This is a genomic window from Kitasatospora sp. NPDC086791, assembly GCF_040685975.1.
Taxonomy (GTDB): domain Bacteria; phylum Actinomycetota; class Actinomycetes; order Streptomycetales; family Streptomycetaceae; genus Kitasatospora.
The window spans coordinates 111,270-341,955 of sequence record NZ_JBFBOC010000002.1 but is presented as its reverse complement, the minus strand read 5'-3'; the positions used below and the strand labels follow the sequence as shown (position 1 = coordinate 341,955).

Annotated in this window: 181 protein-coding genes and 6 pseudogenes (2 of these 187 only partly in view); 81 read left to right on the top strand and 106 right to left on the bottom strand. The window is 74.4% G+C overall.

What is annotated here, in order from left to right:
* The 5 genes from AB0Q99_RS05445 to AB0Q99_RS05425 form a co-directional block, all read left to right on the top strand.
* Positions 1-199, top strand: the final stretch of a protein-coding gene (locus AB0Q99_RS05445; protein WP_363568720.1) for a cupin domain-containing protein. The gene continues 1,004 nt to the left of window position 1, outside the view; only the last 199 of its 1,203 coding nucleotides appear in the window; its start codon lies beyond the left edge, outside the window; the stop codon is at positions 197-199.
* Positions 196-1,092, top strand: coding sequence for a hypothetical protein (locus tag AB0Q99_RS05440; RefSeq protein WP_363568718.1), 897 nt, complete (start codon positions 196-198; stop codon positions 1,090-1,092). Before AB0Q99_RS05445 ends, AB0Q99_RS05440 begins: the two co-directional genes overlap by 4 nt.
* A complete protein-coding gene (fahA, locus tag AB0Q99_RS05435; protein ID WP_363568716.1) occupies positions 1,089-2,309 on the top strand; it encodes a fumarylacetoacetase in 1,221 nt (406 codons plus the stop codon). Before AB0Q99_RS05440 ends, fahA begins: the two co-directional genes overlap by 4 nt.
* Positions 2,310-2,586: 277 nt before the next feature.
* On the top strand, positions 2,587-3,669 hold the full coding sequence (locus AB0Q99_RS05430) for an enoyl-CoA hydratase/isomerase family protein (protein WP_363568714.1): 1,083 nt from the start codon (positions 2,587-2,589) through the stop codon (positions 3,667-3,669).
* Positions 3,670-3,845: 176 nt separating this feature from the next.
* On the top strand, positions 3,846-4,631 hold the full coding sequence (locus AB0Q99_RS05425) for an enoyl-CoA hydratase (protein ID WP_363568713.1): 786 nt from the start codon (positions 3,846-3,848) through the stop codon (positions 4,629-4,631).
* Between the two features lie 128 nt (positions 4,632-4,759).
* Here AB0Q99_RS05425 and AB0Q99_RS05420 read toward each other — a convergent pair whose 3' ends face one another.
* Complete coding sequence (locus AB0Q99_RS05420; RefSeq protein WP_363568712.1) at positions 4,760-6,577, bottom strand: NAD-binding protein; 1,818 nt, start codon at positions 6,575-6,577, stop codon at positions 4,760-4,762.
* A 152-nt stretch (positions 6,578-6,729) separates the two neighbouring features.
* Between AB0Q99_RS05420 and AB0Q99_RS05415 the strand changes: the two genes are divergently transcribed.
* A complete protein-coding gene (locus AB0Q99_RS05415; protein WP_363568710.1) occupies positions 6,730-7,329 on the top strand; it encodes an HdeD family acid-resistance protein in 600 nt (199 codons plus the stop codon).
* A 118-nt stretch (positions 7,330-7,447) separates the two neighbouring features.
* Here the strand turns inward: AB0Q99_RS05415 and AB0Q99_RS05410 are convergent, their stop codons facing one another.
* The 3 genes from AB0Q99_RS05410 to AB0Q99_RS05400 form a co-directional block, all read right to left on the bottom strand.
* Positions 7,448-8,119 carry a DUF6461 domain-containing protein gene (locus AB0Q99_RS05410; protein WP_363568709.1) on the bottom strand — a complete coding sequence of 224 codons (672 nt, stop codon included), beginning with the start codon at positions 8,117-8,119 and terminating at the stop codon, positions 7,448-7,450.
* 47 nt (positions 8,120-8,166) lie between these two features.
* On the bottom strand, positions 8,167-9,729 hold the full coding sequence (locus AB0Q99_RS05405; protein WP_363568707.1) for a CoA transferase: 1,563 nt from the start codon (positions 9,727-9,729) through the stop codon (positions 8,167-8,169).
* A 224-nt stretch (positions 9,730-9,953) separates the two neighbouring features.
* Entirely contained in the window at positions 9,954-11,300 is a 1,347-nt protein-coding gene (locus AB0Q99_RS05400) for a cytochrome P450 (RefSeq protein WP_363568705.1), read from the bottom strand.
* Positions 11,301-11,602: 302 nt separating this feature from the next.
* On the opposite strand from AB0Q99_RS05400, the gene AB0Q99_RS05395 reads away from it, so the two are divergent.
* Positions 11,603-12,517: a hypothetical protein gene (locus tag AB0Q99_RS05395; protein WP_363568703.1), complete on the top strand. Its 915-nt coding sequence runs from the start codon at positions 11,603-11,605 to the stop codon at positions 12,515-12,517.
* 276 nt (positions 12,518-12,793) lie between these two features.
* Here the strand turns inward: AB0Q99_RS05395 and AB0Q99_RS05390 are convergent, their stop codons facing one another.
* Complete coding sequence (locus AB0Q99_RS05390; RefSeq protein ID WP_363568701.1) at positions 12,794-13,132, bottom strand: zf-HC2 domain-containing protein; 339 nt, start codon at positions 13,130-13,132, stop codon at positions 12,794-12,796.
* Between the two features lie 55 nt (positions 13,133-13,187).
* Between AB0Q99_RS05390 and AB0Q99_RS05385 the strand changes: the two genes are divergently transcribed.
* The 4 genes from AB0Q99_RS05385 (at position 13,188) to AB0Q99_RS05370 (ending at position 17,859) form a co-directional block, all read left to right on the top strand.
* The gene (locus tag AB0Q99_RS05385) at positions 13,188-13,751 is read left to right on the top strand and encodes a sigma-70 family RNA polymerase sigma factor (RefSeq protein WP_363568699.1); all 564 of its coding nucleotides are present in this window, start codon (positions 13,188-13,190) and stop codon (positions 13,749-13,751) included.
* A gap of 146 nt (positions 13,752-13,897) precedes the next feature.
* Positions 13,898-15,271: an MFS transporter gene (locus AB0Q99_RS05380; RefSeq protein WP_363568698.1), complete on the top strand. Its 1,374-nt coding sequence runs from the start codon at positions 13,898-13,900 to the stop codon at positions 15,269-15,271.
* A 172-nt stretch (positions 15,272-15,443) separates the two neighbouring features.
* Positions 15,444-16,688 carry a cytochrome P450 gene (locus AB0Q99_RS05375; RefSeq protein WP_363569259.1) on the top strand — a complete coding sequence of 415 codons (1,245 nt, stop codon included), beginning with the start codon at positions 15,444-15,446 and terminating at the stop codon, positions 16,686-16,688.
* Positions 16,689-16,839: 151 nt separating this feature from the next.
* A complete protein-coding gene (locus AB0Q99_RS05370) occupies positions 16,840-17,859 on the top strand; it encodes an isocyanide synthase family protein (RefSeq protein ID WP_363568696.1) in 1,020 nt (339 codons plus the stop codon).
* An 81-nt stretch (positions 17,860-17,940) separates the two neighbouring features.
* Here the strand turns inward: AB0Q99_RS05370 and AB0Q99_RS05365 are convergent, their stop codons facing one another.
* The 3 genes from AB0Q99_RS05365 to AB0Q99_RS05355 are packed head-to-tail and all read right to left on the bottom strand — an operon-like array spanning position 17,941 to position 20,909.
* Positions 17,941-18,741: an ABC transporter ATP-binding protein gene (locus AB0Q99_RS05365; RefSeq protein ID WP_363568694.1), complete on the bottom strand. Its 801-nt coding sequence runs from the start codon at positions 18,739-18,741 to the stop codon at positions 17,941-17,943.
* Positions 18,738-19,826, bottom strand: a complete 1,089-nt coding sequence (locus AB0Q99_RS05360; RefSeq protein ID WP_363568692.1) for an iron ABC transporter permease — start codon at positions 19,824-19,826, stop codon at positions 18,738-18,740. The genes AB0Q99_RS05365 and AB0Q99_RS05360 overlap by 4 nt, the downstream gene beginning before the upstream one ends.
* 3 nt (positions 19,827-19,829) lie before the next feature.
* A complete protein-coding gene (locus AB0Q99_RS05355) occupies positions 19,830-20,909 on the bottom strand; it encodes an ABC transporter substrate-binding protein (RefSeq protein WP_363568690.1) in 1,080 nt (359 codons plus the stop codon).
* A 200-nt stretch (positions 20,910-21,109) separates the two neighbouring features.
* On the opposite strand from AB0Q99_RS05355, the gene AB0Q99_RS05350 reads away from it, so the two are divergent.
* Complete coding sequence (locus AB0Q99_RS05350; RefSeq protein ID WP_363568688.1) at positions 21,110-21,943, top strand: helical backbone metal receptor; 834 nt, start codon at positions 21,110-21,112, stop codon at positions 21,941-21,943.
* A gap of 70 nt (positions 21,944-22,013) precedes the next feature.
* On the opposite strand, the gene AB0Q99_RS05345 is transcribed toward AB0Q99_RS05350, so the two are convergent.
* The 3 genes from AB0Q99_RS05345 to AB0Q99_RS05335 all read right to left on the bottom strand — a co-directional run bounded on the left by AB0Q99_RS05345 (position 22,014) and on the right by AB0Q99_RS05335 (position 27,541).
* Positions 22,014-24,233, bottom strand: coding sequence for a hypothetical protein (locus tag AB0Q99_RS05345; protein ID WP_363568686.1), 2,220 nt, complete (start codon positions 24,231-24,233; stop codon positions 22,014-22,016).
* A gap of 207 nt (positions 24,234-24,440) precedes the next feature.
* Positions 24,441-26,045 carry a lipase maturation factor family protein gene (locus AB0Q99_RS05340; RefSeq protein ID WP_363568684.1) on the bottom strand — a complete coding sequence of 535 codons (1,605 nt, stop codon included), beginning with the start codon at positions 26,043-26,045 and terminating at the stop codon, positions 24,441-24,443.
* Between the two features lie 419 nt (positions 26,046-26,464).
* Positions 26,465-27,541, bottom strand: a complete 1,077-nt coding sequence (locus AB0Q99_RS05335; RefSeq protein ID WP_363568683.1) for a GAF domain-containing protein — start codon at positions 27,539-27,541, stop codon at positions 26,465-26,467.
* A 438-nt stretch (positions 27,542-27,979) separates the two neighbouring features.
* On the opposite strand from AB0Q99_RS05335, the gene AB0Q99_RS05330 reads away from it, so the two are divergent.
* From AB0Q99_RS05330 to AB0Q99_RS05310, 5 genes are all read left to right on the top strand, one after another.
* Positions 27,980-29,242 carry an acyl-CoA dehydrogenase family protein gene (locus tag AB0Q99_RS05330; RefSeq protein WP_363569258.1) on the top strand — a complete coding sequence of 421 codons (1,263 nt, stop codon included), beginning with the start codon at positions 27,980-27,982 and terminating at the stop codon, positions 29,240-29,242.
* Between the two features lie 447 nt (positions 29,243-29,689).
* Positions 29,690-31,999 carry an ATP-binding protein gene (locus AB0Q99_RS05325; RefSeq protein ID WP_363568681.1) on the top strand — a complete coding sequence of 770 codons (2,310 nt, stop codon included), beginning with the start codon at positions 29,690-29,692 and terminating at the stop codon, positions 31,997-31,999.
* Positions 31,999-32,430, top strand: coding sequence for a roadblock/LC7 domain-containing protein (locus AB0Q99_RS05320; protein WP_363568679.1), 432 nt, complete (start codon positions 31,999-32,001; stop codon positions 32,428-32,430). The genes AB0Q99_RS05325 and AB0Q99_RS05320 overlap by 1 nt, the downstream gene beginning before the upstream one ends.
* Complete coding sequence (locus tag AB0Q99_RS05315; RefSeq protein WP_363568677.1) at positions 32,427-32,810, top strand: DUF742 domain-containing protein; 384 nt, start codon at positions 32,427-32,429, stop codon at positions 32,808-32,810. The genes AB0Q99_RS05320 and AB0Q99_RS05315 overlap by 4 nt, the downstream gene beginning before the upstream one ends.
* Before the next feature lie 123 nt (positions 32,811-32,933).
* Positions 32,934-33,509, top strand: a complete 576-nt coding sequence (locus AB0Q99_RS05310; RefSeq protein WP_363568675.1) for an ATP/GTP-binding protein — start codon at positions 32,934-32,936, stop codon at positions 33,507-33,509.
* A 200-nt stretch (positions 33,510-33,709) separates the two neighbouring features.
* On the opposite strand, the gene AB0Q99_RS05305 is transcribed toward AB0Q99_RS05310, so the two are convergent.
* The 8 genes from AB0Q99_RS05305 to AB0Q99_RS05270 all read right to left on the bottom strand — a co-directional run bounded on the left by AB0Q99_RS05305 (position 33,710) and on the right by AB0Q99_RS05270 (position 49,446).
* Positions 33,710-34,162: a MarR family transcriptional regulator gene (locus tag AB0Q99_RS05305; RefSeq protein WP_363568673.1), complete on the bottom strand. Its 453-nt coding sequence runs from the start codon at positions 34,160-34,162 to the stop codon at positions 33,710-33,712.
* Between the two features lie 104 nt (positions 34,163-34,266).
* On the bottom strand, positions 34,267-36,198 hold the full coding sequence (locus AB0Q99_RS05300; RefSeq protein WP_363568672.1) for a hypothetical protein: 1,932 nt from the start codon (positions 36,196-36,198) through the stop codon (positions 34,267-34,269).
* A 2-nt stretch (positions 36,199-36,200) separates the two neighbouring features.
* Complete coding sequence (locus AB0Q99_RS05295) at positions 36,201-40,124, bottom strand: DUF5682 family protein (protein WP_363568670.1); 3,924 nt, start codon at positions 40,122-40,124, stop codon at positions 36,201-36,203.
* A 4-nt stretch (positions 40,125-40,128) separates the two neighbouring features.
* Positions 40,129-41,361, bottom strand: coding sequence for an AAA family ATPase (locus AB0Q99_RS05290; RefSeq protein ID WP_363568668.1), 1,233 nt, complete (start codon positions 41,359-41,361; stop codon positions 40,129-40,131).
* A complete protein-coding gene (locus AB0Q99_RS05285) occupies positions 41,358-46,484 on the bottom strand; it encodes a hypothetical protein (protein ID WP_363568666.1) in 5,127 nt (1,708 codons plus the stop codon). Before AB0Q99_RS05285 ends, AB0Q99_RS05290 begins: the two co-directional genes overlap by 4 nt.
* Positions 46,481-47,329 carry a DUF4132 domain-containing protein gene (locus tag AB0Q99_RS05280; RefSeq protein WP_363569257.1) on the bottom strand — a complete coding sequence of 283 codons (849 nt, stop codon included), beginning with the start codon at positions 47,327-47,329 and terminating at the stop codon, positions 46,481-46,483. Before AB0Q99_RS05280 ends, AB0Q99_RS05285 begins: the two co-directional genes overlap by 4 nt.
* A 285-nt stretch (positions 47,330-47,614) precedes the next feature.
* A complete protein-coding gene (locus AB0Q99_RS05275) occupies positions 47,615-48,397 on the bottom strand; it encodes an ABC transporter ATP-binding protein (RefSeq protein WP_363568664.1) in 783 nt (260 codons plus the stop codon).
* A gap of 29 nt (positions 48,398-48,426) precedes the next feature.
* Positions 48,427-49,446, bottom strand: coding sequence for an ABC transporter substrate-binding protein (locus tag AB0Q99_RS05270; protein ID WP_363568662.1), 1,020 nt, complete (start codon positions 49,444-49,446; stop codon positions 48,427-48,429).
* Between the two features lie 118 nt (positions 49,447-49,564).
* Between AB0Q99_RS05270 and fhuB the strand changes: the two genes are divergently transcribed.
* Together fhuB and fes are read left to right on the top strand one after the other, a co-directional pair.
* Positions 49,565-51,745, top strand: a complete 2,181-nt coding sequence (gene fhuB, locus AB0Q99_RS05265) for a Fe(3+)-hydroxamate ABC transporter permease FhuB (RefSeq protein WP_363568660.1) — start codon at positions 49,565-49,567, stop codon at positions 51,743-51,745.
* Between the two features lie 21 nt (positions 51,746-51,766).
* Positions 51,767-52,927, top strand: coding sequence for an enterochelin esterase (fes, locus tag AB0Q99_RS05260; protein WP_363568658.1), 1,161 nt, complete (start codon positions 51,767-51,769; stop codon positions 52,925-52,927).
* A 77-nt stretch (positions 52,928-53,004) separates the two neighbouring features.
* On the opposite strand, the gene AB0Q99_RS05255 is transcribed toward fes, so the two are convergent.
* From AB0Q99_RS05255 to AB0Q99_RS05240, 4 genes are all read right to left on the bottom strand, one after another.
* Entirely contained in the window at positions 53,005-53,553 is a 549-nt protein-coding gene (locus AB0Q99_RS05255) for a Uma2 family endonuclease (RefSeq protein WP_363568656.1), read from the bottom strand.
* Between the two features lie 70 nt (positions 53,554-53,623).
* Positions 53,624-54,982: a DHA2 family efflux MFS transporter permease subunit gene (locus AB0Q99_RS05250; protein WP_363569256.1), complete on the bottom strand. Its 1,359-nt coding sequence runs from the start codon at positions 54,980-54,982 to the stop codon at positions 53,624-53,626.
* Positions 54,983-55,071: 89 nt separating this feature from the next.
* Positions 55,072-55,257: an MbtH family protein gene (locus tag AB0Q99_RS05245; protein ID WP_363568654.1), complete on the bottom strand. Its 186-nt coding sequence runs from the start codon at positions 55,255-55,257 to the stop codon at positions 55,072-55,074.
* On the bottom strand, positions 55,254-62,828 hold the full coding sequence (locus tag AB0Q99_RS05240; protein ID WP_363568652.1) for an amino acid adenylation domain-containing protein: 7,575 nt from the start codon (positions 62,826-62,828) through the stop codon (positions 55,254-55,256). The genes AB0Q99_RS05245 and AB0Q99_RS05240 overlap by 4 nt, the downstream gene beginning before the upstream one ends.
* Positions 62,829-62,946: 118 nt before the next feature.
* Between AB0Q99_RS05240 and AB0Q99_RS05235 the strand changes: the two genes are divergently transcribed.
* Positions 62,947-64,125 (top strand): amidohydrolase, encoded by a 1,179-nt coding sequence (locus tag AB0Q99_RS05235; protein ID WP_363568651.1) that lies wholly within the window; start codon positions 62,947-62,949, stop codon positions 64,123-64,125.
* A gap of 72 nt (positions 64,126-64,197) precedes the next feature.
* Here AB0Q99_RS05235 and AB0Q99_RS05230 read toward each other — a convergent pair whose 3' ends face one another.
* The 8 genes from AB0Q99_RS05230 to AB0Q99_RS05195 all read right to left on the bottom strand — a co-directional run bounded on the left by AB0Q99_RS05230 (position 64,198) and on the right by AB0Q99_RS05195 (position 72,014).
* The gene (locus tag AB0Q99_RS05230) at positions 64,198-65,013 is read right to left on the bottom strand and encodes an AMP-binding protein (RefSeq protein ID WP_363568649.1); all 816 of its coding nucleotides are present in this window, start codon (positions 65,011-65,013) and stop codon (positions 64,198-64,200) included.
* Positions 65,013-65,237: a phosphopantetheine-binding protein gene (locus AB0Q99_RS05225; RefSeq protein ID WP_350630456.1), complete on the bottom strand. Its 225-nt coding sequence runs from the start codon at positions 65,235-65,237 to the stop codon at positions 65,013-65,015. The genes AB0Q99_RS05230 and AB0Q99_RS05225 overlap by 1 nt, the downstream gene beginning before the upstream one ends.
* Positions 65,238-65,242: 5 nt before the next feature.
* The gene (locus AB0Q99_RS05220; protein WP_363568647.1) at positions 65,243-65,965 is read right to left on the bottom strand and encodes an isochorismatase family protein; all 723 of its coding nucleotides are present in this window, start codon (positions 65,963-65,965) and stop codon (positions 65,243-65,245) included.
* 105 nt (positions 65,966-66,070) lie between these two features.
* Positions 66,071-67,792 carry a (2,3-dihydroxybenzoyl)adenylate synthase gene (locus AB0Q99_RS05215; RefSeq protein ID WP_363568645.1) on the bottom strand — a complete coding sequence of 574 codons (1,722 nt, stop codon included), beginning with the start codon at positions 67,790-67,792 and terminating at the stop codon, positions 66,071-66,073.
* Positions 67,789-68,991 (bottom strand): isochorismate synthase DhbC, encoded by a 1,203-nt coding sequence (dhbC, locus tag AB0Q99_RS05210; protein ID WP_363569255.1) that lies wholly within the window; start codon positions 68,989-68,991, stop codon positions 67,789-67,791. Before dhbC ends, AB0Q99_RS05215 begins: the two co-directional genes overlap by 4 nt.
* Positions 68,992-69,253: 262 nt before the next feature.
* Entirely contained in the window at positions 69,254-70,036 is a 783-nt protein-coding gene (locus tag AB0Q99_RS05205; RefSeq protein ID WP_363568643.1) for a 2,3-dihydro-2,3-dihydroxybenzoate dehydrogenase, read from the bottom strand.
* A gap of 278 nt (positions 70,037-70,314) precedes the next feature.
* On the bottom strand, positions 70,315-70,842 hold the full coding sequence (locus AB0Q99_RS05200) for a GNAT family N-acetyltransferase (RefSeq protein ID WP_363568641.1): 528 nt from the start codon (positions 70,840-70,842) through the stop codon (positions 70,315-70,317).
* Positions 70,843-70,862: 20 nt separating this feature from the next.
* On the bottom strand, positions 70,863-72,014 hold the full coding sequence (locus AB0Q99_RS05195; RefSeq protein ID WP_363568639.1) for a CapA family protein: 1,152 nt from the start codon (positions 72,012-72,014) through the stop codon (positions 70,863-70,865).
* A gap of 251 nt (positions 72,015-72,265) precedes the next feature.
* Between AB0Q99_RS05195 and AB0Q99_RS05190 the strand changes: the two genes are divergently transcribed.
* The 4 genes from AB0Q99_RS05190 to AB0Q99_RS05175 all read left to right on the top strand — a co-directional run bounded on the left by AB0Q99_RS05190 (position 72,266) and on the right by AB0Q99_RS05175 (position 76,417).
* Positions 72,266-73,183, top strand: coding sequence for a universal stress protein (locus AB0Q99_RS05190; RefSeq protein WP_363568637.1), 918 nt, complete (start codon positions 72,266-72,268; stop codon positions 73,181-73,183).
* Between the two features lie 138 nt (positions 73,184-73,321).
* The gene (locus tag AB0Q99_RS05185) at positions 73,322-74,605 is read left to right on the top strand and encodes a M48 family metallopeptidase (RefSeq protein WP_363568635.1); all 1,284 of its coding nucleotides are present in this window, start codon (positions 73,322-73,324) and stop codon (positions 74,603-74,605) included.
* 30 nt (positions 74,606-74,635) lie between these two features.
* Positions 74,636-75,058, top strand: a complete 423-nt coding sequence (locus tag AB0Q99_RS05180; RefSeq protein WP_363568634.1) for a MarR family transcriptional regulator — start codon at positions 74,636-74,638, stop codon at positions 75,056-75,058.
* Positions 75,059-75,241: 183 nt separating this feature from the next.
* Positions 75,242-76,417 carry a PP2C family protein-serine/threonine phosphatase gene (locus AB0Q99_RS05175; protein ID WP_363569254.1) on the top strand — a complete coding sequence of 392 codons (1,176 nt, stop codon included), beginning with the start codon at positions 75,242-75,244 and terminating at the stop codon, positions 76,415-76,417.
* 45 nt (positions 76,418-76,462) lie between these two features.
* Here AB0Q99_RS05175 and AB0Q99_RS05170 read toward each other — a convergent pair whose 3' ends face one another.
* Both AB0Q99_RS05170 and AB0Q99_RS05165 read right to left on the bottom strand, forming a co-directional pair.
* Entirely contained in the window at positions 76,463-77,917 is a 1,455-nt protein-coding gene (locus AB0Q99_RS05170; RefSeq protein WP_363568632.1) for an ABC transporter substrate-binding protein, read from the bottom strand.
* Positions 77,908-78,495, bottom strand: coding sequence for a hypothetical protein (locus AB0Q99_RS05165; RefSeq protein WP_363568630.1), 588 nt, complete (start codon positions 78,493-78,495; stop codon positions 77,908-77,910). Before AB0Q99_RS05165 ends, AB0Q99_RS05170 begins: the two co-directional genes overlap by 10 nt.
* Before the next feature lie 105 nt (positions 78,496-78,600).
* Here AB0Q99_RS05165 and AB0Q99_RS05160 point away from each other — a divergent pair, with 105 nt between their 5' ends.
* Complete coding sequence (locus AB0Q99_RS05160; protein ID WP_363568629.1) at positions 78,601-79,296, top strand: hypothetical protein; 696 nt, start codon at positions 78,601-78,603, stop codon at positions 79,294-79,296.
* Between the two features lie 6 nt (positions 79,297-79,302).
* Positions 79,303-81,321, top strand: a complete 2,019-nt coding sequence (locus AB0Q99_RS05155; RefSeq protein WP_363568627.1) for an ABC transporter permease — start codon at positions 79,303-79,305, stop codon at positions 81,319-81,321.
* A gap of 62 nt (positions 81,322-81,383) precedes the next feature.
* Here AB0Q99_RS05155 and AB0Q99_RS05150 read toward each other — a convergent pair whose 3' ends face one another.
* Entirely contained in the window at positions 81,384-81,677 is a 294-nt protein-coding gene (locus AB0Q99_RS05150) for a hypothetical protein (protein WP_363568625.1), read from the bottom strand.
* A 380-nt stretch (positions 81,678-82,057) separates the two neighbouring features.
* Here AB0Q99_RS05150 and AB0Q99_RS05145 point away from each other — a divergent pair.
* Together AB0Q99_RS05145 and AB0Q99_RS05140 are read left to right on the top strand one after the other, a co-directional pair.
* A pseudogene (locus tag AB0Q99_RS05145) lies at positions 82,058-82,813 on the top strand (ABC transporter ATP-binding protein); the annotation flags it as partial.
* On the top strand, positions 82,813-83,517 hold the full coding sequence (locus AB0Q99_RS05140) for an ATP-binding cassette domain-containing protein (protein WP_363568623.1): 705 nt from the start codon (positions 82,813-82,815) through the stop codon (positions 83,515-83,517). The pseudogene AB0Q99_RS05145 and the gene AB0Q99_RS05140, both read left to right, overlap by 1 nt.
* A gap of 684 nt (positions 83,518-84,201) precedes the next feature.
* On the opposite strand, the gene AB0Q99_RS05135 is transcribed toward AB0Q99_RS05140, so the two are convergent.
* Together AB0Q99_RS05135 and AB0Q99_RS05130 are read right to left on the bottom strand one after the other, a co-directional pair.
* Positions 84,202-84,987 carry a GNAT family N-acetyltransferase gene (locus AB0Q99_RS05135; RefSeq protein ID WP_363568621.1) on the bottom strand — a complete coding sequence of 262 codons (786 nt, stop codon included), beginning with the start codon at positions 84,985-84,987 and terminating at the stop codon, positions 84,202-84,204.
* 228 nt (positions 84,988-85,215) lie between these two features.
* Positions 85,216-85,779, bottom strand: coding sequence for a 3'-5' exonuclease (locus AB0Q99_RS05130; RefSeq protein WP_363568619.1), 564 nt, complete (start codon positions 85,777-85,779; stop codon positions 85,216-85,218).
* A gap of 268 nt (positions 85,780-86,047) precedes the next feature.
* Here AB0Q99_RS05130 and AB0Q99_RS05125 point away from each other — a divergent pair, with 268 nt between their 5' ends.
* Positions 86,048-87,088 carry a hypothetical protein gene (locus AB0Q99_RS05125; RefSeq protein ID WP_363568617.1) on the top strand — a complete coding sequence of 347 codons (1,041 nt, stop codon included), beginning with the start codon at positions 86,048-86,050 and terminating at the stop codon, positions 87,086-87,088.
* A 110-nt stretch (positions 87,089-87,198) separates the two neighbouring features.
* Here the strand turns inward: AB0Q99_RS05125 and AB0Q99_RS05120 are convergent, their stop codons facing one another.
* On the bottom strand, positions 87,199-88,128 hold the full coding sequence (locus AB0Q99_RS05120) for an NADP-dependent oxidoreductase (protein WP_363568615.1): 930 nt from the start codon (positions 88,126-88,128) through the stop codon (positions 87,199-87,201).
* 148 nt (positions 88,129-88,276) lie between these two features.
* On the opposite strand from AB0Q99_RS05120, the gene AB0Q99_RS05115 reads away from it, so the two are divergent.
* The 3 genes from AB0Q99_RS05115 to AB0Q99_RS05105 are packed head-to-tail and all read left to right on the top strand — an operon-like array spanning position 88,277 to position 93,300.
* The gene (locus AB0Q99_RS05115) at positions 88,277-89,773 is read left to right on the top strand and encodes a LuxR C-terminal-related transcriptional regulator (protein WP_363568613.1); all 1,497 of its coding nucleotides are present in this window, start codon (positions 88,277-88,279) and stop codon (positions 89,771-89,773) included.
* Between the two features lie 33 nt (positions 89,774-89,806).
* On the top strand, positions 89,807-90,319 hold the full coding sequence (locus AB0Q99_RS05110; RefSeq protein ID WP_363568611.1) for a protein phosphatase: 513 nt from the start codon (positions 89,807-89,809) through the stop codon (positions 90,317-90,319).
* A 5-nt stretch (positions 90,320-90,324) separates the two neighbouring features.
* Complete coding sequence (locus AB0Q99_RS05105) at positions 90,325-93,300, top strand: HEAT repeat domain-containing protein (protein ID WP_363568610.1); 2,976 nt, start codon at positions 90,325-90,327, stop codon at positions 93,298-93,300.
* A gap of 36 nt (positions 93,301-93,336) precedes the next feature.
* On the opposite strand, the gene AB0Q99_RS05100 is transcribed toward AB0Q99_RS05105, so the two are convergent.
* The 11 genes and pseudogenes from AB0Q99_RS05100 to AB0Q99_RS05050 all read right to left on the bottom strand — a co-directional run.
* Positions 93,337-93,726, bottom strand: coding sequence for a hypothetical protein (locus tag AB0Q99_RS05100; RefSeq protein WP_363568608.1), 390 nt, complete (start codon positions 93,724-93,726; stop codon positions 93,337-93,339).
* Between the two features lie 85 nt (positions 93,727-93,811).
* Entirely contained in the window at positions 93,812-94,189 is a 378-nt protein-coding gene (locus AB0Q99_RS05095) for an NmrA family NAD(P)-binding protein (RefSeq protein ID WP_363568606.1), read from the bottom strand.
* 123 nt (positions 94,190-94,312) lie between these two features.
* The gene (locus AB0Q99_RS05090; RefSeq protein ID WP_363569253.1) at positions 94,313-95,305 is read right to left on the bottom strand and encodes an urease accessory protein UreD; all 993 of its coding nucleotides are present in this window, start codon (positions 95,303-95,305) and stop codon (positions 94,313-94,315) included.
* 122 nt (positions 95,306-95,427) lie between these two features.
* The gene (gene ureG, locus AB0Q99_RS05085; RefSeq protein WP_363568604.1) at positions 95,428-96,048 is read right to left on the bottom strand and encodes an urease accessory protein UreG; all 621 of its coding nucleotides are present in this window, start codon (positions 96,046-96,048) and stop codon (positions 95,428-95,430) included.
* Positions 96,049-96,088: 40 nt separating this feature from the next.
* Complete coding sequence (locus tag AB0Q99_RS05080) at positions 96,089-96,769, bottom strand: urease accessory UreF family protein (protein ID WP_363569252.1); 681 nt, start codon at positions 96,767-96,769, stop codon at positions 96,089-96,091.
* 122 nt (positions 96,770-96,891) lie between these two features.
* Complete coding sequence (gene ureC, locus AB0Q99_RS05075; RefSeq protein ID WP_363568602.1) at positions 96,892-98,616, bottom strand: urease subunit alpha; 1,725 nt, start codon at positions 98,614-98,616, stop codon at positions 96,892-96,894.
* Positions 98,616-99,053 carry an urease subunit beta gene (locus AB0Q99_RS05070; protein WP_363568601.1) on the bottom strand — a complete coding sequence of 146 codons (438 nt, stop codon included), beginning with the start codon at positions 99,051-99,053 and terminating at the stop codon, positions 98,616-98,618. The genes ureC and AB0Q99_RS05070 overlap by 1 nt, the downstream gene beginning before the upstream one ends.
* Positions 99,054-99,076: 23 nt before the next feature.
* Positions 99,077-100,054 (bottom strand): cobalamin biosynthesis protein CbiX, encoded by a 978-nt coding sequence (locus AB0Q99_RS05065; protein WP_363568599.1) that lies wholly within the window; start codon positions 100,052-100,054, stop codon positions 99,077-99,079.
* Between the two features lie 3 nt (positions 100,055-100,057).
* The gene (locus AB0Q99_RS05060; RefSeq protein ID WP_363568597.1) at positions 100,058-100,363 is read right to left on the bottom strand and encodes an urease subunit gamma; all 306 of its coding nucleotides are present in this window, start codon (positions 100,361-100,363) and stop codon (positions 100,058-100,060) included.
* A gap of 335 nt (positions 100,364-100,698) precedes the next feature.
* Positions 100,699-101,547 carry an alpha/beta hydrolase gene (locus tag AB0Q99_RS05055; RefSeq protein ID WP_363568595.1) on the bottom strand — a complete coding sequence of 283 codons (849 nt, stop codon included), beginning with the start codon at positions 101,545-101,547 and terminating at the stop codon, positions 100,699-100,701.
* A gap of 177 nt (positions 101,548-101,724) precedes the next feature.
* Positions 101,725-101,889, bottom strand: a pseudogene (locus tag AB0Q99_RS05050) (alpha/beta hydrolase); the annotation flags it as partial.
* A gap of 207 nt (positions 101,890-102,096) precedes the next feature.
* Here AB0Q99_RS05050 and AB0Q99_RS05045 point away from each other — a divergent pair.
* Together AB0Q99_RS05045 and AB0Q99_RS05040 are read left to right on the top strand one after the other, a co-directional pair.
* Entirely contained in the window at positions 102,097-102,630 is a 534-nt protein-coding gene (locus tag AB0Q99_RS05045; RefSeq protein WP_363568593.1) for a SigE family RNA polymerase sigma factor, read from the top strand.
* On the top strand, positions 102,627-103,589 hold the full coding sequence (locus tag AB0Q99_RS05040) for a hypothetical protein (RefSeq protein ID WP_363568592.1): 963 nt from the start codon (positions 102,627-102,629) through the stop codon (positions 103,587-103,589). Before AB0Q99_RS05045 ends, AB0Q99_RS05040 begins: the two co-directional genes overlap by 4 nt.
* Before the next feature lie 111 nt (positions 103,590-103,700).
* Here the strand turns inward: AB0Q99_RS05040 and AB0Q99_RS05035 are convergent.
* From AB0Q99_RS05035 to AB0Q99_RS05015, 5 genes and pseudogenes are all read right to left on the bottom strand, one after another.
* A pseudogene (locus tag AB0Q99_RS05035) lies at positions 103,701-104,128 on the bottom strand (DUF6210 family protein).
* A gap of 227 nt (positions 104,129-104,355) precedes the next feature.
* Positions 104,356-106,146 (bottom strand): acyl-CoA dehydrogenase, encoded by a 1,791-nt coding sequence (locus AB0Q99_RS05030; protein ID WP_363568590.1) that lies wholly within the window; start codon positions 106,144-106,146, stop codon positions 104,356-104,358.
* Positions 106,147-106,859: 713 nt separating this feature from the next.
* The gene (locus AB0Q99_RS05025; RefSeq protein ID WP_363568588.1) at positions 106,860-107,342 is read right to left on the bottom strand and encodes a hypothetical protein; all 483 of its coding nucleotides are present in this window, start codon (positions 107,340-107,342) and stop codon (positions 106,860-106,862) included.
* Between the two features lie 71 nt (positions 107,343-107,413).
* The gene (locus AB0Q99_RS05020; protein ID WP_363568586.1) at positions 107,414-107,899 is read right to left on the bottom strand and encodes a YbaK/EbsC family protein; all 486 of its coding nucleotides are present in this window, start codon (positions 107,897-107,899) and stop codon (positions 107,414-107,416) included.
* Between the two features lie 57 nt (positions 107,900-107,956).
* Positions 107,957-109,714 (bottom strand): 2-isopropylmalate synthase, encoded by a 1,758-nt coding sequence (locus AB0Q99_RS05015; protein WP_363568584.1) that lies wholly within the window; start codon positions 109,712-109,714, stop codon positions 107,957-107,959.
* A 180-nt stretch (positions 109,715-109,894) separates the two neighbouring features.
* On the opposite strand from AB0Q99_RS05015, the gene AB0Q99_RS05010 reads away from it, so the two are divergent.
* From AB0Q99_RS05010 to AB0Q99_RS04985, 6 genes are all read left to right on the top strand, one after another.
* Positions 109,895-110,578, top strand: coding sequence for a FadR/GntR family transcriptional regulator (locus AB0Q99_RS05010; protein ID WP_363568582.1), 684 nt, complete (start codon positions 109,895-109,897; stop codon positions 110,576-110,578).
* Between the two features lie 435 nt (positions 110,579-111,013).
* Positions 111,014-114,184 carry a nitrate- and nitrite sensing domain-containing protein gene (locus AB0Q99_RS05005; protein ID WP_363568580.1) on the top strand — a complete coding sequence of 1,057 codons (3,171 nt, stop codon included), beginning with the start codon at positions 111,014-111,016 and terminating at the stop codon, positions 114,182-114,184.
* A complete protein-coding gene (locus AB0Q99_RS05000; protein WP_363568578.1) occupies positions 114,184-114,675 on the top strand; it encodes a roadblock/LC7 domain-containing protein in 492 nt (163 codons plus the stop codon). The genes AB0Q99_RS05005 and AB0Q99_RS05000 overlap by 1 nt, the downstream gene beginning before the upstream one ends.
* Positions 114,676-114,794: 119 nt before the next feature.
* Positions 114,795-115,160: a DUF742 domain-containing protein gene (locus AB0Q99_RS04995; RefSeq protein ID WP_363569251.1), complete on the top strand. Its 366-nt coding sequence runs from the start codon at positions 114,795-114,797 to the stop codon at positions 115,158-115,160.
* 2 nt (positions 115,161-115,162) lie between these two features.
* The gene (locus tag AB0Q99_RS04990; protein ID WP_363568576.1) at positions 115,163-115,801 is read left to right on the top strand and encodes an ATP/GTP-binding protein; all 639 of its coding nucleotides are present in this window, start codon (positions 115,163-115,165) and stop codon (positions 115,799-115,801) included.
* Positions 115,802-115,926: 125 nt separating this feature from the next.
* Complete coding sequence (locus AB0Q99_RS04985) at positions 115,927-117,060, top strand: FAD-dependent monooxygenase (protein WP_363568575.1); 1,134 nt, start codon at positions 115,927-115,929, stop codon at positions 117,058-117,060.
* 63 nt (positions 117,061-117,123) lie between these two features.
* Here AB0Q99_RS04985 and AB0Q99_RS04980 read toward each other — a convergent pair whose 3' ends face one another.
* The 6 genes from AB0Q99_RS04980 to AB0Q99_RS04955 all read right to left on the bottom strand — a co-directional run bounded on the left by AB0Q99_RS04980 (position 117,124) and on the right by AB0Q99_RS04955 (position 121,293).
* Entirely contained in the window at positions 117,124-117,816 is a 693-nt protein-coding gene (locus AB0Q99_RS04980; RefSeq protein ID WP_363568573.1) for a DUF4328 domain-containing protein, read from the bottom strand.
* Between the two features lie 20 nt (positions 117,817-117,836).
* Positions 117,837-119,063 carry a transferase gene (locus AB0Q99_RS04975; RefSeq protein ID WP_363568571.1) on the bottom strand — a complete coding sequence of 409 codons (1,227 nt, stop codon included), beginning with the start codon at positions 119,061-119,063 and terminating at the stop codon, positions 117,837-117,839.
* Positions 119,064-119,141: 78 nt separating this feature from the next.
* Positions 119,142-119,906, bottom strand: coding sequence for a serine hydrolase (locus AB0Q99_RS04970; protein WP_363568569.1), 765 nt, complete (start codon positions 119,904-119,906; stop codon positions 119,142-119,144).
* 24 nt (positions 119,907-119,930) lie between these two features.
* Complete coding sequence (locus AB0Q99_RS04965; protein WP_363568567.1) at positions 119,931-120,167, bottom strand: DUF397 domain-containing protein; 237 nt, start codon at positions 120,165-120,167, stop codon at positions 119,931-119,933.
* Positions 120,168-120,232: 65 nt separating this feature from the next.
* Complete coding sequence (locus AB0Q99_RS04960) at positions 120,233-120,418, bottom strand: DUF397 domain-containing protein (protein WP_363568566.1); 186 nt, start codon at positions 120,416-120,418, stop codon at positions 120,233-120,235.
* 2 nt (positions 120,419-120,420) lie between these two features.
* Positions 120,421-121,293, bottom strand: a complete 873-nt coding sequence (locus tag AB0Q99_RS04955; protein ID WP_363568565.1) for a helix-turn-helix transcriptional regulator — start codon at positions 121,291-121,293, stop codon at positions 120,421-120,423.
* 130 nt (positions 121,294-121,423) lie between these two features.
* On the opposite strand from AB0Q99_RS04955, the gene AB0Q99_RS04950 reads away from it, so the two are divergent.
* From AB0Q99_RS04950 to AB0Q99_RS04940, 3 genes are all read left to right on the top strand, one after another.
* Positions 121,424-121,885, top strand: a complete 462-nt coding sequence (locus AB0Q99_RS04950; protein WP_363568563.1) for an ATP-binding protein — start codon at positions 121,424-121,426, stop codon at positions 121,883-121,885.
* A 418-nt stretch (positions 121,886-122,303) separates the two neighbouring features.
* Positions 122,304-122,945 carry an HD domain-containing protein gene (locus AB0Q99_RS04945; protein ID WP_363568561.1) on the top strand — a complete coding sequence of 214 codons (642 nt, stop codon included), beginning with the start codon at positions 122,304-122,306 and terminating at the stop codon, positions 122,943-122,945.
* Positions 122,946-123,530: 585 nt separating this feature from the next.
* Positions 123,531-123,941: a VOC family protein gene (locus AB0Q99_RS04940; RefSeq protein WP_363569250.1), complete on the top strand. Its 411-nt coding sequence runs from the start codon at positions 123,531-123,533 to the stop codon at positions 123,939-123,941.
* Here AB0Q99_RS04940 and AB0Q99_RS04935 read toward each other — a convergent pair.
* From AB0Q99_RS04935 to AB0Q99_RS04910, 6 genes and pseudogenes are all read right to left on the bottom strand, one after another.
* Positions 123,941-124,177 (bottom strand): annotated as a pseudogene (locus AB0Q99_RS04935) (transposase); the annotation flags it as partial. The gene AB0Q99_RS04940 and the pseudogene AB0Q99_RS04935 overlap by 1 nt on opposite strands.
* Positions 124,178-124,355: 178 nt before the next feature.
* Positions 124,356-124,844 (bottom strand): hypothetical protein, encoded by a 489-nt coding sequence (locus AB0Q99_RS04930; RefSeq protein ID WP_363568559.1) that lies wholly within the window; start codon positions 124,842-124,844, stop codon positions 124,356-124,358.
* Complete coding sequence (locus tag AB0Q99_RS04925; RefSeq protein WP_363568557.1) at positions 124,841-125,356, bottom strand: hypothetical protein; 516 nt, start codon at positions 125,354-125,356, stop codon at positions 124,841-124,843. The genes AB0Q99_RS04930 and AB0Q99_RS04925 overlap by 4 nt, the downstream gene beginning before the upstream one ends.
* Before the next feature lie 144 nt (positions 125,357-125,500).
* On the bottom strand, positions 125,501-127,048 hold the full coding sequence (locus AB0Q99_RS04920; protein ID WP_363568555.1) for a hypothetical protein: 1,548 nt from the start codon (positions 127,046-127,048) through the stop codon (positions 125,501-125,503).
* Positions 127,049-127,126: 78 nt separating this feature from the next.
* Positions 127,127-127,900, bottom strand: coding sequence for a leucyl/phenylalanyl-tRNA--protein transferase (locus AB0Q99_RS04915; RefSeq protein ID WP_363568553.1), 774 nt, complete (start codon positions 127,898-127,900; stop codon positions 127,127-127,129).
* Positions 127,897-131,361 (bottom strand): amino acid adenylation domain-containing protein, encoded by a 3,465-nt coding sequence (locus AB0Q99_RS04910; protein ID WP_363568551.1) that lies wholly within the window; start codon positions 131,359-131,361, stop codon positions 127,897-127,899. The genes AB0Q99_RS04915 and AB0Q99_RS04910 overlap by 4 nt, the downstream gene beginning before the upstream one ends.
* A 314-nt stretch (positions 131,362-131,675) precedes the next feature.
* Here AB0Q99_RS04910 and AB0Q99_RS04905 point away from each other — a divergent pair, with 314 nt between their 5' ends.
* A complete protein-coding gene (locus tag AB0Q99_RS04905; protein ID WP_363568549.1) occupies positions 131,676-134,903 on the top strand; it encodes an EAL domain-containing protein in 3,228 nt (1,075 codons plus the stop codon).
* Between the two features lie 45 nt (positions 134,904-134,948).
* Here the strand turns inward: AB0Q99_RS04905 and AB0Q99_RS04900 are convergent, their stop codons facing one another.
* The 4 genes and pseudogenes from AB0Q99_RS04900 to AB0Q99_RS04885 form a co-directional block, all read right to left on the bottom strand.
* Positions 134,949-135,182, bottom strand: coding sequence for a helix-turn-helix transcriptional regulator (locus AB0Q99_RS04900; RefSeq protein ID WP_363568547.1), 234 nt, complete (start codon positions 135,180-135,182; stop codon positions 134,949-134,951).
* A gap of 146 nt (positions 135,183-135,328) precedes the next feature.
* The gene (locus AB0Q99_RS04895; RefSeq protein WP_363568546.1) at positions 135,329-135,640 is read right to left on the bottom strand and encodes a helix-turn-helix domain-containing protein; all 312 of its coding nucleotides are present in this window, start codon (positions 135,638-135,640) and stop codon (positions 135,329-135,331) included.
* 142 nt (positions 135,641-135,782) lie between these two features.
* Positions 135,783-136,802, bottom strand: coding sequence for a ScbA/BarX family gamma-butyrolactone biosynthesis protein (locus AB0Q99_RS04890; RefSeq protein WP_363568544.1), 1,020 nt, complete (start codon positions 136,800-136,802; stop codon positions 135,783-135,785).
* Positions 136,803-137,139: 337 nt separating this feature from the next.
* Positions 137,140-137,727, bottom strand: a pseudogene (locus AB0Q99_RS04885) (CocE/NonD family hydrolase C-terminal non-catalytic domain-containing protein); the annotation flags it as partial.
* Positions 137,728-137,975: 248 nt separating this feature from the next.
* Here AB0Q99_RS04885 and AB0Q99_RS04880 point away from each other — a divergent pair.
* Entirely contained in the window at positions 137,976-138,233 is a 258-nt protein-coding gene (locus tag AB0Q99_RS04880; RefSeq protein WP_363568542.1) for a hypothetical protein, read from the top strand.
* A gap of 295 nt (positions 138,234-138,528) precedes the next feature.
* Here AB0Q99_RS04880 and AB0Q99_RS04875 read toward each other — a convergent pair whose 3' ends face one another.
* Positions 138,529-139,245 carry a hypothetical protein gene (locus AB0Q99_RS04875; protein WP_363568540.1) on the bottom strand — a complete coding sequence of 239 codons (717 nt, stop codon included), beginning with the start codon at positions 139,243-139,245 and terminating at the stop codon, positions 138,529-138,531.
* Between the two features lie 247 nt (positions 139,246-139,492).
* On the opposite strand from AB0Q99_RS04875, the gene AB0Q99_RS04870 reads away from it, so the two are divergent.
* Positions 139,493-140,563 (top strand): phosphatidylinositol-specific phospholipase C, encoded by a 1,071-nt coding sequence (locus AB0Q99_RS04870; RefSeq protein WP_363568538.1) that lies wholly within the window; start codon positions 139,493-139,495, stop codon positions 140,561-140,563.
* Positions 140,564-140,938: 375 nt separating this feature from the next.
* On the opposite strand, the gene AB0Q99_RS04865 is transcribed toward AB0Q99_RS04870, so the two are convergent.
* The 3 genes from AB0Q99_RS04865 to AB0Q99_RS04855 form a co-directional block, all read right to left on the bottom strand.
* Positions 140,939-141,709: a hypothetical protein gene (locus tag AB0Q99_RS04865; RefSeq protein ID WP_363568536.1), complete on the bottom strand. Its 771-nt coding sequence runs from the start codon at positions 141,707-141,709 to the stop codon at positions 140,939-140,941.
* A 160-nt stretch (positions 141,710-141,869) separates the two neighbouring features.
* Positions 141,870-142,409: a PadR family transcriptional regulator gene (locus AB0Q99_RS04860; protein WP_363568534.1), complete on the bottom strand. Its 540-nt coding sequence runs from the start codon at positions 142,407-142,409 to the stop codon at positions 141,870-141,872.
* A gap of 285 nt (positions 142,410-142,694) precedes the next feature.
* Positions 142,695-144,737 carry an NADPH-dependent 2,4-dienoyl-CoA reductase gene (locus AB0Q99_RS04855; RefSeq protein WP_363568532.1) on the bottom strand — a complete coding sequence of 681 codons (2,043 nt, stop codon included), beginning with the start codon at positions 144,735-144,737 and terminating at the stop codon, positions 142,695-142,697.
* Positions 144,738-144,990: 253 nt separating this feature from the next.
* Here AB0Q99_RS04855 and AB0Q99_RS04850 point away from each other — a divergent pair, with 253 nt between their 5' ends.
* Entirely contained in the window at positions 144,991-146,226 is a 1,236-nt protein-coding gene (locus tag AB0Q99_RS04850; RefSeq protein WP_363568530.1) for a monooxygenase, read from the top strand.
* A gap of 47 nt (positions 146,227-146,273) precedes the next feature.
* Here AB0Q99_RS04850 and AB0Q99_RS04845 read toward each other — a convergent pair whose 3' ends face one another.
* Complete coding sequence (locus AB0Q99_RS04845) at positions 146,274-146,849, bottom strand: TerD family protein (protein WP_363568528.1); 576 nt, start codon at positions 146,847-146,849, stop codon at positions 146,274-146,276.
* Between the two features lie 262 nt (positions 146,850-147,111).
* Between AB0Q99_RS04845 and AB0Q99_RS04840 the strand changes: the two genes are divergently transcribed.
* On the top strand, positions 147,112-147,405 hold the full coding sequence (locus AB0Q99_RS04840) for a hypothetical protein (protein WP_363568527.1): 294 nt from the start codon (positions 147,112-147,114) through the stop codon (positions 147,403-147,405).
* A gap of 118 nt (positions 147,406-147,523) precedes the next feature.
* On the top strand, positions 147,524-147,991 hold the full coding sequence (locus tag AB0Q99_RS04835; protein WP_363568525.1) for a hypothetical protein: 468 nt from the start codon (positions 147,524-147,526) through the stop codon (positions 147,989-147,991).
* Here AB0Q99_RS04835 and AB0Q99_RS04830 read toward each other — a convergent pair.
* Together AB0Q99_RS04830 and AB0Q99_RS04825 are read right to left on the bottom strand one after the other, a co-directional pair.
* On the bottom strand, positions 147,979-149,565 hold the full coding sequence (locus AB0Q99_RS04830) for a glycerol-3-phosphate dehydrogenase/oxidase (RefSeq protein WP_363568523.1): 1,587 nt from the start codon (positions 149,563-149,565) through the stop codon (positions 147,979-147,981). The genes AB0Q99_RS04835 and AB0Q99_RS04830 overlap by 13 nt on opposite strands.
* Positions 149,562-150,221, bottom strand: coding sequence for a TetR/AcrR family transcriptional regulator (locus tag AB0Q99_RS04825; RefSeq protein ID WP_363568521.1), 660 nt, complete (start codon positions 150,219-150,221; stop codon positions 149,562-149,564). Before AB0Q99_RS04825 ends, AB0Q99_RS04830 begins: the two co-directional genes overlap by 4 nt.
* A gap of 74 nt (positions 150,222-150,295) precedes the next feature.
* On the opposite strand from AB0Q99_RS04825, the gene AB0Q99_RS04820 reads away from it, so the two are divergent.
* Positions 150,296-151,864, top strand: coding sequence for an FAD-binding oxidoreductase (locus tag AB0Q99_RS04820; protein ID WP_363569249.1), 1,569 nt, complete (start codon positions 150,296-150,298; stop codon positions 151,862-151,864).
* Positions 151,861-152,787 (top strand): diacylglycerol kinase, encoded by a 927-nt coding sequence (locus tag AB0Q99_RS04815; RefSeq protein WP_363568519.1) that lies wholly within the window; start codon positions 151,861-151,863, stop codon positions 152,785-152,787. Before AB0Q99_RS04820 ends, AB0Q99_RS04815 begins: the two co-directional genes overlap by 4 nt.
* Before the next feature lie 298 nt (positions 152,788-153,085).
* Here AB0Q99_RS04815 and AB0Q99_RS04810 read toward each other — a convergent pair whose 3' ends face one another.
* From AB0Q99_RS04810 to AB0Q99_RS04800, 3 genes are all read right to left on the bottom strand, one after another.
* Positions 153,086-154,006 carry a hypothetical protein gene (locus AB0Q99_RS04810; RefSeq protein ID WP_363568518.1) on the bottom strand — a complete coding sequence of 307 codons (921 nt, stop codon included), beginning with the start codon at positions 154,004-154,006 and terminating at the stop codon, positions 153,086-153,088.
* Between the two features lie 154 nt (positions 154,007-154,160).
* Positions 154,161-154,778 (bottom strand): hypothetical protein, encoded by a 618-nt coding sequence (locus AB0Q99_RS04805; RefSeq protein WP_363568516.1) that lies wholly within the window; start codon positions 154,776-154,778, stop codon positions 154,161-154,163.
* The gene (locus AB0Q99_RS04800) at positions 154,775-155,365 is read right to left on the bottom strand and encodes a GNAT family N-acetyltransferase (protein ID WP_363568514.1); all 591 of its coding nucleotides are present in this window, start codon (positions 155,363-155,365) and stop codon (positions 154,775-154,777) included. The genes AB0Q99_RS04805 and AB0Q99_RS04800 overlap by 4 nt, the downstream gene beginning before the upstream one ends.
* A gap of 350 nt (positions 155,366-155,715) precedes the next feature.
* Between AB0Q99_RS04800 and AB0Q99_RS04795 the strand changes: the two genes are divergently transcribed.
* Positions 155,716-156,153 carry a hypothetical protein gene (locus AB0Q99_RS04795; protein ID WP_363568512.1) on the top strand — a complete coding sequence of 146 codons (438 nt, stop codon included), beginning with the start codon at positions 155,716-155,718 and terminating at the stop codon, positions 156,151-156,153.
* On the opposite strand, the gene AB0Q99_RS04790 is transcribed toward AB0Q99_RS04795, so the two are convergent.
* Positions 156,132-156,887, bottom strand: coding sequence for a helix-turn-helix domain-containing protein (locus AB0Q99_RS04790; RefSeq protein ID WP_363569248.1), 756 nt, complete (start codon positions 156,885-156,887; stop codon positions 156,132-156,134). The two genes, AB0Q99_RS04795 and AB0Q99_RS04790, sit on opposite strands and share 22 nt — an antisense overlap.
* 85 nt (positions 156,888-156,972) lie before the next feature.
* Between AB0Q99_RS04790 and AB0Q99_RS04785 the strand changes: the two genes are divergently transcribed.
* Positions 156,973-157,911, top strand: coding sequence for an LLM class flavin-dependent oxidoreductase (locus AB0Q99_RS04785; RefSeq protein WP_363568510.1), 939 nt, complete (start codon positions 156,973-156,975; stop codon positions 157,909-157,911).
* 63 nt (positions 157,912-157,974) lie between these two features.
* Here AB0Q99_RS04785 and AB0Q99_RS04780 read toward each other — a convergent pair whose 3' ends face one another.
* From AB0Q99_RS04780 to AB0Q99_RS04745, 8 genes are all read right to left on the bottom strand, one after another.
* Positions 157,975-159,333 carry a DUF2252 domain-containing protein gene (locus tag AB0Q99_RS04780; RefSeq protein WP_363568508.1) on the bottom strand — a complete coding sequence of 453 codons (1,359 nt, stop codon included), beginning with the start codon at positions 159,331-159,333 and terminating at the stop codon, positions 157,975-157,977.
* Between the two features lie 191 nt (positions 159,334-159,524).
* Positions 159,525-161,120 (bottom strand): multicopper oxidase domain-containing protein, encoded by a 1,596-nt coding sequence (locus AB0Q99_RS04775; RefSeq protein WP_363568506.1) that lies wholly within the window; start codon positions 161,118-161,120, stop codon positions 159,525-159,527.
* Positions 161,117-161,590 (bottom strand): hypothetical protein, encoded by a 474-nt coding sequence (locus tag AB0Q99_RS04770; protein ID WP_363568504.1) that lies wholly within the window; start codon positions 161,588-161,590, stop codon positions 161,117-161,119. The genes AB0Q99_RS04775 and AB0Q99_RS04770 overlap by 4 nt, the downstream gene beginning before the upstream one ends.
* 469 nt (positions 161,591-162,059) lie before the next feature.
* Positions 162,060-164,585: an FtsX-like permease family protein gene (locus AB0Q99_RS04765; RefSeq protein ID WP_363568502.1), complete on the bottom strand. Its 2,526-nt coding sequence runs from the start codon at positions 164,583-164,585 to the stop codon at positions 162,060-162,062.
* Positions 164,582-165,517 carry an ABC transporter ATP-binding protein gene (locus AB0Q99_RS04760; RefSeq protein ID WP_363568500.1) on the bottom strand — a complete coding sequence of 312 codons (936 nt, stop codon included), beginning with the start codon at positions 165,515-165,517 and terminating at the stop codon, positions 164,582-164,584. Before AB0Q99_RS04760 ends, AB0Q99_RS04765 begins: the two co-directional genes overlap by 4 nt.
* Before the next feature lie 111 nt (positions 165,518-165,628).
* Positions 165,629-166,417 (bottom strand): aminotransferase class IV, encoded by a 789-nt coding sequence (locus tag AB0Q99_RS04755; protein WP_363568498.1) that lies wholly within the window; start codon positions 166,415-166,417, stop codon positions 165,629-165,631.
* The gene (locus AB0Q99_RS04750) at positions 166,410-167,471 is read right to left on the bottom strand and encodes a GNAT family N-acetyltransferase (protein ID WP_363568496.1); all 1,062 of its coding nucleotides are present in this window, start codon (positions 167,469-167,471) and stop codon (positions 166,410-166,412) included. Before AB0Q99_RS04750 ends, AB0Q99_RS04755 begins: the two co-directional genes overlap by 8 nt.
* A gap of 184 nt (positions 167,472-167,655) precedes the next feature.
* Complete coding sequence (locus tag AB0Q99_RS04745; RefSeq protein ID WP_363568494.1) at positions 167,656-168,642, bottom strand: DMT family transporter; 987 nt, start codon at positions 168,640-168,642, stop codon at positions 167,656-167,658.
* Between the two features lie 138 nt (positions 168,643-168,780).
* Here AB0Q99_RS04745 and AB0Q99_RS04740 point away from each other — a divergent pair, with 138 nt between their 5' ends.
* The 4 genes from AB0Q99_RS04740 (at position 168,781) to AB0Q99_RS04725 (ending at position 174,178) form a co-directional block, all read left to right on the top strand.
* Complete coding sequence (locus tag AB0Q99_RS04740) at positions 168,781-169,683, top strand: LysR substrate-binding domain-containing protein (RefSeq protein ID WP_363568493.1); 903 nt, start codon at positions 168,781-168,783, stop codon at positions 169,681-169,683.
* A 275-nt stretch (positions 169,684-169,958) separates the two neighbouring features.
* Positions 169,959-171,410: an MFS transporter gene (locus AB0Q99_RS04735; RefSeq protein ID WP_363568491.1), complete on the top strand. Its 1,452-nt coding sequence runs from the start codon at positions 169,959-169,961 to the stop codon at positions 171,408-171,410.
* Positions 171,400-172,383 carry an Lrp/AsnC family transcriptional regulator gene (locus tag AB0Q99_RS04730; RefSeq protein WP_363568489.1) on the top strand — a complete coding sequence of 328 codons (984 nt, stop codon included), beginning with the start codon at positions 171,400-171,402 and terminating at the stop codon, positions 172,381-172,383. Before AB0Q99_RS04735 ends, AB0Q99_RS04730 begins: the two co-directional genes overlap by 11 nt.
* 454 nt (positions 172,384-172,837) lie before the next feature.
* Positions 172,838-174,178 (top strand): carbohydrate-binding protein, encoded by a 1,341-nt coding sequence (locus AB0Q99_RS04725; RefSeq protein WP_363568487.1) that lies wholly within the window; start codon positions 172,838-172,840, stop codon positions 174,176-174,178.
* Positions 174,179-174,245: 67 nt separating this feature from the next.
* Here the strand turns inward: AB0Q99_RS04725 and AB0Q99_RS04720 are convergent, their stop codons facing one another.
* From AB0Q99_RS04720 to AB0Q99_RS04700, 5 genes are all read right to left on the bottom strand, one after another.
* Positions 174,246-177,320 carry a hypothetical protein gene (locus AB0Q99_RS04720; protein WP_363568485.1) on the bottom strand — a complete coding sequence of 1,025 codons (3,075 nt, stop codon included), beginning with the start codon at positions 177,318-177,320 and terminating at the stop codon, positions 174,246-174,248.
* Positions 177,320-179,245, bottom strand: a complete 1,926-nt coding sequence (locus AB0Q99_RS04715; RefSeq protein WP_363568483.1) for an HSP90 family protein — start codon at positions 179,243-179,245, stop codon at positions 177,320-177,322. The genes AB0Q99_RS04720 and AB0Q99_RS04715 overlap by 1 nt, the downstream gene beginning before the upstream one ends.
* A 277-nt stretch (positions 179,246-179,522) precedes the next feature.
* On the bottom strand, positions 179,523-180,620 hold the full coding sequence (locus AB0Q99_RS04710; protein ID WP_363568481.1) for a hypothetical protein: 1,098 nt from the start codon (positions 180,618-180,620) through the stop codon (positions 179,523-179,525).
* A gap of 330 nt (positions 180,621-180,950) precedes the next feature.
* On the bottom strand, positions 180,951-181,751 hold the full coding sequence (locus AB0Q99_RS04705; RefSeq protein ID WP_363568479.1) for a hypothetical protein: 801 nt from the start codon (positions 181,749-181,751) through the stop codon (positions 180,951-180,953).
* Positions 181,752-181,982: 231 nt separating this feature from the next.
* Positions 181,983-183,425, bottom strand: coding sequence for a glyceraldehyde-3-phosphate dehydrogenase (locus tag AB0Q99_RS04700; RefSeq protein ID WP_363568477.1), 1,443 nt, complete (start codon positions 183,423-183,425; stop codon positions 181,983-181,985).
* Positions 183,426-183,854: 429 nt separating this feature from the next.
* Between AB0Q99_RS04700 and AB0Q99_RS04695 the strand changes: the two genes are divergently transcribed.
* The 5 genes from AB0Q99_RS04695 (at position 183,855) to AB0Q99_RS04675 (ending at position 190,427) form a co-directional block, all read left to right on the top strand.
* The gene (locus tag AB0Q99_RS04695; RefSeq protein ID WP_363569247.1) at positions 183,855-186,014 is read left to right on the top strand and encodes a UvrD-helicase domain-containing protein; all 2,160 of its coding nucleotides are present in this window, start codon (positions 183,855-183,857) and stop codon (positions 186,012-186,014) included.
* Positions 186,015-186,210: 196 nt separating this feature from the next.
* On the top strand, positions 186,211-186,681 hold the full coding sequence (locus tag AB0Q99_RS04690) for a GreA/GreB family elongation factor (protein WP_363568475.1): 471 nt from the start codon (positions 186,211-186,213) through the stop codon (positions 186,679-186,681).
* Positions 186,682-187,248: 567 nt separating this feature from the next.
* Entirely contained in the window at positions 187,249-188,583 is a 1,335-nt protein-coding gene (locus tag AB0Q99_RS04685) for an MFS transporter (protein WP_363568473.1), read from the top strand.
* Positions 188,571-189,509, top strand: coding sequence for a formate dehydrogenase accessory sulfurtransferase FdhD (fdhD, locus tag AB0Q99_RS04680; protein WP_363568471.1), 939 nt, complete (start codon positions 188,571-188,573; stop codon positions 189,507-189,509). The genes AB0Q99_RS04685 and fdhD overlap by 13 nt, the downstream gene beginning before the upstream one ends.
* On the top strand, positions 189,510-190,427 hold the full coding sequence (locus AB0Q99_RS04675) for a LysR family transcriptional regulator (RefSeq protein ID WP_363568469.1): 918 nt from the start codon (positions 189,510-189,512) through the stop codon (positions 190,425-190,427).
* Between the two features lie 70 nt (positions 190,428-190,497).
* On the opposite strand, the gene AB0Q99_RS04670 is transcribed toward AB0Q99_RS04675, so the two are convergent.
* Positions 190,498-191,799 carry a DUF3533 domain-containing protein gene (locus AB0Q99_RS04670; RefSeq protein ID WP_363568467.1) on the bottom strand — a complete coding sequence of 434 codons (1,302 nt, stop codon included), beginning with the start codon at positions 191,797-191,799 and terminating at the stop codon, positions 190,498-190,500.
* Between the two features lie 722 nt (positions 191,800-192,521).
* Between AB0Q99_RS04670 and AB0Q99_RS04665 the strand changes: the two genes are divergently transcribed.
* The 6 genes from AB0Q99_RS04665 (at position 192,522) to AB0Q99_RS04640 (ending at position 199,165) form a co-directional block, all read left to right on the top strand.
* Positions 192,522-194,171, top strand: coding sequence for an NRAMP family divalent metal transporter (locus AB0Q99_RS04665; protein WP_363568466.1), 1,650 nt, complete (start codon positions 192,522-192,524; stop codon positions 194,169-194,171).
* 130 nt (positions 194,172-194,301) lie between these two features.
* A complete protein-coding gene (locus tag AB0Q99_RS04660; RefSeq protein WP_363568464.1) occupies positions 194,302-194,598 on the top strand; it encodes a hypothetical protein in 297 nt (98 codons plus the stop codon).
* 45 nt (positions 194,599-194,643) lie between these two features.
* Positions 194,644-195,075, top strand: coding sequence for a winged helix-turn-helix domain-containing protein (locus AB0Q99_RS04655; RefSeq protein ID WP_363568463.1), 432 nt, complete (start codon positions 194,644-194,646; stop codon positions 195,073-195,075).
* 53 nt (positions 195,076-195,128) lie between these two features.
* Positions 195,129-195,743 carry a hypothetical protein gene (locus AB0Q99_RS04650; RefSeq protein ID WP_363568461.1) on the top strand — a complete coding sequence of 205 codons (615 nt, stop codon included), beginning with the start codon at positions 195,129-195,131 and terminating at the stop codon, positions 195,741-195,743.
* Positions 195,744-195,808: 65 nt separating this feature from the next.
* Complete coding sequence (locus AB0Q99_RS04645) at positions 195,809-197,698, top strand: ABC transporter permease subunit (protein WP_363568459.1); 1,890 nt, start codon at positions 195,809-195,811, stop codon at positions 197,696-197,698.
* An 18-nt stretch (positions 197,699-197,716) separates the two neighbouring features.
* Positions 197,717-199,165: a nitrate/sulfonate/bicarbonate ABC transporter ATP-binding protein gene (locus AB0Q99_RS04640; protein ID WP_363568457.1), complete on the top strand. Its 1,449-nt coding sequence runs from the start codon at positions 197,717-197,719 to the stop codon at positions 199,163-199,165.
* A 4-nt stretch (positions 199,166-199,169) separates the two neighbouring features.
* On the opposite strand, the gene AB0Q99_RS04635 is transcribed toward AB0Q99_RS04640, so the two are convergent.
* From AB0Q99_RS04635 to AB0Q99_RS04620, 4 genes are all read right to left on the bottom strand, one after another.
* Positions 199,170-199,589 carry a metalloregulator ArsR/SmtB family transcription factor gene (locus tag AB0Q99_RS04635; protein WP_363568455.1) on the bottom strand — a complete coding sequence of 140 codons (420 nt, stop codon included), beginning with the start codon at positions 199,587-199,589 and terminating at the stop codon, positions 199,170-199,172.
* A gap of 173 nt (positions 199,590-199,762) precedes the next feature.
* On the bottom strand, positions 199,763-200,227 hold the full coding sequence (locus tag AB0Q99_RS04630; RefSeq protein ID WP_363568453.1) for a hypothetical protein: 465 nt from the start codon (positions 200,225-200,227) through the stop codon (positions 199,763-199,765).
* A complete protein-coding gene (locus AB0Q99_RS04625; RefSeq protein WP_363568451.1) occupies positions 200,224-200,433 on the bottom strand; it encodes a hypothetical protein in 210 nt (69 codons plus the stop codon). The genes AB0Q99_RS04630 and AB0Q99_RS04625 overlap by 4 nt, the downstream gene beginning before the upstream one ends.
* 219 nt (positions 200,434-200,652) lie before the next feature.
* The gene (locus tag AB0Q99_RS04620) at positions 200,653-200,877 is read right to left on the bottom strand and encodes a hypothetical protein (protein WP_363568450.1); all 225 of its coding nucleotides are present in this window, start codon (positions 200,875-200,877) and stop codon (positions 200,653-200,655) included.
* Positions 200,878-200,909: 32 nt separating this feature from the next.
* Here AB0Q99_RS04620 and ilvE point away from each other — a divergent pair.
* Both ilvE and AB0Q99_RS04610 read left to right on the top strand, forming a co-directional pair.
* Positions 200,910-201,722: pseudogene (gene ilvE, locus AB0Q99_RS04615) on the top strand (branched-chain-amino-acid transaminase); the annotation flags it as partial.
* 67 nt (positions 201,723-201,789) lie between these two features.
* Positions 201,790-202,509, top strand: coding sequence for a TetR/AcrR family transcriptional regulator (locus AB0Q99_RS04610; RefSeq protein ID WP_363568448.1), 720 nt, complete (start codon positions 201,790-201,792; stop codon positions 202,507-202,509).
* Between the two features lie 88 nt (positions 202,510-202,597).
* Here the strand turns inward: AB0Q99_RS04610 and AB0Q99_RS04605 are convergent, their stop codons facing one another.
* Both AB0Q99_RS04605 and AB0Q99_RS04600 read right to left on the bottom strand, forming a co-directional pair.
* Positions 202,598-204,235, bottom strand: a complete 1,638-nt coding sequence (locus AB0Q99_RS04605; RefSeq protein ID WP_363568446.1) for an amidohydrolase — start codon at positions 204,233-204,235, stop codon at positions 202,598-202,600.
* An 88-nt stretch (positions 204,236-204,323) separates the two neighbouring features.
* Entirely contained in the window at positions 204,324-205,775 is a 1,452-nt protein-coding gene (locus tag AB0Q99_RS04600) for an APC family permease (RefSeq protein ID WP_363569246.1), read from the bottom strand.
* 338 nt (positions 205,776-206,113) lie between these two features.
* Here AB0Q99_RS04600 and AB0Q99_RS04595 point away from each other — a divergent pair, with 338 nt between their 5' ends.
* Positions 206,114-206,590 (top strand): very short patch repair endonuclease, encoded by a 477-nt coding sequence (locus AB0Q99_RS04595; RefSeq protein WP_363568444.1) that lies wholly within the window; start codon positions 206,114-206,116, stop codon positions 206,588-206,590.
* An 11-nt stretch (positions 206,591-206,601) separates the two neighbouring features.
* Positions 206,602-207,936 carry a DNA cytosine methyltransferase gene (locus tag AB0Q99_RS04590; protein ID WP_363568443.1) on the top strand — a complete coding sequence of 445 codons (1,335 nt, stop codon included), beginning with the start codon at positions 206,602-206,604 and terminating at the stop codon, positions 207,934-207,936.
* On the opposite strand, the gene AB0Q99_RS04585 is transcribed toward AB0Q99_RS04590, so the two are convergent.
* From AB0Q99_RS04585 to AB0Q99_RS04575, 3 genes are read right to left on the bottom strand one after another with little or no spacing between them, the layout of a single operon-like run.
* Positions 207,861-208,766: a DUF6339 family protein gene (locus AB0Q99_RS04585; RefSeq protein ID WP_363568441.1), complete on the bottom strand. Its 906-nt coding sequence runs from the start codon at positions 208,764-208,766 to the stop codon at positions 207,861-207,863. The genes AB0Q99_RS04590 and AB0Q99_RS04585 overlap by 76 nt on opposite strands.
* A complete protein-coding gene (locus AB0Q99_RS04580; RefSeq protein WP_363568439.1) occupies positions 208,763-209,767 on the bottom strand; it encodes a hypothetical protein in 1,005 nt (334 codons plus the stop codon). The genes AB0Q99_RS04585 and AB0Q99_RS04580 overlap by 4 nt, the downstream gene beginning before the upstream one ends.
* Positions 209,764-211,908 carry a helix-turn-helix transcriptional regulator gene (locus tag AB0Q99_RS04575; RefSeq protein WP_363568437.1) on the bottom strand — a complete coding sequence of 715 codons (2,145 nt, stop codon included), beginning with the start codon at positions 211,906-211,908 and terminating at the stop codon, positions 209,764-209,766. The genes AB0Q99_RS04580 and AB0Q99_RS04575 overlap by 4 nt, the downstream gene beginning before the upstream one ends.
* Before the next feature lie 502 nt (positions 211,909-212,410).
* Between AB0Q99_RS04575 and AB0Q99_RS04570 the strand changes: the two genes are divergently transcribed.
* The 5 genes from AB0Q99_RS04570 to AB0Q99_RS04550 are packed head-to-tail and all read left to right on the top strand — an operon-like array spanning position 212,411 to position 224,508.
* Complete coding sequence (locus AB0Q99_RS04570) at positions 212,411-212,641, top strand: hypothetical protein (protein WP_363568435.1); 231 nt, start codon at positions 212,411-212,413, stop codon at positions 212,639-212,641.
* A 59-nt stretch (positions 212,642-212,700) separates the two neighbouring features.
* The gene (locus tag AB0Q99_RS04565; protein ID WP_363568433.1) at positions 212,701-217,467 is read left to right on the top strand and encodes a DEAD/DEAH box helicase family protein; all 4,767 of its coding nucleotides are present in this window, start codon (positions 212,701-212,703) and stop codon (positions 217,465-217,467) included.
* Positions 217,464-219,380 (top strand): UvrD-helicase domain-containing protein, encoded by a 1,917-nt coding sequence (locus tag AB0Q99_RS04560; RefSeq protein ID WP_363568431.1) that lies wholly within the window; start codon positions 217,464-217,466, stop codon positions 219,378-219,380. The genes AB0Q99_RS04565 and AB0Q99_RS04560 overlap by 4 nt, the downstream gene beginning before the upstream one ends.
* Positions 219,377-222,643, top strand: a complete 3,267-nt coding sequence (locus tag AB0Q99_RS04555) for a helicase-related protein (RefSeq protein WP_363568429.1) — start codon at positions 219,377-219,379, stop codon at positions 222,641-222,643. Before AB0Q99_RS04560 ends, AB0Q99_RS04555 begins: the two co-directional genes overlap by 4 nt.
* Complete coding sequence (locus AB0Q99_RS04550) at positions 222,640-224,508, top strand: DUF1998 domain-containing protein (RefSeq protein WP_363568427.1); 1,869 nt, start codon at positions 222,640-222,642, stop codon at positions 224,506-224,508. The genes AB0Q99_RS04555 and AB0Q99_RS04550 overlap by 4 nt, the downstream gene beginning before the upstream one ends.
* Before the next feature lie 91 nt (positions 224,509-224,599).
* Here AB0Q99_RS04550 and AB0Q99_RS04545 read toward each other — a convergent pair whose 3' ends face one another.
* Positions 224,600-225,613 carry a DNA cytosine methyltransferase gene (locus AB0Q99_RS04545; protein ID WP_363568426.1) on the bottom strand — a complete coding sequence of 338 codons (1,014 nt, stop codon included), beginning with the start codon at positions 225,611-225,613 and terminating at the stop codon, positions 224,600-224,602.
* Positions 225,614-226,294: 681 nt separating this feature from the next.
* Here AB0Q99_RS04545 and AB0Q99_RS04540 point away from each other — a divergent pair.
* The 4 genes from AB0Q99_RS04540 to AB0Q99_RS04525 all read left to right on the top strand — a co-directional run bounded on the left by AB0Q99_RS04540 (position 226,295) and on the right by AB0Q99_RS04525 (position 229,842).
* Complete coding sequence (locus AB0Q99_RS04540) at positions 226,295-226,873, top strand: hypothetical protein (RefSeq protein WP_363568424.1); 579 nt, start codon at positions 226,295-226,297, stop codon at positions 226,871-226,873.
* Between the two features lies 1 nt (position 226,874).
* Positions 226,875-227,519 carry a hypothetical protein gene (locus AB0Q99_RS04535; protein WP_363568422.1) on the top strand — a complete coding sequence of 215 codons (645 nt, stop codon included), beginning with the start codon at positions 226,875-226,877 and terminating at the stop codon, positions 227,517-227,519.
* A complete protein-coding gene (locus tag AB0Q99_RS04530; protein ID WP_363568420.1) occupies positions 227,516-228,700 on the top strand; it encodes an alpha/beta hydrolase in 1,185 nt (394 codons plus the stop codon). Before AB0Q99_RS04535 ends, AB0Q99_RS04530 begins: the two co-directional genes overlap by 4 nt.
* Positions 228,701-228,783: 83 nt before the next feature.
* The gene (locus tag AB0Q99_RS04525; RefSeq protein ID WP_363568418.1) at positions 228,784-229,842 is read left to right on the top strand and encodes an alpha/beta hydrolase; all 1,059 of its coding nucleotides are present in this window, start codon (positions 228,784-228,786) and stop codon (positions 229,840-229,842) included.
* Between the two features lie 251 nt (positions 229,843-230,093).
* Here AB0Q99_RS04525 and AB0Q99_RS04520 read toward each other — a convergent pair whose 3' ends face one another.
* Positions 230,094-230,369 carry a ferredoxin gene (locus tag AB0Q99_RS04520; protein ID WP_363568416.1) on the bottom strand — a complete coding sequence of 92 codons (276 nt, stop codon included), beginning with the start codon at positions 230,367-230,369 and terminating at the stop codon, positions 230,094-230,096.
* Positions 230,369-230,686, bottom strand: the 3' portion of a protein-coding gene (locus tag AB0Q99_RS04515) for a nuclear transport factor 2 family protein (protein ID WP_363568414.1). It continues 168 nt past the right edge of the window; the window shows 318 of its 486 coding nt (coding positions 169-486); its start codon lies beyond the right edge, outside the window — the gene reads right to left on this strand; the stop codon is at positions 230,369-230,371. The genes AB0Q99_RS04520 and AB0Q99_RS04515 overlap by 1 nt, the downstream gene beginning before the upstream one ends.

The window sequence follows — 230,686 nt, the reverse complement described above, 5'->3', positions numbered from 1 at the left end:
GTCGATCTCGCTGCACCCCGGCGGGCACACCCACGGGCCGCAGCCGGGCGCCTACGAGCGCAGCATCGGCGCGGAGTTCTTCGACGAGCTCGCCGTCATGGTGGACACCTTCCGGCCGCTGGAGCTCGGCGAGGGCGGCCGGGCGAGCGAGGACGACAACTACGCCTGGACCTGGGCCGGTCGGGGGCCCGGGCGATGAGCGGTCTGCCTGCGGGGGGTGCCGTCCCCGAGCTGTTCCACGAGCTCTTCGACGACGCGGCGGTGTTCCCTCCGGGGAACCTGCCGGTCGCCGAGGCGGTGCCCGCGCACCGCGTCCACCGCGCCGCCTGGTACGCCGAGGCGGTCGGCCCGCTACTCTGCGGGGCGGGCCGGCTGGGCGAGTTGGCCGCGGCGGTGACGGCCGCCGCGGCCGCGGGCGGTCCGGCGCAGGCGGGCGGTGCGGCGCTCCGGGTCGGGCTGGTGCTGCCGGGGGGCAGCGCCGAGCTCGCCCAGGCGCTCGCCGCCGCCGCGCCGTTCGAGCTGGCCGGTGTCGAGCTGGCCACCCGGGACGCCGCCGAGGCGGTCGCCGAACTGGACCGACTGCTGCCGCCGGACGTTCCGGCCGCCGTCGAGCTGCCGCGCGAACTCCTGCGCGGGGACGACCTGGACGCCGTCCTGGACGTGCTGGTGGACAGCCCGTACCGGGCGAAGTTCCGCACCGGCGGCCTGGTCGCCGAGGCGTTCCCGGACGAGGCGGAACTGGCCGCCTTCCTCACCGGCTGCGCGCGGCGCGGACTGCCGTACAAGTGCACGGCCGGGCTGCACAACGCCGTCCGGCACACCGACCCGGAGACCGGCTTCGAGCACCACGGCTTCCTGAACGTACTGCTGGCCGCGCAGGAGACCGACCCGGCCGCGGCCGAGGCGGTGCTGGCGGAGCGCGACGGCGAGGTCCTGGCCAAGGCGGTACGTGCACTGACGGATCGTCAGGTTACCGTGATCCGGAACTCGTTCACCGCGTTCGGCACCTGCAGCATCGCCGAACCCCTGGGCGACCTGGCCGCGCTCGGCCTGCTGTCGTCGCCCACGCCACCGCACCAGGAGGACCGTTGACCACCCCCCGCAGCTGGCTCGCCAGCGCCCAGGACTCGCCGTTCGGCGTGCACAACCTGCCGTACGGCGTCTTCACCGCCGCCGACCAGCCCGGTCGGCGCCGGATCGGCGTGCGCGTCGGGGACTTCGTGCTGGACGCCGGGGCGGCCGCCCGCGCGGCCGGCGCGCCCTCCGTGCTGCTGGACGCGGACTCGCTCAACCCGCTGATGGCGGCGGGGCGTCCGGTCTGGACCCGGGTGCGGGCCGACCTCACCACGTGGCTCACGGACGGGTCCTTCCGCGAGGCGCTGTCACCGGCGCTGCTGCCGGCGGACGAGGTCCAGCTGCACCTGCCGTTCGAGGTCGCCGACTACGTCGACTTCTACGCCTCCGAGCACCACGCCACCAACCTGGGCCGGATCTTCCGCCCGGGCTCGGAGCCGCTCACGCCCAACTGGAAGCACCTGCCGATCGGTTACCACGGGCGGGCGGGCACGGTCGTGGTCTCCGGCACGCCGGTGGTGCGGCCGCACGGGCAGCGCAAGGCCCCCGCCGACCCGGCGCCGGCCTTCGGGCCGTCGCGTCGGCTGGACATCGAGGCCGAGGTCGGCTTCGTCGTCGGCGCGCCGTCGGAGCTGGGCAGGCCGGTCGTGCTGGACGACTTCCGCGAGCACGTGTTCGGTGTCTGCCTGCTCAACGACTGGTCCGCGCGCGACATCCAGGCCTGGGAGTACGTGCCGCTCGGCCCGTTCCTCGGCAAGTCCTTCGCCACCTCGATCTCGCCGTGGATCGTCCCGCTGGACGCGCTGCAGCACGCCCGGGTCACGCCGCCGGAGCGCGACGTCGAACCGCTGGCGTACCTGGACGACCGGGGCGGCGAACCGTGGGGCCTGGACCTGGCGATGGAGGTCCGGCTGAACGGACACCTGGTCTCCCGCCCGCCGTTCGCCGGCATGTACTGGACGGCGCAGCAGCAGCTGACCCACATGACCGTCAACGGCGCCTCGCTGCGCACCGGCGACCTGTTCGCCTCCGGGACGGTCAGCGGGCCGGAGCCGGAGACCCGGGGCGCGCTGATCGAGCTGACCTGGAACGGCGAGGAGCCGCTGAAGCTCCCGGACGGGACCACCCGGACGTTCCTGGAGGACGGCGACGAGGTCGCCATCACCGCCACCGCACCCGGGCCCGACGGGACCGTGGTCGGGTTCGGCGAGGTGACCGGGCGGGTCCGGGGGTAGCGGCAGGCCCCTCCCTGTCGGGTCACGGGCGGCACCCGACAGGGAACAGGGGACGGACAACAGATGACAGATGACAGATGACAGATTTCATCATCTGTCAGCTGTCATCTGTCATCTCGCCGGGCCCGTAGCCACCCCGGGTTCGGTTCGGTTCGGCTCGGCGATCACAACTCCGTACCGCCCCCGGTACGGTGGACGGCAGAAGCGGACAGCGGAGGGCGGCGGACGTCGCGGGACGGCGGACGCCGGCCTCACCAAGGGGAGGGGAGCAGGCCCGATGAGCGCAGAGGTGGCAGAGGTCCAGGCGTACCTGGACGGCGGGGTCGGACGGATCGTGCTGAACCGTCCGCGGGCACTCAACTCGCTGACCCACGGCATGATCACCGCCCTGCGCGCGACGCTGGACGAGTGGGCCGCGGACGACCGGGTGCGCGCCGTCGTGCTCACCGGCGCGGGCGAGCGCGGACTCTGCGCGGGCGCCGACATCCGCGCGATGCACGACGACGCCACGTCGGGCGGGGCCGGCACCCGGGCGTTCTTCCGCGCCGAGTACCGGCTGAACGCGCTGATCGCCCGCTACCCGAAGCCGTACGTGGCGGTGATGGACGGCATCACGATGGGCGGCGGCGTCGGCCTGTCCGCCCACGGCGCGATCCGGATCGTCACCGAGCGCTCCACCGTCGCGATGCCCGAGACCCGGATCGGCCTCGTCCCCGACGTCGGCGGCAGTTGGCTGCTCGCCCACGCCCCGGGCGAGTTGGGCATCCACCTCGGGCTCACCTCGGCCTCGATGGGCCCGGGTGACGCGCTGCTGTGCGGGTTCGCGGACCACTTCGTACCCTCGGCCCGGATCCCGGAGCTCCTCGACGCCCTCGCCCGCGCCACCGACCCGGACGCCACGGCCGGCGGCCCCACGACCGCCGACGTCGACGCCGTGGTCGCCGCGCACGCCGAACCCGCGCCACCCGCCGCGCTCGCCGAGCAGCGCGCCTGGATCGACGCCTGCTACACGGCCGACACCGCCGAGGAGATCGTCGAGCGCCTGCTGGACTCCGGCGTCCCGAAGGCGAAGGAGGCCGTCGAGCTGCTCCTCGCGAACTCCCCCACCGCCGTCAAGGCCACCCTGGCCGCACTGCGCCGGGCCCGTACACTGCCCTCCCTGGAGGCCGTGCTCGACCAGGAGTACCGCGTCTCCTGCGCCGCGCTGGACGGCCACGACCTGGTCGAGGGCATCCGCGCCCAGGTGATCGACAAGGACCGCAACCCCCGCTGGGAGCCCGCCGCCCTCGCCGGGGTGACGGAGGTGGACGTCGCACGCTTCCTCGCCCCGCGCGAGGGCGACGAGCTGGGCCTGGCCTGACCCCCTGCCTCTACCCCGCCCGGCACCGGCGCTGGCGGGCACCGGCACCCTCCACCCGGGCTGGTGACCGGCGTCTCGCATATCAAGACTGGCGCGGAACAGGGCACGTCGTAGATCGTTGGGTGGTCAGGGCGCGCCCGTGCGGCGCCGAGCAGCGGACATGGGAGTCGACGGCGATGACCGAGACCGAGACCTACGAGACGATCCTGGTCGAGCGCAAGGGCCGGGTGGGGCTGATCACGCTCAACCGGCCCAAGGCGCTGAACGCGCTGAACACCCAGCTGATGAACGAGGTGGTCGCGGCCGCCACCGCCTTCGACCGGGACCCGGAGATCGGCTGTCTGGTGATCACCGGCTCGGAGAAGGCCTTCGCGGCCGGTGCCGACATCAAGGAGATGCAGGGCAACCGGTTCCCGGACGTCTACCTGGACGACTGGCTGGGCCCCTGGGACCGGTTCGGCGCGCTGCGCAAGCCGGTGGTGGCGGCGGTGGCCGGGTTCGCACTGGGCGGCGGCTGCGAGCTGGCGATGATGTGCGACATCCTGCTGGCGGCGGACACCGCCAAGTTCGGGCAGCCGGAGATCAAGCTCGGCGTCATTCCGGGCATCGGCGGCTCGCAGCGGCTGACCCGGGCGGTCGGCAAGGCGAAGGCGATGGAGCTCTGCCTGACCGGCCGGATGATGGGCGCCGAGGAGGCCGAGCGGGCCGGCCTGGTCTCCCGCATCGTCCCCGCCGACCAGCTCCTCGCGGAGGCACTGGCCACCGCCGAGACCGTCGCGGCGATGTCCACCCCGGCGGCGGTCATGCTCAAGGAGAGCGTCAACCGCTCCTTCGAGACCACCCTCGCCGAGGGCGTCCGCTTCGAGCGCCGGCTCTTCCACGCGGCCTTCGCGACCGCGGACCAGAAGGAGGGCATGGCGGCCTTCGCCGAGAAGCGTCCTGCGGAGTTCAGCAACCGCTGACGGACGGCAGCCGCCGTAGGGCCGACCGCCGACAGATGCCGGCCGACAGGTGACAGCTGACAGATTTCAGATGTTGAAATCTGTCAGCTGAACTCTGTCGGCTGTCACTCGTCAGCCGCCCGCCCCGCTCACTCCTCCAGCGCCACCGTGTTCAGCCGGGCGAGCCCGCTCCGGGTGGCGGCGACCACGATCCGGTCGCCGGGCGCGAGCTGCCGGGTGCGGTCAGGAAGGCCCCACTGCAGCGCCGAGCCGCGGGCGAAGTGGACGGCGATCACCCGGACGCCGCCCGGGTCCTCCAGGTCGTGCCGGTTCAGACCGATCAGCCCGCTGCCGTCCTCCACGGCCAGCTCGGCGATCAGCAGCACGTGCCGGAGCACCGACAGCGTCCCGCGAACCTCGCGCCCCATCAGCGCCGCCGCGAAGGCGGGCGCGGCCAGGTAGGAGACCGACCGCGAGGCCGCGTTGTCCAGTGTCTTGTAGAAGTGCCCGGCGAAGTCGTCGTCGAACAGCCGCACCACCACCCGGACTTCGGGATTGCCGTGCCGCGCCTCCAGCGCCGCCTCCAGGTTGGTGGCGTCGTCGCCGCTGACCGCGACCAGCGCCCGGCTGTGCTTCAGCCGGGCCCGGCGCAGCTGTTCCTCGAACGGGCCGTCGCCCATCACGACCGGGATCCCGAGCGCCCGGACGGCGGCGATGCCGCGCGCCTGCGGGTCCCGTTCCATGCAGACCACCGGCACGCCCAGGTCGTGCAGTTGGGTCGCGACCCGGGTGCCGACGTTGCCGAGTCCGACGACGATCACGTGGTCCCGGGTGCCCGCCCCCGGGTTGCGCGGCTGGCCGCGCCGCCCGGAGCCCAGCACCTCGACCGCGATGGCGGTGGCGACCGGCGCGAAGGTGATCCCGCAGATGGTGATCACCACCTGCGCGACCCGCTGCCAGAACCCGCCGGTGCCCGTCCCGGCGGCGATGTCCGCGAGCTGGTCGGGCTGGGCGGCACCGGCCAGGTCGAGCAGCGAGATGTAGACGGTCCAGCCGAAGTCCCGGTTGAGGTACCAGAGCACGCCGAAGGCCATCAGGACCGCGGCGAGGGCGGTGAGCAGCACCAGTCGCATCCGGGCGCTGGTGAAGAAGCGCATGGTGTCGAGCAGCTGCCAGCGCACCCGGCGCCACCAGCCGATCGGCTCCCGGGGCTCGATCCGCAGCACCTGGAGCGCGGCGGTGCCGCCCGGTTCCCGCTCGGCCGCGGAATCGCCCCCGGCTGCCGGTTCGCGCCGCACGCCTCCCGGGCGGACCGGTCCGTCGTCGCCGAACTCGCTGGCGAGCCGGACGAATTCGGCCGAGTCGCCCTGCTGCTCGGGCAGCAGCCGGATCCTGCTGAGGTCCTGTCGGTCGATCTGGTCGGCGACCACGCAGACCCGGTCGGAGGTGATGGCGTCGTCGAAGGCGATGTGCAGGTAACGCCCCTCGATCTCCACCGAGTTGGGGCGTCCGAGGGCGGCGGCGGCGAACGCCGGGGCGGCGGTCGCCGAGCCGGAGAGCGCGGCGCCGTTCCTGAGCAGCCGTTCGATGTTCTCGCCGAGGCGCTGGTTGAACATCCGGAAGACGATCCGGATGTCCGGGTTGTGGTTCTGGGCGCTGAGCGCGGCGTGGATGTTCTCCTGGTCGCTGCCCTCGACCAGGGCCAGGCCGCGGGCGGTGCCGATGGACACCGCGCGCAGGGCCTCGTCGGTGATGCTGGTGTACTCCACGACCGCAGCGACGCCGTCGAGCTGCTCGATCCGCGGTGCGTGGTCACGGGCCCGGTCGGCGACCAGGACGACGACCGGCACCTCGTAGTGTTCGACGAGTTCCAGGATCAGTCGGTGTGCCAGCGCATTGCCCCCGCAGACGATGTAGTGCTGGCTGATCGGCTCGACCGGAGGGGTCCCCCACCCTTCAGAAGTCATACCGCCGGATGGTATCTACGGCGAGTGTCCGGAGGATGTCGTTCCGGTGGCCGAGGCGGATCCCTCGAACGGCCGTATCCGACACGCGGTCCGGCAACGGCACGGAGAGGCTGGGGTTCGTCTTCTGCCCCCGCCCGAGGAGTGCTGCCACCGTGGTCTCACCGATCATCAATCCCGACGGTTCCCCGGTCCAGGGCCCGCTCGGCATGCTCGCCAAGGCCGCCTGGCAGGTCCTGCTGGTCGCCGGACTCGTCTCGCTCGCCCTCGGGATCATGGTCTTCACCTGGCCCCAGGAGACCCTGCGGGTGGTGGGCGTGCTCTTCGGCCTCTACCTGCTGGTGATCGGCATCGTGCAGCTGGTCGCCGCGTTCGGCACCCACGCCACCACCGCGATGCGGGTGCTGGCTTTCATCAGCGGCGCGATCTGCGTGCTGCTCGGGCTGCTCTGCTTCCGCAGCGCGGCGCAGTCGGTGCTGCTGCTCGCGATCTGGATCGGGATCGGCTGGCTCTTCCGCGGCATCACCCAGCTCTTTGCCGCGATCTCCGACCCGCTGATGCCGGCCCGCGGCTGGCAGGCCTTCGCGGGCGTGGCCAACACGCTGGCCGGCGTGCTGCTGATGGTCTGGCCGGTCGGGTCGATCACCGCACTCGCCGTGCTGGCCGGCTGCTGGCTGGTGATCCTGGGCCTGATCGAGATCGTGACGGCGATCCAGATGCGCAGCCGCGCCAAGCAGATCCCGTCGGGGGTCTGAGCGAAGCGCCCTCGGCCGGCAGAGCGGCTCCGACCGGCGGAGCGCATCCGACCGGCGGAGCGGCTTCGACCGGCGGAGCACGGAGGCCGCCGCCTCCGGCCCGAGCCGCCCGGCGCCGTTACGGGCGCGGGGCGTAGCCGAGCCGGAAGGTGGCGGCCTCCAGCCGTTCCGGGTCCAGCCGGACCTCGGTCAGCCGCTCGGCCAACGCGAACGCGGCCTCGGTGTGCAGCCCGGTCCGTTCCCCGCCGAGGTCGAAGCCGCAGGCCGTCAGCAGCTCGGGGATCCCGGGGGCGTCGGCGTCCGAACCGTCCCGCTGATCGGCGAAGAGCGGCTCGAAGTGCAGCCGGCAGCCGCCGTGCTCCCACCAGTGGAAGCTGTCCACCGCGTTGACGTTCCGGAAGTGCGAGACCAGCCGGGTGCCGTCGGCGAGCCGGGGGACGACCTCGTGGAGGCTGCCGAGGTAGCCGTACGGCTCGATCGCGAGGGCCCAGCCGTCCAGCTCGGTGACGGCGACGAGCAGCCGGTCGCCGTCTCCGTCGTCGCCGTCTCCGTCGTCGCCGTCGCCGTCGCCGAGCAGGGCTTCGACGTCCTCGTCCTCCCCGTCGTCGAAGGCCTCCCAGGCGGCGACCACCGCGTCCAGCCCGGCGACCTCGCGGCCGGACAGGGCGTCGAAGCGGCGCAGCAGTCCGTCGGCGGAGATCCCCTGGACGTGGGTGAGGCAGTGGGCCTCGCCCAGGACGGGGTAGCGCTGCTCGAACCAGGCGTAGTCGGTGGCGTGTGCGGTGGTCATGCCCCGATGATGCCGGACCTCACCGACACCACCGGGCCGGCGTGGGTTCAGAGCCAGACCGGCGCGTCCGTCCCCCACCGGCCGGGCGGACGAGCCCAGTCGGCGGGCGCGCCCGCGTAGCCGATCGGCGGCAGGGCGTGGCGCAGCCGCCCGTACCCGGAGTCGGTCTCGGCGAGCCACTTCGACGGGTCGTACGGCTCGTCCGGTGCGTGGGGTACGTCGGGTGCGTCCGGTCCGGCGGGGGCCTGCTCCGGCGCCTCCCGGTCGATGCCGTGCAGCAGCCAGGAGGCCGTGCCGGCCAGCGAGAAGCGCAGGTGGCGGCCGCCGGGGCGACGGGTGCGCTGGTCGGTGAGGGCGCGCAGGACGGCGGCGGCGACGAGGTAGCCGGTGCCGTGGTCGAGGGCCTGGGCGGGCAGCACGCCGGGACGGCCGTCGGGTGCGGCCTCGTGGGCGGCGATGCCGGCGCCGGCCTGGACCAGGCTGTCGAAGCCGCGCCGCGCGGCCCACGGGCCGGTCCAGCCCCAGGCGCAGAGCTGGACGACGATCAGGTCGGGCCGACGGGCGAACAGCGCGTCGGGGGCGAGGCCGTGGGCGTCGAGGGCGCCCGGGCGGTAGCCGGTGACGACGACGTCGGCGGTGGCGAGCAGTTCCTCGAAGACGGCGCGGTCGGCGGGCTCGGCGAGGTCGAGGCGGGTGGAGCGCTTGCCGAAACCGGTGTCGGTGTGGGCGTCCTCGGCCTCGGGCAGCCGGGGCGAGTCGACGCGCAGGACATCGGCGCCGAGCAGGGCGAGGGTACGGGTGGCGACCGGCCCGGCGATCACGCGGGTGAGGTCGAGCACCCGGACCCCGGCGGCGGGCCGGTCCACCGGTGCCTCGCCGAGCGGGCGGGCGGACGTGCTCCCGGCGGTGCCTGCGGTGCTTCCGGCCCTGTCGGCCCTGCCGGTGGTGCCTGCGGTACCTGCGGTGCCGACCTCCAGGTGCTCCACCAGGGGGTGCACGGTCGCGCTCACCGGCGCGACGGCCACCGCGAGCGCCCCAGCCGCATACGCACGCTCCTGGACCTGCTCGGCCGGCAGCGTGCCGATGACCTCGGCGAGTTGTTCGGGCCCGGCGTCCGCGGCGAGGCCGAGGGCGGCCAGCAGCCGGGTGCGGTGGTGGGGATAGTTGGCGTGGGTCCGGACCCAGCCGTCGGCGGTGCGCCAGAAGCCGGAGTGCGGGGCGAAGCTGACGGGGGTGCGGCCGTCGATCGTCAGGTGCCGCTCGCTGACGAAGGCGGTGGCGACGGCGCCCTGGTCCACCCGGACGGCGGGCACGGGGCCGCCCCCGCGCAGGGCGGCGAGTTCGGCGGCGGCGAGCGAGCAGACGGCCACGGCGGCCCGGGCGAGGCGCCGCACCGGCAGCCCGGACGGAAGGACGTCCTCAGGGCCCTGGAACCGCACCCGTTCCAGCAGCTCGGCCGGTCCGCCGAGGGCCGCCCAGGCGTCGGCGGTGGGGCGGTCGGCGACGTGGGCGGTGGCGTGGGCGGTGGCGTGGGCGGTGGCGTGGGCGGTGGATCCGCCGACGGCGTTCACGGAGCGGGCGGGTCCTGCGGGCAGCGGACGATCAGTCATGTCCGGCATTGTGCTCCCCTTCCCAGGCGCCCGCCGTGACGCCCGCCACCAGCATCAGCAGCACCGCCGGGCCTGCCCTCTCCACGTCCACCAGTGCGGCGGGAACCCGCTGCTCGCCGGCCCGACCGTCCTGGTCCAGGCGAGCGAGCCGGCCGCTGCCCGGCCACCGGCCCTGACTCGACCGGGTGCAGGGCACGGGCCGTGCCGGATGCCGTGCCGCGGGTTCAGAAGGTGAAGCGCAGCGAGCGGACCCGGTGGTCGAAGCTGGACGGGACGAGGTCCGGCTCGCCGACCGAGCGGGTCCCGGGCAGCCGGGTGAACAGCTCCCGGAACAGCGCCGTCATCTCCTGCCGGGCCAGGTGCGCACCGAGGCAGTAGTGCGGGCCGCCGCCGCCGTAGCCGAGGTGGGGGTTGGGCGTGCGGGTGATGTCGAAGGCGTCCGGGTCGGGGAAGACCGCCTCGTCGCGGTTGGCGGAGCCGTAGAACAGCGCGACCTTCTCGCCCGCGCGCAGCAGTGGGCCGCCGGGGCCGCCGAGCTCGTGGTCGACGGCGACGGTCCGGTGGAACTGGATGATCGGGGTGGCGTGGCGGACCATCTCGTCCACCGCGCCGCCGAGCCGCCCGTCCAGGTCGGCGAGGAGCAGGGCGCGCTGGTCGGGGTGCGCGGTCAGCAGGTGCAGGCCGTGGGCGAGCGCGTTGCGGGTGGTCTCGACCCCGGCGACCAGCAGCAGGGTGAAGAAGGCGCCGAGCTCGCGACCGGTGAGCCGGCGGCCGTCCACGTCTGCGGTGACCAGCGCGGAGATCAGGTCCTCGGTCGGCCGGCGGCGGCGTTCCCGGCCGATTCCGGCCACGATGGCCTGCATCCGGGCGAGCGCCCGCAGTCCGCGCCCGGGCGCCCGGAGCCGGTGGCGCAGCGTGCGGGCGACCCCGATGTCCGCGGAGGTGCGGTTGACCAGGTCGAGGATGGCGCGGCGCGGCTGCTCGGGGATGCCCATCATGGTGCAGATCACCTGGAACGGGAGTTCGGCGGCGACCGCGGTCACGAAGTCCTCCGGCCGCTCCCGCTCGACCCGGTCGACCAGGGCGACGCTGGTGCGGTGGACGTCCTCCTCGACCCGGCCGAGCAGTCGCGGGGTGAACGCCCGCGAGACGATCCGGCGCAGCTGGGCGTGCCGGGGGTCGTCCAGGTTGACCATCGAGTCGCCGAACAGCAGCCGGACCCAGCGCGCCGGGGCGGGGGTGGTGACGCCGGGACCGCTCAGGAAGACGGCGGGGGTACGGCTGGCCTCGACCACGTCGGCGTGGCGGACCAGGGCGTGGAAGCCCCTGCCGGTGGCGCGCTCACCGAAGAACACCGGGGCGGGCAGGCGGCGCAGCTCGGCGAAGGCGGCGGCGCGGGCGGGGGCGGGCAGCTGCCAGAAGCGCGGGTCGGCGAGGTCGGGGGTCCCGGTGGGTCCGGCGGCCGAGTCGCGCTCGGCGAAGGCGTCGGCGTCGGCGTCGGCGTCGGCGTCGGAGTCGGAGTCGGAGTCGGAGTCGGCGAAGGACTCCGTGGCATCCGTCGGGGTCTCCAAGGTCGGACCTCCCTGCTGCTGGGCGACACCACTCCACTGCGCACGGGACGTATCCGTGCGTGCACATCTAGTGAGCACGCGGTGATCGCCTGTCAAACCGCACCGATGGTCGTACGAGCAGTTGTTCGCGTCGGCGCGCACCGGGGAGGACGGTCTCCGACCGGGCCGCCGTCGAACCGTCAGGCGCGCGGCCGGGCGAGCAGCCGGGCGAGCAGCCGGGCGAGCAGCCGGGCATGGTCTCACGGGGCGGAACCGGCCGATACCGGAGGGTGCGGTCCGGGCCGGGCGGGGCGGATGCGACGATGAGTGCCATCGTGATGACCGACCGGATCCGCCTGCTGCGCGCCACGGTCTTCGCCGCGCTGTGCGTGGCGATGGCTGCCGCCGCGCACGTCGCCATGGCCGGGTCCGGGGTCTCGTCGGCGGTGCTGGTCGGCGCGTTCGGGGCGGTGCTGGGGCTGACCTGGCTGCTCGCCGGGCAGCGGCGCGGGCTCGGTGTGATCAGCCTCTGGATGGTCGTCGCACAGACCGTGCTGCACCAGCTGTTCGAACAGGCCGGGGCGCTCGGCCGCGGCGGCGGCGGTCTCGGCCGGTTCGCCACCACGGACTGGACCGCCCTGCTGCTCTGCAACCCGGGCCACGCGCCCGGCGGACTCTCGCCGGTCGAGCTGGCCCGGATGGCGGGCATCGACCCGGACGTCCCCCCGGCCACCGATGGGCTGCGCCCCATGGCCGGGATGCACCACGGGGCCGTGGGGGCGGGCGCCTCCGCCGACGGGGCGGCCACGGGCATGGACCTGGGCCTGCCGGGGATGGCGGGGATGCCCGGCATGTCCCGACCGGTGTCCGGCGGGATGCCCGACGGAACCACCGGCGGCATGACCCATGACATGGCGGGCGGCATGACGCACGGGATGTCCCACGGCATGTCGCCGGGGATGGCCGTCGCCCACGTGCTGGCCGCGCTGGCCTGCGCGCTGCTGCTCTGGCGCGGTGACGCCGCGCTGGTCCGGCTCTTCGAGCTGCTCTCCGCGCTTGGCGCCGTCCTCGCCGGGGCACTGCTGCTCCCGCTGCTGACGCTGTTCGCGCGCCCCTTCGGCTACCGGGCCCCGACCCCGCCCCGGCCCGCTGACGACCGGGCCCGGCCGCCCCGGGCGGTGCTGCTCACGCATGCCGTGGTCCGACGCGGACCGCCGGCCTTCGCCCTCGCCTCCTGACGCGCCCGCCGCTGTTCTCCCCCGGCCCTTCCGGCCGCCGGAACCCCCGCGACGGGCAGGTCGCCCTGCCGTACGGCCGCGCCTTCCGCCGCCGTACCGCCAGGGCGCGGGCCCGCGTCCGCAGCCGCATCCCCGTTCCTGCGGGAGGTCCGGCATGCCGCGCGGCTGCCCCCGGACGCCGACGGCGCCGCACTGACGGTGCCGTCCCCAGCCTTCCCCTCGGGACCTTCCATGCCTGACTACGACGGCGCACCGGCTCCGGCCGGCGCCACCGTCCTACCGCTCCACGCCCTGCGGGCCGCCCGGAGCGCGACCGCCCGACCCTTCCGCCGGCCCGACGGTCTCCGGACCTGCGACCTCCGGACCGACGGCAGCCGGGCCGGCGTCCGAGAGCCCGGCCTCGGAGAGCCCGGCGAGCAGGCGGGCCGACCACTCGGGCGACGGCCCGTCGGCGGCGGACGCCCGGACCCGGCCTCTCAGCCGCTCCGCCCGGTCCAGCCACTCCCGGCAGCCCGTGCAGCGCGCGACGTGCTTGTCCAGCCGGGCCTCCGGCAGACCGCTCGGTTCGCCGTCGAGCCGGGCGGACAGAGCGGTACGGAACTGCGCGCATCTCATATGACCATCGTCTCGCACAGCCGCTGCGACGGGACCGGCCGGGTCGGAGGCCACCGTGGATGACGAACAGCTCACCGCGCTCGCGCTGACCGCCCGCGCCGGTCGGGCCGCGGACGTCGAGGCGTTCGTCCGCGCGACCCAACGCGACGTCTGGCGCTTCGTCGCCCACCTGACCGACGTCCAGTCCGCCGACGACCTCGCGCAGGAGACCTTCCTGCGCGCGCTGCGCAGCCTGCCCTCGTTCGCGGGGCGCTCCTCGGCCCGCACCTGGCTGCTGTCGATCGCCCGGCGCACGGTGATCGACCGGTACCGGATGGCCGCGGCCCGGCCGCGCTGCGCGGCACTGCCGGACTGGCAGGAGGCGGCGGAACGGCAGTGCGGCCTACCGGAGGCCGGGTTCGAGGACGGCGTCGCGCTCGGCGACCTGCTCGACCGGGTGCCCGCCCAGCGCCGGGAGGCCTTCGTGCTGACGCAGGTGGTCGGGCTGAGCTACGCCGAGGCGGCCGAGGTCGCCGGCTGTCCCATCGGCACCGTCCGCTCCCGGGTCGCCCGGGCGCGGGAGGAACTGATAGCGCGCCTGCGGGCGGCGGAGGCCGGCGAACTCGCCACCGCCTGCTGAGCGAGGGCGCGGCGAGCGGCCCCTCGCCCCTCGCCGAAAAATTCCCCCAAGTGTTCGGAACCGGAGCCGTCGCGCCCCCGACTGCTGTACCGGACCCCGCCGTCGAGGCGGCGTCCGGTACGGCCGTACGGGAACGGATGGACTCCATGGCAGCGCAACAGCCCACGACCAGAGCGTCACTGACGACCGATCAGGCGGAGCCCGTCGACCGTTGGAGCCTGGTCGTGGCCGCGGGTCTGCTCTCGTTCGTCGCGATGCTCGACATGAACGTGGTCAACCTCGCGCTCACCGACATCGCGACCGGCCTGAAGGTCTCCCCCGGGGTCGCCCAGTGGGCCGTCCTCGGCTACCAACTCCCGCTCGTCGCACTCCTGCTGCCCGCCGGGCGGTGGCTGGACCAGGTCGGCACGCGGTCCGCGCTGCTGCTCGCGGTCGGGTGCTTCGCCGGCTGCAGCGTGCTGGCGGCCGCCGCCCCCTGGGCGGGCTGGCTGATCGCGGCCCGGCTGCTGCAGGGCGCCTTCGGGGCGGTGCTGTTCGTCCTGATGCCGGTGCTCGCCGCGACGTCCGTCCGGCCCGAACTGCGCGGGCGGGCGATGAGCGTGCCGGCCACCCTCGGCCCGCTCGGCGCCGTGACCGGCCCGGTGATCGGCGGCCTGCTGCTGGACCACCTCGGCTGGCGGGCGATCTTCCTGGTCAAGCTGCCGGTCTGTCTGGCCGCCGTGCTGATCGTGCGCCGGAACGCCCCGCGCCGGGGCGGGCTGCGCCTGCCCGATCGGGGTTCGCTCGGCGACGCCGCCCTGGTCGGCGGCGCGGTGGCCGCCGTCCTGCTCGGGCTCACCCTGGCCCCGGCGGCGCCGCAGTGGCTGCTGCTCACGCTGCCCGCCGCGCCGCTCGTGCTGCTGTGGGTGCGCCGCCCCGGCGGCCGTCCGGTGGCCGAGGTACTGCGGGCCGCCGGCACCGCCGGGGTCAACGCCTCGGTGCTGGCGCTCGCCGCCGGGTTCGCCGCCTGCCACTACCTGCTGGCCCAGCACCTGCGCGGCCCGCGGGGCGAGAGCGCCACGGCCACCGCGCTGACCATGCTGGCGTTCCCGCTCGGCATGGTGCTGGCCGGGCGGGTCGGCGGCCGACTGGCCGATCGCTGGGGCGCCCGCCCGACCGCGCTCGCCGGCGCCGCGCTCACCACCGTCGGCCTGGCCCTGCTCGTCCCGCTGGACAGCGGTTGGTCCGCCCTCGACATCGCCGCCCGGCTCGCTCTGGCCGGTGCCGGGATGGGCCTCAACGGCGGCCCCACCCAAGCCCTGGTGATGACCGCCTCCCCGCCCGGGAAGCTCGCCACCGCCGGTTCCGCCGTCCAACTCGCCCGCAGCCTCGGCTTCGCCCTCGGACCGGCCCTCGCCACCGCCGCCGCACTGGCCGGCGACCGGGCCACCACCGGGACCCGCGCCGGGATCGCCCTGGCCGTCCTGGTCGCGGCGACCGCCGTCCTCCTGCTCGCCCTGCACCGCCGCCCCACGACCTGACAGCCCCGGACCGCACCGAAGGACCACCCGGATGACCGACCCGACCCCTGCCCTGGCCCCTGCCCCGGCCCTGTCCCAGGCCTCTGTTCCAGCCCCTGCCCCCGACCCGGCCGCGGCCGACGACACCCCGCACTGCCCGTACGGGTACGACCGGCTCCCCTCCCCCGTCCCGATGTACGGCCCGGCCTACAAGAGCGACCCGTACCCGCTGTACCGGCGGATGCGCGAGGCCGGTCCGGTGCACCGGGTGGAGTTCCCGAGCGGCATCCATGCCTGGCTGGTCACCGGCCACCAGGCCGCCCACGCGACCCTCAACGACCCGCGCCTCGGCAAGAACCACGCGCTGGGCAACGACAATTGGCGCCGACTCGCGTCGATCATGCCCGAGCCGCAGCACTCCCGGCTCCAGGTCCACCTGCTGCATCAGGACCCGCCCAAGCACACCTCGATGCGCCGGCTCGTCCTGGACGCCTTCGCCCCGCGCCGGGTGGAGTCCCTGCGCCCCCGGCTGCGGGAGCTGGCCGACGCACTGGTGGACGAGCTCCCCGAGACCGGCGGCACCGACCTGGTGGCCGGCTTCGCGGCCCACTACCCCTTCCGGGTGCTCGCCGACGTCATCGGCCTCCCCGCCGAGTTGGCGAACCGCTTCGACCGCGACTGGGGCAAGGTGGTCCAGCCCGTCGGCCCGCAGGACCCGGGCCGTCCGGCGTACGAGGGCCGGCTGCGCGGCCTGCAGACGTACATCGCCGATGTCGTCACCCGCAAGCGCGCCGACTGCCGGGAGCCCGGCTGGACGGAGTCCGAGGACTTGCTCGGCCGGCTCGTCGCCGCCCATGACGCGGGCGGGTTGAGCCGCGAGGAACTGGACTCCATGGTGTTCCAACTGCTGGTCGCCGGCCAGGAGCCGGTCACCAACCAGATCACCACCATGCTGATCACCCTGCTGCGCCACCCCGAGCAGCTCGACCGGCTGCGCGACGGCATCGACGAGCCCGGCCTGCTCGCCCGAGCGGTGGAGGAACTGCTGCGCCACGACGCCGCGTTCGAGCTCACCACCTGGCGGTTCTTCGCCGAGGACAGCGACCTGTTCGGCACCACCGTGCCGGCCGGCGACTCGGTGATCGTCTCGCTCTGCGCCGCCAACCGTGACGACGCCCAGTTCCCCGAGGCCGACCGCCTCGACCTCGACCGCTCCCCCAACGCCCACCTCGCCTTCGGCCACGGCATCCACTACTGCCCCGGCGCCGCCTTGGCCCGGGCCGAACTCCAGGTCGCCATCGGCACCCTGCTCACCCGCCTGCCCGGGCTACGCCCGGCCGAGACCCCCGGGGACGGCCTGGCGGACCTCACCTGGGTCCCCGCCGTCCTGGCGCGCGGGGTCGACCGCCTGCCCGTCGCCTACGACCGCCGCCGCTGACCCGACGCCACTGAACCGGCGCCGCTGACCCGACGCCACCGACCCGGCGGACCCGGCCCGCACCCGGATCCGCCCGGGAAAGACCGGCTCCGCCTGCCCACAGCCCGCAGCCCGCAGCCCGCACCACACCACCATCCGTGGAGGACCCACCATGCCGCCCGCCGGCACCGCCGCCGCTCCGACCCCTGCCACCACAGCCGTTGCCACCACGACCACCGCCGCTCCCGCCGCCGGAGCGGCCACCGAGCCCATCCCACCGGCCGATGCCGGACGCCTGGCCGCCCGCGTCCTCGGTCTCCTGCTACCGCACCGCCGCGCCGCCGACCCGGAGTTCGACGCCCGGCCCGAGCACTTCCCGCTCCAGCTCGCGCAGTTGGCGGACTTCATAGCCGCCGGTGAGCCGATCGTGTTCACCCTGCCCGGCTTCCCCTGCAAGTCGCCGAACCCGGCGAAGGTGCTCGGCCACCTGCCCGACGAGGGCGAACGGCTGTCGCTGACCTTCCTCGACCGGCTCTGCGCCGAGATCGGCCGCCTCCACCCGCCCGGCGCCCGGATCCTGATCTGCTCCGACGGGCACATCTTCGGTGACCTGATCGACGTCCCGGACGACCACATCGACGCCTACTCCGACGAGTTGGCCGCGATGATCGACCGCGAGGGGCTCGGACACCTCGCCACCTTCGACCTGCGGGCCGTCTTCGGCGACCTCCCGTACGACCGGAAGCGCGCCCGGGTGCACGAGCGCTACGCCCCCACCGTCGAGGAGTTGCGCGAGCAGGTGCTGACCGACCAGGAGACCCTGCTGCTCTACCGCGGCATCACCCGGTTCCTCACCGAGGACGCCGTCGGCTTCACCGGCACCCGCTCGGCCCTGCAGCGGGAGTGCCGCCGCCGGGCCTACGGAGTGATCCAACGCAGCAGAGCCTGGGGCGAGTTGATCGCCGAGCACCACCCGCGGGCGGTGCGGCTCTCCATCCACCCGCAGCCGGCCGGGGTGGCGAAGTTCGGCATCCGGCTGCTGGCTGCGGCCGACGTCTGGACCACACCGTGGCACTCCTCCGTACTCCACCGGGCCGACGGCGAATGGGAGTTGCTGCGCAGCGAGGAGGCCGCGCGGCTCGGCCGGCCGGTGCTGCGCGACGGCCGGCCGAGCCACTACGAGGCCCGCTGAGAACAGCCGCCGGGAACGGCCGCCGAGAACAGCCGCGGAGGCGGCCCGGGAAGCCGCGGCCGGACCGCCGCGGCCCCGGAACTACGCCCCCACCGCGGAGACCACCGCAGCGGCCGGGGTGCGGTGGTCGAAGGCGATCAACGGATCACCGGTGAGCGGGTGTTCGACCACCGCCGCCCGGACCCCGAAGACCTCCGCCAGCAGCTCCGGGGTCAGCACCTCACGCGGCGCCCCGGAGGCCACCAGGGCGCCGCGGTGCAGTACGTGCAGCCGGTCGCAGACCGAGGCCGCGGCGTTGAGGTCGTGCAGGGCGACCAGCGTGGTGCGGCGCTGTTCCCGCAGCAGGGCGAGGAGTTCGACCTGGTGCCGGACGTCCAGGTGGTTGGTCGGCTCGTCCAGCACCAGGACGTCCGGCTGCTGGGCGAGCGCGCGGGCCAGCAGCACCCGCTGCCGCTCCCCGCCGGACAGCTGGGCGAAACGGCGGTCGGCGGCGTCCGCCATGCCGACCCGGACCAGCGCCTCGGCGGTGATCCGGTGGTCCTCGGCGTCGTCGGCCGCGAAGGCCCGCTTGTACGGGGTTCGGCCCATCGCGACCACCTCGCCGACGCTCAACTCGAAGTCCCCGCCGCGCTCCTGGGGCAGTGCGCCGATGTGCCGGGCGGACTGCGCGGGCCGCAGCTCCGCGAGGTCCCGCCCGGCCAGCAGCACCCGCCCGGCGCTCGGCCGCAGGTGCCGGTAGACAGTGCGCAGCAGGCTGGACTTGCCGCTCCCGTTGGGCCCCACCAGTCCGGCGATCTCGCCCTCCTCGGCGACCAGGTGGACCCCGGCCACCACCGTCCGCCCGGCCAAGGCGACGCTCAGGTCCTCGACGGCGATCCTCACGTGCGCTCCAGTCGTCGGTCCAGCAGGTAGAGCAGGGTGGGGGCGCCGAGGACGGCGGTGACCACGCCGATCGGCAGTTCCTGGCCGTCCAGGGCGGTGCGGGCCACGGTGTCGACGACGACCAGCAGCAGGGCCCCGGTGAGGGCCGACAGCGGCAGCAGGCGCCGGTGGTCGCCACCAAGAAGCAGCCGGCAGACGTGCGGCACCATCAGGCCGACGAAGCCGATCGCGCCGGACACGGCGACCAGGACGCCGGTGAGCACGCTGGTGACGACGAAGACCTCGCGGCGCAGCCGGCCGACGTCGACGCCGAGCCCGGCCGCCGTCTCGTCGCCCATCAGCATCGCGTTGAGCCCCCGGGCGCGGGCCTGCAGCAGGGCCAGGCCGAGCGCCACGGCGCCGGTGGGGACGAGGAGTTGGGCCCAGACGGTGCCGCCGAGACTGCCCATGAGCCAGAACAGCACGCCCCGGGTCTGCTGCTCGTCGCGGGTCTGCAAGACGAGGTAGCTGGTGACGCCGCCGAGGAACTGGGCGATGCCGATGCCCGCGAGGACCAGGCGCAGCGGGGAGAAGCCGCCGCCGCGCCGGGCCATCAGCCAGACCAGCGAGAACGCGGCGAGCGCGCCGGCGAACGCCGCCAGGGAGACGGTGAGGCCGAGCGCGCTGCCGAAGGAGAGCTGGAGCCCGAAGGTGGTGCCGAGGACGATGGCGGCGACCGCGCCGAGGGAGGCGCCGGAGGAGATGCCGAGCAGGTACGGGTCGGCGAGCGGGTTGCGGACCAGGGCCTGGACGGCGGTGCCGACCAGGCCGAGCCCGGCCCCCACCACGGCCGCCAACAGGGCGCGCGGCACGCGCAGTTGCCAGACGATGAGGTCGCGGGTGCCCGGTTCGACGGCCCGTCCGGTGAGCCGGCGGGCGACCACCGACCAGACCTCGCCCGGCGGGATGTCCACCGAGCCGAGCGAGACGGCCGCGGTCAGCGCGAGCACCAGGGCGACGGCGAGGACGACGGCCAGCGGCCCGGCCCGCAGCGTGCGGGCCGGGCGGCGGGTGTCGACGGCCTCGCCGGAAGAGGCCGAAGTCATCTTCTACCGACCGTTCTTGACGAGGTCGGGGTGGACGGTCGCGGCGATCTGCCGGACGGCGTCGGCGTTGCGCACACCCGCGATGGTGGTCACCTCGGAGCCGAGCCGGACGAAGTGCCCCTCCTGGACGGCCTTCAGGCCCTGGGTCGCCGGGAAGCCCTTCAGGAACGCCTCGGCGTCGTCGAAGGCCTTGCGGGTGGCCTCCTCGCTGCCCCGGTTGCGGACCGCGAGCTGGATCCAGTCCGGGTTCTTGGCGACGACGTCCTCCCAGGAGCCGGGCTTGAAGTCGGCGTCGCAGTCGGCGAACACGTTGCGCGCCCCGGCCTGGGTGATCACGGCGTTGGCGACCTGCCGGCCGCAGACCGCCACCGGCTGCTTGGTGCCGGCGTCGAAGTCGAAGACGAAGTAGCTGGGCCGCTGGGCCTCCGGGACGGCGGCGAGCGCGGTGCGCACGTCACCGACCTGCTTCTCCATCCCGGCCACCAGCTCCTCGGCCCGGGCGGCGGTGCCGGTGACGGCGCCGAGGCGGCGGATGTCGTCCTCGACCCCCGCGAGGTCGGTGCGCGGCGCCTTGGCGGCCTTCGGGGTCCCGGCGCAGGCGGTGGAGAGCAGGTAAACGTGCCGGATCCCGGCCGCCGCGTACTCCTCCTCGCTCGGCCCGGTGGCGCCGCCGCCCATCATCGGCATCGCGCTGAAGGTGTCGACGTAGAGGTCGGCGCCGGAGCCGAGCAGCGCCTCCCTGGGGATCACCTTCTCCCCCAACACCGGTACCTTGCCGCCCTGTTCGGCGATGTCCGCGGGCAGGGTGCCCTTGCCGGGCGGGAACCCGGTACCGATCACGCGGTCGCCGGCGCCGAGGCGCAGCAGCATCTCCAGGCTCGACGCGTTACTGGTGACGATCTTCGTCGGCGCCTTGGCGATGACGGTCTCCTTGCCCGCGCAGTCGGCGACCGTGACGGGATAGGCGCCGGCCTGGGCGGAGGCGGTGACGGAGGCGCCCTGTCCACCCCCGTCACCGCCGCCGCAGGCCGTGGCGAACAGGGCGACGGCGGCCGCGATTCCGCAGACAACGCGAGGGCGCATGACAACTCTCCTGGTCGGTGATCCGTGCTCGGGCCCGTGCTGCGGACCCGGACCAGGTAGTCGGACGAGCCGGGCGGCGGGTTCCCGGGGATTCCCGGGACCAGGTCCACCGGCGCGGACCGGACCGGCGCGGGCGCCCGGACGCCGGGCCGTCGGCATCCGGCATCCGGCATCCGGCATCCGAACCGTAGGCTGACCGGATGGCCGACCCCACCACCCCGCGCGACGATCTCGACCTCCCCGTCCGGCTCGGGCCGCGCCCGCCCCGCCGGGTGGTCTCGCTGGTGCCCTCGCTGACCGAGGCGGTCGCCGCCACCGCGCCCGGGCTGCTGGTCGGCGCCACCGACTGGTGCACCCACCCCGCCGACCTGGCCGTCGCCCGGATCGGCGGCACCAAGAACCCCGACGTCCCGGGCATCGTCGCGCTCGGACCCGACCTCGTCATCGCCAACGACGAGGAGAACCGGCGCGCTGACCTGGACGCGCTTCGGGCAGCCGGCGTCCCCGTCTGGGTCACCGACATCCGCACCCTGGACGACGCCTTCCGCTCCCTGGACCAGCTGCTGACCACCGCCTGCCGACTGCCGCGCCCCGCCTGGCTGGACGAGGCGGAGACGGCCTGGGCGCCGGTCGGGACGGGCCGAGCGGCCCGGGAGCCCGACGGCCCGAGCGCGATGGTGCCGATCTGGCGCCGCCCGTGGATGGTCCTCGGCCGCGACACCTTCGCCGGGGACCTGCTGCGCCGCCTCGGCCTCCGACTCGTCCACGCCGACCACCCCGAGCGCTACCCCGCCATCCCGCTGCCCGAACTGCTCGCCCGCCGAGCGGAGTTGGTGGTGCTGCCGGACGAGCCGTACCGCTTCACCGCCGACGACGGCCCGGAGGCGTTCCCGAACACGCCGGTGGCGCTGGTCAGCGGACGGCACCTGACCTGGTACGGACCGTCCCTCGTCACGGCACCGGCCGTCCTGCGCGAGGCGATCGGCCACCCGTTCGGACCGGGCCGGACCGGCGCCTCGGAGCGTCCGGGCTGACCCGAGCTCCGGGAACGCGCCGGAGCCCGGGACGCACGATCGCGTCCCGGGCCCCGGCGGTGTGTCTCCGTCAGGCGCGCGCCGCAGTGACGGCGGTGCCCAGCGCCTCCTTGATCCGGGGGCCGAGGCGGGCGAAGCCCAGCTCCTTCATGGCCGCCCGCAGCAGCTCCTCGTCGGACCGCACGACACCGTCGCCGTCCACCCACCGCACGACGGCGAGCAGCTCGTCGGCCGAGTAGGCGGTAACGGGGCGACCGGGCGTGAAGTCCGGCTTCGCGGGACGGGCACCGGCCTCGGCGGGAGCCTCCGGCTCGGCAGCGGGAGCCGCTGCCTCGACAGCGGGCTCCTCGACCGGAGCCTCGGCGGGGGCTTCGGGCTCGGACTGGGGCTCCGGCTCGGCTTCGGCGGCGGGTTCCTCCACCTCGACGGCAACGGCCTCGGGCTCGACAGCCGGGACCTCCGCCTCAACGGCCGACTCCTCGGCGACAACCTCGGTGCCGGTCTCGGCCTCGACCTCGGCCACCGGCTCGACCTCAGCCGATTCCTCGGCAGCCACAGCCGCCTCAGCGACGGGCTCCTCGACCTCGACCGCAACGGCCTCGGGCTCGACAGCCAGGGCCTCCGCCTCAACGACCGGCTCCTCGGCGACAACCTCGGTGCCGGTCTCGGTCTCGAGCTCGGCCACCGGCTCGACCTCAGCCGGCTCCTCAGCGGCGACGGTCTCGGCCGCCACCTCGTCGGCGGCCTCGTCAACCTCCGTAGCGGGCTCCTCGGTGACGACGACGGCCTCAGCCGCCTCCGCCTCCGCAGCGGGCTCGGCCGCCTCGACGACCGGCTCCTCCGCGACGACCTCGGTCTCCGTCGCCTCAACCGTGGGCTCGGCCGCAGTCTCAGCGACGGAATCCTCGACCTCGACGGCCGGCTCGGTCTCCTCTGCGGCCTCGGCCAGGGCGGCGGTCGCGGCGGCGACCAGGTCGTCGGCGGCCGGGGAGGGCGCCGGGAGGGAGACCACGGCAGCCGGGGCCTCTTCCTCCGCCGGTACCTCGGCCGCCGCCGGCTCGACGTCGGCAGCGTCCGCCTCGACGTCCGAACCCGACACCGCCTCGGCGACCTCGACCTCGGTCTCAGCCCCGGCCTCAGCCTCAACCTCGGCAACGGCCTCCTCGACCGGAGCCGGAACCGAAACCGGGGTCTCCTCCACCAGCCCGTCCCGCTGCCCACCGGCCAGCGCCTGACGCGCAGCCGCCTCAGCGTCGGCTGCGGCTACTGCGGCCGCAGCCGCGTCGTCGGCCTCCGCCGCCGGCTCCTCGACCGCCGTCTCCTCGGCAGCTTCCTCCTCGGCCAGCCCGTCCCGCTGCCCGCCGGCCAGTGCCTGGCGGGCGGAGTACGCGGCCTCGGCGGCGCGGCGGTCGGCCTTGGCGGCGGCGAGTTCGGCGAGCAGGTCGCCGAGACCGGCCTCCTCCAGGCCGGCCCGCAGGCCCCGGATGGTGGGCAGGCGGTAGAGAGTTCCCTCGTCGGCCGCGAGCCGGTCGACCAGGTCGATCAGCTCGGTGAAGGGCAGCCCGTCCAGGTCGTGGCCGGGCAGCAGGCGGGCGAGGTCGCGCAGGCCGGTGGTGATCGCGTCGAAGGCCTGGGCGGTGCGGTCGACCAGGGCCCCGTCGGCGGGCGCCGTCGGGAGGGTGCCGGCCGGGGCGAGGGCGGCCCAGGCGCGGCGCTCGATCTCGGCGGAGGTGAGGGCCTCGTGCAGGTCCTCGCGGCGGACGCGGCGGTCGGTGGCGAGGGCGGTGGCCTGCTTGCGCAGCGAGCGGCCGCGCAGCCAGGAGAGCTTGACGCCGTTCTCGCGGCGCCAGGCGCTGTCGGCGGTGGCGGCGGCGAGGGCGCCGAGGTCGGCGTCGTACGCGGCGGCGGTGAGGGTGGTGGAGGTGCGGCGCACCCGCTGGAGCATCTCGACCAGGAGCGCGGTCTTGGCGACGGTGTCCGGCTCGTCCAGCTTGGCTTCGGCGGCGAGCGCGGTGACGGCCTCCCAGGTCTGCTGCAGGTCACGGCCGCGCAGCTCGGCGAGCGCGGTGGAGGCGGCGCGGGCGTCCTCCGGGGTGGCGACGGTGTCGACGGCCGCGTACCAGGCGTGGGTGTCGGCGGTGAGGGTGAAGGCTCCGAGTTCGGCGTAGCGGCCGAGGTCTTCGCGGAGGTCGGACTCTGCGGCGGCGTCCTGGGGGTCCTTGACGTCTGCGGCGTCGGCGACGTCCGCCGGGTCGGCTGCGTCGGCGTTGCGCGAGTGAAGCACTGTCATGTGAGGTCCGGTTCTGGGCGACGACGGCGGGGCTGGCGGCGAGGGGGCGGCGGACCGGTTGCGCGGAGGTGCCCCTGGGGTGGGGCGAGGGGGCGCGCGGTCGGGCTGCCGGTTGTGGAGGCCCAGAATACGGGTGCCCGTTCGAGCGTTGCACGCACCCACCGCCCCGACGGGCCGGTGTCGTATGCCATACCGCCCACCTGGCCGCTACTCGGGTGACCCGCCCGGGTGGTCCGGCGCTGGTCCGGACGGGTGATCCGGCCGCCGGACGGTGGACGGGCCCGGGCGCCGGCCGGGCCGCCGAGGCCGCTGCGGCCGCTGCGGCCGCTCCAGCGGGACTTCGCGGACGCCGCGGCGCGGTCGGCCGAGCGGTGGCCGGTACCCGGCCCGGCCGAGGACGGGCAGGTCGACCGGCGCGAGGTACTCGTGCAGCGCGGTGCGGTGCCACCACGCACCGGTCTCCCGGAGTTCGCGCCAATCGGTGAACCGATAGCGGTAGAGGGTCGCCCGGACGTGGGTCGGTGGGGCGTCCGGGAAGGGGTTGTGGCGCAGCAGGCGCAGGGTGGCCGGGTCGCCGGCCAGGAGGCGGGCGACCAGGGGCAGGAACCAGGGGCGGGCGTAGCCGGGCGAGATGCCGGCGAACCACATCAGCCAGTCGAGCCGCAGGTGGTACGGGGCGTACTGGCGCGGCAGGCGGCGCACGTCGCCGGGTTTGCCCTTGAAGCCGTACTCGCGCCAGACCGTCCGTGGGGTGAGGACGGCCTCGTCGGTGCCCTCGATCACGACCTCCTGGCGGACGCGGTTGACGCTGCCGAAGGCGCCGTAGCTGTTGACCAGGTGGAGGCGGTTGAAGGAGCGGTTCATGACCTGGCCGCGGGAGACCATGTTGCGCACCGGCCAGTAGCTGAGGACGAGGACGGCCCCGGTCAGCGCGATCACCAGCGCCTCGTACCAGAGCGGGGTGCCGGGGTAGCCGCGGGCCCGGACGGGCAGGCCGAGGCGCGCGGGTTCGACGGCGGCGAGGGCCAGGGCGACGGTGAGCCAGTTGAGCCAGGCGAAGTTGCCGGAGGCGATCAGCCACAGCTGGGTGGCCACGACGGCGCAGGCGGCGTAGCTCGCGATCGGCTGCGGGAGCAGCAGGCAGAGCGGTACGACGAGTTGGACGGCGTGGTTGGCCGCGACCTCGGCCCGGTGCAACGGGTCGGGCAGGTGGTGGAAGAACCAGCTGAGCGGTCCGGGCATCGGCTGGGTCTCGTGGTGGTAGCGGAGGCAGGTCAGGTCGCGCCAGCAGCTGTCGCCGCGCAGTTTGATCAGTCCGGCGCCGAACTCGACCCGGAGGACCAGCCAGCGCATCAGCCAGAGCACCGGGGCGGGCGGGGCGGTGTCGGCGTTGCCCAGGAAGGCGGCCAGGAAACCGGCTTCGAGCAGCAGGGATTCCCAGCCGAAGGAGTACCAGGTCTGCCCGACGTTGACGATGGAGAGGTAGAGGACCCAGAGCACCGCCCAGAGCAGGATCGAGGCCCACAGCGGGACGGTGTCGCCGAGCCCGGCCGTGACGGCGGCGGCGAGGGCGGCTCCGGTCCAGGCGACGGCGGCGAAGAAGCGGTCGCTGTAGTGGAGGTGGAAGAGGCCGGGCGACTGCCGGAACGGGACGCGGGCGGTGAAGCGGGGCACCGGCAGCATGCCGTCGGTGCCGATGAGGGCGCGGAACTGCGCGGCGGCGGCGAGGAACCCGGTCAGGTAGACGGCGGCGAGCAGGCGTTGGACGAGCAGCCGGCTCAGCCAGTAGTCGGGGGCGGCGAACCAGTCCATGCGGCCCATGCCTACCACCGGCGCACGGCGGGCGGGCCCGGCCGGGACACGGGCGGTGGGCGGTTCACCCGCTCGGCTCGGCGAACTGCGCCGCTCCGCAACGGCCCGGCCGCCGTCCGGGCCCGGACGGCAGCGTGGCGGGGAGCCTCTCCTCGGGGGTGAGAGGCGCCCCGCCACGGCGGTGGGCGGTACGGGTGGAGCGGACGGTACGAGTCGTACGAGACGTACGAGACGTGTGAGTGGTGCGGACGGTGCGAGAAGTGCGGGTGGTGCGGGTCGTGCGAGTGGTGCGGGCCGTACGAGCAACGCGGGTGACACGGGCAACGCCGGTACCACGGGTAATCGGTGTGGTCCGGGTGGAGCGGACGGACGGGGCGGTCCGGGTGGAGCGGACGGACGGGGCGGTCCGGACGGGCGGTTCAGCCCGGCAGGACGAGCCCGGTCCCGCCGGGGATGCCCGGGCGGCCGGTCGCGGTCGCGGTGCCGTTCTGCTGCAGCCGGTCGACCAGCAGCGCGGCCAGCGTGCCGAGCTCCTCCTCCGTCCGGGACTGCGCGGTGACGTCCATGCCGACGGTGAGGACACCGTTGACCTGGCCGGTGCGCGCGGTCCGCAGCGGGGTGCAGGTGAAGCTGAAGATCTGCTGGATGCGCTGGGCCTCGGGGCGGGTCGACTGCACCCGGACGTCGTTGAGGACGGTGGTGCGGCCGGTGCGGTAGGCCTCGGAGACGGCCTGCTGGAGGCCGGACACGCCGAGCTGCGGGTAGGCCTGTCCGATCGAGCCGTACGCCACCGGGGCGCCGAAGGTGTCGGCGTGCTGGGCGTTGGCGTAACGGATCTCCTGGCCGGGGCCGTCGGTGAGCATGATCGGGAACGGGGAGCCGTCGAAGGCGGCGAACATCTCCTGCTGCTGGGCGAGCAGGTTGTCGCGCAGCCGGATCTCGGAGAGCAGCGCCTCGGCGAGGTGCTGGATGTCGCGCAGCCGCTCGCGCCCCCACTGCCGGGGTTCCCGGTCGAGGACGCAGACGGTGCCGATGACGGTGTTGGTGTCGTCGACGAGCGGCGCGCCGAGGTAGGCCCGGACGCCGAGTTCGTCGACGACCGGGTTACCGGCGAACCGGGGGTAGGCGAGGATGTCGTCCAGCGCGAGGGGCGAGCGCTGGGCGACCACATGCGGGCAGAAGCCGTGACTCATCGGCATCTGACGGGTCGGGAGGTCGAAGGCGATGCCGCGATCCGCCCACGAAGCTCCCTCTTCCGCCGCGACCTCGGTCGAGTTTGGCGGAATGTAGAGCCCCCGGAACATCTGGCGTTCGTCGTTGATGAAGTTGACCATCGCGATGGGAGCGCGGGTGATACTGGCTGCCAGGTGCGCGAAGCGGTCGAAGGCCTCGTCCGCGGACGGTTCGTTGAGACCCAGGCTGCGCAGCCTGCGAGTCCGCTCGGACTCCCCGGCGGCACCCGGGAACTGGCCTTGAGTGCTCATCACATCAGTCATGGCGCACATGTAATCAGACATCCGGGCCCTTCGGTGCTACCGGTACCGGTCACCACCCCTTGCTGATGAACAGTCAAAGCCGCATGTGAACGACCGCTCAGCCGGATCGCCAGGAGGGGAAAGATCAATTCCCAGCTCCGACGGGAGCGAAACCCACGGGTAACAGGGGCGAGTCGAATCGCGCCATTCCAAGATCAACTCGGCGTGAGGGGGGTGTCCACATATGACAATGAGCCCTGCCGAAGACACGGACGGTATTCCCCTCCCCCGGGCAACCGAGCCATGGTCCGCATGCACCGATTGCAAGGGAGCGATCGGCCGCCAGCCACACCTCCACACCTCCACACCCCCACGGATTCCCCGGGGAGCGGCCGGAGCGGCATCGACGGCATGAACGGAGGCACGACACCCACTGAAATGAGAGGACCAAGCATGGCCATGGACTACTTCACCGACGAGCGACACGAGAGCCTCCGGGCGGAGGTCCGCGAGTTCGCGGAGAAGGAGGTACGTCCGCAGGTCGCCAGAATGGAGGCCGACCGCGAGGTCGAGTTCGAACTCTCGCGGGAGATCGCCCGCCGGGGCTGGATCGGTGTGACGATCCCCAAGGAGTTCGGCGGTCTGGGGCTCGGTCATCTCGCCAAGACCGTCATCGTGGAGGAACTGGCCCGGGTCAGCGGCGCGATGGGCGCCATGGCGCAGGCCTCCCAGCTCGGTGTCGCCAAGGTCATCCACTTCGGTTCGGACGCCCAGCGGCGCAAGTGGCTGCCGAAGTTCGCCTCGGGCGAGTCCCTGCCGACCATCGCGGTCACCGAGCCGGAGTCGGGGGGCCACGTGCTCGGCATGACCGGCACCGCCCGCCGCGAGGGCGACGAGTACGTGCTGAACGGCCGCAAGTGGTTCGTCGGCAACTCCCACATCGGCGACGTGCACGGCGTGGTCTTCCGCACCGACCAGGGCAGTGGGGGGCTCTCCGCCTTCCTGGTGGAGAGCGACCGCCCCGGCTTCCGCACCGGCACCCTCGGCACCCAGGGCGGCCTGCACGGCTTCAGCTTCGGCGAGCTGATCTTCGAGGACTGCCGCATCCCGGTCGGCAACCGGCTGGGCGAGGAGGGACAGGGACTGGACGTCGCCTACTCCTCCTCCACCCTGTACGGCCGGCTGAACCTGGGCGCCGTCGCGCTCGGCATCCACGTCGCGATCGTCGAGGACGTCGTGCGCTACGCCGAGGAGCGGGTGCTGTACGGCAAGCCGCTCAACCAGCTGAACAGCGTCGCGCTGAAGCTGGGCGAGCTGCAGTCCAAGCTGATGACCGCCAAGCTGGCCGCGTACCACGCCTCGCACCTGCTCGACAACGGCAAGGCCTGCGACGCCGAGCTGATGAACGCCAAGCTCATCAACACCGAGTACGCGATGGACTCGGCGCGCAGCGCGATGGAGATCCTCGCCGCCCGCGGCACGCAGGAGGAGTTCAACATCATCCGCTACCTGCGCGACGCCACCCACATCTACGCCCCGGCCGGCACCTCGGACGTCCAGAAGCTGCGGCTCGGTCAGGTCGCCTCGGGCACCTACGGCAAGCAGTGGTCGGCCGAGCTGTCCGACCTGGCGAGCTGGGCGTGGACCGAGCTGAACCAGCTGGAGGCCGAGGGCGGCGACGAGCAGGACGGCCGGGTGCTGCGGATACCGCTGGCGGGCTGACCCCCGGCACCGGGCCGGGCGGATCGCCCGTACCGGACCGGGGCCGGTCCCCCGCACCGGACGGTGACGATCCTTCGGCCCACGACCCGCTTGACCTGTTCCCGACGGCTCCCCGGGAGGCGCACCCCGCCTCCCGGGGAGCCGTCCGCATGTCGCCGACAAAGGCGCTGACCTGTGGCGTTCCGTCGGCGCACGCGTCACCCCAGAGGACCCGCCGGAGCCATCAGCCGTTCACATATCGTCAGTTGATGTTGCGATGAGGGCACCTGGGACTGATAGGTTTCCTGCCGTCGGCGGCCGTGGCTGCACCCCGCCCGGACGGTGACACCGCGTCACCTGGTCCGGCGACCCCGGCCTCGGCGTCCGAAGGCCGCCGGGCCGCACGGGCCGACCCGCCGTTCGGACCCGCGACCCGGCCTGCAACTCGGCCCTGCACCAAGGAATCAGATGCCAGGCATATCGGCCCCCCGCACGGGCCACCGCGCCGGCCGGTCCGGCTCCCTCCGCAGCTCGCTCCTCGCCCTCGTGCTGGTCCCCAGCCTGGGCCTCGCTGCGGCCTGGGGCTACGCCGCCTACCTGCTGCGCGACGCCGGACACAGCACCGCGGTGCTGGTCGGAACCGCCGTCGTCGCCGTCGTCCTGCTGTTCAGCCTGATCCGCGGCGTCCGGGCCGCCCGGGCGCTGTCCGCGCGTCTGTCCGGACTGCGCGCCGACACCCTCGCGCTCGCCCAGAGCGAGATCCCCGAGGTGGTCGGACGGCTGCGCGCCGGGGAACCGGTGCCCGCCCCGCCCGCCTGGGCACCCTCCCGCCGGATCGGCGACGAGGTCCAGCAGACCGCCGACGGCCTCGCCGCCGTCCGCCAGGCCGCCGTCGCGGCCATCGTCCACCAGGCCCAGGGGCGGGAGGGAACGAAGAAGGTCTTCCTCAACATCGCCCGCCGCACCCAGATCCTGATCCACCGGCAGATCAGCATGCTGGACGCGCTGGAGCGCGAGCACGAGGAACCCGAGCTGCTGCGCGAGCTGTTCGCGGTCGACCACCTGGCCACCCGGATGCGGCGCAACGCCGAGAACCTGGTCATCCTCGGCGGCGCGCTGCCCGCCCGCCGCTGGCGCAACGCCGTGCCCATGGTCAACGTGCTGCGCAGCGCCGTCTCCGAGACCGAGAACTACGCCCGGGTCGTGGTCCAGGGCGTGCCGCGCGCCTCGCTCAGCGGGCAGGCCGTCGCCGACGTGATCCACCTGGTCGCCGAGCTGATCGAGAACGGCACCACCTTCTCCCCGCCGTACACCCAGGTGCAGGTCTCCGCGCAGGAGGTGCCCAAGGGCCTGGCGGTCGAGGTCGAGGACCGCGGCCTCGGCATGACCGAGGAGGAGTACGAGCGACTCAACGAGTACCTGGCCAACCCGCCGGAGCTGGACGTCTCGGCGCTCGGCGACGACCTGCGGCTCGGCCTCTTCGTCGTCGCGCGGCTGGCCGCCCGGCACGACATCCAGGTCACCCTGCGGCCCTCGCCCTACGGCGGCACCCGGGCCGTGGTGCTGGTGCCCTCGGCGCTGCTGGAGCAGGCCGAGCAGGCGGCCGCGGTGCCCGGCCTGCCGTCCGGGGCGCGGGTCACCCGCACCCCGGTGCCGGAGGCCCGGCCGACCGCGGACGGCGGCCTCGGTGAGGTCGACCACGAGCTGTCGGGCGCGCTGGCCGGGGTGCTCAGCGGACTGCTGGGCAACGGGCCGGCCGGGCCCGCCGGTTCGGCCGGTTCGGAGGCCGCGGTCGACGGGGGTGCTCCGGGAGCGACTGCCGGGCCCGTACCGGGCGACGGTGGGGTGATCGCCGGCGAGCTGCTCGGCCGCGGCCCCGCGAACGGCGGCCCGGTGGGCGGCGCCGCGGCGGACGGCCCGGCGCTGGACGGCCTGCTCGACGGCCCGGGGACGGACGGACTCCTGCCGGACGGCGGGTTCCTCGACGGTGGATTCCTCGACGGTGGATTCCTCGATGGTGGGCTCCTCGACGGCGGCCTGCCGGAGGGCGGTCCCGCCGGGGCCGGGCCCGCCAACGGCGGACTCCCCGTCGGCGCCGAGATCCCCGGACTGCCCGGCGCCGTCGTCGTGCCCCGGCCCGCCCTGCCGCGCCGGTACGACCTCCCGGGCGAGGCCCCCGGCGACGACCGGGCGGACGTACCCGCGGACGTACCGACGGCGGGCCGCCACGGCGCGGACCTCCCGGCCGAGCCGGCCGCGGTGCCCTTCGACGGCGTCCCTGCGGACCGCTCCGCGCCGACCCACGAGCGCCCGCAGGAGGAGCAGGTGGAGCACGGCCCGGACGGCGAGCTGCGCACCCCGCGGGTCCTCCCGCAGCGGGTCCGCAACGCCAGCCTCGCCGAGCAGCTCCGCGAGGCGAACGCGCCCAGTAGCCTGCTGCCGCCCTCCGTCGGCCGCCCCGGACCGATCGGCCCCGTCAGCCCCGTCGGCCCCGTCGGCCCGGTGAGCCCTGCCGGGCCGACCGCCCCGGTCGCGCCGGTCGCGCCGGTCGCGCCCCGGTACGGCGGCGCCGACGCGGACGCCGAGGCCGAGGACGGCTCCCCGCAGCGCTCCCGCGCCACCATGGCCGCCATCCAGCGCGGCACCCGGACCGCCCGCGCGGCCGCCACCGAACCGGGCGCACCCGCCGCCACCGCGCCCGCCACCCCCCACACCCCGGCCGCACCTTCCGCCGCTCAGGAAGCCTCCGCCGCTCAGGAAGCCAAGGAACAGCAGTGATGACGCAGCACACCGAAACCCAGCGCGACCTCAACTGGCTGCTGGACCAGCTGGTCGCACGGGTACCCGAGACCCGGCACGCCATCGTCCTCTCGGAGGACGGCCTGCTGGTCGGCATGTCCCAGAACCTCGACCGGGCCGACGCCGAGCACCTGTCCGCCGTCGCCTCCGGGCTGCAGAGCCTCGCCCGCGGCGCCGGGCACCGCTTCAACGGCGGACGGGTCCGGCAGACCGTGGTCGAGATGGACCAGCTCTTCCTGTTCGTCACCACCGCCGGGCAGGGCGCCCGGCTCGCCGTCCTGACCAGCGAGCAGGTGGACGCCGGACTGATGGCGTACGAGATCAACATGCTGGTCAAGCAGGTCGGCCAGTACCTCACCGCGGCGCCGCGCAGCGATGCCGGCCAGGTCGGCGCGGGTGGCGGTGCGTGACCACCGCCGACACCGACGAGGGCTGGTTCTACGACAAGGACGCCGGCCATCTGGTCCGCCCTTACGCGATCACCAACGGGCGCACCGGCCCGGTCCGTGACGGCTTCGCGCTGATCACCCTGGTGGTCACCGCCGATCCGCGCGCCGACACCAGCCGGCTCACGCCCGAACCGGCCGCGATCATCGACCTGTGCCGCGAACGCCCGCTGGCCGTGGCCGAGATCGCGGCCACCCTCGACCTGCCGGTCAGCGTGGTCAAGGTGCTGCTGGACGACCTGGCCGAGGCCCGGCTGATCCTCACCCGTGCCCCGGTCCAGCTCGCCGAGGCGCCGGACATCTCGCTGATCAGGGCCGTGATCGAGGGCGTCCGCCGGCTCTGACGGAAAGGCGTCCCCCGTCGCGGTCGCCGCCGCGGCGGCGTCCGGCGGGGACGCCGTCCCGCCGGCCGACCCGCTCGCGCCGGCTGCCCACCGTTCTTCCCGTTCCCTTCCAGGAGACCCGAATTGACGACCCAGAGCCTGGTGCCGGGCGCGGTCAAGATCCTCGTCGCCGGCGGTTTCGGCGTCGGGAAGACCACCATGGTCGGCTCGGTCAGTGAGATCGAGCCGCTGCAGACCGAGGAACGGATGACCCGCGCCAGCATCGGGGTCGACAGCCTCGAAGGCGTCCAGGACAAGTCCACCACCACGGTGGCGATGGACTTCGGGCGGATCACCGTCCGCGAGGACCTGGTGCTCTACCTCTTCGGCACACCGGGGCAGTTCCGCTTCTGGTTCATGTGGGACGACCTCGCGCTCGGCGCCCTCGGAGCGATCATCCTCGCCGACACCCGGCGGCTCGAATCCAGCTTCGCCGCCGTGGACTTCTTCGAGCAGCGCGGCATCCCGTTCGCGATCGGCGTCAACTGCTTCCACGGGCGCCGCGAGGCCAGCCCCGAGGAGGTGCGCCACGCCCTCGACCTCGGGCCGGAGGTCCCGGTCGTGCTCTGCGACGTCCGGGAGCGGGCGTCCAGCAAGGAGCTGCTGCTCGCCCTGCTCGACCGGGTGCACCAGCACGCCCTGACCGCCGGGCGGCGGTGAGGGGCAGGCGGCCTGGCAGGCGGGCGGGCGGTCGGTCGGACGGGCGGGCGGTCGGACGGGCGGGCGGTCGGACGGGCGGGCGGTCGGACGGGCGGGCGGTCGGACGGGCGGTCCGGCCTCCTGACCGTCGGACCTTCCGACTTCCGGCTTCCGGCCTGCCGAAGTCCGGCCTGCCGACTTCCGGCTTGCCGTAACGGAGTTCAGGCGTGCGCCGGGTCGGGCTCGGCGAGCGAGCCGACCAGCGGGGCCAGTTCCGGGACCTCGGTGGCCTGCGCCAGCGTCGCCTCCAGCGCGGCGTCCTGCACCGGACGGGCGGCCGCCAGCAGGTCGCGGCCCTCCGGGGTCAGCTCGGTGTAGATGCCGCGCCGGTCGTCCGCGCAGAGGTAGCGGCTCAGCAGGCCCCGGTCCTCCAGGCGGCTCACCAGCCGGGTGGTCGCGCTGCTGCTCAGCGCCGCCGCGCGGGCCAGCTGCTGCATCCGCATGTGCCAGCCGTCCTGACGCGAGAGCGCCTCCAGCACCGTGTACTCGACCACCGAGAGCCGGCACTCGGCCTGCAGCGCCTTCTCCAGCGCGGTGTCGATCATCCCGTGCAGCGCGGCGAGCGTGCGCCAGCCACGGGCCCGGATCTCGGCCGCGTCGTCCCGGATCCCCATGGCGCGCCGTCCTTTCCGCTGCACCGCGTGTGCGGTGTCTCCCTCCTGCCAAGTATGCCAGTTGGCGCAGATAACAGGTCCCTGCAAATAGTTCGACTTATGGTTCACCCCTCCCCGGCCCACGCCGCCGAACAGAGCGCCGTGGCCAGCTCCTCGGTGTACCAGGCCGCCGCCAGCCAGGCGGTGGCGAAGGCGTCGTGGTCGTCGGCGACGATCCGGCCGAACACGTCCCGCCGCCGGTTCGCCGCGGCCGCCCGCAGACCGTCCAGGAGTTCGGCGGCGGTGGCCAGCCCGGCGGCGCGCAGCAGACCGCGGTCGGCCGCCGCGGTGGCCTCGCTCGGGGCGAGGGCGTGCCGGCCGGTGGTGACCGTCTGCTCCACCCGGCGGCCGAGCACGTGGACGGGCGGGCCGTACGGCGCGGGGGGCTCCGGGTGCTCACCGGTCGTGGTGGTACCGGGTGGCGTTGCGGGGCTCGCGTCGGGGGTCGCGTCACGAGTCGTTCCGGGGCTCGTGTCGGGGGCCGCCGCAGGTGCCGCCGGGTCGACGGTCCGGAGGTCGGCGGTCTGGAGGCGTTCCAGACCGAGGTTGACCCGGCCCGCGCGGTCGGCGGGGAGCGCGAACGGGTCGGGGGCGTGCGGGGGCGCGCCGATCGCGAGCAGGCGCAGTTCCGGACGGTCCGCGCGCTCCAGTCGGCCGATCACCCGCAGCCGCAGGCCCGGCGCGGTGGCGAGCAGCGCGAGGTTCGCCCGGAAGGGCAGCTCGGGGTGCTCGTGCGCCGCGCACAGGGCGAGCACCGGGCCGCCCTCCGCGCAGCGCGCCCGTAGCCGCGGTGCCCCGCCCGGACCGGTGGGCGCCGTGCCCAGCAGCGTGACGTCCAGGAACAGCAGATCGCTCCCGGCCGGGCGGCTCTCGTACGGCAGGTCCTGCGCCGCGAGCGCCCGGGCCACCTGCGCGGCCGCCGGTTCGGACCAGAGCCGGGCCGCCGGCTCCGCCGTCCAGGCCGCGCCCGCGGCGCGGACGGCCCGGACGGCGGCACCGGCCCCCAGTCGCCCGGTGGCGGACCGGGTCGCGCCCTGGACGGCCAGCCCGGCGCGGCTGAACTCCCGGTGGCTGAGCGCGGTGTCGCCCAGCCGGACCGTCCGGTTGCCCGCCCCGACCGCCTGCGGGACCGCGGCCGCCGCGTCGCCGTGCGGCAGGACCTCGGCGATCGTGCTCAGGCGCCCCTCGGCGTCCACCGCCCAGCTGACCGCGCCCGCGTGGGTCGCCGTCAGCACCGGCTCGGCGAACAGCCCGTAGAGCCGCAGGCCGCCCTCCTCCCGGTAGGCCTGCCGCGCGGTGCCGCGCAGCTCGTCGACCGGGCCGCTGCCGGCCGTCAGCGCGGCGGTGAGGCCGAGCAGTTCGCGCAGGCCGGCCACCAGGTCCGCCAGCCGGTGGTCAGGCGCCCCGCTCCGGGCCGCCCGGACCCGGGTCACGACGGCGACGGCCGCCGCGGCCGGGCGGTGCAGACCCGCAACCCGGGCCCGGTGGGCGGCGCGCAGGAGTTCGGCCTGGGCGACGGCGCCCGCGCCGCTCACCCCGGCGGCGAGGACGGCGGCCGCGGCCCGGTGAAGATGGCGGACGGCGTCGAGTTCGGGAGCGGTGAGGGGAGCGGTGGCGGTGGCCGTCGGCTCGGCCGACTCCGCCGACGCAGTGCGCTCTGTCGGCTCCGGCGCCTCCGTCGGCCCCGTCGGCTCCGTGGCCTCGGCGAGCGGGCAGAGGGTGACGGCCGCGGCCCGGTGCACGCAGGCCGGGGCGAGCAGGCAGCCGCAGCGGACGTCCGCCTGGTCGGCCACCGTCCCGCCCGGGGCGTGCAGGACGAGCACCGTCTCCTCGTCCACCTCCACCCGCCACTCGTCACCCGCGCGCGTCACCGGACGCTCCGCCAGCTTCGCCGCCGCGCCGTCCAGCCGATTCTGCAGCCGGGCGCTCAGCCCGGCCACCACCTCGGCGACCACCTCCGGTCGCACACCCGGCCAGTCGTTCGTCCGATCGGTCACGCTCATCGCACCTTCTCCCCCACCCAGCGGGCCAGTTCCAGCGGGCTCAACGCCGCCACGGGCATTCCGGCCGCCACCAACCGGCCGGCGACCGCCTTCGAGTAACGGGCCGTCCCGGTGTCGTCCAGCGCCGCGCAGCCGAGCAGCTGCACGCCGGAGTCCACCAGCGCCCGGGTCTGGGCCAGCAGCCCGGCGACCGGCCCGCCCTCCTCGAAGTCGCTGATCACCGCGACCAGCGTGCGGGACGGCACCGTCACCAGCTCCCGCGCGTAGCGCAGACCGCTCGCGATGCTGGTGCCGCCGCCGATCCGCACCTCCAGCAGCAGGCTCAGCGGGTCCTCCACGCGCTCCGTGAGGTCGACGACCTCGGTGGAGAAGGCGACGAAGTGGGTGCTCAACGACGGCACCCCGGCCAGGATCGAGGCCGTCAGCGCCGCCCAGACCGTGGAGGCCTCCATCGACCCCGAGACGTCCACGACCAGGATCAGCCGCCAGTCGTTGGCCTGCCGGGCCCTGGTCCGGAACACCGGGCGCTCGGGCACGATCAGGGTGCCGCCCTCCGGCGAGGGCCGAGCGGTGGCGAGGTTGGCCCGGATGGTCCGGTCCAGGTCCAGCCCGCCGCCCGGACGGCGGGACGGGCGCGGCACCGCGATGCCGGTCAGGGCCGGGCGCAACGTCGTCGCCAGCTCCCGGGTCAGCTCGTCCACCAGGCGCCGCACCAGCGGGCGCAGCCGCGCCAGCCGGGCCTCGGGCAGGCCGCCCGCGTGCTCCAGGACGGTGCGCAGCAGATCGACGGACGGGCGGACGGCGGACGGGTCGACCGCCTCCAGGACGTCGGTGCGGCCCTGCGCGAGGGCGGCGGCCAGCACCTCCTCCCGCAGGCCCGGGCCGAACAGCGACTCCAGCTCCTCCGCCCATTCCCGCACGCCCGGGTAGGGGGCCTCCCGGCCACCCCGACCGCCCTTGCCGCCCCGGCTGTCCAGTCCGGGGCCGGAGCCCTCGCCGTGGCCGCTGCCGTACAACTCGTCCAGGGCGGTGGCAAGTCGGGCGCTGCGGCCGCTCAGGCCGCCGTTTCCGGGGCGGCCCAGGAGCAGCCGCCAGCGCTCGGCGGGGGTGAGGGTGCGGGAGTCGGGCCGGACGGCGTGGTCGATCCGGGCGGTGTGGTCGGCCCGGGTGGCGGTCGCGTCGCCGGGCCGTGGCATCGGGGCCGGCTCGGGGGCCGCCGGTGTCGCCGGCAGCAGGCCGCGGCGGGCCAGTGCGGCGCGGGCCGCGAGGTCCGCGCGCACCCAGCCGGCGACCACGGCGGGGCCGGCCTCCTCGGGCAGCGCGGCGAGGCGGGTGCCCAGGCGCTCCTCGACCAGGGCGAGCAACCGGTCCCGGGCCGCCGGGCTGAGCGTGTCGAAGCCGCCGCGCAGCGCGGGCAGTCGGTCCAGGAAGGCGGTGTCGGGCAGCGAGGTGACCCGCTCCAGGACCGGCTCCAGTGCCTCCGGCGCGGAGTCGAACAGACCCTCCGCCGCCGTCAGCAGCCCGACCAGTGCGCGCCCGAGCACCTGCCGTGCCTGCGGACCGGTCGCCCCGTCCACCCACGAGGCCGCCCGACCGCCCAACACCCCGGCCGGCTCCTGACCGAGCAGCACCCGCACCGCCCCGGCCGCGCCCCGCACCAACGGGCTTCCGCGCTCGGCGAGTTCGGCCAGCACGTACGCCAGTCGCACCCCGCCCAGCCGGTCCGCCCGCCGCCCCAACTCCACCAGCGCCCGCGCGTCCTGCGGATCGTCCGACCCGCCCAGCCCCTCCGACTGCCGCACCGCGGCCACCGTCAGGACCTCCCCGGCCACGGCCAGCGGCCCGGCGGAGGAGAAGGGGGAAAAGGGGGAGGAGGGGACGGAGGAGTCGGAAGGGAGGGAGGCCGAGGTGTGGTCGGCATCGACCGCGTCCGCGGAGGGCAGCAGGGCCCCCGCCCCGGCGCCGGTCGCAGACCCGGACGGCACCGACGCAGCCGCCACCGCGCCCGGCCCGGCGGAGGCCGGGGCGTCCGGGGCGAGGACGGTGGCACCCGTACCGTCGCCGGAGTTCGGCGCGGCCGTTCCGTCGCAGGCGGGTGGGGCGATCCCCGCACCGCCGGGGGCGGTCGGCGGGTTCTCCCCGCCGGGGGTGCCGCTCGCTCCGCTCGCGGTGAGGCCCGGGAAGTGGCCTGCGGCGAGGCGGTCGAGGAGGGCGAGGGCGTCGAGGAGGTCGGGGAGGGTGGCCGAGGTCGGGAGGGTGGTGGTGAGTTGGGTGAGACGGGTGTCGGTGAGTGCGGGCAGGGCGCAGGAGGCGGCGGCGGTGAGACCGTCGATGATCTCGCGCGGGCCGGGATCGGCGGTGCGGCGGGCGCGCAGGGCGCCTTCGGCGGCCTGGGCGGGGGTGACGCCCCGGGTGCCGGCGACGGTGAGCATGGCCGCGGTGGCGGGCGTCCAGTGCAGGCGCCAGCGCGTGCCGAGGGTCTCGGTGCCGCCGGCGCCGGTGGTGGCGACCGGGTCCGCGTAGGGGACCTCGCAGGCGGTGAGGCGGTGGAGCAGGATCTCGCGGCGGCGGTCGAGGGGGCTGCGCAGCGGGTCGAGCCGCAGGTCGCGCGGGCCGGGGTCGGTGGGGCCGGGGAGGCCGAGGTCGGCGAGGAGGGTCTCGACGGCGGGGGCGAGTCCGCTGCGCGGGGCGGCGGGGGTGGGGCGGCCGGTGCGGGTGCCGACCAGGACCTGTTCGAGGGCACGGGCCACGGCCCGGCCGCGGCCGAGGGGTTCGCCCTGGGCGAGGACGGTCTGCACCGCTTCGACCAGTTCGCCGCGGCCGGGGGCGGCGTGGCCGCGCAGCCGGGCGAGGTCGCCGGCGAGGCGGACGATCTCACGGGCGTCGGCCGGGCCGCTGGGGTGGTCCTGGGCGCGCAGGGCGGCGCAGATCCGGACGGCGGTGGTGGTGAGCGCCTCGGCGAGCCGGTCGGGGTCGCCGCCGGCGTCGAGGACGGTGTGCTGCCACTCCGGGTCGCGGATGCCGGCCGGGTAGCCGGAGCGGGCGTCGAGCAGCGGGTAGGTGTACGGGATCAGGGAGAGGACGTGGCCCGGGTCGTCCGGGTGCGGCGGCTCCTCGCCGGCGGTCGGCCCGTCCAGCAGGGCGGGGGCGTGGAAGGCGCCGACCACGGCGGCGACCCGGCGCCCGCCGGCCGCGGCGTCCCGGATGCGGGCGCGCATCCAGGCCTCGCGGCGCAGGTCGTGCGGGTCGACGCCGGGGCCGGTCTCGGCGTCGTGGCGCAGCGCCCAGCCGACGAGCAGGGCGGCGCGCCGGACGGCCTCCGGGGTGGAGCCGGGGGCGGCGGTCTCGACCAGCCGGTCCCACAGGTCCTCGTCGGAGTCCCGGCCGGTGAGCCGGTGGCGCAGCGCGTCGGCGACGCCGGGCGCGTCGGGAGCGCCGGCAGCGCGGCGGCCGTCCCCGGCGCGGGCGGCGCGGCGGGCGAGCGGGAGGTCGCAGGCGATGACCTCCACACCGTTGCGCCGGGCCCACCGCAGGGCGGCGAGCTCCGGGGAGAAGTCGGCGAACGGGTAGAAGGCGGGCCCGCCCCCCTCCTCGGGCCCGGTGGGGGCGGCCGCGAGGGCGACCGGGGCTTCGGTCGCCTCGTCGGCGAGCAGGCCGAGCCAGGGCTGGAACTCGGCGGGCAGTTCCACCAGGACCGCCTCCGGCCGGGCGGCGTCGAGCAGCGCGGGGACGACCGCGCTGAGGGACGGCGCGTGGTGGCGCACGCCGATCAGGTAGGGCCCCGGGCCACCGGTGCCGGCGGCGGCCAGCCGGTCGGCCTCGGTCCGGACCGTACGGTCCGTTCCGTCCATGCCGCCCGTGCGGTCCGCGTCGCCCGTGCGGTCCGTGTCGTCGGGGACGGGAGTCACCGCGCTGCTCATCGACTCAGCCCTCCAGCGCCGAGCGGAGGTCCCACAGGGTGCGCCAGGTGCCGGCGCCCTGCTCGGCGCGGCGGCGGACCGGGCCGTCCCAGTAGCCGAGCAGACGGGCCGCGTCGGCCGGGTCGTCCTTGCGGACCACGCCGAGGAGCTGACCGGGGAGCCGACCGAGCAGGTCCCCGCCGTCGGGCAGGTAGGCGGCGGTGACGCCGAGCGCGGTGGCGACGGAGACCGCCTCCGCGGTGCTCATCACGGTGGACGGGCGCTCGACGTCCCAGCCTTCGGTGGAGCGGCCGGTGCGCAGGTCGCGGAACGCGGTGACCAGGGCCTCCAGAACGGCGTCGTCGACCGCGTAGGCGGCGCCGGCCCGGGCGACGGCGACGGTGGACTGGCGGCGGACCAGGTCGACCTCGGCGGCCAGGCTGCCGATCGGGCCGACCGTCTCGAAGTTGAACCGCCGCTTGAGGGCGGCGGACATCTCGCTGACGCCCTTGTCCCGCAGGTTGGCGGTGGCGATCAGGGTGAAGCCGGCGGCGGCGTGCAGCTGTCCGTCCGGGGTGCCCGCCAACTCGGGGACGGCGATGCGCCGTTCGGAGAGCAGGGAGACCAGGGCGTCCTGCACCTCGGGCAGGCAGCGGGTCACCTCCTCGACCCGGGCGACCGCCCCGGTGGTCATCGCGGTGAGCACCGGGGAGGGGACGAGGGCCTCGCGGCTGGGGCCCTTGGCGAGCAGCAGGGCGTAGTTCCAGCCGTACTTGAGCTGGTCCTCGGTGGTGCCGGCGGTACCCTGGACGGTGAGCGCGCTGGTGCCGCAGACGGCGGCGGCGAGCAGTTCGGAGAGCATCGACTTGGCGGTGCCGGGCTCGCCGACGAGCAGCAGGCCGCGCTCCCCGGCGAGGGTGACGACGCAGCGCTCGACCAGGGCACGCTCGCCGACGAACTTGGGCTCGATGACCAGGCTCTTGCGCCCGGCCTTGAGCTTCTCGCCGCCGCTGCCCATCACGAAGGTGACGACGGCCCGCGGGGTGAGGCGCCAGCCGGGCGGGCGGGGGCCGCCGTCGTACGCGGCGAGGAACTCCAGTTCGGCGGCGTGCTTCTCCTCGGGCGGGACGATCTGCCGCTCCGCGGGGGCGGGCGCCGACGTGCCGGAGGCGCCGGCGGTGGTCCGGGCCGCGGTGGCCCGGGTTTCGGCGGCCCGGGTGGCGGTGGTCTCGGTGGCGGTGGTCTCGGTGGCGGTCATCGACGGGCCTTCCTGCGCTTGCTGGTCTGGAGCTCTTCGTAACCGGGGGCGTCACCGTCGACGGTGCGCTGCCAGGCCCGGGCGAACAGCTCGGGGACGGGCAGCGGCACCAGCACCGGCTGGTGGGTGGGCAGGTCGTACAGGGCGGCCTTCCAGGTCTCGGCCGGCAGGGCCGGGGACCTGGCCTCCTGCCAGCCGCCGGGCAGGAAGAGACTGCGGCCGGCCCGGGACCGCTTGGCCGTCAGCACCAGCTCGGTGGCGGCGAGTTCGGCGCGGGCCCGCTTCAGCCGGGCGGGCTTCCAGCCCGTCCAGCGGGCGACGTTGCGGTCGGTGGGGTCGGGCAGGGCGAGTAGCTGGAGGTAGAGCGCGGCCGCGTCCTCGCCGAGGCCGTGGACGCGGGCCACCTCGGCGACCAGCTCGGGGGCGGACAGCTGCGGGTCCTGCAGCCAGGCCGGAGCGTCGCCGCTGGACGCCACCCCGGACGCGGAGGCGGCCAGCCGCTCCGTCCCGCCGCGCAGGACGGACTCGATGGCGGCCCGCTCGACGGGGAACCAGTAGCTGTCGGAGAGCCCTTCGAGCAGGTCGAGCAGCGGGTCGTCCGGGCCGCTGAGGCCGGCCGGACGCAGCCAGATCCGCTCGAAGGCCTCGTGGCCCGGGGCGATGACGAGCGCCGGGCCGCAACGGACCAGGCCGTCCGGATCGGCGCCGCCCTCGGCGGGCAGGCTGAAGTGACCGCGCAGCACGGCGGACAGCGGGGTGCCCTTCCTGGTGCGGAGCAGTTCGAGGTCGAGCAGCAGCTCAGGGTCGGCCAGGCGCTCGCGCAGCGCGGTGGCCGCCGCCGGCAGCAGCGGTCGGAGCGGGCTGTGGGCGGGCAGGTGGTAGGCGAGCCAGCGGATGGCATCGACGGCCTTGTCCAGCGCGCCGGATTCGGGCACCGCGGTGACGTCCTCGGGCAGCAGCCGGGGGGTGTCCCGGCCTTCGCCGCCGAGCCGGAAGGTGGTGGTACCGGTCAGCCACCTGGTCCGGGCCGGGTTGAGCATCTCCTCGATGGTGGTGATGGACACGCCCTGGACGGTGGCCTGGGCCTCCTCGGGGAGGGTGACGAGCCGTCCGAACTGCCGGATCCAGGCCTCGGCCCCGGCGGCGAGGTCGGGCCCGTCGGTCCACAGGGTCTTCGGGTCGGCCGTCAGCAGGGCGCTCCAGACGGCGGCGATGCCGGCGTGGTCGTGTCCGCGCAGCCAGTTGCGGGCGGCCCCGATCTCGGTGGCCTTGAAGCCGTATTCGGCGGGCACGTCGATGTTGCCCCAGTGCAGCAGCCCGGACGGCGGGCAGAGCAGCAGGGTTGCGCGGGCGGTGCCGATGCCGGTGAGTTCGGAGAAGGCCTCGGCGCGGGCCGCGTCCCAGGGGACGCTGCCGCGCAGGGCGGCGACCCGCCAGAACCTGGCGATCCAGGCGGCGTCGACCCGCTCCTCGGTGCCGCGTTCGGCGACGGTGGTGAAGTGCGCGACGGGGCCGAACTCCCCGCTCGGGTCGTGGTCGACGGCGAGCCAGTGGACGGTGCCGTCGGTGTACCGGGTCCGGTTGCCGAGGATGACGACGGTGCGGTCGCCGTGGCGCAGCACCTCGCCCTGACGGTGGGTGACCGGCCGGTCGCCGGTGACGCTCTGCGCCGGCTCGGCGAGGACGATCTCGCGCAGGGTGGCGCCGCGGTCGGCGAGCGGGCCCCTGGTGAGCTCGCCGAGCAGCAGGACCAGCGTGGAGCGCTGAGCCGTCTTGGTCAGCGGGGAGGCCACGGCGTGGGCCAGCACGTCGACCCGGCCGAGCAGTTCCAGCCAGCCGTGGTTGGCGTCGCCGCCGTACAGGGTGACGTTCGCCGGGGTGCTCCAGCCCTCGCCGCTCGCGGCGGGCGGGGCGGCGAGGACGGCGGTGACGGTGCGCAGGTTGTTGAGCACCCAGCAGCGGTCGGAGCTGCCCCAGCCGCTGCCGAAGCCGCCGATCCCGGGCAGGACCGCGCCGACGGCGTCGCGCAGCTCGTGGTCGCGGCCGTGCTCGGGCCGCCACTCGGCGGCCTCCGCCGCGCCGGGGCGCTCGGCGTCCGGCTGCGGGACGAACCGGGCGACCCGGACCAGCAGGTCGGTGGCGGCGCGGGCGATGCCGGCGACACCGGCGAGCAGCAGCGGGTGGGCGATGCCGGGCAGGGCGGCGCCGACCGCCTCGACGGGCAGGGTGGCGCGGGCCGCGTCGCGCTGGGCCAGCGGGCGCCGGACGCCCTGGACGTCCAGCCAGCGCTGCTCGTCCTCCGGGACGGGCTCGGCGTCGACGGGCCAGGCGAGGTCGATCAGGTGCGCGGCCTGGTCGGTGGTCACGCCGCGCAGCACCCGGGACCCGGCCTCGTCGCGGGGGCGCAGGGCGTGCCAGTGGTCGTACGGCGGGACCAGCGCGGTGCCGGCGGCGGAGAGGTCGCCCGCGCGGCAGAGGCGCAGGTCGGCGGTGCGGGCCGAGCGGTCGGTGAGGTCGGGCAGGTTGAGGGAGTAGTGCTGGTCGCTGTCGCGGCTGACCACCGGGGCCGCCGCACCGGGCAGGGCGAGCCGGCCGACCGGCACGCTCTCCGCCCCGCGGCGGTCGGCCGGCGGCAGGACGATCCGCCCGCCGTCGGCGGTGAAGGTGGTGACGGCGCGGCCGGGCTCGGTGCGGACCCAGCTGCCGAGGACGGTGCCGTCGGTGCCGAGCGGGGTGTCCTCCAGGCCGGGCTGCATCGGCAGCAGGCGGGCGTTGTCCGTGACGAGTCGGCCGGCCTCGGCGGTGGCCGCGATCACGGGCGGCTCGGCGGCGCGGCCCAGGGTGCCGGTGGCCGGGTCGAGTTCACGCAGGACGCGGCTGCCGTCCGGGCCGTACCGCACCGTCCAGTAGCCGGTGCCGTCGCCGAGGACGCGGTGTTCCTCGGGCATCCGGGTGTCGCCCGGGTGCAGCGGGCGCTCGCCGGTGGTGCGGCCGCCGCCGGGCAGCGGCAGGGACGGGGCCTCCGGGTGCCGTTCGCCGTAGTAGTAGCCGGCGATGCTCCGGCCCTCCAGCTCGAAGGTCTGGTCCGGCCGGCCGGACCAGTAGGCCCGCTGCTCGCCCACCTCGTACCAGGCGACGAGGAGTTCGCCGTCGACGAGGCGCAGTCGGGGCCGGACGCGGCTGCCCGGCTGGGTGGGCACGCGCAGGGTGTGCTCCAGCAGGACGCCCTCCGGGCCGACCACGACGGCCCGGTCGTGGCGGGCGAGGACGAGGTACGGCCAGGCGTCCTCGATGGTCAGGTCGTCCAGGCCGCGGGTGCGGTGGCCGGGGGCGGTGACCGGGAGGGCGTCGGCGGCGGGCGGGTCGGCGAGCTTGGCGAGCGCGTCCTCCAGGGCGGGCCAGCCGAGTTCGTCCAGGATGCCGGCGTTGAGGGCGCCGGTGAGCAGGCCGGTGACGTCGAGGGCGGCGATCCGCTCGGCGGCGGCCGGGGCGACCGTGCGGATGGCGGTGCGGTGCTGGCTCAGCGAGCGCACCAGGTCGGCGGCGGCGGCCAGGCCGCGGGCGGCGGTGACCTCGTCGGCGCGGGCTTCGGCCCACTCGGCGAACAGCTCGTTGAGCAGCGGCAGCGCGGGGGCCTGGCGCTTGACGGCCGTCTCCCAGGCGGCCGGGGTGGCATTGCGCAGCAGCGGCCGGTAACGGTCGTCGGCGGCGACGGCGGCGAGGCCGGTGGCGTCGGGGCCGCTCTGCGCGACCCACTCGCGCAGGTCGAAGCCGAGGCCGGCCGGCGGGTCGGCGACCGGGACGCCGGCGGCCAGCAGGAGGTCCAGCAGGTCGAGGCGGGTGTGGCTGGCGCGGACGCCGGTGCCGAGGTCGACCGGGACGGCGTCGGTGCGCAGCCGCTCGACCATCCGGCCGGCCAGGGCGAGGGTGGCCGGGCAGCTGGGCCGGCTGCGCCAGCCGCGGCCGAGGTGGTTGCACCAGCGCTGGAGCCAGGCGGCGGCGGGCTCGGCGCCCTCGGCGCGCGGGCCGGTGAGCAGTTCCTCGGCGCCGGTGGCGGCGAGGACCTCCAGCCAGCCGGCGTCGTGCGGGGAGTCGGAGCCGGCGCCGGCCGGGTCGGGCAGCAGTTCCAGCAGGCGGATGCGGACCGCGGCGTCGCGCTTGCCGAGGTCGATCAGGGCGCCGTGCCAGGACTTCCAGAACGCGGCGGGTGCCCGGTTGACCGCCGGGGAGGCCAGCAGTTCGGCGAGCAGGGCCTGTTCGTGCTCGGTGCGGTCCAGCCCGGCGGCCCGGATCAGCGCGCGGGCGTCCTCGGCGACCCCGGCGTACGGAGCCATGCCGGCCGCGGAGCGCTCGGTGCACAGCTGGCGGAAGCGGCCCCAGGCGGTCTGCGGGTCGAGCCGCCGGGCGAGCTCCTTGACGTACTGGCGCAGGGCCTTGACGGTGAGCGCGCCGGCCAGGGCGAACTCCAGGAAGACGGCGCGCAGCCGCTCCTCGTCCACCGTCAGGCCGTGGGTGCGCTCGGCCTCGCGGGCCTTGCCGAACCAGGCGGCGGCGTAGGTCTGGTTGCCGCTGCCGAGGAAGATCCGGCCGACCTCCTCGCAGAAGGTGGGCAGGAAGTGCGGGACGGCCCGGCCGAGGCGGACGGCGAGCGCGTCGAAGCCGTCCTTGGCGGCGCCGGGCTTGGAGGTGGCCTGGCGGGCCAGCCGTTCCATCTCCTTGACCAGGGCGAGCGCGTGGTGGCCGTTGGCCGGGTCGTGGACCAGCGCCCAGGCGGGGAAGCCGAGCGCCTCCTGGCGGACCTGGCCGACCTCGGCGGGGTCGGCGTCGGGCGTCAGGCCGAGGAAGTCGAGGGCGAGGTCCTCGGCCCGGCCGAGGGCGCCGGGGACGAGCCGGACGATCCGGCGGCCGTCGAGTGCGGGGTGGGTGTAGCCGCGGGCGGTGAGCACGTCGGCGGCGCTGTCGGGGCGGCCGGCGTCGGGCAGGGTGCCGGGCGGCAGGACGGCGCCGGCGTCGAGCAGGGCCTCGGGCGCGGCGGTCGCGGCGGGCGCGGCCGGGCCGGTGGCGGTGTCGGGGCCGGTGCCGTTCGCGCCGGTGGTGGTGCTGTTCGGGCCGGTGGTGGTCATGCGGCGTCCTCCCCTTCGATCGTGCGGCCGGCGTGCAGGGCGGCGGCCATCCGCATGCCCTCGGACCAGGCGACCGGTCCGACCTCGGTGAGCGGCAGGGCCCGGCCGTCAGGGCCCGCCCAGCTGAGCGCCCCGGTCTCGCAGGCGTCGTACTCGTAGTAGTCGCCGACCCAGACCCGGGCCTCGACGGTGCGCCCGCCCTCGGTGATCGGCAGGACGGCGCTGCCGCCGCGGACCCGGCAGCCGAGCCGGTTGCAGCGGCCGATCAGCTCGCGCAGCTCGCGGTAGCGGCCGCCGGCGTAGGTGGTGACCTCGGTGCCGCCCGGCAGCTCGGCCGGCCGGTGCCAGACCTCGCGGTAGAGCTGCTGGACGCGCTGGGAGACGCCGAGTTCGACGGCGAACTCGCGCAGCTCGTCGAGGTCCTCCAGGAGGACGGGGTGCGGTATCAGGACCTCGCCGTCGGTGAGGCGGACGGTGTCGCCGTCCAGGTCGACCAGGCCGAGGCTGCGCTCGGCGTCCGCGCCGCGCAGGAAGCCGGCGACCGCGCCGTCCGCGCCGGTGACCACCAGGTCGCGCAGCACGGCCTGCCAGGACTCGTCGGGCCACACCGCGGTGATCACCGCGGCGGGCACCGGCAGCGAGCGCACCATCCAGCGCTCGACGTCGTCCTGGCAGCTCCGCTCGTGCGCGGACAGCCACTCGGCGAGCTGCTTGAGCTGGGTGACCACCGGGTCGTCACCGAGCTTCGACGGAAGGGACTTGAGCTCCCGGCCGGCCGCATTGCGGCACACCACCCGGCCCTCCCCGTCGAGCGCGACGCGGTACCCTCCCGCGCCCGTCTCCACCCATGCCACGGCCGTACTCCTCCCGCCCGGGAACCACCCGGGAACCACGTCTCGATCGCTTGCTGACCAGCGATGCGAGGAACGTAGCGAGGCCCACTGACAACGCGACGATCAGGGGGGACGTGGTGGGGGCGCGCGGAGTTGAAACCGCTCGAACGAGTGATCGAGCAGGCGGGGAGTGGCCGCTCCGCCGACCGGAAACGCGAAGGCGGCGCCGGGCGGAGACGCCGGAACGGCGCCGCCCCTCCCGGGCGGCGCCGTTCCGGCGGGACGGTCGCGGGGGCGTCAGCCCAGCGGAGCCCGCGGCACGATGACCGGCGCGCCGTCGCCCGGCGCCGCCAGCACGTGGCTGTCGATGTCGTACAGCGCCCGCACCAGCGGCGCGTCCACCACCTCGCGCGGCGGCCCGCAGGCCACCACCGCCCCGTCGCGCAGGGCGACCAGCAGGTCCGCGTAGCGGGCGGCCGCCGCGAGGTCGTGCAGCACCATCACCACCGTCCGCCCGCCCGCCGCGACCCGGCGGACCAGCTCCAGCACCTCCACCGCGTGCCCGAGGTCGAGCGCGCTGGTCGGCTCGTCGAGCAGCACGACCGGGGTGTCCTGGGCCAGCACCATGGCGAGCCAGCAGCGCTGGCGCTGGCCGCCGGACAGCCGGTCGAGCCGGCGGTCGGCGAGCTCCTCGACGCCGGTGGCGCGCAGCGCCTCGGCGGTCAGCCGCTCGTCGTCCGGGGACCACTGCCGGAACAGGCCCTGGTGCGGGTGGCGGCCGTAGCGGACCAGCCCGGCGACGGTGACCGCCTCCGGCGCCTGCGGACTCTGCGGCAGCAGGGCGATCCGGTGGGCGGCCTGACGCGGGCGCAGCCGCCAGACGTCCTCGCCGCCGACCAGGACCCGCCCGCCGTCCGGCCGGTGCAGCCGGGCGACGGCCCGCAGCAGGGTGGACTTGCCGCAGCCGTTCGGCCCGACCACCGCCACCACCCGCCCGGCCGGGACGGCGAGGTCGACCCCGCCGAGCACCGGGCGCCCCGGGCCGTAGCCGGCGGCGAGCCCCTCGATCGTCAACTCCATGGCGGCCTCCCTGGGCCCGGCGCGCGCGCTCAGTTCCCGCCGAGCGCCTTGGCGAGGTCGCCGATCACGACGTCGGCCGCGAGCGGGCCGCCCCGGGTGGACCAGACCGAACCGTCCACCGTGACCACGTGGTTGTTCTTCACCGCGTTGAGCTCCTGGTAGGCGGGCTTGGACTGGACGTCCTTGAGCGCGGACCTGCCGTCGTCGGTGAGGGTGGACAGGAACAGCCAGTCGCCGTCGATCTCGGAGAGCTTCTCCAGGCTGAGCGCCGGGCTGTGCGCGTTGCCGTCCTTGTCCTGCGCCGCGGGGCGGGTGAGGCCCATGTCGAGGGCGACGCCGCCGGCGAACTGCTTCTTCTCCATCCAGCTCGGGCCGGTGGGGTTCCAGCGGACGATGGAGACGGCGACGCCCTTGTTCCCGGTGAGCTCGCCGCCGGCCTTGGCGGCCTTCGCCTCGTAGTCGCCGATCACCTTGTTGGCCTGGTCGAGCTTGTTGACGGCGTTGCCGATGCCCCGGAAGGCCAGCTTCCAGTCGTCGGTGGGCGCCATGGTGACCAGGGTGGCGGGGGTGATCTCGCGCAGCTGCTTGAGCACCTGCTCGTCCTGCAGGTCGCCGGCCAGGATGAGGTCGGGCTTGGCGGCGATCACCTTGTCCATCACCGGCTGCAGCAGGTTGCCGACCACCGGCACGCCCTGGACCCTGTCCTTCAGGTACGCGGGCGGCTCGTTGAGGCCCTGGCCGTTGGTGATGCCGGCCGGCTTGACGCCGAGGGCGAGCACCGCGTCCAGGTCCTCCTGGGTGAGGGTGACGATCCGCTTGGGCTCGGCGGGGACCTCGACGGCCTTGCCGGTGGCGTCCTTGACGGTCCGCTTGCCGCCGCCCGCGCCGCCCGCCGCGTCCGCCGCCGGGGAGGAGGAGGCGGACGCGGCGGAGCCGGAGGAGCCCGAGGAGCCGCAGCCGGTGAGCAGGAGGGCGGCCGCCCCGGTGACGGCCAGCGCCCGGGCCGCACGGCGGCGGACGGGGCTGAGCGGGTGGCGGGCGAACGGCATGGGGGCCTCCGGGCAATGGTGGTACGGGAGTTGAGCGGCGTCCGGGCAGCGCGATGGGGGCGGGGTGCCCGGTGCGGGACCCTGCGGGACGGCTCGGCCATTAGGTTAGCCTTACCTTATGACATTGTCGCAAGCGGGCGTCCACGAAGCGTCCCCCGCCACCGCGCCGGACGCTCCGCCACCACCGAAGGAGCCCCGCCGGTCCGGGGCCGGTCGCCCCACCTGGCCGGTCGCCGTCGGGGCGGTGGCGCTGCTGCTCGCCCTGGCCGCGCTCTCGCTGTCGGTCGGCGCCGGCGAGGTCGGCCCCGGGCGGGTGCTGGACTACCTGCTGGACCGCGGCGGCGCGCGCGCCGACGGCCGGCTCGCCCTGGTCGTCGGCGACCTGCGACTCCCCCGCACCACGACCGCGCTGCTGGTCGGCGCCGCCCTCGGCGTCGCCGGGGCCCAACTGCAGTCCGTCACCCGCAATCCGCTCGCCGAGACCGGCCTGCTCGGCGTCAACGCCGGCGCCTCGCTCGGCGTCGTCCTCGGCATCGCCGTGCTCGGCGTGCAGACCTCGTACGGGTACCTCGCCCTCGCCTTCGGCGGCGCCGTGCTGGCCAGCACCCTGGTCCTGCTGATCGCGGGCAGCCGGGGCGGCGGGTCGCCCATGCGGCTGGTGCTGGGCGGCTCGGCGGTCGGCGCCACCTTCGGCGGCCTGACCGGCGTCCTGATCGTCAACTCGCCCGAGGCGTACGACCGTTACCGGGTCTGGGTGCTCGGCTCGCTGTCCGGGGTGGAGGGCTGGACCACACTGCGCCAGCTCGCCCCCGTCCTCGGCGCCGGCTTCCTGCTCGCGCTGCTCACCACCCGGCCGCTCACCGCCCTGGCGCTCGGCGACGACCTCGCCCGCGGCCTCGGCCACCGGCCCGGCGCCACCCGCGCCGCGGTCGCCGCCACCGTCACCCTGCTGACCGCCTCGGCGGTCGCGCTGGCCGGCCCGGTCTCCTTCCTCGGCCTGCTCGCCGGCTTCCTCGCCCGCGCCGTCGCCGGCCCCCGGGTCGGCCGACTGACCCTGCTCGCCGGGCTGTTCGGCGCCGCCGTGCTGACCGGCGCCGACGTCCTGGCCCGGGTGGTCGCCCGGCCGTTCGAGGCGCCGGTGTCGGTGATCGTCGCCCTGGTCGGCGCCCCGGCCCTGATCGCGATCGTCCGCTCCCGGCGCTCCGCCACCCTCGCCATGACCGACCCGGCCGCGGCCGCCACACCGCCCGCCCGGCTCGCCGAACCGGCCGCCTCCAAGCCGGACCTGGCGCTGCGCCACGGCACCTGGTCACTCCTGCTCCCCCGCCGGGCGCTCGCCGCCTCGCTCGGCCTGGCCGCCGCGCTGCTCGCCACCGTCGTGGTCTCCGCGCACGCCGGGCAGAGCGAACTCGACCTCGGACGCACCTTCCAGGCCGTGTTCGGCTACGGCGACCGCCTCGACGTCCTGCTGGTGCAGAAGTTCCGGCTCGGCCGGATCGTCGCCGGACTCGCCGCCGGAGCCGCGCTCGGCCTGGCCGGCTGCCTCACCCAGACCCTCGCCCGCAACCGCCTCGCCACCCCCGAACTCCTCGGCGTCAACGACGGCGCGACGGCCGCCGTCCTGATCTCCGCCACCGCCTCCGGCACCTTCGGCGCCTGGTGGGCCGGACCGCTCGGCGCGCTCGCCGCCGTCCTGGTCGTCACCCTGGTCTCCGGCGGGCTCGGCGCGCAGGGCTACCGGGTGCTGGTCGTCGGGCTGGCGATGTCCGCCCTCGCCTCGGCGGTCATCCAGGTCGCGCTCGCCCGGCGCTCGCTCAACTCGGCGGGCTCGCTGTACGTCTGGACCTCCGGCAGCCTCAACGGCCGGGACTACGCGATCGCCACGCCCGTCCTCACCGGGCTCGCGGTGCTGCTGCCGCTCGCCCTGGTGGCGGCCCGGCGGCTGGCCGTGCTGCGCTTCGACGACAACGTCGCCTCCGCGCTCGGCGTCGACCCCGGCCGGGTCCGACTCGGCTGCCTGCTGCTGGCGGTCGCGCTGGCCGGGCTCGCGGTCGGCGTCTGCGGGCCGGTCGGCTTCGTGGCCCTGGCCGCGCCCGTGATCGCCGGACGCCTCGCCGGACCCGCCCGCGTCCCGGTCCTCGGCTCGGCGCTGACCGGCGCCCTGCTCGTCGTCCTCGCGGACGCCCTGGGCCGGGTGCTGATCGGCGGGGTCGAGATCCCCGTCGGCATCGTCACCACCGTCCTCGGCGGTCCCTTCCTGCTCTGGGTGCTGCTCGGCCGCAAGAGCAGCACCGCGTAAACCCCTTCAGGAGTCCTCACCATGGAAACCCCGCCCCTCGTCGCCCTCGACCCCGACGACCCCGCCTACCGCCTGGTCACCCTCCGCCACCGGGACGAACGGTGCGACGGCGTGCTCGCCCTGCTGCACACCGTGACCGACAAGGACCGCCACGCCGGCGACCTCACGCCGCATCTGATGGAACGTCAGGCCGACGGGACGTGGTCGATCACCTACCGGCTGCGCGCCGACCACCGCGGCTCCTACCAGCTCCACCCCTTCCGCGGCGAGGCCCCCGGCACGGCCCGCCCCGACTGGCTGCACGTCCTCGACCACGCCCGCCCCGACCCGTACGACACCGAACCCCGGCTGCCCGCCCGCGACGGCCGCCACCCGGCCTCGGTGCTCAGCCTGCCCGAGGCGCCCGCGCAGCCCTACGTCCGGCGGCGGGAGGGCGTGCCGCGCGGCCGGACGGTGCCGCACACGGTCGCCGGCCGACGGGTGGACGTCCACCTGCCGGCCGGGCACGGGGAGGGCCCGCACCCGGTGGCCGTGCTGCTCGACGGCGAGATGTGGGGCGAGGTGCTGTCCGTCGGCGACACCCTCGACAACGTGACGGCCGACGGCGCGATCCCGCCCACGGTGACCCTGCTGGTCCACACCATGGGCCCCGGACGACCCGACGACCTCAGCTGCAACCCGGCCTTCGTCGACCTGCTCGCCGACCGCCTCCTCCCCTGGGCCGCCCGGGAGTTCGGCGCGACCACCGACCCGGCCGCCACCGTCATCGCGGGCCAGAGCGCGGGCGGGCTCACCGCCGCCTACGCCGCCTACCGGCGCCCCGAACGCTTCGGCAACGCGCTCTCCCAGTCCGGCTCCTTCTGGTGGCCGGACGAGACCGAGTTCGACGAGGGCAGCGAGTGGCTGACCCGGCAGTTCGCCGCCGGCCGGCCGCGCGCGGCCCGCTTCTACGTCGAGGTCGGGCTGCAGGAGTGGATGCTGCTCACCCAGAACCGGCACCTGCGGGACGTGCTGGTCGCACGCGGCTACGACCTCGCCTACCGCGAGTTCAACGGCGGTCACGACTACGCCTGTTGGCGCGGCGGGCTCGCGGACGGGCTGGCGCACCTGCTGGGCGCGGGCGAGGGCGCGGGGACGCCCGGGGCCGACGGGACGACGGGGGCGCACGGCTCACCTGGGTGACCCGGAAGGCCGGGCCCGGTCCGCCGGCTTGCAGCGCTCGGCGCTGCGGACCGCGGGCCGGGCCCGGCCGGACGCGGTCAGCCCCGGTACGGAACGAACCGGGACAGGTCCAGCTCGAAGTCGAACGGCTCGGGGATCCGGACGGTCTCACCGAACGCCCGTTCCGTCCTGGTGTGGTAGCGGTCGCGATTCGGCTCGGAGAGCTGCGTCACGGTCTTCTGCCGGGGGTCCACGATCAGGTACAGCGGGAAGCCCATCCGCGGGTAGTCGCGGACCTTCCCGGTCCAGTCGTTCTCGGGGTTGGACGGCGGGACGACCTCGACCGCGATCAGCGCCAGCTCGGCGGGGATCTCGCGGCCGAGCTCGATGACCTCCTCGGGCAGGTAGGTGAGGTCGGGGTTTCGCACCGAGGCGACCTCCGGCGAGGAGAGGTCGCTGTTCCCGGACGGGAAGTAGCCGGGCGGGCAGTGCGGCTCGAACTGGCGCTGGACGATCGCCAGGTTCAGCTGGTGGATCGGCGACGGTGACGCCTGCATGACGATGAGGTCGCCGGACAGCTCGACCTTGTAGCCGTCCGGGCGACTGCGGCGGGCCTCGTCGAGCAGGCGGTACCGCTCAGGGTTCATCGGGACTCCTCCGGTGCTCCGGCCACCGTACGGCAGCCGGGGCACCGGAGGAGTCGTTCCGGCGCCGCCGTCAGTCCTCCGGGGGCGGGCCCGGGGCCTCCGCGGGGAGGCGGGCGGCGAGGAGGGCGCCGGTGGCGACCAGGAGGGCGGTCAGCAGGAGGGCGAGCCGGTAGGGGGCGGTGCCGGAGTCGGCGGGGAGCGCGCCGATGAGGGCGGCGGTGGCGGCGATGCCGAGGGCGCCGCCGAGGGTGCGCAGGATGGTGAAGAGCCCCATCGCGCGGCCCATCGCGGGCGGCGGGACGTCGGCGAACCCGGCGATCTGGACGGTGAGGACGGCGGTGCCCAGGATGAGGCCGACGCCGAACATCAGGGCGCGGACGATCCACGGGTCCTCCGCGTAGCCGAGCGCCGCGAGGACCGCCGCGGCCAGCAGCAGGCCGGGCAGGGCGAGACGGCGCGGGCCGAGCCGGGGCAGCAGGCGGTCCACCACCTGGGAGGCGGCCATCAGGCCGATCGCCTCCGGGAAGACGCTCAGCCCGGCGTCGAGGGCCGAGGCACCGAGGGCCGCCTGGTAGAGCAGCGGGAGGGCGAACAGCGCGCCCATCAGCCCGGCGGAGGTGAGCAGGGCCAGTCGGCTCGCCGTGCCGAAGGTCCGGTCGGCGAGCAGCCGCAGGTCCACCAGCGGCTGCTCGGCGCGGAGTTGGTGACGGACGGCGGCGGCCAGCAGCGCCAGGCCGGCGATCCCGCCGAGCGCCACGCCCGGGGAGGACCAGCCGTGGGCCGGACCGAAGCCGAGGGCGTAGGTCAGCAGGCCGAGGCCGGGGGTGGCGAGCAGGAACCCGGTGGTGTCGAAGCGGCCGGCCGGGAGCTCCTCGGCACCGCGCAGGCCGCGCAGGCCGACGGCGACGGCGGCGACCCCGATCGGCACGTTGACCAGGAACAGCCAGTGCCAGGAGAGGTGTTCGGTGAGGAGGCCGCCGAGCGGCGGCCCGAGGGCGGGCATCAGCGCGGTGGGGACGATCAGGATCCGGCCCAGGCCGGCCCGCTCGTGCGGGGCGAAGGCCCGGAACAGCAGCGTCATCCCGACCGGCGTGAGCAGCCCGCCCGCCACGCCCTGGACGGCGCGCGCGGTGGCCAGCGAGCCGAGGCCGGGGGCGGCGGCGCACAGCGCGGAGGCGAGGGTGAAGGCGCTCAGCGCGCCGAGGAAGACCCGCTTCACGCCGTACCGGTCGCCGAGCCAGCCGGCGACCGGCAGGCCGAGGGCGAGGCCGACCAGGAAGGCGGTCTCGACGGCGTTGGCCGCCGAGACCGGTCGGCCGAAGTCCTCGGCGATGCTGAACAGCGCGGGGTTGACGATGGTCGAGTCCAGGCCGTTCATGCACATCGCGGCCGTGTAGACGACGACCACCGCGGCGCGCCCCGCGAGCAGGGGGCGCGTCGGGGCCCGGGAGGCCGAGGCTTCCGACGTGACCTCGGGAGTCGCCCCGGGCGCGGCCCCGGGAGTGGCCTCGGGAGGGGTCACAGGGCGGTCCAGTGCGCGGTGATCCACTCCAGGGCGGCGGCCCGCTCGCACGGGCCGTGGGCGACGTCCCAGCCGACCGGGACGGCGGCGAAGGCGGGCCAGAGCGAGTGCTGCCCCTCGGGGTTGACGAGTGCGAGGAACTCGCCGTCGGCGTCGAAGGGGTTGGCGGGGGCGTCACTCATCGGTGGTCATCTCCATCGTCGGTCGTCGTCAGGTGGTCGGCGATCACGCTCGCGATGTGCGCGATCGGGGCGGGCAGGGTCATGTCCTTGTGCGAGCAGGCCACGTCGGTGTTGGCGATCCGGCCGGTCACGTACGGGGTCCAGAGCTCGGGCACCAGGGTGTCGTCGATGGTGTCGACGGTGGCCCGGAAGAACAGCACGTCACCGTCGTAGCGGCGGTGGTCGTAGCCGCGCACCAGGTGGTTGGTGTTGAGGTAGATCCGGTTGAGCGCGGCCACGGTCGCGTCGTCGAGTCCGGCGAGCGGACTGCCCTCGCGGCGCAACAGCTCGGTGACGGCGTCGAGTTCGAGCGGCCGGCCGGCGAGGTCGGCGGGGCCGAAACCGCCCATGGTGAGCAGTGCTTCGAGCGCCTCGGCCTGGTCGGGGACGGGCAGCTCGCGGAACCCCTCGGCCGGGTAGGCGTCCAGGATGGCGAGCAACTCGACCTCCTGGCCGAGCTCCTGGAGCCGGACGGCCACCGCGTGGGCGATGATCCCGCCGGTGGACCAGCCGAGCAGCCGGTACGGCCCCTCGGGCTGGACCTCGCGCAGCCGGTCGGCGTAGTGCGCGGCCAGCTCCTCCATGGTGCCGGGCAGCGGCTCGGCGGCGGTGGCGGCGCCGACGCCCTGGGCCTGCAGGCCGTAGATCGGGACCACGCCGGGCAGGTGGCGGATCAGGCCGGTGTAGCACCAGGACAGGCCGCCGGCCGGGTGGACGGCGAACAGCGGGCGCTGCCGTCCGGGAGCGACGGGCCGCAGCGGGAGCAGGACGTCCAACGCGTCGGCCTCGTCGGCACCGGCCGCGAGCGCGGCGTCGAGGGCGGCCACCGTGGGGGCCTGGAACAGCGTGCCGATGCCGACGTCCAGTCCGAGCACCTCGCGGATCCGCCCGGCGAGGCGCACGACCAGCAGCGAGTGCCCGCCGAGGGCGAAGAAGTCGTCCTCGACGCCGACCGCGGTCGTGCCCAGCACCTCGGCGAAGAGTTCGCGGAGCTGCTGCTCGCGCGGGGTTCGCGGGGGCCGGCCGGCGCCCGCGGCGGGGGCCTCGGGGGCGGGCAGGGCGCGGCGGTCGAGCTTGCCGTTGGCGGTCAGCGGCAGGCGGTCGAGCAGGACGACGGCGGACGGCACCATGTGGACGGGCAGTCCGGCGGCGGCGTGGGCCCGCAGGTCCTCGGGCGTCGGACCGTCGGCCACGGGGCTTCCGGTCGCAGCGCCGTCGGCCGTCGCACCGCCGGCCGCAGGGCTGCCGGCCACCGCGTAGGCGACCAGCCGCTTGTCCCCCGGCGTGTCCTCGCGGACCACGACCGCGGCGTCGGCGACGGCCGGGTGGGCCGCCAACACGGCCTCGATCTCGCCGAGTTCGATCCGGAAGCCGCGCAGCTTGACCTGCTGGTCGGCGCGGCCGACGTACTCCAGGACGCCGTCGGCGCGGCGGCGGGCGAGGTCGCCGGAGCGGTACATCCGGGTGCCGCGCTCGCCGAACAGTTCGGCGTACGGGTCGGCGACGAAGCGGGTGGCGGTGAGCTCGGGGCGGCCGAGGTAGCCGCGGGCCAGGCCCGCCCCGGCCACGTACATCTCGCCGGTGACGCCGGGCGGGACGGGCTGCAGGTGCCGGTCGAGGACGTAGACCCGCAGGTCGGGGATGTTGACGCCGATGGTGCTGCTGCTTCCGGCGGCGGCGCTCGCCCGGTCGAGGGCGATGTACGAGACGTGCACCGTGGTCTCGGTGATGCCGTACATGTTGACCAGGGTCGGCGCGTCCTCGGCGTGCCGGGAGTACCAGTCGTCCAGTCGGCCGAGTTCCAGCGCCTCGCCGCCGAACACCACGTAGCGCAGGGCGAGTTCGCTGCCCGGGCGGTCCCGGTCGGCGGCGCTGAGCTGGTAGAACGCGGACGGCGTCTGGTTGAGCACGGTGACGCGTTCGCGGGCGAGCAGGTCGAGGAAGGCGGCCGGGTCGCGGCTGACCAGGTGCGGGACGACGACCAGCCGGCCGCCGTGCAGCAGGGCGCCCCACAGCTCCCAGACGGAGAAGTCGAAGGCGTAGGAGTGGAACAGCGTCCAGACGTCGTCCGGGCCGAAGCCGAACCAGTGGTCGGTGGCGGTGAACAGCCGGACCACGTTGCGGTGGGTGACGGGTACGCCCTTGGGACGGCCGGTGGAGCCGGAGGTGTAGATGACGTACGCGGTGTCCTCGGCACGCAGCGGGCGGGTGCGCTCGTCCGGGCCGAGCGGAACGGCCGGGTACCGCTCGGCCTCCGGTCCGTCGACGAGGAGTCGGCGCACGTCGTGGGCGGGCAGCCGGGGCGCGGTGGCGCGGTCGGTGAGCAGGGCGGCGGGGGTGGCGTCGGCCAGCATGTAGGCGAGCCGGTCGGCCGGGTAGTCGGGGTCCAGGGGCAGGTAGGCGGCGCCGGACTTGGCCACGGCCAGCAGGGCGACGACGAGTTCCAGCGAGCGCGGCAGGGCGAGGGCGACGATGGTGCCGGGGCCGATGCCCTCGGCGGCCAGCAGCCGGGCCAACCGGTCGGCGCGGGCGCCGAGTTCGGTGTAGTCGAGCTGCTCGCCCCGGCAACTCACCGCGATGGCCCGCGGGTTGGCCTCGGCAGCGGCCTCGAACAGCTCGGGCAGGGTGGCGTCGGGCGCTGAACCGGCAGGCCCGGAGGCGTCGAGTGCGGAGGCGGCGGCCGAGCGCGCCGCGCCGGGGGCGGTGTTCCACTCGACCAGGGCGCGCAGCCGCTCCTCCTCGCCGATCAGCGGGAGCCGGCCGATCGGGGTGTCGGGGGCGGTGGCGGCGGCGGTGAGCAGCCGGGCCAGGCGTTCTCCGAGCGCGGCCACGGTGGCGGCGTCGAAGAGGTCGGTGCGGTACTCCAGGAAGCCGCCGATGCCGCCGCCGGGCCGTTCGCCCGCGTTGAGGGTCAGGTCGAACTTGGCGGTGCCGCTGGGGACGGCGGTGATCTCGGCGGTGAGGCCGCCGCCGAGCTCGACGCGCTCGTCGGGGCGGCTCTGCCAGGCGAGCATCACCTGGAACAGCGGGTGGCGGGCGAGCGAGCGCGCCGGGTTGAGCTCCTCGACCAGGCGGTCGAAGGGCAGGTCGGCGTGCTCGTGGGCGCCGAGGACGACGTCGCGCACGCGGGCCAGCAGCTCGCGGAAGGTCGGCTCGCCGGAGGTGTCGGTGCGCAGGACGACGGAGTTGACGAAGTAGCCGACCAGCGCGGCGGTCTCCTCGTCCTCGCGTCCGGCCACCGGGGTGCCGACCGGGATGTCGGTGCCGCAGCCGTGCCGGGTGAGCAGGGCGGCGAGGCCGGCCTGGACGGCCATGAAGACGGTGCCGCCGACGGACCGGGCGAGCCCGGCCAGGGCGGTGTGCGCCTCGGCGTCGAGGGTGAAGGGCACGGTGGCGCCCCGGTGGCCGGCCACGGCCGGGCGGGGACGGTCGGTGGGCAGCTCCAGCTGGTCGGGCAGCCCGGCGAGCGCGTCGCGCCAGTACTCCGTCTGCCGGAGGGCGAGCGGGCCGGGTTCCTCGGTGGTGCCGAGGCGCTGCCGCTGCCAGGCCGCGTGATCGGCGAACTGGACGGCGAGCCGGGGCAGTTCGGGTTCGCGCCCGGCGAGCCTGGCGGCGTAGGCGGCGGCCAGGTCGCGGACCAGCGGGGTGGTGGATGCGCCGTCACCGGCGATGTGGTGGAGCAGGAGGAGCAGGGTGTGCCGGTCGGGTCCGTCGGTGAACAGGGTGGCCCGCAGCGGCGGTTCGGCGGACAGGTCGAAGGAGTACCGGACGGCCTCGGTCGACTCGCTGCGGCCGTCGTGCAGTTCGAGGGGGGCTGCGGGCAGGATCCGCTGGTACGGCGTGCCGTCCGGCTCCTCGCCGTAGACGGTGCGCAGGACTTCGTGCCGGGCGACGAGGTCGCCCAGGGCACGGGTGAGCGCGGGCCGGTCCAGCGGGCCGGTGAGGGTGAGGGCGAGCGGGATGTTGTAGGTGGGGCTGGGGCCTTCGAGGCGGTGCAGGAACCAGAGGCCGCGCTGGGCGGGCGAGATCGGCATCCGTTCGGCACGCGGGACGGGCACCAGCGCGGGGCGCGGGTCCGGGGCGCCGGGGTGGGGGTGCTCGCGCTCCGACCGGCCGTCGGCGGTCCGGACGGGGTCGATGCGGCTACGGTCGGCGTCGGTGCGGTCGGGGGCGGTGCGGTCGATGCCGCTACGGTCGGCGTCGGTGCGGTCGGGGTCGGCGTCGGCGTCGCTGCGGTCGCCGAGCAGGGCGGCGAGGCCGGCCGGGGTCGGATGGCGGAACACGTCCGCGAACCCGGCCCGGGTGGCGAAGGTCTCGCGCAGCCGGGCGGCCAGCCGCCCGGCGAGCAGCGAGTGACCGCCGAGGTCGAAGAAGGAGGCGTGCCGGCCGGGCGCCCGCGGCAGGCCGAGGACGTCGGCGAACAGCCCGCAGACCAGCTCCTCCCGGGGCGTCGCCGCCGAGGGGCCCTCGGCCGCCGACGCCGCCACGTCCGGCTCGGGCAGGGCCCGGTGGTCGAGCTTGTCGTGGGCGGTGCGCGGCAGTTCGTCCAGCAGCTGGACCGCCGCCGGGACCATGTGCGCGGGCAGCCGGTCGGCGAGCGCGGCGCGCAGCCCCTCCGGGTCCAAAGCGGCACCGGGCGCGGGGACGGCGTAGCCGAGCAGGCGCTTGCCCTGCGGTCCGGGGCGGGCGATCACCACGGCCTGGGCGACGCCCGGCAGTTCGGCGAGGACGGCGGCGATCTCGCCGGGCTCGACCCGGAAGCCGCGGATCTTCACCTGGTCGTCGGCCCGGCCGAGGAACTCCAGGGTGCCGTCCGGGCGGCGGCGGGCGAGGTCGCCGGTGCGGTACATCCGGCCGCCGGGCGGGCCGAAGGGGTCGGCGAGGAAGCGCTCGGCGGTGAGGTCGGGCCGGCCGAGGTAGCCGCGGGCCAGGCAGGCCCCGGCGACGTACAGTTCGCCGGTGACGCCGTCGGGCGCGGGGCGCAGCGAGCCGTCCAGGACGTAGGCGCGGGAGCCGCGCACCACCCGGCCGACCGGGGCGCCGTCCGGGCCCGGGGTCCAGGCGTAGGCGTCGACGGTGGTCTCGGTCGGGCCGTAGAGGTCGACCGGGTGCAGGCCGGGGACGGCGGTCAGGCGCTGCCAGAGGGCGGGCGGGGTGGCCTCGCCGCCGACCACGAGGACGGACGGGCGGTGCCGCCCTTCGTCCAGGACGCCTTCGGCGATGAGGACTTCGAGGTAGGAGGGGGTGAGGTCGAGGTAGTCGATGCGCTCGCGGTCGAGGTGGGCGGCCAGCGCGGCCGGGTCGCGGTAGGTGGCGTCGTCCAGCAGGTGCAGCTCGTGGCCGTGGACCATCCAGAGCACCGGGTCCCAGGACGCGTCGAAGGCGAACGAGGCGCTGTGGGCGACGCGCAGGCGCTCGCGGCCGGTGCGGCGCACGGCGGGGGCGATGTGGTCCTCGGCGAGGCCGGCGTGCAGGTTGGCCAGCGCGGCGTGGGTGACCACCACGCCCTTGGGGCGGCCGGTGGAGCCCGAGGTGTGCAACACGTAGGCGGGGTGGTGGAGTCGGGGCGCGGGCGGGGCGGTGTCCGGCTCGCCGTCGGCCTCCCCCGGCCGGACCGTGGGCAGGCCGACGGGCAGGCCCAGTCCGCCCAGCGCCTCGGTGGTGCCGACCACGCAGACCGGGCGGGCGTCGGCCAGGACGGCCGCGAGCCGCTGCCGGGGGTGGGTGAGGTCGAGGGAGACGCAGGCCCCGCCGGCCTTGAGGACGGCGAGCATCGCGACGAGCGTGTCCGCGCCGCGCGGCAGGGCGATCGCGACCGGCGCGCCGTCCCGCACGCCGAGGGCGGTCAGGCGTCGGGCGAGCCGGTTGGCGGCGGCGTCCAGCTGCCGGTACGTCAGGGCGGTCGGGCCGCAGCGGACGGCGACGGCCTCCGGGGTGCGGGCGGCCCGGGCGGCGAACAGCTCGGGGACGGTCCGTTCGGCCGGGGGTTCGGTCCGCCCGGCGGTGGCCCGGCGCAGGCCGTCCGCGTCGAGCAGGTCGATCCGGGCGATCGGCGTTCCCGGGGCGGTGAGCAGCAGCTCGGCGAGGGCGTCGAGGTAGCGCAGCAGGCCGTCGCGGTGGGCGGCCAGGGAGGCGGCGCCGTGGCGGGCCGGGTCGGCGTCGATGGCGAGGCGCAGCGCGCCGTCCGGGCCGGGCGAGACGTTCAGGGCGAGGTCGTCCACCGGGCCTGCGGCGAGGTTGCGGACGGTGCCGGGCAGGCCGGCCAGGTCGAGGTCGCCCTCGAAGGCCTTGATGTTGACCATCGGGCCGAACAGGGCGCGGCGGTCGCCGGTGCGGCCGAGGTCGCGGCGCAGGTCCTCCAGCGGGTAGCGCTGGTGGCGGCGGACGGCGCGCAGTTCGCGGACCACCTGGCGCAGCAGGGCCTCGGCGCTGTCGCCGGGGCGGACGGCGAGGCGCAGCGGGAGCACGTTGGCGGCGGCGACGGGGGTGCGCAGGGCCGCCGGGCCGCGACGGTTGGCGAGCGGCAGGCCGAGGACGACGTCCCGGCTGCCGGAGAGGCGGTGCAGGTAGCCGGCGGCGGCGGCGAGGAGCAGTTCGGCCCAGGTCGCGCGGACGGCGCCGGCGGCGCGCTCCAGGCGGTCGCGGGTACCGGCGGGGAGGTCGGCGGTGAGGCGCAGCGGGACCGTGCCGGCGTGGTGGGTGGGCGCGCCGGGGAGGGTCGGCGCGGTGCCTGCTTCGCGGGTCGGTGCGCCCGGGGCGGTCGCCGGGGCGCCGGGGAGGGTCGCCGGGGCGCCGGGGAGGGTCGCCGGGGTGTCGGCGTCGGCCATCCGGTCGGACCAGTAGGCGCGGTCGGCCCGGTACTCCTCGCCGTCGCGGTACGCGGCCTCCTCGGCGGCGGCCTCGGTGAGGCGCGCGAACGGGCTCGGCGCCGGCTCGGCGCCGGTGGTGTGCGCGCGGTACAGCTCGGCGACCCGGTCGCCGAGGAGGGTCAACGCGTAGGCGTCGACGGCGAGGTGGTGGATCCGGCGGTACCAGAGCCACCGGTCGTCGGCGAGCCGGATGAGCGCGTGGGTGAACAGCGGGCCCTCGGCGAGGTCGACCGGGCGGGCGAGGTCGGCGCGCATCCAGGACTCGGCGGCGGCGTCGGGGGTGACCTCCGGAGCGGCCTCGGCGGCGGCCTGGGCTTCGGCCTCGGCTTCGGCCTCGGTGACGGCTTCGGCGCGCAGGTCGAGGCGGCGCAGCGGCCACTGACGGTCCGGCCCGAGCCGCTGACGGGGCGTCCCGTCCGGGCCGGTGACGACGACGGCGCTGAGCGCCTCCGCCTCCTCCACCGCCTGCCGCAGCGCCCGTTCGAACCGGGCCTCGTCGAGCGGGCCGGTGATCTCGACGGCGTCGCCGGTGTTGTAGACCGGGCTGGTGGGGTCGAGCGCCTGGGCGTACCAGATGGCGGCCTGGGCGGCGAGCAACGGAATGTCGACGGCCTGGGTCGCGCCAGTCCGGCTGTCGGCAGTCTGGGTCTCGGCGGCGGGCATGGTTCGGAAAGCTCCTCGGGATCCGGAACGCCTTACTTAGGTTAGCCTAATCTAACTTCATACGATCTGGTCAACGGCCCGGGGAAGTCCGGGCCCTGACACCCCGGAGACGCCACCCATGCCCCTGCCCGCGACCCCGCCCGCCGCCGCGACCACACCACCCCTCGACCCGGCCAAGCAGGCCGTCCACGACCGCGTGCACGCGCACCGGGAGGAGTTGCTCGCCCTCAGCCGCCGCATCCACGCCCACCCCGAGACGGCCTTCGAGGAACACCGCGCGGCCGCCTGGTGCGCCGAACTGCTGCGCGGCCACGGCTACACCGTCACCGCGCCCGCGCACGGCCTGGCCACCGCGTTCAGCGCGACCCTCGGCAGCGGGCCGGTCACCGTCGCCCTGGTCTGCGAGTACGACGCGCTGCCCGGCCTCGGCCACGCCTGCGGGCACAACCTGATCGCCGCCGCGGGCCTCGGCGCGGCCGTCGGGCTCGCCCCGTACGCCGACCGGCTCGGGCTCACCGTGCGGGTGATCGGCGCGCCGGCCGAGGAGCGCGGGGCCGGCAAGGCCCTGCTGCTGGAGGCCGGCGCCTTCGCCGGGGTGGACGCGGCGATGATGGTCCACCCCTGCCCGGTCGAGGTCGCCGACTTCCGCTCCTTCGCCCTCGGCACGCTGTCCGTCCGCTACACCGGACGCGCCGCCCACCCGAGCCTCAACCCGCACGACGGACGCAACGCCGCCGACGCCCTCACCCTCGCGCAGGTCGCGATCGGGCTGCTGCGCCAGCAGCTCCCGCCGCACTGGCGGGTGCACGGCATCACCACGGCGGCCGGGACGGCGCCGAACCTGATCCCGGACAGCGCCGCCGCCGAGTACGAGATCCGGGCCTCGGCGGCCGAGGACCTCGTGGAGCTGCGCACCCGGGTCGAGGACTGCTTCCGCGCCGGGGCGCTGGCCACCGGCTGCGAGGTGGAGCTGACCCGACCCGAACCGGACTACCTGGACATGCGGTCCGACCCGGGGCTGTTGACCCTGTGGCGGGCCAACGCGGCGGCGCTCGGCCGACCGGAGCCGGTGGAGAGCGGGCCGTTCGCCTGTACCGACATGGGGAACGTGTCGCACGCGGTGCCCTCGATCCATCCGGTCCTGGACATCACCGGCGGCGCCTGCGCCCCGCACGAGGCGGCGTTCGCCGAGGCGGCGCTGGGCGCGGAGGCGGAACGGGCGGTGCTGGACGGCGCGGTGGCGATGGCGTGGACGGCGGCGGACCTGGCGGCGGCCGGGGCGGGGACGAACGGATGACGGACGACAAGTTTCAGCGAACAGATTTCGTCATCTGTTCGCTGAAACTTGTCAGCTGAACTCCGCCCGCCGTCACCCGCCCGCCAGCAGAGCCGTCGGCGCCACCCGCACCGCCGTCACCCCCAGCTCCCGGACCAGCGCCCCGACCTCCCCCTCCCGCCGCGGATCGGCGAGCACCACGGCGGCGCCCGTCCGCAGCGGCCAGAGGAACTCCCAGAGCGGGAGCCCCAGCTGCAGGACCCGGTCGCCCGGCCCGAGCGGATGCTCCGCCTGGAGCTCGCGGACCCGCCGGTCCGCCTCGGCATGGGTGACCCGGACGGCCGTCGGACGCCCGCCCGGGCCGTACCCGACGCAGAGCAGGTGCTGCGGGGTGAGCGCCCGCGGCGGGTCGGTGGGCAGCTCGCCGACCGCCTCCAGCCCGGCGAGCGCCCCCGGCACCCCCTCCCCCAGCACGCACACCGGCGCGTTCTCCGCGAGCACGCGATCCCGCCGCCCGGGCGCGTCCGCCGGGTCCAGCGGCAGGTACGCCGCACCCGACTTCACCACCGCCAGCAACGCCGTCAGCAGCTCGGCCGGGCGGTGCGGCGGCCCTGCCAGGCCGACCACCGCGCCCGGGCGGGCTCCCCGGGCGGCCAGGGCGCGCGCCAACCGGTTGGCCGAGGCGTTCAGTTCCCCGTAGGTGACGGCGCGCCCGCCCGCGAGCACCAGCGCCGGCGCGTCCGGCGTCCGGGCGGCCTGCGCCTCGACCGGCCCCACCAGGGTGGTCGCCGGGTACGTCACCGTGCGGCGGGGCAGCGGCGGCGCCGCGGCCAGCGCCTCCTCCCGGAACAGCTCCCGGGCGTCCCGCGGCAGCGCCCCGCGGGCGGCCTCCCGTACGACCGCCTCCATCAGACCGCGCCCAACAGCTCGGCCCAGGCCTCGACCGCCGGACGCTCCGCGAGCCGGACGAACGCCACCTCGGCGCCCTCCGCCCGCCAGCGCTCGGCGAGCGTCATCAGCCGGATGGAGTCCAGCCCCCAGTCGACCAGGTTCTCGTCGAGCGGGATGTCCGCCGGGTCCTCGCCGAGCAGGTCGGCGACCTCGGCCCGGATCCGCTCCACCGTGAAGCCCACGCCCGTCACGTCCCGTCCACCTCGCCCGTCTTGCCCGTACCGTCCGTCTTGCCCGTACCGTTCGCACCGCTCACGCCGTCCGCCCCGCCCGCGCCGTCGAGCGCGTCGAGCACGGCCTCCGTCGTGGTGACCACCCCGCAGCGCCCGGCCACCCAGGCCAGCGCGGCGCGGTGCTCCGCCGGGCCGAAGTCGGCGACCGCGTCCGCCACCACGAAGGCCCGGATGTCCCGCATCCAGGCGTCGCAGGCGGTGGCCTGCACGCCGATGTGCGCGTACACGCCGGCGATCACCAGCTGGTCCCGGCCCCGCTCGCGCAGCATCCGCTCCAGCTCGGTGCGCACGAAGGCGCTGTACTTCCACTTGGTCAGCACGGTGTCACCCGGCGCCGGCGCGACGGCGGCGGCGATCGCGGTGGCCCGCGGGTCGTCCGGGATGCCCGGCCCCCAGAAGTCCTGCTGCAGTCCGCGCTCGGCCGGGCTCTGCCCGCCCAGCTGGGCCGAGTAGACGACCGGGACACCGGCGGCGCCCGCCGCCTTGGCCAACCACGCGACGTTGGCGAGGAGTTCGGGCACGGGCTCGGCTTCGGCGTCGTACGCGTCCAGGAAGTGGTTCTGCAGGTCGTGCACCAGCAGAACGGCCCGTGCCGGGTCGACCGTCCAGGCGACCCGGTTGGCGGGCAGCTCGGCGGCGGCGGGCATCGGATAGGAGGGAATGCGGGGCAGGCCCACGATGGTCGTTCCTTAGCAACTAGACGGCGGCAGAGGCCGGGGCGGAGACGGAGGCAGGGGCGGGAACCGGGGCGGGAACAGGCATGGGGAGGACGGGGACCGGACTCAACCGGCCGTCAGGGAGGCGGCGATGGCCGCGCGCAGGTCCTTCTTGCTGACCTTCCCGATGCCGGTGGCCGGGAAGGCCTCGACGAACTCGACCCGGTCGGGCACCTTGTAGTCGGCCAGCCCGCGCTGCCGCACGAAGCGCTTCAACTCGACCCCCTTCGGAGGCTGTTCGCGGTGCTCGGCGCGGAGCACCACGTACGCGCAGGTGCGCTCGCCGAGGTACGGGTCGGGCATCGCCACCACCGCCGCGTCGTGCACGGCCGGGTGCGCGAGCAGGTGGTTCTCGATCTCCTCGGCGGCGACCTTCTCACCGCCCCGGTTGATCTGGTCCTTGGCCCGCCCCTCGACCACCAGGTGGCCGGTCGGGGTCCGCCGAACCAGGTCGCCGGTGCGGTAGAAGCCGTCCGCCGTGAAGGAGTTCGCATTGTGCTCGGGCGCGTTCCAGTAGCCCCGGATGGTGTACGGGCCGCGCGTCAGCAGGTGGCCGGTGGCGCCGTCGGGCAGGTCCCGGTCCTGGTCGTCGACCACCCGGACCTCGTCGTCCGGGGAGATCGGGCGGCCCTGGGTGGTGGTGATCAGCTCCTCCGGGTCGTCCAGCCGGGTGTAGTTGACCAGCCCCTCGGCCATCCCGAACACCTGCTGGAGCGTGCAGCCCAGCACCGGCCGGACCCTGCGGGCGGCCTCCGCGCTGAACTTGGCACCGCCGACCAGCAGCACCTCCAGGCTCTCGAACCCCCGGGCGCCGCGCTCGGCGGCGTCCAGCCAGAGCAGCGCCAGCGGCGGGACCAGTCCGGTGATGGTCACGCCCTCGCGCTCGATCAGCGGGAAGGCCTTCTCCGGGTTGGGCTGCGGGCAGAGCACCACCCGGCCACCGGCGTACAGCGTGCCGAGCGAACCGGGCGAGCTGAGCGGGAAGTTGTGGGCGACCGGCAGCACGCAGAGGTACACGCTGTCGGCATCCTGCGCGCACAGCTCGACCGAGCCGCGCAGCGAGTAGATGTAGTCGTCGTGGGTGCGCGGGATCAGCTTCGGCACTCCGGTACTGCCGCCGGAGAGCTGCAGGAACGCCACGTCGCCCGGCTCGGGTTCACGCGGCAGCGGTCCGGTCCCGCCGCCGGTCCCGCCGCCGGGCGCGTCGCTGGTCAGGCTGTTGGTCACGTCACAGGCCACGTCGCAGGGCACGTCCGCGAGCCGGACGTGCTCCCCCGGGTCCTCACCGGCCACCAGCACCAGCCGCAGCGCCGGGTTCTCCGCCCGTACCCGGGAGGCGAGTTCGCGGTAGTCGAAGCCGCCTTCGACGGCCGGGACGACGTACGCCACCGCGCCCGTGAAGGAGCAGAAGTACCCGATCTCGGTGTACCGGTGCGCGGGCAGCGCGAAGACCGGCAGCACGCCGATCCGGAACAGCGCGAAGACCACCTCGAAGAACTCGGCGGCGTTGGGCAGTTGGACCACGACGCGGTCACCGGCCCGGATCCCCCGGGCGAGCAGCCCGGCGGCCATCCGGTCGGCCCGGCGGTCGAGTTCGGCGTACGTCCAGCGCCGCTCCGTGGCGGCCGCCGAGTGGCCGCCCGGGTCGACGACGGCGGTCCGCTCGCCGTGCGCGGCGGCGCGCTCGCGCAGCATCCGCCCGAAGGTCTCGCCGCGCCAGTACCCGGCGGCCCGGTAGCGCTCGGCGAACTCGGCGGGGTACGGGGTGAACCCGTCCGGCGGCGTCACCGGGACACCCCCACGGCGTCCAGGAAGGTCCGGAACTTGGCGCTGGTCTCGGCGAGTTCGGCTTCCGGACGGGAGCGGTCGACCACCCCCGCACCGGCGTACACCCGCAGCGCCCGCTCGTCGGCCTCGGCGCACCGGATGGTGACCACCCACTCGCCGTCGCCGGCGTCGTCGCTCCAGCCGACCATCCCGGTGTACAGGCCGCGGTCGAACGGCTCGACCTCGCCGATCACCCGGCGCGCGACGTCCGTCGGGGTGCCGCAGACGGCCGGGGTCGGGTGCATCGCGTAGGCCAGCTCCAGGGCGGAGACCGCCGGGTCGGCCAGTTCGCCGCTGATCGTGGTGGCCAGGTGCCACATCGCGGCCGTCCGGACCAGGGTGGGCCGCTCGGGCACCTCCAGGGTGTGGCAGTACGGCGCCAACGCCTCGCGGATGGCGTCCACGACCACGGCGTGCTCGTGCAGGTCCTTGGGCGACTCCAGCAGCGCGGCGGCGCGCCGGACGTCCTCGCCGAGGTCCTCGCTGCGCGGCACCGAACCGGCCAGCGGGTTGGCCAGCACGGCCGTTCCCCGCCGGGAGACCAGGAGTTCGGGGCTGGCGCCGATCAGCGTCCGGCCGCCGCCGGCGGGAACGGCGAAGGTGTAGCCGCCCGGGTCGCGGCGGGCCAGTCGCTGCAGGATGGCCGGCAGGTCGAGCGGCTCGGCGGCGCTCAGCTCCAGCGTCCGGGCCAGCACCACCTTGCTCAACTCCCCGCCACGCAGCCGTTCGACGGCCGCCGCGACACCCGCGCCGTACGCCTCCGGGGCAGGCACCGGGCGGATCCGCCAGTCGACCGGCTCGGCCGGCGGCGCGGGGAGCGCGATCAGCGGGTCGTCCCGCAGCGCCCCGGCGGTGCGGACCCGCTCGGGCACGGCGAGTTCGGCCCGGCCGTCCCGGTCGAACGCCACCGCGCCGACCACCAGCGGCCGTTCACCCCCGGCGCGGCCTGCTTCGGCCAGCGTCTCGGCGACCCGCACGGGCAGCGGCCGCCCGTCCTGCGGCACCCGGGCGCGCACGCCGGAGGTGAGCAGGGTGCGGGTCGGCGAGGCGAAGAAGGCCTCGTCGAAGGCGGCCCGGTACTGGCCGAGCAGTCCGCTGGCCGCGCCGATCACGGCATGGTCGGGGCCGTCGGCGAGGGGGGCCGCCGGGGCGTGGGGCACCGTGGTCACGGTGGATTCTCCAGTCTGGGACGGGTCTACGGGTCTACGGGGCTTCGGGGCTACGTGGCTGTGGGGCTTGGGACTTCGGTGCTTCAGAGCAGCGAGGAGATCGGGACCGTACGGGGGCCGATGGATCCTCGGGAGCCGGCGAGTACACGGGGAGGCAGCCGTTCCACGCAGCCGGGAACGGGGGCGGGGGCGGCCCGGGCACGGGCACGGACCCAGGAGCAGGCCCAGGAGCGGCACCAGGCGCGGTCGCGGCTCAGGCGCGCAGGGTCGCGCCGCCGTCGACGTACAGGTCGTGCATGGTGATGTGCCGAGCCCGGTCGGAGGCCAGGAACACCACGGCCTCCGCGATGTCGGCGGGCGCGGCGATCCGCCCGAGCGGGATGCCGACCCGCCAGGCTCCCGGATCACCGTCGATCACTCGTCGTTCGGCGGCTGCGGCGTCCTCGCCCCACAGCGCGCGCTGCATCTCGGTGTCGGTCGATCCGGGCGACACGACGTTGCACCGCACCCCGGACCGGGCGAGTTCCAGCCCCAGGCAGCGGGTGAACATGGTGGCCGCCGCCTTGGACGCCGCGTAGGCGGCCATCCCGGCCCGCGGCACCCCGGCGGCGTTGGAGCCGACGGTCACGACCGCCCCGCGCCCCCGCCCCGCCATCCGCCGCCCGACGGCGCGACTGGTGTGGAAGACGCCGGTGGTGTTGACGGCGAAGGTGTCGGCCCAGTCGGCGTCGGTGAGTTCGACGACCGGCGCGGTGCGCAGGATGCCCGCGACGTTGACGAGCGTGGCGATCGGGCCGAGCCGGTTCTCCATCGACTCGACCACGTCATCGACGGCTTGGGCGTCGGACACGTCCAGGACGTACGGTCTGACGGCCGGAAGCTCCGACACCAGTGCGTCGAGCGAACCGGCGTTGCGGTCCACCGCCGCGACGACGGCTCCCTCGGCCACCAGCGCCCGGACCACGGCCGCGCCGATGCCCTGCCCGGCTCCGGTGACCATCGCGACGGTACCGGCGAATTCGGACTGCTCCTGCACGGGACATCCCCTCCGACCAGCAATATTAGGCAAGCCTAACCTAACACAGCTGTTCGCCTACGCCGAGAGCTTGTGCGACCGTCAATTCGAACGCCGACCCGTCGACCCGTCGACCCGTCGACCCGTCGACCCGTCGACCCACCGTCACACGCGGAAGGGCGGGGACGCCCCGCCTCGCCGGCCTCCCCACCCACGCCCGCGACCACCCCCGCGCCGGGCTCCCCGCTCGAGTCGCGCTCACCCGGGCCGGGTTCACCCACCCACCGCCGACGCCGGGACTACCGCTCGGCCGGACGGTGGTGGATCCAGTCCAAGCCGTCGCACCCGCCCTCGTCCAGGTGCTCGGCACGCCGCAAGCCGGCGCGCAGGGCCACCCGCTGCGAGGCCAGGTTGGCCGGGCGGATCCGGGCGATCAGTGACAGGCCGGGCTCGGCGGCCCGGGCCCAGGCCGCCACGGCGGTGGCGGCCTCGCCCGCCAGGCCGCGGCCCCAGGAGGCGGGGGCGAGGCGGTAGACGAGGTTGAGGACCGGCAGGCCCGCCAAGGTCATCGGCTTGACTCCGCAGAACCCCAGCACGGCGGGGGCGTCGTGCTCGCGGACCGTCCAGTAGCCGTAGCCGCGGCGCCGCCACAGCGCGTCCCAGTGCCCGTACCGCTCCTCGGCCTCGGCTCGGGTGGCGAGGGCGTCGGAAGGGTTGTGGGCACAGGCGGCCGGGTCACCGTGGATGGCGAGGACGGCGTCGATGTCACCCTTGACCGGCCGCTTGAGCGAGAGCCGACGGGTCGTCAGTTCTTCGTGTCCGGACACGAGGTGATGGTACGGGTGCCTTATCGCGACGCGCTGGGAGCCGGGGTGGCCTTCGGTGCCGGGGAGAGTCCGGCGCAGCCCCGCAGGCCGTCGCGGCGCTTGAGGGCGGCCTCGGCGGCCGCGCCGGTGACCGGCTCCGGGACGCCCTTGTCGTCGATGGTGGCCGGGTCGAAGGCCTCGCCGGTCACCTTGCCGTCGGCGGTGAGGGTGAGGGTGGTGACGCCGGTCTCGTTGGAGTTCGGGTAGTTGGAGGTGCCGTACCAGAGGAAGTTGCCGAAGCCGTACCCGACGTAGGTGTTGCCGAGCATGCCCGAGCCGACCATGGTGTGCGCGTGGGTGCCGACCACGGCGGTGGCACCGGCGGTGGCGAGCTTCTTGGCGATGGTGGTCTGCGGAGCGGTCGGGCAGGCCTTGCCCTCGTCACCCCAGTGCAGGTAGACGAGCACGACCCGGGCCTGCTGCTTCGCCGCCTCCACCGCCTTGACCAGGGCCGGGACGTCCAGCGCGGAGGCGATGCCCGGCTTGTTCGCGCCGGCCCGCCACTTCTGGTTGGTGAGGTCCTCGACCTGGCTGGCGGCGACCACGGCGACCTTCACCCCGCGCACGGTGATGACGTACGGGGCGTACGCCTCCTTGGCGTTGCGGCCGACGCCGACGACCGGGATCGGCGAGGAGTCCTTGGCGGCGAGGGTGTCGGTGAGGCCGTCGGCGCCGAAGTCCACGGCGTGGTTGTTGGCCATCGAGACGACGTCGACGCCCGACTCCTTGAGCGCCGAGAGCGCCTTGGGCGAGGTGCGGAAGGTGTACAGCTTGGGCTCGGGGGTGCCGCGCCCGGTGATCGACGTCTCCAGGTTGAGGACGGACAGGTCGGCGTCGGCGAGGCTGCGGGACATCGGGCCGAGCGCGGGCTCGGGCGGCTGGACGGCCAGCCGGGCCTCGGCGCGGCCCTCGAAGTGGACGTCCCCGGCGAAGGCGACGGTGATGGTGCCGTCGGGCCGGGGCGCGGCGCTCTTGCTCGGGGCCGCGCCGGAGGACGGGACACCCGGGGTCGGGGCCGTGGTCGCCGGGGCGGGGGCCGCGCCGGCCGGTGCCGGGTCGGGGTCGTCCGGGCCGCAGGCCGTGAGGGCGGTCAGCCCGACGAGCAGCGCGACGGCGGCCGCGGCACGGCGCATGAGTGGTTCCCCCCGAGGACGATGCGAGAGCGGTCAGCCTACGCCACCGGATCACCACCGCTTCAGTCCGCACCCGCAACATTCCGGCCACAAAAGGGCACCGGCGGCACCGTTTCTGGCCCACCCGTCCCAATCATCCCGGCCGTCCCGGCCACCGTGTCCCTGGCGCGGTGGCCGGGAGGGCGCGCAGCGTGGTGGTACGGGGAAGCAGTGGAACCGGCCCCGCGCCGAGGCTCCGGAGGTGCGACGTGATGGCCAGCAACGCAGGCACCGGCACGGGCGGCACCGTGGGCGACGCCGAAAGCAGCGGCACGGGCGGCACCGTGGGCAGCACCGCGGGCGGCGGCGCGGGCGGCGGCGCGATCGGCGGCCCCACCGGCAGTCCGGTCGGCAGCCTCCTGCGCAACCCCCCGTTCCCCGCCCGGGAGCGGCGGATCGTGGTCGGCATCGACGGTTCCGCACCGTCGAAGGCCGCCCTGCGCTGGGCGGTCGGGCAGGCCGTCTTGACCGGGGCGACGGTGCACGCGGTGGCCGCCTGGGAGTACCCGTCGCTGTACGGCTGGTTCGCGCCGATGGTGGACGACGGTTTCGAGCGGACCGCCCGCCGCACGCTGAGCGCCGAGATCAACGAGATCCTCGGCCCGGAGCGCCCGGTGGAGGTCCGGGAGAGCCTGGTGCTCGGCCACGCCGCCGAGGTGCTGCTGGAGGCGGCCGAGGACGCCGACCTGCTGGTGCTGGGCAGCCGCGGCCGGGGCACCTTCGCCCGGACGCTGCTCGGCTCGGTCAGCGCCCGCTGCGCGGTGCACGGCAGCTGCCCGGTGGTGATCGTCCGCTCCGACGGGACGGCCACCCCGGCGCCGCAGCCCGCCGCGGGGACGACGACGGCGGAGGACGACCGGTCCGCCGGGGCCGGCGGGCACACCGTCCAGACCAAGGACTGGCAGCTCACCCTGCACGTGGTCGAGGACCGGGACACCACCCGGGTGCACGCCGTCCTGGACGCCGACGGCAACGTCCTGCACAGCGACGCCCGTTCCCGGCGCAACCCCCGCGACGCCCCGGCCCCGCAGGTCGGCGACGAGTTCGCGGTCGGCCGCGCCCTGGTCGACCTCGGTCACCAGCTGCTGCGCGCGGGCGTCCACGACGCCACCGGCCCCACCGAGGAGTGACCGGCACCCGGCCGGCACCCTGCGGGGCCCCGCCGGCCCCGCGCCCGACGGTGGAGTGCGCGCCACCCCGCCGGGTAGGCCATGCTGAACCGCGACACCCGACCGGAAGACCGGACGACCGGAAGAGCCGCCCCGCCCATGGACACCACCCCCGACCGCCGGCCCGTCCCGGGCCCCGACGCGTCCCCGACCGCCGACTCCGCCCGCGCCTCCGGCCACAGCTCCGGTTCCGGTTCCGGTTCCGGTTCCGGCTTCACCCCCGCCGAGCGCGCCCGGGGCCGCGCGCTGCGCCGCGCCCAGCTGCCGTGGGCGCTCGGCGGCCGGCTGGCGGGCCTGGCGCTGACCCTGCTGCTCGGCCTCACCCCGGCCGGCGCCGCCCTGGTCACCGCCACCGGCGGGTGGTTCGGCGGCTCTCGGACAGCCACCGTCCTGGCCGGCGCGGCGGCCCTGGTGGTCCTCGGCCAGGTGCTGCAACTGCCGTTCGGCGCCGGGGTGCGGGCGGTCCGCGCCCGGTACGGGCTGGTGTCCCAGGGCTGGTCCGGCTGGGCGCTGGACGGGCTGCGCGGCCTCGCGCTCGCCCTTGTCCTCTTCCTCCCGCTCGCGCTCGGGCTGTTCACGCTGACCGCCTGGTCGCCGCAGCACTGGTGGCTGCCGGCGGCGGGCGCGGCGGTGGTGCTCACCATCGCGCTCTCCTTCCTCCACCCGCTGCTGATCGAGCCGGTGTTCAACCGCTTCACGCCGATGCCGCCGGGCGAGCAGCGCACCGCGCTGCTGGCGCTGGCCGAGCGGGACGGCGTCCGGGTGCGGGACGTGCTGATCGCGGACGCCTCCCGTCGCACCACCGCGCTCAACGCGTACGTCTCCGGGTTCGGGGCGACCCGCCGGATCGTCGCGTACGACACGCTGCTGACCGCCGCCGAACCGCGCGAGGTCGAGCTGGTGGTGGCGCACGAGCTGGGCCACGTCAAGCACCGGGACGTGGCCCTCGGCACCGCACTGGGCGCGGTCGGGGCGGCCGCCGCGGTGGCCGTCCTCGGTCTGCTGGGCAGCTGGCAGCCACTGCTCGACGCCGCCGGGGCGACGGGCCCGGCGGACCCCCGGGCGCTGCCGCTGCTGGTGGCTCTCGCGGCGCTGCTGGGCGCGCTGTCGGGGCCGGCGCAGTGCGCGGTGAGCCGCCGGATCGAGGCCCGGGCGGACCGGCACGCACTGGAACTGACCGGTGACGCCGAGCAGTTCGTGGCGATGCAGCGCAGACTGGCACTGGTGAACGTCTCCGATGTCGACCCGCCGAGGCTGCTTGAGCTACTGTTCGCCACTCACCCGAGCGCGACCCGCCGGATCGCCGCCGCCCGCACCTGGCAGGCCGCGCGGGGGCGACCGACGCCGGAGCAGCGCACCTCCCCGGGCGGATCCGTTGTATAGTGCAACAAATCTCGAGGAGATAGGAACGCCGTGCCCGGCCGCCAGTCGTCCATCGACACCATCCAGCGCGAGCTGACCGCCTTCGCCCGCCGCGCCCGGCACAAGGCATCCCAGCTGCACCCCGACCTCTCCCTGGTCACGTACAGCATCCTCGACCTGATCACCGAGCGCGGCGGCTGCCGGGCCGCCGACGTGGCCGCGCACTTCATGCTCGACAAGTCCACCGTCAGCCGCCAGGTCACCGCCCTGGAGAAGCTCGGCCTGCTGGCCCGCGAGGCCGACCCGGACGACCAGCGCGGCCAGATCCTGCGCGCCACCGAGGCCGGGCTGACCCTGCTGCGGGACGCCAACGAACAGCGTCGGGTGGCCTTCACCACCCGCTTCACCGACTGGTCCGACGAGGACATCGCCCGCTTCGCCGCCTACCTGGCCCGCTACGGCGAAGAGGGCTGACCGGGCGCTCCCGACGGCCCGACCAGGTGTCGGACGGGGCCCGACGGCCGTCCCGGGGTGCGCCCCGCCGCCCCCGCGGTGTACAGAGGAGAGGTGCCCCTCCGGCAGCGTCCCGATGCGCCGCACCCGCCGCACCCGCCGCATCCCCCCGACCGCCGCCGCGCCTGGCGGCCGGACCGCCGGGTGCTGACGGCGCTGACGCTCGCGCTGATCCTGCTGATCACCGTGATCGACATCCTCTCCCCGCCGGACATCCACCTCGGCCCGCTGCTGATCGTCGCCCCCGCCCTCACCGCCTCCTTCGCCGGCCCCCGGGCCACCTTCTGGATCGCCCTGATCGCGCTCGCCGCGCTGACCGTCATCGGGTCCGTCCGCGACAGCCTGACCAGCGCCAACATCGAGACCCAGCTGAGCGCGCAGGTCGCCGTCTCCACGCTGATCGTCGGCCTGCGGGTGCTGCGCGAGCGGCACGAGCGCGAACTGGCCCGGGTCCGGTCGGTGTCCGAGGCCGCACAGCGGGTGCTGCTGCGCCCGCTGCCGGAGCGGATCGGGCCGCTGCACCTGGCCTCCGTCTACCTGGCCGCCGAGGCCGAGGCCCAGGTCGGCGGCGACCTGTACGCGGCCGCCCGCACCACCACCGGCACCCGGCTGCTGGTCGGCGACGTGCGCGGCAAGGGCCTGTCCTCGCTCGGCGACGCGGCCCTGCTGCTCGGCGCCTTCCGCGCCGCCGCCCACCTGCACGCCGAACTGCCCGACCTGGCCGCCTACCTGGACGGCAGCGTCAGCTGGGACCTCGCCCAGCTCGCCGAGCAGTCCCGGCAGGACCGGCAGGACCGGCACGCCCTGCCCCGGGCGGCGCCCCGGGACGTCCCGGAGGAGGCCGGGGAGGTCGGCGAGTCCTTCATCACCGCCGTCCTGCTCGACATCCCCGACGACGGCTCGCCGGTCCGCCTGATCGACTGCGGCCACCCGCCCCCACTGCTGCTGCGCCCCGAGGGCATCACCACCCTCGCCGCCCACCGCCCCGCCCCGCCGCTGGGCCTCGGCGAACTCGCCCCGGTGCGGTACGAGGTGGAGACCTTCCCGTTCCGCCCCGGCGACCGGCTGCTGATCTACACCGACGGCGTGATCGAGGCCCGGGACGCCCAGCGGCGCTTCTACCCGCTCACCGAGCGCGTCACCGCCTGGGCCGCCGACCGCCCCACCGTCCTGCTGAACCGCCTCCGCCGGGACCTGCTCGCCCACGTCGGCGGCCGGCTGGACGACGACGCGGCCATGGTCGTGGTCGAACGGCTCCCGGACGACGGCCCGCACGGGGACCGCCCCGCGGCCGGCCTCAGGTCACCGGCCGGACACTGAGGCCGGGCACCGGGCACCGGGCAACCGGGCACCGGGCAGCAGCGGCTACGGCCGGTACGGCAGCTGCGGCACGTCGAAGCAGGTGGTCGTCATCGACGGCACCTGGGTGACCCAGCCGCCCCGCCCGCCCTGCGCCGAGTCCTGCCAGCGGGCGGCGTTCAGGCAGTCGCGGGACGGGCTGGCGGGCGGCGGCTGCGGGACGAAGGAGGCGGGCAGGATCAGGCCGTGCGCGTCGTACGGCTCGGCGCGGTTCATGAACGCCTCGACGCAGGAGCGGGTCGGCGCGGCACCGCAGGAGTCCAGCGCGTCGGTCAGCCACTGCGCGCCCGCCCAGCCCTCCAGCTCCCAGGCGGACAGCTGCGGGGCCCGGTCCGGGTAGTAGCGGGCCATCGCGGTACGGAAGTCGTGCACCGCCGGGTACTGCTCGTCCTCGTAGTTCAGGCTCGACGAGGTCGCCCAGAGCACGTTGCGGCAGTTCGGCGAGGACTGGTAGTCCTTCCGTACCGACTCCGACCAGTTCTGCACGTTGGTGACCTTCGCGGTGACCGTCACCCCGGACTCGTCCAGCGCCCGGCACAGTGCCGCGTTGCCCCGGGTGTCCATGGCGTCGAACAGCAGCTGCGAACCGTCGGCGCGCACGGCCGCGGCCACCGCCTGGAAGTTCGGCAGCGCGAAGTCCACCGTCTGCAGCAGCACCCGGTAGCCCTCCGCCTCCAGCCCGGCCTTCAGCTGCCCGGCGTAGCGCGCCGAGTCGGCCTGGTTGTACGCGACCACGGCGGCGCTGCTCGCGCCCAGGCGCTGCTTGAAGAAACGGAACACCTCGGTGCTCTGGTAGAGCGTGCCGTTCCAGCCGACCGAGCGACCGTCGCGCGGCGCGGCGCTGCCGTAGATCTCGTACAGGTGCGGCCAGCGGTCGTACGCCGTGCCGATCGGCTGGCCGCCGACGTCCGGCACCGCCTTTCCGCTCACGTACGGCGCGCCCGCGTAGTCGAGGACGCTGCCGCTGACGAAGGCGAAGACGTGCTCCTGGTCGATCAGCCGGTGCACGCAGTCCTGGTTGCCGGCCCCGCTGCCGCCGTCGTCGCAGGTCACCGGCCGGACGGTGCGGCCGTGCAGGCCGCCGCGGTCGTTCAGGGCCTGGAAGAAGGCCAGCGCACCGTACCGGGGGCCGCTGAACACTTCGCTGCCGACCGGGCTGGTGAGGGAGGTGACGATGCCGATCCGGATCTCGTCGGCGGTGACCCCGGTGTCGGAGGCGGGGTTGGCGCTCCCGGTGCCGCCGGTGCCGCTGGCGTTCCCGGTGCCGGCGGTGCCGCCGGTCGCTCCCGGGGTGGGGGTGGCGCGGGCGCTGAAGGCGTCGCCGGGCAGCCGGGTGCCGCAACCGGCCAGCAGCGCCGCGAGGAGCAGGAGGAGGACCAGGACCCCCGCCGCGACACGGCCGGGCCGCCGGCGCGCGAAGGCGACGGCGGCCCGGCACCGCGCGGGGGTGGTCAGCTGCATCCGGGGATCGGGGTGCCGCTGGCGCCGCCCGCCTGGGTCAGCAGACCGCACAGGGTCGAGCGGGACACCTTCCAGGTGCCGTTCTCCAGGACGGCCTGGCCGGAGGCGTTCGGCTCGACCACCGTGCCCTGGAGGGACAGCGAGTAGGTGACGGTCGCGTGGGAGGCGTCGGCGAACGCGACGTCGGTGACCTTCGCCTGCACCTGGCCGACCCGCGGGTCCTGCGAGAAGCCCTGCAGCGCCGGGAGCAGCTCGTCGCCGCCCTGGAGCAGGGCGGCCTTGTCGGGGATCGGGGTGTTGGGGTCGAAGAACTTCTCCCAGTTGGTGGTGATCGCCGTCGTGGCGGCCGCCTGGTCGGCGGGGGCGGTGCCGCTCGCGGTGGCGGTGCCGGTCGGGCTCGCGGCGGCGGTCGGGCTCGGGCTCGGGCTCGCGCTCGCCGGGGAGGTCGCCGAGGAGCCGGACTTGCTGCTGCTACTGCACGCGGCCGCCGTGCCCGCCAGCACCAGGGCGAGCAGGACGCTCACCGTCCGCAGGGCCGGGCCGCCGCCCGTGGGGGCGCCGCTTCGCGTCACGTGCATGGTGTTTCCTCTCGACTGCGCCGCCCGGGCCGGTCCCCCGGTCTCCCGGATGCTGTTCCAGGCCAATCCTGGAAACGTCTCACGTGACACCATGAAGGCGGATCCATGGACGAATCGCATTCCGACCGAGAAATCACCCGTAACGCCCCGGAGGGTTCCTCCTTCCGGGGCGGTGTGCTCCGGCGCGGTTCCCTCCGGGTCGGTGTCCTCCGGGGCGCGCGCGAGTGGGTGGGCTGGGTGCTCGTCGCGCTGGGGGCCCTGCTGTGCGTGCTCGGTTGGTACGGGGTCTCCGGCGAACGGTTCGTCGAGGAGCAGGTCCCCTATCTGGCCTCGGCCACCATCCCCGGCGCGGCACTGATCGTGGCCGGCGCCGTCGTGGTCGCGCTGCGGTCGCCGACCCCGCCGGGGCACGGGGGCCTGACCGACCGACGGGTGGAACGGCTGTACGGGCTGCTCGTCGAACCCTCCGGTGCCGGGCCCGGCACGGACCTGGGCGCCGGGACGGGCGCGGACGCCGGACCCGACGCCGCACCGGGCTTTCCCGATCCGGCCGGACGGGATGGTGAGGGGTGGCTGGCCGTCCCCGAAGGCACCCGCTACCACCGCCCGGACTGTCCGCTGGTCACCGGCAAGGCGCGGGCCGCACCGGTCGGCCCGGACGCCGTCCGGACCCGGGGCCTGACGCCTTGCCCGCTCTGCTCACCGCCCCCGCCGGACCCTGACCTCGGAACCGCCCCCGGCACCGGCCCCGACCTCGGTCCCGACACCCGTCCGGGCGAATCCGCCCCGCCGACCGGGTGAACGCCCATGACCACCGCCGCTCTGCTCACCACCACCGCCCTGCTGACCGACGCCCCCGCCCCCGACTCGCTCGGCCTCACCGTCGACCTCGCCCTCGCCGGACTCACCGTCGGCAGCGCCGCCGCCCTCAGCGGCATCGGCCTGGTCGTCTGCCACCGCGCCACCGGAGTGCTCAACATCGCCCAGGGCGCCCAGGCGATGGCCATCGCCTACCTGCTGCGCGACCTCGTCGTGGTGCGGCACTGGCCGGTCTGGCCGGCCGTCGCCTGCTGCCTGCTGGTCGTCGCCCCCGCGCTCGGCGTCCTGCTCGACGTCCTGGTCTACCGCCCGCTGCAACGGCGCGGCGCCGGACCGGCCGAGACCGTGGTCGCCGGGCTCGGCGTGTTCGTGCTGCTCATCGGCGTGGCCGTCCTGCTCTGGGGCGCGGCACCGCTGGCCGGCTCCCCCTCCCCGCTCGGCGGCGCCGCGATCCACCTGCCCGGCGGGCACCGCCTGCGGCCCGACACCGTCGCCCAGCTCGCCGCCATCCTCGTCCTGGGCCTCACCGTCTTCGCCACCACCCGGTGGACCCGCTTCGGCCTCCGCCTGCGCGCCGTCGTCGACGACCGCCGGCTCGCCGCCCTGGCCGGTGTCGACGCAGACCGGGTCTCCGCCGTCGGCTGGGCCTTCGGCACCTTCACCGCCGGGCTCGTCGGCATCGCCCTCGCGCCGTACCTGCTCCTCGACCCGTACGGGCTGCCGCTCCTGGTGATGGAGACCATGGCGGTCGCGGTCGCCGCCCGGCTGCGCAGCATCCCGGTCGCCGTCGCCACCGGGCTGGCCCTCGGCATCGCCCAGTCGGAGCTCACCCGGCTCCACCCCTCCGGGCAGCTGCTGCCGCTGGTCCAGGCGGTGCAGTCCAACCTGTTCGTGATCGCGCTGCTCGCCACCGCCCTGCTCGCCGGGCCACAGCTCGGCGGGGAACGGACCGGGACCACGCCGCTGCCCGCCCGCCGCCCGGGAGGTCGCGGCGGCGGGCGACCTGCCGGGGCGGTCTGCCTGGTGCTGCTCCTGCTACCGCTCGGTTTCCGGGGCAACGACCTGCACAACGCCCTGCTCGTCCCCGCGCTCGCCCTCGTCCTGCTGTCGATCGTCGTGGTCACCGGTTACGGCGGGCAGATCTCGCTCGGCCAGGCCGGGTACGCGGGGCTCGGCGCGCTCGGCACCGGGCTGCTGATGTCCGGACGCGTCCCCGGGCTCCCCCCGCTGCCCGCCGCGCCGGCGCTGCTGATCGCCGTCCTCGCCACCGCGCCGCTCGGCCTGCTCACCGGTTGGCCCGCGATCCGGCGACGCGGACTCGCGCTGGCCCTGGTCACCTTCGCGGTGGGGATGGCCATGAGCCGCTTCGTCTTCCAGCAGCCGTACGCCACCACCGGGCTGGTGCTCGACCGCCCGTCCTTCCTGAGCGGCGACCGTGCCTTCTACCTCGCCGAGCTGCTGCTGCTCGGCCTCGGCCTGCTCGCCGTCCGGGGCCTGCACCGGGGGCGCCTGGGCCGGGCCCTGACCGCCATGCGGGACCACGAACCGGGCGCGGTGGCGGCGGGCGTGGACGTCCCCGGGCTCAAGCTGTTCGCCTTCGTCGCGGGCGCGGCACTCGCCGCACTCGGCGGCGGCCTGATCGGCCTCGCCGGACGCGCCTTCGACCCGGTCGACTTCGACCCGGTGCGCGGCCTCCTCTGGTTCGCGGCCGTCGTCGTCGCCGGCGCCGACAGCGCCCTCGCCGCCGTGCTGGCCGCCGCCCTGCTGATCGGCCTCGACGTCGGCACGGTCGCCGGTGTCTCCGCCGTCGCCGTCGGTGCCCTCGCCACCGTCATCGGCCGCCTTCCCGGCGGCCTGGCCGCCCTCTCCCTCTCCCGGCACCGCCCACCCCCGACGCCGCCCCCGACACCTTTCCCGCCGCTGCCCCTGACGCGCCTCACCCCAGCGGGACGCCGGGTCCGGGCGGCGATCGCGGCCCGGCAGGCGAGGGACGAACGGGCATCATGAGCAACTCTCATGCCATCCCGGGGACCGCGCGACGAGGAGCCATGAGCAAGTCTCATGGCGCGTCACCGGCCATCCGACGAGGACCCATGAGTGTCATGGGTCGACCTCCATACCGACAGCGTGGTCTCGGGGGTCGTTTCGCTCTCGCCGTTGGCCTGGTGGGTGCCCGGATCGCAGGGCGGGTGCACCAGAACCACGGGGTGACCGGTCGCCGGCAGCCCGTCCACCACCAAGCCGCAGGCGGCCTCGATGCCCTGTTCGGTGTGCGCCGGTTCCCGACGGTCGGCACCGACAACGGAGTTCTCCATGACATGGACGCCGTGGGTCTCGATCGCCCGACTCCGTCCGATGAACACGACGGTCGTCCTCCCACGCCGGCGGCGGAGCACCTGCCCGTTCGTGAGGTCGTCTGCCGGGAGGCCATCGATCGGCCCTCGGCGAGGCACGCGCCTGAAGCCAATCGGACGGCCTCGGCCCGGCGGAGCCGGCGTAGCCCATCGTGGCCCATCGTGGCCGACGAGGGGCTCGCGCGACTGGCCGTGCACCCACCGGGACCGAGAGGTCACGACCCTGCCGAAGAGGGTTGCAGAAGGGACGGTCCTCTCATGAGCGCCGCTCATGACGCCTCACCGGCGAACCTGTCCGAACGGCGATCAGGGCAGGGGACGGAACGGCCATGAGCAACACTCATGACCGACCCGCCGCGCGTCTGACCGCCCGGGGCATCGTCCGGCGCTACGGGGGGATCGAGGCGGTGGCCGGGGTGGATCTGGTGGCGTCGCCGGGGCGGATCACCGCGCTGATCGGGCCGAACGGGGCGGGCAAGAGCACCCTGTTCGACTGTCTCGCCGGCACCGCGCACCCCGACGCCGGGCGGGTGGTGCTCGGCGGGCGGGACGTCACCGGACTGCCCGCGCATCGGCGGGTACGGCTCGGGTTGGCGCGTACGTTCCAGCAGATCGCCGTCTTCCCCACCCTCTCGGTGGCCGACAACGTCCGGGTGGGTGCCGAGCAGCGGACCGAGCGGGCGGGGCGGTCCGGACCGGCCGGGCAGACCGGGCAGACCTGGGTGACCAGGTGGGCCCGGCGGGGCGGACGCGTCGAGGCGCGGGCCGTGGCGGAGCGGACGGCCCGGGCGCTGCGGCTGTTCGGGCTGCAGGACATCGCCGCCGAGCCCGCCGGGGAGCAACCGACGGGCGTGCTGCGGCTGGTGGAGCTGGCACGGGCACTGGCGGGCGGACCCCGGGTGCTGCTGCTGGACGAGCCGGCGGCCGGGCTCGACGCCGTGCAGACGGCCCGGCTGGTGTCCGTGCTGCGGGGCCTCGCCGAGGACGGCATGGCGCTGCTGCTGGTCGAGCACGACGCCGAGCTGGTCGCCGAACTCGCCGACGCCGTGTACGCCATGGCCGAGGGCCGGATGATCGCGAGCGGCCCGACCGCGACGGTGCTCGCCGACCCCCGGGTCACCCGGGCCTGGGGAGCGATGACCTGATGCCCGTCGAAGCCGCCCTCCGTGCCGCCCGGGTCCGGTACGGCCCGTTGGAGGCCCTGCACGGGGTCGACCTCGCCTTCCCGTCGGCCGCCGTCACCGTGCTGCTCGGCCGCAACGGCTCCGGGCGGACGAGCGCGCTGCACGCCCTCGCCGGGGTCGTTCCACTGTCGGGCGGACGGGTGGTGTGGCGGGGCCGGGACGTCGGCGGACTGTCGGTGCACCAGCGGGTACGGCGGGGACTGGCCCTCGTCCCGGCCGACCGTGGGGTGTTCACGTCGCTGACCGTCGCCGAGAACCTGGGCCTGGGCCGGCCGGGACAGGAGGAAGTGCTGGAGCTCTTCCCGGAGTTGACCCCGCTGCTGCACCGCCGGGCCGGCACCCTCTCGGGCGGTCAGCAGCAACTGGTCGCCGTCGGAAGGGCCTTGGTGGCACGACCGACCCTCCTCCTGCTCGACGAGCCCGAACGCGGGCTGGCCCCCGCCGTCGCCGCCCGGTTGCATGCCCGGCTGCTGGCCGACGCCGCCACCGGCCGCACGGTCGTGCTCACGGCGCAGACGCTCCCGCGTACGCTCACCGAGGCAGCGGTGGTGCACGTACTGCACCGGGGCGAGGTGGTCTTCTCCGGTGAGCCCGGAGAGGCCACCGGCCTGCCGACCGATGGCGATCGGCGCGACGGGGCAGCACCGCGGGCGCAGGCGTCGTAGGGTCCAGGAACCCGGATCGACGGCTTCCGGGAGGATCGCGGGCCCCCGGAGCCGTACCCCACCGGTGCGGCCCCGCACGCGCACCGGTCGGGTCAGTGACGGTCAGCGCTCCCCGCGGTGGCGCCGGGCCGGCGGCCTGCTGTTGCTCGCCACCGCCGCCCGGCGCGAGGCGCTCCGACTCCGGCCGGGGCACACCGCGCGGGGCGTACTGCCCCTGGTGGCGGCGGTCGGCGGGCCGCTCCGGTACGCCCTCGCCCAGACCGCCGCGCACGACACCGGGGCGCAGCGGAGCACCTGCTTCGGGCAGGTCCGGCTCGCGGGCGAGTGCCACCTGCTCGCCGGCCGTCAGGTGCGGCTCCGGGTCGGACCGTTGCCGGGCGAGCGCCCGCACGATCGTGCCCCTGAGCCCCAGCCCGAACCCCAGTCCCAGCCCGAGCCCGAACCCGAACCTGAGCAGGACGGGGGTGACGGAGACTGCACGAAGAACGCCGGAGCGGCGGAGGTGGAACACGGTACGGCTCCCTTCCCGGGAGCCCGGACGGCCCCCGTTCGCGATGCCTCAACGATGCCCCCACCACCCCTCCCTCACATGTACCGAACGGCACATCCTCCGCAGCGACACCCGCTGTGCCCCTGCCGATCGGCAGGGGCACAGCGGACACCGAGCGCGCTTGGAGCCCCGCCCTACGGCCGGTACACGTACGGCGTCGTCGTGCTCAGCCGGGCGAAGCCGAGGCGCTGGAGGATGGGGCGGCTGTCCTCACTGGCGTCGACCTGCAGGTAGTGGTAGCCGAGGTCGGCGGCGAGCCGGGCACGGTGCGCGACGAGGGCGCGGTAGATGCCCCGGCCGCGCCAGTCGGGGACGGTACCCCCGCCCCAGAGGCCGGCGAACCCGGTGCCGGGGTTCAGCTCCATCCGGGCCGCGGACACCGGGCGGTCGCCGGCCAGCGCGACGACCATGCCAACGGTGCCGGTGCCGTGCCGGAGGTGGTCGAGCATCCGCCCGCGCAGGCCCGGGAGGTCGGCGCCGAAGGCCTGGGCGTGGGCCTCCACCATCAGGTCGACCCCGGCCGGATCGGTGACCGCGTGCAGCCGCACGCCCTCGGGGAGGACGACCTCGGTGGGCAGGTCGGCGATCCGGGCGATCATCAGCGCCTCGTCCGGCCCGGGGGTGAACCCGGCCGCGCGCAGCCGTTCCCCGAGGTCCGCGGGGCGGTCGTGGGAGTAGGCCTTCCACTCGAACTCCAGGCCAAGGGCGGTGAAGTGGCGCACCTGTTCGGCGATCGCCGCGTCCGCCGCGTCCGCCGCAGCCTCGTCCAGGCCGGACCACACCACACCGTTCCAGTCACCCGGCCCGCCCACCTGCCGCACCACCGCACTGTCGCGCTCGACCCGGACACCGGGGCCGTCGGGCCGCGCGTTGCGCCGGATCCGGTCGTCGAACAGGGCGAGCACCTCGTCATGATCCATCCGCTCACTCCAGCACGGCCCGCGAGCACCCGCCATCGAGTTTCCGTCCGACCGCCTCCCCCGGGGACGGACGCCGGGCAGCAGCGGGCAGGGAGCCGGCGGAGCAGAGCGCGCGGTCGACGGCGGCGTGTCCGCGCCGGGAACCGGTGCCGGTCGTGCGAGCCCGCTCCGAGCCCGCTCCGGGCCCGCTCCGGGCCCGCTCCGGGCCCGCTCCGGGCCAGGACCGGGTCAGGACCGGGGCCAGTCGCCGCGTGACGCCAGGTCCAGGACCAGGGCGGCGATGTTCCACGCGTCGTCGTCGCCCCGGTGGTGGCGGCCCTCCAGCGGGAGGCCGGCCAGGGTCAGGGCCTGGGCCATTCCGGGGCGGCGGCGCAGGGCGTGGGAGGCGGTGAAGGCGACCTTCGCGTTGGTGTGGTGGTGGCCGAAGGGGTACGCGGTACCGGTCTGCCGGCACTGGCGGGTGAACTGGTTGCGGTCGTAGTCGCCCCAACTGGCCCAGGGCAGCGAGCCCGTCCGGTGCTGGACCGCCAGCGTCCGGCAGGCTTCGGCGAAGGAGAGGCCGCCGTCCACCTCGTCCTGGGTCAGCCCCGTCAGCTCGGTGCAGAAGGGGCTCACCCGCGACCGGGCCGGGCGCACCAACAGCCGGTGCTTGGCGAGGCGTTCGCCTGCGCGAAGGTCGACGACGGTGAGCCCGATCTCGATGATCTCGCTCACCTGGCCGGGCGGTGGCTGCCCGTCCCAGCAGGTCGCCTCGACATCGACCACGTTCAGCAGGTGCTCGTTGACGTCCATGGGGGTGAGCGTAGGGACGTGCCCGCCTCGGGTCATCCGAATATTTCCGCCGGCGAGTGGCTGAACCGCCGGCGTCCAGGTCAGAGGCCTTCGAAATATCATCAGCCATAGGGAAGAAAAGGCCGATAAGCCCCTCACTCAGTCCGTCGAGTTCCGCTTTCCGCCCGACCGAGTGATCTCCTGGCATCCAGGGCCGTCGCGCCGGGAAGAACACGCGCCAGGCGCCACCCTTCCACCCGATGCACCGGCGAGAGAGCGGGTTTCCTCGATGACGACCACCACTCCCCAGTCTGCGTCGCCACCCGAGAACTCGCCGATCGACAAACTGAAGAACGGCCTGGGATTCCTCCTGGCCGCCTTCGTCGGCGCCCTCAACCTCCTGGGCCTTCGCAATTCCGAGGTCACCGCCGTCCTGCGGAACGATCCGCTTGAGGCCACGCTGGTGGGTGGCCTGATGCTTCTCGCCCTCACCGCCGCGGTGGTGGCCATCTTCCTGCCGAACAGCAAGACGATGCCGCCCTACTTCGTTCCGGCCGTCTTCGCCGCCTGCATCGCCCTGACACCCGTGGTGATCTGCACCATCACCATCCCGTTGCAGAGCACGGGCGACGCCTGCTTCTGGGCCATCTTCTCGGCCGTCGCGCTCGTCGTCCTCACGGTGCTGCTCGGGTTCCAGTGGTGCGGCTGGACAGTGGCGTTCGCATGGATCGCCGCGAGAACGCGTCGTCAGCGCCCGGCGCCGGCACGACCGGGGGTGCGGGCGGGAATCACCTCGATCCTGCTCATTTGCTCCGTCATTCTCACCGCCATCGCGACTTTCGCCGCTGCCCGCCTGGAGGTCAGGAGCCAGGTCTCCGCGGCCAATCCCAGCATCTCGGCCGTGATGAAAGGCAACGGATCGACCGAGGACCTCTCACTCACGATCGCCGCGTCGAGGATTGCCGACGGTGACAAGGTCGGCCTGATCGTCCAGGCGGTGCCTCGCACGTATCCGCTGGTTCAGACGTGTTCCGACGCCCACTACTGGCGCCTGGACGACTGCCTCTCCAAGGCGGTCTGCAACGCGCGGGACAACAATCCGTGCGATGTGATCGTGAGCAGCGTCTTGCAACCGGACTCCACCGGGGAGATCAACACCACGGTCGATGCGCCGGTGTCCACGAGCGCTTATCAGTTCGTCGACGTCAGGGCTCAGATCTGCGACATCGACTGGACGGTGATGCCCGAAAATCAAACGGTCTCCCCTCGAACGTGCAAGTTCGACAAGAACAAGACCACTCTGGCCTTTCTTCGCATTCCTCCCCCCTGAGCCGTGGCGGGCACGGCCGCACCACCCCGCACGGCCGCACCACCCCGCACGGCCGCACCACCCCGCGCGGGTGGGCGGCCGGTGCGGGTGGGCGGCCGCCGGATCCGCCGTCAGACCGTGAGGACGATCTTGCCGCGCAGGTGCCCCTGCTCGCTGACCCGCTGCGCCTCGGCCGCCTCCGCCAGCGGGAACACCCGGTGCAGCGGCAGCCGCAGGGTGCCAGCCTCGTGCAGGGCGAGCGCGGCCGCGTAGGCGCGCTGGTGGTGGAACTCGACGCCCTCGGCGCCACCGGTGAAACGGATGCCGTACTGCTCCGCGCCCACGATGTCGGCGATGGTCAGGACCCGGTCCGCACTGCCCGTCAGCTCGACGGACAGCGGCAGCACCCCGCCCTGCCCGGCCGCGTCCAGCGCCCGGTCCACCCCGCCCGGGGCGATCGCCCGCACCCGCTCGGCCAGGCCCTCGCCGTACGTCACCGGAATCGCGCCGAGCTCGCGCAGGTGGTCGTGGTTGGCCTCGCTCGCGGTGCCGATCACGGTGATCCCGCGCGCCCGGGCGAACTGCAGCAGCACGGTGCCGACCCCGCCCGCCGCGCCGTGCACCAGCAGGGTCTCGCCCGCCTGCGCGCCGAGGACGTCGAGCGCCCGATCGGCGGTCTCGGCGGCCACCGGGATCGCCGCGGCCTCCTCCCAGCCGAGCGCGGCGGGCTTGCGGCCCAGCATCACCGCGGGCACCAGCGCGTGCTCGGCGTAGCCGCCGCCCATCACGGCGCCGAACACCTCGTCGCCGGGCGCGAACCCGCTCACGCCCTCGCCGAGGGCCTCCACCACACCGGCCAGCTCATAGCCGTTCACGGCCGGGAAGGTGACCGGGAAGACCTCGGCCATCGCGCCGCTGCGCACCTTGTGGTCCAGCGGGTTGACGCCGACCGTCCGGACCGCGACCCGCACCTGGCCGGGCCCGGGGGCGGGCAGCTCGATGTCGATCGGGTGCAGCACGTCCGCGCCGCCGTACTCGTGGAACGCGATCGCCTTGGTCATGGGAAGTCCTTGGGGTTTCGGGGAGTTGCTTCGTCCGACGGTTCCCATCCTGAGCACAAAGCCGCGACCGGGGACCCTGCCGTTCGGCCGGTTCGACCTGTCCGAACGGCCAGGTGGATCCGGTCACGGCCGGACTAGGCTCGACGACATGGACGGTGTGAACGGCGTGGACGGTGCCAACGGCGTGGACGGCCGGCGCGGAACGAGCGGCCTCGGCGGCGCGGGCAACGCGGGCAACGCGACCAGCTCGGACGAGAAGTGGCAGGAGTCCTGGGGCCGCCCCGAGGACGCGTTGGCGCGGGCCGTGGAGGTCCTGCGCACGCCGCGGCCGGACCTCCTGCTCCGCTTCTCCCAGATGCTCGGCACGCTCGTCCCGCACGTGGCCGTCGCCCAGCTCAGCGGCGTCTGCACCTACTCCCCCACGCACGCCCACGGCCTGCCGGAACTGACCGAGGGGGTCAGCAGCCTGGAGCTGTCCCGGCTGGCCGAGCGCACCACCGCGACCACCTCGACCGGCCGCCCCTGGCAGGGCGAGGCCCGACTCGCGGGCCGCAGCCGGCCGGTGGTCGTCGTCTCGACCACCGCGAGCGCCGGCGGACCGGACGGCAACCGGACGGACGGGGGCAGGACGGACGGCGGCAGCGGCGCCGTCCTGGTGCTCGTCCGGGCCGACGCCACCCCCGTGGCGCCGGGAGCGCTCGCCGTCCTGCAACAGCTGTGGGACCTGGTCATCGCCCACTCCGACCACCGCGCCACCGACGCCGGGCCCAAACACGCGGCGGCCTCCCGCGCCTCCGCCAACGCCCGCGCCCGGGCGATCGCCGAGTTCACCGGCACGCACAGCGCGGCGCTCAGCGCGATCCTGGCGCCGCTGCGCTCGGCCGATCTGGACGACGCGACCGCGCGCCGGAGCGCCACCGAACTGGCCGTCACCGCCCTGCTCGACCTGCGCCGGGGCGCCGACCTGGACCGCACGCTGAGCGAGGAACCCGCCGACGCCGCCTTCGCCCGGCTCGCCCGGGAACTGCGCCCACTGCTGCGGCACACCCGGGTGCGGCTGGACGCGGCGCCGCCGGCCGGGGCGACCCGCTCCGTCCCCGCCGATGCCGCGCACACCGCCCGGGACGCCGTCCGGGCGGCCGTCCTACTGATGCTGGAGCAGGAGAAGCCGACCCGCCTGCACGTCAGCTGGCAGTTCACCCCGGACGACGCCCTGCGGGCGGTGGTCCGCGGCGACGGCCTGGGCGTGCTGGCCGTCGACGCCCTCGCCGTCCACCGCACCACCGACCGCATCGCGGCCCTCGGCGGCCGCTGCACCGTGGAGGCCGTCCCCGGCTGGGGCACCACGGTGACGGTCAACCTGCCGCTCTCCCTCCCCGAACCCGCCCACGCCACCGCCGGCGCCACCGCCGGCGACCCCTTGGACGGCCTCCAGCCGAGGGAGTCGGAGGTCCTCGACCAGCTCGCCCAGGGCCGCCGGAACCGTGACATCGCGGCCGCGCTGCACATCAGCGAGTCGACGGTGAAGTTCCACGTCGCCAACATCCTGGCGAAGCTGGGTGTGGCCTCGCGCGGCGAGGCGGCGGCGCTGGCCCACCGCGCCGGGATGCCGGGCGGCACGGTGGGGCTGCACGTGGCGTCCTGAGCCCGGACGCGCCCCACAGAACAGAATGGTTCCATGACCGACCCGACCCACCCCACCGACCCGACCGACCCCACCGACCCGACCAGCTCCACCACCCCGCCCGACCCCACCGCCCCGCCGACCACCGCCTGGCCCCCCGACATCCCCGGCCTCCTGCGGCTGCCCTCCGGCCGCCTGCTGCGCGGCCGCGGCCTGAGCCTCCCCCCGCCGCCCGGTCCCCGGCCCACCTTCGGCCTCTACCTCCTGGGCCGGCCGCCGAAGGGCATCGCGTGGGAGCACCGCTGGGTCCGCTGGCCCGACTTCCGGCTGCCCGGCGACCGCGCGGACGCGGCCGACGCCTTCCGCGAGGCCTGGCAGCGCGCCGCCGCCGAACGCGTCGAACTCGCCTGCGCCGGCGGGCGCGGCCGCACCGGCACCGCGCTCGCCTGCATCGCCGTGCTGGACGGCGTCCCGGCCGCCGAGGCGGTCGCGTACGTGCGCGAGCACTACAGCCGGCACGCCGTCGAAACGCCGTGGCAAAGGAAGTTCGTGGAGCGGCTAGCCTAGGCGCCATGGGTGGGGATCCAGAGGTTTCGGCGGTCAACCGGATCGCCGTCGACACGATCACCGGCCACGTCTACCAGGGCGGGACGATCAACCTGACCTGCGCCGACGAGCCGCCGGTCACCGCCGGGTCGATGGCGGCCGCCTGTGCCGCGTACGCCCGCCGGGTGCGGGAGACGTACGGGCGCCTCGACCTGGAGGTGCTCACCCCGCTCTCCGAGCAGGGCGAGCACCCGGTGGTCGAGCTGCGCGAGGTGTTCGTCACCCCGCAGGTCCGGGAGGACCCGCCGCCGGTGGAGCTGCCCCGCGAGCTGGTCCAACGGCTCGTGACGCACGGGGAGTTCATGGGCGAGTCGCTCCCGCCCGGGCTGGCCCAGTCGGCCTTCGAGCAGCTGCGCGACGACTACCTGGACCGCCCGACCGAGGACGCGTTCTCCGCCCTGACCGGACCGCGCGGCCAGCGGGTCGTCCTGCTCGGCGACCCCGGTTCCGGCAAGTCCACCCTCGCCCGCTACCTCGCCCTCACCCTCTCCCAGGACAGCGCCGGTCCGCTCGCCCCGCTCGACGGGCTGGTGCCGCTGGTGGTCGAACTGCGCCAGTACGCCGAAGGGCAGTGGCGCGAGCGGACGTTCGAGGACTTCCTCGACCACCGCCACCGGGTGGCCGGGATGTCCCTCCCCGGGCCGGAGCTGCGCCGGCTCCTCGACGAGGGGCGGGTCGTGATCGTCTTCGACGGACTGGACGAGCTCTTCGACCCGGGGGTCCGCGCCGCCACCGCCGAACGCATCGCCGCCTTCGCGGCCCGGTACGACCGGGCGCGCGTCGTCGTCACCTCGCGGGTCATCGGCTACCAGCGCGCGGCCCTCGGCGGCGCCGGCTTCACGCACTTCATGCTGCAGGACCTGGACCCCGGCCGGATCGCCGACTTCGCCCGCCGCTGGTACGCGATCGCCTGCCCGGCGGATCCCGACCTCGCCGCCCGCCTGGTCCACCGCATCACCGGGGCCGTGAACGCCTCCCGCCCGATCCGCGAACTCGCCGGAAATCCGCTGCTGTTGACCATCCTCGCCATCATCGGGCGGCGCCAGACGCTGCCCCGGGACCGGCGGGGCGTCTACGAACACGCGGTGCGGGTCCTGGTCGCCCACTGGGACCGCGACACCAAGCACCTGAGCGTCCCGCTCAAGCCCGGTGCCGCCGAGGCCATCGAACTCCTCGACGACCGCGAGCGGATGGAACTGCTGCGCCTGCTCGCCCGCCGCATGCAGGAGGGCACCGGCGGCATCGCCGGGAACCACATCCACGCGGCCGAGCTGGAGGCGGTGTTCCAGGAGTACTTCACCCAGTTCGGTCTCCCGCCGCACCAGTGCCTCGCCGCCGCCCGGGCCCTGCGCGACCAACTGCGCGAGCGCAACTTCATCCTGGCCCGCTACGGCGGCGAGGTGTACGGCTTCGTGCACCGGGCGTTCCTGGAGCACCTGGCGGCGGAGGACATCGTCCACCGCTACACGGTGCGGCGGGAGTGGACGCCGGAGGGCCTGATCGAGGAGGTCTTCGCCCGCCGGACGGACGACCCGGCGTGGCACGAGGTGCTGCTGCTCGTGGTCAACCAGCTGAGCGAGCCGGACGCGGGGGCGGCGATCGACCACCTGCTGGACCGGCGCGACGAGGCCTCGCTCGTCCTCGCGATCCGGTCGCTGGCCGAGGTGCGGAAGATCGGGCTGCTGCGCGCGCAGAGCGACCGGGCGATCGACGGCCTCACCGGCTGCCTCTCGGGGTACAGCACCTTCGCGTTCCAGGTCGACGCGCTCCTCGCCGCGCTCTCCGCCCTGAGCTCGATCCCGTCCTGGACCGGCCGCGAGCGCTACCTCCGGTGGTTCCACCTCCACGGACAGTTCACCTCGTCGACCAATGTGAAGATCACCGTGGCGGTCACCTGCCACACCGCCATCGAGAGCTCGCTCGCGCTCGCCGCCTTCAGCTCCCCGAACAACACCGCCTCCGCCGTCACCGCGCTCGCCCGCCGCTGGGGCGACCACCCCGACATCGTGCCGTCGCTGCTGGCCCTCGCGGCCGGCCGGCCCTCCACCTCGCTCCGGCGCAAGGTGCTGATCGAACTGGCCGAGGGGTGGCCCGACCACCCGGACGTGCTGCCCCTGCTGCCGGAGATCGAGGCGGCCATGACCCGGCCGTCGTTCCCCGGCGTCGACCTGGCGCACCTCCGGCCGGACCACGTCCCGGGCGCGGCCCTCTGGCGGAGGGACCGGGGCGACCTCGCACAGCTGCTGGACCTCGCCGCCGACGGCCGGACGGGTTCGGTCCGCGCCGACGCCCTCAAGACCCTCGCGGAGGCCTGGACGAGGCACCCCGACGTCCTGCCGCTGTTCCTCGACCGGGCCGTCGGCGACGTGCAGAACAGCGTGCGGGAGGCCGCGGTCCGCGAACTGGCGCGCTGGCGGACCGACGCCCCGACCGTCCTGCCGGTACTGCGCGACCGAGCCGCGCACGACCGCAGCCCGAGCACGCGCCGCCGCGCCTTCGAGGGGCTCGCCCTCCTGGACGCCGACGGCCCCGAGACCGTACGGCTGCTCACCCGGACCGCGACCGGCTCGGAGAACTCCCAGCTGCGGCTGAAGGCCCTGAACCTGCTGGCCCGGTACCGGGGTTCGCGCCGCGAGACGGTGCTGATCCTGCTGGACCGCGTCACGGCGGACCCCGATTCCACGGTCCGCGGCGCGGCGCTCAGCCACTACGCGGTACTCGCCCCCGACGACGCCGAGGCCGTCGTGCTCGCCCGGGCGTCGGGCGACCCCGGCCGGAACGTCCGCAGCCAGGCGCTGACCATGCTCGCCTGGCAGTGGCCGGACCACCCCGGGACCTCCGCCGCCCTGGAGCGCGCGGCGGCCTCGGACCCCGACGAGTACGTCCGCGACACCGCCCTGGAGTGCCGCGAAGCCGCCGCCCACCTCACCGCCGGGGCCTGAGCCCACGGGCGCAGGCTCACCCCTCGCGGAGGGGGCTCACGCCTCGCGGAGGAGCGTGAAGTCCGTCGGATCGCCCGCCATGGTGAAACGCCGCGGTGCGCCCGGCTCGTCGGGCCGCCAGCCGGCGGCGAGGCCGGCGCGGATCAGGGCTGCGGTCAAGGCGGGTGTGACGGGGGCGAGTTGGAAGACCTCGGCGATGCGGTCGGCGGGGACGGTCAGCAGGTCACCGAAGTTGAGCCACGGGTCGTCGAAGCGGCGCGCGACCTCCAGCGGTCGTCCGGGACGGCCGGGCGGGTTGCCGGGGTCACCCGGGCCACCCGGGTCGAGCCAGGCGCGCACCACCACGTGCTCGGCGTCGCGGAAGCGGACGACCCAGCGGTAGTCGCGGCCGTCGACGTGGATCCTGCGCGGTGTTCTCGGGGCCATCCCGCCACGATAGTCTCGACGCCGTCCCGCCACCGTACGCGGTGCGCCCGGGAGGTCCCCGGTCCGCCGCACGGGTCCGCCGGCCTCAGAGGTCCCAGGTCCGGGCGGCGGCCCAGGCCTCCAACGGCTGCCAGGCGATCTCCGGGTGGGCGGCGTCGGGCAGCGCGGTGCCCTGGCGGACCTCGGACTCCAGGTCGGTGCCGGAAGGAGGACATCCGAACATCGCGAACAGCGCGCCCGCGCCGTCCAGCGCCGCCGCCGGCGAGGCCGGGGCGTCGAAGTCGGCGCGCACCACGTCGGCACCGAGCGCGGCGAGTTCGACGGCGGCCGGGGAGGCCTGGTCGCGGGTGAGGGCGCGGACCGGACGGCCGGCGCGCAGCAGGGCGCGGGCGGTGGCGCCACCCTGGGCGGCGGTCTTCGCCGAGGACAGCGAGGACGAACTCGCCTTCCTGCTACGGCACATGGATCGCAGGATGGAGCTCGTCCGGCGCCAGGTCACCCGCCTGGCGGAGGCCGGCCCCGGGCCGGCCGCTGACCCGGCCGGCCCGGCCCTCAGGTCCCTCAGGTCGGCTCCCGACCCGGCTCCTCAGGTCTTGCGGAGCTCCGGTGCCGGGACACCGATCAGCAGCCGGCGCACCGCGTCCCAGGCGGACCGCAGGGCGGCCGCGCAGGCGCGGGTGTCGGAACCGAGCAGGCGCAGCCAGGCGCCGCTGTCCTCCGGGAGCACGCTGACGCCGTACAGCAGGCCGCAGTCGCCCAGCGCCTCGTGCAGCGCGTCCGCGACCCGCGCGGGCGGGGCGAGCGGGCTGAGCACGTAGAGGCTGGACATCACGTCGTGCCCGGCCAGGACGGCCGGACCGGTGACACCGGCGCCACCCCGACCGGTGCCACCGACCCGACCTCCGTCGCCACCCCGGCCGACGCCACCGCCAGCGGCCCGCGCGGGCTCCAGCCGTACGGTGTCCAGGGCCACCAACCGGCCGTCCGGGCGCCGCACTTCGAGGTCCGAGGCGAACACCCGGTAGGCGTTGCGCTCGCCCCGCGCGAGGCGGCCGGCCAGCACGGTCTCGCTCGCCAGCACCGTCGCGCCCGGGTCGACGGTCAGCACGGTGCGCTGGTAGAGGCGGGAGTCGGCGAAGGGGATGACCGGCTCGGGCAGGTACTCGACGTAGGCGCCCGGGCCGGCCGTCAGGTCGAGGAGTTGCGTCGCGTAGTCGTGTTCCATCCGGTGGACCTTGGTGGCCGCCTGGGTGGTGAGGTGCACGGCCGTGTCGGCGCCGCAGCGCACGTCCGTCCGCAGCCGGTCGGCCTGCAGGATGCCGCCGCCGGTGGACAGCAGGAAGGTGACGGCGAGGTCGGGGCGGGCCGGGTCGAAGTACAGCGGGCGCATGATCTGCAGCGGCGACTTCTGGTAGTGGCCGGTGAGTTCGGTGCGTCCGCCGATCCTCTCGAAGGCCAGCTCCAGCAGCCCGACCTTGCCCGGGCGCCCGACCCCGAGGGTGTCGGGTGTCCCGGCGTGGCGGCGGACCTCGTACGGGACGCGGGCCGGCTCGTAGTGCCGGGGGTCGAGCCGGGGCACCGCCGGCGGTACGGGGTCCTTCGCGGGCGCAGTCTCGACCTCGGCCGGAACCTCAACCTCGGCCTCAGCCACGGGCACCGGCGCGGGCACCGGCACCGGCACCGGCACCGGCACGGACACGGTCACGCGGGCACCTTCCGGAAGGTCTCCAGGAACGCGGAGATCTCCTCCAACCCCTCCCCCGTCAGGCAGTTGGTGAGGACCACCGGTCCGCCCTCGCGGACCCGGCGGGCGTCGGACTCCATGATGCCGAGGTCGGCGCGGACGTACGGGGCGAGGTCGATCTTGTTGATGACCAGCAGCTCCGACTCGGTGATGCCCGGGCCTCGCTTGCGGGGCATCTTCTCGCCCTCGGCGGTGTCGAGGACGAAGAGGAACAGGTCGACCAGTACCGGGCTGAAGGTGAGCGTGAGGTTGTCGCCGCCGGACTCGAACAGCAGGGTGTCCACGTCCGGGAAGCGCTCCAGGAGTTCGGCGCCGGCCGCGAGGTTCATCGTCGGGTCGTCCCGGACGGCGGTGTGCGGGCAGGCGCCGGTCTCCACACCGACCACCCGCTCCGGGTCCAGCACCCCGGCCAGGGTGCGGCGCACGTGCTGGGCGTCCTCCTGGGTGTAGATGTCGTTGGTGATGACCGCGGGGTGGTGGCCGCGCGCGATCAGGACCGGGACGAGCGCCTCGATCAGCGCCGTCTTGCCGGAGCCCACCGGACCGCCGATGCCCACGCGGAGCACGTTCTCGGTCAACTCTTCTCCTCTGGTGAAGACTTGCGGATGCAGGGGGTGGTCAGGTCGCGAACAGCCGGGCCTCGGCCCGCTCGTGCCGTCCGGACATCACGTCGGCGACCGGCACGCAACCGCCGAGATCGGCCGGCTCCCGCTCCAGCGCGGCCGCCACCACCTCCCGGATGACCGGTGCGGCGGCCCGCAGCACCACCTGCGCCCGGCGGTGGTCGGTCAGCCGCAGCCGAAGCGCCGCGCCGACGAAGCTGCTGCAGAACGCGAACAGGTCGCCGGTGACGGCCTGTTCGACGGGGACGCCGGCCGCGGCGTAGGCCACCCCGGCGGCCACCGCCTGGCAGCCGGGTGCGCGCTTGTCCGCGACCATCTCCGCGTACCGCTCCAGCGGTTCGCCGCCCACCGACTCCCGGGCGATGTCCAGGAGTTGGCGTCCGGTCCGGGTGGCGGCCAGCCGCAGCTCGCGGTTGAGCTTGGTGGCGTGCAGCCGCTGGTCGGTCTCGGCGAGCAGTTCCCAGTCGCCCGTCGAGGCGGCGCGGTGGGCGAGGACGAGCGCGGTGGCGTCGGACGGTCCGACGCCGTGCCGCAGCAGGTCGGCGAGCAGGTCGGGGACGGTCTCGGGGGTGACGGCCTTGGCCTGGGCGTAGCCTTCGAGGCCGTGCGAGAGGGTGTAGAAGCCGCTGGGGAAGGCGGAGTCGGTGAGCTGGAGGCAGACCAGCAGGGCGTCCAGCCGGTCATCGGCGGCGGCGTTCTCGCCCGGGTCAGCGGAGGAGGCCTCGGCGTGGCGGGAAGCCCCGGCGCGGTGGGAGGCCCCGGCGCGGTGGGAGGCCCCGGCGCGGTGGGAGGAGGTGCTCACGCGAGGTAGAACAGGTGGTTGAGCGGCAGTTCGCGGGCCGGCTCGATGGTCGCGGGCTCGCCGTCCAGGGTGACCTTGTACGTCTCCGGGTCGACCGCGATCTTCGGCAGCGCGTCGTTGCGCACCATGTGCTGCTTGCCGACCGACCGGCACCGCCGCACCGGCAGGACCCGGCTGTCCAGTCCGAGCCGGGCCGGGACGCCGAGGTCCACCGCGGCCTGCGACATGAAGGAGACCCGGGTGGCCTGCTTCGCCCGCCCGTACGCCCCGAACATCGGCCGGTAGTAGACCGGTTGCGGGGTCGGCAGCGAGGCGTTCGGATCGCCCATCAGCGCCCAGTTGATCACACCGCCCTTGATCACCATCTTGGGCTTGGCGGCGAAGGAGTTGATCGGCCAGAGCACGATGTCGGCGAGTTTGCCGGGCTCCAGCGAGCCGATGTGGTCGGCGGTGCCGGAGGCGAGGGCCGGATTGATGGTGAGCTTGGCGAGGTAGCGCAACACCCGGACGTTGTCGTGGCGTTCGCTGTCGCCGGCCAGCTTGCCGCGCTGGTCCTTGCAGTGGTGGGCGGTCTGGAAGGCCCGGGTGAAGGTCTCGCCGATCCGGCCCATCGCCTGCGAGTCGGAGGAGAGGATCGAGATGACGCCCTCGTCGTGCAGGACGGTCTCGGCGGCGATGGTCTCGGCGCGCACCCGCGAGTCGGCGAAGGAGACGTCCTCGGGGATGTCGCGGCTGAGGTGGTGGCAGACCATCACCATGTCCAGCAGTTCGTCGACCGAGTTGACGGTGTAGGGCAGCGTCGGATTGGTGGAGGACGGCAGGACGTTGGGCTCGCCGGCGATCCGCATGATGTCGGGGGCGTGGCCACCGCCCGCGCCCTCGGTGTGGAAGGTGTGGATGGTGCGGCCGTCGATCGCGGACAGGGTGTCCTCGAAGTAGCCGGACTCGTTGAGGGTGTCCGTGTGGATGGCCACCTGGACGTCGTACTCGTCGGCGACGCCCAGCGCGCTGTCGATCGCGGCCGGGGTACTGCCCCAGTCCTCGTGCACCTTGAGGCCGCAGACGCCCGCCTCGACCTGCTCGCGCAGCGCCCCCGGCAGCGAGCCGTTGCCCTTGCCGAGCAGCCCGACGTTGACCGGGAGGTCCTCGACGGCCTGGTACATCCGGCCGATGTTCCACGGGCCGGGGGTGCAGGTGGTGCCGTTGGTGCCGTCGGACGGACCGGTGCCGCCGCCGATGAGGGTGGTGATGCCGTTGCTGAGAGCCTCCTGCACCTGCTGCGGGGCGATGAAGTGGATGTGGGTGTCGATGCCGCCGGCGGTGGCGATCAGGTGCTCGCCGGAGATCACCTCGGTGCCGGGGCCGATCACCAGCTTCGGGTGCACGCCGCTCTGGGTGTGCGGGTTGCCGGCCTTGCCGACGGCGGCGATGAAGCCGTCCTTGACCCCGATGTCGCCCTTGACGACGCCGAGCACCGGGTCCATCACGACCACGTTGGTGACGACCAGGTCGAGTGCGCCCTGGACGGAGGTCGCGGCCGGGTCCTGCGCCATGCCGTCGCGGATGCCCTTGCCGCCGCCGTAGACGGCCTCGTCGCCGTAGTGGCCCTGGTTGAAGTCCCGTTCGACCTCGACCACCAGGTTGGTGTCGGCGAGGTGGAAGCGGTCGCCGACGGTGGGGCCGAACAGGTCGGTGTACTGCTTGCGGGAGAGGATGGCCATCAGTGGGCGCCTTCCTGGTGGGTCTCGGCGGGGAAGTCCCGGGGCTGGTCTTCCTTGAAGTCGAGGTTGGCGCCCTTGAAGCCGAGGGCGATCGCCCGGTCGATGGCGCGGGCCCGGGTGGCGGGCGCGGTGGTGCCGCCGTCCACCAGGTTGCCGAAGCCGACCAGACGGCGGTGGCCGCCGAACTCGGCGAGCGTGACGTCCTTGGTGTCACCGGGCTCGAAGCGGACGGCGGTGCCGGCCGGGATGTCCAGGTGCTTGCCGAAGGCGGCGTTGCGGTCGAAGTCGAGGGCGCGGTTCGCCTCGAAGAAGTGGTAGTGGGAACCGACTTGGATCGCCCGGTCGCCGGTGTTGCTGACCGTGACGGTGGCCTTGGCGCGGCCGGCGTTGATCTCCACCGGGTCGTCGCCGTACAGGTACGCGGCACCACCGGACATGGCGGGCCTTCCTCTCTGCCGGGTCAGTGGGGGGTGTGTGCGGGTGCGTGGGGCTTTTGTGGGTGAGGGTGTTGGGAGTGTTGGGGGTGTTGGGGGTGTTGGTGCGGGTGGCTGTGGTGATGGTGGTGCGGTTCGCCCGGGCCGTGGCTGTGCGCGTAGCCGTGCCCGTGCTCCGCACCGAGACCGGCCAGGATGCCGTCCTCCCCGCGTCCGAGCAGGTGCAGCGCTGCCGCCGTCCGGGCCGCGACCACACCGGCGATCGCGGCCGGCCGCAGCAGCGGACCGCCGTCGCGCACGCCGTCGCGCGCACTGCCCCGCGCGCCGTCACGGGCGCCGGGCGGCGCGGTGCGCGGGGCCGGGCCGAAGGAGGCCGGAACGGCCGTCACCTCGTCGGCGCCGAGCAGGCGGCAGCGTTCGGCGCCCTCGGCCGGGTCGGGGTCGCCGCCATCGAAGGCGACCTCCACCCAGCGGTGCCGCCCGTACTGGCGGACCAGCCGGGCGATCCGGAACAGCTCGGCGTCCTCGAAGGGGCCCGCCGCCGGGGCGGTGACCAGCACGGCGCCCTCGGGGGCCGCGCCGGCCGCGGCGCGCAGCCAGCCGACGAGGTGCTCGGCGGCACCGAAGGGCGCGGTCAGGGCGAGCCGGCTGCGGCCCTCTCCGGCGGCGAGCCAGCGCAGCGCCCGGGCGGTGTCGGCCACCAGCCGGGGGTCACGACCGAGCGTCATCGGCACGACGCACACCGGCCCTTCGCCGACCGCCAGCGCGGATCGTACGGCCTCGGTGAGCGGACGCCCGACGGGCGCGACGGCGTGCACGGCAAGCGCGGGCGCGGGTACGGCGGCGTGCACGGCAAGCGCGGGAGCGGGTGCGGCGGGGTCGGCAAGCGCGGGCGCGGGAGCGGGTACGGCGAGGCCCGCCGCCACCAGCGCGGCCAGGTCCCGTCCGCCGCGGCTCTCGTGCCCGCCGGCCAGCACCACGGTGGCGGACTGCGGTCGCGCCATGGTTCAGGCACCCACCGGGTCGTGACAGGAGACGAGCTTGGTGCCGTCCAGGAACGCGGCCTCGACCTGGAGCAACGGCAGCATCTCGCGCACGCCCGGCATGACGTCCGCGCTCCCGACGACCTGCTTGCCGATCTCCGTGCACTCGGCGACGGTGCGGCCGTCCCGGGCGCCCTCCATGATGGCCTCGCTGATCAGTGCGCAGGCCTCGCTGTAGTTCAGCTTGACGCCGCGGTCCCGGCGTTTGCGGGCCAGGTCGGCCACGACGTAGATGTACAGCTTGTCCATCTCACGCGGCGACAGATTCACGGGAATCACTCTTCCTTTCCGAGGATCCGATGAAGTGCAAGGGAGTTGGACGGAATATCAGGTCCGACGCAGACGGGGAAGACTGGCGCAGTCACCGGGAACAGCATCGTGGTCGGCACGAACGACCGGGTGAAGGCGCGGCCGTCGAGGGACGCGGGGATCACGGCGAGTGCCGGGGTCAGGACGAGAACCGTACTCCCGCGGATTGCGAATCCGAATGCACACGGGGAGCTACGTCAAATCGACAGGGCGTGACGAGATGGCCGTTGAGCTGCAACATTTTGTTGAAATCAACGCCGGGTGGGCTGCTGAAGAGGGAAATTCTTTGCGAAGTTTTACTCGGTGATGTCCAAGTCCCGGCCCAGGTGTTGGGCCAGGTGCCGGGCCAGGAACCGCTCCGAGGCCGCGAGTTGGAACTCCGGCACCTCCACGTGGCCGCCCGGATTGGCGTGCAGCGTCTTCTCCCGCGAGCCGAACGCGCCGAACAGCGCGAGCGCGCCCTCGCGCGGGACCAGCTCGTCGTCCCACTGCAGGACGAACTCCATCGGCACGTTCACCCGCGCCGCCGCCTCCGTCTGCGCGGCGTGCCCCGCCAGCCCGAACACCGCGGCGGCGATCCGCGGTTCGGCCGCCGCGAGCGGGATGCCGACCACGCTCCCCAGCGACAGCCCCCAGAACCCGACCGGCCCGAAGTCCTCCCCCGCCTCGCCGAGCGCGTCCAGCACGGCCACCCACTCCGGTACCGCCCGCTCCGCGAGCGCCGCCGTGTGCCGGGCCACCCACGCGCTGATCGGCCGCCGCGCCGCCAGCAACTCCGCGATCTCCGTGACGAACCGCTCGTCCTGCGCGGTGCGCGGCCGCTCCCCGTGCCCCGGCGCGTCCAGCGCCACCGCCGCGAAGCCGTACCGTGCGACACACCGCCGAGCCTGCTCCGCCATGCGCAGCTTGTCGCCGCCGCCACCGTGCCCGAGCAGCACCAGCGGCCGCCCGGCGTGCCGGCCCTCGCTGTGCAGGCCCGCGCCGTGCAGGCCCGCGCCGTGCAGGCCCGCGCCGTGCAAGCCCTCGCGGTTCACCCCACCGGCGTGCGGCAGCCCGTCCGGCTGCCAGAGCACACCGGGCACGCCGTCGACGGTGAAGCCGCGCTGCGAGACGCCGCCCGAGCTGATCTCCGAAATGAAGTGCACCTGGCCATGATGGCGCCCGACACACGTTCGAGTCCCCGATTTCACCGCCCTGGCCGATAGTCGCCCGGCTCCGCGCCACCCACGGGACGGGGCGCAGGACGTCGGACCGGCCGACTTCCCACGCCCCACCACGGCTCGCCACGCCTCGGGCCGGCGCGACTGCTCCGGCTACTCCGGCTACTCCACAGCCTCCCGCAGGAAATCCAGCAGCAGCGCCGTCGTCTCCGCCGGCCGCTCCAGGTTCGGCAGGTGGCCGGCCCACGGCAGCTCCAGGTGCCGGGCGTTCGGCAGGCGGGCGGGGAGGTCGGCCGCGATCCCGCGGAAGTCCGGCACGTCGTGCGCGGACGCCGGTCGCCGTCGCGCCGAGCGCCGGGCGGTACGGCCCCGCCGCGCCGAGCCCCGCCCCGCCACGTCCCCGTCACGCCACACCGCGCCACCCCGCACCGATCCCCGGCGGCCCCTCCGGCCGTAGCACCGGATGAACGGACCCCGGACCGGAAGTAAGCGCTTCCGGCCGAACCCGGGCTCTGGGTGGGTGAGGAGGTGCTCATGGGAGTAACGAAGAGCGAACGGGACGACGAGTTCCAGGCGTTCATCGTCGCGGTCTGGCCGCGACTGGTCCGGACGGCGTACCTGCTGGCCGGGGAGCAGTACGCGGCGGAGGACCTCGTCCAGTCCGCGGCGGAGAAGGCCTGCGCGGCCTGGACGAAGGTGCGGAAGGCGGACGACCCCTACGCCTACGTGCGGCGGATCCTGGTCAACCAGCACGCCCGCCGTTGGCGGCGCCGGCCGCCGGAGCTGCTGGTGGACGCGGTGCCGGACGCGGCCGGGGTGGAGGACGGGTTCGCCCGCTCCGACCAGCGCGGGGCATTGCTGGCGGCGCTGACCACCCTGCCGGCGCGCCAGCGCGAGGCGGTGGTGCTGCGGCACTGGGAGGACCTGAGCGACAGCCAGGCGGCGGCCGCCATGGGCTGCTCGACGGGCGCGGTGCGCAGCCACGCGGCGAAGGGGATCGCGCGGCTGCGGCAGATCACGGAGCTGGTCGGGCTCAAGGACACGGAACACATCGGAGGAACGGTATGAGCGCGGACGTGAACGCGAACCTGAACGCGAACGACGACACCGACCTGTGGGTCGGGCTCGGCCTGGCCGAGGAGGCGGCCGGCGCGAAGGTGGGTCCGGCGCCGGTCGCGGACATCATGGCGGGCGGCCGCCGACTGCGGAACCGTCGCCGGACGGTGGTCGGCGTGGTGGCGCTGGCCTCGGTGGTGGCCCTGTCGGGCGGGGCGCTGGCGCAGCTGCGCCCGGACCCGGCGGCCACGAGCGCCTCCGTCGCCGCCGCTTCCGGTGCCGCTTCCGGTGGCGGTGGCGGTACCGGCGCGGTCGGCGTCGGGCCGGCCGCCGCGCCGAACACCGCCGGGCCGACGACCGCCGCCTCCGGTGTGCGCGACCCGTTCACCCCGGTCCGGGTGCGGCTGGGCCAGGGCGTCGCCAACGGCAAGACTTGGGAGCTGTGGGAGGCGCTGTGGCCGCTGGCGCCGAAGGAGCGGGCGTACGAGCAGGCGCTGGCGGTGTGGCAGGAGCGTGCGCCCTTCGACTCGAACATCGCCAAGCCGACTCCGGCGTACGTCGCCCAGTACTGGCAGCCCGACTCCGATGTCATCAACACCTACTTCGTCGTGGACGGGGTGCGCCTGGGCCACGACTCGGAGGGCGTCACCCCGGCCCCGGGCAAGCTGGACCCGCGCGACGCGACCGTCTTCGGCGGCGGCCTGTTCGGCCGCAGCAGCAAGGACGGCATCGTGCCCCCGGTGGACGTGATGTTGATCGACATCGGCCCCGGCGTCGGCCGGGTGGTGGTGACCTGGGCGGACGGCTCGACCACCGAGCCCACGCCCGTCACCGTCGGGGACTCCCCGACCCGGCACCTGGTGGTGGCCCGCCCGGGCACGATGCGGGCGAAGTCCTGGCAGTTCTACGACAAGGACGGCAACCGGCTCCAGGACCGCGACGCCAAGTACCTGACAGAGTCGGCCTCCTGACTGCCCCTCAGGGTCTCCCGGAAGGATGACGGCTCAAGGCCGCGCCTCATACCCGATCTTGTGGCGGGGCGAACGTCCTCCGGCTGCGGGAGGACGGGCGACCGCTGGAGCTCAATCCGAGTTGGACCACACCAGCACGCCGGGACCGTCCGGCGTGATCACCGGCACCCACGCCTCGTCGGCCTCCCGGATCCGGCTCTCGTCCAACCGCAGGCCATGCGGCTCCTCGGCGGTCCCGTCGCATGCCCAGGACGGATGGTTCCGGTGATCTCGCGGAGCCTGTCCCTCTTGTCGTCCGGCCACGCGTAGTCCCAGGTGCCGGCACCGCGGAAGTCCTTCTCGAACAGCACTCGCAGTGCGTCCAGTTCACCGGGGCCGACGAGCGGTACCAGGAAGCCCTCCACCTGCCCCTGCCGACAGGCGGTTCCGCCGTACTGCTGCTGATAGAAGACCCCGGTCTTCGCCTCGACCACGACGTAGAGCCAGCCGCCGCCACTGGTGCCGTCGGGATCGAGGAAGACGAAGCGTCGAGAACTCATGGACGGCAGTGTTCCGGGCTGCCGGCCACGAGCTCAACGACATTTCAGCCCTGCAAGATCAATGACGAGACAGGGCACGGCCTTGGGGGGTTTCAGCAGTGACTTCGGGAGTGGGACGTCGGCCCCGCCGACTTCCCACTCCCGCGCCACGTCCACACCGTGCTCGGCCGGGCGCGGTGTGGACGTGGCGCGGCCGGTGATGGGCCGGCACGGGCCGGCGGGGCGGCTCAGGCGGACCGGACGAAGGCCTGCTGGTAGGCGGGGCCGGTGATGGGCCGGCCGGCGTGGAAGGAGTCGGGCAGGTCGAAGGCGTCCACCAGCGGGAGCGCGTGTTCCGCGAGCCGTGCGACGGACCGTTCCTGCAAGCCGGGCAGCTCCGACGCCTGGGCGGGCGTCAGTTCCCCGGCGCCGAGCAGCAGGGTCCCGTGCGCGTCGATCCGGCGCAGGGTGAACAACCGGTGCAGGTCGTGCAGGAGCGCGCGGGCGGTGTCGTCCCGTGCGGCCTCGGCCCAGCCGAGCAGGGCGGCCGCCGCGTCGTGCTCGGCTCGGGCGGTGACGGCGGCCAGGGCGTCGGGCGCCGCCGCGTTCCACCGCCGCAGGGCGTCCCCGGCGGGCGCCTCGCGCAGGCGCGTCCGGGCGCGGGCGAGCCGCAGCCGCAGGACAGTGCGCAGCAGTGCCTGGCGGACGGCCGTATCGTCGAGGCCACCATCCGTCGGCGCGGGCACCACCGGCTCGGGCGTCGAAGCCTCCGCCGCCAGGAGGAGTTCGGCCCCCGCCTTGGCCCAGAGCGCGAGGTTGTCCCCTTCGGCCGTGATGGCGCCCTCGATGTCCGCCGCGTAGGAGGTGATCCCGTTGACGGGCAACAGCCCCTGGGCACCGCACCGTTCGCGCGCCTCGATGATCAGGTCGCGGGCCCGCCAGGTGGTCCAGCCCTTGGTGATGGCGACCTGCCGTTCGGCGGCGACGGATTCCTCGGGGTCGGCCTGGTCGTGCCGGCCCCAGCGGTCCACGGTGGCACGGTGCAGGGCGGTCATCGCGTAGACGGTGGCGAGGCCGTCCAGCAGCGGGCCGTGGTGGGTGCGGTGGGCCCAGACGGGGATGCGCCGGTCGGGGCGGGCGCCGGCGACCTCGCGGTGCTGCGCGTACCGGACGGCGGTGGCGAGCGCGGCACGGGCCGCGCCGACCGCGGCGGCGCTCATGCACAGCTTGCCGGCGGTGACCCGGCCGATCGCGGCAAGGAATCGTTTCCGCTTGCTGCCGAGCGCGCTGGTGAGCGTGCCGTCGTCGGCGAGCCGGCCATGGGCGCCGGTGAGCAGCGCCTCGTACGGCAGGCGGACCCGGTCGAAGGAGGTGAGGCAGTGGTCGACGGGGCTGCCGGGGCGCTGCGGCAGCGGGTCGACGGTGATGCCGGGCAGCGGGCGGCCGTCGTCGTCGGTGAGCGGGACGAGGACGAGGAAGATCCCGTGGTCGCGTCCGTCGACGCGCAGCCGGGCGGCGACCACCGCGGACTTGGGGCCGCCGGCCGGGCCGGTGTTCGGCATGAACTTGCGGGCGGACGGGCCGGGCGTGTGCAGGGTGAGGCTGCGGTCGGCGCGGTCGTAGTCGGCGACGGTCTCCAGGGCGGCGGCGTCGTTGCCGTGGCCGAGTTCGGTGCACAGGAAGGTGCCGATCCGGTCCATCCGGAGGTAGTCGTCCAGGGGGCGCTTGGGCGTGGGGTCGTGGTCGAGCAGGGTACCGAGGAAGAGGTTGTAGTGGATGCCCGCGAGGACGGTGAGGCCGCCGTCGACCACGGCGGTCCACTCGTGCAGGGCGGCGAGCAGCCGCGGGTCGGCGGCGAGGGCGGCCGGGTCGGTGTGCGCGTTGAGGTGTTTCAACCGCCGGTAGGAGGCGGCGATCTGGTCGACCCCGGGAGACTCCGGGCGGCGGTGCATGGCGGGGTCCGCGGCGAGCCGGCGCCAGGGCCCGTGGACGTGCTCGCGGTCGGGGCCGAAGAGGAGCCGGGAGAGCTCTGCGCTCATCGGCGTCAGATGAGCGGGTGTCTTGTGAACAGGCGTCTCGTGAACAGGCGTCATGTAAACGACCAAGGACCGGGCGCGGCAGAGGTTACGGTCTTGTGATCGAGATCACCGGGGCCGCCCGGGGAACAGGACGTCGGATCGGCCGACTTCCCACTCCCCTCTCCGGGGTCGGCCTCGCACGGAGGACTGATCGTCGTACTCGGCTACCGCGCGACGGCAGCCGACGTTACGGTCATCCCGGCTGTGCCGTACGGCGCTTGGGAGGGGTCGAGCCGCCGATCCGACGCGTTCTCCCCCTGCTCCCGATTTCCGCCCCCGACCCTCCTCCCTCTCCCGGCACCGCCCGTTCGCCGCGTTCACCATCGAGCTCCGAGGACATCCACGGTCGACACCGTCAGCTCGCTCGCCTCCCGGGTCCACGACCTGCTGGTGGCGAACCTGTCCGCCCCTGCCGTTGCCGCCATACCCGGACAGGGCACCCTCGCCACCCTCGCCCGGGCCCTGATGGCGCCCCGCAGGGCGTCGACGTCACCGCGGGCTTCCACGACGTCATCGCGCGGGCACCTCGACCCTGGTCATCCCCTGCCCGCCGCTGGGCTCACTCGTCCACCCGGCCTGAACCGCCGCCACGAGGGGGCCGCCCGGCCGACCGGCTCGGGCCTGCCGGGTGCCCCCGACCGGAAGCGGGCGGTCCGCGGTCCAGGGCGGTCGGCTCAGCCGGAGGCTGTGACGCTGCGGAACCAGACCGGGAAGGGCGGGTTCTGCGGCTCTTCCCGGTCCGGGGCGTCCTCGCCGTCGAGGGCACCAGGGGCGTCCGTCAGCCTGGTCACGCCGGGCTCGTCGTCCGCCAGGAACTCGGCGACGATCGGCGCGAGGTCGTCGACCGGAACGTACGCGCCCCCGAACGGCAGCTCCTCCGGGCCCACCGATCCGGTGGAGCAGCGCAGTTGTCCGGCCCGGTCGTCGTGCCAGACGTAGAAGGTCGCCGGGCCGGCGTGTCCCAGCCCGGCGACCCGGGCCCGGAGCAGCAGCGCCGTCCGTTCGAAGGCGGTGACCACCTCGGCGACCGTCAGCGACCGCCGGTCCTCGACCTCGGCGCTCAACCACCAGGTGTTGGTCTCCCACTCCAGCGGGTGGTCGTCCGGTTCGAGGGCCAGCGGCTCGTCCGCCAGCTCGGCGATGTACGTCAACAGCATCGCGCCAGTATCACCCGGACGGGAGAGCAGCCCGTCCCGTACAAAGGGCTGCTGTCCGGGCGGGTCGCCGGTCAGTCCGCCGCCACGGCGGACGGGGTTCCTCCCGTCACCCGCAGCAGCTCCGCGTAGGACATCGGGACGACGGTGTGCGGGTGCCCGGCGGCCGCCCACAGCACCTCGTACCGCTGGAGCGCGGTGTCGACCACCGTACGCAGCGGGGCGGGGTGGCCGGTGGGGGCGACGCCGCCGATGGCCTGGCCGGTGGCCCCGCGGACCTGATCGGCGCTCGCCCGGGTGATGCCGCCCGCGCCCAACTGTTCGGCCAGGTAACCGGTGTCGACCCGGTGGGCGCCGCTGGTCATCACCAGCAGCGGCTCGCCGTCGCACAGGAACACCAGACTGTTGGCGATGGCCCCGACCTCGCAGCCGAGGGCCGCCGCGGCCTCGGCGGCCGTACGGGCGGAGTCGGGCAGGACGACGATCTCGCCGGCCACGCCGGCGGCCGCCAGCGCCTCGGCCACTGCCAGGCTTCGGGAGGGGAGAGAAGAGGACGTCATCGGGCCATCATGCCTTCCGCTCATGACCGCCTCCACGGCTTTCTCCATGAGTTCCGCTCATGACCTCGCCTCATGAGCCCCGCTCATGACCTTCCGCTCGTCAGCAGCGGCGACAGCAACGGCCGCGGCCGCGCCCCGACCGGCCGCGCTCAGCACCGCCCGTACGCCTGCGGTGAGCACGGAGGCGTCCCGCCCGGCGCCCCACACCACCCGGCCCGCGACCCGCGCCTCGACATAGGCGACCGCGTCCGGTCCGGAGCCCACCGCGTGTTCGCTGAAGGAGAGGATCTCCACCCCCACCGCGTCCGCGATCGCGTCCAGCGGCCCGGCGCCGGTGCCCCGCCGGCCGTCGACCTCGGCCCAGTCGTCACCCACCCGCCAGGCCCATGAGGAACCCTCATCGAGGTACTCCGCCCGGAACAGCCCGTACAGTTCCTCGCCCGTCACCTCCCTCCCGCTGTCGTCCGTCGCCCGCTGCACGACCCGCGCGAAGTCGATCTGCAGCCGGCGGGGCAGTTCCAGCCCTTCCCCGGTCTGCAGCAGGTAGGCGATCCCGCCCTTGCCGGACTGGCTGTTGACCCGGATCACCGCCTCGTAGTCCCGGCCCAGGTCGGCCGGGTCGATCGGCAGGTACGGCACCGACCAGGGCGCTTCCCGCTCGGGGAGGCCGAGTTCGGCGGCGGCCCCGGTGTGTCGGTGCAACCCCTTCTTGATGGCGTCCTGGTGGGTGCCGGAGAAGGCGGTGTGCACCAGGTCCCCGGCGTAGGGGTGGCGCTCGTGGACGGGCAGCCGGTTGCAGTGCTCGACGGTGCGCCGGATCTCGTCGATGTCGGACAGGTCGAGCATCGGGTCGACGCCCTGGGTGTGCAGGTTGAGCGCCAGGGTCACCAGGTCGACGTTCCCGGTGCGCTCGCCGTTGCCGAACAGGCAGCCCTCGATCCGCTGCGCACCGGCCAGCACGGCGAGTTCGGCGCAGGCGACGCCCGTGCCCCGGTCGTTGTGCGGGTGGACGGAGAGGATCACCGCGTCGCGCCGCTCCAGGTGCCGGTCCATGTACTCGATCTGGTCGGCGTAGACGTTGGGGGTGGCGGTCTCGACCGTCGCCGGCAGGTTGTGGACGACGGGCCGGTCGGGGCTCGCGTCCCACAGCCGGGTCAGCGCGTTGCACACCTCCAGGACGTAGTCGGGCTCGGTCAGGTTGAACACCTCGGGCGAGAACTGGAACCGCAGGCCGTCCCGCCCCTCCCCCAACCGGGCCAGGTGCGCGGCGGCGTCGGTGATCAGCGCCCGCAGTTCCGCCCGCCCCTTGCCGAGGACGACGTCCCGCCACAGCGGCGCGGTCGCGGTGTAGAGGTGGAGGACGACGCGCGGCAGGCCGGCGACGGCCTGGTAGGTGCGCTCGATCAGGTCGGCCCGGGCGGCGGTGAAGACGACGACCGTGACGTCCTCGGGGACGGCACCGGGGGTGGTGGCCAGTTGCCGGACGAAGTCGAAGTCGGTCCGGCTGGCGGAGGGGTAGCCGACCTCGATCTCCTTGAAGCCCATGGCCAGCAGCAGGTCGAACATCCGCTGCTTGCGTGCCGGGTCCATCGGTTCGGCGAGTGCTTGGTTGCCGTCCCGCAGGTCGACGGGCACCCACAGCGGCGCCCGCTCGATGCGTCGGCCGGGCCAGCGCCGCATCAGGGCGGGCACGTGGACCCGTTCGTGGGCGGGGCGGTAGCGGTGGGAGGGCATGGCGCCGCCGCGCTGCGGGTTCCAGGCGGGGGCGTCGGCCGGGACGGGCCCGGCGGGGGCGTGCAGGGTCGGGAAGATCATGCGAGTTCCTCATGACGCGTACCGGTGACCGGCAGGACGGCGCCCCGCAGCGGGGTGCCGGTCCGGTCATGCCCCGCTGCGGCCACCAAGGAGAAGGCCCCCCACGGGGAGGATCCAGGGCTGCATGCCGGGTAGAGTAACCACGACACAAGTCCTCAGACAACCTGACAGGTGAGCCCGATGACCCCGCTCCGCCCCTCCCCCCTCGCCGAACAGGCCGCCACGCGGATCGAGGAGCAGATCCGGGCCGGCCAGTGGCCGGTGGGCGGGAAGCTGCCGGGCGAGGTGGCGCTGGCCAAGGAGCTGGGTGTCGGCCGCTCGACGGTCCGGGAGGCGCTGCGCACGCTCGCCGCGGCGGGGATGGTGCAGAGCCGCCAGGGCTCCGGGGTCTTCGTCACCGCCGACCGTCCCACCGAGGACTGGCCCGCCCGACTGCGCCGCGCCGAGCTGGCGCACGTCTACGAGGTGCGGACGATGGTCGAGGTGCAGGCCGCCCGCCTCGCCGCGACCCGCCGCACGGAGGCGGACCTCGCCACCCTGGACGCCACCCTGGCCGCCCGCCACGCGGCGGGCGGGGCCGACGACGCCGCCTTCGTCGAGGCCGACATCGCCCTGCACACCGCCGTCGTGGCAGCCGCCCACAACCCCGTCCTGGACGACCTCTTCGCCCAGTTCGCCCCGGTCCTGCGCGAGCAACTGGTCACCCTGGTCGGCCTGTTCGACCTCCGGGCCGGGGACCCGAACCAGGGCTACGACGCACACGCCGCCCTCGTCCGCGCCGTCCACGACGGCGACCAGGAGGCCGCCGGACGGGTACTGGCCGCGGAGCTGGAGGCCACCCGCTCCCGCCTCCTGGCGGACTGAACCCGGCGAGCGGGCCGGGCCCCGCGAGCGGATCGGGCCGGGCCCCGCGAGCGGACCGGGCCGGGGCCCGCCGACGAGCCCACCCCCATGCCCACGCCCACGCCCGCACCCCGTGAACGCGGAGCCACCTCCGGCACGTCTAACCCGGTGGAGACCCGGCGACGCCGACCGAGCCGGCCAACCGAACCAGCCAACCGAGCCAGGCAACCGGCCGGCCTCCACGGTGGCGTCACACAGTTTTCACGCCGCGGCCACCCGCCGGCCGCGCAGGCGACTGACACTGTGTCAAGCCAGTCCGCAACAGTCTGCTCCGCACACGCACAGTCAATACCCGAGTGACATTGTGTCCGATAAGTGCGCAAGCACCACCCAGACAGCGAACGGGCTTTCACTCTAATCACACGGTATGACTAGTATCGCTTCGTCAAAAAGCCCGTGCCCGGACGGCCCGCCCCTCACCGGCCGGCCGCCAGCCCCAAGGAGACTGCTCTGCGCGCGCGTGCGAATCGGCGGCCCCCGACGCCGAAGGGCCCCCGCAGGCGTCCACGCCTGTCCCTGCGGACGGCGCTGCTCGTCCTGGCCGTCGTCCCCAGCCTCGCCCTCGTCGCCCTCTGGGCGGTCACCAGCGGCGAGACCGTCTTCGACTTCCAACGGCAGGCCGCCCAGGGCCTACTGGCCCAGAAGGCCGGCCAGCCGTCGAACATCGTCTACTACAACCTCCAGGAGGAACGCCGGCTCAGCGCCGAGGCGCTCGCCCGGCCCGGCGCCAACGCCGACCAGCTGCGCCGCCAGCGGCAGTCGACCGACGACGCGGTGCGCCAGTTCCAGGCCCTGTCCGGCGAGACCGCCGACAGCGCGCCCGACGAGGTGCGCAACGCCGTCGCCGAAGCCCGCCAGGCCATGGGCAAACTGGCCGAACAGCGCGCCGCCGTGGACCGTGGCTCGATCGACCAGCAGACCGTCTACGCCTACTACACCGACCTGATCGCGGTGGACCTGCGGCTGTTCACCGCGCTCAGCCACGTGGACACCGGCGAGGTCACCTGGATCTCCAAGACCCTGGTGAACGCCTTCTGGGCGAAGGAGATGCTGGCCCGCGAGGACGCCGTCCTGGCCCGCGGCTGGCCCACCGGCCGCCTCGCCACCGCCGACTTCCAGGCCGTCCAGCAGGCCATCGGCGCGCAGGACCACCTGCTCACCGTCCAGGTCGTCCCGTACCTCCCGGACGCCGAGGCGCCCGCCTGGCACGACCTGATGACCAGTCCGGCCTGGCAGGCCAAGGCCGCCGTCGAGCAGCAGCTGACCAAGCCCACCGCCGCCGACGCCAACGGCACCGTCAAGCTGCCCGCCGCCCAGGACCAGTGGCGCCAGGCCCTCGACCAGCTCAACCCGCAGCTGGTCAAGGCGATCGAGACCCGCACCAGCGGCATCGTCGAGGTCGGCAAGGGAAGCATCCTGGACCTGCTGACCAAGGTCGTGCTGACCACCGTCGTCGGCCTGATCACGGTCATCGCGGTGGTCATCGCCTCCTGGCGGCTCAGCCGCTCGCTGCGCCGCCGCATCAAGGAACTGCACACCCAGGCCGAGGAGATGCAGCGCACCCTGCCCGAGGTGGTCGACCGCCTCGGCCGCGGCGAGCAGGTGGACGTCGAGGCCGAGACCGCCGTCATCACCGACGGGCCGCACGGCAACGGCACCGACGAGCTGGCCCGGCTCGGCCAGGCGCTCAACCTGGCCCGCTCCTCCGCCCTGGCGGCCGCCGTCGGCCAGGCCGAGCAGCACCGCGGCTTCGAGCGGCTGCTGCAGCGCATCGCCCGCCGCACCCAGCTGCTGATCGGCCGCCAGCTGCGCAAGCTGGACGAGCTGGAGCGCAAGCACGAGGACCCGGAGGTCCTGGAGGGCCTGTTCGACCTCGACCACCTCACCGCCCGGCTGCGCCGCTACGAGGAGAACCTCGTCATCATGGCCGGCGGCCAGCCGCAGCGGCGCTGGCGCAAGCCCGTCCCGCTGCTGGACGTGCTGCGCGCCGCGCAGGGCGAGGTGCAGGACTACCGCCGGATCATGCTCGACGTCGAGGGCCACCCGTGGCTGTCCGAGCGGGCCGTCGGCCCGGTCGCCCACGTGCTCGCCGAACTGATGGAGAACGCGACCACGTTCTCCAAGCCGCCCACGCCGGTCGAGGTCCGGGCCGCCATCGTCGGTCGCGGGCTCGCGATCGAGATCGAGGACCGCGGCCTCGGCATGGACCCGGAGCAGTACGACGCGGCCAACGACCTGATGAGCCGTCCGCCGCGCACCGACGTCCTGGCCCGGGCCGACGACATCCGCCTCGGCTTCCACGTGGTGGCCCGGCTCGCCTCGCTGCACGGGCTGAAGATCGAGTTCCGCCCGTCGGCCTTCGGCGGCACCCGGGTCGTCGTGCTCGTCCCGGAGGAGCTGGTCATCGAGGGCGACACCGGCCTGCCGGACAGCGCCGTCGGAACGGCCGCCGAGCCGATCCCGCTGGTCCGGCGCTCGCGCCGGGCGGTGCGGTCGGCCTCCGACGAAGCGCCCGCCCAGGTGCCGGCCGGGCCGCCGGTCGCGCCGGTGGAGGCCTTCGGGCAGGGCGACTTCGTGCCGCAGGCCGCACCCGTGCCGCTGTCACAGTCGCTGCCGCTGTCACTGCCGGAGGCGACGCAGGCACCGCTGCCGGAAGCACCGGTCCGGGAGGCTTCCTTCCCGATCGAGCCCTTCCCGATCGAGCCCTTCCCAGTGGAGCCGTTCCCGGTGGCGCCTGCCCCCGTGGCACCGTTCCCGGAGACCGCGCCGCACGCGGTCTTCCCGCCCGCCCCGGCGCCGCAGGCCCCGTACCCGCCGGCTCCGCTCCAGGAGGCCCACCAGCCGCTGCCGCCGGCCCCCGCGCAGCACCCCGCGCCGTACCCCGCGCCGTACCCCGCGCAGCAGTCCCTCCCGCCCGAGGAGCCGTTCCGGCCCGAGCAGCCGATCGAGCACAGTTCCCCGGCCGAGCCGACGCCCGCGCACGAGACCCCGGCCTACCCGGACATCGCCTACGCCCGGGTCACCGAGGCCGAGGCCCCGTACGCCGACGAGCAGTACCGCCCGGCCGACCACTACCGGCTGGCCGAGCGGCGCGGCACCCGCGAGTACCCGACCTCGGTGCCGTACAGCCCGGCCGAGGGCGGGCAGCCGCCGCTGCCGCAGCGGGTGCGCCAGGCCAGCCTGGCCGCCGAGCTGCGGGTGCCCCCGCCGACCGGCTCGCCGTGGGTCGAGCGCCGCGCCGACCGCCCCGCCGCGGACACCGGCCGCGGCACCAGCGACGGAACCGGCGGAATCACCGACGGCCCCACCGAGGGCGCCGTGCCGCCGCCCGCGAGCCCGTTCCGGCGCCCCGACCGCCCGGTGCGGCGTTCGGGCGCGGCGATCGGCGCGTTCCAGCGCCAGTCCCGTGCCGCCCGGGCCCAGGACAGCGGCGAGCACCGGCTGCCCGCGGCCCTCACCCGGCCGACTCCCCCCACCCCCGCCGGTCCCCCGGCCCCCGCGCCGGGCCACTCCCCTTGGGCGCTGCCCGCCGCGGACTCCCGAACCACACGAACGGATGACCAGTGATGAACCGCACGATCGCCACCCACCAGGACCTGGACTGGCTGCTGGACGGACTCGTCGACTCGGTGCCCGAGACCAGGAACGCCGTCCTGCTCTCCGACGACGGACTCGTGGTCAGCCACTCCCGCACCATCGAGCGGGCCGACGCCGAGCGCCTGGCCGCCGTCGCCACCGGCCAGCAGAGCCTGGCGCGCGGGGTCGGGGTGCTGTTCGACGGCGGGCCGGTGCACCAGGTGATCGTCGAGCTCGCCGAGTGCTGGCTGTTCGTCATCGCCGCCGCCCAGGGCACCCACCTGGCCGTGGTCGCCTCCCAGGAGGTGGACGCCGAGGTGATGTCGGTCGCGATGCACACCCTGGTGCAGCAGGTCGGCCAGAAGCTCAGCACCCCGGCCCGCGCCGACAACCCGCCCGCCGCGCCGATCGCACCCGCCGCGCCCGCCCCCTTCGGCGCGCCCGCCTCGTTCGACGTCTTCGCCGCCCGGAACCGGGGCTGACGCAGGTGGGCCCGTACGGGAACGACGCCCGGGCCGCCGGCCGCGACGACGGCCGGCGGCGCGGCGCGGTGCCGCACTGGAGCGAGCTGGAGGAGGACGCGGAGCACGAGACGGGCAGCATGGTCCGCCCGTACACCATCACCCGCGGCCGGACCGCGCCCGAGCGCGACGACCTCACCCTCATCACGGTGCTCACCACGGTCGAGGAGGAGACCGCCAAGGCCCTGGCGCGGGGCAGCCGCGCCGGTGCCCGCGGCCTCCAGCCCGAGCACCGCCTGATCCTCGAACGCTGCCGGCGCCCGGCAGCCGTGGCCGAGGTGTCGGCCGGCCTGGACCTCCCGGTCTCGGTCACCAAGATCCTGCTGGGCGACCTGGTCGCCCAGGGCCTGCTGAAGGCCCGGGCGCCGCTGTCGGTGGCCCGGGCCGCCGGGGGCGTGGACCTCGGCCTGCTCACGGCCGTACGCGAAGGACTCCGGAGACTCTGAACATGGCAACACCCCACTCCGCCATCGGCGACCCCACCGCCACCAACCCCACCGCCGGCATCACCACTGCCACCCACCCCGCCGCCCCGGCCGCCGTCAAGATCCTGATCGCGGGCGGCTTCGGCGTCGGCAAGACCACCCTGGTCGGCTCGGTCAGCGAGGTCACCCCGCTGCGCACCGAGGAGTACCTGACCCGGGCCAGCGTCGGCGTCGACGACCTGTCCGGCGTCGACCAGAAGGACACCACCACCGTCGCCCTGGACTTCGGCCGGATCACGGTCAGCCCCGAGCTGGTGGTCTACCTGTTCGGCACGCCCGGGCAGGAACGCTTCTGGTTCATGTGGAACGACCTGGTCAACGGCGCCCTCGGCGGGATCGTCATCGCCGACACCCGCCGGCTGGAGACCAGCTTCGCCTCCATCGACTTCTTCGAGAGCCGGGGCATCCCGTTCGTGGTCGCGATCAACTGCTTCCACAACACCAACACCCGCACCCCCGACGAGATCCGGGCCGCGCTCGACCTCGACCCGCAGGTCCCGATGCTGCTCGGGGACGTGCGCGAGCGCGCCTTCGGACGGGACCTGCTGCTCGCCCTGGTCGACCACCTGATGGAACTCGCCGCCGCCTCCCCCGCCGGCTGAACCCGCTTCCCCCTCGCCCCGGTCGGCTCCGCCTTCCCGGCCTCACCCGCCTTCCCGGCCTCACCCGTATTCCCAGCCTCACCCGTCCCCCCGGCTGAACCGCACTTCTCTGGGAGCACCACACCATGACCACACCCCTGCGCGTCCTCGTCCACGGCGGCGGCATCGGCGGCCTCACCCTCGCCACCGCCCTCGCGAAGCGGGGCCACCACGTCGAGGTCGCCGAGCTGCGCGAGCAGTTGGAGGCACTCGGCGTCGGCATCATCCAGCCCTCCAACGCCCTGCACGTGATGCGCGAGATCGGCGTCCTGGACGACTGCCTGGCCGCCGGCTTCGAGTGGGAGGTGCTGACCATCTGCGACCCGGCCGGCGCCACCCTCGCCAAAATCCCGCAGCCCCGGATGGGCGACGCCCCGTCCAACAACGGCATACCGCGCCCCGCGCTCGCCCGCGTCCTCGCCGACGCGGCCACCGGGGCCGGCGCCGCCCTCCGCTTCGGCACCACCATCGCCTCGATCACCGACGACGGCGAGGGCGTCGACGTCACCCTCACCGACGGGCACTCCGGCCGCTACGACCTGGTCGTCGGCTTCGACGGCATCGGCTCGCCGCTGCGCCGGCACCTGTACGGCGAGGCGTACCGGCCCGAGTACACCGGCTTCGCCAACTGGCGGGTGACGCTGCCGCGTTCGCCCGAGGTGCAGGGCGTGGTGATGTCCGCCGGCAACCTCGCGGCGAAGGCGCTGCTCACCCCGATCAGCGCGGACCTCATGTACCTGGGCTCGGTGTTCGCCGAGGCCGAGGACTTCCGCCCGGACCCGGAGCGCGCCCACGAGCAGTTGCGCGAGCGGCTGGCTGGCTTCGGCGGCCCGATCGCCGAGGCACTGGCGCAGATCACCGACCCCGCCGCCGTGGTCCACTCGCGGATCTCCCAGGTCACCGTCGAGGAGCCCTGGCACGTCGGCCGGATCGTCCTCGCGGGCGACGCCGCCCACGCCTCCACCCCGCACCTGGCCCAGGGCGCCGCGATGGCCGTCGAGGACGCGCTGGTGCTCGCCCACAGCCTGGACGCGGCGGACGACGTCCCGGCCGCCCTCACCGCCTGGGAGGAGCGCCGCCGCCCGCGCGCCCTGTGGGTCCAGAGCCTGTCCCGCGCGGTCCTCAAGCAGGAGACCGGCACCCCGACCACCCCGGAGGAGGACGAACTCCTCGAGGTCGGCATCCCGGGCGCGGCACACGTCCTCGTCCAGCCGTACTGACGACTCGGCCGGAACCGGGACCGGGGCCGGGCCCACGGGTCCGGGCGCCCCGCTCCGGCCGGATCAGCCGGTCGGAGCGGGGCGCCGCAGCGTCTGCCAGGTACTGATCCGGTGGACGGTGTAGAGGATCAGCACACCGGCGAGCACGTAGAGCACGGTGGAGACGGTGGAGAGGTACACCGCGCGACGCAGGTCGTCCTCCGTCAGCGAGTCCTTCATCACCAGGTACGTGTAGCTCTGGCCCACGTACCCTCCGATCACCCACGCCCCCCACCAGACCACGAGGAGGGCACCGGGAGCCGACCGCCGGGGCGCGCTGGCCTTCCAGATGTCCGTCACGATCAGGTACGGGATCCAGAGGTTCGCCACCGGGGTCATCCAGGAGCCGACGACCCACCCCCTCACCCGGCGCTGGCTGTCCGGACCACCCAGCGACTCGGCGTTGATCCTCGCTCTCCACAGCCAGACCAGGAACACCACGCCGGCCGCGACGATGACCAGCAGGCCCTTCCACCACGTGAAGAAGCTGGAGAAGTCGTCGGCGGACTGGGCCTCCTCAAGCGTCGCCGTCCCCGCGAGGTAGTGCTCGACGACGAGGTAGACGCGCCAGTCGGACACCGTGAGCAGGACGCTGTACAGCAGCGACAGCAGGATCAGGACCGTCGCGGCCACGCTCAGGCCGGTCACGGCCCTGTACGGCCGGGCGCCGGCCCCGTTCGCGCCCGCGAGCGGGGCGGCTTGGTGCGAATGGTCCACGTTTCCCCCAAGGTTCGTGTTCACCAGAGTGCGATCAACTGCAGTGCCCGGTAGACGAGCCAGCCCGCCAGGACCAGCTCGACCGCGAGTCCGAGGCCGGTCAGACCGACCAGCTTCGAGGCGAGGCGGGGTCTCCAGAGCATCGTCCGCCGCCGACGTCCCACGGAGGCCAGAGCGGCCTGCACCGCGCGGGCCACGTGGAGCGTGGACGTCTCCACCGCCCCGAGGCCCGGGCTTCGCATCCAGGACCGCCATCCCGTTCGGCGGGGCCCCACCGGGAACACGCGGGGCGTCCAGAGCTCGTCGAAGACGATGACGGCGGAGATCCAGTGCTCGTCCGGACCGAGCCCTCCCGGCGGCACCGGGACGGGCAGGTGGTCGTTCAACCGGGCCACCAGGTCGGACGGGCCGCCCGGCGCGAGCAGGAGCAGCTTCCCGGCCGGCTGGGTGGCCCGCACCTGCTCGACCTCCCACCACAGCCCGTCCCCCTGCCCCAGGCGCAGGACGATGAGCTGGGACAGGTCCATCAGCCGCAGCACCGTCGACTTCCAGTCGTCCAGCGGCAGGTAGAACCGCGCGGCGCCGAGGCGCGGCAGGGGCTCCGAGGGCTGTCCCACGGCGATCACGGGGCCGATCACACCCAACGCGCCGACGAACTGCTCCTCCCGCGTGTTGATGTTGAAGTCCGCGCCGTCGTCGATCTGGGCGGCGATCTCGTCGTCGTCGAAACTGCGCAGGTAGAGCACGGGTTCACGGCCGTCCCGCAGCAGTGCCTGGGCCGCCGGCCGCCCCGCGTACGGACGGGTGCGGCGAATGACCAGGAGACCCGCCCCCAGGGTCGCCAGACCGCCGAACAGCAGGAGGAACTGCGACTCCAGGGGCATCGTGTGGCCCCGCTGCTCCGACACGGTGACGGCAGAGGTCCCGGCCCCGAACAGCATCAGGCCGACGCTGTCGGCCAATCGCAGCGCCCTGCTCCAGCGCGGCCGGCGCGGGACGAACCGGCTGACGAGGCCGACGAGTTGCGCGGCTCCCGACCGCCGCCGGTGCCGCAGCCACAGGGCCGGCCAGGCCAGGGCGAGCGCCGCCACCGCCGACCACAGCGCGAACGCGGCTTCGAGGTCCGACCCCGTACGCCCGCCCGCCCTGTCGATGCCCACGTCGATCGCCGACTGCAGCGCGGCGTAGGCGGCCGCGACCGCGAGCGCCGTGACCACTCGGGCGAGGTTCCGCAGACGCGACGACACCTCGGTTCACCCCCAAGCTCTCCCCCGACAGCGAGTGGAATGCCTGGAGTTCGTACCACCCTCAACTGATCGTCATGCTCATGGAGATGTGCCGATCCCATGACGCCGCGCCCACACCGCCGAGGAGATGCGGGCCAGCAGCCGCGCCGCCGGGTCGGAGCGATCGGCGCCGGAGGCGAGCGGGCCGGTGTAGCAGACGGCGAGGAGGTACGGCGGGCAGTCCTGCGGGTGGACGAGGCCGACGCAGTGCCGGGCGCCGGGGATCCAGCCGTTCTTGAAGGCGATCCGGGTGTTCGGGGGGAGACCGGCGGCGAGGTCCACCCGGAAGTCGTTGTCCTCCAGCAGCGCGAGGAGTTCGGGCTCCCCGGCGAGTGAGCGCAGCAGCCGGACCAGGTCACGGGCGCTGACCAGATTGTTGACGCCCGCCGCGCGCGCCGCGTGGTCCTCGATCCCGCGCGGGGTGGAGCTGCGGGTCGCCCCGGCGCGGCGCCAGACCTCGGCGACGGACTGCGGAGTGGTGCGGGCCAGGCAGAGATTGGTCGCGAGGTTGGAGGAGTGCGTGATCATCCGCTCGGCGAGGAGGCTGAGCGGGACGTGCGAACCCAGCAGCTCCCAGGGCAGGGAATCACTGTCGTAGTCCGCATTGTTCCCGAACTCCCCGCCGACAGCGGACCTGAAGTGGTTCACCACCGGCACCTCGGCGTCCAGGTTCACACCGCCACGCCAGAGGGCCGCGAGCACGGCGACCTTCATCGTGCTCGCAGCGTCGTGCAGGACGTCCGGGTTGCGCGCGAACACCGGCTCCGCCTCGCCCGCCCAAGAGGCCACCACCACAGAGAGCATGGAGGAAGGGTAGGGGATATTCGGTCAGACCCGGGCATTGGCGGCGAACGCCACGAATGCCCGCCAGGCGGTGGGTTCGAAGGTGAGGTGGGGACCGTTCGAGTCCTTGGAATCGCGGACGAGAACGGCTTCGGTGGTCTCGGCAACCTCGACGCACTGACCACCCTCGTTACTGCTGTAGCTGCTCTTGCGCCAGGCCACCTCGACGCAGGCGCCGCCCTCGTTGCTGCTGTGGCTGCTCTTGAACCAGGCCAGTTCCATACCTCCTGACGGTACGCCAACGGCCCGCCGCCAGATAGACGGTGGGCCGTTGAGGGGAGGTCCGATCAGACCTCGGCAGTGGCGGCGAACGTCACGAACGCCTCCCACGCAGCCGGCTCGAACGCCAACTGGGGGCCGCTCATGTCCTTGGAGTCACGCACGTGGACGACACCGGGGGTCTCGGCAACCTCGATGCACTGAGCGTCCTCGTTGGTGCTGTAGCTGCTTTTGAACCACGCCAGCTCGGCCATGCCTATCGCTCTCCCAGAATCTGTTCGATCAAGGCCAGGGACTCCCTCAGGCCCAAGGCCTGAGCCCGGATGCTGCTGTACCGTGCCGCCATATTACGGACTTCCACCGGATCCGTGATCAATCGATTCACGTGCTGCGCCGCGACGTATCCGATCTGTGGCCTGCCCGGCGGAGTAAGGATCGTGAACGAGCCCCCCATCCCGGCGTGGTTCATCCGGTCGAGGGGCATGATCTGCAGCTCCGGCCCCCTCATCTGTCCGACCTTCAGCAGGTGCTGGAGCTGCTCGTTGTGAACGTCCCACCCGCCCAAGGGACGACGGAGAACGCTCTCGTCGATCACCCATGTCACCACAGGCAAAGGCCAGCGCGTAAGAATCTCCTGCCGAGCGCGCCTCGCCTCCACCCACTCGCCGATCTGCTCGGGCGAGAGAAGCGGCCGACGCATCTCGTACAGAGCGCGGATGTACGTCTCGGTCTGGAGTAGTCCCGGGATCACCATCGTGCTGTACTCGTGGATCTCGATCGCCCGGTTCTCCTCCGCCGTAAACGCCTTGGAGAACGCCGGGTGACGCTCGCTGACCCGGATCTTCGCCCTCATCACGTCGTCCGCGACCGCGATGAGCAATCCGCCCGCGTTGACAGCCTTGTCCACCACCGTCAGGTACTCGATACGTGGGGTGCGGATGCCCCGTTCGACCGAGCTCACGTGGTCCTCGCTGTAGCCGGTCAGCCCCGCCAGTTCCTTCTGCGTGATGCCGGCCCGCTCGCGGAGGATCTTGATCTGCTTCCCCACCGCGCTGTAGAACTCCGCGACTCCGTCCGAGTTCTCCGCCGTCTCACCGTCATCGAACACCGTGCGCTCGACACCACTCATGGGTAGCGCTCGCCCCCTTGCTCAATTGGTCCGGGCCGACCGACATGCCGACCATCCGCATCCGTACAAGCACTCTCCGTGCCCATCGAATCCATGGTCAGCGTAAGTCCGCGCCGTCACGCTTCTGCCCATGACGACCGAGATCCCGCTCGACAGCCCCCGCCGCCACACCACCACCCTCGCCGCCACGCCCAGAGGCGCGGCGATCTGCCGACGGCTCGCCAGGCGTCAACTCACGCTCTGGGGGCTGAACTCGACGCACACCGAGCCGTTCTACTCCGCGCTGCTCATCGTCGCGGAGCTCGCCGCGAACGCCATCACGCACGGACGCGTTCCGGGGCGCGGCTTCGAGTTGCACCTCGCGCTCACCACCACCGCGCGCCGGGGCACCACCCTTCGCATCGCCATCAGCGACCCCAAGGGCAACAAGCTCCCCGTCCTCCCCGCCGTCCACACCCCCAACGCCCAGTCCGGCCGGGGCCTCACCCTCATCGACGCGCTCTGCGACCGCTGGGGCACCATCCCCCGACACCCCAACGCCAAGACCGTCTGGGCCGAACTCGACCTCTCCCCCGCCCCCGATGCCACCTGAACCCCGCCATACCGAGGGCCACGCGACCCTCTGCACACTCATCCCCTTCGCGCTCCTCCTCGCGCTCCTCGCCTGGGCCTACCCCCTCGTCGCCCAGCACCCCGACCACCCCCGCCCCGCCCCCACCGCAACCTCAACCCCAACCACCAAGCCGTAGAACCAACAACGGAGTGGGAAGTAGGCCGATCCGACTTCCCACTCCGAGCTGTGCCAAGACATCCCGGCCGCGAGCGCCCTCTCGGTCCGTTGCTCAAGCTCTTGCCGCCCTGGAGGCAAGGGGCCGGTCGGCAGCCGGAGTAGCTAGCCGAGAGGCTTGCCGGAGACCGGCCCTGCAGGCTCCGCGCGACCGACAGCCGCTGGGGTGTGATGCAGGTGCGACGTCGTGTATATCCAGGTTCCCCGCATCCACCATCGAGGTATGAGCGAAGAACCGGTTTCCTCGGCCAGGACGGTGGCGAGGAGCGAGCTTGCCGAGCCGCCGCCCCGCCGTTGGGCGCACACTCAAGGCGTGGCCGACCGGGCGGGCCGCCTCGACGGTGTTCTCGGCCAGAAGGCCGGGCTTCTCGTCTGCGCGGCTCTGCTGCACGATGTCGGCCACGCGCCGAGGTTGGCGGCAACGGGGTTCCACCCGCTCGACGGCGCGCGGTTCCTCCGTGATGTCCATGGGGCCGATGACCAGCTCACGCGGTTGGTGGCGAACCACTCGTTCGCGCTGCTCGAAGCCGAGGAACGAGGCCTCCGGGAGACGATGGAGGCCGAGTTCCCGCTGCTGGAGAACCCGCGCCTGGTCGACTCCCTGGTGTGGTGCGACATGACGACGACGCCCGACGGTGGCCCGACCACGGCCGAGGCACGTGTGGCGGAGATTCTCGGCCGCTACGGGACGGGGAGCGTGGTGGGGGTCCTGCCCATGTCGTGGCGGTTCCCTCCTGGTCGGGAATCCAGGGCCGCGCGTGGGCCCAGACTGCTTCGAAACCCTGAGCGTAGTTTTGAGTCGTCCGGCACGATCGACACCGGCGCCTTCCCCACCCTGGAACGGTTCACCGCCGAACACCGGTAGACCGGTCCCCACCGTTCGCAACCGCGACTACCTGATGGACCACCACGGAGTCGTCCTCAAGGTAATCGGCGACAACCACCCCGGCAGCCACTACCTCGGATACGTCAAGTACCACCCGGACGAGAAGGGCGACCGGCGGCTGTTCGGCCGGACCTACCGACAGAACAGCGTCGTGTCGAAGTCCTTCGGCATCCTGGCCGGCAGGCCGGAATGCTACGTCTACTCCGACATCCTCCGCTGCGTGACGGCCGGTTCGCCCGGACCGGAACCATCATCCCGCCGATCTAGGAGGAGACCGTGCGACACCTGTTCCTCAACGGGCCCGCCCAGAACGGCCCCTTCACCTTCGACAACCGCCCCGGCAAGGCCGTCGGCATCCGCCTCGCCGCCGCCCTCAACGCCATCCTCGACCTAAGCGGCTCCGCCGAAGTCCGCTGCCGATCCGCATCTGCGGTACAAACCTGGCCGCCCCTGGTGAACTGGGTCTGGGGACGAAGCCCCCAGGAACTCTCTGTTCCCGCACCTCAGCGGAGCTGCTCAGGGCATGTCTCGAAGTCGGGTGTGAGCTTGTGGCACGATCACGGGATGCTGCGACTCACCGATTTCATTATCGACTGCCCGGACACGATGGAGCTGGCGGCTTTCTACTCCGAGGTGACGGGCCGTCCGATCAAGGAAGGCAGCTCCGAGAACTGGGCTGGCATCCAGTTCGGCGAGATCGAGCTGGCATTCATCCGGGTGGACGACTACCGCGCTCCGCAGTGGCCGGACAGCGAGCACCCCAAGCAGTTCCACCTCGACTTCGAAGTGGACGAGATCGAGTCCGAGCAGCGCCGCGTCCTCGACCTCGGCGCGACGCTAAGGCAGGACTTCATCGGCCCCAACGGCTATGGCTGGCAGGTCTACACCGACCCGATCGGCCACCCCTTCTGCCTGTGCCGCAACAAGGGCGTCATCTGGACCGACCAGGGCCCGATCTGGCCCAAGCACGACTAGCCCTCCAGCAGGGCTTCGAAGACACCGGCGTCCCTCCAGACCCGAAGGCGACCGTAGACGGTCGGCCAGGGACCGAACTCGGAGGGCATCTCCCGCCACTGGGCGCCGGAGCGGAACCGCCAGATCACCCCCTCGAACTGATCCCGCAGCCTCTGGGGGTACGGGCCGTACTCGCCGATCGGCACGTACGGCTCGATGAACGTCCGCTGCTCGTCGGTGAGTTGCCTACGTGTCACACACAACGTCCTACCGGATCCCACTTCCGGGCGGGCACGAAACCGCACTATTGATCACGACATCACACAGGCCCTAAGCGCCTGTGACACGGCGCCATACGTGGTCGGTCCGTCGCATGTGCTCTCCCCATGAGCCCGCCTCATGGGTCTTCCCCATGAGGCCTCCCCGGCCGCGCCGTCACGTCCCCTGATCGGCGAGACGCTGGTCCGCCGACAGCGCGCGGACGGGGATGCCCGGGCGACGGCCGAGGCGGTCGGTGCGGCGCAGGACGAAGACGACCGGCAGCGCGATCAGGCTCGGCCCGGCGAGCAGGCCGGCCAGCCACTGGCGGCCGTCCAGGCCGACCAGCACCGAGCCGGCGAGCATCCCGGCGGCCAGTACGAAACCCGCCACCAGACCGCCCAGGTAGAGCTGGTGGGCGCGCTGCTCCTTGCGGTCCTGGGCGGCCAGGCGGGCCCGCTCGGTCGCGTGTTCCTCCCGCAGCCGGTCCGCGTCCAGGCTCGCCTGGTGCCGCTGCCGGGCCGTCTCGCGGGCGTGCTCGCGCCGGAGCTCCAGTTCGAGGTGCTCCAGCGCCACCCGGAGGTGTTCGGGCGGGAGTTGGGCCCACTGGGTGGCGATCTCCAGGGCCGTGGGGCGGCGGGTGCGGCGCTCTTCGGGCGTGCTCACCGGTCACCGTCCCGGGGCGCGGGTACGGAGTCGCCCGCGACGGGCGCGGCGCCCGGTGGCGGGCCGAGCCGCAGGAACAGCCGTTCCAGCCCGTCGGTGAGGGTGTCCGCGGCGGCGGGGGTGAGCGGGTCCTCGGCGTACTCGTGGAGCTGACGGTGCGAACGCGGCGCGATCGGGGCGCCGGCCGTCCGGGCGTCGGCGATCGAGGCGCCCGCAGCCACGGCACCGCCGGTCATCCTCCCGATGCTGATCCCGGCGACGAGCCCCCCGGGCACACGGTTCTCGCTCCCCACGGCCATCGCCCGCTTGAAGTCGCGCCCGCGGCCCGGCGACGCCGCCCAGCCGACCCGCCGGCCCCACCGTTGGAACCGGCCGGGCGAGAGCGCGACCGCGACCCCCAGCACCACCATCGTCCCGCCTCCCAGGTACGCGCCCGCCGTCGCCCAGCCGGTCGCTTCGAGGAGCCACAGCAGCACGGCGGCCAGCACGGTCAGCACGGTCAGTGCGGCCACGATTCCGATGGCTCGCTTGATGTCCCCCACCCCCTGCGCCCCTGGGCTCTCCGGCTCTTCGACTCTCCGACCGGGTCCGAGCCTACCCATGACGAGGCCCCCTCGACCGTCGAACCGGTCGAGGGGGCCGATGGTGACCCGACGTCAGCTCTTGCTCGGCTTCGGGGTCGGGGCCGGGGTCGAGGCCGGCAGGGTGGCCGAGCCGCCGAGCAGCGGCCACTCCTTGTGGAACGGCGGCAGCGGCAGCTTGCCCTCGATGATCGGGGTACCGAAGACCTTCAGGTGCGCGGTCAGCGAGCCGTTCAGGTCGACACCGCCGAGCAGCGCCCAACTGCCCTGCACCTGCGGCGGGTTGCCGGAGGAGTCCGCGATCAGCGAGCCTTCGGCCTGGGCCTTCAGGTAGGGGGCGACGGTGGTCTCCACGCCGACGGTGTCGTACAGGCCGACACTGACCTCGGCACCGAGCGCGGCCCGCACACCGGCCTTGCCGTTGAGCCGCACGTGGACCGGGGTGACCTTGGTGTCGGCGCTGGTGACCGGGGTCCAGCCCTTGCCGCCGGTGTAGTCGGCGCGGACGGCCCAGGTGCCGTTGGCGTCCTGCTCCGCCTCCAGGTGGACCTGGCCGTCGGCGCTGACCTCCAGGTAGCAGGTCAGGCCGAGGTTGACGACCACCGGCAGGCCGGCGACGGTCAGGACCGGGCTGGCCTGCAGCTTGGCGAAGGGCACCCGGATCGGCGCCGCGCCGGTGTTGCGGGCGACGTCGCCGGTGACCTTCCACTGGGCGTGGGCGTCCAGGTCGAAGCCGATCGACGCGGTGCGCGGGCTGCCCGCGGCGGCACCGTGGTACGCGAAGTGGACGGCCGGGTGGAGCCGGAGCGAGCCGGAGGCGTCCAGCGAGGCGCCCTCGGGCAGCGGCACGGGGGCCTTGACGTTCACCTCCAGGGTGCCGGAGGCATCGGCCTGCACGCCGTTGAGGTCGGCGCCGACGGTCGCCTTGAGGTCCTTGACCAGCGGGGTCACCGTGATGCCGTGCGGGTCGACGGGCACGCTGCCGTCGGCCTCGGTGCCGCCGAGGAGTTCGGCGAGGGTGGCCGGGCGGGTGGCCAGGTCGAGGGTGTTGCCCGCGCCGGGGCGGACGGCGGTGACGGCGACCAGCGCGCCCTGCGGCGCGGCGGCGGTGGGCGGACTGGCGATCAGCTGGCCGGGCTGGACAGCGGCAACCGCACCGGCGGACGGACCGCCAGTCGACGGACCGGCACCGGCACTCGGGGAGGCCGCGGCCGTCGGGGCCGGGCCGCCGACCGCCGTCAGGACGGCCGTGCCGCCCGCCGGGTCGTACGCGGTCAGCTGCAGGTTCTTCGTCGCCGCCGTGACCGCGGCGCCGTCCTTGCCGGGGCTGCCGATCGCGGCCTGCTTGTCCCCGGCGGGCGCGACGGTGACGGGCGCCGTGCCCGGGGTCGGCCGGCCCGAGGCGGGCGCGGCCGCCTTGGCCCGCGGGGTGCCGTCGGCGGGAGCGGCGGCGGCCGGGCTGCTCCCGGCGGCGGTCGGGCCCGGGCCTGCGACGGTGGCGGCCGCCGGGGCGGCGCCGGTCTGGGTGGTGCCGGGGCTGGTCGGCCCGCACGCGGCGGCCCCGGCGAGGATGAGGGTGAGGACGGCGGGGCCGGCGGCCCTGCCTATCGAACTCTTGAACACGCGGCGTCATGTTACTGACGGGGAATAACTTTGTCGAAGACAGGCCAACCGGACGCCCGGCGCAGGTCCGGCCGCAGGTCACCCGAGGCGTGCCACCGGCAGTGCCGCACCGTCCGGCGAAACGTCCCCGCCCGCCGCGGACAGCTCGGCGAGGTACCGGGTCCGCGCCATCGGCTCCGCCCCCAGGCTGCGCACGTGCGGCCCGTCCCACTGCGCGTCGAGCAGCCGTCCGCCCGCCGCCCCGAACCGGGCGCCGAGGTCGGCGACGGCGACCCGGGAGGCGTCCGGACGGCGGCGGAACATCGAGTCGAGGCTCAGCACCGGCCCGACCGCGACCCCGAACACGCCGCCGATCAGCTCCTCCCCCTCCCACACCTCCCCGCTGTGCGCCGCCCCCAGCGCGTGCAGTCGCGCCAGCGCCGCCGCCAACTCCTCGGTGAGCCAGACCGGTTGACGCCCCTGCCGGCAGGCCTCCAGCACCTGCCCGAAGGCCCGGTCGGCGCTCGTCCACCAGGCCGACCGCCGCAGCCGCCGGGCCAGCCGGCTGCCGAGCCGCACGCCGTCGGCCGCGATCACCGGCCGGGGGTCGGGCGACCACCACGCCAGCTCGTACGGGTCCTCCCGGCCCGGCAGCAGCGCCACCTCTCCCGCCTCGACGGCGCCCCCGTACAGAGCCTCGTTGTACGCGCTCGCGTAGACGTCCGCCACCGGCAGCGGGAACAGTCCGCGCCGGTACGCCGCCAGCAGCTCCTGCGGCGCGAGCCCGCCGCCGAAGGCCACCGGTCCGTCGCCGGGGCCGAGCCGGACGTCGAGCGCGTCGAAGGCGGCGGCGAGGCCGCGGACGCCGCTCACCGGGCCGCCCCCAGGAACCCCTCCCGTTCGAGCTCCGCCAGGTAGTGGTCGATCAACTCCGCGTCCACCGCGGGCAGGTCGATCCCGCTCCCGGCCAGGGCCGCGTCCGTGTTCGCCCGGTCGAACAGCGGGAAGGTCGGCCGGAAGTACATCTCGCTGATCGAGAGCTCCGAGCCCGGCGCGCGGTCGACGAACAGCGGGACGAAGGGCGCGATCGGGTGCGTCGGCCTCCCGGCCGCGAACCGGACCAGGCCCTGCACCCAGTGCCCGTACGGCAGTCGGTCGATCCGGTGGCCGCGCGCCCGCAGCCGGTCCGCCAGGTCGGCGAGGACGCCCGGCTGCGGCGAGGTGAGGTGGTAGACCTCGCCGTCGGCGGGTGCGTGGGCGGCGATGTGGGCGATGGCACGGCTGAAGCGGTCGGCCGGGACGAAGTCGAGGAGCAGCCGGACGTCCGGGCACGTACCGCTGTCCGTCAGGTACTTGATCAGCGCGCACAGCTCGGTGCCGGTGTTCATCACGCCGTTCGCCAGGTCCCCGGTGACGTCGTTGGTGCGCAGCACCGTGACCGGCAGGCCGGCCTCGGCCGCGTTGTGCAGCAGTTGCTCGGCCACCCACTTGCTCTCGACGTAGCCGACGCCGATCCGTTCGGGGTAGGCGAGCGGGGTCCGTTCGGTGACCTTGTCGACGCCCACCGCCCCGAAGCCGGCCAGGACGGCGAGAGTGGAGAGGTAGTGCACGGGCACGCCGCGGCTGTGTCCGGCGAGCCGGACGACCTCGCGGGTGCCGCCGACGTTGGCGTCGCGCAGCTGGTGGTACGGGTAGAGGAAGTTGACCTGTCCGCCGAGGTGGTGGATGGCGTCCAGGTTGCCCGCCAGCCAGTCGAACTGACGCTCCGTCAGTCCTATCCTAGGCCGGGAGAGGTCGCCGACCAGCGGGACCACCCGGCGGTCGGTGAGGTCGTGCCGCAGGAAGCGCTGCTGGGTGGCCCGTAGCCGCTCCAGCGCGTGTTCCTCGTCGGGCGCGCGGACCAGGCAGTGGATCCGGGCCCGGGTGGTGGCGAGCAGTGCGTGCAGCATGTGCGCGCCGCAGAAGCCGGTGGCGCCGGTGAGCAGGATCTCGGCGGGTTCGGCCCGGGAGGGCGCGGGGCTCCAGGACTGGCCGACGGGTCCGGTGAGCCGGGCCTCCGCGAACCAGTCGACCGGCGTCTCCCCGGTGGCCGAGGCGGTGGCCGCGCCGACCCCCGAGCCGGTGCCCGAGCCGCCCCACGAGCCATCGCCGCCCGCTCCCGTACCGGGGCCCACGCCCGTGCCGGTCCCGCCGCCCGTACGGGCCTCCTGCAGCGCCCGCGCGAAGTCCCGCAGCACCGGTTCGCGCAGCAGCGCGCGGGTGAGCGCCCGCACCCGGCCGACGTCGATGCCGAACATGATCCGGGCCCGCGCCAGCATCTCCATGGCCAGCAGCGAGGTGCCGCCGAGCGCGAAGAAGTCGTCGCCGGGGCCCACGGTCTCGACCCCGAGCACCTCCGCCCACAGGTGCCCGACCGCCGCCTCCACCGAGCCCACCCCGCCCCTGTCCCCGTCGACACCCGCGCCCGTCCCCGCGCCCGCGCTCCCGTCCCAGCCCGCTCCCCGGATCCCGTTCCCGCCCGCCGCGCCGGTCCCGGTCCCGGTCCCGCCCCCGGTCCCGTTCCCGCCCGCGCCGGGCCCCCGGGACGCCGCCCGCACCGGGGCCTGCGGCAGCCGGCGCCGGTCGATCTTGCCCGCCGCCGTGAGCGGCATCGCCTCCAGCGGCACGAACTCGGCCGGCAGCAGGAACTCCGGCAGCCGGTCGGCCAGGAACGCCCGGATCCCCTCGGCGCCGTCGGCCGCCCCGGCCGCGAGCGTGTAGTACGCGGTGAGCGCCCGGCTGCCGTCCGCCGTCGTCGTGTCGGCCGCGACCCGCGCCTGCCGGACGTCCGGGTGCGCGGCCAGCACCGCCTCGATCTCGGCCGGGTCCACCCGGTGGCCGCGCACCTTCACCTGGTCGTCGAAGCGGCCGAGGATCTCCAGCTGCCCGTCGGCCCGCCAGCGCCCGGCGTCCCCGGTGCGGTACATCCGCTCGCCCGGCAGCGGCGCGTACGGGTCGGGCAGAAAGGATTCCGCAGTGAGCCCGGCCTGCCGCCAGTAGCCCCGGGCGAGGCCGGGCCCGCCCAGGTGGATCTGCCCCTTCTCGCCCGGCCGGACCGGCCGCAGCCGCGCGTCCAGCACGTGCACCCGCACGCCCGGCAGCGGCCGCCCGATCGGCACCGGGGCAGCTGGGCCGCCCACCCCGTCCCCGCCGTTCAGCAGCTCCGCCGTGACCTCGCAGAGCATGGAGGTGACGGCCGCCTCGGTGACCCCGTAGGCGTTCAGCAGCCGCGCGCCCGGCAGCCGGTCCAGGCACCTGCGGCAGTCGTCGGCGTGCACGACGTCCCCGCCGACCACCACCAGGCGCAGCCCGTCCGGGCCGGGCCCCTCGGGCGGGAGCAGGTCGAGCACGTGGTGCCAGTACGCGGGGGTGAAGTCGGCGGCGGCCAGGCCGAGCCCGGGCAGCCGGCCGACCAGCTCGGTGGGCGCCCAGGTGCCGCCCCCGACAGCGCTCCCCCCGCCTCCGGTGACGACGGTGGCGCCCGCGAGGAGCGCGCCGAACACCTGCTCCAGAGCGGTGTCGGAGCCCAACGCGGCCAGTTGCAGGACGCGTTCGCCAGGTGCCAGCCGGTAGGCACGGACGATCCGGTCGAGGGTGAACACCAGCGCACGGTGGGTGACCGGGACACCCTTGGCACGGCCGGTCGTGCCGGAGGTGTAGATCAGGTAGGCGAGATCGTCCGGGACGGCGCCGTCGTCCGGTGGGGGCGCCCCCTCGTCGCCGTCCCCCACCCGCACCGAGGCCACTCCCGGAAAGCCGTGACCGTCGGTGACCACCGTGCGGGCCCCGCAGTCCTCCACCAGCCGCGCCAGCCGCCGTTCCGGGTGCGCCGGATCCAGTGGCAGGAAGGCGCCGCCCGCCTTGAGCACGCCCAGCCAGGCGGCCACCAGGTCGGTCCCGCGCTCCAGGCAGACCGGCACCACCTGCTCCGGTCCGGTCCCGCGCGCCCGCAGCGCGGCGGCCAGGCGGTCGCTGCGCAGGTCGAGTTCGCGGTAACTCAGGGTGGTGTCCTCGGCGACCACGGCGGGCGCCTCCGGGTCGTGCGCCGCCCGCGTGCGGAACAGCCCGTGCACCGTGTCGGCGAATCCGGCCGCCGCCCGTCGCGGGCCGTCGGTACCGGTGAAGCCCAGCTCCACCGGCCGCCACTCCCGCTCCACCCAGGCCCGGCAGTCGGCCCGGTCGGCCGGTCCGTACACCCGGCGCCAGCCACCGGGGACCGTCAAGTCCCCCGGCCAGAGCGCGTACTGACCGTTGCCGTTGCCGACCACGGCGTGACGCCCGGAACCCGCATCCATGGGTACGCCCCGTGCGCTGTCTGCTGCATCGTCCACCGGCTTGACCTCGTGCTGTGACGGCAGAATGCTTGGGAGTGCGACATTTCCGACTATACGCACTCACGGCACATTGAGTAACGTCCGGTCGCCCACCGACCGGGCGCCGCGCACGTGCGCGAAGAAGCGCCCGTCCCGAGCGCGAACCCGCCGCCTCACCGCAGGCACGGGGACGCGCCCGGTCCCACCACCCCCAGGGCCGCACCAGGCGGACCCCCGTCCTCGCCCGAACTCCCCCGCCCGAGCGGCGAGGTGATGTTGCGGAGGAGGTAGCCTCGTTGACACGCCGGCGACAACGCCTGATGGCCTGTTACCTGCTCTGGATGGTGCTGTTCACCAGCATCTACTACGCCAACCCGAGCCAGCGGATCATCTGGTGGACGGGAATCGGCCTGGGCGGCGTCGCCGCCATCGTGCTCGGCATCCGCCTCAACCGCCCCGCGCACGCCCGCTTCTGGTACCTGCTGGCACTCGCCAACCTGAGCTTCACCGCGGGCGAGGTGGTGCAGGCCGTCCAGCTGGACATCCTGCACCTGGCCAACCCGTTCCCCTCCATCGCCGACGGCTTCTACCTGGCCGAGTACGTGCTGTACGCGGCCGGCGTGCTCGGCTTCATCCGCTGGCGCACGGCCCGTCAGGACCGCGCCGTGCTGCTCGACGCCCTCATCCCCACCATCGGCCTGGCCCTGCTCGCCTGGATCTACCTGATCCTCCCGTACACCCGCAGCCCCGACCTCACCTGGTTCCAGAAGGCCGTCTCGATCGGCTACCCGCTCGGCGACCTGGTCGTCCTCGCCCTGCTGCTGCGCCTTCTGACCCCGCGCGGCGGCAACTCCCGCTCGCTGCAACTGCTCACCGTCGGCACCGTCGGCCTGCTCATCTCCGACGTGCTGTACGGGCTGATCCAGCTGCACGGCACCTGGCGCATCGGCACGCCCGTCGAACTCGGCTGGGCCGCCTTCTACACCGCCTGGGGCGCCGCCGCGCTGCACCCCTCGATGGTCGAGCTGACCAAGCCCGTCCCCACCCAGGAACCGGACCTGAGCACCGCCCGGCTCGTCCTGCTCACCCTCGCCTCACTGATCGCCCCGGCGATCCTGATCATCGAGTCGCTGGCCGGGAACAACCACAACGCGGGCGTGATCGGCGCCTTCTCCGCGCTCCTCTACCTACTCGTGCTCGCCCGCCTGGCGGTGGTCGTCTCCGCCCGCAGGCAGGCGATCGCCCGCGAACGCGCGCTGCGCGAGGCGGGCGCCCGGCTGACCGCGGCCGTCGGGGTGGAGGAGGTCGCGGACGCCGTCCAGTCCGCCGCCTCCACCCTGATGCCCGCCGAGCCCGGGCACGTCGCCCTGCTCGCCGTCACCGAGGCCGGCGTGCTGCACGTCCGGCACGCCGAGCACGGCTCGGCCGAGCACCGGCTCGGCACCCCCTCGGACTCCGACCAGGTCCTGGCCCTGGCCGGCTACCGCGAGAGCCGGCTGCTGCCCGTCGAATCCGTCGACCTGCCGGCCCGCGAGCTGGCCGGGCCCCTCGACGGCATGCCGTACGCCCTGATCTGCCCGCTCACCCTCGCCGAACGGCCCTCCGGCGACCCGCTGATCGGCGCCCTCATCGTCACCGGCACCGAACAGGAACTGGCCAGCCTCTGGAGTTCGCTGGAGATCCTCGCCGGGCAGGCCGCCCTCGCCGTCGAGCGGGTCGTGCTGAGCCGCGAGGTCACCCGCCGCAACAGCGAGCTCTACTTCCGCACGCTCGTCCAGAACACCAGCGACGTCATCCTCATCCTCGACGCCGACGACCACGTGCGCTACGCCTCCCCCTCCGCCGAGTCGGTGCTCGGCCGGTCCGCGCTGGAGGGCACCCTGCTCACCGACCTCATCCCGCCCGAGGACAGCCGGGAGGTCGGCAGGGCGCTGGCCCGGATGCGCGGCGCGGCGGCCCCGCCCCGGGGCGACGGGTCCGGCGACGGGTCCGGCGACGGGTCCCGGGAGCCGTCCGTCGGACAACCCCGGGAACAGATCCGGGAACAGATCCGCGAGCACTGGCGGCTGCTGCGCCAGGACCGCACCCCGATCGAGGCCGAGGTCCGCTTCGACGACCTGCGCGGGGACCCGACCGTCGGCGCCCTGGTGCTCACCTTGCGCGACGTCACCGAGCAGCGGCAGATGGAGCGCGAGCTGACCCACCGGGCCTTCCACGACTCGCTCACCGGCCTCGCCAACCGGGTGCTGTTCCAGGACCGGGTCGGGCACGCGCTGTCGCGCGGCGAGCGCAGCGGGTCCGTCACCGGGGTGCTCTTCATCGACCTGGACGACTTCAAGGTGGTCAACGACACCCAGGGCCACGCGATCGGCGACGAACTGCTGGTCGCGGTCTCGCTGCGGATCTCCACCGCGCTGCGCGCCTCCGACACCGCCGCCCGGCTCGGCGGCGACGAGTTCGCGGTGCTGGTCGAGGACGCGTTGCACCCCTCGGACGTGGACATCATCGCGGCGGGCGTGCTGGAGGTCTTCACCGAGCCGTTCAAGCTCAAGGCGGGCGCGGTCCGGGTCAGCGCCAGCATCGGCGTGGCGACCACCGAGGACAGCGTGGACGCCGCCGAACTGCTCACCCACGCCGACCTCGCGCTCTACTCCGCCAAGGCGGCCGGCCGCCGCCAGTGGTGCCACTACCGGCCGGCCCTGCAGGCCGGGCTGGTGGAACGGCACGAGCTGAACGAGCACCTGGACTCGGCGATCGCGGAATCGGCGTTCCAGCTGTACTACCAGCCGATCGTCGACCTGCGCACCGGCGACCTGGTCGCCTTCGAGGCCCTGGTCCGCTGGCCGCACGACCGGCGCGGCATGGTCCTGCCCGACGAGTTCATCGCCCTCGCCGAGGAGAGCGGCCAGATCGTCCCGCTCGGCGCCTGGGTGCTGGAACGCGCCACCCAGGAGGTCGCCGCCTGGCACGCGGCCAGCTCCACCGCCCGCAGCGCCGCGGGACGCCCCCCGCTGCGGGTCAACGTCAACGTCTCCGCCCGCCAGTTCCGCGACGCCGGCTTCGTCGACGTCGTCCGCCAGGCCATCGCCACCTCCGGCATCGACCCGCGCACCCTCGTCCTGGAACTCACCGAGTCCGTCCTGATGCGCCGCGACGACCGCATCCACGACGACATGGCCACCCTGTCCGGCCTCGGCGTCGGCATCGCCATCGACGACTTCGGCACCGGCTACTCCTCGCTGTCCTACCTCCGCGAGTTCCCGATCTCCCTGCTCAAGATCGACAAGTCCTTCATCGACGGCCTCGGCCACTCCACCCAGCAGTACGCCCTGGTCGAGGGCATCACCCGGATCGCCGACACGCTCGGCGTCCAGGTCATCGCGGAGGGCATCGAACACCCCGAACAGCGCGACCTGCTCGCCGCCATGGGCTGCCCGCTCGGCCAGGGGTACCTCTTCGCCCATCCCATGGACGCGCCGCACGCCCGCACGCTGGTCCGCGGCGCCACCTACGAACCGGCGTGAGGGCGGGGCCGGTCCGCCCGCGCCCGGCGCGCTCCCGGTCTGCGCTCAGTGGGCGCTGAGCGCGCGCGACAGCACCGTCAGCAACGCGAGCGTCGGCATCGCGTGGCCGGCCTCGATGCTGCGCAGGTGGGTCTCCGGGAGCCCGGCGCGGGTGGAGAGGTCGGCGAGGGTGAGGCCGAGGGCCGCGCGGCGGGCGCGGACGGCGCGGGCCAGGGCATCGGCGGGGTCGCCGTCGGGGTGGGCGGGGAAGTCCTCGATCAGGGGGCGCGCGTGGTCCACCGTGGTCTCCTCATCGTCCTCTGAGGGCGCACAGTTTGACATGCCGTCACCACCTGGAGGGGCCAAGGGGCGGTCAAGATTCCTTGACCGCCCCTTGGTGTCGGCGGGCACCCGAAGGGGCTGCCGGAGGGCCTGCGGGCCTGGGGTCAGACGTTCGTGCGGATCAGGTCGAGCAGGCCCGGGAAGCGCTCGTCGAGGTCCTCGCGACGGAGGGCGGCGGCGCGGCTGTTCCCGCGGTCGACCTGGCGGACCAGGCCGGCCTCGCGCAGCACGCGGAAGTGGTGGGTGGTCGTGGACTTGGAGACCGGGAGGCCGAAGGAGGCGCAGGTGCGCTCCACCCCCTCGGCCTCCCGCAGCAGGGCGGAGACCACCCCGTAGCGCAGCGGATCGGCGAGCGCGTTCAGGACCGTCCGCAGCTCCATCTCCTCGGTCGCGGGATGGCCTTCCGGGTCGGGCATCGGATCCTCCGTCCTCAGACGTCTTCAGGTGTGACATGTTCAGGTACGGGTTTCATCGTACCTTGCCGCGAAACACCGTCAGGTCGTCCGGCGGAGGCGGGCGCGCCCCGCCGGCCTCGGGCAGGTCACGGGCCCGGCCTGCTCAGGCAGCGGCCGCGGCGCAGGGGAAACGGTTCTCCACGGCTCCCGCCATCAGGCAGCCGGTGCGCGTCAGGTGCACCCGGGCGCGGGCGATCCGCTCGTCCTCCTGCACCATGCCGATCTCGAACGCGACGGTGTCCGCCGCCGGCGACTCCACGACCCGCACCACGCAGTCGGTCGGCAGCTCGAACTCGCCGAAGCGGGTGAAGTCGACCTCCACCCGGGAGAGCAGCAGGCTGCGCGGCGAGAGCCCGAACAGCTCCTGCGCCGCGTACATCGCGGACTGCCGGAAGCCCTCGAAGATCAGGACGCCCGGGATGTGGTCCAACGGGTGGTCGAACAGCGCCGGGTTGCCCCGGTCGACCACGACCCGGGCACGGAGCCCGCGCTCCCCCGCCTCCACCCCGGCGAGCACGACGTTCTGCCCCGAGGTGCGGCCGACGGAGAGCGACGGCACCCGGCAGCCGGTGTGGTGCGGCCGGGCCGGGGTCAGGCTGAGCGCGGCGCGCCCCTTGGCGCGCATCCGGTCCCAGGCGTCGCCCGGCATCCACTGGCACACGGTGCGCATGGTGGCGGCCTCCCGGCCGTCCACCGAGAGGACCAGGTCCAGGGCGCTGCCCGTGACGACGTCGTCCCGGCGCTTGAGGCCGGCCTGGCGGGCCCGGATCTCGCCCTGACCGGGGCGGGCCCCGATCCGCAGCGCCTCCGGGTCGGTGATGTCCAGCTCCCCGCTGACGAAGATGAACTTGTCGTCCAGCGGCGCACCCAGGAAGGTGTGCGCGGTGTAGATGGAGGCCTGGCGGAAGACCTCGACCAGCAGCAGCGGATCGTACGCGGCGGGCGCGGTGACGCTGTCGCTGTAGTAGCTGTGCACCCGCGGCAGCTGCGCGGCGATGAGGTACTCGTCCTCGGCGACCCGGGCGGAGTCGGTGAGGAAGACCTCGCAGACGGCGGCCCGGTGGACGGTGGCGCGCGGGACGGTGTTCGAATACGTGAGAGTGCGGTCGAGGACTGCGGACATGGCTGGGCTTCGCCTCTGTGCTCCTGTGCGTTGACACCCCTCCGATCAGAGGTGCGGGCGCGATCGTACCTCCGATCGGAGCGGGGTCACTGTGGCGCGAACCACGCGGAGCCGCGACACCGGGCGCGCGAACGGCCCGTCGCGGCGCGGCGACGGGCCGTTCGTGCACGGCTGCGGAGCGCGGGTCCCGGGCCTCGCGCCCCGGGAGCCGGCCGGGCTGGGCTCCGGCCCCGGATCGGCCGAGCGGCAGCTCCAGGCTCGCCTCACTGCCGTTCTGCGAGCTGACGGTCGTGGTGCTGCCGTCCACGCTCGCGAAGGAGTACAGCTGGTCGCGGCTGTTCACGACCAGGGCGAGGCGGTGCCCGGCCGGCAGGTCGTAGGCGGCCGGCTGCAGCGTCCAGCTGACGGTGGAGTTGACGTTCGGGGTCAGGCCGGTGGCGGTGTACGGCTCGTGCGTGATGATCCGCGCGGTGCCGTCCGGGGCGATGTCGTACAGGTACGCCACGAGGGTGGTGGCGTCGGCGGTGCTGCGCACGGTCAGCCGCACGGTGGCCGCACCACGGATCCGGCGGGCCACCTCGGCGCCCGGCCCGGCCAGCGGGTCGGTCGACCAGACCAGCAGCTGCGCGCGGTCGAACGTCGCGACGTCGTAGACCTTGGGGTTGCCGAACCATTCCTGCTGCACGGTCTTCATGATCTCGCCCACCGCGGTGGCCTCGGTCAGGCTGCCGGCGGTGAAGTCCCGCGACCACCCGGTGGTCGGCTTCTCGACCAGCGCGCCGTCACCCGTGCCGGCGGTGCCCGTCAGGTGCCAGGTCTCGCTGCCGGTGGTGACGTCCTCCCAGGTCGGACGCGGCTCGCGGCGGGCCGGGACGGTGATCGGCTCGGTGCCGCCCGGGATGGTGATCGTGCGGTAGGTGAACATCGGCTGGACGTTCACCTCCGTCCAGGTCGGCACGTCGTTGTCGGCGCCGAGCAGATGGTGGTCCAGCCAGTCGAAGGCCTCCCGGGTCGGTACCGCCAGCCCGGGGAACGGCAGCCCGAGCACCAGGCCCGCCGGCCCCGGACTCGGGGGCGCCGTGGGCGCCGATCCACAGGTTCAGGCGCTTCGGGACCCGGAGACCGCGGAAGGTCTCGACCACCGAGGCGGCCGGGAAGAGCGTCTCGTGCCAGGTGTTCGAGACGAAGGTCGGGATGCCCCGGTCGTTGGTCCGGGTCGCGGTGGTGCTGCGGGGAGCGCTCGGCGCCCCAGGCGACCACCTTCTCCGGGTTCCGGCCGGCCAGGAAGTCCTCGAGGAGCTGCTGCGTCTCCGGGTCGAACACGGCCGAGCCGTCGAGTCGTGCGGCCCGGCGACGTCGATGTGGCCCTCGGAGGTGGACGCCCACCCCTCGATGCCGATGCCGCGCGGGGTGTACGCCGGGACGGGGTAGCCGCGCAGCGCCAGCGTGGCGTACGCGTACACGAAGGGCAGCCAGCCGTACGGGTTCCAGCCGGCCGGCACGATCACCACCGGGTGGGGGCCGCCGTCGTTCAGCTTGACGGAGAGCGCCGAGAGCCGCTTGCCGTCGGCCGCGGTGATGCCGGTGACGTCGATCGTGGCGGCCCGCCGCAGGTTGGCCACCAACTCCGCCGGCTCCGGCGGGAGCTGGACGCCGGGCTCACCCCGGAGCGCGGCGAGCAGCGCCTGCGACACCTCCAGGACGGTCCCCGGCGATCCCCCGCGGCCTACGGCCGGCCGGAGGCGGGCCGCGCGAGGGCGAGCCCGGCCCACCGCTCCCGTTCCGCCGCGTGACTGCCGGCCGCCGTCGCCCGGGCGACCGCCGCGGCCTCCTCCGGAGCCACCGTCGGCTGACCACCACGGACCAGCAGCGTCAACGGCCAGACCGGATCGCCCGACCGCTCGCCGTCGAGGGCGTGCCACTCCCAGGCCGCGTCGAACCGCCAGGCCCGGGCGTCCCGGTCGGTGAGCTCGTCGCCCGGTTCGAGGAACGCGTACGGGCGGAAGAGCAGTTCGACGCTGATCGGTTCACCGCCGGCCGGGTCGACCGCGTAGCCCTGGTCCTCCGGCTCGGGATCGAACACCTCCCCCTGCGGCAGGACGTCGAGGTGGCACGCGGGCCGTGGCAGCAGGCCGGTGACCAGGGGCGGGTCGTAGTGCACGACCGACTGGACGTGCACCACGGTCGCGGGTATCCCCACCCGGCAGCTGTCGCCCGGCTTCAACCCGGTCTCCGCCGGTTCCGTCCGGAAGACCTCCCACTCGTGGGCGTCGGGCAGCGGCAGCGCCCGCTCGCCGTTCCACCGGAACCCCGCCGCCTGCGGATCCACCGCCAACCACGGGCACCGCACGGTGACGTGGAAGCGGCTCACCTCGGTGACCGTGGTCTCCGTGAACGGGCATTCCAGCCGCAGGACGTCGCCGGGGCGGTAATCGTGACTCATGGGGGCATTCTGCACGACCCCACCGACCGCCTCGCCGGCCACCGGTCGGCGCACGCGGTGTTCGGCGCCCGGCGGATCCGCTCGATGACGGCGGCCGGCAGTTCGTCGTACGCGAAGTCGGGTAGGACCGGGTGGAGACCGAACCGCGACCGCCCTCCCCGTACGGTGAACCCGCCGACACCGAGGGCGTGTTCGGGCCCAGGACAGCGCACGTGCCAGCCGACCGGAGAGTCCGAGGAGCCGCACCATGGGCAGCATCGCACGTCGTGATCTTCTCACGTGGGGCGCGGGAGTCGGCGCGGCCGCCGCGCTGGGCAGCGGGCTCGTCCTGCCGTCCGCCGCCCGGGCCGGCACCCGGGCCACCGCAGGCACCACCCGGGCCACCGCGCGCACCGCCCGGGCCACCGCAGGCACGACTCCGGGCGGGCTGCCGACCGACGACTGGATGGGCCGCCTGGACGGGAACCTCCCCCTGCTCGATCTCACCATCCCCGGCACCCACGACTCGTGCTGCGAGAACCCCGGCTACGGCACCGAGTGGTCGCACACCCAGAACTGGGGCATCCCGCAACAACTGCGGGAAGGCGTCCGCTTCCTCGACATCCGCTGCAACGGCCTGCAGGGCGCGCCCGACGAGCTCGGGATCTACCACTCCGACAGCTACCAGCACCTGCGACTGCAGGACGTGCTCGACCAGTGCCGGACCTTCCTGCGGGCGCACTCCGGCGAGACCGTCGTGATGCGCCTCCGGAACGAGCGGGCGGGCGGACAGGCGCTCGGCGACGACGAGTTCATGCGGCGGATCGACTGCTGCTTCGACGAGTTCGGCTTCCGGGACCTGTTCCACCTCCACGGCTGGCCGACCCTCGGCGCCGCGCGCGGCAAGGTCGTGCTGCTCGCCGACTTCGCCAACCCCTGGGGGCTGATCGACTGGTCCAGCGGCCGGAACGAGTACTTCGACACCCAGGACGTCTGGCAGATCGGCGGCAGCGACCCGCTGGGCACGAAGGGGCAGTACATCGTCGCCCAGTTCGACAAGGCCTCCCGCACCCCGGGCACCGCCACGATGTTCGTCAACTTCCTCAGCTACGCCGGTGGTTACTGGCCCAAGTACAGCTCGCAGGCGCTCATGGACCGCAGCATCTACCCGTACCTGAACGCCCGCACCCAGCAGCCCGGCCGATTCGGCATCGTGCCGATGGACTTCCCGGACTTCCACGTCAACGTGCTGCAGATGCTGATCGACCGGAACGTCATCCCGCCGGGTGCGCACCGGGCGACGACGGCGGGCGCGCTCCGCATCGGCCCGGGGATGTAAACCCGTGGGCCGATGCGGGGTGACGGAGGATCAATCGCCGGGCCGATGCCGCCCGCCCGCCCCGCGTGACAGCGTTCCACGCATGGACACCACGCCGATCCGGCCTCCCCGGAGGTCGTCTTCCACCCGTAGGGCGGTGGGGCGGTGGAGCCGTGGGCCGGTGGGCGGGGCGGCCGCGACGGGGGTGCGGCCGGCCTGCCCAGCGGTCGGGGTGCTCGACGGTTGCCCCGCTCAGCGGACGGGGTGCTCAGAGTTGCCTTGCTCAACGGTCGGGGTACTCGGGGTTGCCCCGCTCAACTTCGGCACGGCGAGGGCCTGACGGCCGGGCCGCGTCCCGATCGGGAGGCCGTACGGGGGCAGAGCCGGGCCCCGCGCTCAGACCCGCATGCCCTGGGTGGTGGCGACGACGGTGGGCGGGGTGGTGCTGCCGGCGGTGGTGCCGAGGGTGCGCTCGACCTTGGCCACGGCGGTGCGGTACTGCATCGAGGCGGTCTGCGCGGAGGCGCCCTCGCGCTGGAAGTAGCCGAAGGCCATGGCGACCGTGCCGAACCGCTCGATGCCGATGAAGGCGTTGAGCTGGACGCCGTCCAGGGTGCCGTCGAGGCGGACGGCGGGGGCGTCCTGGCGGTCTCCGAGCGTGACCGGGGTGACGGCGAAGGTCACCGTGTCCCCGATGCCGGCGTTGAAGGTGATGGTGTGGCAGCTCCGCAGGGCGTCGGCCACGGAGTTGAAGTCGGCGGCGAGCCGGTCGGGTGCCTCGGCGGCGAGGGCCTCGGTGACCATCGGGTTGCCGTCCGGGCCGTCGAGCTCGGTCTCGGCGCGCGGGTTCGCGAGGCCGGGTTGGGCGGCGTGCATGTTGACCAGGGCGCTGAGCGCGTCACAGCCGCTGACCGGGCTCGGGGTCTCGTTCGGGTCGGGGCTCTGGCTCCCGTCCGGGCCGGGGCTCTGGCTCGGGGCCGCCTCGGTGAAGTCGGGCCCGAGGTCGGCCGCGGTGAGCAGGGCCGATCTCAGCTGGTCGACGGAGGGGAGGTCCTGGGCCGGGGCGGCCGATGCCAGGTGGGCCGGGCCCAGGGCGACCGCCCCGACGATGGCTGCGGCGCTGGCGGCCGCGGCGATGACGGCGTGGAGAGGCCTCGGAAGGGACATGCGGGCCCCCGGTCGAGAGTTCGGGCAGGGACAAGGCACCAGTGTCCCACCGGGGGCCGCGAGCGGCGCGCGGGGTCGGCATCGCCGCAGGTCAGGGCCTTTCTCAGGGAGCGGAGGGGCCGGGCGGAGCGGGCCGGGCAGGCCCGGGGTGGTACGGAGGTCAGGCGCGGTCCGGGGAGAGGGTGCCGAGGGTCTCGGCGAGCCACTCCACCCAGAAGGTCTCCAGCCCGATCCCGGCCCGCAGCACCGCGTGCTGGAGCCGGTTCTCGACGTCCGCCTTCTCGGCCGGGAAGTCGCGCCGCTCGATCTCCAGGTAGTCGGCCAACCGCGCTCGGTGCAGCGCCAGGTGGCGCTCCAGTTCGGCGGGCAGACCGTCCGTGCCGACCACCGCCGCCGCGCGCAGCCGCAGCAGCAGCGGCTCCCGCACGGCGCGCGGCGCCGCGCCCTCGGCCGTCCAGCGGACCAGTTCCGCCCGGCCCTCCGGCAGGACCTCGTACTCCTTCTTCTGCCCGCGCACCGGACCGTCCGGCTGGAGCGCCCGGATGTGCCCGGAGGCCTCCAGCCGGCCCAGCTCGCGGTAGATCTGCTGGTGGGTGGCGGGCCAGAAGAAGCCGATCGACTTGTCGAACCGCCTGGTCAGCTCCAGCCCCGAGGACGGCTTCTCCAGCAGGGCGGTGAGGATGGCGTGCGGCAGCGACATGCCGACGATCCTAGAGGCGCGGGAGCGAGCCTGACCGACGCGACCATGGGCGGGGCAGCCGGGCAGCCGGGCGCCGGCCATGAGCGGACCTCAGGGGGCGAAGCCATGAGTGGACCTCATGGGATGCGCACATGAACAAGTCCCATGGCGCACGGCCCATGAGCCGCTCTCATGGGACGGATCCATGAGCAGGTCTCATGGGGCACGCCCATGAACACAGATCACCTCACCTGGGCACCTGGCCGTGCGCGTGAGCAGGTCTCATGCGCACGGCCCATGAACCGCTCAGAGCGAGGCGGCGAGCTCGGTGCCCTGCTTGATGGCCCGCTTGGCGTCCAGCTCGGCGGCCACGTCGGCGCCGCCGATCACGTGCACCGCCAGGCCGCGCTCGCGCAGCGCCTCGTACAGGTCGCGGCGCGGCTCCTGGCCGGTGCAGAGCACCACGGTGTCGACGGGCAGCAGCCGGCGCTCGCCGTCCACGGTGATGTGCAGGCCGGCGTCGTCGATCAGGTCGTAGGTGACGCCGGGGACCATCACCACGCCGCGGTGCTTGAGTTCGGTGCGGTGGATCCAGCCGGTGGTCTTGCCGAGCCCGGCCCCGACCTTGCCGGTCTTGCGCTGCAGCAGGTGGACGCTGCGCGGGGGCTCGGGCCGCTCGGGGGCGCGCAGGCCGCCGCGCTCGCGGTACTCCGGGTCGATGCCCCACTTCGCCTGGAACACCGGCGGGTTGAGGCTCGCCTCGTCGCCCTGGTCGGTGAGGAACTCGGCCACGTCGAAGCCGATGCCGCCCGCGCCGAGGATGGCGACGCGCTCGCCGACCGGCGCGCCGTCGCGCAGCACGTCGAGGTAGCCGACCACGCTGGGGTGGTCGATTCCCGGGATGTCGGCGGGGGTGCGCGGGGTGACGCCGGTGGCGAGGACGAGGTCGTCGTAGCCCTCCGCGGCCAGCTGCTCGGCGGTGGCGGCGGCCCCCAGGCGCAGCGTGACGCCCAGTTCGGCGAGCCGGGTGCGGTAGTAGCGCAGCGTCTCGTCGAACTCCTCCTTGCCGGGGATGCGGCGGGCCACGTCCAGCTGTCCGCCGACCGCCTCGGCGGCGTCGTACAGGGTGACCGCGTGGCCGCGCTCGGCGGCGGAGACGGCGCAGGCGAGCCCGGCCGGTCCGGCCCCGACGACGCCGATCCGCTTGCGCACCCTGGTGGGCGCGAGGACGAGTTCGGTCTCGTGGCAGGCCCGCGGGTTGACCAGGCAGGAGGTGATCCGCAGGTTGAAGGTGTGGTCCAGGCAGGCCTGGTTGCAGCCGATGCAGGTGTTGATGGCGTCGGCGCGGTCGGCGCGGGCCTTGGCGACGAAGTCGGCGTCGGCGAGCAGCGGGCGGGCCATCGAGACCAGGTCGGCGCTGCCCTCGGCGAGCAGCCGCTCGGCGGTCTCGGGGGTGTTGATGCGGTTGCTGGTGACCAGCGGGATGCCGACCGTGCCCATGATCTTCTTGGTCACCCAGGCGAAGGCGCCGCGCGGCACCGAGGTGGCGATGGTCGGGATGCGGGCCTCGTGCCAGCCGATGCCGCTGTTGATGATGGTGGCCCCGGCGGCCTCGACGGCCTGGGCGAGCCGGACCACCTCGTCCAGGGTGGAGCCGCCCGGTACCAGGTCGAGCATGGAGAGGCGGTAGACGATGATGAAGTCCTCGCCGACCCGCTCGCGGACCCGGCGGACGATCTCCACCGGGAAGCGCATCCGCCGCTCGTAGGAGCCGCCCCACTCGTCCTCGCGGTGGTTGGTCGCGGCGACGACGAACTCGTTGACGAGGTAGCCCTCGGAGCCCATGATCTCGACGCCGTCGTACCCGGCGCGGCGGGCGAGTTCGGCGCAGCGGGCGAAGTCCTCGATGGTCTGCTCGACCTGCTCGGCGGTGAGCTCGTTGGGCACGAAGGGGCTGATCGGAGCCTGGAGGGCGCTGGGGGCGACCAGGTCGCGGTGGTAGGCGTAGCGGCCGAAGTGCAGGATCTGCAGGGCGATCTTCCCGCCGGCCGCGTGCACCGCGTCGGTGACCACGCGGTGCTCGTCGGCCTCCTCCTCGGTGGTCAGCATCGCGCCGCCCTCCCAGGGGCGTCCGGCCTCGTTGGGGGCGATGCCTCCGGTGACGATCAGGCCGACGCCGCCGCGGGCGCGCTCGGCGTAGAAGGCGGCCATCCGCCGGTAGCCGTCGGGGGCCTCTTCCAGGCCGACGTGCATCGAGCCCATGATCACGCGGTTGGGCAGGGTGGTGAAGCCGAGGTCGAGCGGGCTGAGCAGGTGCGGGTAGCGGCTGCTGCCGGGGGTGGCGCTCATCGACGTCTCCTGGGGCGCGGGCGGGGTGTCGTGGTTACCGCAGGGTAGGGGACGGGTCTCGCGCTATGCAACTAGTTGCATAAAGCTCGGGGGCACCGCCCGCCCGGAGCGGCCGAACGCCGCACGGACGGCGGGACGCCCGCGTATCGTCGTGTCCCGGACAGCACGGGCTCGGCGGATCGGCAGGTCGGCGGATCGGCGGATCGGCGGATCAGGGGATCGGGAGAAGGGGGCGGCCGTGCGGGGTGGCTCGGTGGCAGTGGTCGGGGGCAGCATCGCCGGGAGCGCGTTCGCCGCGGCCGCCGCCCGGCTGGGCGCGGAGCGGGTCGTGGTGCTGGAGCGCAGCCCGGGCCGGCTGGAGGACCGCGGCGTGGGCATCTGCACCCACGACGACCGCTTCGACGAGCTGGTCCGCACCGGACACCTCGCCGCGGACACCCGCCGCCACCGCCTCACCGTCCGCCGCTGGGTCACCCGGGGACCAGCCGGCGCGGGCGACGGCCCGGACGGGCGCGGGCGGGTGCTCTGGGACCAGCCGTTCCCGTTCCACTCCCACCACTGGGCCGGCCTCTGGCAGTCCCTGCGCGAGCGGACGCCCGAGCAGGTCGAGTACCGGCTCGGCAGCACCGTCACCGCGGTCGGCGGCGACGACGGGGGCGCCTGGGCCGAGGAGGCCGACGGCGGCCGCCACCCGTACGACCTGGTGATCGGCGCGGACGGCTACCGCTCGGTGGTCCGCGCCGCCGTCTGCCCGCAGGCCGCGCCCGAGTACGCCGGGTACGTGTGCTGGCGCGGCAGCTACGACGACGCCCTGCTCGCCGAACTGCCCGGCGGGGCCGCGGTCTGGCCGGAGGAGGAGTGCGTCACCGTCTGCTACCGCGGCGGGCAGGTCGTGATCTACCGCATCCCCGGTCTCGACCCCGGCCGCACCCAGGTGAACTGGGTCTTCTACGCGCCCACCCCCGGCTGGCTGCGCCTGGACGGCCCGACCAGCATCCCCGCGGGCACCCTCACCGACAGCGGGCTGGACGAACTGCGGCAGCTCGCGGAGCGGCACCTGCCGCCGTACTGGGCCGGGCTGGTCACCCTCACCCCGCGCGAACGGACCTTCCTGCAGCCCGTCTACGACCTGGCGACCCCGCGCCGCACCGCCGGACGGCTGCTCATCGGCGGGGACGCGGCCACCGTCGTGCGCCCGCACAACACCAGCGGCGCGGTGAAGGCGGTGCAGGACGCGCACGCCTTCGAGCAGGCCGGGCGGACGGCCGGCTCCTGGTCGGCCCTGCTGGCCGCCTACGACCGCGAACGGAGCTCGGCCGGCCGGGAGTTGGTGGAGCTGGGCCGGACCCTCGGCCGGGCGCAGGTCACCGCCGCGCCGGACTGGTCGGCCATGGACGGGCCGGCGATGACCGCTTGGTGGCAGCACCAGCTCACCGGCGGCGGGGGTTTCGGCGGCCACGCGCTCGGACGGACCGGACCGCCCTCCTGACCGCCGGAACCCCCGCCGGGCCGCCTACCGCGACCGGGCGCCGGGGATCAGACGTTGACGCCGTAGTCGGTCGCGATGCCGCGCAGGCCGGAGGCGTAACCCTGGCCGATGGCGCGGAACTTCCACTCGGCGCCGTTGCGGTACAGCTCGCCGAAGACCATCGCGGTCTCGGTCGAGGCGTCCTCGCTCAGGTCGTAGCGCGCGATCTCCTGGCCGTTGGCCTGGTTGACGATCCGGATGAACGCGTTGCGGACCTGGCCGAAGTTCTGCAGCCGGGCGTCGGCGTCGTAGATCGACACCGGGAAGACCACCTTGGCCACGTCGGCCGGCACCCGGTCCAGGTCGACCTTGATCTGCTCGTCGTCGCCGGCACCGCCACCGGTCAGGTTGTCACCACTGTGCTCGACCGAACCCTCGGGGCTGCGAAGGTTGTTGAAGAACACGAAGTGCTGGTCCGAGATCACCTTGCCGAGCGCGTTGCACAGCAGCGCACTGGCGTCCAGGTCGTAGTCGGCCCCGGTGGTGGTGCGCACGTCCCAGCCGAGACCCACGATCACGGCGCTCAGACCGGGCGCCTCCTTGCTCAGCGAGACGTTGCCGCCCTTGGCCAGCGAAACTCCCACAATGCCCTCCTCGGATCTCTCCCTGCGGACGAATCTACAACACTGTAGAGATCACGAGAATCCGCCTGAAGGCCGGTACCACCCCGGGAATTTCTCCGGGGCCCTTTCAGGGGCTCCGACGGGAACCGATCGCGGCGGTCCGGCGATCGGCAAGGGCGCGGACCGGCCGGGGCGCCGGGGCGGAGGCGCCGACCTACACTGGCGACGGATCCTCCGATGTCCCGGTTCCCCCCGATTGCGGCGCCCTCGCGGGAGGTCTGCCATGCGCCAGCGGTACAGCTTCCACGTCGACCAGGGCGGACACTCCGTGACCGTCAACGTCCGCTCCGGCTGGATCACCGAGACCGAACTGCTGGTGGACGGCAAGGAGTGCGCCTTCCACCGCGTCCACGGGCACGGCAGCTACCCGCTGACCCTCGGCGCCCGACTCGCCGAGGAACCGCCCCGGCCGCTCGCGGTCACCCTGGACCGCACCGGCACGGCCGAGCATCCGCTCTCCTGCGTCCTCGACTTCGCCGGCACCACCCACCCGATGCCGGAGAACACCGCCCGCTGAGGCCGACCGCCGGTGCGGTTCGCCCGGGAATACGGTGGAACCCTACGATCTCCCGTCCGCGTCCCACCGCTGCACCTCCCCCTGCCGCTCCCCCACTCCCCGCGACGAGAGCCTGCGCATGACCTCCCCCACGACCCCCGACACCTTCGACCGCCTGCTGCGGGAGGCGATGACCGGCGCCGAGCGCTTCGGCCACCGCCAGCACGTCCGCCTCACCTGGCTCGCCGTGCGCCGGCACGGTGCCGCCGCCGCCCTCGACCTGATCGGCGACGGCATCCGGCGCACCGCCACCGCGGCCGGCGCACCGCAGAGGTTCCACGTCACCGTGACCCGGGCCTGGGTCGAGCTGGTGGCCCACCACGTCGACGCCGCACCGGACGTCGAGGAGTCCGCGGACTCCGGGGAGCACGACGGCTCGGCGGAGCACGACGGCTTCGAGGAGTTCGCCGCCCGCCACCCCGACCTGCTCGACAAGGAACTGCTCACCCGGCACTACCGGCCCGGAGCGCTGGCGGGCGAACGGGCCCGGACCACCTGGGTCGAGCCGGACCTGGCGCCCTTCCCCCGGGCCGATCAGCCCTCCTGACCCTCCGCCAGGATCGCCTCGACCGCCTTCCGCGCCCGCTCCGCGTCCTGCGCGACCAGCCCGAGCCGGGTCCGGCGGTCGAGGACGTCGGCGACGTCCAGCGCGCCCTCGTGGGTGACGGCGTACGCGATCTCGGCGCGCGTCACGTCCAGCCCTTCGGCCACCGGCGCCAACCCGCCCGCCGCCGGCTCCCCGACCGACACCCCCGCCGCCAGCACCTCGTGGGCGGCGCCGCCGTGCCGGGCGAGCAGCGAGGCGGGCACCCCCCGCGCGGGCAGCGGACGGCTGTCCCGGTGGCCGGGGGCGCCGACCAGCGGCAGCCGGGCCGTCCAGCAGGTACGGGCGGGCAGTCGGCGCAGCCGGACGGCGGCGTCCACCGCGTCCTCGGCCATCCGGCGGTAGGTGGTGAGCTTGCCGCCGACCACGGTGACCACCCCGGACGGGGACTCCAGCACCGCGTGCTCGCGCGAGATGTCGGCGGTGCTGCCGCCCCCGGTGTCGATCAGCGGGCGCAGCCCGGCGTAGGCGCCGCGCACGTCGGCCCTGGTCAGCGCGGTGGCGAGCGCGGCATTGACGGTGTCGAGGAGGAAGGTCAGCTCGGCCTCGGTGGGCTGCGGCTCGTCCGGGATCGGGCCCGGGGCGTCCTCGTCGGTCAGTCCGATCGCGACCCGGCCGAGCTGCTGCGGCAGGGCGAACACGAAGCGGCTGGTCGAGCCGGGCACCGGCACGGTGAGGGCGGCGGTCGGGTTCCCCAGCATCCCCGCGTCCACCAGGACGTGGGTGCCGCGGCTGGGGCGCAGCGTGATCGAGGTGTCCACCTCACCCGCCCAGACGCCGGTGGCGTTGACCACCGCGCTCGCCCGGACGGCCAGTTCCCGCCCGGTGAGGGTGTCGACCAGCCGCGCGGAGCCGCCGGTCACCTCCTCGGCCCGGACCCTGGTCAGCACGCTCGCGCCGTACTGCGCGGCGGTCCGGGCCAGGGCGACCACCAGCCGTGCGTCGTCCACGAGTTGGCCGTCGTGCGCGACCAGCGCGCCGCGCAGGCCCGCGGTGCGCACGCCCGGCACCAGCCGCCGGGTGCGGGCGGCGTCGATCCGGCGCATCCGGGGCAGCAGCGCGCCGGGCGTGCCGGCGCTGACCCGCAGCGCGTCCCCGGCGTGGAAGCCCGCGCGGATCAGCGCGCCCTGCCCGGGGCGCAGCAGGTCCGGGAGCAGCGGCACCAGTTGGGGCAGTGCGCGGATCAGGTGCGGGGCGGTGCGGGTCATCAGCACGCCGCGCTCGACCGCGCTCTCCCGGGCCACCTTGATCCGGCCGGAGGCGAGGTAGCGCAGCCCGCCGTGGACCAGCTTGGAGCTCCAGCGGCTGGTGCCGAAGGCCAGGTCGCGGGACTCGACCAGGACCGTGCGCAGGCCGCGCGAGGCGGCGTCCAGGGCGACCCCGGCGCCGGTGACACCGCCGCCGATCACCAGCAGGTCGACGTGCGGGGCGTCGCCGAGCGCTTCGAGCTCCAGCGTGCGGCGTACGGCGTTGAGTCGGCTCGTCCCCGCGAAGGGGCCGACGGCGGGCGTCGTCATGGTGCGAGGTATCCGTTCAGCGCTCTGGCCAGTTCGCGCCGCCAGGCCGCCTCGGGGAGCAGGGCGGCGACCATGCGGTGCGACTGGACGGTGGACTGGGCGATCAGCAGGACCATGGCGGCCAGTTCGAGCGGCTCCCCGGCGCGGATCGAGCCGTGCGCCTGGCCCCGCTCGATGCCGGTGCGCAGGGCTTCCAGCAGGCCGCGCTGGCTGGCGCCGAGCCGCTCGACCACGTACTCCAGCAGCAGGTCGGAGTCGTCGGAGCGGAGCAGCGCGCCGAGCACCGGGTGGTCGCGCAGCCGGACGGAGACCTCGACGACCCGCTCCACGAAGGTCTCCCGGTCCTGGACGTCCAGCGCGGTGCCCTCCAGGGTGGCCAGGATCTCCCGGGTGAGCAGCGCGCCGATCACCGCCCGGACGTCCGGCCAGCGCCGGTAGACGGTCGGGCGGCTGACCCCGGCGCGGCGCGCGATCTCGGCCAGCTGGGTGCGGCGCACGCCGAGGTGGACGAGCAGGTCGGCGGCGGCGTCCAGGATCGCGTCGTCGGTGCTGCGGGGCCCGGGCGCGGGCTTCGCGGGCTGCTCCCGCTCCGCGGGCTGCTCAGACCGCTCGGGCTGCTCGGCTGCTGTCGTCGGCTCGACGTTACTACTTGACATGATGTGTGAAACTGTAACGCATGGCACCTGAGACGCAAGCGGGACCGGCCGGCGCCGCACTTCCGCTCCCCCCGATGAAGTGGGACGCCTGGGGCGACCCGGCCCTGGCCAAGGAGCTGTCCGCCGACATCAAGGGACTGCTCGCCGCCGCCCTCGGCGTCACCGGCGACGCCGCCCCCGGACCGGACGCCGACGAGGTCGCACTGCGCCCCTCCCGGATCTCCGCCGAGGACGTCGAGGCGCTCGCCGCCGCCGTCGGCGAGGCCCACGTCAGCGCCGCCGACGCCGACCGCCTGCCGCGCGCCGGCGGCAAGTCCACCCCCGACCTGCTGCGCCGCCGCAGCCGCGAGCCGCAGGACGCGCCCGACGCCGTGGTGCTGCCCGGCAACGAGCAGGAGGTCGCCGCCGTCCTCGCGGTGTGCGCCGAACGCCGCATCGCCGTCGTGCCGTTCGGCGGCGGCACCAGCGTCGTCGGCGGCCTCGACCCCGAGCGCGGCGGCCTGCGCGCCGTCGTCTCGCTCGACCTGCGCCGGTTCGACCGGCTGCTCGACCTGGACGAGACCTCCGGCGAGGCCGTCCTCGGCGCCGGCCTCACCGGCCCGGCCGCCGAGGCGCTGCTCGCCGACCGCGGCTGGGAGCTCGGCCACTACCCGCAGAGCTTCCGCTACGCCACCATCGGCGGCTTCGCGGCCACCCGCTCCTCCGGCCAGGACTCCGCCGGGTACGGGCGCTTCGACGAGATGGTGCGCGGCCTGCGGGTGGTCACCCCCGCCGGCGTGCTCGACCTCGGGCGCGCCCCCGCCTCCGCCGCAGGCCCCGACCTGCGCCAGCTCTTCCTGGGCTCCGAGGGCACCCTCGGCGTGATCACCGCCGTCCGGCTCCGCGTCCACCGGCTGCCCGCCGTCAAGGCGTACGAGGCGTGGAGCTTCCCCGACTTCGCCACCGGTACGGCGGCGCTGCGCGCCGTCGAGCAGCAGGGCACCGGCCCGACCGTGATCCGGCTCTCCGACGAGGCCGAGACCATGGTCAACCTCGCCATGACCGAGCAGATCGGCGGCGCCCCGGCGGTCACCGGCTGCCTGGCCGTCACCGTCTTCGAGGGCAGCGCCGAACAGGTCGCCGCCCGGCACCGCGCGACCCGCGAGGTGCTGCTCGCCGCCGGCGCCACCTCGCTCGGCGAGGCCCCCGCCCGGGCCTGGGAGCACGGCCGGTTCAACGCGCCCTACCTGCGCGACTCGCTGCTCCGCGCCGGCGCCCTGTGCGAGACCCTGGAGACGGCCGCCGGGTGGAGCCGACTCCCGGCCCTGCGGACCGCCGTCACCGAGGCGCTGACCGCCGCCCTGCCCGGCGCGCTCGTGCTCTGCCACATCTCGCACGTCTACCCGACCGGCGCCTCGCTCTACTTCACCGTCGTCGCCGCCCTCGGCGAGGACCCGCTCACCCGCTGGGGCGCCGCCAAGCGCGCCGCCGGGGACGCCATCGTCGGCGCGGGCGGCACCATCACCCACCACCACGCGGTCGGCGCCGACCACCGGCCCTGGATGACCGACGAGATCGGCGACCTGGGCGTGCGCATCCTGCGCGCCGTCAAGGCCGAACTCGACCCGGCCGGCATCCTCAACCCGGGCAAGCTGATCCCATGAGCCGGGCTCATGGGGCGCCCGGCCCGAGAACCGTCCGCAGGGTCGCCGTTCTCACCAACCCGGCGGCGGGGGCCGGCCACGCCGGCCCCGCCGCGGAGCGGGCCGTCGCCCGCCTGCGCGCCCTCGGCGTCGACGCCGAACCACAGGCCGGGCGCTCCGCCGAGGACGCCGTCCGGCTCGCCCGCGAGGCGGTCGCGGACGGCGTCGACGCGGTGGCCGTCGTCGGCGGCGACGGCATGATCAACCTCGCCCTGCAGGCCCTTGCCGGCACCACCGTCCCGCTCGGCGTGGTGCCGGCCGGCACCGGCAACGACCACGCCCGCGCCTACGGCCTCCCGCTCGACGCCCCCGAGGCCGCCGCCGAGGTCATCGCCGCCGGCCGGGTCCGCACCGTCGACCTCGGCCGGGTCACCGGCCCGGACGGCTCGGTCCGCTGGTACGGCTCCATCCTCGCCACCGGCTTCGACTCCCTGGTCAGCGACCGCACCAACCGCCTGCGCTGGCCGCGCGGCCGGATGCGCTACAACCTCGCCATCCTCATCGAGTTCGCCAACCTGCGCCCACTGCCGTTCCGGATCACCCTCGCCGACGGCACCGTCATCGCACGCGACCTCACCCTCGCCGCCGTCGGCAACACCCGCAGCTACGGCGGCGGCATGCTGATGTGCCCGGACGCCCTCCCGGAGGACGGCCTGCTCGACGTCACCCTCGTCGACGCCATGCCCCGGCTGCGCATCGCCCGCTTCTTCCCCACCCTCTTCAAGGGCACCCACACCACCCGCCCCGAGGTCACCACCCTGCGCACGGCATCCCTGCGCATCGAATCCCCCGGCATCACCGCCTACGCCGACGGCGAGTTCATCGCGCCGCTGCCGGTCGAGGTCACGGTGGAGAAGGGGGCCCTGCGCCTGCTGGTGCCGTGACGAGCCGATGCCGCGGTCCGGCGGACCCGCGGCACCGGTCAGCGGCGGGGGCGAGGGCGGGGCGGGGCGGGGGAACGGACGGGCCGTGCGACCGCCGCCCGCCCCGGCTTCCAGTACGGGTCCGTCGGAATCACCGACAGAACGTCATCACTCATTTCCCGGACTCATTCCACGACCTCATTGCCCGGCCTCATCTCCCCGCATCGTTCCCGACCCGCCCCCGCCGTCGGCGGCAGCCAGCAGGCGTCGCCGCTCCGACGACGCCATCGGCCGGAAGCGCACGGCAGTTCAGGCGTGATCACCCGCCCAGGCGGCGGCGCCAGAGCAGCGGGCGTATCTCGATCGCGTGCGACGGGTCACCGTTCCAGACCGCGGGCAGACCGGCGGCGGTGAGGGCGGCGACCACTTCGTGGCCGATGGCGGTGGTGGTCGACGGGGAGCCGTCGAAGCCGCCGTAGAGAAGGGAGAGACCGTGACCGGCGGCGGCGGACTCCGTGCACTGCGAGTGGAAGTAGACGAAGCCGCGGGCGTCCGGGGCGCCGGCCGCGCCGATCTCGGCTTCGCCGCAGGAGCGGCAACAGGTGAAGTCCTCCCGGGCCGTGATGCCGCTCGCGTCCAGCGCGGCGAAGGCACGGGCGAGGCGTTCCGCGTCGGTCTCGCCGATCCAGCCGCTCTGCTCGCCCACGCGCTCCAGCCAGAGCCGGTCGGCGAGTTGCTCGGCCTGGGCGCGCGAGAGCGGGCGGCGCCCGCCCGACACCAGGTACTCCTCGGCCTCCTCGGCGAGCCGGGCCCGGTCGGTGTAGCCGCAGGCCAGGGTCAGCCGCAGCCGGTCCTCCAACTCCCGCCGCTCGTCCGCGCCCAGCTCCAGCGGCGGCACGGGCTCCGGTGCGGGGCCCATGTCGAGCGGCTGCCAGCCAAGGCCGTCGGCCCAGCCCGCCTCGCCGCGCGCCCAGGCCGTCATCGCCGCAGCCACCGGTTCGGGCCCGTCCAGCCGCACCTCGAAGTGCCGCTGGGCGGAGCCGTCGCGGTGCTCCAGCGTGTAGTCCTCACCGTCGGCGTGCCACACCTGGACGAACACGTCCGGCAGGTCCGGCACCCGCTCCACGACGAGGAAGCGGTCGTCCTCCGCGCCGATGCGCCGGACCAGCCCCGCCAGCTCGTCCGCGCTCGGCCTGGAGCGCCGTTCCCCGTCGTTCGTCTGCACCGTGATCGCCAACATGGGGCCACCCTCGCACACCCCACTGACAATCACCCGGGCCGATCCCGCAGTTCAGGCCCGGTGCGCGCGGATCCGGCCCGCCCGCCTCGGCGCCGGACACCCGCGCCGCCGGCCGTGCCGCCGGCTCCGGAAGGTCGTCAGTCCCGGAAAGCCGTCAGTTCCGGAAGGTCGTCAGCCGACCGGCGCTGTCGGCGGGGGCCGGCTCACCGGTCGCGGGGTCGATGGCGAAGGCGCGGAAACCGGTGTCGGTGGTGATGCGGACGTGGCCGTCGTCGGTCCAGTCCGCCGAGACGAACGCTCCGTGGCCCGGGGCCCCCTCGGCCAGGTCCAGGAGGTGCCAGCGGCGGGCCGACAGGCCACTGCCGGACACCAGGCTGACCGTCCGGTGCCGGGTCTCCGCCTCCGCTCCCGGGTCGCCGTAGTGCGCCACGACCAGGACCCGGTCCGCCCGTGCCGGAGAACTCGTCCTGGTCTCCTGGCAGGTCTCCGGCCCGACGACCGACCGGACGAGGAGGAGACCCGACACCCCCACCAGCACCAACGCGCCGATCCCGGCCGCGGCCCGGCCGACGGCGTCCCACCGCCGGCGGACGCAGACCGCGGCCAGCAGGAGCACGGCGGTGGCCCCGATCATCGGAACCGGCCGGTTCAGGGCATCGGCCACCACCAGCCGCCCGCCGCTGCGCGACTCCCAACGGCCCACCACGCAGGCGAACAGCGGCAGCACGGCGCTGCCGGCCAGCACGCCGGCGGTCTTCCCCCGGTACCTCATCGACCCCCCGTTCCCGGCGGCCCCCACCGCCCGTCCCGGTCACCCTGGGACGGCCGGTCCTCCCGGCGCAGCCGGAACACGACGTTGCGGCGCAGCGGCCCCTCCGGGGCGGCGGGGTCGTCGAAGTCCTCGGCGGGGTCGCTGGTCATGCCCAGCCGGCGCATCACCGCCTGGGAGCGCCGGTTGGCGGCCGTGGTGATGGCCAGGACCTCGGGGAGGCCGAGGGTGTCGAAGCCGTACGCGAGGACGGCGCGGGCGGCCTCGGTGGCGTAGCCGTGGCCCCAGGCGGCTCGGGCCAGGCGCCAGCCGATCTCGACGCCGTCGACCGGGTCCGTCTCCTCGATGTCGTCCAGGCCGACGAAGCCGACGAACTCGCCGCTCCCGCGCACCTCGACGGCCAGCCAGCCGTACCCGCGCCGCTCGATCGCCGCCTCGAAGCGCGCCACCGAGGCGTCGCTGCGTTCGCGGGTGAGCGGGTCGCCCAGGTGCTCGCGGACCTCCGGGTCGGCGTTCATCGCGGCCCACGGGGCGAGGTCGGACTCCCGCCAGCGGCGGATCAGCAGGCGGTCGGTGCGCAGTTCGGTCATCGGTCGGTGCGGCGGTCGGTGCGGCGGCTCGTTCAGTGGTTGGTTCAGCGGTTGGTTCAGCGGTTCGTCCATGGCGCCAACCCAACGGCACTCCGCCCGCCCGGGCAAGCGACATTCGACCACGCGGCGCTCGGGCGGCCGCCCGGTGGGTGGTGAACGAAGGAGGTCGAGCCCCCCGTCCCGCCCGCCGATCCCCGCCCCCGCCGATGGCCGCACTCACCGATGGCCGCGCGCGGCCGACGCGCGTACGGCCCATTCCCTGGCGGGAATTGTCCGGCCGCGGGGTCGCTCCGAGGATGGGTCGCACCGAGACCGAGCGATCACCGAGCGATCCACCGGAGGAGTCCATCATGGCCACCGATCTGCCCGACACCCCCAGTTCCCAGCAACTCGCCGACCGCTACGCCGCGTTGTGGACCGAGCCCGACCCGGGCGTCCGCCGGGAGGCGATCGAGCGGCTGTGGGCCGAGGGCGGCGTGCACCTGCTGCACCCGCCGGTCGAGGCCCGCGAGGCGGCCGCGCGGGTCGGGTTCCCGGAGCCCGTCCTGGAGGCCCGCGGCTACCGGGAGTTGGAGCTCCGGGTCGCCCGCGCGTACGAGGAGTTCGTGGCGCCCGGCGGGTTCACCTTCCGTGCCCGGCCGGACGCCGTACGGCTGCGGGACGTCGTCCGGTTCGGCTGGGAGATGGTGCCCGTCGACGGCGGCGAACCGGTCGGCGGTGGGCAGGAGTTCGTCGTCCTGGACGCCGACGGCCGGATCACCGCCGACTACCAGTTCCCCTGGCTCTGACCGGCGGCCGCCCGCAACGCCTCGGCGGTCGCCGCGTCCGCCGGCAGGAAGGCCTCCAACTTCAGCTCCGCGAGCGTGACGTCGACGGCGGTGGCGAAGGTGGTGACCGTCGTCATCAGGTGCAGCTCGCCGAGCCGGGTGCGCAGTTCCAGCGGGACGGCGAAGCCCACGTGCTGCTCCCCCGGCTCCACTTCGGGCACGTACGAGCTCAACTCCCGCTGCAGGTCGCCGAGGTGCCGGGTGCGCTCGACGATGTGGCGGGCCCAGGCGGCGAAGTTGAGGATGCGCGGGGCGAGGCCGTCCGGGTGCAGGGCGAGCCGGTAGGCGTTGGTGCCGGGGCCGACGAGCCGCGGGTCGGCGCCCTCGGTGATCACGTCCACGGCGGCGTTGGCGGCCACCACGTCGCCCCTGCGGTCCACCACCAGTGCCGGGTACGGGAGGTGGCCGGCCAGGATGTGGCCGATCGCCTCCCGCACCGGCGCCAGCGACGGCCCGTCCAGCGGTGTCTCCGGGTAGACGGGCGCGTAACCGGCCGCCAACAGCAGCTCGTTGCGGTCCCGCAGGGGGAGGTCCAGCGACTCGGCGAGCCGGACCACCATGGCCCGGCCCGGCGCGGAGCGGCCGGACTCGATGAAGCTCAGGTGCCGCTGCGTCGTGCCCGCCCGGGTGGCCAGGTCGAGCTGGCTCAGCCGGCGGCTGGTTCGGCGCGCACGCAGCGCTCGGGGGAAGTCCACGCCACCAGCCAACCCCGGACGGCCGCGGTCCGCCATTCCCCCGGGGGAATTGAGCCCGGGCGGCGCGGCGCGCAGGATCGACGCCATGGACATCGGCGTCTTCCTCCCCACCGGCCAGGAGCAGTGGGCCGCGCACGGCTCCCGCGAGTTGCTCGACTTCGCCCGCCGCAGCGAGGAGTCGGGCTTCTCCTCGCTGTTCGTCAACGATTCGCTGCTGAGCCCGCGGATCGAACCGCTCGCCATGCTGGCGGCCGCCGCCGCGGTGACGGAGCGGATCCGGCTGGGCACCGGCGCCCTGCTGCCGGTGCTGCGCCGCCCGGTGCAGACCGCGCAGACCCTGGCCTCGGTGGACCAGCTCTCCGGCGGCCGGCTGACGGTCGCGGTCGGCGCCGCCTTCCCGGGGCGCTTCGGCCGCCCGCTGCACGAGCTGTCCCAGGTGCCGTGGGAGCGCCGCTTCGCCAGGCTGGACGAGACGGTCGCCCTGTGGCGGGCGCTCTGGGCCGGGGCGACGGAGTTCCACGGCGAGTTCCACTCCTTCGCCGAACTCCCGCCCGCCACCGCGCCGTTCCGCGCCGACGGGCCGCCGGTCTGGCTCGGCGGCGCGACCCCGGCGGCCCTGGACCGCACCGGCCGCCACTACGACGGCTGGCTGCCCTACCCGCCGGACCCCGCGGGCTACGCCACCGGGCTCGCCGCCGTCCGGGCAGCGGCCGAGCGGGCCGGACGCCCGGTGGAGGCCGTCGCCCCCGCCCTGTTCGTCAACGTCCGGATCGACCGCGACGCCGAGGCCGCCCGCCGCACCATGGACGCCTACACCCGGTCCAACTACGGCCTGCCGTTGGCCGAGACGGAGCGGATCCAGGCCTTCGCCCTCGGCACACCGGACGACGTCGCCGCCCGGCTCGCCCGCTACGCGTCCGCCGGTGCCCGGCACGTCGTGGCCCGCCTCGGTGCACTCGAACTGGACGATCAGCGGGACCAGTTGGAGCGGCTGGCCGCGCTCGCGCCGCCCGGGTCGCCGTGACCCTCCGGTCCGCGGTGACCTTCCGGTCCGCGGGGCCCGCTCGGGCCCACCGGAGCCCGGTGCTCACACGCCCCGGGTCGCCGTGATCCTGCCGTCCGCGATGGCCGCCACCAGCTCCCCGTGGTCCACCACCGTCCGGTCCGCGTACCGCAGCGCGAACTCGGCCACCGCGTCCGCGAAGGTGTCCGCACTGCCGAGGTAGCCGGCGATGGCGAGGCGGTCACCGCTCCGGGCGTGGGCGCGGGCCAGGGTGCGGCCGCAGAGGTCGGCGTAGGCGCGCAGGCCGGACGGTCTCATCTCGCCGATCTCCGCCGAGCCCTTCATGTCGCGCAGCTGGCGGCCGTAGAAGTGGCGCCCGGCGGGGCCGGTGGTCCAGCCGAGGAAGATGTCGCTGGCGGCCTGCATCAGGTGCTGGCCGGTGACCACCCGCCGGCCGCCGTGGTGGGCGGCCACCTCGGCCTCGGCCCGGGCCGGCGGCAGGTGGTCCTCCAGTACCGACCGGCCGGCCTCCTTGAGCTGCAGGAACAGCGGGTCCTGGCCGTCCCGGCCCTCGAGCAGGACGATGAAGCAGCGGGTGCCGACGCTGCCGACACCGACCACCTTGGTGGCCGCGTCGACGAAGCGGTAGCGGTCCAGCAGCACCCGGCGGTCCTCGGCGAGGGTCGCCCGGTAGTCGCTGAACACCTTGCCGACGCCGCGCAGGTCGGTCTTCTTCAGCGGTTCGATCAGCGGCGGCGCGCTGATGATCCGCCGCTGCCCGTCCCGTTCCTCGGTGAGCTTGCCGAAGGCCTGCAGGCTGGTGCGGCGCCGGGCGTGCGCGAGTTCGGCCTCGAAGCGCTTGCGCTGGCCGGGCTTGGTCAGCAGCGGCAGCAGGTCCGCGGTGTCCACCCGGGCGTACCAGGCTTCGAGTTCGCCCATGCCCGCCAGCAGCCGCATCGCGGTCGCGTAGCCGGTGACGGCGGTACGGGCGGCGCGGTGCACGCGCTCCTCGTCCAGACCGTTGTCGCGGGCGGCGACGGCGACGCTGGCGGCGAGGCGTTTGACGTCCCACTCGAAGGGGCCGGGGTAGGTCTCGTCGAAGTCGTTGACGTCGAAGAGCAGCGCGCGTTCCGGCGAGGCGTACACGCCGAAGTTCACCAGGTGGGCGTCGCCGCAGAGTTGGACGGTGAGGCCGGTTTCGGGGACGGCGGCGAGGTCGGCGGCCATCACGGCGGCGGCGCCGCGCAGGTAGCTGAACGGGCTGTCGGCCATCCGTCCGTAGCGGATCGGCAGCAGCCGGGCGACCCGGTCCTCGCCCTGCCGCTCCAGCACGCCGAGCGGGTCGGGCCGGTCGGCGGCGGGGATCCACCGGCCGTGGTCGGAGCGGGAGACGCGGTCGCGGGCTGCCCGGCCGCGGCGGCGGCGCTCGGCGGGAGTGGTCATGCGGCGGCTCCGTCCGTCGGCGGGTCCTCCCCGCGGCGCGGGGAGGCCGCGGGTGCCCTCTCCGCGACGCTAGGACACGAGTGCCGGAGGGCGCAGCGCGCGCCCTCCGGCACTCGGCCGTCCGGGTGAAACCGGGGCGGGACGGCTCACCGCGGGACGGCTCACCGCGGGACGGCTCAGCGCGGGACGGCTCAGCGCACCGTGAAGTCCGCCATCATCGCCATGTCCTCGTGCTCCAGGTTGTGGCAGTGCAGCATGTACGCGCCGGTGTAGTCGGTGAAGCGCACCAGCACCTCCACCGCCTCGGCCGGGCGCAGGTCCACGGTGTCCTTCCACCCCGCGTCGTACGGGCCCGGGGCCGCGCCGTTGCGGCCGATCACCTGGAAGTGGTTCAGGTGGACGTGCACCGGGTGGTGCAGGTCGGACGAGAAGCGCCAGAGCTCGACCGCGCCGAGGGCGGGCGTGGCGATGCTCTGGCCGGGCTGGTACAGCCGGCCGTTGATGGTCCAGCCGTCGTTGCGGTTGCGACGGAAGGTGAAGTCGCGGGTGGTGACGGCGGCGGAGGCGTCCAGGGCCTCGACGGTGGCGAGCTTGTCGGGCACCGCCGTGTCGTCGTTCACCTGGTTCGAGGAGACGTCGAACCGCATCACCTCGGTCGTCCGGCCGCTGCCGAACCGGTTGACCAGGCGCACCTGGGTGCCGGGCGCGTAGCGGGAGAAGTCGACCACGACGTCGAAGCGTTCGGCGGGGGCGATCTCGATCCCGCCGTGGGTGACCGGGGCGGCGAGCAGGCCGCCGTCGGAGCCGATCTGGACGAAGGCGTCGCCGCCGGCGGGCTGCGGGTCGAGTGCGAGCCGGTAGAGGCGGGCGTTGGAGGCGTTGAGCAGGCGCAGCCGGTAGCGGGCGCGGTCGACGTCCAGCCGGGGCCAGGGGGCGCCGTTGACCAGGATGACGTCGCCGAGCACCCCGTTGGCGTAGGCGGCGGTGACGCCGGGCTCGCCGAGCGCGGGGTCGACGGAGGGGTAGCGGAAGGAACCGTCGGCGGCGAACGACCGGTCGGCGATCATCAGCGGCAGGTCGCGCCCGCCGCGCGGCAGCGGCAGGGCGCCCTCCTCGTCGTCCTGGACGAGGTGGAAGCCGGCCAGTCCGCGCCAGACGCCGGGGCCGGTGAAGCCCATCCGGTGGTCGTGGTACCAGAGGGTGGCGGCGCGCTGCTTGCCCGGATAGGTGTAGTCGCGCTCGCCGACGGCGGTGCGGCCCGCCGCGTGGCCCATGCCCGGCATGCCCGCCATCCCCGGCATGCCCGCCATGCCGCCCGCGCCCCGGGCGGCGTCCGGCGACGACCCGACGGGCAGCAGCAGGTCGATCGGGTAGCCGTCGCTGTCCGCCGGGGTGTGCCCGCCGTGCAGGTGGGTGACGGACGGCACCGGCAGCTCGTTGCGGTGCTTGACCACCGCCGCCCGCCCGGAGCGGGTGACCAGGGTCGGCCCGGGGAAGCTGCCGCCGTACGTCCAGGCCTCGGTCTTCACGCCGGGGAGGATCTCCAGCTGGGCGACCTGTTGGGTGATCTCGTAGTAGTCGGTGGTCCCGTCGGTGCGCACCGGCTGCAGCACGGCCGGCACCGGCAGCGGGACCCGGAACGCCTCGGGCAGGTCGAGCTCGCTGCTCAGCAGCCGCCCGGGGCGGCCCTCGGCGAGCAGTTGGGCGACCGAGGGACCGGCGACGGCGGCCAGCGCGCCCGCGCCGAGGACGGAGGCGCCGATGCCCAGGAACCGGCGTCGGTTCACTTGGACACCTCCACCGGACCGCCGGGGCGCGGCAGCCGGCCGCTGCCGTCCGGGCTCACCTCGGGCAGCCCCGCCCGGGCGGGGAGCGGCAGCCGCCAGGCACCGACCAGGATGAACAGGATGCCGCTGACCAGCAGCACGCCGAGGGTGACGTGCACGCCCAGCGCCCGGGCGTAGCCGGCGGCGATCTGGCCGACGACCGCGACGTTGAGCAGGAGGGTGGTCCACAGCGGCCAGAGCGGGCCCCGACCGGGGCGGCGGACCGCGACGGCCACCGCCAGCTGGAGCACCACGACGGTGGCCAGGGTCATCGCGTTGCCCTCGTGGTCCTTCAGGGACTCGTAGGTGCCGTTGAGGAAGCTCCCGGCCAGCATGACCTGGAGCAGGGCCAGCAGGGCCAGGGTGGTGGCGGTGGTGCGCAGCAGGATCAGCGGCCAGCGGGGCACGGAGGCGGCAGGGGGACTGCTCATGTCGGGCTACTCTCTGCTTCGACGGTCGGGCGGGGCGGGCGAGAGCGTAGCTGATCCGACATCACGATCAGTTCCAATAAGTGTGTTTGGGCCGTCCCGTAACCCCATTGCGCCTGCTCGGCCCGCCTTTGTCACCCGATTGAGGGATGCCCTTGAGCGGTCCTCAAGGGCATGGTCATGAGCTTCGCTCCCGGGTGTCTCATCGGCTCCCCGCCGAGTGCCTCATGAGGTGGCCTCATGGCGGTCTCGATGAGGCGGGCTCATGGGGATTCCCATGAGGCGGGCTCATGGGGAACGCGGGGAACCTCATGAGGCGGGCTCATGTCCGACCCCCATGAAGCGGACTCATGGCAAGTCCCATGAGCTCCTCTCCCGGGCGGCCCCATGAGTCCCGCTCATGAGGCGGCGGTCCCATGACTTCCTCTCACGGGACCGCCTCATGAACTCCTCGCACCGCCCGCCCGTCGGCCTACTGCCGCGCCGCCGCCAGCGCCACCGGCCGGGTCCGCAGCAGGGCACGGACCGGCAGCCCGGTCGCGCCGAGGCAGAGCAGCACGGCTCCGGCGACCAGTGGCAGGGCGAGCATCGGCGGGACGTACGGGGAGGCGTTGGCGACGCCCCGGGTGACCGGCACCAGCGTGATCCCGGCGATCACCGCGCCGACCACCAGCCCGGTGGCGGCCACCAGCAGCGCCTCCCAGCGCATCATGCCGCGCACCTGGCGCCGGGTGGTGCCGGCCAGTCGCAGCAGCGCGACCTCGCGGCGGCGGTCGAGCACCGTCATCACCAGGGTGTTGGCGGCGCTGACGGCGGCGAACCCGCCGAGCACGCCGGCCATCACGGTGTTGGCCCAGCCGCTGAGCTCCATGCCCTTGTCGGTCTGGGCGACGAACCCGGCCCGGTCGGTCACGCTCGTCCCGGCCAGTGCACCCAGCCCCGCGGCCACGGCCGTGCGGTCGGCGCCCGGCACGTCGGCGACCAGCACCTGGTTGTCGTAGCCGGTGGTGACGTGCGCGGCCACGGCCGCCCGGGGCAGCAGCGCCTGGCCCAGGCCGAGCCCGCGGTCGTACACGGCGACCACGAGGGGCCGCACGGCGGTGCCGTCGCCGAGCCGCAGCGGGACGCGGTCGCCGACCTCGGCGTCCAGGGCGGCGGCGAGGGTGGTGCTCAGGGCGACGGTGTCGGTGGCGCGGCCGAGGTCGGCGAGCGCGCCGCTGCGTACGCCCAGGTCGAGCACCTTCGGCAGCCGGGCCGGGTCGCCGTCGACGCCGAGCGCGGGGACGGAGCTCAGCTCGCCACCGCTTTCGAGGACCAGGCCGGTGCGCAGCACGCCGACGGCGGTGTCCACTCCGGGCACCTCGGCCGCCCGGGCGGCGGTCCCGGCGAGCAGGCCGGGGCCGGTGGCGCCGATCACGTGGTCGGCGGTGATGCCGGCACGGACGTTCTCCCCGGTGGTGTGGCGCAGGGTGCTCTGCAGGATGAGCAGGGTGCCGCAGAAGGCGGTGACGAGGACGATCGGGGTGATCGCGGAGGCGAGCCGGCGGGCGTTGGCGCGGGTGTTGTCGGCGGCGAGCGAGCCGGGGGCGCCGCCGGCCCGCAGCGGGGCGCCGAGCACGGCGGCGGCGGTCCGGGCCACCCAGGGGCCGAGCAGGGCGACGGCCAGCATGAAGCACATGACCACGCCGAGCGCGGTCTGGGCGGCCTTGGCGCCGTCCAGGGCGGCGGCGACGACGGCGACGGCGATGCCGCCCGCGACGAAGACCAGCCCGACAACGGTGCGCACCTTGCCCGGGCGGGGCGCCTCGACGGCGGCCTCGCCCAGGGCCTGGCCGGCGCGCAGCCTGGCGGGTCGGCGGGCGGCCAGGAAGCCGGCGGTGAGCGCGGCGAGGGTGCAGGTGAGGACGGCGGCGAGCATCGGCAGCGGGCCGACGTCGAGGCGGATGCCCTCGGGGACGGCGCCGCGGTCGGTCAGCTGGCCGAACCACCAGCGGGCGAGGGCGAGTCCGGGCAGGATGCCGAGCGCCGCGGCGACCGGGGCGACCAGCATCGCCTCGGCGGCGATGGTGCGGCGGATCTGGCGCGGGGTGGCGCCGATGGCGCGCAACAGGGCGAACTCGCGGGCGCGCTGGCCGGTGGCGAGGGCGACGGTGCTCATCACCACGAAGATCGCGGTCATGGTGGCGTAGCCGCCGAAGGTGCCGCCGATGCCCATCAGCATCATCCGGGCCTCGCCGAGCTCGGGGTGTTCGAGGGAGCCCCGGTCGTCTCCCGAGAAGACCTTCGCGTCGCCACCGACGGTTTGGCGGACCTGCTGGGCGAGCGCGGCGTCGGTGACGCCTTCGCGGGGCTGGACGGCGATGGCGTCGATCCGGCCGGGGTGGCCGGAGAGGCGGTCGGCGGTGGCGTCGGCGAACCAGGCGGTGGGGCCGGTCGCCTGGGCGGCGGCGAGGCCGGAGACCCGGTAGTCCGCGGTGCCCCCGGGCGCGGTGAGCTTGACGCTCGCGCCGGGCGCGAGGTGGGCGGCGCGCGCGGTGTCGGCGTCGAGCACCACCTCGTTCGCGCCGGGTGCGCGGCCCTCGACCAGCTTGTCGGCCGGTCCGGCGATGCCGAGGGCGGCGTGACCCCGGCCCGTGAGGGTCGGCAGGCCGCTCGCGGCGGTGAGCGGGAAGGCGGTGTCCGGCCGGGCGGCCGCGACCCCGGGCAGGGCGGTCAGCCGGCCCACCAGCGCGGCGTCCGTCCGGGCCTGCTCGGGGGTGGCCTGTTCCCGGGTCTCGGTGTCCTGGCCGACCTTCCGCTGGATCTTCACCGCCTGTTCGGCCGCGACCACCACCGGCGCGGAGGCGTACCGGGTGGGCTGGAGGCTCGCGGTCAGACCGGTCTGCAGCAGCACGCCGCAGGCCGTCACGACGGCGGCGCCGAGCAGCAGGGCGACCAGCGTGCCCACGAAGGAGGCGGGCCGGAAGCGCACCGAGGCGCGCGCGAGTCCGTTCGTCATGCCGCTGCTCCCACCGGGTGGGCGGTGAGCGCGACCATCCGGTCGGCGACGGCCTGCGGGGTGGGGTGCGGCAGGTCGTCCACGATCGCGCCGCCGGCCAGGAACAGCACCCGGTCGGCGAAGGAGGCGGCCACCGGGTCGTGGGTGACCATCACGACGGTCGCGCCGAGGGAGTCCACGGCCTGTCGCAGCAGTCCCAGCACCTCGTGCGCGGTGCGGGTGTCCAGCGCGCCGGTCGGCTCGTCGGCGAACACCACGTCCGGGCGGGTGATCAGCGCGCGGGCGATCGCGACCCGCTGCTGCTGGCCGCCGGAGAGCTGGCCGGGCCGCCGCCGGGCGTGCGCGCCGAGGCCGACCCGGGCCAGCAGCTCCCGGGCCCGGGCCCGGTCCTGGCGCTCCCCGGCGAGCCGCTGCGGCAGCAGCACGTTCTGCTCGACGCTCAGCGAGGGCAGCAGGTTGAAGGACTGGAAGACGAAGCCGATCCGGCTCCGGCGCAGCTTGGTGAGCCGGTTCTCGCTCAGCGCGGTGATCTCCTCGCCGCCGAGCCGGATCTCGCCGGCGTCCGGACGGTCCAGGCCCGCCGCACACTGCAGGAAGGTGGACTTGCCGGAGCCGGAGGGGCCCATCACAGCCGTGAAGCTGCCCGGGGCGAGCGCCAGGTCGATCCCGCGCAGCGCCTGGACCGTGCCCTCGCCGCGCCCGTAGCTGCGGCGCACGCCGCGCAGTTCGATCGCGGGGGCCGTTTGCGGTCCGGGGTACCGGCCGGTGCCGTACCGGGCGCCGTCGTGCGCGTCGGCGTGGGTGTCGGCGGCGTAACGGTCGGCGGCGTAACGGGCGCCGTCACCGTCGTACCCGTCGACGGCGTACCCGTCGGCGGCGTACGGGTCGCTCGCGCGCTCGTCGGTCCTGCGGCGGTCGGGGCGGCGTGCCATGGAGGGGCCTTCCTTCGGTTCTGCGTCGCTCGTCGTCAACGTGCTCCACGCTAGGAAGACCGCGCCCCTCGAACCATGGGGGCCACCGGCGGACCGGGGGTGGGGTTATCCCTACACCGCTTCGGCGGCGATCCCGAGGTAGGCCGCGCGCAGTTCGGCGAGCACCGGGTGGGCCGGGTCGAGGGCGGCGGCGTCGACGGCCGCCAGCGGCCGGACGCCGACGCCCGCGTTCACCGCGACGGCGGCGCCGAAGCGGCCCAGCCCGGCGGCGGGCAGCGGCTCGCGGGACTGCGGCCCCCGGTACGCGCCGGACAGCAGGGCCTCGGTGACGCCGGGCAGACTCGGACCCTCCGGCCAGACCAGCTCGTCCCCGTCCAGGAAGCCGATGTTCCAGGTGGCGCCCTCGGTCACCCGGCCGTCCGAATCGACCAGCAGCACGTCGTCGTAGCCGGCGAGTTGGGCCTGCCGACGGTGGTGCACCAGGCCGAACAGGCCGACGTGCTTCACCTCCGGCAGCTCGCGCCGGTACACCGCGGTGCGCACCCGCAGCGGGGCCGGTGCGGCCGTCGCGGCCGGGCGGGTGGTGACCAGCAGGACGGGCGCGGCGGGAGCGGCGGGGCGCTCCAGGCCGAGCGCCGGGTCGTACACGGTGACCCGGACGGTCACCGGCGCGCCGTCGGCGGGCAGCACCGCGCGGATCCGTTCCCGCACCGCCTCCCGGTCCAGCTCGGCGGCGAACACCGTGCGGCAGTCCCGGACCAGCCGGTCCAGGTGCAGCGTCAGCCCACGGACCCGGCCCGCCTCGGCGCGCAGGGTGGTGAAGTGCCCGTAGTTGAGCAGCCCCAGCGCGGCCAGCCGCGCCGGGTCGGCGGGGGCGCCGTCGATCTCGATCTCAGCCATCCCCCGAGTCTGCCAGCTGTGGCGCCGGCGCCGCGGGCCGCGCGGGGGCCCGCACCACGGCCTGCCCCGGGTCCTGTGCCGGGTCCCGCAGCGGGTCCTGTGCCGAGCCCCGAGCCGGGGTCCGCGCCGCAAGGTCCTGCGGCGGACCTTGCGGCGCGGGCACCGACACCGGGCGGTACGGGGAGGACACCGGACGACGGGCGGCCCGCTCGAACTCCTCGATCCGGTACGCCAGTCCTTCCGGCTCCCCCGCGTCCGACCAGCGCCACGCCTCCGCCCACCACTGCGGGCCGCGCACCAGCGGGAAGCCCGCGAGCGCCAGGTGCAGGGCCAGCGTCGAGCGCGCGTAGTGGTGCACCCAGCCGTCGGCGCCCCGGTAGTCGGGCGTCTCGTCCAGGCGCAGCCAGCGGCCCTCGCGACCGGCGGTCAGTATCGGCACCCAGCCGTGCAGCCGGTCGGCGACCAGCAGGAGGAGCCGCCCGTCCACCTCGCGCACCCGGTAGGAGGGGAGTTGGGGCATCCGCGCGAGCGTGAGCGAGCGCTTCCAGCCGACCACCCACAGCCCCCGGCGCAGGTAGTAGCGGACGGCCGGCTGCCAGGTCCAGTGCGCCTCCAGCCGGAACCCGGGCAGGCCCTCGGCGGTGGCCGCCGCGTACACCTCGTCCAGCGCGGCGGCGGCCAGTCCGCGTCCGCGCGCGGCCGGGCTCACGTAGAGGGAGGAGACGGCGAGTTGGCCCGGTCCCCTGGTCCAGTTGTCCACCGCGACGGTGCCCACGACGGCGCCGTCGTCGTCCCGGATCCAGTACCGGCGGCGGTACAACTCCCCGCCGGGCCAGTCCCGGCCGCTCTCGCCCAGCCGCTCGCGCCAGCCGCGCTCCGCCGGTGGCGCCAGCCCGTCCGGCTCCACCAGCTCGCCCAGCTCGCCCTCCACCAGGGACGCCAAGTCCCAGCAGGCGAACCGTCGTTCTTCCCCCTCGGCGGCCGCCCGCAGCCGCGACCCCGCCGCCAGCCGGTCCTGCGCCCGCTCCACCGCCGCATCCCACGACCTCACCACGCGGTCACCCTAGCCGGAACAGGAGACATTCCGTAATTCAGTGGACACCGAACGTCAGGTCGGGTACGAATACGGCTGTCCGATCAGCCCGGTTCCCACCGGCTTGTCCCGGGAGGGTCCGTTCGGGAAGGAGATCCCCATGCGCGGCATCTTCGTACGAGCCGTCGCCGAGGCGGCGCGCGCCCTAACCGGCGGTCTGACGCGCCTTCGACGCCTCGTCCGCCACGTCGGACGCGCCCGTCCCACCGGGCACGTCGGACGCGTCTGCCGCGTCGGACGTGTCGGACACGGTCCGCCGACCGGGCCGGGTCAGCGCCACGGCCGCGATCACCAGGGCGCCGCCGGCCAGGGCGTTCCAACCGACCGGCTCCGCGAGGAACAGCGCGCCGATCGCGGTGGACCACAGCGGCATGACGTAGGTGACGGACGAGGCCACGGTGGCGCCCGCGGTCCGGACCAGGTCGAGGTTGAGCACGTACGCGAAGCCGGTGCCGACCATGCCGAACACCAGCAGGGCGGCGGCCGGTCCGGCCCCGGGCCAGTGCGGGGCGCCCGCGGCGAGCGGCGCGATCACGGCCAACTCGGCGGCGGCGCAGCCGATCTGGAGAGCGGAGAGGGTGGTGACCGACTCCGGACGACCGGACAGGAAGCGCCGCAGGTAGGCGAAGCCCGCCCCGTAGCAGCAGGCGGCGGCCAGGCAGACGAGCCCTCCGACCGCCTCGCCGGAGCCGGAGCCGGTCCCGCGCCAGACCCCGAGCACCGTGAGCACGCCGACGAACCCGAGCGCGAGGCCGGTCAGCCTGCGGGCGCCCGGGCGGCGCTCCTCAGCGGCGGTGAGCACCGCGAACAGCAGGGTGAACAGCGGAGTGGTCGCGTTCATCACCCCGGCGAGCACCGAGCTGACCATGGTCTCGCCGAACGGGAACAGGATGAACGGCACGGTGTTGAGCAGCACCGCGACCACCGCCGAGTGCCCCCACAGCGCACGATCACGCGGGATCCGCTCACCGCGCAGCACCAGGACGGCGCCCAACGTGACCGCGCCCAGCAGGCACCGCCACAGCGCCACCCAGACCGGGGGCACCCCCGCGTCGACCGCCACCTTGATCAGGGCGAAGCTCGCACCCCAGATCGCCGACAGTGCCGCAAACCCCGGCAGCCATCGTCGCACCGCAACCACCCCCGCATTCCTCCGCTGTTCCCTGCTGGACAGAGGGTGGCCCGGCGTCCGAGTATGAGTCCAACAAGTGGCACTCCGACATGGATGAGGAAGTCTCATGTCCCCAGGTCACACGCCTCAGGACGCCCGATGACCACGGAGGTCAACCTGGCCCAGCTGAGAGCGCTGGTCGCGGTCGCCGACACCGGCGGCTTCGGCGCGGCCGCCGACGAACTGGGCATCAGCCAGTCCGCCGTCTCGCACGCCGTGGGCGCGTTGGAGCGGGTGCTCGGCGCACCCGTCCTGATGCGCGGCGTTCCCTGCCGGCCGACGCCGCTCGGCGAGCAGGTCCTGCCGCACGCCCGTACGGCCGTCGCCTCGGCCGCCGCCGTGCGCACCGTCGCGACCAGGCACACGGGCGGCCTGACCGGTACCGTCCGGCTGGCCGCGCCGACCACCGTCTGCCAGGCGCTGCTGCCCGGGCTGCTGCGGGACTGGAAGGCCGCGTACCCGGAGGTCACCGTCCGGGTCTTCGAGGGCGAGGACGCCGAGCTGCCCGCCTGGCTGGAGGCCGGCACGGTGGACGCCGCCGTCCTGGTGGACGCCGGACCGCCGCGGCCCGGGGCGGTCACGCTCGGCGCGGACTCGATGCACGCGCTGCTGCGCCGCGACCACCCGCTCGCCGGCCAGGAGACCATCCACGTCGCCGAGTTGGAGGACGACGACTTCCTGCTCTCGGAGGGCGGCTGCGAGCGCCACATCCGGGAGGCCTACCGGCGGGCCGGGACCCGCTTCGAGCCCCGGCACCGGATCCGCGACCTCAACACCCTGATCGGCATGGTGCACGCCGGTGTCGGGGTCTCGGTGATGCCCGCGCTGGCCCTGCCGATGCTCCCGGCCGACTGCGTGCTGGTCCCGATCCGGCCCGCCGTCCACCGAACGCTCACGCTCACCGGGCCGGCCGGTCGGCCGTGGTCCCCGGTGGTCAGCGGGCTGCTCGCGGGATTGGGCACGATGACGAAGGGGAGGGCCCTCGCGGGGTCACCGGCCTGAGTGGAGTTTTTCGGCGCCGGGGGCGGGATCGGTGGAACTTCCCGTCGATCCCGGCGGCAGCGGCTGGCCGGCGCGGGCGTGCGGCCGGAGGGTGACGGCATTCCGGCCGTACCCCGAGGGAGGACCCGTTGCCCGCACACCCGCTGCCCCCACCGTCCGCGCCGCCGACCGCGCATCCGACGGACACGCATCCGACGGACACGCGTCCGACGGACGGGCAGGACACGGCCGAGTACGAGACGGCCGAGCAGTCCTCATCCACTCGACCGGCGCCCGTGCACCCGCGCCGCTGGTGGGCGCTCTGCGCGCTGCTCACCGCCGAGGCGATGAACCTGCTGGACGCGACGATCGTGCAGGTCGCCGCGCCGCGCATGCGTGCCGACCTCGGCGGGCCGGCCGCCGCCGTGCCCTGGCTCACCGCCGCGTACACCCTGCCGTTCGCCGTCCTGTTGCTCACCGGCGGGCGGCTCGGTGACCGGGCCGGACGGAGGCGGGTGTTCCGGATCGGGGTCGCGGGTTTCCTGCTCGCCTCGCTGGCCTGCGCCTGCGCGCCCACGCTCGGCGCGCTGCTCGCCTTCCGGGCCGTCCAGGGCGCGACGGCCGCCGTGATCGTGCCGCAGACCATCGGCCTGGTCAAGGCCATGTTCCGGGGCCCGGAGACGGCCCGGGCGCTGGGCACCATCGGTCCGGTGATGGGGCTCGCGGCGGTCGCCGGACCGGTACTCGGCGGGCTCCTCACCCACGCCGACCTGTTCGGCTCCTCCTGGCGCGCCGTCTTCCTCGTCAACCTCCCGCTCTCGCTCGCCGTCCTCGTGCTCGCCCCGCTGCTCACGGAGGACCGCACCCCGCGCCGCCCCGGCCTCGACCCGGTCGGCAGCACGCTCGCGGCGCTCGCGACCGCGCTGGTCACGCTGCCACTGCTCGCCGCCGGGGGCACGCCGGCGGGGTGGACGGCCGTCGGGGCGGTCGTCGCGGTGGTCTTCGTCGTCCACCAGCGGCGCGGGGCCCGACGCGGCACCGACACCCTGGTCGAGCCCAGCCTGTTCACCTCCCCGCGGTTCCCGGCCGCGCTGGTCGCCCTCGCGCTCGCCTTCGCGGCCACCACGGGGCTCGGTCTGGTCGTCGTCCTGCACCTCCAACTCGGCAGCGGCGCCGACCCGCTGGCCTCCGGCCTGACCCTGCTGCCGATGTCGGCCGGACTGGCGGTCGGTTCGCTGTGGGCGGGGTCGTCGCTGGTCCGGCGGTACGGGGCACGGGTGATGCCCGCCGGGGTGGCCGTCATGGCGGTCGGGGTGCTGGCCACCGTCGGCGCCTACCGGACGGGCCAGCGGCCGGAGGCACTGCCGTACGCGCTAGCCGTGGTGGGGCTCGGGCAAGGCCTGTTCACCCCCGCCTTCTTCACCACCGCGCTGAAGCCGCTGCGGCCGCAGGAGACCGGCTCGGCGGCGGGCCTGCTCAACGCCGTTCAGCAACTCGGGTCCACGCTCGGCGTCGCGGTGCTCGGCCGGATCTACCTGGCCGCCCCGGACACCACCGGGGCGCAGCGCGCCTGCTGGGTGGCGGTCGGGGTGCTGGCGGCCGTGGCCGTGGCGGGACGTCTGATGAGCGACGCTCATGGCGCCCACGCCAACGCCCGCGATCGCGCCCGTGCCCACACCCGCAATCGCGCCCACCCGGCAGAATCGGACGGTGAGTCCGACCACGGGGAACCCCGGCATGCTCGATGACCTCGACCGCGCGCTCGTCCACGCCCTGCGCGTCGACGGGCGCGCCCCGTTCAACCGGATCGCCGCCGTCCTCGACGTCTCCCCGCAGACCGTCGCCCGCCGCTACCGGCGGCTGCGCGCCGAGGCCGGCCTGCGAGTGGTCGGCCTCGCCGACCCGCACCGGGCCGGGCGGACACAGTGGCTGCTCCGCCTCACCGCCGGACCGCACACCGCCCAGAACCTCGCCCAGGCGCTCGTCCGGCGCGCCGACACCGCCTGGGTGAAGCTCACCTCCGGCGGCACCGAGATCACCGCCATCGTGGACACCGGCCCCGGTGCCGACGGCCACAGCCTGCTGCTGCGCGACATCCCCCGCGCCGCCGCCGTCACCGACGTCTCCGCCCACTGCCTGCTGCACACCTACCGGGGCGGTCCGAGCGCCTGGCCGGTCAGCACCGAGGCCCTCAGCGAGGAACAGCAGGCCCGGCTCCGCCCCACCGCCGCGAGCCTCCCGTCCGGCGGCCTCGACCACACCGACACCGCCGACCACGCCCTGCTCGGCGCACTCCACCGGGACGGCCGCACGCCCCTCGGAGACCTCGCCGCCGCCACCGGCCGCACCCCGGCCACCGTCGCCCGCCGACTCGCCGAACTCCGCTCCGACGGCGCCGTGTTCCTCGACGTGGAACTCGACGCCCGGCTCCTGGGCGCGGACCTGCAGGCGCTGCTCTGGCTCAGGGTCGCCCCCGCCCACCTCGACCGTGTCGGCCGCGCCCTCGCCACCCACCGCGAACTCGCCTTCGTCGCCGCCACCACCGGCCCCAGCAACCTCGCCGCCATTGCCCTGTGCACCGACCCGGCGGACCTCCACCGGTACGTGACAACGCGGTTGGGCGCCGTCCCGGAGATCACCGCCCTGGAGTCCGCCCCCGTCCTCCGCACCCTCAAGGCCGCCGGCCCGGTCCCGGCGCCACCGGGACCCGGACGGCCCTGACCGCCGGATCACGGCCGGCCGACCACCACCCGGGCTCCGTCCAGGTCCGCCCGGGTGACCACACCCGCCGCCGCAGTGGGTGCCCGGAGCCGGGTGCCGTGCCGTGCCATGCCATGCACTCACGAGTTCTCACCGCTCGCCGGTCACCGCCGGCCCGTCGCCAATCGCCCGTCGCCAATCGCCCGTCGAAGATCCAACCGACCGTCCGAGAGCTCGTCCGTCCCGGGCCCGCTGGCCGACGACGCGCGGGAATCCGGAATGGGCAACTCCCGTTCCCCGCAACTGACGCACCCCCGTCCGCCGGGTCTTGACCCACCCTCCGGGACAGGTCTATACCAGTGGGAGTCCAGGGCAACACCCCACGCTCCTGGGCCGTTTCGGCCTGCCGCCGCGCCACCCCCACCTCCGGCGCGGACGGGCACTTCCCCCACCGCTGTTTCCTGGAAGGCCTCCGATGGAACGCGCTATTCCCGCACACCCCGCCGGCCCGGACGCCGGCCAAGCCACACCGGCCACACCTGCCGCACCGGCTGCCCCCGGCCACCGGCGCCGCCCCCGCCGGACCGCCCTCGCCGTGGTCGGCGTGCTGGGGCTGGTCGCCGGGGGCGTCGCCGCCCTGGCCGGCACCGGCTCCGCCGCCGCGGACACCTCCGCCACCACCGCCTCGACCGGCCTGGGCAGCAACTGGTACGCCTCGGCGCCGTACCTGATGCCCGAGGACAACAGCCCGCCGGACGCCGCCGCCGTCATGGACGCCACCGGCCAGAAGGCCTTCCAGCTGGCGTTCATCCTGGCCCAGGGCAACAACTGCTCCCCCGCCTGGGGCGGCACCTCCTCGATCGACACCGACACCACCATGCCGGCCGTCATCCAGACCATCCGCGGCAAGGGCGGCGACGTCTCGGTCTCGGTCGGCGGGTACGGCGGCACCAAGCTGGGCCAGGTCTGCGGCACGCCGGAGGCGACCGCGGCCGGCTACCAGAAGGTGATCACCAAGTACCAGCTCAAGGCGATCGACTTCGACCTGGAGGAGCCGGAGTACGAGAACACCGCGGCCATCCACAACGAGATCGGCGCGGCGAGGATCCTCCAGCAGAACAACCCGGGCCTGTACGTGTCGATCACCACCGCCGGCACCAACGCGGGCACCGGCTGGTTCGGCACCCAGATGCTCAACGAGGCCAAGTCCCAGGGCTTCACGCCGAACAACTACTCGATCATGCCGTTCGACGGCGGCTTCAACGGCGCCGCGGCGCAGACCGACGCGCTGGTGAAGTTCAACCAGATCCTGCAGACCACCTTCGGCTGGAACGAGGCCACCGCCTACGCCCACGAGGGCGTGTCGATGATGAACGGCCGCACCGACGCAGCCGAGTACTTCCGCCAGGCCGACTTCCAGACCGTGCTGGACTTCGCCACCGCGCACGGCCTGGCCCGGTACACCTACTGGTCGGTCAACCGCGACCGGCAGTGCCAGGGACCGGTGGACCCGGGGCTGTCCGGCTCCTGCTCCAGCGTGGCGCAGAACGACTGGGACTTCACCAAGTACACGGTGAAGTTCGCCGGGGCGACCCCGCCCACCACCCCGCCGACGACGCCCCCGACCACGCCGCCGACCAGCCCGGGCACCCCCGGCGCCTGCACCGCCCCGGCGTGGAGCGCGAGCACCACGTACACCGGCGGCGCCAAGGTCTCCTACAACGGGCACAACTACCACGCCAAGTGGTGGACGCTGAACGAGGTGCCGAGCGCCAGCGGCCAGTGGGGCGTCTGGGCCGACGACGGCCCCTGCTGACCGGAGGACGCGCCCGGCCGGCCCGACGTCCGCACCGGCCGGGCGCCACGCCGGGCGCGTCCCTCCCTCACTCCGACGCCGCGAACCGCTCCCGCAGCTCCGCCAGCACCTGCGCCGCCTCCGGCAGCCCGGCCGCCTCGCAGCGCGCGATGCCGGCGGTCAGCCGGGCCGCCGCCGCCGCGGTGCGACCGAGGTCGCTGCCCTCGATCAGCGCGGCCAGCCGGACGGACTCCGCCCGCGGCGCCTCGGCCCGCTCGCCGCCCTGCCCGTACACCGTGACGGCCCGCTCGATCTCCGCGAGCGCCTCCTCGTACCGCTCGGCGACGGCCAGGCAGCGCGCCCGCTCGTAGTGCGAACCGCCGCGCAGGTACCAGGCGTTGTACTCCTGGCCGCGCTCGTCGGCGGTCGCGCCGACCGCGTCCGCCTCGGCCACCAGGGCCAGCGCGGCGGGCAGGCCGTCCGCACCCTGCACCCGCATCGTGATCCGTGCCAACTCCCTCAGCGTGGCGGCCAGTTGGTCGACCTGCGGGGCCTCGGCATGGGCCGCGCGGGCCCGACCGAGCGCCGCCTCAGCCGCGTCCCAGCGGTCCGCCTGGGCGAGTGCCAGGGCGGCTTCGCAGGCGACCATGGTGTGGGTCTCCTGGTCCTCCCAGCCGGCCACCAGCTCGGCCAGTCGCAGGTACTCCTCGGCGGCGTCCCGGTACTCCTCCAGTTCGACCAGGCCGCGGGCGAGGTCCAGCCTGGTCTGGGCGAGCATCCGGACGTCCAGCCGGGCCGCCGACGCGTCCAGCAGCACGGACTCCAGGACGGCGACCGCGTCCGCCGCCCGCCCGGTGTCGCGCAGCACGTCGGCCAGCTGCAGCCGCACCTGCGCGGCCTCCTCGACGGCCTCCGGTCCCTTGCGGTCGTAGCGCGCGGCCGCCTCCGACAGCGCGCGGACCGCGCCGCCGAGGTCCCCCACCTGCAGGCAGGAGTGACCGAGCATCATGTACGTCGGCGCGTACGGGTAGGAGTCCTCGCCCCAGCGCGCGGCCTCGGCCAGCGCCCGGTGGAACGCCTCGACGGCCTGGCCCGGCTCGCCGCCCTGCAGCAGCACCTGACCCAGCAGGCCGAGCACCCGCGGGGTTTGCCAGGGCAGCTCGGCCGCGTCCAACTGGGCCAGCACCTCGCGCAGTTCGGCGGTCGCCTCGGCCAACCGGCCCTGCCGGGCAGCGGCGTCGGCGGTGTACTGCCGGGAGGTGGCGGCGCGACGGGCGGAGCCCAGCTCGACGGCGGTCCGGTGGTATCCGCCGACGGCCGCCTCGAAGCGCGCGGCGGTCTCGGCGGAGGGCTCGGGCAGCGTCTCCACCAGGTCGTGGTGGGCGGCGTAGGCACGGCTCTGCAGCACGATCAGGTAGTCGTCGTCGGTCATCCCGCCCGTCGCCCGCAGCTCCTCGGCCCGGGCCAGCGCCGCGTCGAGCGCGACCCAGTCGGCCGTCCTGCCCTTGCTCCCGCCCGCATCCGTGTCGCCGCCCGCGTCCGCATCGCCACCCGCGTCCGCATCGCCGCCCGCGTCCGCGTCGTCGCTCACGCCCGCGCCGGTGTCAGCACCCGCGCCCGTGTCAGCGTCGCCGGCAACCACTCCAGCGGCGGCCGCCGCCCCACCCGACTCCTCGTCGAGTTCCACGATCAGCGCCCGGGTGCTGACCATCAGCGCGGCCCCGGGCATCCCCGCCGCCTCGAACAGCCCGGCGGCGGCCAGCAGTCCGGCCTTCCCCTCGGCGTGCGCGTCGCGCTGCAGCGCGTCGTGCGCGCGCTGCTCGGCGAGTTCCGCGCGCAGCCGCTCGGGGCTGCCGACCTCCGTGCCCTCCGGGTGGACGAAGTCCGCGGCGGCGACGCGCTCGGCGATCCGCTTCCAGAGCCGGTCGGAGTCCGGGTGCCCGAGGGCTTCCAGTTCGCGGGCCCGGACCACCAGGGCGGTGAAGTCCTCCGGCTCCACCTCGACCGCCCGGCGCGGCGCGGGCGCGGCGGCCGGGGCCGCGGACAGCTCGGGCGCGGCGGCGGCCCGCACGCCCAGGGCCAGCGGCTCGGCCAGCAGCGGCTCGACGGCCAGCCGCGCGCGGCGCGCGGCGCTGACCGCGTCGGTGCCGTTGCGGGCGTCGAAGCGGGCGGCCAACGCGTCCGCCTCGGTGCGCAGGTGGGCGAGCAGGGTGTCCACCGTCCAGACGGTGCCGGCCGGGCCGCTGACCGCGAGTTCGCCGTGCCCGGCCCGGGCCAGGACGGCGATCAGCACCTCGACGCCAGTCAGGAAGTCCAGCCGGGAGGCGGCCTCGCCGGTGACCGCGAACAGGTCGCGGTTCTCGGCGAGCAGTTCCAGGCCGCGCGGTTCGTTGCCGGACAGCGCGCAGAACTCGACGTGCCGGGCGACGGAGCTCAGCATCGAGGACTTGCCGCGCGCGAAGCGGTAGCCGGTGAGGTGTGCGGAGCGGGCCTCGTCCAGCCGGCCCTGACGCAGCAGCGGCAGCAGGGCGACCGACTGGCTGAGGTAGGGCTCCAGTTCGCAGGTGCTGCGGCCGCTGAGCACCGGGGCCAGCACGTCCAGCGCGCGGGCGTCGTCGCCGAGGCCGAGGGCGTGCCGGGCGCGGGAACGGGTCTCGCAGGCGTGGCAGTCGCTCATCTCGGAGCGCGGGCGGGCCGCCCACAGCTCGTACGCGTCCTGGACGCCGACGCCGGTGAGGCCGGCCAGGTGGTAGCGCTCGGCGTAGTACGGCTGGAGGCCGTAGCCGGCCGCCCGGTAGCGGTCGCGCAGTTCGGTGAGCCAGCGCTCGACGGCCGTCAGCGGCACGTCCGGGTTCTGCCGCAGCGAGCCGGCCACCCACTTGAAACGCCAGAACACCTGGTGGCGGGCCCACTCGCCGAAGCCGTCCGGGTCCTTGTCCCAGAGCCTCAGCACGCGGGCGAACACGACCGGGAGCTTGTTGCGCTCGCCGTCGTACTCGTAGGCCTCCATCAGTTCGAGCAGGGCCATCGAACGGACCTTGGTGTCGTCGAACTGCTCGGCGGCGTCGACGAGTTCCTCGGCGGTGACGGTCCGGGTGCGGCCGTACGGGCGGGAGTCGTTCTCGTGCAGCGCGGCCATCACCGCGTCGGGGGTGTCCAGCATCACGCCTCCTGCTCGCCGTCGCGGTTCGGGCCGCCCGCCTCGCCGGTGCCGCCGGCCCTGCCCGCGCCACCCGCTCCACCCGCTCCGGCGGCCTCGTGGCCGAGCATGGCGTGGTCGAGCAGGCTGATGAACGACCGGTTGAGCAGGGCGGACTCGCTGGCCTTGAGCGGGCGGCGGGTCATCAGCACGGCCTGCCCGTACAGCGCCTCCACGGCGGTGACGGCCAGCTCCCGGTCGGTCACGGTCGCGGCGCGGCGCACCAGCGGGTTGAGGTGGTTGAGCACCAGCTGGGCGCGGGGCACCTCGGCACGCAGCGAGCCGAGGATGTCCGCCCACAACCCGTCCGCCTCATCCGCGAGTTGGGCGCGCGTGCGCTCGTGCCGGGCCTCCCGGTTGTCGAGCAGCAGGGCGGGCGCGTTGGTCGGGTGGAAGCTGCGCAGGGCGACGTCGCAGTCGAACCGGCCGACCACCTCGCGGGCGATCGCGAGGAAGGCGTTGGCGGCCAGCTCCGCGGCCGGGTCGACGGTGTCCAGGTGCGCGGTGACGGTGCCCGGGTCGAGGTCGGAGACCGAGACGCCGGGGCGGATCTCGGGCAGTCGGTGCACCAGGTCGCGATCGTAGGTGTAGCCGCCGTTGACCACACCGAGGCCGGCCGCGCCGGCGATCGGGGCGACCTGGCGGAACTCCTCGACCGTACGGGTCACCAGCACGACCGGGTGGCTGCGGGCGAACTCGTCCAGGGTGACGTTGCCGTCGGTGGTCTCGAACGGTAGCCAGGGCAGCATCATCCGCAGCAACTCGTCGTCGTAGCGCGCGAGTTCCTTGACCGCCAGGTGGTGGACGGACAGGAAGCGGTGCAGCAGCGCCGGGTCGCTCGCGGAGAGGCCGGTCAGCCAGTCGCGGATCCGGGCGCCGAGCGCGTCACGGACGGCGGCCAGCGTCTCGTCGGCGTACAGGCCCTCGCGGGAGGCGGTGGGGCGCAGCCCGTCGGTGTCGACGACGCAGCGGACGAAGAACGCCCAGTCCGGCAGCAGTTCGTCGGCCTGCTCGGACAGCAGCATGCCCTTGAGGTGCACCCGGTGGCCGTTGCGGCGCGACGGCGGGGCGGCGTCCGGCAGCACGTACGCGACGCCGCGCAGGCCGACCAGCGGCAGGTCCAGCTCGATGGTGTCGAGCGGGGTGAAGTCGAAGGTGGTGCGGCAGTACTCGGCGAGCGCGTCGCGCTTGGCCAGCGGGGAGGCGTGGCGCTCGGCCCACGGCGGGGTGCGGTTGACCCGGTGTTCGGTGCCGTTCGCGTCGGTCACGGTGACGTCGTGGCGCAGCAGGCTGCCGAAGTCCCGGGCGAGGGTGAGCACCCGGCCGGGGCGGGTCCACTCGGCGGCGTCGGCGCGCGGGGCGAGGGTGACGGTGGTGCCCGGTTCGGGCTTGGCCTCGGTGGGCAGGGTGCGGATGGTGTAGCTGCCGTCGGAGCTGCCGCGCCACTCGATCACCGGGGCGTCCGGCGCGGCGGCGGAGCGGGTGACCACGGTGATCTCGTCGGCGACCACGAAGCACGCGAGCAGGCCGATGCCGAACTGGCCGATGAAGTCGCCGCGCGCCCTGGCCAGCCCGTCGCCGTCGAGGCGGCCGTCGGCGTCGCGCTTGGAGCTGCGGCCGATGGTGGCGAGGAAGGTGTGGACGTCCTGCTCGGTCAGGCCGACGCCGGTGTCGGTGACGGACAGCTCGTCGTCGGCGCGGACGGTGATCCGGGCCGGCGCCCCGGGGTCGAGGGCGCGGCGGGCGGAGATCGCGTCCACCGCGTTCTGCAGCAGTTCGCGCAGGTAGACCCGCGGGCTGGAGTAGAGGTGGTGGGAGAGCAGGTCCACCAGGCCGCGCAGGTCCACCTGGAAGGTGTGCGCACTCGTCGGGTTGTCGGTTGGGGACACCGGAGGCTCTTTCGATCGCGGGGCGGATGGCGTTCGGGGGACGCGGCTCGGCGTCGGTGCGCGGCTCGGTGGCTGCAGACGGTCGGCGTCGGTACGCGGTCGGCGACGGCGGACGGTTGACGTCAGTTCACGGTCGTCACGGGTTCACAGGTTCACAGGTTCACGGGTCGGGCTCGGTTCACGGTCGTCACGGGTTCACAGGTTCACAGGTTCACGGGTCGGGCTCGGTTCACGGTCGTCACGGGTTCACGAGGTCGTCATGGGTTCACGGTCGGCCTCAGGACGCGGCGCAGCGGTCGCGGTGGGCGCGGTAGGTCTTGACCGGGTCCCCCGACAGGTAGTGCCAGGGCGACTCGGTGACGGCCCCGTCCAGCGCGTCGAACAGCAGCCGGGCGGTCTTGCGCTGGTCGGCGAGCGAGAAGGCCATCGCGAAGCTGTTGAAGGCGCCCTGCCAGCCGCGCACCGGCTTGAAGTCCGGGTGCAGCACGGAACGGAAGGCGGCCTCCTGCAGCTCGCCCAGCACGGTCGGGCTGGTCAGGTACGCGTGGTCCTCGCCGTCCGGGAGGTCCAGCCAGTGCTCCAGGTGCGCGAGCGCCACCAGTTCGCCGAGGTGGCTGCCCTCGGGCGCGGCCAACATCGCCGAGCGGGCGAAGTCGTGCATCTGCTCGTGCGAGCCGCCCCACTTGGCGCACAGCTGCTGCAGCCGCTGCCGGTGCGAGCCGCTGTGTCCGGGCGAGCGGCGGACGGCGGCCTCGAAGCGGCAGGCGGCGACCTCCGGTCCGAGCGAGGCGCCGCGGGCGCTGATCTGCAGGAAGTACCAGGGCGCGAGCCAGGCCGGCTCGCGCTCGGCCACCTCCAGCAGCTGCTCCTCGGCGGTGTCCAGCCGCTGGTGGAACAGCTTCCACTGCTCCTCGGTGACGTGCTTGGCCCGGGCTCCGGTGCGTGCCTCCCAGGCCCAGGTGATCTGCCGGGCTCCGGACAGCAGCAGCGCCAGCGAGTCGTCCGGGGCGTCGGCCAGGACCCGGCCCGTCCACTCCTCGACCCCGGGCACGTCGGCGATCGCCGCGGCGAGGTACGTCAGCTCGGCTCCGTCCCCGACGCCGTTCCCGACGCCCTCCTCGGCACCATTCGCGGCGCCGTCACTCGCGCCGCCCCCGACGGCGGCCAGCGCGGGGCGCAGCGCCGCCCAGTCCCCGGCCGCGGCCTGACCGAGCACCAGGCGCACGGACTCGTCCCCGAAGGTCGGGTCGAGCCGCGGCTCGGCACCGCGGGCCGCCACCGGCGCCCCGGCGGCGCGCCGGCCGAACCCGAACCCGCGCCACCCGGCCCGGTCCTGCGCGCCCTCCCCGCCGGAGCGGCGTCGGAACAGCGGCATGTGGTGGCCCCCTCGAACGTCATCGGCATCTTTCGCATGGCCGCACCGCGGCCACCTCAGATGGAGTACATATCACGCTCGACTGACATCCGTTTCCCCAGACCAGCGCCCTCCCGGCTCGGGACCGGAGCGGGAACGTCCGGCGGAGGCGCCCGGAACGGCACGAGCGGGCACCACGGGTGACGCCTCGCTGCCTGACAGCGACCTGCCACCGCCACCACGCCCACCGCCACCACGGCCACCACGCCACGCCGACCGCGCCGCGCCGTGCCGCCCCGGCCGACGGTCCGTCGCCATGGGGACCGACCGACCGTGCCCGACGACCTGCTCTCAGGCGGGTCCGGGCCCGGCGTCCGGCGTCCGGCCCGCCTGCGCCTGCTCGATCCGCTGGACCAGCATGACCGCGAGCCGCCGCGTCGCGGCCACGTCCACCGGGCCGCCCTCGGTGGTCACGCTCGCCACCACCGTGCCCGAGCGCACCACGATGCCGACGCCCTCGCCCTCGGCCAACGGCCCCTGGAAGGCCTGGCTCTCGCTGCCCAGCGCCGGGGTGTCGATCTTCTTGAACGGCCCGGCGGCGTACGAGGTGTACGTCTCCTTCAGCCGGTTCCTGGCCGCGTCCCGGCTGGGCAGGGTCTCCACGATGAAGCGGGTGACCACGTCGCCCGAGGAGAACCGGACCGACGCGCTGAGCGGCTTGCCCGTGCAGGGCTTGGCGGCGGTGCAGGTGACGGTGTGGTCGGCGGTGTCGACCCGGCGCTTCTCCTCCTCCCACCCGGCCATCGCCTTGGCGTCCGGCAGCACCTGGCCGACCAGCTTGTCGTCCAGCAGCGCCGCCTCCAGGTCCGCACTGGGCGCCGCCGCGGGGGCCGACGCGGGCGCGGCCGTGCTCGCGGGCGCGGTCGCGGGTGCCGCGGCCGCCCCGGACGCGGCCCCCGTCGCCGACGCCGCGGCCGGGTCCGCGGGCGCGGAGGCCGCGGCCGTTGAGGCGGTCGCACCCGCCGCCGCGCCCGGTGCCCCCGACGCCGTCGCCGCGGCGCCCTTCGACCCCCCGGACGAGCACCCGGCCAGCACCGCCATCAGCACTCCGGCCGCCACCCCGGCCGCCATCCGCCGACCACCCATCCCCATCGCCCGCTCCCTCCGGCTGTCAGTGACCCCTCAACATAGCCGCAGCTCCGCCCCCGTCCACCGCCGCCCCGTCCCCGCACCCACACCCGCCACCCGCCGCGCGCCGCGCGCCGCGCGCCGGCAGAGCACCGCCCCTCCCCCGAAGCACCCCCGAAGGACCCCGAAACGCCGGCGGGGCGGCGACCAACCGGTCACCGCCCCGCCGAAGAACCGCACCGCGCGACCGACGGATCAGACCGCCGGAGCCGGGTAGGTCGGGTACTCGACACCCGAGATGTACTGCACGACCCGGACGACCTGGCACGAGTAGCCGAACTCGTTGTCGTACCACAGGTACAGGATCGCGTTGTCGCCCTCGACCTTGGTCGCGCCGGCGTCCACGATCGAGGCGTGGCGCGAGCCGATGAAGTCGCTGGAGACCGCGTCGGGCGAGTCGATGAAGTCGATCTGGCGCTTCAGCGGCGAGGTCAGCGAGACGTTGCGCAGGTACTCCAGGACGTCCTCACGGTTGGTCTCCCGCTTCAGCTGGAGGTTGAGGATCGCGATCGAGACGTCCGGCACGGGCACCCGGATCGAGCTGCCGGTGATCCGCGCCTTGAGGTCCGGCAGGGCCTTGGCGACGGCCGAGGCGGCACCGGTCTCGGTGATCACCATGTTCAGCGGCGCCGAGCGGCCACGGCGGTCGGCCTTGTGGTAGTTGTCCAGCAGGTTCTGGTCGTTGGTGAACGAGTGGACGGTCTCCACGTGGCCGCGGACCACGCCGTACTCGTCCTCCATCGCCTTCAGCGGCGGGACGATGGCGTTGGTGGTGCAGGAGGCGCAGGAGATGATCTGCTCGTCCGGCTTGATCATGTCGTGGTTGACGCCGTGGACGATGTTCGGGACGTCGCCCTTGCCCGGAGCGGTCAGCACGACCTTGGCGATGCCGGGGCGCAGGTGCTTCGACAGGCCCTCGCGGTCACGCCACCGGCCGGTGTTGTCGATCAGGATCGCGTCGTTGATCCCGTACTCCGTGTAGTCGACCTTGGTCGGGTCGTCGGAGTAGATCACCGTGATCTCGTTGCCGTTGACGACGATCTTGTTGTTCGCCTCGTCGACGGTGATCGTGCCCTGGAACTGGCCGTGGATGGAGTCCCGGCGCAGCAGCGAGGCGCGCTTGACCAGGTCGTCGCCGCCGCCGTTGCGCACGACGATGGCCTTCAGCCGCAGGCCGTTGGCCGAGGCCTTCTCGATCAGCAGCCGGGCGACCAACCGGCCGATGCGGCCGAACCCGTACAGCACGACGTCCTGCGCGGACCGGCGCTCCAGCTTGTTCTCCCCGGTGGCACCGGCGACGGCCCGGGCGGTGAACTCCTCCACCGAGAGACCGTGGTCGTCCGCCTTGTACGTGGCGGCGAGCATGCCGATGTCGATCTGCGAGGGGCCGAGGTCCAGGGCGGTCAGTGCGCTCAGGAACGGCATCGTCTCGGTGACCGAGAGCTCCTCGCCGGCTATCTGCCGGGCGAAGCGGTGCGTCTTGAGGATGCTGACCACCGACTTGTTCACCAGGGAACGGCTGTGGCACAGAACGGTGACGTCCCGCTCCCGGTGCAGCCGCCCGATGATCGGGATCATCGACTCCGCGATCTCCTCGCGGTTCTTCCAGTCCGTGAACACGTCGTCGTTGACAGTCACAAGTCCATCTTTCGAGCTGAGGGTGTTGCCCACATGGTAGCTTCGCCCACCTCCGCCCCAGCGGCCGGTCCCACCTCCACCCGTCTCCCCCACCCCTCCGACCTGCGCTTTCCCCCACCGCCCTGCCCCGGAAGGTGATCACCGCCACCCTCGGGAGGCGCCCGTGGACACCGCCGACGGGACCCGTCCCCGGGCGCACGGGCGGGCCCCGCGGCGCCGACGGGCGGCCCCTGCGGCGCCGACGAGCGGGCGCGTGCCGCCGCACGCGCGCCCCGGAGCGGTTCGTCCACGCAGCCGCACCGCGGGAGCCCCCGACCGGCGGGTACGACCGCCGTCCGCCGGTGCCTCGAGTGATCGTTCCGGCCAGTACAGTGAGCAACTGCCCGACCGGACCGAGGCGTGAGGGGGGCCCGCGTGGCGACGCTGGGTATGCACCGGGACTTCCTGCTGGAGTTCGCGGCGCTGGAGAAGTCGGTGCAGCGACGGGTCTTCGAGACCTTCGAGAAGTTCACCGGGGCGACGCACGCCGGCGTGCACCTGGAGAAGCTCACCCACCAGCGCGATCCCCGGATCCGGACCATCCGGATCACCGACTTCTGGCGCGGAGTCGTCCTCAAGGCCGACCGCGGCGACGGCTACCTGCTGCTGAAGGTCCTCCCGCACGACAAGGCCAACGACTGGGCGGGCAAGCACCGGGCCTCGGTCAACGCCGCCACCCAGGGCGTCGAGATCCGCAACGACGTCGCCCTGGAACGCGCCACCGCGTCCCTGCGGACCCGGGCCTCCGACGAACCCCGGCGGCTCTTCGCCGACCGCTCCGACAAGGTCCTGCGCAGCCTGGGCATCGACGAGGAGATCCTGCCGATCATCCGGCTGCTGCCCGACGAAGCCCATCTGGAGGCGCTCCACCGGGTCCTGCCGGAGCAGCAGTTCGACGTCCTGATCGGTCTCGCCAGCGGGATGGAGCCGGCCGACATCGACCGCGAGATCGTCCAGGCGTACGCGCGGGCGGCGGCTCCGGTGGGCGCCGGCCGGCCCGAGGACGAGCTGGTCTCGGCGATGGCCCGCGCGCGCGGCCGGGTCGCCCTGGTGTCCGGCCCCGAGGAACTGCAGGAGATCCTGGAGCGCCCGTTCGACGCCTGGCGGATCTTCCTGCACCCGGCCCAGTACCGGATCGCCTACCGGGAGTCGTTCAACGGACCCGCCCGCGTCACCGGCGGCCCCGGGACCGGCAAGACCGTGGTGGCCCTGCACCGGACGTACCATCTGGCGCGCCGGCTGCCGCCGGACGCCCCCGACGGATCGGTGCTGCTCACCACCTACACCAAGGACCTCGCCGCGGAGTTGGAACGCTGCCTCGCCCTGCTCGTCACGGACGAGCGGATCAGGGCGAAGGTCCGGGTGGTCACCGTCGACGCGTTGGCCAACGAGGTCCTCCGCCGCTCCCGGGGCGGCGCCCCGCTGAAGATCGTCTTCAACCAGCGCGCGGTCCTGGCCCGTTGGGGGCGGAACGCCGAGCGGCTCGGGGTCGACTTCGCCGACGTGTTCCTCGACCAGGAGTGGCGGCAGGTCGTCCTGGCCCAGGCGATCGAGGGTCCGGAGCAGTACCTGAAGGCGTCCCGGTCCGGCCGGGGCACCACCCTCGGGCCGCTGAAGCGGACCCAACTGTGGCGCGTGGTGGCCGCGTTCGAGGAGGAGCTGCGACAGGCCGGGGAGTGGACCTTCCTGCAGGTCTGCGCGCAGGCCGCACGGACGCTCGACGAGCAGGAGCACCGCCCGTTCCGGCACGTGGTGATCGACGAGGCCCAGGACCTGCACCCCGCGCAGTGGCGGTTCCTCCGCGCACTCGTCGCGCCCGGGCCGGACGACCTGTTCCTCGCCGGCGACCCGCACCAGCGGATCTACGGGAACAAGGTCTCGCTGCGCTCGCTCGGGATCCAGGTGGTCGGCCGGTCCGCCCGGCTGCGGATCAACTACCGGACCACGCACGAGATCCTCAGTTGGTCCGCCTCCCTGCTCACCGGTGAGCGCCCGGACGACATGGACGGCGGAGAGGAGTCCCTGGCCGGCTATCACTCGACCCTGCACGGCGCGCACCCCGAGACGCACGGTCACGCCGACAAGTCCGAGGAGATCCGGGCACTCGTCGCCCGCATCGCGGAGTGGACCGCCTCGGGCGTGCGCCCGGAGGACATCGGCGTCGCCGCCCGGACCGTCCAGTTCGGCCGCGACATCGCCCAGGCCCTGGACCGCGCCGGGACGCCCGCCTACCTGCTCGGCAACGCGCCGTCGCCCGGCGTGCGGATCGGGACCATGCACCGGATGAAGGGACTGGAGTTCCGCTGCATGGCCGTCGCGGGCGTGAGCGACGGCGTGGTGCCCATGCCCAACGCCATCACCCCGCAGGACACGGACCCGCAGCAGCACCGGGAAGACCTGAACGGCGAGCTCAGCCTGCTCTTCGTGGCGTGCACGCGCGCCCGGGAGGCCCTCTCGGTCTCCTGGCACGGGGCGCCGAGCGGCTTCCTCGCGCCGGTCGTGCGGCAGCGGGCGCCGGAGCAGCGACGGGCCGACGCCCTCGTTCGCTGACGGCCCGCGTCCGGCCTGGTGCTGTGCGGCTTGGTCCGGCCCGCCCGGGTCCTCCGCGCGGCGCCGAGTGGCGCCGAGTGGCGCCGAGTGGCGCCGAGTGGCGCTCGCACGGCCGGAGTTGCCCGGGGACCGGTGGGGTGGGGTAATGGGAGGCGGCCGGTGTTTGAGCGTTTCGCGAGAGACCCGGGAGCAGGCGATGACCGGTGGTCCCGAACCCATCAGTGCCGAGGGCCTGCGTGCGGTGCAGGAGGAGTTGGCGCAGCTGCGGGCGGATCGGGGGGAGGTGGCCGCGACGCTGCGCGGGGTGGAGCCGGTGGGGGACCGGGCGGACGCGGCGGACGAGTTGCAGCGGGCGTCGGAGGTGACGCGGCTGGACCGGCGGATCGCCGAGTTGGAGCAGCGGCTGCGCGAGGCGAGCATCGCCGGGGCTCCGTCGACGGCGGTGGTGGGGGTGGGGTCCACCGTCACCGTGCGGTTCGCGGACGGGGACGAGGAGACCGTCGAGGTCGCGGAGCTGGCTGAGGAGCGGGAGCTGACCCTGGTGACCTCCGACAGCCCGCTCGGGAAGGCCCTGCTCGGGCGCCACGCCGGGGAGACGGTGCACTACGAGACGCCGGGCGGCGCGACCAGCGCGGTCGTGCTGTCGGTGGGGCGGAGCGCCGGGTAGCGCACCGGTGCGGCGAAAGGCCCGCGGGCCGGCGAATTCCTCGACAAGCGCCGCCTATCAGGTCACAGGGACGGCCTCTTTGACGTGCCGCGGCCCCGGACTCCACACTGACCGGTGAGGAATCCGGAACCGGTGCGCCGGAAAATCGGCGAGCCGGAACATCCGGGCAAGGGGCGGCGCGGCACGTGGTCATCATCGACGCCCCGGTTGACGGCCCGGCCTCGACCCCGCCCGGGACCTGGGCCGTCGGCATTCCCGGGCCGCACCACCAGTCAGGCCGGGTTTTCGACTGTCGTGCCCCTTCGTGAAGGGGCAGAATCCCGGAATTGACACGTCAGCGAATTCTGCGAGAACGGCGCCGAATGCCTCGCCGAGCAGATAGCCGCCGGGGCTGTGTCCCACCGGGACTGTTTCCCGCCGGGCCACCGCCGAATCGTCCCGCGAACATTCCGGCACGCCGCCCCAGGCCTCCGGCCCCCGCCCCCGAAGCGGGTCGGCTGAGGGAGGCGGGCGACCGCCCGGGGAACAGCGCAACCGTCCGTGAGGACGAGAGAGCAGAGCACGCACATGCCCACCCGTTGGCTCCCGGCCGCGGCCGCCGTGGCCGTCGCCGCCTGGGGCGCGAACCAGTTCACCGCCCTGGCCACCGTGTACCGGGCGCGCACCGACTGGTCGCCGCTGTCGCTGGCCGCCATGTTCTCGGTCTACCTGGTCGGGCTGGTCCCCGGTCTGCTGCTGGGCCGCGCCGCCGCCGACCGTTACGGCCGTCGACGGGTGGTGCGCGGCGCGCTGGTGCTGTCCGCCGCCGCGAGCGCCGTCCTGGCCGTGGCGGACGAGCCGGCCGTGTTCGCCGCCCGTTCGGCCACCGGTTTCGCCGCCGGTCTGGTGTTCCTGGCCGGGGCGGCGTGGCTGCGGGAGTTGTCCGGCCCGTCCGTGCCGCCCGCGGTCACGGCCCGTCGCGCGGTGTACGCCACCGGGGCCGGTTTCTCGGCGGGCGCGCTGGCCTCCGGGGTGCTCGCCGAGTGGCTGCCCGACCCGATGGCGCTGCCCGCGCTCGCCCATGCACTCGGCTGCCTGCTGGTGCTGCGTGCCACCCGCCGCCTGCCGGACACCGCACCGGATCTCGGCGTGAGTCCGAGCCCGAGCCCGAGCCCGCACCCGATCCCTCGGGCCGGGTGGGGCGACGGGCACCGCACGGCCGTCCGGCACCCCCGCTTCCGCTACGTCGTCCTTCCCGCCAGCCCCGCCGTGCTCGGCTCCGCCACGGTGGCGTACGTCGTGCTGCCGCCGCTGGTCGCCGACCGCGTCCCCGGCCACGCGCCGCTGTTCGGCGGCCTGGTGGCGGCGCTCACGCTCGCCGCGGGCGTGGTCGCCCAGCCCTTCGCGGCCCGGCTGGACGACCACGGCAGCGCCCGGGCCACCCTCACCGCGATGGCCACGGTGATCGCCGGGCTGCTGCTCGGCGCCCTGGCCGCCGAGCGCGACTCGGTGGGACTGGTGCTCGCGGCCGCCGTCGTCCTCGGCACCGGGTACGGGCTGACGCTCGGCGCGGGGCTGCACGAGGTGGAACGGCTGACGCGCGCGCCCTCCGGGCCGGTCGGCCGGGTCGGCCAAGTCGGCCCGGTCGGCCCGACCGCGGCCTCCCTCTACCAGAGCACCACCTCCAGCGGCTTCCTCACCCCGCTGCTGTTCGCCGGAACGGCCGGTCACGTCTCCTGCCCGGCGCTGCTGACCGGCATGGCCGCGGTGGGCGTGCTCTGCCTGGCCGTCACGGCCGCGCACAGCCGCCGTCACCTGCCCGAACCGGCCCTCGCGGCGCAGCTCACCCGCCGGACGCGCGAGGATTCACTCGTAGAGTCCGCCACCATCCCGCCGAGGAGCCGACGACCATGGGCCGAGTGACCGTTCCGCGCAGAGTGCTGCGCCTGCGCCAGGGCACGCCCACGCACCGCCCCGACACCCTGGCCGCCGAGGAGCCGATGGAGATCCGGGTCGGCGGGCGCCCGCTGACGGTGACCATGCGCACCCCCGGCAACGACTTCGACCTGGCGGCCGGCTTCCTGGTCAGCGAGGGCGTGCTGCACGCCGCCGACCAGGTGGCGGGGATCCGCTACTGCGCCGGTGCCACCGCCGACGGCGGCAACACCTACAACGTCGTGGACGTCGTCCTCGCCCCCGGGGTGCCCGCGCCCGACGCCTCGTTGGAGCGCAACTTCTACACCACCTCCTCCTGCGGCCTGTGCGGCAAGGCCAGCCTGGACGCGGTGCGCACCACCGCGCCCTGGAGCGTCGCCGGGGACGGGCTGCGCGTCACCCCCGCGCTGCTCTCCGCCCTGCCCGACCGGCTGCGCGCCGCCCAGAAGGTCTTCGACAGCACCGGCGGCCTGCACGCGGCCGGCCTGTTCGACACCGACGGGCGGCTGCTCTGCCTGCGCGAGGACGTCGGCCGGCACAACGCCGTGGACAAGGTGGTCGGGCACGCCCTGCGCGAGGGCCTGCTGCCGGCCCGCGGCACGGTGCTGATGGTCAGCGGCCGGGCGTCCTTCGAGCTGGTGCAGAAGGCCGTGATGGCGGGCATCCCGATGCTCGCGGCGGTCTCCGCACCCTCCTCGCTGGCCGTGGACCTGGCCGAGGAGACCGGCCTGACCCTGGTCGGCTTCCTGCGCGGCGACTCGATGAACGTGTACACCCGCACCGACCGCCTGGACACCGGTGCCGGCACCGGAACCGGTGCTGATGCTGGCGCTGGCGCTGGTGCCGGCGCCGACGGGGGGACCGGGACGACGGGGGCGGAGACGGCCGACACCAGCGCGCCGGAGGCCGGGTAGATGCTCTTCCGCCAGCTCGAATACCTCGTCGCCCTCGCCCGGGAGCGCCACTTCTCCCGCGCCGCCCAGGCCTGCCACGTCTCCCAGCCCGCCCTCTCCGAGGCCGTCCGCAAGCTGGAGGACGAGCTGGAGGTGCTGCTGGTCCGACGCGGCCGCGCCTACCAGGGCCTGACCCCGGAGGGCGAGCGGATCGTGCTGTGGGCGCAGCGGATCCTGGCCGACCGGGACGCCCTGCGGGACGAGGTGGACGCGCTGCGCACCGGTCTGAGCGGACGGTTGCGGATCGGTTCGGTGCCGACGGCCTCGGGCGCCGTCCCACTGCTCACCGGACCGCTCTGCGCCGCCCACCCGCTGGCCACCGTGGAACTGTCCACCGACCTGCGGTCCGAGGAACTCCTGCGCCAGGTAAGGAACTTCGAGATCGACGCGGGCATCACCTACCTGCCCGGGCCGGGCGCCGACGACCTGCGCACGCTCCCCCTGTACGAGGAGCGCTACGTCCTGCTGACCAGCCTGGCCGACGGGCCGGCCCGCCACCCGAGGGCGACCTGGGCGGAGGCCTCCCGGCTGCCGCTGTGCCTGCTGCACACGGGCATGCAGGGCCGGCGGGTGCTGGACGAGGTGTTCGCGGGCCTCGGGCTGGAGCCGACCCCGCGGGTCGAGACGGACTCGGTGGCCTCGCTGTTCGCGCACGTGCGGACCGGGCACTGGGCGAGCGTCGTGCCGTACGCCTGGCTGCACGTGTTCGGGGTGCCGCCCGGCATGCAGGCCGTCCTGCTGGTGGAGCCGGTGCACAGCGCGCCGATCGGCCTGGTGATCGCGGCCCGGGAGCCGGGGTCGGTGATGGCCCGCGCGCTGCTGGACGTCGCCCGGCGGACGGATGTCGCCGCCGTGCTCGGCAGCCTGCCGGGGGCGTAGCCGCTCGTCGCGCAGGGCCGGCCGGTCCGTCGGGCGGCCGCGCCGCCGGGTAGCGGCACGGCCGGTCGGCTCAGTCGGTCGGCTGGGGCGTCCAGCGGTGCAGGCCCTTGCGGTCGTAGTAGCGGGTCATGCCGAAGCCGAACAGCAGGGCCAGCACCACGCCGATGGCGATCATGATCCAGCCCCGGGCCAGCCCGGCGTCGGCCCGGGCGTCGAAGAACAGGATCGCCCTGATGCCGTCGCTGAGCTGGCGCATCGGCTCGAAGACGCTCAGGAAGCGGTAGAAGCCGGGCACCGCCTGCAGCGGGACGGTCGCTCCGGAGGAGGGCAGGGCCAGCGCGATGAAGACGAACATCGACACCAGCTGCCCGATGCCGCCGAACGCGGCGTTGATCGCCTGCACCCCGAGGCCGACGGCGAGGCTGGCGCAGTAGGTGAAGAGCCAGAGCATCGGCTGGTGCGGGGCGTCCATGCCGAGGACGCCGACCGCGCCGAACATCACCAGGGAGGTGGTGATCAGCATGATCCCGGCCGTCATGATCATCTTGAGCAGCAGGGTCTGGGTGCGGTTGATCGGGACGGTCGGGCGACGGGTGTGCCAGGGGCCGATCTCGCTGTCGCTGTAGCCGAGCGCGCCGTCGACACCGTTGTGGATGATGTTGCCGCCGATGAAGCCGGTCAGCACGGCCAGCAGGGTGAAGTAGAAGGCGCTCAGGCCGAGCCCACTGTGACTGCCGATCGGGTGGCCGACCTGGGTGGCGACGGCGAACGGGTCGGCGAGCAGCAGACGCGCGGTGGCGCCGGCGTCCGGGCCCGGGGTGGTCGCGGGCGGGACGGCGGCGAGCAGTTCCCGGCCGGCCGCCTGGGAGGCCTGGTGGGCGGCGTTCTGGGCGATCTGCGCGGCCATCGAGGAGCCGAGGCTGCCCAGGCCGGGGTTGGTCAGCACGGTCACGGTCGGCCGCGCGGTGGCGCCGCCGGTGACCAGCGCGGTGACGGAGTCGGTGAAGTCCTCGGGAACGACCAGCGCGCCGTACACCTTGCCGGAGGCGAGTTGCTCGCGCACCCCGGCCTCGTCCACCTGCCGCCAGTCGACGGTGCTGTCGGGCGTGCCGGCCACGATCGCCTTGGCCAGCTGGGTGCCGAGGTTCGCCGGTTGCCCGGGCGGCGGCGCGCCCCGGTCCGCGTTCACCAGGGCGATGGGGAGCCGGTGCAGGTGCCCGGTCGGGTTGACGATTCCGCCCATGTAGAGCAGCGAGAGCACGACGGCCAGCAGGCCGCACAGGACGGTCGGGAAGAGCCACAGCTTCGGGTGCCGGGCGAGCGCCAGTGCTCGTGCCTGCCGGGGAGCCTCCTGGGAACCTTCGGTCGCCATGCCACCCCTCGGGTCCGGGCCCGGCCTGGTGCCGCTGCCGGTACGGCGGGAAGTCGTTCCGTGGCGGCCGGACGGTCAAACCCGCGTCACCCGGGTGGGCGCAGCCCGGGCGGCGCACCGCGGCACCGCGGCACCGCTCGACGGAAAGGTAAAGGTTTAACCAAGTGCGCAAGTATCGGCCTTCGCCGGGGCTAAGCTCTGACGAGTTGGGGTGAACCGGTGGTCGCGTCGCGCGGACCGGTGAACTCCTTGCCGCGTCGATGACTCGCACCACGGGGTGCGCCGGCCGGGAGGAGGCGAGAGACATGGAATGCAGTAGTCCGGGCCACAGTTGCCCCTACCCCCGCTTGCCCTCGCACACCTCCGGCACGCGGTAACGACCTTCCCTGCTCGTCGCTCTGACGACGCGTCGATCCAGCACGCGGCTTCGCCATGCCCGTTCGCGCGCCATGAGGCGCGCTCATGGTCGAGCTCATGAGACTTGCTCATGGGTTGGCCCATGAGCCGCGCTCATGGGACCGGTTCATGAGACCTGCTCATGGCCCGGCCTCATGAGGCGCACGCATGAGCGCGACTCATGAGCACGTCTCATGAGGCCACCCCATGAGAGCACCTCATGACCGGCGGACCGCCGCGCGCCGATGCGTCGCGCCCACCTGCGGGGAAGCACTGCCGCGCGCCTCCGACCCGCCCCGCCCGCACGGGGCCCATGGGAGGAACTCATGACCACGCATGCCACCCTCGACCCCACGGTGTCGACGCCCCGCCCGGCGGTCCTCGACGACGCCCACGTCGGCGACATCAAGGGCGCGTTCGGCACCGTCCGCCTCGATGACACCGCGCCGCGCCGGGGACTGTCGGCCCGGTTGAAGACCCTGCTCGCGATCGTCGGGCCCGGACTGATCGTGATGGTCGGCGACAACGATGCCGGCGCCTTCTCGACCTACGGGCAGGCGGGCCAGAACTACGGCACCCAGCTGCTGTGGACGCTGCTGATGCTGGTCCCGGTGCTGTACGTGAACCAGGAGATGGTGCTGCGCCTGGGCGCGGTCACCGGGGTCGGGCACGCCCGGCTGATCCTGGAACGGTTCGGCAGGTTCTGGGGCGCGTTCAGCGTGATCGACCTGTTCCTGCTGAACGCGCTGACGCTGGTGACGGAGTTCATCGGGGTGACGCTCGCGGCGGGCTACCTGGGACTGCCCAAGGCGGCCTCGGTGGTGCTGGCCGCGACGATCATCGTCGCCTCCGCGTTCACCGGCTCGTTCCGGCGCTTCGAGCGGGTCGCGGTGACGCTGTGCGTCGGCTCGCTGCTGCTGGTGCCGATCTACCTCCTGGTCCACCCGAAGACCTCGCAGATGGCACACGACTTCGTGACGCCCACCGTGCCCGGCGGCTCGGGGCAGCTCGCCGCCGTGATGCTGGTGATCATCTCGATCGTCGGCACCACCGTCGCCCCCTGGCAGCTGTTCTTCCAGCAGTCGTACGTCATCGACAAGCGGATCACCCCGCGCTTCATGACCTACGAGAAGGCCGACCTGTGGATCGGCATCGTGATCGTGATCGTCGGCGCGGCCGCCATGACGGGCTTCACCGCCGCCGCGTTCGCCGGCACCGACGGCTTCGGGCAGTTCTCGGACGCGGCCGCCGTGGCCCGGGGCATCGAGGCCAAGGCGGGGCACGTCGCCGGGGTGCTGTTCGCGATCGCGCTGCTGGACGCCTCGATCATCGGCGCGTTCGCCGTCTCGCTCTCCACCGCGTACGCGATCGGAGACGTGTTCGGCATCAAGCACTCGCTGCACCGCGGGGTGAAGGGCGCCAAGGGCTTCTACGGGGTCTACGCGGGCCTGGTGGTCGCGGCCGCGGCGATCACCCTGCTGTCCACCGACTACACGCAGGGCCTGATGACGCAGTTCGTGCAGGTGCTGGCCGGGGTGCTGCTGCCCTCCGCGACCGTCTTCCTGCTGCTGCTCTGCAACGACAGGGCGGTGCTCGGCCCCTGGGTGAACGGTCCCAGGACCAACGCCTTCACCTCGGCGGTGGTCGGCGTCCTGGTGACGCTCTCGATGGTCCTCACCGCGGCCGTGGTCTGGCCGGACATCAGCTCCGAGGCGATCCTCTGGATCATGGCCGGCTGCGGCGTCGCCGGCGTCCTGGTCGCCGGGTACTCCTTCACCTCCGGCCGCACGGCCACCAAGGAGGACCCCGTCGACCGCACCGGCCGCGCGGACTGGCGGATGCCCCCGCTGGAGACCCTGGAGAAGCCGGTCCTGTCCACCGCCCGCAAGGTCGGCATGGGCGCCCTGCGGGCCTATCTGCTGGTGGCGATGGTGATGGTGATCATCAAGATCATCCAGACCGCGCTGAGCCACTGAGCCATTGGGTTCGGGTCGTCGGGCTCCCGCCCGCGACCACCCGCGCCGCCCCGCGCCCTGTCCGCCGCCCGCCGCCCGCCGCCGCCCGCCATCAGCGACAGCCGCCGAACCGTCACGGAGGTGACCTGCCATGACCATCGTCGCCGCTTTCCGACCCGACCGTCCGTCCACCGACCGGGGCCGGCCCCGCGCCGTCCTCGCCGCCCTCACCGCCGTCGGCCGACGGCTGGCAGCGAGCCCGCTGGACAACACCGTCCTCCAGGCCACCGCCGCACCGGCAATCGCCCCGACCGGCGCCCCGACCCGCGGCCCGGCGGGCGGGCACGCGGGCAGCCGCCGCACGAGCGGGATGCGGGCCCGCTGGCGGACCGCCACCGCCCCGGACGGGACCACGCGGCTGGAGGCCACCTGGCACCCCGCCCGCTGACCGACCCGCCCCGTCCCGCCCCCAACCCATCGAGGGAGCATCGCCATGGTCGTACGCCGTCCCAGGCTCGACGCCGTCTTCTCCGATCACGCCCCCGCCCCGGTCCGGCGCACCGCGGCCACCGGCACCGCAACCATCGTCACCGGCGCTGGCACCGGCTCCGGCACCGCCACCGGGACCGGCCTCGTGGTGGACACCGAGCAGCGGACCGTCATCGTCGACGGCCACCCGCTCACACCGCTGCCCTACCTGGAGTTCGAACTGCTCGCACACCTGGTCGGCAACCCGCTGCGGGTGCATTCGCGCCGCCAGTTGATGGAGGCGGTCTGGGGCCGCCCGGACACCGGTGAGAGCCGCACCGTCGCCACCCACATCGCCCGGATCCGCCGCAAGCTCGGCCCCGGACACCGGGAGGCGATCGCCACCGTCCGCCAGATCGGCTACAAGTACGACCCCCGGCTGGCCCGCGCCGCCTGAACGGCGTCGCCCGAGCACGCCCACTCCCGGTACCGCCGAAGGAGGACCCCGCCATGACCCGCACCGCCCTGTTCCCCCGGACTGCCCTGTTCTCCCGGAACGCCAGGCCTCCCCGGACCGGCAAGCCCCTCAGGACCGGCAAGCCTCCCCGGAGCGGCAGGGCGACCGCGCTGTCCGGTGTCCTGCTCGTGATCGCCCTCCAGTGCCTCGCCGTCGGCGTCGCGCCCGGCCCGCTGCGGCTCTTCCTGTCCGGCGCGCTCATCGGTGCCTCGGTCGCCGGACTGCTGCTCGCCCTGCTGCTGGCCACCAGCCGGCGGCGGGCGGGCGCGGCCGGCCGGGCGAACCAGCGGCGCGCACGGGACGCCCGGGACACACGGAACGCCTGCAACGCCCAGGAGGCCTGCGACGCGCGGGGCAGGACAACCGCGCCGGGCGACGACGACGCCCAGTGGTTCAGCGCCCGCTCGCTGGAGGGCTTCCCGATGGAGCAGGTCCGCCCGCTGCTGCTCGCCCCCGGCGCTCCCGGTCTGAACCGGCTCTACACGGCCTGGATGTTCGCCACCCACGGCCACGACCCGCACTGGATCGCCCACCACCTGGACCTGCCGACGCCGACCGCCCGGCTCCTGGTCACCGCCGCCCGGAACCGCCCCACGCCCGGGACGTAGAGGTCCATTTGCACACGGATGTACGAACGGAGCAGACTGCCGGGGTTTGCGCCGGAGGTACCACCATGACCCTGCCGAAGCCCGCCCCGGGCCCGAACCCGGACCCCGCCCGGGACCCGACCCCGGACCCGACCGCGGTCCTGACCCGGGGACCGCTGCCCGCCTCCGCCTCCCGCACGACCCATCACCCCGGCCACCCCGGCCGCCCCGCTCGCCCCCGCCGCCCCGCTCGCCCCGGCCACCTCGGCCGGGGGCTGTGGGTGGACGTGGTCGTCGCGGCCGCCGTCCTGGTCCTGCTCTACGCCGGACTGCGGCTCGGCCGGGACACCACCGTCCGGTTCGCCACCGCCCGGGACGCCGTCGTCGACACCGACCCCGCCCGGCTGCCGTACGACGCGGCCCGCACCCTGCTGCGGATGTTCGCCGCGCTCGCCGTCTCGATCGTCTTCACCTTCGGCTACGCCTACGCCGCCGCCCGCAGCCGCCGCCTGGAACGCGTGCTGATCCCGGCGCTGGACATCCTGCAGTCGGTGCCGGTGCTCGCCTTCCTGACCGTCGCGGTGACCGGCTTCCTGGCCCTCTTCCCCGGCTCGATGGTGGGCCTCGAATGCGCCGCCGTGTTCGCCATCTTCACCTCCCAGGCGTGGAACATGACCTTCGCGTTCTACCACGCGCTGGTCTCGCTGCCGCCCGAACTCGACGAACTGTCGCGCTCGTTCGGGTTCGGCCGGTGGATGCGGTTCTGGAAGGTCGAGCTGCCCTCCGGCATGATCGGCCTGGTCTGGAACGGCATGCTGAGCTTCGGCGGCGGCTGGTTCTTCCTGGTCGCCTCCGAGGCGATCAGCGTCGACGACCAGCGGTACGCGCTGCCCGGGGTCGGCTCGTACGCGGGCGCGGCCATCGCCGCCGGGGACCTCGGCCGGGTCGGCTGGGCGATCGCCACCATGGTCGTGCTGGTGGTCGGCGTCAACTTCCTCTTCTGGCGGCCGCTCACCGCCTGGGCCGAACGTTTCCGCAACGAGCAGTCCGAGGCCGCCTCGGTCCAGCGCTCCGTCGTCCTCGACCTGCTGCGCCGCTCGCACCTGCCCGCCCTGCTCGGCCGGGCGCTGCACCCCGTCGGGCAGGCGCTCAACCGGGCCGGACGGCTGTTCGGCACCGACCACGGCACCAGGCACCACGGCCACCCCGCCCACGCCGGCCACCCCGCCCGGCAGCGGACCGGGGACATCGTCTTCGCCGTCGTCGCGGGCGGCATCGTGCTCTGGGGCCTGGTCGACCTCGGCCGCTACCTCACCGACCGCACCGGCCTCGGCGTGTTCGGCGAACCGCTGCTGCTCGGCCTGGCCACCCTCGCCCGGGTCGTCGTCCTGCTCGTGGTGGCCACCGTCGTCTGGGTGCCGATCGGGGTGAAGATCGGCTTCTCGCCCCGGCTGACCAGGATCGCCCAGCCCGTCGTCCAGGTGCTGGCGAGCTTCCCGGCGAACTTCCTCTTCCCGCTGGCGGTCTGGCTGCTGCTGCGCACCGGCCTGTCGATCGACGTCGGCGGCATCCTGCTGATGGCCCTCGGCGCCCAGTGGTACGTCCTCTTCAACGCGATCGCCGGCGCCATGGCCATCCCCACCGACCTGCGCGAGGCCATGGACGACCTCGGCGTGCGCGGTCGGCAGCGCTGGCGCCGGCTGATCATCCCCGGCGTCTTCCCGGCGTACGTCACCGGTGGCATCACCGCCTCCGGCGGCGCCTGGAACGCCTCCATCGTCTCCGAGGTGGTCACCTTCGGCGGCACCACGCTCACCGCCACCGGCCTCGGCGCGTACATCGCCCGAGCCACCGAACGGGGCGACCACCCGCACCTGCTCGCCGGCGTGGCGGTGATGAGCCTGTACGTGGTCGCCCTCAACCGCCTGCTCTGGCGCCGGCTGTACCGGCTGGCCGAACGCCGCTACTCGCTCTAGTCCCGGAGAACCCCGCCGATGCGCCTCCCCTTCTCCCGTGCCGCCGCACCGACGGCCCGCCGGGCCGTTCCCACCCCGCCGCCCGAGGGCGACGAGGTGCTGCTGGAGGCCGTCGGCCTCACCAAGGCCTACGCCGGGGCCGACGGCGAACTGCCCGTGCTCTCCGGGATCGACCTCACCGTCCGCTCCGGCGAGATCGTCGCGCTGCTCGGCCGCTCCGGCTCCGGCAAGTCCACCCTGCTGCGCTGCCTGGCCGGGCTCCTGCCGCCCGGCTCCGGCACCGTCCGCTACCGCGGCACCCCGCTCACCGGCGCCAACCCCGGCACCGCGCTGGTCTTCCAGACCTTCGCCCTGCTGCCCTGGCTGACCGTCCGGCAGAACGTCGAACTCGGCCTGGAGGCACGCGGGGTACCGCCCCGCGAACGCGCCCGGGCCGCCGCCCAGGCCATCGACCTGATCGGCCTGACCGGCTTCGAGTCCGCCTACCCCCGCGAACTCTCCGGCGGCATGCGCCAACGGGTGGGCTTCGCCCGGGCGCTGGTCGTCGAGCCCGACGTGCTGCTGATGGACGAGCCGTTCTCCGCGCTCGACGTCCTCACCGCCGAACACCTGCGCGGCGAGCTGCTGGAGCTCTGGGACTCCGGCCAGTTCCCGACCCGGGCCGTCGTCCTGGTCACCCACAACATCGAGGAGGCGGTGCTGATGGCCGACCGCGTCGTCGTCCTCGGCACCCGCCCGCACGGCGTCATCCGGGAGACCGTCGAGGTCGGCCTGGAGCGGCCGCGCGACCGCGACTCCGCCGCCTTCGACGAACTGGTCGACCGGGTCTACCGGATCATGACCGGCCGTCCCAAGGACCCCCGCCCGACCGGCCGTTCCGGCGACGGTCCGTACGACGCCGGCGACGCCGACGGCATCAGTGGCGTCGGCGACATCAGCGACGCCGACGACGTCCACCGCCCCGAACGCCGTACGGTCGCCAACACCCCGCTGCCCACGGCCACGGTCGACGGGCTCTCCGGACTCGCCGCGATGATCGCCCACCGGGGCGGGCGCTGCGACCTCGTCGACCTCGCCGACGAACTCGGCCTCGACATCGACGACCTGCTCCCCCAGGTCGACGCCCTGGACCTGCTCGGCCTCGCCGCCGTCCACGGCGACGACCTGGTGCTCACCCCGGACGGCGCCGCCTTCGCCGACGCCGACCCGCAGGACGCCCGCGCCGTCTTCGCCGGTGCCGCCCTCGACGTCCCACTGATCAGGCTGATCACCAACAGCCTCGGCGACCGGCCCGGCGCCACCGTCCGCACCGGCTTCCTCCGCGACCTGCTCGCCCGCCACCACACCGGAGACCGGGCCGACCGGCAACTGGAGACCGCCACCGACTGGGGGCGCTACGCCGGGCTCTTCGCGTACGACGCCGACCGGCAGGAGTACCGGCTGGACCCGCCGCCCCCGGCCCGCTGAGGACTCAGCCGGCCTGGCCGGTCGCGGGACGGCGGCGCACCGCCCGGACGGCGCGGGCGAAGGGCTGCGGCGCGGTCGCCCCGGCCGGGGCCGAGCCGTCGTCGCCGCCGTCGCGGCGGGAGGGCAGGTCGTTGGCGATCAGCGCGGCCTCGGTGAGCAGGCCGCGCACCTCGGTGGCCCGGTAGAAGATCCGCGTCCCCTCCCGGCGCGCCACCACCAGCCCCGCCGCCCGCAGCTTCGCCAGGTGCTGCGAGGTCGCCGCCACGTGCGCCCCCAGCAGCTCGGCCAGCTCGCTCACCGGCAACTCCCGCCGGCTCAGCGCCCACAGCAGCCGGTACCGGGACGGGTCGGCCACCGCCTTCAGCACCGCCACCGCCCGCTCCGTCGCCTCGGAGTCCCAGGCCTCTTCGTCCGCACCACCCATACACCGATCGTACCGACGCCGCCCCGGCCCCACCTCGGCCCCGTCCGGACCCCGTCCGCACGAGAAGTCGGCCCCGCCGACTTCCTGCGCCCGCCCGCACACCCCCATACGTCCCGATGGCGGCGCCGGAGCAACCCCACCCCGGGTCCGGGCTCGGAGTCCCCGAGGACGGCTCAGCGCACGTCGACGGTGAAGTGCCGCTCGTCCTGGTCGGAAGCGCCCGGGTGGACGACGTGGTTGGGGCTGCGCAGGGTGATGGTGGCGCGGCCCGGGTCGGGGCCGGCCCGGAAGACGAAGTAGTAGCGGCCGCCGGAGCCCGCGGACCCGGTGGCGCCGAGGAGATCGCCGAGGCCGACGTTCTTCACGTACTCGTCGCCCACGGCCCGGACGGCGGCCGATTCGGCGGCCTGGTCGGGAGCCGGGTCCGCCAGCGTCCAGATCTGGCCGGTCACCCGGTGGGCGCCGACCTCGACGGAGAACAACTCACCCGGCTTGACAGCCAGTTCACCGGAGGTCGAGGTGAACACCGTGCCGTGGTCGAGCGTGCCGGTGGTCATCAGCTGGACCACCACCGCGCCCACCACCCCCGCGACGGCCAGCAGGGCGACCGCCGCGATCAGGATCCGACGCCACGTCACGCGCTCGCCTCCCGGTGGGTGACCGGCAGCGCCAGGACGGCGGGCGCGGACAGCCGCGGGGCGTCGTGGACGGCGTACGCGAGGTCGCCGGCGCCCCCGTCCTTCACCGCGCCCAGGTCCGGGCCGGCCGTGATCAGCTGGCCGCCCGCGTCCCCGAGCCTGTCCGGATGGGCGCTGGACCCCGCCCCGGCACCGTCGCCGCCCATGCGTCTTCCCCGATCGCCGCTCGCCCCTCCGTGGAACGGCGTTCAGCCTAGCGGCGGTTGGGCTGCCCGCCCCGGGCCTGAACACCGACGTGGAGGGGTGGTCGCACAACCCGCCCGATCTGCGCGGAACGGACACAGGATCCAGGGATTCCCTTGGGGAACCGCCCTGTTCGCGCGGGTTCCGAGGGAGGGGAACCGCCACGCTCACGGTTCAGCCGCTCAGCACTGCACGGGTCTCACCTTGTCCATGGCGAGGGGAAGCCGGTCCTCCGCCGCCGCACCGTCCCGCCGGACGGCCACCCGGTACTCGCCCTGGAGGCTTCGCGGTATGACGATCGTGTAGACGGTGCGGGGCACGCCCTCGGCCTCGATCGAGTACCACGTCCGGACCGGGAAGTCCCGGCCCTGGCAGGAGAGGTGATCGACGGTCTCGCCGCTGGCCATGCCGGACGCCGCCGTCGGCGTGCCGGTAGGCCTTCAGCCCCTCGAAGGCCGAGCGGCTCGCGCTGCCCGTGCTGCCGGAGGAGGACTTCCTCGCGAGCGTCGAGGGGCTGGTCCGCGCGGACGAGGCGTGGGTGCCGGGCTCCGGGGGCGAGGCGAGCCTCTACCTGCGGCCGTACATGTTCGCCTCGGAGGCCTTCCTCGGGGTGCGGCCCGCCGAGGAGGTCGTCTACCCGGTCATCGCGACCCCGGCCGGGCCGTACTTCTCCGGCGGGGTCACCGGCATCACGCTGTGGGTCAGCGGCCGGTACACCCGGGCCGGGCGGGGCGGCACGGGCGCGGCAAAGTGCGGCGGCAACTACGCCGCCGGCCTGGCGGCGCAGCTCGAGGCGCGGCGGCACGGCTGCGACCAGGTGCTGTTCCTGGACGACACCGGCGGCGAGGGCGGCCTGGAGGAGTCCGGCACGATGAACCTGTGCCTGGTCACTTCGGGCGGCGAGCTGGTCACCCCGGGGCTCGGCACCATCCTGGACGGCGTCACCCGGGACTCGGTCCTGACCCTGGCCACCGAGTTCGGCCTGACTCCGGTCGAACGCGCCGTCACCTTCGCCGAGTTGCGCGCCGGCGCCGCCGACGGCACCGTCACCGAGGTGTTCGCGGCCGGCACCGCGGCGGTGCTCACCCCGATCGTCGCGCTGAAGGGCGAGGGCCCGAACGGCGAGGGTCACGGGTTCACCATCGGCGGTGGTGCGCCCGGCAAGTACACGCTCGACATCCGCGGGCACCTGCTGGACATCCAGTACGGGCGTGCCGAGGACCGGTACGGCTGGCTGCGGCGGGTGGTCTGACCCCGGACCCGTCCCGATCCCGCCCTACCCCTTCTGTACGTCAACCCCGTTGACGTAGCCTGGGCGCATGGCCGACCGTGTGATCCCCGAACCGCAGCGGAGGCGCCGGCGCCCCACCAAGCAGGGCGTCGTCCTCTCCGCCGAGCTGATCGTCGACACCGCGATCCGGCTGATCGGACAGCACGGCGCCGACGCGCTCACCGTACGGCGGCTCGGGGCCGCGCTGGGCGCCGACCCGAGCGCGGTCTACCGCTACTTCCACAGCACCGACGACCTGCTGCTCGCCGTCGCCGACGAGCTCATCGGCCGCGCCCGGCAGGGCTGGCAGCCCACCGGCGACTGGCGGGCCGACCTGCGCGCCATGGGCCTGCGGATCCACGCCAGTTACCAGGCGCACCCGCAGGCCGCCCTGCTCGCCGCCCACCGGACCACCGGCCGCGTGCACGAGACCACCGCGGTCGAGGCCATCCTCGGCATCCTGCGCACCGCAGGCTTCCCGGACCGGGAGGCCGTCCGCCTCTACCACGCCTTCGTCGACCAGAGCCTCGGCTTCGCCGCCCTGGACGCCGCCGCGCTCGCCCTCCCCGCCGCCGCGGCGGCCGCCGACCTCCAGGTCTGGCAGGCCTCCTACGCCCGGCTCGACGCCGCCACCCACCCGAACATCGCCGCGACCGCCGAGCTGCTCACCACCGACATGCGCCGCAGCGGCTACCCGTACGCGCTGGACCTGCTCCTCGACGCGGCCGAGGCCCGCCTCCGAGCGTCCGCGGTCGAGGCGGCGGGCTGAGCCCGGGGCGCGACGCGGCGGGCGAGGCCGACGGCGGCTGACCTCCGCGGACGGCCGCGGACGGCCGCCCCCGGCTCCCGCCCCCGGCTCAGTCCGCCGCGTGCACCAACTCCCCTCCCACGTAGGTCCGCAGCACCCGGGCGTCCGCGATCTCCCCGGCCGGACCGGAGAGGATGTCCCGGTCGAGCACGACCAGGTCCGCGAGCATCCCGGCCGCCAGCACCCCCGCGTCGTCGTGCCCGTTCACGTACGCGGACCCGGCCGTGTAGGCGGCGAGAGCGGAGCCCAGGTCGAGCCGCTGCTCGGGCAGGAAGACCCGCCCGTCGGTGGCCGCCGGCTCCATTCGGTTGACCGCCACGTGCAGGCCCGCCAGCGGGTCCGGGCTGCTCACCGGCCAGTCGCTGCCCGCCGCCAGGGTGGCGCCCGCGCGCTGCAGGTCGCCGAACGGGTACTGCCAGGCGGCGCGTTCCGGGCCGAGGAAGGGAATGGTCAGCTCGTCCATCTGCGGCTCGTGGGCCGCCCAGAGCGGCTGGATGTTGGCGATCGCACCGAGCCGCGCGAAGCGGGCCAGGTCGTCCGGGTGGACCACCTGGAGGTGGGCGAGGTGGTGCCGGGCGCCGCGCCGCCCGTTGGCGGCGCGGGCGGCCTCGACCGCGTCCAGCGCCTCGCGGACGGCCCGGTCGCCGAGCGCGTGGAAGTGCACCTGGAAGCCGAGCGCGTCCAGTTCGGCGACGTACCCGCGCAGCGCGTCCGGATCGACGAAGCTGAGGCCCGAGTTGGCGGTGGCGCAGCCGCAGCCGTCCAGGTAGGGGCTGGTCATCGCGGCGGTGAAGTTCTCCGCGATGCCGTCCTGCATGATCTTCACCGAGCCGGCCCGGAACCGTCCGTGGCTCAACTCCGCTCGTCGCCGGACGAGTTCGGTGATCTGTTCGGCGCCCCGGTCGCGCTGCCACCAGAGCGCGCCGGTCACCCGGGCGGTCAGCGCGCCGGAGCGGGCCGCGGTCAGGTAGGCGTCGGACGGGTCCGGCTGGCCGTTGAACTCGCCGAGCAGCGCGTCCTGCCAGCCGGTGATGCCGAGCGAGTGCAGCAGCCGCTGGGCGCGCAGCAGCCCGTCCAGCCGGTCGGCGGCGGTGGAGGGCGGCACCAGGCGGGCGACCAGCGTGGTGGCGCCCTCCTGGAGCATGCCGCTCGGGGTGCCGTCGACCTCGCGCTCGATCCGCCCGTCGGCCGGGTCGGGGGTGTCCCGGGTGAGGCCGGCGAGTTCCAGCGCCCGGGTGTTGGCCCAGGCGCCGTGGTGGTCCCGGTTGGTCAGGTACACCGGCCGGTCGGGGACGACGGAGTCGAGCAGCTGCCGGGTCGGCAGGCCGCCCTCGAAGCTCTCCATCGACCACCCGCTGCCGGTGATCCACTCCTGCCCGGGATTCGCCCGCGCGTAGGCCCGGATCCGCCCCAGGTAGTCGGCCACGCCGACCGTCCCGGTGAGGTCGCAGGCCGCCAACTCCGTTCCGCCGTAAACCGCGTGGATGTGCGCGTCCTGGAAGCCGGGCAGCAGCAGCTTGCCGGTGAGGTCCACGACCTCGGTCTTCGGCCCGATCAGCTCCCGGACCTCGTCGTGCCCGACGGCGGCGATCCGTTCGCCGACGACGGCCAGGCTGCTCGCCCTCGTCCGGGCGGCGTCACCGGTGTGGACGGGGCCGTGGGTGAAGACCAGATCGGCCTCGGTCATGGGTGGTGCTCCGTTCTCGCGTGTCTCGGATCTCGGATCTCGGATCTCGGATTCCCGTGCGCGTCCCGCCGCGCAACTCACGTACTTCCTAACGCGCTTCCGCGATTCCAGCGTCGCCCCGCTTCCCCGGGCCCGCCAGGAAGTACGGCGAGCGCCGCCGCCAGCGGGCCCAGGCCGCCGCCGGCAGCCCGGTGACGACCATCAGCGTCACCACGGTCAGCTCGAACCACCCGTTGTCGGCGGACAGTTCGAAGTGGTCGGCGGAGTCGTAGAAGCTCCAGGCGAGGTAGCCGCCGACGGCGAGCAGCGCCGCCGCGCCCAGCAGCGGGCCGACCACCGCGCGCAGTCCCTCCGCCGGGTCGGTGCGCAGCAGCCCGCGGAACCGGACGGCCGCGGCGATCGCGGTCAGCGCGTAGTAGAGGGCGACGATGATGCCGATCGCGTTGACGGCCGCCGAGATCAGGTCGTTGACGGTCGGGATGGCGATCGAAGCCAGGGCCAGGGCGACGGCGACGCCGGTGATCAGCAGGGTGCCGACGGCGGGGGTGGCGTGCCGGGGGTGCAGCCGGGTCCAGACCGGGCCGAGCACCCGGTCGCGTCCCATCGCGTACATCCCGCGGGCGGTCGGGATCACCGAGGACTGCAGCGAGGCCACCGCGGAGAACATCAGCGCGACCAACGGCAGTGCGGCGAGCGGCTGGTGGGCGAGCCTGGTGCCGAAGTAGGTCAGCCCGTGCGCGCCGTTGTCGGCCAACTCGTCCATCGGCAGAACCCGTTGGAACGCGGTGCCGGCCAGCAGGAAGAGCAGCAGCATCACCACCAGGGCCAGGGTGCCGCCCCGGGAGGCGTCACGCGGGTCGCGCACCTCCTCGCCGACGCTGAACACCGATTCGAAGCCCCAGTAGCAGAACACGGCCAGCACCATGCCCTGCGCGACGGCGTCGAAGGAGGGGATGTCGAAGGGGTCGAACCACTGTGCCGAGAACGGCTGGTCGCCCGCGAACAGCCCGTACCCGCAGAAGCCGAGCAGCACGGCGTACTCGAACACCAGCAGCGCCTTCTGCAGCCGGGCGGCCGTGTCCAGGCCGCGCACCGCGACCAGCGCGGCACCGACCAGGATCACCAGGCCGAGCAGGGTGCACTGGACGGTGGAGTCCGCGTCCAGCCGCAGGCCCGCGACGCTGCGCACGTGCGCCTCGTCGAGCAGTTGGACGATCGAGGAGCCGGTGACGGTCGTGGTGTACGCCATGAACACCACCGTGCCGACCGTGTTCACCCACCCGGTGAGGAACCCCAGCCAGGGGCTGAGGGTGCGCCCGACCCACCGGTAACTGCTGCCGGCGTCCGGCTCCACCGCGTTCAGCCGCCCGTAGCCGCCCGCGATCGCGAGCACGGGCAGGAAGGCCAGCAGCATGATCGCCGGCAGGTGCGCGCCGACCACCCCGGCCATCAGGCCCAGGCCGATCCCGATGCTGCTGGTGGCGGCCGTACTGGACGCGGCGATCGCCGCGCCGTCCAGCAGGCCCAGCGACCTGCGCATCACGACGCGGGAGCCGCCCGCGTCCGTTCTCGGGCCGCCGCCCGTGTCCTTCACCGTCGATGCCAACGGATCACCGCCTCGGTCGTGGGGTGCACGTGCGTGGGGGCACACATGCGCGTGGGGGCCGCGCGCACCGGAGGGACGCCGCGTACCGGAGGGGCGGTGCGCGCGGGAAGTGCGAGCCATGAAACAGCCGGCCCTCGCAACACGTCAATGCTGTTGTCATAAGGGTCGCCGCCCTCGCCCGACCGACCCACCCGGGGCGCCGGGCCGCGCCCCACGACGGGAGCCGGCGCCGTCGTGGGGCTCCTGTCGGACCCCGGCGCCACAATGGGGTCATGCCGTCCTTGGAGACCACCCCGAAGATCCGTGCCCGGATGAGCAAGCAGCGCAGTCACGACACGGGCATCGAGGTCACTCTCCGCAAAGCCCTGTTCGCGGCCGGTTTCCGCTACCGCGTGCACCGCAAGCCGCTCAAGGGCATGCGACGCGAGGCCGACATCCTCTTCGGTCCGGCGCGCGTCGCGGTCTTCGTCGACGGCTGCTTCTGGCACGGCTGTCCCGAGCACGCGACCTGGCCCAAGAACAACGCCGACTTCTGGCGGGAGAAGATCGAGAAGAACCGCGCCCGGGACCGGGACACCGATGCCCGCCTCGCCGAGGCCGGCTGGCTGTCGGTCCGCGTGTGGGAGCACGAGAGCGCCGTCGAGGCCGCCGAGCGGATCACCGCCCTGATCGACGAGCGACGGCCGAGGCACGGGCGGAGCGCTGCGGAAGCGACGACCGGGTACGTCGCTCCTTACGTCGCCGGCTAGACTCTGGCCACATGACCAGCTCGGACGCAGCCGCCTCGTTCCTTGTGAAACCGCACGTTCTGGACCTCTTCGCCGGTCCGGGCGGTCTCGACGTGGCCGCGAGGATGCTCGACGTGGAGTCGCTCGGCATCGAGTGGGACAAGGACGCCTGTGAGACGCGTTACGCGGCCGGGCTCAGGACGTGGCACGCGGACGTCAGCGAGGTCCGGCGGACGCGATTCGAGAAGCTTCCCGCGGATCTGAACGTCCTGGCCGGCGGTCCGCCGTGCCAGACCTACTCGGTGGCCGGGAGCGGCGCGGGGCGCAAGGCCCTGGAGAAGGTCAAGGAACTCATCCACCACTTGGTGGACGGGGTCGGCGAGAAGGAGATCGACGAGCGGTTGGAGGAGATGGGCGGCGATCCCCGGACCGCTCTGGTCCTGGAACCGCTCCGGTACGCGATCAAGGCCCTCGACTGCCCCAACCGGGACGGGCGGCCGTTCGACGTGATCGTCCTGGAGCAGGTCCCCGCGGTCAAGGCGCTCTGGGACGTCTACAAGGACGCGCTGGAGAAGGGCCTGCCCCGGGAGGACGGAACGCCGGTCCGGTACGAGGTCGCCGAGGTCAAGACCCTGCACACGGAGGCGTACGGGGTCCCGCAGACCCGCCGCCGCACGATCCTGATCGCACGGCTCGCCGGTCACGGCGTTCCTCCGCTCCCCGTCCCCACCCACCACGTCTTCAACCCGCGCAAGCCGGAGCAGGGCGGCCCCGACGACGCCCAGACCGCGCTGCCGGTGGACGGGACCACCACGCCGCTCAGTCCCTGGGTCGCGATGGGGGACGTGCTCGCGAGCCGGAAGGACCCCTTCGAGATCGTGTCGAACTACGGCAGTGGCGGCGATCCGAGGAATCGCGGCGTGCGGACGTTCAAGCAGCCGTCGTTCACCGTCACCGGGAAGGTCTCGCGCAACGCCGTCCGGCGGCACCCGAACGGCGAACCGCTCCACCCGGACCGCCTGACCATCGCCGAGGCCGGCAATCTCCAGACCTTCCCGCCCGACTACCCCTGGGCCGGCGGCAACCAGTCCCAGCAGGTGGGCAATGCCGTACCCCCGTTGTTCGGCATGCACGTGCTGGCGGCGGCACTGGGCCTGCCGGTCCCCCCGGAGGAGAAGCTCCGGAAGGACTGGGGCCGGCTCGACAGGAACGGGAAGAACTACGAGAAGCTCCGCACCGAGGGCTGCGAGGCTCCGGACGGTTGCGGCCCCGACTGCCCGAAGCCCGAGGATCAGGCCTCCTCCTCGGCTTCTTCCGAGTCCTCCCGCCCCCGGACCGGCGCGTCCGCGAAGAGGTCGGCGAAGTAGTCCGCGAGCGTGCTTACCGAAAGCTCCGGCGCGGGTTCCTCGTCGGGGCCGGTGGGGAGCACGTTCCGTGACACCTGGCGGGCGGTCTCGGCCTCGTCGATCCAGTCGAGCAGGGGACGGGGGTCACGCTCGGGGTGGTCGGGTGCGATCACGTCGTACATCAGCGTGGCGGCGGAGGCGTTGACGGCTCCGACCAGGGCGTTGACGCCGCGACCGGTGGAGACCTCGCCCTTCGCGACCAGCCTGACGATCGCCTGCGCGGTCGGCCGGTGGTTGATCACGGACATGCGCAGGGCGGTGTTGAGGATGTCCTGGTTGCCGCAGGCCGTGACCACCGGGCCGTAGTCCGGGCCGTCACGGAAGAGCTCGGCCGCCCACCAGAGACGGGAGAAGGCCTGCTTGTGGTACGGCCCCCGGAAGCGGTCGGCCGCCACCCTGGCCGCCTTGCCGTCCTTGGGCTCGGCCAAGTGCCGCCAGACCACGTAGTCCGGGGCCACGCCGAGGGCCAGGTGGTTCCAGAAGCCGGCGGCGGCCGCCTCGCGGCGGGTGAGTCGGAGGGCCGCGTGCAGCCGGGGAGCCAGCCAGGCGTCGGCCTGGGGGGGCTTGAACCCGTTGGTCCGGCAGTAGGCCATGGCGTCCTCGACCAGGTCCCGGACGGGCCGCAGCTCCCCGCGCCGGTCGGCGTGCGGGAGCGGTTCGGTGACCCGGTCGAGCCTGATGCCCGGCACGTTCTCGCGGCCGGTGAGCAGACCCTCGGTGACGAAGTCCGCGGCCTCGGCGCCGGACAGCAGGCCGAGCCGCTCCGGGAGGTGATCGGGCCGGCCGGTCATGCGTCGTCCCCCTGCGTGAGGCGTTCCAGGTCGAGGATGGTGGTGGAGAGCGTCCGGGGGACACCGGCCCGCCGGGAGGCCGCGTAGTGGATCCGGGACTGGAGTTCCCCCCATCCGGCGGCGGACGCTTCGGTGCGAGCCGTGTGGACCGCCCGCAGGGCGTCCTCCGGCGGGCGGTCGGAGTACACGTCCGGGAGCATCTCCCGGAGCACCTCGCCCTGCCAACCGTGCGGGAACACCGGAGTGCCGTCCTCCTCGACCTCCAGGTCGCCGACCGCCGAGTGGAAGACGGCCGTCCAGACCTCGGAGCACATCTGGGCGAGCAGGAGTTCCCGGACTGTCTTCTCCGGGCCGCTGCCGCCGTCGGCGCCGATCAGGTCGCCCAGCCCGTCGAAGTCGGAGTTGACACGCACGGCGGGGATCCGGCCGGTGGTGTCGACCAGCCAGGGCGAGTCCTTGAACCGCTGGAGCCGGCTCGCTCCGGACCCGAACCTGACCATCTTGACGTCGAGTTCGCGGGCGAGCGAGGGCACCGCCTCGATCACGTCGACGAACCACTCCACGTCGGAGGTGGCGATCACCCGACCGGGCACGCCGTCGACGGTCGCCACGACGTGCACCGTGAGGGAGGCGCGGTCGAGGAGGTCGCACCGGTACAGGTACAGCTCGGCCGTCCGCGCGCGACCGTCCTCGGAGACCGCGGAGAACTCCGCCGTCGTGCGGGTGTTGGTGGCACGCTCGGTCAGGACCGCGACGGCCTTGACGTTCTGCCAGGGCCCGGACGGGTCCAGGGCCTTGGCCGGGAGTTCGGCGGAGAGGCGGAGCCGGGCCCGGGCCCAGTCGGGGCGGTCCTCGTCCGGTCCGAGGGCGACGACCCGCTCGACGGTGGAGAGGTACTTGCTCTCCACGTCGTCCCAGGGCTCGCCCTCGGCCTTGAGCTGGGCGCTGTCGACGCGCCAGGACACGTTGCCGGTGAGCCGCCGGTAGGGGTAGACCTTCACGCCCGCTCCCCCTTTCCACTGCGGAGTTCGACGACGAGTCCGGTGAGTTGGGCCCGGACCGGGTGACGGGACACGTCGGTCACACCCCGGAAGACTGCCTTGCGACTTCCCGGCGACAACTGCAGGGCCCCGTCGACGACCTCACAGCCACTGACGGCGACGAGGTCCTTCCAGGGGGCGGCCGGGCGTGGACCGGAGCGCACGTCGAACTTGGCGACCGGTGTGACCGGACGGTCCGTGTCCACCCCGGGTGGCACCCGGAGATCGACGGTGACCGACCAGGCTCCCGTCTCGTCGATCAGCGCGTCCACGTTGTCCAGCTCGGGCAGGGCCGAGACCACGGCCGGACGCGCCTTCTTCGTACCGCCACCCACCTTGAGCCGGCCGGCGATCTTGGCCTCCCCCCCGTTGCGGCGCTTGGCCTTGGGCAGGGCCACCAGGTCGCGCACGGCGGTGTTCGCCGCGGCGGTCAGAACGGCGATGCGCCGGTGGGCGGAGGGCGAGTAGGAGAGGCGCAGCTCCTCCGTCTGCCCCCACTTGTTGTGCTCCGGCGGTTCGGACGCCCGGAGGAACTCCTCGGCGGCCTCGGCGCCCGCGGCGTCCGGGCCCGCGGCTCGGCCGGTGAGGAGGATGGCCTGGAAGGGGTTGGTGCCGACCGGGATGTTGGTGACGGCAGTGTCCTTGACGGTCATGCGGTTGCCCCGCATGGAGACCAGTCGGTTGGGACGACCGTCGGCGTCCTCGGCGCCGGTGACCAGGACCACCGCCTCGTGCGGCACACCACCGCGCACCTGACCTCCGTGAAGGGGCACGTTGAGCGAAACGGTGGCTCGGGCGACCTGGCCGGGGCCGGTGAGCCGATCGACGGTGCCCCCCTCCAAGAAGGACCGCAGGGCGCGGGTACGAGAGGGTTGCGCGACGGACGGGTCGACGTGCTCCTCGGGAATGAGCACCTCGCCGTTGCGGTACGTGCGGACGGACGCCTCCAGGTGCGGCTTGTGGTCACCGCCCCCGGTCATCGCGGCCCAGAAGTTGCGGCCGAGTGCGTCGACCAGCCGGGCGTGCATGCGGTGGACCGAGTCGTCGTCCTCGGTGTTCTCCTCTTCGTCCGCGGCACCGTTGACGGACACCAGGCTGGCCACGTCATGGGCGCCGACGATGAGGAAGGACGTACCGGGAGCCGCACTGTCACGGGTGAGATGGAGCCCTTCGACGACCTCCTCGTCGGCCCACCAGGAACGGACCACCTCCCCGGATTCGGTCGTCGGGTCGGGGCGTCCGAACCAGGCCGGACCGGCACACGCCCGGCCGTCGACCTCGCGCCAGGGCAGGTCGAGCCGGCCGATGAGGCGCCGCTCGGTGCGGCCCTCGTGGGGTTCGGAGAGGGTGGAGTTGACCAGCACCAGGCCGAGCCGGCTGGTGGCCCACAGGGTGGCCTTGCCCAGGCCGTAGGAGCCGCCCGCGCCGAGGTCCCGCTTGTGGCTGTCGAGTTGTCGACGGACGACGGCGGCGAACAACCCGTCCCCGTAGTCGTCACCGGTCAGGCCGGTGGCGTTGTAGTCGTCGACCCGGAGGAGTACCAGCCGGTCGTGCTGGTACATGTCGCGCAGTCCGGCCGCGATCGTGCGCGAGACCTTGCTCTGCTTGCCGCCGTCGGCGGTGAGCGCCTCGTAGTGCGGGCGCAAATCCTCCCACCGGATGGCCTCGCGGAACCGGGCGAGGGCCTCGCCGGTGAGTTCGTGCAGGGTGTAACGGACCCGGACCGGCTCGGCCCGGTCGAGGCGCGCGTCCAGGCTGTTCTGGGTGGCCTCGCGGGCGAGCACCGAGACATCTGCCTCGAAGGCGAACGCGGCGGCATTGCCGTATTCGCGGCCGCCGTCGCGATGGGCCGGCCGGTGGTACCACTGGACGGGCAAACCGAGTTGGGCATCGGCGCTGCGGGTGTGGATGGTCTCCAGGTCGGTGTTGAGCACCTCGGCGATCAGCCGGATGGTGTCGTCCCGGGGAACGGAACGGCCCACGATCCAGGCCGAGACCGCGGCCCGGGTCACGCCGAGGTCCTCCGCCAGGTCCGTCTGGCTCTTCCCTGCGTTCCTGAGCTGGCGCGCCAGCCAGGGGCCGAAGTCCTCAGCCGCCTTCACGTCCGTCCCACCTGCTTCCGCATGGCTTGTTTCACGAGGTGGGAGCCACGCTACCGCATCGCTGTTGACAGCGACACCCCCTTGTCAACCACCCTTTGACAGGTATCGCCCACAGCGAGAACAGGCGTCGAACGCGATCGAAAGACAAAGCCGGGAAACCCCTCCCGTCCGCCCGAATCGTCCCGGGAAGTCCGAGGAAATCCCGATTTCTTCAGGGCGGGCATGCCGTCGGAATCCGGCTTGCGTGCCGCCGGAATCCATGGAAGGGTGGTTGCCACTTCCACGGCGGACGCCACAGGAAGCGGCCCTGGGACAGGGCCGGGCACGTCATGCTTTCCTTGGGGGGAATTCTTTCGGCCGCCTCCGGAATCCTCGCGGATTCCGTGCATTCCCGCGCGCCCCGTTCCCTCCTGCACCACCTCGCACCAATTCGTCGCGTACGTCCACGAAAAGCGAAAGCGCAGGTACCTCGGTGTCCCCGAAGAACTCCCCACTCCACCGCATGCGTTCCATCGTCTCCCTGTACGACCGGATCGCCGACGACGACCCGCAGTCCCTGGGCGCCTACCTCTACCTGTACGACATCGACCACGACATGGTCGCCTCCTACCGGAACGCCATTCGCGACGCCGACGCCCGGGCCCGTCGCCCGCGTCGGAACCCGGGCCACGGTCGGCGCACCGTCCGCCGCACCTGCTGCACCGTCATGTTCGGTATGCGTCGCACTCGCTGACGTCAAGTCCGATGCCCCGCGCCGCCCACCGTCCCCCCGCAGCCGAAGTGGAACCATTCGTGGCCGACCCGCAGTCCCCCGTGATCCGCACCGTCGTCGAGCAGTCCCTCCGCGTCCTGGAGACCTACGCGATCGACCCGGGCCTCATCCCCGAACACGCCAACGGCGAACGCCGCATCACCCAGGGCGGGTACGGCGACCGGCAGCTCTTCGAACTCGTCCAGAACGCGGCCGACGAGATGTTCGGCGAGCCCGGCGGTCGGATCCAGGTCGTCCTCACCGGCACGCACCTGTACTGCGCGAACCAGGGCGCCCCGGTGACGCCCGAGGGTGCCGAGACCATCCTGCGCATGAGTATGTCCCGCAAGCGCGGTGGCCAGATCGGCCGCTTCGGTGTGGGGGTGAAGTCGGTCCTGGTGGTGACCGACGCACCCGAGTTCTTCAGCCGCAGCGGCAGCTTCGGCTTCGACCGGGCCTGGTCGTACGAGCTGATCCGGAACGTTCCCGGGGTGCGTGAGCGGCTCGGCGAGGACTTCGAGGCGCCCGTGCTGCGGATGGCCCGCGAGCTGGACATTGCGGCCGAGCGCCTCCGGGACCCGGTGCTGGACGAACTGCTGGAGTGGGCCACCACGGTGGTCCGTCTGAAGCTGCTGCCCGGCGCCGCCGAACGGCTGTCCAAGGACATGCACGGCCACCGGGGCACGGCAGGTCACGACACCCGCGAGGAGTTCCCCTCCGGCTTCCACCTGTTCTCCCCGCACGTGGGTCAGGTGGTCCTCGAGGACCGCCGGCCCCGCCCGGTCGTGCGCCGGGCCCTGCGGTCCGAGCGGGACGGCAGCCTGCACACGGTCCAGGAGGAACGGGTCGGCAAGCCGCCGGCCGGCTCGCAGTGGCGGGTCTTCGGTTGCACCCACGAACCGACCGAGGCCGCCCGCCGCGACGCCGGCGAGCTGCACGACCGGCTGTCCATCGACGTGGCCTGGGCGGTCCCGGCCTACCGCGCGGACGAACGGACCGGCCTGCTCGGCGCCCCCGACGCCCGGGGGCGCGGCAGGTTCTGGTCCTTCTTCCCCACGAAGTACGAGATGACCCTCAGCGGCATCCTGAACGGGGCCTGGAAGACCAACGAGGACCGGCAGAACCTGCTGGACTCCTCGCCGTTCAACGTCGAGATGATCCAGGTCGCGGCTCGCCTGGTGGTCGAGTCGCTGCCCGAACTCGCCCCTGCGGAGGACCCCGGCGCGTACCTCCCGCTGCTGCCCGGCCGTTCCAAGGGGGTGGAGACGATCAGCTGGGCCGACCGTCTGCTCACCGAGCAGATCTGGGCCGCCACCGCCGTGCGTCCGTCGCTGCCGGACCAGGACGGCGTCCTGCGCGCCCCCGACGAGCTGGACATCCACCCGGATCTGGGGAAGGACGGCACTGCGGTCAACCGCTGGCTGCGGACCTGGCACGCCTACCCGGGACGCCCCCGCGCCTGGGTGCACCCCTCCGTCGAGGCCACCGATCTGCGGGCGGGCAAGGTCCAGCACATCCTGAGTGCCGCCGGACGGCAGCGGGCCTCGGTCGTCGCGTGGCTGGAGGCGCTGGTCTCCGACGGTTCGGCGGAGGCGTCGGCGACGGCCATCCGGATCGTCGCCGACATGATCGCTTCGAACGCCGCCTGCGCCGTCGAGGCCAGGAAGGCCCGGATCGTGCTCACCGAGGAGCACGGGTCGGTCGCGCCGCTGGGCGGTGTGGTGTACCGGCGCACCGAGGAGGACGGTCTGCCGGAGTCACTGGTCTACGTCGACCGGGCGCTGTCCGACGACCCCTCGCTGCACTCCGCCCTCACCACCCTCGGCATCCAGGAAGCCGATGTCCGCGGGCGCTTCGTGAGCGTCCTCGACCAGGGCTTCGACTCGTACGGCACGCAGGAGTGGGGCCGCTTCTGGGAGTTGTTCCACCGGGCGGGCGCGTCGGTGGTGGGCCCCGAGGTGACCAAGCGGGTCTCGGCGCCGACGGAAACCCTGATGGTACGGACCGAGGACGGCCGCTTCCGCCTCGTGCGCGACTGCATGCTGCCCGGGGTCGTCGTCACCGCGGAGAGCGACCCCGAGATCGCGGTGGACATGGACTTCCACTCCGACGACATCGGCTTCTTCCGCGAGTTGGGCCTGCAGGACCGCCCGACCTCCGGCCACCGGCCCGAACAGGAGCCCTGGTTCGAGGAGTACCGGGAAGCCCTGCACAAGGCGTACTGCCGCACACTGGACGACCGGGCGAGCCGGCCGACCCTGGCCAGGACCAGGATCGAGGGCTCCCCCGTCGGCGGGCCGCTGCACCTGCTGCCCCGGCTCTCGGAGAACGCTCGCGCGGCCTTCCTCCGGGCGCTGCCCGAGAACGCGCTGCCCAGGGACTGGACGCTGCGGATCGGGGCCCAGGCCGACACGAGTCGGCCGATGGCGTCGCCGATCCGCTGGATGCTCGCCCGCCACGGCCGGGTCGAGACCTCGCAGGGCCTCAAGCCCCTCAAGGAGGCCGTGGGACCGCAGCTGGAGGCGTACCGTGACGTGCTCCCGGTGGCATCCATCAGTACCGAGAAGGCCCGCAAGCTCCTGCTCCCGGACAGTGTCGAGAAGGTCCGCCCGCAGCAGTGGGCGCAGCTCCTGGAGAAGCTGCAGGAGAGCGAGGACGACGCATTCGTCGGCTCCACCTACGCCCTGCTGACCCGGTTGGAGATCGACTTCCCCGAGGGATCGCTGACCCGTTGCCGGGTCGGCGGGGCCTGGGACGCCCGGGAGGACGGCGAGATCGCCGCCGCCGCGGACCCGGAGGAGTACCGCTCGCTGCGGGCCGAGCGGGTGCCGGCGCTGCTGATGCCGGACCAGGAGTCCGCCGACCTCATGGTCGAGCGGTGGGGCATGCTGCGCCACGACGACGTCATCACCCGGGAGACCCGGCACGAGTCGAACGTGGAGCCCGTTCCGCTGGCCGAGGAGTTCCCGACCCTGCGCCAGAGGATGGGCACCGCGGTCGGCACGTACTCCCTGCTGCGCTGCTCCGCGCTGGAGGAGGTCCTCCGCACCCCGAGCGGTCCGAAGGCGAAGGCGCTGGAGAGCGCCCGCCAGGGCAACGTGATCAAAGTCGTGGACTCGTTGGACCGCCTCGGCACGCTCCGGGCCGTGGACCGTGAGCTGGGTCTGCGGATGGGAGAGGCGGCCTGCCGGGCGGTCCTGGACGCCCAGGACCGTCAGGAACAGGACGAGCAGCTGCGGTCCGCGTTGAAGGCGATCCGTGAGGCCTCGGACGTGACGGCCAAGCTGGAGCTGCTGATCGGCGCGGAGGCGTTGCGCGACCGGCTCCCCGCCGGCCTGATGGAGGCCGAGCGCCAGGAGCTGGACGGGCAGGAGCCCACCGGGCGACGGATCGCGCAGATGGCGTTCAACGCGCACGGCGACACCGTGCTCAAGACCCACGCCCGCGACATCCAGGAGCGCATCCCGAACGCCCCGTCCTCCTACACCGGAGGGTCCGCGGCGGTCTCCTTCGTCGCCGATCTGGGCCTGCCCACGCCCTTCGCCGGCTACCGGGCCCCCGCGCTCGAACAGAGCCTCACCGTGGAAGGCCCCCGGGACTTCCCCCGACTGCACGACTACCAGGAACGGCTCGCCCTCAACATCTTCGAGATGCTGGACCGGTTCGCCCCGCAGCGCGCCATGCTGTCCCTGCCCACCGGCGCCGGCAAGACGCGGGTCACCGCCGAGGCCGTCATCCGCTGGGTCAAGCAGACCGGTGCGCTCAGGGGTCCGATCCTGTGGATCGCCCAGACCGAGGAACTGTGCGAACAGGCCGTGCAGAGCTGGCAGTTCGTCTGGAGCCGGGCGGGTGCGCAGGACCGGCTGACGATCAACCGGCTGTGGACCTCGAACGAGGCGGCCCCGGTCACCGACGGGCCGCAGCTCGTCGTCGCCACCGATGCCAAGCTCCGGGTGTGCCTGGACACCGACCGGTACGCCTGGCTGCGGGATGCCGCGCTGGTCGTGGTGGACGAGGCGCACGTGGCGACCAGCCCGAGCTACACCGAGATCCTGAACCTGCTCGGGCTGACCCAGCACCGGACCGAACGCCACCTGCTCGGCCTCACCGCCACCCCGTTCCGCGGCCACAACGAGGAGGAGACCCGCCGTCTGGTCAACAGGTTCGGCGCGCGGCGCCTGGACGAGGGCGTCTTCCCCTCCGGCGACGCCTACGGACACCTCCAGGAACTGGGTGTGCTCGCGCGGGTCGAACACCGGGAGTTGACCGGCGGCACCATCGAGCTGTCCCGCCAGGAGCGGGAGAGCGCCGAGCAGTTCAGTCTGCTGTCCAAGGCCGCCGAACAGCGGCTGGCCGACGACCACGACCGCAGTCGTCGTATCGTCGCCGAGGTCGCGGCGATGGACGAGGACTGGCCGGTGCTGGTGTTCGCCACCTCGGTGGAACACGCCAAGTACCTGGCGGCCAGGCTGATGGACCACGGCATCTCCGCGTCCTCGGTGGACTCCACCACCTCCGACAACGACCGTCGGGCCCGCATCCGGGACTTCCGCGACCGGAGGATCCGGGTGCTCACCAACTACGGTGTCCTCACCCAGGGCTTCGACGCCCCGGCCACCCGCGCGGTGGTCGTCGCCCGCCCCGTCTACAGTCCGAACGTGTACCAGCAGATGATCGGACGCGGTCTGCGCGGCCCCCGCAACGGCGGCAAGGACACCTGCCTCATCCTCAACGTCCGGGACAACATCCGGAACTTCGACACCGCCCTCGCCTTCACCCGGTTCGAGCACCTCTGGAGCGCCCGGTGACCCCCGCCCCCGAGGACGACCCCGTTCTCACGACCGAACAGCAGGCCGTGGTGGACCGGCCGTGGGACACCCGCCTCCTGGTCACCGCCGGCGCGGGCACGGGCAAGACGCACACACTGGTGCGCCGCATGGACGCGCTGGTCGGCCACCCCGATCCGGACGAGGCGTTGGAAGCCTCCGAGCTCCTGGTCCTCAGCTTCTCCCGCGCCGCGGTCCGCGAGTTGCGGGACCGGATCGCCCGGCATGGTGAACACGCGCGGCGGGTACGGGTGCAGACCTTCGACTCCTGGGCGTACTCCCTGCTGCTGCAGGCGTACCCGGACGGGAACTGGTCGACGCTCTCCTTCGACGAACGCATCCGGGCGGCCACCGACGCGATCGGCAAGGGCGCGCTGGAGTCCCTGGAGTCCGGCCCGCCGACGCACGTGATCGTCGACGAGGTGCAGGACCTGGTGGGCGCGCGTCGGGACATGGTGGAGTCGCTGCTCGACCGGCTCCAGGACTCCTGCGGGTTCACCCTGGTCGGCGACCCCGCCCAGGCGATCTACGACTTCCAGATCGAGGACCCGGAGGAGTACGCCGACCGTACCGACCTGTTCCTGCGCTGGGTGCGGATCTCCTACGCCGACGACCTGGTGGAACTGCGACTGACCCGGAACTTCCGGGCCGTCACTCCCGAGGCGCGCACCGCGCTGCCGCTCGGCCCCGCCGTCCAGGGCATCGGCACGGCGCCGGAGGGCGCGGACGCGGCGGCCGAACGGCTGCACGGGAAACTGCGCGAGCTCCTGCTCGATGTCCCCGACCTGGGCCCGCTCGCCGACTCGTTCACCCTGGACTCGCTGCGTTCCTTCCCCGGTACCTGCGCGGTCCTGTGCCGGGACAACCGCCAGGCCCTGGTCGTCTCGGAGCTGTTGCACACCCAGGGGGTCCCGCACTCCCTGCGCCGCTCGCTCCAGGACCGACCCGTGCCGTACTGGGTCGCCGAGGTGCTGCGTCGGACTCCGGCCGCCACGCTCGCCGAGGATCGGCTGCGCGAGCTGCTCGCCCGGATCCCGCTGCCCGAGGGCACCGACCTCGACCGGATCGGGCGCTCCCTGCGGGTGGCGGCACGCGGCGCCGGTCGGGGCACCCTCGACGTGGCGCGGCTGCGCGCACTGGTGGTGGAGCGCCGTTTCCCCGACGAACTGGCCGACCCTGAACCGGCCCGGCTCGTGGTGTCCACGGTGCACCGCTCCAAGGGCCTGGAGTTCGACCGGGTGGTGCTGCCGGCCCCACCGACCGTGGCCGAGCTGCGTCGTCGCACCGACGACCTCGACGTCCCCGCCGAGGCTCGGGCCCTCTACGTGGCGATGACCCGGGCCAGGGAAGACCTGTACCGGATCGCCGCGCCGGACACCGTGACGGTGCTCAGGCACAAGCCGACCGGCCGCTGGTACCGGGGGGTGCCCAACCCGAGCCACCGGTGGCGACGCGACGGTGTCGAGGTGCGGGCCGGCGACGTGGAGTCCCTGGAGCCCGCCGACGCCCCGACGGACGCTCCCGGCGCCCAGGCGTACCTGCTGGACCGGGTGCGACCGGGGGACGCGGTGACGTTCCGGCTGCGCGACACCCTCCCCATGGGCCCCGCGCAGAGCCCCCGGTACGCGCTGCTGCACGAGGGGCGGGAGATCGGCGACGCCTCCGAATCCTTCCGGAGCCAGCTGCACTCCGTCCTGAAGGTGGGCCCGACCTGGGAGATCCGGTGGCCCGAGGAGATCGCCGGTCTGCGGATCGACTGCCTGGAGTCGGTGGCGGGCAGCCCAGCCGCCGGGACCAACGCGGGCCTGGGCGACCACGGGGTGTGGATCGCCCCACGCATCAGCGGAATCGGACGGTTCCGGCGCGCCGCCGGAACCGAGGAGGAGCAGGAATGACCATCCACGCAGGGCACGCCGGGCACTACGAGGTTCGCGAAGACCTGGTGGCCGGGCTCCGCCGGGAGCTGCTGGGCCCCGACGTCGACGCCTCCGCGGAGGACCGCGGCGAGGTCCTGGACCAGGACGCCCCGATCACCCGCTACCCCGTCGGGGTGCTCTACCCCCGCCCGGCGGACCCCGAGGCCGGCCGCCGGCTCCTGGAGGACGCCGCCGAGCAGGACGGCCTCGACGAGGAACCCGTGAGCAGGGCCGACAGCCCCGACGAGTCCGCGGCGGCGACGGATCGCCCCGACTCCGGCGACCGTCGGCCGTCGAGTGTCGGCCTGACCTTCGCCGTCGACCTCGCCGTGTGCCAGGAGATCGTGGTCTCGGCCCGCGCCGCCGTCTACGAGCCGGAGGACGCCGAGGGGCGCAAGGTCTCGGCCCGCCGCAGCGAGGCCCGCACCACCTCGGACCAGCGGGAGCGTTGGCGCCGGGTGGAGCTGGACCTGCCGGACACCCCGGTCGACGTCCGGTACCCGGGCCGCGGAGCCTCGCGCGACCTCGGCGACACGGCCCGGTTGGAGGTGCACGTGCGCCCCCCGTCGCCGACGACCGGCACGGTCACCGTCACGGTCGCCCTGGTCAACATCCGGAAGGTGGGCGAGCGGGAACTGCAGGACGCCTTCGCCCTCTTCCAGACCGGGCTGACGGTCCGCGCCGGCAACGGGTCGAGCGCGTTCGTGGAACGCCCGACCGCCCGGTCCGCCGTCGATCCCGAGCTGGAGACCAGCCGGCTGCTGCACCGGCACGCCCCCACCTTCGCGGCCGGCCACGGCTGCGCGGCGGTGTGGGACTGGACCCCGCCCCCGATCGGCCTCACCGACGTGGTGCGGGCGGGCGTGGCCGAGGTGCGCACCGAGTTCGTGCCCACGTACGAGGTGCTGCTCACCGACTCCAACCCGACGATCGACGCCGAGGCCCTCACCATGCTCGGCCTCGCCGAGGCTGGCGACGCCGAGGTGATCGCCGCCCTGGAAGGGCTGGCCACGGGCTACGAACGGTGGATCGAGCGGAAGCGGGACGAGGCCGCCGCGCTCGCCGACACCTCGTACGAGCGGGCCGCGGCCGACCAGGTCCGTGCCTGCGGCGAGGCCCTGGAGCGGATCCGCGGGGGCATCGCGCTGCTGCGCGACAAGCCCGACCTGATGTGGGCGTTCCGACTGGCCAACCGGGCGATGGCGACCCAACGGGCCCGGGCCGCCTGGATCAAGAAGGGCCGGATCGGCGAGCCGGACCCGGCCTCCGCCCGCTGGCGCCCGTTCCAGATCGCCTTCATCCTGCTGTGCCTGGCCGGGGTGGACGATCCGGAGCACCCCGACCGGGGAGTGTCCGACCTGCTCTGGTTCCCCACCGGTGGTGGCAAGACCGAGGCGTACCTGGGTCTGATCGCGCTGACCACCTTCCTGCGCCGGAGGCGGCTCGGGCCGGCCGGTGGCGGGGTCACCGTCCTGATGCGGTACACCCTGCGCCTGCTGACCCTGCAGCAGTTCGAGCGTGCCGCGATCCTGATCTGCGCCATGGAACGGCTGCGTCTGGAGAACCTCGAGGAACTGGGCCACGAGGAGATCTCCCTCGGCATGTGGGTGGGCCGCTCCGCCACGCCGAACACCTTGGACGTGGCCGCCCGGCAGCTCGACGCCGCCCGCGCCGGCCGGGTGCTCCGGACGGAGAACCCCGTCCAATTGCACGCCTGCCCGTGGTGTGGCACCGCCCTCGACGCCCACCGCTACTCGGTGGACCGGGAGGCCGAGCGGATGGACGTGCGCTGCCCCGGGACGGACTGCGAGTTCTCCGACGGGCTGCCCGTGCACCTGGTCGACCAGGCCGTGTACGCGGCCCGGCCCACCCTGGTGATCGCCACCGTCGACAAGTTCGCCTCGATGCCGTGGCGCGAGAGGACCGCTGCCCTCTTCAACCGGGACCGTCAGGACTCCACCCCGCCGCCGGAGTTGATCGTCCAGGACGAGCTGCACCTGATCTCGGGACCACTGGGCACCCTGACCGGCCTGTACGAGACGGCCGTCGACGTGCTCGCCGACCGCCCCAAGGTGATCGCGTCCACCGCGACCATCCGCCGCGCCGCCGAGCAGGGCAGGGCACTGTTCTCCCGCGAGGTCCGGCAGTTCCCGCCCGCGGGCCTGGACGCCCGCGATTCCTGGTTCGCCGTGGAGACTCCGGCGAGCGAGAAGGCGTCCCGCCGCTACGTGGGGCTGCTCGCCCCGGGCACCAGCCAGTCCACCCTGCTGATCCGCACCTATGCGACGCTGCTCCACCAGGCGATGCGGGCCGACACCACCGAGGACGTGCGCGACGCCTACTGGACGCTGGTCGGCTACTTCAACAGCCTGCGTCTGCTGTCCGCCGCCGAACTCCAGGTCCACGACGACGTCGTGGCCTACCTGGACCACCTCGCCGATCGGGACGGGTGCGACCCTCGTTCCGTCGGCAATCAATCCGAACTGACCAGCCGGGTCGACGCCAGCGACATCCCGGCCCGCCTGAAGCAGATCGAGCGCAGGCTGACGGACGGTGACGCGGCGGACGTGGTCGACGTGCTCCTCGCCACGAACATGATCGCCGTCGGCGTGGACGTGGACCGGCTCGGTCTGATGGCCGTCATGGGCCAGCCGCAGACCACCGCCGAATACATCCAGGCCACCAGCCGGGTGGGCCGCGCCCACCCCGGTCTGGTCGCGGTGATGCTCAACGCGGGCCGTTCCCGGGACCGTTCGCACTACGAGAACTTCCAGCACTTCCACTCGGCGCTCTACCGCGAGGTCGAGTCCACGTCGGTGACGCCGTTCTCGGCCCGCGCCCGCGCCCGCGGTCTGCACGCCGTAATCGTCGCCCTGGCCCGCATCGCCATCCCTGCGGCCCGCCGGGACGAGGACGCGGGGAGGATCCACCTCTTCCGGGACGAACTGCGGGAGACGATCCGGCCCCTGATCCTCGAACGGGTCGGAAGCGTCTCCCCGAAGGGGACCGCTGCCAAGGAGATCGCCCACGTCGCCGCGGCCTTCGACGAGTTCGTCGACTGGTGGTACGACGAGGCCGAAGCGCACGGCGGTCTCTACTACGAACCGAAGCGCGGGCGCTCCGTCCCCTCGCTGCTCAAGCCCTACGACGACGCCCTGGAGGACGTCGAGGCGTGGGAGACCCTGTGGTCCCTGCGCGACGTCGACGCCGAGTCCGCCCTGTTCATGGAGGCTTCCCGATGACCCCGCCCCCGTCCCGTCGCCGACGCGGCACCACCGGCTCCACCGCACCGACCCGCAACCTGCCCCGCCGCGGTGCGATCCGGCGTGCCCAGGCCATCACCACCTACGGCGTGGGGTCGCTGATCGCCGTCGACCAGGAGTCCTTCATCGTCGCGGGCATCGACGGCGCTGCGGAACAGTGGCCCCGCGACGAGGCCCCGGTGATCCGCGAGCCCCGCCTCGCCCGGGTGCTGGGTGTAAGCCACTTCCGCCTCCCGCCCGCCTCCGGCGACGACAGCCGGGACGGCATCCGGGTGCGCCGCTTCCCGCTCTGGCACCACTGCCCGGAGTGCCACGCGCTGGACCACGTCGGGAAGTTCAATTCCCCACCCGGACGCAACGAGTGCGGCGAGTGCGCCGAGCCGCTGGTGCCCTCCCGCTTCGTGGTCGCCTGCGAGGACGGGCACGTCTCCGACTTCCCGTACCGGGACTGGCTGCACCGCAAGCGGCGCGGCGAGGGCGCGGCCGTCTCCTGCGACGGCCGGATGAGCCTCCGGTCCTCGGGCCGCACCTCCTCGCTCCGCTCGGTGGTGCTCTCCTGTTCCTGCGGGGTGCCGGAGGTGTCCATGGAGGGCTCCTTCCGGGCCGGCGCCCTCAAGACGGAGCTGAACATCGGGTGCAGGGGAGAGCGTCCGTGGCTGAAGGACGCCCCGAGGCTCGACTGCTCCCTGACGCCCCGGACCCTGCAGCGCGGTTCCTCCGCCGTCTGGCAGCCGGTGCTCCGTTCGGCCCTGTCCATCCCGCCGTGGAGCGATACCCGGGTGAACGCCCTGGACAAGCACTGGGACAAGCTCCGCGGTTGCACCAGCCTCGTCGAGATGGAGATCCACCTCAAGCACATCTTCGACGGGATGCCGTCCCCGGTGAGCGCCCGGGAAGCCTTGGACCTGGTCGCCGCGATGGAAGCGGAGGACCCCTCCGGAGAGGACACCCCCGACCGCGACCAGGAGCAGCGCTACCGGGCCCTGCGCGACCTGGAGTACCGGCGCCTGTGTGCCGGCAACCCGGAGGAATCCGACCGGCACACCGAGCAGTTCGTCTGCGAGCCGCCGATCGGCGACGAGAAGCCCCTGATCGGGCTGGGCCTGGTCACCCCGATGCTGGCCAAGAAGCTCCGTGAGGTCCGCGCCCTCAAGGCCTTCACCCGGGTCATCGACCCCGAGACCTCCGCCGAGGGCCACGAGGCGCAGCTGTCCCTGGCCCCCACCGACTGGCTTCCCGCCATGGAGGTCCACGGCGAGGGGGTGTTCCTCCGGTTCGACGAGGAGAAGATCGGCGGCTGGGCCGAACTGCCCGTCGTCGCCGCCCGCGTGGCCCGCATGCGGCGCCGCCACCAGCAGGTCCTCACCGAGCGGGCCTCCGACCCGACCCGGGTCCCGCTCTCCCCCGCCGACCCGCGCATGGTCCTGCTGCACACCCTCGCGCACGTGATGATCAACGAGTGGAGTCTGGACTCGGGTTACCCGGCGGCATCGCTACGCGAACGGATCTACTCGGGCGACGAGATGGCCGGTGTGCTGATCTACACGGCCACCAGCGACTCGGCCGGGAGCCTCGGCGGACTCGTCGCCCAGGGCGAGATCGACCGGCTCGCGCAGGCCGTGCGCTCGGCCGTGCACCGGGCCGAGTGGTGCTCCGCCGACCCGCTCTGCATCGAGACCGAGATCTCGGGTACGGGCGGCACCAACCTGGCCGCCTGCCACGCCTGCGTGATGTTGCCGGAGACCAGCTGCGAGTACAACAACGGCCTGCTCGACCGGGCCCTGCTCGTGGGCACCCCGGAGGACCCGTCGATCGGCTTCCTCTCGCACCTGCTCGCCCACTGAGCACCGCGCCGGTCACCCGGGTGGTGATCCGAGCGGGACGGCACCGACGGTGCCGTCCCGCCCCGGTGTCACGGTTCCCGCGCGGCTCGGGTCACCGACGGTCCTGTGCCACGGGTGCGGGCCGACCCAACGCGGCTCGGATCGCGAGCCCGAAGGCCCGGGCCACCGGGGGCGGCGACGCGTGGCCCACCTGCCGGTAACGGAGCGTCTTCCTGCCGGCGAAGGACCAGTCGTCGGGGAACCCCTGCAACCGAGCCGCCTGCTCGACGGTCAGCTTCACCATGTCCGTGCCGTCGGGGGACGGGTCCCACCGGTCCTCCGGCCCGGGGACCTCGTCGGCGACGGTGCCGCCGTTGACCCGCATGCGGGCCCAGGAACGCTTCGACCCGGTCGGCCCGAGATCGGGTCCACCGCGGTTCCAGGAACCCCCGACCAGGGTCGGGGCGACCTCGTCGGCCTGCGCGGCCCACGCGGCCGCGTGCGGCCATCCGCGGGCGGCCATCGAGGCGCCCAACGCCTCCCCCACGGTCGGCGGCGGCTCGGTGTCACGCGCCGGCGGAACGAAGTCACGCATGGCGCCCCCCTTCAGCGCCACCAGGATCCCCTGCTTGCGGTCCTGGGGCACACCGTGCCACGTCGCGTTGACGACGAACCACTCGTACTCGTAGCCGAGGTGTTCGAGTTCGGCCTCGACCCTCGAGCGGATGGGTTCGTACGCGGGCTTGGCGGCCAGCTCGGAGACGTTCTCGATGAGCAGGGCGCGTGGCTGCACGCCGTGCAGAAGCATGACGGTCGCGTCGAGCAGCCGGAGTTCCTCGTCGCTGTCCTCGCGTCGCACCGCCGCGCTCGCCTTCACCCGGGGCAGGCCGCCCGCCAGGAGGTCCACGTCGTAACACTCCTGGTGCTCCTCCGGAACGAAGTCCAGGAGGTCGGTCTCCAGGACCTTCCAATCCGGGCGGTTCAGCCGCAGCGTCTCGCAGGCCACGGGGCGGTTGTCCAGGAGCAGTACGGGATCGAACCCGGCCTGTTCCAGGCCGAGCGCGAGACCGCCCGCCCCTGCGCAGACGGCGAGGCAGCTCAGGCGTTCGGGGAGGGACTCTTCCATGATCACCATTTGTGCTCGTCGGGAATCTCGGCGAAGGCTGACGCCCTGGGCCATCGATGATCGCATCTCCCCTGGGAGGAGTCGATGGTCAGGATGCGTACCGCAGGGCCCGTACCGCGCGGTTCCGTCGAACCACGGGATCTCGGAGATCCGGATCGAGGTCCACGGCGAAGCCGGCAACGCTGCGGCGACCCGCCGCCCCGGAAGGCCCGGGGCGTTGAACTCGGCTACTCCCAGGGCTGGTTGACGTGTTCGCGGGCGCGAGGGGATCGGATTGGTCACGGTTCGCCGGCGGGTGGGGGCCGGTTCCGGCGGTGGCGCTAACGTCGCTTGCCAGCGGGGAAGTTGACGCAACGGGGTGAGGTCATGGCGATCCGCGTCCGCAGCACCGCACGTCGTGTTCACCGCTCGGGGCCGGCCCGGGCCGCCGTGTCCGCGGGTCTGGTCCTGGGGCTCGGCACGGGGTGTGCCGGGCACGGTCCGGGCGGGTCCGCGCAGCCCACGGTCGCGGTGGTCGTGACCCGGACGGTCACCGCCACGCCGTCGGCACCGGCACCGGCTCCGACCCCGGTGACCGGCGCGCCGCCGGTCGCGGTGCCCAGCACCCCGGCCGTCGTGCCCCCGACGTCCGACCCGTCCGGGCCGGTGAGCGCGCCGCCCCCGGTGCGACCGAGTCCGGTCGTGACCACGGCCGCCGGCGGCGGCGCCTCGGCGCTGTGGGGCGCCCAGTTCCACGGCACCGCGCAGGTCTCGGTCCAGGTGTACGACCACTGCTCGGTGGACGGCAGCCGCAGACCCTCCGGGTCCCAGACGTACTCGATGCCCGCCACGCTCGCGCTCGACCGGCCGCGCGAGGGCGGCGGCCAGCGGGAGGGGAACCCGTTCACGCTCGTGCTCTCCGTCGGCCAGCCGTCCCAGGTGGGCGCGGTGTCCCTGTGGTCGTCCGGCGTCTTCGCCGCCCCCTCCGGGCAGCTCCTGCTCACGTTCTGGAAGCTGTCCCGGGACGGCGGCACGCTGCGCGGCCAGCTCACCGACGCGCACACCCAGGAGGGGGCCGGCCTCAACCTCGTCAACTGGTCCGGCCCGCTGGTGGCCTGCCGCCCCGAGCTGGGCACCCTGCCGATCGGCACGCCGCACCAGGTGGCCGTCGGCACCGGCCTGTCCGGGCGGCTGACGGCCCAGAGCGCCTCCCTGGCCGTCAAGGGCTCCTCCGGTGACGGCGTGCTCGACTTCTCCATCGACTTCACCGGGAGCCGCTGACATGGACGACACGGACATGGACGACACGACGCTCGGCCGGTGGGGCACGCACGTGGCGGTGTTCGCGGCCCCGGACGAACAGGACCTCGCCGCCGACATCACCCTCGCCTACGCCGCCGGCGGAAAGGCCCGCCGGGACCTGTTCCGCGGGGCCGGACGCGCGCCCGGCGGCATCGGCGGCGGCCTGGCCACCGTCCTGCCGCAACTGCTGGACGCCCTGGCGTTCGCCGCCCGGGAGGTCGAAGCCGCCTCGGGCAGCCAGCAGTTCGCGAACGCGGTGTCGGCGGCGGCCCTGCTGGTCAGCCTGCGGCGCCGGCGCGACGCGGACGCCGGGCGCGCCGAGCCCGGCACCGGCCCGCGCACGCCTCCCGACGCGGCCGCGCACGCCGCCTTCCGGCTCGCCGCCCGCCTCCGGGCCCACGGCCTGGCGGAGCAGGACACCGAGCGGCTCGCCTGCGAACTGCTGGCCGGCCTGCTGGGCGCCTCCGACCCGAGCGGCGCGGCGGCCGAAGCCCGGCCGCCGCGGGGCGTCCTCGGGTGGCTGCGCCGGTTGTTCGGCCCGGGCACCGCTCGCCCCGGGGCGGGCGGGGGGCCGAGCGGCCCCCGGACGGGCGGTGGACCGAGCGGCCCCGGCGGTCGTGGGTGAGACGCCCGTTCGGGCCGCCGCCGTGGCTGTGGCTGCTGCTGGGCCTCTACCTGGCCCAGCTGCCGGGCGCCGTCGGGTGGTGGATCGCGCAGGGCAGGGATCTCCTCGGCCTGGGCGCCTACCCCGCCCAGCTCGCCGCCACCGGCGGCTTCCGGGCGCTGCTCGCGCTGTCCGTCGCCCAGTTGGCGCCCGCCGCACGCGCTCTCCTGGGACGCCTGCCCCCTCCGCGGACCCCGAACGCCGACGGCACGCCGTTCCCGCGCGACGCCCGCGAGCAGTGCGCGCGCCCGCGGGTGCCGCGCGACTACCGGCACCCGGACTCCGGCACCCTCACCCTCACGGTCTCCCGGATCCGCACCGCCGAGCCGGCCCGCCGCCGCGGCTACCTCGCGCGCCGGATCTCCTACCTGGGCACCTCGTACGCCACCTACCTCGGCCAGGTCTACGCGAGCCCCTTCCCCGCCCGCACCGACCGCGTGGTGCCGGACAGCACGGTGGCGCCCGGCAGCGAGCAGCAGGAGATCGCCCGGTACCCGCTCACCGACGGCACGGCCGGCAACGTCCGGCCGTGCGCCTTCTGGCACCACCGCCCGCACGAGCTCCAGGTGCGCCCCAACCGCGCGGGCCCGCACGACATCCTGCTGCCGCGGAACCGTCGCGACCCCGCCACCCCGCTCTCCGGCGCCCGCCGGGTCCTCGCCGCCTTCGGCCCCCCGGGCCGCCATGGTCACCCTGGACGCGTCCGGCCACGGCGTCGACTTCACCGACCCCCGCGTCTCCACCCCCTTCACCACCTTCCTCCTCACCGGCCGCCTCCCCGGCTGGCACTCCGACCGGGCGCCGACGCCTGCGCCGCGGCCGCCTCGCCGCGGCCGGCGAGGCGGCCAACTGGGCTGCTGTCGCGGGACGGTGGGGTTTCGGGCCGGACTCGCGGGAGGGTATGCCGGTGCGAGGTCGGGGGGTTATGCTCGCGCAGTGCCGCCTGCCCGATCGTGGCTGATCCCGGGGGGAATCAACGCGTGCGCGATCCCCTTTCCCCGTTCCCGCTCGTCCGCGGATCCGCTCGACACCACGGGGATTTCGCGCCGATACCGGGGCTCGGTACCGGGGCTCGATACCGGACCGGATTTCCGGGTTCCTCCTCCCTCTCCCCGAATTCGGCGCAGCGACGACGGCGTTGACGGCGGCGGGCCGCGCGACCCGATCGAACCGATCGGTGCCTGCGGCCGGTCAGGACGGATTCGACGAAGTGAGGACGAACCTGATGAAGAAGCGTGCCCTCTCCGCAGCCCGGCGCCTCGCGGTGGTGTGCGCCGCGGCGTCGCTGCTGTCGGTCGGTGTCGCGGAGGCCGCCCCCGCCGCCGACCTCGCCGCCCCGGTCTGCCGGGCCACCACCGTCGACGTCCCCGTGGGCTCGGGCACCGGGCAGTTGTGGGGCGAGCTGTGTCTTCCGGCCAGGTCCTCGCCGGGCACCGTGGTGACGATGGTGCACGGCGCGACGTACAACCACGACTACTGGGACTTCCCCTACCAGCCGAACACCTACTCGTTCAGCCGGATGCTGAACCGGGCCGGGTACGCCACCTTCGTCGTCGACCGGCTCGGCACCGGCCACAGCACCGTCCCGCCGAGCTCCGAGCTGACGCTGAGCGTCGAGGCCGGCCACATCCACAAGGTCGTGCAGGACCTGCGGGCCGGCCGCATCGGGGGCACCGGCTTCGAGAAGGTGGTGCTGGCGGGCTACTCCCTCGGCTCCGCGGTGTCGGAGATCGAGGCGTCGACCTACCACGACGTCGACGCGCTGCTGGTCACCGCTCTGGGGCACTACAACAACCCGGCGGGCACGCAGGCGATCGTCGAGAACGGGCAGGACCCGAACACCGACCCGGTGATCGGCGGCCGGCACCCGTACGACCCCGGCTACGCCACCACCAGGCCCGGCAGCCGCAAGACCGTCTTCTACGCCGACCAGCCGATGGACCCGGGCGTGCTCCTGGTGGACGAACTCACCAAGGACGCCGACGTGTTCATGGAGGCGGCCGACCCGCTCGTGGTCGATCCCGCGGTCAGCAGGGCGATCGACGTGCCGGTCATGTTCGCGCTCGGCGACCACGACCCGCTGATGTGCGGCCCCGGCTACGAGGACTGCACGTCGGCGACGGCGCTGCGCGCCCAGGAGGCGCCGTTCTGGACCTCCGCGACCAGCTTCGACGTGATCCTGCTCCCGAACGCCGGGCACGGCCTGAACCTGGTGCCGAACACCGGGGTCCTCCACCGGGCGGTGGCCTCCTGGCTGAACCGGGTCGTCGGACACGGCTGTTAGCCGGACGGACGCCGCTCGACGAGCCGTCAGTCGATCGGGCGAGGCCCGCGGTCCGGCGTGCCCCGCGGTCCGCCGTGGCCCACGGCACGGCGGACCGCGGGCCTCGGCGTCGGGTGCGGCGCCGCGCACGCGCCGCCGCACGCGCCGCCGGACGCACGAGTGCCCGACGGCCCCCGGTCGGGGGGCCGTCGGGCAGCACGTGTGCCGTCGGGCGCGCGAGGCGGGCGGCGGGGGCCGCTCACCCCGCCGACTCAGCCCGCCGGCCCGGCCCCGTCCCGGCCGTCCGACGACCGGTCCTTGACCAGGAACACCGCGTGGGCCGGGCAGATCCGCGCCGCTTCCCGTACGGAGTCGGCCAGTTCGGGGCCGGGCTCGGGCCGCAGGACCTCGGCGACCTCCGCGACGTCGCTCATCCGGAAGACCTCGGGCGCGGCGTCCACGCAGTGGCCGTAGCCCGCGCAGCGGGTCAGGTCGACCTCGACGCGCGCCACCCGGGCCGTGCCGCCCTGCTCCCGCCGCGGCGGCATCAGAGCAGCACGCCCATGTTGCCGGGCATGGTCTCGGCGTCGAGGACGACCCGGTGCTCGACGAAGCGCAGCCCGTCCTCCGTCCGGGTCAGGAGGTCGTCGTAGCGGCCGCAGACATGGAAGCGGGACGGTTCGACGCGGTCGGCGACGTACAGCACGAGGTACGCCTCGGCCTTGATCCGGCCGTCCTCGGTCTCGCGGGCGCGCACGTTGGTGATGGTGTGCAGGGTCCGGGTCGGGTTGTGGCGCAGGTAGCCGTTCATGAAGGCGGCGCGCTCCTTCAGCGCGCCCGGGCCCCGGTCGGTGTACCACCACAT

Bases quoted from the DNA above. Each gene is read 5' to 3' on its own strand.
- AB0Q99_RS05440 (WP_363568718.1), top strand. From the start codon at position 196: ATGAGCGGTCTGCCTGCGGGGGGTGCCGTCCCCGAGCTGTTCCACGAG.
- AB0Q99_RS05430 (WP_363568714.1), top strand. From the start codon at position 2,587: ATGAGCGCAGAGGTGGCAGAGGTCCAGGCGTACCTGGACGGCGGGGTC.
- AB0Q99_RS05425 (WP_363568713.1), top strand. From the start codon at position 3,846: ATGACCGAGACCGAGACCTACGAGACGATCCTGGTCGAGCGCAAGGGC.
- AB0Q99_RS05420 (WP_363568712.1), bottom strand. From the start codon at position 6,577: ATGACTTCTGAAGGGTGGGGGACCCCTCCGGTCGAGCCGATCAGCCAG.
- AB0Q99_RS05410 (WP_363568709.1), bottom strand. From the start codon at position 8,119: ATGACCACCGCACACGCCACCGACTACGCCTGGTTCGAGCAGCGCTAC.
- AB0Q99_RS05405 (WP_363568707.1), bottom strand. From the start codon at position 9,729: ATGACTGATCGTCCGCTGCCCGCAGGACCCGCCCGCTCCGTGAACGCC.
- AB0Q99_RS05395 (WP_363568703.1), top strand. From the start codon at position 11,603: ATGAGTGCCATCGTGATGACCGACCGGATCCGCCTGCTGCGCGCCACG.
- AB0Q99_RS05390 (WP_363568701.1), bottom strand. From the start codon at position 13,132: ATGAGATGCGCGCAGTTCCGTACCGCTCTGTCCGCCCGGCTCGACGGC.
- AB0Q99_RS05380 (WP_363568698.1), top strand. From the start codon at position 13,898: ATGGCAGCGCAACAGCCCACGACCAGAGCGTCACTGACGACCGATCAG.
- AB0Q99_RS05375 (WP_363569259.1), top strand. From the start codon at position 15,444: ATGTACGGCCCGGCCTACAAGAGCGACCCGTACCCGCTGTACCGGCGG.
- AB0Q99_RS05370 (WP_363568696.1), top strand. From the start codon at position 16,840: ATGCCGCCCGCCGGCACCGCCGCCGCTCCGACCCCTGCCACCACAGCC.
- AB0Q99_RS05360 (WP_363568692.1), bottom strand. From the start codon at position 19,826: ATGACTTCGGCCTCTTCCGGCGAGGCCGTCGACACCCGCCGCCCGGCC.
- AB0Q99_RS05355 (WP_363568690.1), bottom strand. From the start codon at position 20,909: ATGCGCCCTCGCGTTGTCTGCGGAATCGCGGCCGCCGTCGCCCTGTTC.
- AB0Q99_RS05350 (WP_363568688.1), top strand. From the start codon at position 21,110: ATGGCCGACCCCACCACCCCGCGCGACGATCTCGACCTCCCCGTCCGG.
- AB0Q99_RS05345 (WP_363568686.1), bottom strand. From the start codon at position 24,233: ATGACAGTGCTTCACTCGCGCAACGCCGACGCAGCCGACCCGGCGGAC.
- AB0Q99_RS05340 (WP_363568684.1), bottom strand. From the start codon at position 26,045: ATGGACTGGTTCGCCGCCCCCGACTACTGGCTGAGCCGGCTGCTCGTC.
- AB0Q99_RS05335 (WP_363568683.1), bottom strand. From the start codon at position 27,541: ATGACTGATGTGATGAGCACTCAAGGCCAGTTCCCGGGTGCCGCCGGG.
- AB0Q99_RS05330 (WP_363569258.1), top strand. From the start codon at position 27,980: ATGGACTACTTCACCGACGAGCGACACGAGAGCCTCCGGGCGGAGGTC.
- AB0Q99_RS05325 (WP_363568681.1), top strand. From the start codon at position 29,690: ATGCCAGGCATATCGGCCCCCCGCACGGGCCACCGCGCCGGCCGGTCC.
- AB0Q99_RS05320 (WP_363568679.1), top strand. From the start codon at position 31,999: ATGACGCAGCACACCGAAACCCAGCGCGACCTCAACTGGCTGCTGGAC.
- AB0Q99_RS05305 (WP_363568673.1), bottom strand. From the start codon at position 34,162: ATGGGGATCCGGGACGACGCGGCCGAGATCCGGGCCCGTGGCTGGCGC.
- AB0Q99_RS05295 (WP_363568670.1), bottom strand. From the start codon at position 40,124: ATGAGCAGCGCGGTGACTCCCGTCCCCGACGACACGGACCGCACGGGC.
- AB0Q99_RS05290 (WP_363568668.1), bottom strand. From the start codon at position 41,361: ATGACCGCCACCGAGACCACCGCCACCGAGACCACCGCCACCCGGGCC.
- AB0Q99_RS05285 (WP_363568666.1), bottom strand. From the start codon at position 46,484: ATGACCACCACCGGCCCGAACAGCACCACCACCGGCGCGAACGGCACC.
- AB0Q99_RS05275 (WP_363568664.1), bottom strand. From the start codon at position 48,397: ATGGAGTTGACGATCGAGGGGCTCGCCGCCGGCTACGGCCCGGGGCGC.
- AB0Q99_RS05270 (WP_363568662.1), bottom strand. From the start codon at position 49,446: ATGCCGTTCGCCCGCCACCCGCTCAGCCCCGTCCGCCGCCGTGCGGCC.
- fhuB (WP_363568660.1), top strand. From the start codon at position 49,565: ATGACATTGTCGCAAGCGGGCGTCCACGAAGCGTCCCCCGCCACCGCG.
- fes (WP_363568658.1), top strand. From the start codon at position 51,767: ATGGAAACCCCGCCCCTCGTCGCCCTCGACCCCGACGACCCCGCCTAC.
- AB0Q99_RS05255 (WP_363568656.1), bottom strand. From the start codon at position 53,553: ATGAACCCTGAGCGGTACCGCCTGCTCGACGAGGCCCGCCGCAGTCGC.
- AB0Q99_RS05245 (WP_363568654.1), bottom strand. From the start codon at position 55,257: ATGAGTGACGCCCCCGCCAACCCCTTCGACGCCGACGGCGAGTTCCTC.
- AB0Q99_RS05240 (WP_363568652.1), bottom strand. From the start codon at position 62,828: ATGCCCGCCGCCGAGACCCAGACTGCCGACAGCCGGACTGGCGCGACC.
- AB0Q99_RS05235 (WP_363568651.1), top strand. From the start codon at position 62,947: ATGCCCCTGCCCGCGACCCCGCCCGCCGCCGCGACCACACCACCCCTC.
- AB0Q99_RS05230 (WP_363568649.1), bottom strand. From the start codon at position 65,013: ATGGAGGCGGTCGTACGGGAGGCCGCCCGCGGGGCGCTGCCGCGGGAC.
- AB0Q99_RS05195 (WP_363568639.1), bottom strand. From the start codon at position 72,014: ATGCGCCGTGCCGCGGCCGCCGTCGCGCTGCTCGTCGGGCTGACCGCC.
- AB0Q99_RS05190 (WP_363568637.1), top strand. From the start codon at position 72,266: ATGGCCAGCAACGCAGGCACCGGCACGGGCGGCACCGTGGGCGACGCC.
- AB0Q99_RS05185 (WP_363568635.1), top strand. From the start codon at position 73,322: ATGGACACCACCCCCGACCGCCGGCCCGTCCCGGGCCCCGACGCGTCC.
- AB0Q99_RS05170 (WP_363568632.1), bottom strand. From the start codon at position 77,917: ATGCAGCTGACCACCCCCGCGCGGTGCCGGGCCGCCGTCGCCTTCGCG.
- AB0Q99_RS05165 (WP_363568630.1), bottom strand. From the start codon at position 78,495: ATGCACGTGACGCGAAGCGGCGCCCCCACGGGCGGCGGCCCGGCCCTG.
- AB0Q99_RS05160 (WP_363568629.1), top strand. From the start codon at position 78,601: ATGGACGAATCGCATTCCGACCGAGAAATCACCCGTAACGCCCCGGAG.
- AB0Q99_RS05155 (WP_363568627.1), top strand. From the start codon at position 79,303: ATGACCACCGCCGCTCTGCTCACCACCACCGCCCTGCTGACCGACGCC.
- AB0Q99_RS05140 (WP_363568623.1), top strand. From the start codon at position 82,813: ATGCCCGTCGAAGCCGCCCTCCGTGCCGCCCGGGTCCGGTACGGCCCG.
- AB0Q99_RS05135 (WP_363568621.1), bottom strand. From the start codon at position 84,987: ATGGATCATGACGAGGTGCTCGCCCTGTTCGACGACCGGATCCGGCGC.
- AB0Q99_RS05130 (WP_363568619.1), bottom strand. From the start codon at position 85,779: ATGGACGTCAACGAGCACCTGCTGAACGTGGTCGATGTCGAGGCGACC.
- AB0Q99_RS05125 (WP_363568617.1), top strand. From the start codon at position 86,048: ATGACGACCACCACTCCCCAGTCTGCGTCGCCACCCGAGAACTCGCCG.
- AB0Q99_RS05120 (WP_363568615.1), bottom strand. From the start codon at position 88,128: ATGACCAAGGCGATCGCGTTCCACGAGTACGGCGGCGCGGACGTGCTG.
- AB0Q99_RS05115 (WP_363568613.1), top strand. From the start codon at position 88,277: ATGGACGGTGTGAACGGCGTGGACGGTGCCAACGGCGTGGACGGCCGG.
- AB0Q99_RS05110 (WP_363568611.1), top strand. From the start codon at position 89,807: ATGACCGACCCGACCCACCCCACCGACCCGACCGACCCCACCGACCCG.
- AB0Q99_RS05105 (WP_363568610.1), top strand. From the start codon at position 90,325: ATGGGTGGGGATCCAGAGGTTTCGGCGGTCAACCGGATCGCCGTCGAC.
- AB0Q99_RS05100 (WP_363568608.1), bottom strand. From the start codon at position 93,726: ATGGCCCCGAGAACACCGCGCAGGATCCACGTCGACGGCCGCGACTAC.
- AB0Q99_RS05095 (WP_363568606.1), bottom strand. From the start codon at position 94,189: ATGTGCCGTAGCAGGAAGGCGAGTTCGTCCTCGCTGTCCTCGGCGAAG.
- ureC (WP_363568602.1), bottom strand. From the start codon at position 98,616: ATGGCCATCCTCTCCCGCAAGCAGTACACCGACCTGTTCGGCCCCACC.
- AB0Q99_RS05070 (WP_363568601.1), bottom strand. From the start codon at position 99,053: ATGTCCGGTGGTGCCGCGTACCTGTACGGCGACGACCCGGTGGAGATC.
- AB0Q99_RS05065 (WP_363568599.1), bottom strand. From the start codon at position 100,054: ATGGCGCGACCGCAGTCCGCCACCGTGGTGCTGGCCGGCGGGCACGAG.
- AB0Q99_RS05045 (WP_363568593.1), top strand. From the start codon at position 102,097: ATGGGAGTAACGAAGAGCGAACGGGACGACGAGTTCCAGGCGTTCATC.
- AB0Q99_RS05040 (WP_363568592.1), top strand. From the start codon at position 102,627: ATGAGCGCGGACGTGAACGCGAACCTGAACGCGAACGACGACACCGAC.
- AB0Q99_RS05030 (WP_363568590.1), bottom strand. From the start codon at position 106,146: ATGAGCGCAGAGCTCTCCCGGCTCCTCTTCGGCCCCGACCGCGAGCAC.
- AB0Q99_RS05025 (WP_363568588.1), bottom strand. From the start codon at position 107,342: ATGCTGTTGACGTACATCGCCGAGCTGGCGGACGAGCCGCTGGCCCTC.
- AB0Q99_RS05020 (WP_363568586.1), bottom strand. From the start codon at position 107,899: ATGACGTCCTCTTCTCTCCCCTCCCGAAGCCTGGCAGTGGCCGAGGCG.
- AB0Q99_RS05015 (WP_363568584.1), bottom strand. From the start codon at position 109,714: ATGATCTTCCCGACCCTGCACGCCCCCGCCGGGCCCGTCCCGGCCGAC.
- AB0Q99_RS05010 (WP_363568582.1), top strand. From the start codon at position 109,895: ATGACCCCGCTCCGCCCCTCCCCCCTCGCCGAACAGGCCGCCACGCGG.
- AB0Q99_RS05000 (WP_363568578.1), top strand. From the start codon at position 114,184: ATGAACCGCACGATCGCCACCCACCAGGACCTGGACTGGCTGCTGGAC.
- AB0Q99_RS04995 (WP_363569251.1), top strand. From the start codon at position 114,795: ATGGTCCGCCCGTACACCATCACCCGCGGCCGGACCGCGCCCGAGCGC.
- AB0Q99_RS04990 (WP_363568576.1), top strand. From the start codon at position 115,163: ATGGCAACACCCCACTCCGCCATCGGCGACCCCACCGCCACCAACCCC.
- AB0Q99_RS04985 (WP_363568575.1), top strand. From the start codon at position 115,927: ATGACCACACCCCTGCGCGTCCTCGTCCACGGCGGCGGCATCGGCGGC.
- AB0Q99_RS04970 (WP_363568569.1), bottom strand. From the start codon at position 119,906: ATGCTCTCTGTGGTGGTGGCCTCTTGGGCGGGCGAGGCGGAGCCGGTG.
- AB0Q99_RS04965 (WP_363568567.1), bottom strand. From the start codon at position 120,167: ATGGAACTGGCCTGGTTCAAGAGCAGCCACAGCAGCAACGAGGGCGGC.
- AB0Q99_RS04960 (WP_363568566.1), bottom strand. From the start codon at position 120,418: ATGGCCGAGCTGGCGTGGTTCAAAAGCAGCTACAGCACCAACGAGGAC.
- AB0Q99_RS04955 (WP_363568565.1), bottom strand. From the start codon at position 121,293: ATGAGTGGTGTCGAGCGCACGGTGTTCGATGACGGTGAGACGGCGGAG.
- AB0Q99_RS04950 (WP_363568563.1), top strand. From the start codon at position 121,424: ATGACGACCGAGATCCCGCTCGACAGCCCCCGCCGCCACACCACCACC.
- AB0Q99_RS04945 (WP_363568561.1), top strand. From the start codon at position 122,304: ATGAGCGAAGAACCGGTTTCCTCGGCCAGGACGGTGGCGAGGAGCGAG.
- AB0Q99_RS04940 (WP_363569250.1), top strand. From the start codon at position 123,531: ATGCTGCGACTCACCGATTTCATTATCGACTGCCCGGACACGATGGAG.
- AB0Q99_RS04910 (WP_363568551.1), bottom strand. From the start codon at position 131,361: ATGGATGCGGGTTCCGGGCGTCACGCCGTGGTCGGCAACGGCAACGGT.
- AB0Q99_RS04895 (WP_363568546.1), bottom strand. From the start codon at position 135,640: ATGCCCGACCCGGAAGGCCATCCCGCGACCGAGGAGATGGAGCTGCGG.
- AB0Q99_RS04890 (WP_363568544.1), bottom strand. From the start codon at position 136,802: ATGTCCGCAGTCCTCGACCGCACTCTCACGTATTCGAACACCGTCCCG.
- AB0Q99_RS04875 (WP_363568540.1), bottom strand. From the start codon at position 139,245: ATGAGTCACGATTACCGCCCCGGCGACGTCCTGCGGCTGGAATGCCCG.
- AB0Q99_RS04870 (WP_363568538.1), top strand. From the start codon at position 139,493: ATGGGCAGCATCGCACGTCGTGATCTTCTCACGTGGGGCGCGGGAGTC.
- AB0Q99_RS04865 (WP_363568536.1), bottom strand. From the start codon at position 141,709: ATGTCCCTTCCGAGGCCTCTCCACGCCGTCATCGCCGCGGCCGCCAGC.
- AB0Q99_RS04860 (WP_363568534.1), bottom strand. From the start codon at position 142,409: ATGTCGCTGCCGCACGCCATCCTCACCGCCCTGCTGGAGAAGCCGTCC.
- AB0Q99_RS04855 (WP_363568532.1), bottom strand. From the start codon at position 144,737: ATGAGCGCCACCCCCGGCAGCAGCCGCTACCCGCACCTGCTCAGCCCG.
- AB0Q99_RS04840 (WP_363568527.1), top strand. From the start codon at position 147,112: ATGCGCCAGCGGTACAGCTTCCACGTCGACCAGGGCGGACACTCCGTG.
- AB0Q99_RS04835 (WP_363568525.1), top strand. From the start codon at position 147,524: ATGACCTCCCCCACGACCCCCGACACCTTCGACCGCCTGCTGCGGGAG.
- AB0Q99_RS04830 (WP_363568523.1), bottom strand. From the start codon at position 149,565: ATGACGACGCCCGCCGTCGGCCCCTTCGCGGGGACGAGCCGACTCAAC.
- AB0Q99_RS04825 (WP_363568521.1), bottom strand. From the start codon at position 150,221: ATGTCAAGTAGTAACGTCGAGCCGACGACAGCAGCCGAGCAGCCCGAG.
- AB0Q99_RS04820 (WP_363569249.1), top strand. From the start codon at position 150,296: ATGAAGTGGGACGCCTGGGGCGACCCGGCCCTGGCCAAGGAGCTGTCC.
- AB0Q99_RS04815 (WP_363568519.1), top strand. From the start codon at position 151,861: ATGAGCCGGGCTCATGGGGCGCCCGGCCCGAGAACCGTCCGCAGGGTC.
- AB0Q99_RS04810 (WP_363568518.1), bottom strand. From the start codon at position 154,006: ATGTTGGCGATCACGGTGCAGACGAACGACGGGGAACGGCGCTCCAGG.
- AB0Q99_RS04805 (WP_363568516.1), bottom strand. From the start codon at position 154,778: ATGAGGTACCGGGGGAAGACCGCCGGCGTGCTGGCCGGCAGCGCCGTG.
- AB0Q99_RS04800 (WP_363568514.1), bottom strand. From the start codon at position 155,365: ATGACCGAACTGCGCACCGACCGCCTGCTGATCCGCCGCTGGCGGGAG.
- AB0Q99_RS04795 (WP_363568512.1), top strand. From the start codon at position 155,716: ATGGCCACCGATCTGCCCGACACCCCCAGTTCCCAGCAACTCGCCGAC.
- AB0Q99_RS04785 (WP_363568510.1), top strand. From the start codon at position 156,973: ATGGACATCGGCGTCTTCCTCCCCACCGGCCAGGAGCAGTGGGCCGCG.
- AB0Q99_RS04780 (WP_363568508.1), bottom strand. From the start codon at position 159,333: ATGACCACTCCCGCCGAGCGCCGCCGCCGCGGCCGGGCAGCCCGCGAC.
- AB0Q99_RS04770 (WP_363568504.1), bottom strand. From the start codon at position 161,590: ATGAGCAGTCCCCCTGCCGCCTCCGTGCCCCGCTGGCCGCTGATCCTG.
- AB0Q99_RS04765 (WP_363568502.1), bottom strand. From the start codon at position 164,585: ATGACGAACGGACTCGCGCGCGCCTCGGTGCGCTTCCGGCCCGCCTCC.
- AB0Q99_RS04760 (WP_363568500.1), bottom strand. From the start codon at position 165,517: ATGGCACGCCGCCCCGACCGCCGCAGGACCGACGAGCGCGCGAGCGAC.
- AB0Q99_RS04755 (WP_363568498.1), bottom strand. From the start codon at position 166,417: ATGGCTGAGATCGAGATCGACGGCGCCCCCGCCGACCCGGCGCGGCTG.
- AB0Q99_RS04740 (WP_363568493.1), top strand. From the start codon at position 168,781: ATGACCACGGAGGTCAACCTGGCCCAGCTGAGAGCGCTGGTCGCGGTC.
- AB0Q99_RS04730 (WP_363568489.1), top strand. From the start codon at position 171,400: ATGCTCGATGACCTCGACCGCGCGCTCGTCCACGCCCTGCGCGTCGAC.
- AB0Q99_RS04725 (WP_363568487.1), top strand. From the start codon at position 172,838: ATGGAACGCGCTATTCCCGCACACCCCGCCGGCCCGGACGCCGGCCAA.
- AB0Q99_RS04720 (WP_363568485.1), bottom strand. From the start codon at position 177,320: ATGCTGGACACCCCCGACGCGGTGATGGCCGCGCTGCACGAGAACGAC.
- AB0Q99_RS04710 (WP_363568481.1), bottom strand. From the start codon at position 180,620: ATGCCGCTGTTCCGACGCCGCTCCGGCGGGGAGGGCGCGCAGGACCGG.
- AB0Q99_RS04705 (WP_363568479.1), bottom strand. From the start codon at position 181,751: ATGGGGATGGGTGGTCGGCGGATGGCGGCCGGGGTGGCGGCCGGAGTG.
- AB0Q99_RS04695 (WP_363569247.1), top strand. From the start codon at position 183,855: ATGCACCGGGACTTCCTGCTGGAGTTCGCGGCGCTGGAGAAGTCGGTG.
- AB0Q99_RS04690 (WP_363568475.1), top strand. From the start codon at position 186,211: ATGACCGGTGGTCCCGAACCCATCAGTGCCGAGGGCCTGCGTGCGGTG.
- AB0Q99_RS04685 (WP_363568473.1), top strand. From the start codon at position 187,249: ATGCCCACCCGTTGGCTCCCGGCCGCGGCCGCCGTGGCCGTCGCCGCC.
- fdhD (WP_363568471.1), top strand. From the start codon at position 188,571: ATGGGCCGAGTGACCGTTCCGCGCAGAGTGCTGCGCCTGCGCCAGGGC.
- AB0Q99_RS04675 (WP_363568469.1), top strand. From the start codon at position 189,510: ATGCTCTTCCGCCAGCTCGAATACCTCGTCGCCCTCGCCCGGGAGCGC.
- AB0Q99_RS04670 (WP_363568467.1), bottom strand. From the start codon at position 191,799: ATGGCGACCGAAGGTTCCCAGGAGGCTCCCCGGCAGGCACGAGCACTG.
- AB0Q99_RS04665 (WP_363568466.1), top strand. From the start codon at position 192,522: ATGACCACGCATGCCACCCTCGACCCCACGGTGTCGACGCCCCGCCCG.
- AB0Q99_RS04660 (WP_363568464.1), top strand. From the start codon at position 194,302: ATGACCATCGTCGCCGCTTTCCGACCCGACCGTCCGTCCACCGACCGG.
- AB0Q99_RS04655 (WP_363568463.1), top strand. From the start codon at position 194,644: ATGGTCGTACGCCGTCCCAGGCTCGACGCCGTCTTCTCCGATCACGCC.
- AB0Q99_RS04650 (WP_363568461.1), top strand. From the start codon at position 195,129: ATGACCCGCACCGCCCTGTTCCCCCGGACTGCCCTGTTCTCCCGGAAC.
- AB0Q99_RS04645 (WP_363568459.1), top strand. From the start codon at position 195,809: ATGACCCTGCCGAAGCCCGCCCCGGGCCCGAACCCGGACCCCGCCCGG.
- AB0Q99_RS04640 (WP_363568457.1), top strand. From the start codon at position 197,717: ATGCGCCTCCCCTTCTCCCGTGCCGCCGCACCGACGGCCCGCCGGGCC.
- AB0Q99_RS04635 (WP_363568455.1), bottom strand. From the start codon at position 199,589: ATGGGTGGTGCGGACGAAGAGGCCTGGGACTCCGAGGCGACGGAGCGG.
- AB0Q99_RS04625 (WP_363568451.1), bottom strand. From the start codon at position 200,433: ATGGGCGGCGACGGTGCCGGGGCGGGGTCCAGCGCCCATCCGGACAGG.
- AB0Q99_RS04620 (WP_363568450.1), bottom strand. From the start codon at position 200,877: ATGGCCAGCGGCGAGACCGTCGATCACCTCTCCTGCCAGGGCCGGGAC.
- AB0Q99_RS04610 (WP_363568448.1), top strand. From the start codon at position 201,790: ATGGCCGACCGTGTGATCCCCGAACCGCAGCGGAGGCGCCGGCGCCCC.
- AB0Q99_RS04605 (WP_363568446.1), bottom strand. From the start codon at position 204,235: ATGACCGAGGCCGATCTGGTCTTCACCCACGGCCCCGTCCACACCGGT.
- AB0Q99_RS04600 (WP_363569246.1), bottom strand. From the start codon at position 205,775: ATGCGCAGGTCGCTGGGCCTGCTGGACGGCGCGGCGATCGCCGCGTCC.
- AB0Q99_RS04595 (WP_363568444.1), top strand. From the start codon at position 206,114: ATGCCGTCCTTGGAGACCACCCCGAAGATCCGTGCCCGGATGAGCAAG.
- AB0Q99_RS04590 (WP_363568443.1), top strand. From the start codon at position 206,602: ATGACCAGCTCGGACGCAGCCGCCTCGTTCCTTGTGAAACCGCACGTT.
- AB0Q99_RS04585 (WP_363568441.1), bottom strand. From the start codon at position 208,766: ATGACCGGCCGGCCCGATCACCTCCCGGAGCGGCTCGGCCTGCTGTCC.
- AB0Q99_RS04570 (WP_363568435.1), top strand. From the start codon at position 212,411: ATGCGTTCCATCGTCTCCCTGTACGACCGGATCGCCGACGACGACCCG.
- AB0Q99_RS04555 (WP_363568429.1), top strand. From the start codon at position 219,377: ATGACCATCCACGCAGGGCACGCCGGGCACTACGAGGTTCGCGAAGAC.
- AB0Q99_RS04550 (WP_363568427.1), top strand. From the start codon at position 222,640: ATGACCCCGCCCCCGTCCCGTCGCCGACGCGGCACCACCGGCTCCACC.
- AB0Q99_RS04545 (WP_363568426.1), bottom strand. From the start codon at position 225,613: ATGGAAGAGTCCCTCCCCGAACGCCTGAGCTGCCTCGCCGTCTGCGCA.
- AB0Q99_RS04535 (WP_363568422.1), top strand. From the start codon at position 226,875: ATGGACGACACGGACATGGACGACACGACGCTCGGCCGGTGGGGCACG.
- AB0Q99_RS04525 (WP_363568418.1), top strand. From the start codon at position 228,784: ATGAAGAAGCGTGCCCTCTCCGCAGCCCGGCGCCTCGCGGTGGTGTGC.
- AB0Q99_RS04520 (WP_363568416.1), bottom strand. From the start codon at position 230,369: ATGCCGCCGCGGCGGGAGCAGGGCGGCACGGCCCGGGTGGCGCGCGTC.